The sequence below is a fragment of the Chryseobacterium endophyticum genome (assembly GCF_056333165.1).
Genome location: NZ_JBWGXE010000001.1, coordinates 308393 through 539078 on the forward strand (window position 1 = coordinate 308393; position 230686 = coordinate 539078).

A 230686-nucleotide genomic window follows, 5' to 3' on the forward strand; every position below is an offset into this window, starting at 1 on the left:
TCTTAGCTCAGTTGGTTCAGAGCATCTGGTTTACACCCAGAGGGTCGGGGGTTCGAATCCCTCAGGACCCACAGAAAAGGAAACGAAACCTTTCAAAAAAATTCGGGTTCTTAGCTCAGTTGGTTCAGAGCATCTGGTTTACACCCAGAGGGTCGGGGGTTCGAATCCCTCAGGACCCACAGAAATCTCTCTTTTTCAAGGGAGATTTTTTTTTGTTTTTATCATTTTTATGATTTCCGGACAAATTCATAAATTTGTAGCCCAACTCCAAATATTGATTTGTTTATGGACATATTGATGCCCAAAAAAGAAATACTGCGCAGATTAAACAACATCAGAATCAAACCTTCAGGCCTGAAGCGGAGAGAATATGGCATCTCCGTGAAATACTTCTCAGGCAAAAGCTCAATTCCGGAAAAACGAATCGACTATCAGCTTACGACAGATCTGAATTTGGAGGATTACAAAGGTGTTTTAACAATAAATAAAAAAGATATTTACTTTAATCAGCACGAGCCGGAGATCACCAGTGAAATCCTAGGAAATGCGATATCTAAAGCGTTGTACCCGGTGGAGATTTATCTCAATGAAAAAGGGCTTACAACCTCCGAAATAATTAACAATGAAGAAATTAGAAACCGTTGGGAAACTGAAAAAGAAAGGCTGTCGGATAAATATTCCAGTGATGCCCTGACAAAATTTTTTGATACAGTTGACAAAAAACTCAGCGATGGAAAAGAACTTGAGAAAAGCTTTCATAACGACTGGTTCTGGAATCTGTTTTTTCACCCTAAATTCATTGAGTACGGTGATACCAGAAGCACAGATACCGCCCTGTTTTTATCCATTGTCCCCTTTCAGCCGGCCGTAAGGTTTCCGGGAAAACAGACGATCCAGAAAATCCCGACGGACTACCATTCTTTTATAATTGAGTTTGAAAGTGAGGAAATGCCGGCCGACTCTTATTTTATTTCGGGAAATTCCACAAAAGCAAAAGGATGGATGTCTTTAAAAGTAATATTTGATCTTGATCTTTATCATCATTTTCCAATGCACACCCGTGCTTATTTTGAAGTGTACACAAAAGATCTTAACGGAAATAAAGACGTAATTAAAAAAATACAATATACACAATATCAAAAGAATACCACCGAATTCCGGGGAAGAAAACTTGATCAGAGCAGCCCGTTCATCACTGGAGGACTGGTCGTTTCCGAAAAAAATAAATGGGGGTTTTATAAAAATGAATATGAAAATGATTGGTAGCCCGTTTAGATAAAAAACACTAATTTTACATACCACACAAATTTATTAATATGTCTCAGAAAGAGAAAGTAGTACAGGGTGCCTTGTGCCAATGTCAGTTTGGTACTACGCCGGACAAATTAAAAGTACTTACACAGCAGAAATATTTCGTTAACGACCTTAACGGCAGCACAAAGCTTGTCGCTACCCATAAAGATATAGGAACCACCTTTGAAAAAAACACTTTCGGATCATGCAAAAAACAGAATAATGCCCCTTGCTCTGCAGTAATCACTGAATGGAGCGGCTTCTACGAAAAAGAAAAATATTCACCGCCAGACGGCTATATTCTTTTGGAAGACAGTAAGGCAACCTGCCCCATAGGAGGAAAGGATTGTATCAGTATCCTTAAGACAGGACAAATCGGGGAACCTACTAAGAAGAATATCAAAAATGCAGACAATGAACTGCAGTCTCATGTAAATCCTCTGGTCAATATGCAGAATTTTGACGCAAATGAACCTTATAAATTTGGCTTTTAAAGATGGGAACAGCAGGTATCAAAAAAGCGCTCATCAAAGAGCCGAAGCAAAATGTAAAATCGTACGGAAGCGGGTTTATCGTAGAACTGGGGCCATCACAGAATTCATTTACAGCTTATATCGATAAAACCTGTCTGGGACCTGGTACCCGAAACCCTCAGAATACGATCAATACCGTAAAATGGCTGCTTATCCGGGAGCATATCTGGCAGGCTTATAAAGCCTTGCATCCGCAATTGGGAGCCAATGATTTTTTTCAGACGGTACAAACCCAGGATCATAAAATTCTTGAAGGCAATAATAAGGAGATCAGTGTTTCCGATATTAAAACGGGCGCCGGAAATATCGGGGTAATCCACCTGTTGATACCCTTCAGCGTTTATCCCGAACTCAATGAAACAGAAGCGATAAGAGTGGTGGCTCTTGACAAACCACAGGTCTTGTATTGTCACTTTAAATTTCCAAAAGGTGGATATATCCCTTTGGAGGATACCGAGAAAAAAGCAGCTTACGGACAAACTGTAACTGTAGAAATATATACCCATCTTCTGCCTGACTTCAATAAAAGGTCAGATAAGTTTATTTTTGATGTTGAATTGATTAATAAAGGGAAAGTTGTTGCCACAAAAAACAATGTTGAAATAACCAATCCCGGGCAGTTTGTTTACAACGGAAGAAAGATCATCGAGTTCCTGCTCGATCCCGAGTGGCAGAAAAATCACAATGTTCAAAAACAGGACGAAAAATTTTATCTGAGACTAAAAGGAAGCACCGGCCTCACAGCGCCTTTTCTGATGTCTCTAGACACACAACGATCCACAGGATCATATGATTCCGAGCAGGCAACCACCGACTGGGCCAGGCTTGAAAACGGTAAATGGGTCTATGACACTTCAAGAGAATTATTGGTTCCTTATGATACGATAAGCTCATTATTCGGGCAGTTTGAAAAACAGAAAAACAATCAAATTCAATATATCGGTGACATCCGTTATACCAAAAGGGAGTACGATCCCTGTGGCTACTCAAAAATTACACTTAAAGATGAAGGTGACGGCGACAGGCCTCCTCTTGTGATCTTCGATGAGGAAGATACAGCCAATCCTATCGACCGGACTGACAAGGTTTTTGGAATTATCACCGGTGATACCCGGAAAAATATCTCCATTACCCTGGATAAGCTGACGACCAAGGAAGCTTTCTGCCAGGGACTTCTTTTAGATGAGGGTCAAAAACATACCGTGCAGACCAATGTTTTTCAGGTTGAAAAAGTATATGCCGCTCAAAGGGATAAATCAGGGTTTAATACACAGGAAGATAAAACCCACAGTGAGCAGCAGAAAAATGCAGGAATTGCAGCGAATGATCAGAATAAAAAAGACAGAGATGTCATCAGGACGGACAAATCTTACAACCCTTCCGCGGCACAGCATTGGCAAGCCAATGTAGATTACAAGTTCCAGGGAGATAACAAAATGATCGTTATGCCCCGGTACAATTATAATAAAACCTTCCTGCAGAATAAAACTGTACGTACCCCGGAGGCGGCAAATATGCTTTGGCTTTTTAATTATTTTATTCTGAATGACGATCTGGCACAAAATTATTTCGTACCTATAAGTACGTGCCGGTACCCCAATCAGATCGCCAAAATAAAGGTATATCCTGACATTGAATGGGAAGTCGCATTTATGATAACGGTAGGACGAGGCTATTCCGGGAAAATCAAATACAGCCGGGAACGATTGAATGGATATCATCAGAACTACAACTTCAGGTACATAACCCAGGAACTGAATGTGAATGCGACCCAGTCATCAAATCTCGGATGGACATTGAAGGCAAAAGCCGTAGAGAATGGAAAAGAGCACGAAATTGGTATTGAAAGCATTAAGAAAGTAATTGATACCGGTGTGGCAGCTTACAACAGCACGCAACGCTACCTCGAAATATTTAACCCGAGACATAGCGACGGAACTCCCAGCCTGGCACAATCACGCAGGGTCATCGAAATTGATTTTGCCATTGACCCTCCCAACGTAGGCTTTGCGCTCGGATGGAAATTCGGGAAAGCCAGCAATAACGAAATCGTGCCGATATATACAGGTGGGTTGCGCGCCGATCCGCTCATCGGGCTTACGGTGTCTGTAGACCTGGTGCCGCTGATAAAATTTCTGGGACCGATCGGAAGGGTAATCAGCTGGATTATCCAGTTTATAGAATGGTTGTCGAAATCGGATCTTTATATTACTTTTGAAATTGCTTTTCCCGTAAAGGCAGATTTAAGTTTATCTTACAATCGTGTAGACGGATTTAAGAACCGGGGCAAGCAGAAAGTATGGGTGGAACCCGGAGTTACACTCCGTGCCGGATGTAAAAGCAATGAAGTTGTTTTTATTCCCACTACCACCGCCGCGGGCATTACGGAAACTACCGAGGTGGAAAAATGGAAAGTAGAAGGAAACGTTGCAACCTCTCTGACTTTTGAAAAAGAATGGGGATTTGACATAAACCAGGGAAAGTATTATGAAAAATCCACAGTGAATTTTAAAGGTGCCAAAATGACCATCGTGATCAGTGAGCTGGTAAGTCGACGCCAGATCGACTTTAAACCGACCCACCAGCAGGTTTTCACAATTATTGAAGAACCAAAAGACCCAATATATGATTCAGGAAAAATATACATTGATGAGACAAAAAACTAAACTTCTGCTGGCTGCCATCTGTATGCTTTTTGTATACAGCTGCAAATCTCAGGAAAAAGAAAATCCGAAAACACTTGGAAACCAGGATTTTCATCTTGAAAGAATGACTTTTCAGGAGAATCCTGTAGTCTTGTTTGGAAAGAATAAGTATTACAGAACATCGGTAAAAGACGATCAAAACAAAGACATCGCCTACAATTATATCATCAGTAAAAAAGAAAATGGACCGGTGAAAGTTTCTCTCGGAAGTAGGGATGTGAGCAAAGATAAATTTGATTTTAAAGCAGACCAGAATAATAAGCTCATCGGAGCATCCGTTTCTTTTACGTCAAAAGAAAATGTGAAGGAAAACATTATAAAAGATCTCGACAAAATCTTCGGAAAATATCGTGTCGAATTAAATCAGCCCTTTCCCGATCCTACCGTATACCGATGGGAAACTCCTGAGAAGATCATTCAATTCAGCTATTCATATTTTGAAGGGGATCATATTTACAACATTTCAGTCGTTAGCAGCAAATACGATTGCAGCCGTTTCCCTCTCGAAAGAGTCTTTATTGGTGAAGATATCTGTTTGAAAAATTATACAAAAAAATAAGCCTTTATGTATACCCATCCGTTTTATCTTGCAGAACTGCAGGTACGAAATTGTCAGGTCGAATTTCTTGTTAATGATGTCCATTGCTTTGATCACTACAATCCGGGCGGAATGGCCGTAGACTGGCCGATCAATGCTTACATCCTGAATTCCGGCAAGCAGTTTTTCACTATAAAGGCCAGCTGCTTCAGCCACGAAACCCAGATCAGCAAAAATGCATCCATAGATCTGAAAATCACCCTTCGGGATGCATTCGATTTTTCACAGCCGAAAAAGACCGTAACCCAACGGCTCAACATCTCTTTTGAGGACAAAGAAACGCCGTTTTTCAGCACCGGTAATTTTTTTGAGGCAGAAGTACCATATACATTGCAGGGCTGGAAAAACTCTTTCGATTTTTCAGATTATATCAACGGAGATAATGCTGTAAAAAATAATCTCCGGGCAGAATTGGAAGAGCTATACGAAACGTTTCACCAAATCATCAAAAAAAGAGATATAAGCGTCTATAATGAATTAAACAATCAGCGTTTTGAAGAAATAACCACGTCCTTTTATCTTAATGACGAGGAAAAACAGGACCGGAAGAAAACAATTCTTAATTCATCGAGACGGGATGTTGAAAAAATAGATTTTTCCGAATATTCCCTGCATTTTTATGGCGACAAAAATCAGGTAGTTGGGATCAAAGCTCAAAATAAGCCTCCCGGGTTTGTTTTTGAAAATGAAGAAGGAATGATTATCACAGAACTGGCCCTTTTTCATCTCCGGAAAGGCGACAGGAAACTTACTTTAATCCGATAACGCGAGATCCTATGAGTTTTACAAAAATCTACCGCAATGACCGTTTTCTCTGTCTCGAAAGCTTCTTTGTAACGGAAAAGATTAGTTTTGATTCGATTGAGGATATCCTGATTTTTCACGTCATGAAACAGCAGAGCCACAGGATCTGTATCTTTCTCAACAGCCCGGTTTTTTACGAACTGAGATCAGAATCGTTTTTTAATAAGCTCTTATTTTCCTTATATAAATTATTCAACAGGAATTCCCTGGAAATCAAAATTCAGCTTGAAGAGAACGATCTTGCAGTACTTTTTCAGGTCATCGAAACCAATTTACCAGATGTCCGGATTCCCGATATCAGAAGCAGCCTACTCTGGAGAACCGTAGATGGCGGATTTAAAATTCCGCGTGTAAAGCTCGTTTACAGCAGAAGCAATTCGGGACTTGCGGCGACTTTAAAGAAATATAAAATACTGATGTCACCAGAATAACCTGTCAAAAATTTATGATTAATGCAATTACAAGAAATTAAATCTTCTCAACGATTTTCTGAATATTAAGCTCTTCCAGGCACGCCCAGTCTCCCCGGAAACACTCTTTGTCTCCGAAAACGGAGCATGGTCTGCAGGTAAGGTCTTTCACCTGAACCACATCATTTTCACTTTGTCCGAATCCTAAAAACCCGGCATAAGGATGGGTTTGTCCCCAGACTGAAATACACCGTGTTCCGACAAGGCTTGCCAGGTGCATATTCGCAGAATCCATGGAAATCATAAGTTCGAGCTGTGAAATCCGGTCAAGTTCTTCGGTAAGGCTTAATCTTCCGGCCAGGTTTTTCGTATTGGGAATTTCAGCTTCCCATTTATCGAGGATCTCTGTTTCCGTTTTACCGCCTCCAAAAAAATAGATGGTGTGCTTTTGTGCTAAAATCTTCGTCAGTTCGTAAGACTTTTCCAAAGGCAGCATCTTACCTTTATGCTGGGCAAAAGGTGCCAGGCCGATTCCCGATTTTACCGAAGTTTTCGGTTTCAGGGTATGGGATAATTCTACTTTAAAACCCATTTCCCGGAAAACGTCAGCGTAGCGCTCTACCGTTTTTTTCAGCTGCGTTTTATGAAGGTTCCAGATATCTGTTAAATGCTCCTTTTCTTCTTTCCCTTTATTAATTTTAAAAACTTTCAGCCCTTTTCTCCGATAGATCTTGTCAAGGATTTTAGTTCTGATCACATCATGTAGATTGGCAATAAGATCCGGATGAAATTCGCTGATCAGTTCATTGGCGAGCCGTGTTAAGCCAAAAAAACCTTTATAGTCATCAAGGTTCACACCTTTAAATATAACATTCGGAATATCAGCAAATAAAGCCTCAAAATTACTTCTTGAAACCATGATGATTTCCACATCAGGATTTTGTTCCAGAAATTCCCGGAACACAGGTGCTGTCATCGCAACATCACCGAAGGCAGAAAAACGATATGCTAAGATTCTGGTCACGATTACGACTTCAGTTGATAAGCGACTGCGTAAAATTTAATCTGTTTGGTCATGGCCATCAGTCCGTTGGCCCGGGAAGGAGAAAGAAACTCCTGCAATCCGATTTGTGAGATAAAATCAAAATCAGAATCTAAAATTTCCTGGGTAGAATGTCCACTGTAAATACTGATCAAAAGAGAAACAATGCCTTTTGGCAAAATACCATCGGAATCAGCATTGAAAAACAGCTTTCCGTTTGTAAATTCGGCGTCGATCCATACTTTGCTCTGGCAGCCTTTGATCAGATTTTCTTCCGTTTTCTTATCGTCGGGAAGACCTTTCAGTTCTTTACCCAGATCGATAATATATTCGTATTTCTGCTCCCAGTCTTCAAGAAAAGCAAATTCATCAATTATTTCCTGCTGTTTTTCTTTAATGGTCATTTTAAACAATTTCTTTGTGCAAAGATACTAAATTATGCCTTAGGCTTAAAGATTACGTCGAAGCTGCCCCTTCCAAAACCTGAAGCAATTTTACCTCTTCATTTTCCCAGCAAAGAAAATCAGCCGCCTTTTCAAGTTCGGGCTGATAATGTTCCCTTCCTTTATTAAGCACTAGCTGAATGGCTTTTGCCATATTTGTGGGCTCATGATCTTTAATAATTTCACCAACGTGAAACTGCCTCATGATATTCTGCATTTCAGGAAGATTTGACAGAACAAGAGGAACACGCGCCTGAATACAGTCTAAAACCTTGTTGGGAAGTGAATAAAAATAGCTTTCTCCGCCATTTTCCTCAATACTCATTCCGCAATCGGCTGTAAGGGTAATTTTCCTTAAATCTTCCGGCAAAAGTTTTCCCATAAATAAAACCTTATCCTGAAGCTGTTCTTTACTGACCAGTTCTTCATATTCCTTTCTCTTGGGTCCGTCACCTGCAATTTTAAAAATGGCATGGTCCAGATGATGCATGGCCAGAATTGCCTTGTCTAAACCGCGGAAAGGATTTATAACCCCCTGATACAAAATCACTTTGGGATCGTTTTCAGGTATTTCTATCTTAAAATCAAATTTTCTCGGCGCATTCTGAACGACTGTTGCATTTACGCCGTAACGATTTTTAAACCATTCTGCATACGATGAGCTTGCCGTAATCATGAATTTGAGATTTGGAATCATCTTTTTTTCGAGGTAACGCCAAATTTTTTGTGACATTTTGCCCTGAATCGCAGGCATTTCGGAAAAAATTTCATGACTGTCAAAAATTAAAGGAATATTCAGTTTCTGAGCGACCAAATAATTCGCAAGCAACGCATCAAGGTCGTTGGCATAAAGAATAGTATTTTTACCCGATTTCTCTTTAAGCGCCCGATATAATTTCCAGTTGAATTCAAAATAAGCGGTCTTTAAGCTCTTCGAAATGAGTCTTATTCTTGACACGACATAAGGTCTTGACACGGCATCGGCGCCTCCCCAATTGTTCCCGATCAATTCCACGGCATAACCGTTTTCATGTAGGGTTCTGCAAATTTTTTCAATACGCTGATCCGTACAAAGATTACTGAAAGCGGAAACAATAACTCTCTTTTCCTTCATTTTTTATTTTTATCCGCCAGAAGATGATAAACCTGTATGAAGCAGATCAGCCCGTTCGGGATAATCACCGGCCATAACATTCCGCTGAAAATGCCATAAATGACAAAACAGATGCATCCTATCATATTGACAATCCTGATCTTTCTGATGTCTTTGAGAATGAAACTCAGCACGATAAACAGCGATGCGGAATATCCGATATAAGTAGCAGTTTCGGGATTCATGAGAGAAATTTAAAGGATCACAAACATAATCATTTTCAGGAAGATAATAAAATTTTTTCTGCCATAAAGTCATTTATTGGTTTTTGGTAAAATATTTGTAATTTAGATAAAGGATAATTGGCAATGTTGCCTTTATTCTAATGAGATATATTATGGATTATAAGTTTTCACAAGGTTTGAGCCAGGTGTTCAAACAAAGCAAAAGCGAAGCGAAAAGGCTGAAAAGTGAATTTCTTAATACAGAACATCTACTTTTAGGTATTATAAAAACGGAAAACTCTGCAAAAGAAATCCTTCAAAACCTTAATGCGGATTTAACACAGATTAGAAGAAAAATTGAAACTTTAAATACAGCAAGTCTTAATCCTATATCGGAGGAGGTTACCAATATTTCTTTCACGAAAATGGCAGATCATGCCGTAAAACGTGCAGAACTTGAATGCAGACAATATAAGAGCAATGAAATTAATACCGTTCATCTGCTTTTAGGCATTCTTTACAAATATGAGGATCCTACCGCCAATATTTTGGGAGCTTACGACATCGATTATGAAGGAGTTTCAAGAGAATATCAGACGATGCTTAAAAATTCCGGGCAGTCACCACAGATGAGTGCCTACGACGATGATGACGAAAGAGAGGAATTTGAGCAGATGAGAAAGCCTACTGGAAATCTTGGTTCTGCAAAAAGTAAAACCCCTACCCTGGACAACTTTGGTAGAGATTTAACGTCTTTGGCAAGAGACGGTAAACTGGATCCTGTAATCGGCCGTGAGAAAGAAATTGAAAGAGTTTCCCAGATTTTATCGCGAAGAAAGAAAAACAACCCTCTTCTTATCGGAGAGCCGGGAGTTGGTAAATCTGCCATTGCGGAAGGTCTTGCCCTGAGGATTCAGCAGAAGAAAGTCTCCAGAGTTCTTTTTGGAAAACGTGTGATCACCCTTGATTTGGCCAGTCTGGTTGCCGGAACGAAATACCGTGGTCAGTTTGAGGAAAGAATGAAAGCCATCATGACCGAGCTTGAGAAAAACAGAGATGTCATCTTATTCATTGATGAGCTTCACACCATTGTCGGTGCGGGAAGTTCTACAGGAAGCTTAGATGCCTCAAATATGTTTAAACCAGCCTTGGCAAGAGGTGAAATTCAATGCATCGGTGCAACCACGCTGGATGAATACCGTCAGTATATTGAAAAAGACGGCGCCCTGGAAAGAAGATTTCAGAAGGTAATGGTAGAGCCTACTTCTATTGATGAGACTATTCAGATTTTGAATCAGATTAAAGATAAATACGAAGAACATCACAATGTAATTTATACTCCTGAAGCCATTGCAGCATGTGTCAATTTGACATCGAGATATATTACAGACCGTTTCTTACCGGACAAGGCCATCGACGCAATGGACGAAGCGGGGTCCCGTGTTTATATTAAAAACATGAAAGTTCCTACAGAAATCATTGATTTTGAAAAGAAAATCGAAGAGATTAAGGAATTAAAACAAAAAGCGGTAAAAGCACAGGATTATCTTGAAGCCAGAAAGCTGAAGGATGAAGAGGAAAGACTTCAGATGGAGCTGAACTCTGCACAGGAAAAGTGGGATAAAGATGTTAAAGAGAAAAAAGAAACCGTAACGGAAGAAAATGTAGCAGAAGTAGTTTCCATGATGAGCGGTGTTCCGGTAACGAAAGTCGGCAAAAACGAGCTTGATAAATTAGCCGGTATGGACAGCCATCTGAACGGCAAAGTAATCGGACAGGAAGATGCCGTGAAAAAAGTGGTAAAAGCCATCCAGAGAAACAGAGCAGGTCTTAAAGATCCTAACCGTCCTATCGGTACCTTTATTTTCCTAGGAACCACAGGGGTCGGTAAAACCGAGCTTGCTAAAGTAATGGCAAGAGAACTCTTTGATTCTGACGAAGCTTTAATCCGGATCGATATGAGTGAATACATGGAGAAATTTGCGGTTTCAAGATTAGTAGGTGCGCCTCCGGGATATGTAGGATACGAAGAAGGCGGACAATTAACAGAAGCCGTAAGAAGAAAACCTTATGCTGTGGTTCTTCTCGATGAGATTGAAAAAGCTCACCCCGATGTATTCAACATTTTGCTGCAAATCCTGGATGAAGGTCACGTTACCGACAGTTTGGGAAGAAAAATCGATTTTAGAAATACAATTATCATCCTTACTTCCAACATCGGTACAAGAGATCTTAAAGACTTCGGAGACGGTGTAGGATTCGGAACATCTGCTAAGAAATCAAGCTCTGATACAAGAGCCAGAAGCACCATTGAAAATGCCCTTAAAAAAGCATTTGCTCCTGAATTCCTGAACAGAATCGACGATATAGTGATCTTTAACTCTCTTGAAAAAGATGACATTAAGAGAATCATTGATCTTGAACTGAACAAATTGTACAGCAGATTGGAGAAATTAGGTTATAAAGTAGAATTGACCGAAGAGGCGAAAGACTTTATTTCTGAAAAAGGTTGGGATAAAGATTTCGGAGCAAGACCATTGAAACGGGCCATCCAGAAATACATTGAAGATTTATTGGCTGAAATGCTGGTAAACAAACAATTAAGCGAAGGAGAAACCGTAGTTCTCGACCTTAACGAAGCCAAGGACGGATTAGCAGGAAAAACTTCAAAGCCGAAGAAATCAGCGGCGGAAAAGTCTTCCCAATCCTAAATAAATAATTTTATCATCATAAAAAGCACCAGGAATTCCCGGTGCTTTTTTCTTTTATACCTTAAATAGATCATTAAATTTCTCTCGCTCACTTGGAGGATTTAAAAGATAATTTCAATATGAACAGTAAAAATGGGTAAAATAAAACTACAGCCCGAACACAAAACCTATATTCGGAATCAGACCACTGGAAAAGATACTTGAATTTTCTTTCCACAACACGTTGTACATTAACCCGAGCTGCATAAAAGAATTATTGCCGATCCTCTGCATATAGCCGCCGCCCAGATATAAGGCACTTTCCTCTTCATTCATTGTGTAATCGTAATATTTGTCTTTATAATTGATAAAATAATGCTGAAAGTTTGCCCCCACATAAAATGACCTCGCAAAATAATAATTGACAAAAGGACCAACGCCAAACATAGTCGACCTGTAAAAATCCGAAGTCTGCCACGAAACACTCCCTATAACGCCGGCCTCAAGATCATCAGTAAGTCGGTATCCTACTCTCGGCGAGGCCTGCAGATAAAAAGCACTGTTGCTTCCGAAACCGACGCCGATTCCACCTCCGAAAGTCCAGCGGTTGCTATTTTCCGGCGAGGCTCCGACAGCGATCTGTGAAAACATGAATCCTGACACCATCAGAAATAAACCCATAATCAACTTTTTCATAATATATTGTTTTTGTCGATGTTTAAAATTATAACTTTTTTACGAATCTTTTTAATTGTATTTTTGCCGGGTCAAACTAAGAACTCCCGTTAAGAGTTTCGTAAAATTGAAAAAATGAAAATAGTAGTAGGCCTCTCCGGAGGTGTAGATTCAAGTGTTGCAGCCTATTTACTGCAACAGCAGGGCCATGAAGTCGTGGCTTTGTTTATGAGAAACTGGAATGATGCATCGGTGACATTAGAAGATGAATGCCCATGGATTGAGGACAGCAATGATGCCCTGATGGTCGCTCAAAAGCTTGGAATTCCTTTCCAGGTGATCGATATGAGCGATCTGTACAAAGAAAGAATCGTAGATTATATGTTCGATGAATATCAGAAAGGAAGAACTCCGAATCCTGATGTTCTCTGTAACAGAGAGGTAAAATTCGATGTTTTCCTGAAAACCGCCATGTCTCTGGGTGCAGATAAAGTGGCAACCGGACATTACGCCAGAGTAGATTCCTCAATCGATGAAAACGGAAAGGAAGTTTTTCATCTTATGGCCGGGAAGGACAACAACAAGGACCAGTCGTATTTTTTATGCCAGCTGAATCAGGAACAGCTTTCTAAGGCATTATTTCCCATCGGAGAACTTACGAAGCCTCAGGTAAGGGAAATCGCCAAAGAAATAGGTCTTGTTACGGCCGATAAAAAAGATTCGCAGGGATTATGCTTTATCGGAAAAGTAAGCCTCCCGCAGTTTTTACAGCAGCAGCTGGTTCCGAAGGAAGGGGAAATTGTAGAGATTTTCAAAGACTCTCCCCTCTTTACACAAGAAAAACCTGAATTTTCCTCGAAACTTGAAGAGCTGGAATTTTTAACCCAAAAAATCAATTATAAAAAAACTGACGGAAAAGTAATCGGCAAGCACCAGGGCGCCCAGTTTTTCACGATCGGGCAAAGCAAAGGCTTAGGAATAGGCGGCCATAAAGAAAGCTGTTTTATCATCTCCAGAGATATGGAAAACAATATTCTTTTCGTAGGAGAAAGCCATCAGTTTCCCGGACTGCTGAAAAAAGCCCTGAAAATCGGTAATTCCGAATTACATTGGGTGCGTAAGGACCTGCAATTGAAGAACGGTGAATCCATGGAAGTGATGGCCCGGTTCAGGTACAGACAGCCTTTACAAAAAGCCACGCTTTACCAGTTTGAGGATGCTTTTTATATTGAATTTGACGAGCTGCAGTCTGCTATTGCCGAAGGACAGTTTGCGGCCTGGTACGAAGGAGAAGAATTATTGGGAAGCGGGGTAATTTCATAAGTAAAATTTCTGTAACATATTTTGAGTTGTTATACTTACTCTGTAAATAACAATAAAAAAATATCATTATGAAAACAATCCTTCAAAACAATTATTCTTACGCAGAACAATTAATCATCGCCTTTGTATCGTCATTTTTCGGATATCACCTTTATCAGGAAATCGTACATCCAGAGAAATCGCAGCTTACTTTAAGCATTTTGCTCGTGGTACTGACCTACTTCCTGATCAACAAATACGGGATAAAGCCGGACAAGAGAAATAATTAATATACAATCATAAGCCCGAAGCATTTTTGTTTCGGGTTTTATTTTAAAATTAAAAGCTAATTGATCTTCTGGTTAAAGTCATCTTGTTTAAAAAACAATATAACAATAAATTGTAGTATAAGAAGAATAACCAAAAACCCTACAGGTTTACTCAGGAAAACCCCTCTGCAAAGTTTGCATATTCCCAACAGAAAAATGGAAATACTGAAATAAAATGTTACGGTCAGATTTTTATATCTTCCGGCAAAAACCGTAAGGTAAAATCCAAAAAGCAGAAGCATGTAGAATTTCAGAAAATCTGGTCCTTTTAAAGAAATCGGATTAAACGTATGGTTCATAAGCCTGATCCCTATCAAACTTATGACAACAGGAATCGTATGAATGAGTGCTCTTTTCATATTGCTGTTTTTAATCTCCTCCACAGCCTCCGCAGCCGCCTCCGCAACCACAGGAACATGAACTCCCACAGCTCGAAGATCCTCCGCAGCTCCCTCCATCGTTGTTCTTTCCGGAATTTTTATCTTTATTAAAAAGACCTGCTATAAACCATGCTATCACGATAATGGCACCAACGATGCTGGCGATCTCCGAGAGCATGCTTTTAGTGTAATCCGAACAGGAATTTACCATAAAGACAATCGATATCATCAGAAAGATTTTAAAATTCATTTTCATAAAATTTCTGAAGGTCGCTGTCTTTGCTTTGCTTATCCAGATTTCTTCCGGAGGCATTTTTCCAAAAATTATGCTGTAATTTTCGAGGGTGTCTTCAAACCATTTTCTATGCTTCGCTTTATCGATCTTCCCACCAGTCGAAGGCTGATGATGGAGTTTCTGATGCAGAACATCCGGGCAGAATTCTTCCCAGTAATTCCGGGTGTAAAGCAGATGCATGTGCCACACTTTATCGACAACCGGACTTGGTGAAGCTCCGCCCGGCAATTTACAGCAGAGATATACGAACTTCTTGTATTCCTCTATAGCTTTTGAAGTAAAATCGGCAGTCCATCCCTCTTCTTTGGCCAGTTTTTTAGAGAAAGGAAAATCTGCATCCGGAACATCTAAAGAAAATTCAAGGAGTCTGTTCCACAGAGAATCATTTTGTAATAAAACTTTTGTTTCCATTGTTTTGACTTTTAGTTTCTACTCAAATATGCATAAAGACTAAAATATAAAAGTCGCACAACAGTCTTTTTCAGCTTTAAAAAAATCTTATATTGGTCTTATAAATTTGAATATGAAAAAAGAAGATATTATTCACCTTGAAAAACTGATGAATTATCTCAGTTTACATTTTTTAAAGAAAAGCCATTGGGAAGATGTTTCAAAAACGGAATGGTCCTATATTGTTGAAGAGGTTAATGAATTGATCATCAATGACAATCAAATCAGGGGTATCAGGAAAAGCCCAGATCTCTTAGGATCAAACTACCTTTACGAGCACTTGATTATCAACAAATTAAAAAAATATTATCTTAATGAAAATACTTCATTAAGCAAACCCAGTCTGGCAAAACTAACCCTCATCGTAAAAGTATTGGGATATTCAAATTATATTGATTTTATCAATTCGAATACGGAATCGTTCAATTTTAATGATCTGAGAATTGACATGAATAATGTGAAGCAAAATACCGCATTATTAGACCGATTGGTAGGCTGCTGGTACTCTTACAACCGGAATCTTCCCGAAAATCCCACGCAGACCAAAGAAGACAGAATCTGGCGCTCCGCAACGGAGATCTACAAATCTGAAACCTCGGGAGAGTATTTCATTGAAAGAAGCGGCGGAGACCGTCACAAATATTTCGGTAAAGTAACGGCGTATTCCGATTATGTTTTTATCATCATGAACAGCAATACCTTCATTCGCCAACGGCATTTTATTTCAAGGATAAAAGATATCAATGAAAAGCTGAAAAATCCAGAATATAAGCTCCATGAGTTGCATTTTATAAGTACATGTATTAGTTTTAATCAGGAACCGATCGCCCTGTTCGAGATCTTCCGGAAAGCAGACCGCAAAACCTTCATCCCGGATTCCATCAGTTTTCCCATAGACAGCGACGAAATTCCTTCATCAATTGTAAAACAGCTTGAAGATACAGAGGCCAATCGTATAGATTACAAGTAGTTGACAGGTGAAAGTTGATTGCTATTGGGTGAGGTTTATTTATTTTTAAATAATGTCAGTTAAAGCTTTGCTGATAAATTTTTGACATTTATCACTATTTCTCCGACTAGCTTACCAGCCACTCCTTAAAATCTTTCACCCGCTCGCGGCTGACGGTAATTTCCTCTTTAGGCTGAAATTCTAGCTCTACCTTGTAATTGGGCGAGGTATGGATATTTTTAATGTAATCTGAATTGATGATAAACTGCCTGTTTGCCCTGAAAAACTTCCTGTCGTCCAGAACATCCTCAAGCTCATCCAGGGTAAAATCTGAAGGAAAAGTGCGTTCCTGGGTCTGGAGATAGACAATCTTATTTTCACTGAAAAAACAGCTTACCTCATCGGTCTGTACAATTTTGAGATTGTAGCCTATTTTCACCAAAATACGGGAAAGCGTAGTTTTATCTTTTTTGATTAACTGTTTAATTTCGTGAGAATTAACAGAACTTTCAGAAGGAATAAAAGATTTGAATTTTTCAATGGCTGCTGCCAGATCTTCATCCAGAATCGGTTTCAGAAGATAATCGATGCTGTTCAGTTTGAATGCTTTCAGGGTATACTGGTCAAAAGCCGTCGTATAAATGATAAAACCTTTCGTCGGAATTTTTTCAAAAATATCAAATGATAAACCGTCGCCCAGAACTATGTCCGAAAAAATAAGCTGGGGATGATCATTTTCAGAAAACCAGGACACACCTTCTTCCACAGATTCTATCTTCGTAACAACTTCTATTTCAGGAAACTGACTAAGCATTCTTTCCAATTTTCGCGAAGCCGGTTTTTCGTCTTCAATAATGACCGTTTTTATCATGCTGAGCTTTTGATTTAGTTTTTGCCTTTAAAAGTAATCAAAACTTACCGGTTGCTAAAATCGAATCGGTTCTTTCGTATTTTTCATCTCTTTTTCTATGATTCTTTTTTCCCATTCAGCGTCGAAAATGAATAATTTGACTGCCCTTCCTGCCAAAATACCTCCCCAAATCAAGAGAATCAGCGAGCCGTCCCAAAGTGAAAAATTGAAAATCCCTTTTTCAAAAATATCATCAAAGAACAGGATGAAGGCGATAATTCCAAACCATAAAGCGCTTTTGTAGAATTTTTTTAAATCGTTTACTCTTTGCTGTGCCAGATTGTAGTCCATTGTATTAATTTTTAAAGATGATTATTAAAGTGATTTTGTATTTCTTCTGTCTTCCTCTATCAGTTCTTTGATTTTTCTTTCCTCCCAGTCTTTTCCGATGCCGAAAGTCGTCACGGCGTGGGCTGCGATCCCAAGTCCCCATCCGATCATTGGCCAGAAAAACCACAGGTATCCGGGTGATGTTAAAACGTTGAGTACTGCCAGAAAAGATATGACCAAAACATACGAGGTAAGGTTTCCGTAAAACCCTTTCAGTTCTTTTACTCTTCTTGTTGCTTTTTCGTAAGCCAGACTTTCTTTGCTGATGTAAGTTTCCATAATTTTATTTTTAAAGATTAATTGTTTGTTTTTGTTGATACAAATGTAAGCAGCAAAACATGCTCAAATCAATTTTATATGACCGAACCGTAGAATATGCACACTGAATTGTAAAAATCCCGGCTTTAGTGTAGCCGGGATTTTTATTCAGGTTAAATGATAAAAGATTTTGTAGCTGAAAGGCTAATAAATAAACGGAATAAGCTTTTTGGTTTTCTTCCGGTATTCAAGGTATTCCTGACCGAATTGACCGATCAAGGCCCTTTCTTCAACCATAATGCGGTAGCTGAAAGCCATAAAAGGAATCATGAAGGCCAAGAGCAGTGAAAGCCAGTTATTCAGATACAATCCGAGGCCCAGCGAAGTCAGCAGCGAAAATGCATAAGATGGATGACGAATGTACTTATAAAAGCCTTCTTTTTTGATTTTATGATTCTCGCGTATGGTGACATCCACCGTAAAATATTTACCCAAAGACCTGATAATTAAAAATCTTAAAATAATTCCGGTCCAAATAACGATGGTTCCGGCATAATAGATCCACACCTCATCAGAAATTGGAAATGCCGTAACATAAGATATCGTCACAGACAAAGCAATAGATAAAGGAATTGCTATCCAAAGGATGTTCAGCGTAGATTGATCTTTTCCTTTCTGGTCCTTATTTCCGGATTTTAAAATATTCTTGTATAGAAATTCACTTAAAAACCAGGCAATCATTGAGACCGTAAACAGGATCTGTAAAGTTTTCATTTTTTTGATTTAATGTTGGTGGTTTTTTCTTTTTCCATAAGTTGTTTGATTTTCCTTTCTTCCCAGTTGCTTCCGAGAATGGCTCCGGGTACAAAAATACTGATTGCGTAGCCTACGAGTCCTATTCCCCAGAAGATAGGAAGTGCAAAATATTTGAGCTGCCAGATGGTCTGCCCGGGCCTTAGTTCCCTGTAATTGATTACCAGAATAAAAATATTGACGAAAACATATATAAAAGTAAAAATGTAGAAATTTTTAATTCTTCTCACACGTTTCTCGGCTTCTTTGTATCTGATATCGTCCTCACTGATATGTTTCATAGTACTGTAATTTAAGATTTATGATTTTTTTCAAGAATTTCCCTGATCTTTTTCTCTTCCCAGGTTCTGCCGATGGCAAAAACATTCGTTCCGTGAGCGGCAATTCCTATTCCCCACCCCAACATCGGCCAGTAAAACCAGAGGCGATCAGGAGATGTAATAAGATTAACAATGATCAGAAACGGAATGACAATACAGTATGAAATAAGGTTTCCATAAAAGCTTTTCAGTTCTTTCATCCTTTTCTGAGCCCTTTCATACGCCTTATCTTTATCCTCCAATTTAATATTGTTTTCCTGTGGCTTAGCCTGTAAAATCGGAAGCTTCACTTTAAAATAATCTTCAGATTTCTCAATAAAAACATTCCGTTTGGTGAGCAGGGCATATCTCTGTACAATATTGGAAAGCCCGATCCCGGAACTTTCTTTAATCTGCTCTCTCACCTGAAGGTTGTTTTCGATACAGAGCGTGTCATTTTCTGAAAAAATTTTGATGACGAGAGGCTTTGATGACGTTGCAAAATTATGCTTGATGCAGTTTTCCAATAACAGCTGAAGCGATAACGGAACCACAAATCGCCGGTAATATTCCTTTTTAACATCAAAAACAAAATCGACGCTGTCTTCAAACCTGGTTTTCAGCAGTTCGCAGTAGGTTTTTGCAAATTCGAGTTCGTCTTCCACAGTGACAAGCTCTTTGTCTTTTTGCTCTAAAACATACCTGTAAATCTTTGACATTGAAGCAGTAAACGTCTGAGCCTGTTTCGGGTTTTCATCAATTAATGAGCTTAAAACATTTAAGGAATTGAACAAAAAATGCGGATCCAGCTGATTTTTCAGGCTTTCAAATTGTGCATTGGCCGATTTTGCAATGAGTTTCTGCTCGACCACTTCTTTTTTGGAAGTCTTTTTAAGCTCTTCCATGAAACCTTTTGCGTGAAGGAAGGCCGAGATCAACAGCGCAATATTAATCGTAAACCAGTTGACAAAGCCATACTTTCCGGAAAAATATTCTTCGGTAGTCGCCGCCCTCTGGAATACCACAAAGTTCATATAATTACAGAAATAAACCATCACGGTATTGGCTACCAGAATGGAAATTATACTGATGATTGCCCTTTTCGTCGTTGCTTCGGACCATGGGAACTTTTTATTGAGATAATCGTTGATGAACCAGTTTCCCGCAGCCAGAATGAATGAATACATGAAACATACCGCCACGGTAAGCATAAAATTTTCAAGCGTTTTCTGCTCCGTAAACCCGAAGAAAAAGACCATTGATGTGGCCACTGAAATCCAGCATAAAGTAATAATGTTCTTACGTTTCATTTTTCATTTTCTTGGTTCAAAAATAGTCTATATTAAAAGTATTAAAAATAATTTTTTGCCGAACCGTTATTTTTTGTGACTGAACGGAATAAAAAAACCTTCGCGTGGCAGAAGGCTTTTCAAATAAGGTGATCAACAATTACTTAGCTTGCCCGCTCAGAAAATATTCGACTTCGGCTTTCCCCCAATTCGGATCTAAGGCCGTTTTCGGCTTGAATGTATTGAATTTTTGCAGTGCTTCTTTAAACTGTTCAATTCCTTTTGTTTTGCTGCCTCCATATTGTTCGGGAGTGAAATAGGTATCTTCTGCTTTAATAAGAGCAACCCTTGGATTTGTGGGATCGAGCGTTTCTGCTTTTTTAAGCTCTTCCATGGCCTTCATCCCGTCGGTCATGTATCTTTCGGCAGGGCTTTCCATCATTTTGAGGGAATAAGCCATTTTTTTGAGGAGATGAATTTCAGAATTATCTTTTCCGGCAACAGCTTCTGCCTGGTCTATATATTTCTCAGCGGCACCGGCGTTGATGGAAAGTTCAGACATTTTTCCTTCCTGCATCTGCGTTCTCCCTTTCTGAAGATACGCCAGGGCTGCATAGTAAGAAGGCAGCCATTGTTTCGTTTCTTTCTTCCCGATTCTGTCGAAATCATTAGCAAGAGCCTGAAGTTCATCGGCAGATCTTGTCTGTTCCAGTTTGCCGATTTTATCGGACATTATTTTCTCATAATCAGTCTGAGCAAAAGCGTTTAAGCTCATTACACTTAAAGCAAAAGTTAAGAGGTACTTTTTCATTTTATCTAAATTTTTAATGTTAAATATAATTTTTTAATTGTTTCTAAAAGTAATATTATAAATTATTGTTGATCGCATCTTGGGTCTTATCAACACCGAAGCTGATGAAAGCACCTACAAAAACGAAGGTATTTACCGGCGGAAGCACAGCCGAACTTCTTCCGTCCATTGAAAAGTTGTATCCGTAGATATTCTTTGAGCCTAAAACATTCGTTACGCTCAATACCAGAACGGTAAATGCTTTTGTGTCTTTTTTCCCAAGATTCGGAAGATAATTAAGACTGAAGTTCAGGGCATTGTAATCTTTTAGTCTTCCACTGTTTCGTATATAATAATTCTCTTTTCCGTCGATGATCTTGGTGGCAATGTCGTAATAAGGACGCCCTTTTGCATACGTGTAGGAAAGATTAAACCCTGTTTTCCATTTTGGTACAAATCGTTTGGCCACAGCCGAAATTGTATGTTCGGAAGCAAAATTCGGTTTCAGGCTGTAAGGATAATTCATAAAATCCCTTTTGGAGTCCAGGTAAGAATAGCTGATCCAATAGTCTATATTTTCGAACGTTTTTTTGTCTCTCCAGAACAGTTCAAGCCCTTTTGCATATCCGAAGCCGCTGTTGTTATCTGCGGTCTGGATGTACTGGTTTTGCCCGTCTATATAATTGAGATTCCTTACTTTAATTAAATCATCATATTTTTTGTAAAATGCCTCAAATCTGAGGTTTCTGCCTTCAGTCGTTCTCTGGATCTGGAAAATATAATGCTGCGATTTCTGGAAGCCTAAGTCTGCCGGAGCATTAATGTATTTGCTTTCAGGATTCTGGTAGAAAATTCCGTAAGCGAACGAGGTAGTCCAGTCCTTTGCAAAACGGTAAGCCAATGCGATACGCGGAGCCATATTGGCTTTACTGAGATAAGAAGAATACTCTGCCCGCACTCCTATCTTGGCAGAAAGCTGATTGCTGAATCCCAGATCCGTCTCCAGAAAAGCAGCCGAGATCAGGTCTTTATAGTTCTTTTCCACGAAATCATTAAAGTTCAGTTTTTCGTTGGTACTGTTTAATTCAACTCCGCCCCGTAATGCACTGATTCTGTTTATTTTTCTTTCTAAAACAGTTTTGAAGTTGATATAATTCCCATTATTTAAAAGTCGTGTATTTCCTGTCGTAACATCGCTTTTCAATGTTGAAAAATCTAGGTCGGACCGGTTGAAAGAATAAGAAGTCCCGGCATTCAGCAGATATTTTCCGAATTTTTGTTTGAAAGACAGATTATGATAGGTACTTTTTCCTTTGAGGTTAACCCTGGATTCATCATATTTTTCCGGCTCGAGGCTTTGCGTATTTACGCCCATTCTGTTGGAATCGTACATCCCGTAATATTTGATAAAACCGCCTGATTTTGTTTTTATTCTGAAATTGAAATCTGCATTCAGGCTTTGGGGAGCTTCTTCAAAATTGGTATTAAAATTAAAAAGCTCCTGCATCAGTTTTAAGTTGGAATATCCTACACTTGCCCCGAAAGACGAACTTTTGCTGTCATTCAGCTTTTGAAATCCTCCATTTAAAAAAATAGGAGATAACGCAACATCATATGAACTTTGATCAGGAAGATCAATACTTTCCAGCATCAGCGCTCCTGAAAGTGCCTGTCCGTACAGTGCAGAATATCCGCCACTTGAAAAAATGTTTCCTTTAAACAGTGAAGTATTGAAACGGTCTCTCCCGGCAATTCCCGGCACTGAATTGGAGAAATAATTGTTGATTAAGCTGCCGTCCATGAAAATTTTCGATTCAGTTCCCGTACCGCCACGGATGAAAAGGCCTTCGGTCTCTCCCACTTTCTGAACACCCGGAAGATACGTTAAAGCAGAAGAAATCTGCCCGTTGGCACCTGCCGTGGTATAAATATCGATGGGCGTTAAAAGCGCCGTTGCCCTCTTCTTGTCGCTCGCTTCAATAGAACCCGCCGATACGACGACAGCATCAATTTCACTGATCTGCTCTTTGAGTTCAGCATCCATCATTACTTCCTGATTTTCAATGGTAATCGATTTTTCAACATCGATATATTTGGGATGGGTGAACAGTAAAATCTTATTTCCTTTTTCCGAAGTTTCGAAGGCGAAGTTTCCACCCGCATCTGTGGTAGCACCATCGTAGGTGTCTTTTAAGGTGACATTCACGTCTGCTATTCCTTTATTTTTGTAAGTTACTTTACCGGAAATTTTTACCTGCGCAAAACTTACGGTCCAGAGCAAAAGCAAAATGAGAAAGGATAGTCTTGTTTTCATAGCTGTTTTTAATTATGCTTCAAAAGTATATTGAATTTTTACCCGAAATAAATTTTTGTTGCTGAACCGTAGAATTTGAATTCCGAACGGTAAAAAATTGCTTTCATCAAATCATAAACACTCTTAAAGTCATGTCGTTTACTACTCAACCGGAATACAGAAGTCCACGATCATTTTACCTTCAGGATGTTCTTTAAAATTGGTATGGTAAATCTCAAAAGGAAAGGCCTTCCGAAAAGTACAATCATTTTCTTTCATCCATAAAAAGAGCGAAACCCAACTTTGCTCAAAATCATTCAGGGTAACTTCGCCATGTCCTACAATGAATCTTCCTGCCTCGATGGTTTCAGGAAATACTTCACCTTCATGCCGTTTCAGTTTTTCATCCAAAAGCATACAGGCATGAATTCTGACTTTGTCTGAAGGTGTTACTTTAAAGCTGTCGTGATATACGGAAATCATCTTTACATTTTCTGCCGGAAACAGTTTTCTGTCTTTTGCCCAATCCATCAAAATACCGTAAGAAGTTTCTACTTTGGCAACGCCAAGGCTCATCACTGCGGCAAGATGCATCGCAGGAAGTTCTTTAATCTCAATTTTTAGATTCATTTTCGTCCAATTTAAAAGGTTTTCAATATTGCAAATATATTGGCTGAAAACAGAATCTATTTGTCCGTCCTTGCTTTGTCGAGTCTGGATGATATGGAAGTTCTCCGGAACAGAATTTCTGAATTCTGAAGGCGATTTCCCGTAATATTTTTTAAATGTTTTGTTAAATGCAGAATGGCTGGAAAAACCAAATTGAAGATAAATTTCTTTCAGGCTTATATTTTTTCGTAAGGCAAGGTAAAACGCACTCTTTTCAATCCTTTTCCTGACGATATAATTCTGTAGGGTTTCTCCCGTGATCAGCCTGAAAATCCTGTGAAAATGAAAAGGTGAATAGGCCGCAACCTGCGAAACTTTTTCTAAAGAAAATTCCGTATCAAGATTATTGTCAATGTATTGAATCGCTTTTACAATTCTTTTTTTATACTCTTCCAAACGCAACAAGATTTGTAACCAAATATATTCAGTTCAGGCGAAATAAATTTGTCATTTATTGCTATTTTCCAAAACATCCTGAAATTGTACGGCTATTTGGCAAATCTTTTTTAAATTTATAAGATAATCACTTAAATCATTTAAAAATGAAAGCTAAAACATTATCATTACTGGCCGGATGTGCCTTATTCGCCGTTTCATGCGGAACAACGAAAACCTACCAGGTTATGTCTAAAAGCAATACCCAAACAGGCGGAACCGCAAAATTTACCCAGAAAGGAGACGAAGTTATTATGAAACTCGATGTAACGAATCTTACCCCGGGAATTCATGCCGTGCATATCCACGAAAAAGGCGATTGTTCCGCTGCTGACGGAACGTCTACCGGAGGTCACTGGAATCCTGCGAAAGACGACCATGGGAAATGGGGCGCAGAACACTTCCACATGGGAGATATCGGCAATCTTGTGGCAGACCAGAGCGGAAATGCTACGTTGACTTTCAAAACCAATAAATGGTGTCTTGGATGTACCGACGAATCTAAAAATATTATCGGAAAAGGACTGATCGTACACGCAGCCGCCGACGATTTCCATACACAGCCTACCGGGAATGCCGGAGGAAGAGTTGGATGCGTGGAAATTAAATAAATCCAACGTATTCTCATTAAAAAAACCGTTGCCTGAATCCACAGACAACGGTTTTTTTTTTTATAATTTGCTTTAAATTAAGACTTCACAGCCATATCAGCGATGACATTCATGGCTTCCTGAAGGTAAAGGTCTTTTTTAAGGTTTTTGACCCAGATCTCAGATTTCTTTTTGAAAGCCTCGTCTTTCTTCTCTCGCTCAACTTCATTCGGATACATCGTAAACTGAAGTCCGTTGTCGAATTTATTCAGAGACTTGAATTTCTCAATCTGCGCTTTTCTCTGTTTTGTAAGCTCATTAAACTTATTGATGTTAAGCGTAATGGTTTCTTCCTTATCCAGTTTTTCTCTCCACTGAGCTGCTTCCAGCAACAATTGGTATTTGCTGTTTTTAGCCAGTCTTTCGGTACTCGCTTTTTCCAAAGCCTGGATATTAAAGTAATTAACCTTTTGGAAGTTGGTCGCAGGGATTTTATCCCAAGCCAGGGCATAATCATCATAGCGCTCTCCTACTTCAGCGTAGGTCAGAAGATCTTTCATCTGAATATCGGAAACAATACCTTTTCTCTGGGTAGATTCGCCTGTAATTCTGTAAAACTTCTGAATCGTCAGTTTCAATGATCCGAAATCATCTTCCGTATTTAAAAAACGGTTAAGGTCTACAAAGGTCTGTACGGTTCCTTTTCCGAAAGACTGCGGAGACCCGATGATCATGGCTCTTCCATAGTCCTGCATCACACCGGCAAGAATTTCAGAGGCTGAAGCAGAGGCTTCGTTCTGCATGATTACTAAAGGACCGGTCCAGATCGGTGTTTCATTTTTATTCTTTAAGGTCTGAATTTTACCGTTTCCGTCTTTTACCTGAACATAAGGACCTGCCTGCATGAAAAGTCCCATGATATCTCCTACTTCCGTAAGGGAACCTCCGCCATTATTTCTAAGATCAAGAACGATTCCTTCAATATTTTGTTTTTTAAGCTTAATGATTTCATTTTTAATATCATCCGAAGCATTTCTGCCGTTCGGGTTTTCAAAGTCTGCATTAAAGCTTGGCAGGTTGATAAAACCATATTTCTTACCGTTTGCTGAGCCTACAACAATACTTCTGGCGAAAGTATCTTCAATGGCAACCTCTTCACGGATCATGGTAACATCTTTAATCGTACCGTCCTTTTTCTGAACGGTCAGCGTTACCGGAGTTCCTTTTTCCCCGCGGATCAATCGTACGGCTTCATCCGACAGCATTCCTACGACATTTACAGCATCTTCATTCGGTTTTGATTTTACCTTAAGAATTTTGTCACCATCAGAAAGCTGTTTAGACTTCCATGCAGGTGCTCCGATCGTTAAAGCTCCCAAATAAAGATTTCCTTTTTTCTCCTGGATGATAGCTCCGATTCCAATTACCTTTCCTGTAAAGTTGGTATCAAAATCTTCCTTGTCTTTTGGAGAATAATAGTTGGTATGCGGATCGAAGACTTCGGTGTAGGCATTCATATATACCGTAAACAGATCGATTTTCTTTCTTTTCTTGAATCTTGTAAACATATCTTTCACAAGATCTTTTACCTCGCTGGTAGCCTTTTTAAGCTTTTCATCGGCAGGTATCGGCTGATACTTGATGGTATCTTTCAGTTTATATCGCTGAACAGAATCTTTCTTTTCCTTCTGAGCTTCTTCCTTGCTGTTCATCGATTCAATTTCCTGAAGAATATTGTACTTAACGAATTTTTTCCATTCGTTATACTGTTCCTGCTTATTGGCGGGCGCTTTCTTAAGTTTTGGCTCAAGAGTCAGAGTTTCGTCTTCTTCAAGGTTTATCGGTTTGCTTAAAATATCCTGAACCATCTTATCAATCTCGTCGGTTCTCTGGTAAAGCCTGTCGACCGTAAGTTTGTAAAAGGTCAGGTCACCCTGGTTGATGTAATCGTCAAGCTTCGTCTCATGCTTGGAAAATTCATCCATATCCGACTGCAGAAAATATCGCTTTCCGGAATCCACAAGATCAAAATAAAGCTTGTAAACATCTTTGGAATAAGCATCATTAATCGGTTTCGGGCTGTAATGAAGGTAAGAAAGTGTATTTTTTACACTCACCATTATCGTCTGCATCTTTTCATCTTCATTTTTAGGCGAGTTGAAACAAAACATTAGACTTGTTAACGGAATGAGGAGTAAAAATTTATTTAGCTTAAAATTTTTCCACATAAATCTGTACTGTATTTTTATTAATTTTTAAGAAAGTATTTTAATAAGTAGTAATTTTTAAATTACTGTTACAAATTATCAAATTTAATACCTTCTTTACAAATATCAGATAGATTTAAGTATTTTTGTTAAAATTAAATTTTAATATGGAAAAACCACTAATTCTGGTTACAAATGACGACGGAATCACAGCACCAGGAATCAGAAATCTTGTACGTTTTATGAACGAAATCGGAGAAGTCATCGTAGTGGCACCCAACTCTCCGCAAAGCGGTAAAGGTCATGCCATTACCATCAATTCTACCTTAAGTTTTGAAGAAGTACATCTGGATGGCCCTCAAAGAGATTTTTCATGTAGTGGAACTCCTGTTGACTGTGTGAAGATGGCTCTGGATAAAATACTTCCGAGAAGACCGGATATCGTAGTTTCAGGAATCAATCACGGCGCAAATTCTTCCATTAACGTCATTTATTCCGGGACGATGTCTGCAGCGGTGGAAGCGGGGGTGGAAAATCTTCCGGCCATCGGCTTTTCTTTATTGGATTTCAGCTGGGAAGCAGATTTTACCCAGGCGAAGGAATACATTCAGAATATCGTTAAAAAAACACTGGAAAACCCAATGCCGAAAGGGGTTGTTTTAAATGTAAACATTCCCAAACTTCTGAAAGAAGAAATTAAAGGCGTAAAAGTCTGCAAACAGGCCAACGCCAAGTGGGAAGAAAGCTTTGATGAGAGGATAAATCCCCACGGTAAAAAATATTACTGGCTCACCGGCTATTTCAACAATATGGACGAATCTGAAGATGCCGACGAAACGGCTTTAGCGAACGGATACATCTCGATTGTTCCCGTGAAATTTGATCTTACGGCCTATGAGTACATGAATACGCTGAATGAGGTGATGAAATTTGATTAAAATATTGAGGCGTAAAATAATTTTACGCCTTATTTTTTATCATTAATTTACCCGCTAAAAGATCTGTAAAAATTTGTGAGACTCTTCTTTACGCTTGCCGTTTAAACCGGTTCTTTTGCATCTCGATCTGCATGATCAGCATAATCTGCGTGAGCACTTTTTTCTCTCGCAGATCTGGCCGATTTAGCAGATTTTTTTTGAACTTCAGCCTCTGTGTTCTGTAGCAAATATCAAAACAAAACCCTATCCTCCTTCCTCAATTCTTCCAGATACTTACTTTTATCATCCCGGTAAAAAAGATTCATCGTCTCGAAAGGAATCAGTTTTAAATCTTTATTCACAATGTGCACGCAGGATTTCTTTACGGCACGAACATCAAAATCGTGGGCATCCATAAAGTTCATAATGATGATCCTGAAAAGATTATCATAATCCAGGTTTGGGGCTGAAACTTCAGGAAGACAGCACAGTAACTGATTTACTTTCGGCTTTACTTTATCTACGGAGATTCCGGTGCTGAAGATATCCAGAAGCTGCATCTGCAGGCCGGTATCCTGCTCATATACGATGGTGTTTCTCGTCTCGTTATTCAGGAGATCGGCCGGGTTGATGTATCGCGTTAAAGGAATCGTTTCCCCTTCCAGCTTCAGAATATAGCCCATTGCCAGAGCATCCGGATTACACGGCACAGGAATGATATCATCCGAATTCAGCAGCGGAAACTGGTTCAGGATCTCCTGCCGTACTTCCGTAAGCGTTATTTTCTCATGCGCAGAGTCATCACGGTTTCTCCCCGCAATCTCTACCGGCTGGAACGTAATCCCGCGGACACATTTCTGCTTTAAAGCAAAATCAATGATCTTCCCGATCTCATCAATATTTTTCCCTTGTTGAAGCACTATCACGAGTGTCGTGGAAAGATTCAAAGCATTCAATTTCTCCAAAGCTTTCATCCGGATATCCGTCAGGTCTTTTCCTCTGAAATCTTCCAGGACTTCCGGTTTAAAAGAATCAAACTGGAGATAGATCTCGAATTCCGGGGCGTAGGTCGCCAGCTTTTCTGCAAAACCGGGATCATTGGCAATCCGGACGCCATTGGTATTTAACATTAAATGCTTGATCGGTTTCGACTTGGCAATATCCATGATCTTAAAGAACTCGGGATGTATCGTCGGCTCTCCCCCGCTGATCTGCACCACATCCGGCTCCCCTTCATTTTTAACGATGGTATCAAACATCGCTTCTATTTCTTCCAGGCTTCTGTGGCTTCCGTAATGGGGCGAAGACATCGCATAGCAGGTCGGACAAGTCAGATTACAGCGATCCGTAACCTCCACGATCGACAGGCAGCTGTGCTGCTCATGATCGACGCACAGACCGCAGTCGTAAGGACATCCGTATTCTACATCGGTCCCGAAGTGAACCGGCATTTCCGAAGCTTTATTATAGTTCCTGATATTTTTGTAGTACTGGACATCAGAGGCGATCTTCGTTTTGAAAAACCCGTGATCCGGACATCTTTTCGTCATGAAAACAGCTTCGTCTTCAATAATGATCTTGGCGCCTACCCTTTTCAGGCATTCTGGGCAAAGACTGATGGTGTAGTCGTAATAGGTATAGTTTCTTACTGGCATAAATACTCTTTTTATAAACTAAAGCCGCAGATGCAACCCCCTGCAATAAAAGTTAATATCCCGACAAGTATCCCTATCAGAGGCGCTTTAAAATTATACTTCTTTTCCGTATTGGCAGCAGACATGATTCCTAAAATGAGGATCACGACCACGGAAACCATGATGATCACAATTCCTGCCCCGAGGAAAAACAGTCCGAATCCGGCGAGCTGCCCTCCTAAATTACCTACTTCCAATAATTTCATGTCTGTTCTTTTTGATTAGATAAATATAATAAATGATAATGAAAACACACACCAGCTGTATGGTACTTAAACCAAAAACAACAAGATATCTCGGCTTGATAAAATCCAGAAGGAATCTGAACGAGAAATAACAAAGCATAAACATCTGGAACAAAAATCCGGACCGGTAGCTGAAATTTCTCTGAAAATACCGTATCCATATAAACAGTGCCACTAAAAATACCATCTCGTATAAGGCTACCGGATGCCGCAGAATACCGTCTCCCAATTCCATTCCGAAAACCGAGTCGGTAGGCAAGCCATAGGTTTCTTCATACACGCCGGTGAAAAAGCAGCCGATGCGGCCGATAAACATCGCGACAATTAAAGGATAAACCATCCTGTCGCCGGTACTCTCTTTTTTGCCGATGATCTTTTTCATGGTTTCCACGCCTATCAGACCTCCTGCGAGTCCCCCGACAATCGTGTTATTCAGCCACAGATAAGCCCACAGGTTAGGAGCTTTCATTAAGTCATCAGGCCTTTCCAGAGATCCGATCAGATGAGATCCGATCAAAGCGCCCAGCGTAGCCGCAATGAGAATCAGCAGTGAATTTACATTGCTGAATTTTTCCTGATCATTCCTTTTTAAAAAAGTGTAATACCGCATCCCCACAAAAATCCCCAGAGACTCTGTGATCGGATGCAGTAAAATGTCTTTACCGAAAATATGAAAGGTTACTGGGAAATCCATGGATTCAAATGTATTGCTTTTTAAAAACATTTATAGGCGTTTTGCATACTTTTCCTTCCCGAATGCTCTGCTAGATCCTAAAATAGGCTACTGAATGTCTCTTAATGCTTTTTAAACGAGTCTTTTTACCTGAAAATCGAGTCTTTTAGCTTCAAAGCTGAGTCTTTTTGCCTCGTCGTCCACTCTTTTTGCCTGGTTTTTCAGCCTTTGAGATTCATCAACGAGCCTTTTTGACTGGAAATTGAGTCTTTTAGGTTCAACGTTGAGTCTTTTGCCTCGTCGTTCACCCTTTTTGTATGGTTTTCCAGCCTTTGAGATTCATCGACGAGCCTTTTTGACTGGAAATTGAGTCTTTTAGGCACAACGCTGAGTCTTTTGCCTCGTTGTCCACCCTTTTTGCCTGGTTTTCCAGCCTTTGAGATTCATCAACGAGCCTTTTTTGCCTGGAATTCGAGTCTTTTAGGTTCAGCGTTGAGTCTTTTTGCCCCTGTTCTAAAAGTTTTTTTTGCTACCGTAAATTGACAAGGTAATTTTTTTTGCTCCAGCGGAGCAATATCTGTGTAGCAGAAAACAATACAATATCGAAAGCACGCCGTAGGTGTGCTATGATAAGATAAAACTCCTACGGAGTTCCGCCATAAAATGCTGATATGGATCTACACAGATATTGCTCCGATGGAGCAAATCCTGCAATGTGCTATAAAATCATTATTAAAAAAAACTAACTGTGGGATGTAGCAGTGGCGATTATAAAAAGGACTGCCCAGAATCTAAGGACCGCTTCTTCAGAAAATTAACAGCAAGTAAAAGGAAGCTGTCTTAAAGTTCGGCAGCTTCTTTTTTTGCTACCGGAAATGGACAAAATAATTTTTATGCTCCAGAGGAGCAATATCTGTGTAGAAAAAAACAATACAATATCGAAAGCACGCCGTAGGTGTGCTATGATAAGATAAAACTCCTACGGAGTTCCGGTACGGGATGCTGATATTGATCTACACAGATATTGCTCCGATGGAGCAAATCCTACGCTATGTTATAAACTACTTATGGTAAAAATAGGGGGTAATTTTGAGATTTATAATGAATCTTTTTCCTTATTTTTATTCAATAATATCCAAATTATGAGAATAGAAAATGATATAAAGCTGGGGTTTAAGGATGTCATGTTCCGTCCGAAGCGTTCTACATTGAAATCCCGTTCGGAAGTTGATCTGGAAAGGGAATTTACCTTCAGGCACACTCAGAAAAAATGGAGCGGCATACCGGTTATTGCCGCGAATATGGATACGGTAGGGACTTTTGAGATGGCCGTAGAATTGGCTAAAGAAAAGATCATCACCGCCATTCACAAACATTACACGCCTGAAGAATGGTCTCAGTTCCTGGATTCGCAGCCGGAAAGCATTTACCGGTATATTGCCTTAAGCACCGGGACCGGGAAACCGGATGAAGAGAAAATCAAAACCATCCTTGAAAATCATCCGAAAATAGAGTTTCTCTGCATCGATGTGGCCAATGGCTACTCGGAACATTTTGTGGAATTTGTAAAGAAAGCCAGAACGAACTTTCCCGATAAAATCATTATTGCCGGGAATGTGGTAACCGGGGAAATGGTGGAAGAGCTTCTTCTCGTGGGTGCAGATATCATTAAAGTAGGTATCGGGCCGGGTTCGGTTTGTACCACCCGCGTGAAAACCGGTGTAGGATATCCCCAGCTTTCAGCGATTATTGAATGTGGCGATGCCGCACACGGACTGAAAGGCCATATCATTGCCGATGGCGGCTGTAAAGTTCCGGGCGATGTGGCGAAAGCTTTCGGAGGGGGTGCCGATTTTGTGATGCTGGGCGGAATGTTTGCGGGACACGACGAGAGCGGCGGCGAAATCGTAGAGGAAAACGGAAAGAAATACCGTCTTTTCTATGGAATGAGCTCACAGACCGCCATGGAAAAACATTCGGGTGGAGTCGCAGAATACAGGGCTTCGGAAGGAAAAACGGTAAAGGTAGCCTACAAAGGTCCGGTTTCGGAAACGGTAAAAGATATTCTTGGCGGCGTACGGTCTACCTGCACGTATGTCGGGGCTTCTACCCTGAAGGAACTTTCTAAAAGGACGACCTTTATCAGGGTTCAGGAACAGGAAAACCAGGTTTTTAAAGATTAATCCTGAATGCTGCCGTAAGTATTGATAAAAAGCAAAAGCCGTCTTCAGGGACGGCTTTTGTTATGATTGAATGGGTTTAATATTTAAGTTAAAAGCCCTCCATCAACATTCAGGGTCTGGCCTGTGATGTAGGATGCCATTTCACTTCCTAAGAATACGCAGGCATTGGCGATATCGTGGGTCTGCCCCAGTCTTTTCATAGGGATGGCTTCGTTCCATTTTTCTTTGGCCTTGTCTTCAATAGCATCTGTCATTTCGGTCTGGATGAATCCCGGAGCGATGGCATTGCAACGGATATTTCTTGAGCCTAATTCCAGTGCTACGGACTTGGTAAAACCGATAACTCCGGCTTTGGAAGCTGCATAATTGGCCTGTCCTGCGTTTCCGCTGATTCCTACCACGGAAGTCATATTGATGATTGATCCTTCTTTCGCCTTCATCATCGGCTTGATCACGGCTTTGGTAAGGTTGAATACGGAATCCAGGTTTACATTGATGACTCTGTCCCAGTCTTCTTTCGACATTCTCAGAAGGAGGTTGTCTTTGGTAATCCCCGCATTGTTGATGAGAATATCGATTTTTCCGAATTCTTTCATGACTTCATCTACCAATGTCTGGGCAGCATCAAAATCGGATGCATCCGACTGGTACCCCTTAATTTGAGTTACAGAACTTAAAGTGGCTTCTAATTCCTTAGCTTTATCAACAGATCCGGCGTAAGTGAAAGCAATTTTTGCTCCCTGCTGAGCGTACATTTCAGCAATTCCTTTTCCGATTCCTCTTGTAGCTCCTGTGATTAGCGCTACTTTTCCTTCTAATAGTTTCATATGATGACAATTATTTTCTTGATACCTTATTAACCGTTTTTTGACAACGGGCTAATATACATTATTTAGTTTTATAGAAATAAAACGGTGGGCAAAGATATTACAAAATGTTATTCATTGCATTTTAAATCACAGTTTTAGCATAAGTTTCTACCTGTTTTTTGTCATGCATTTTATCAGTCGATAAAATTCCGGTCTTTCTGCTCGGTGAAATAAATATACTGTGTTTCTTTTCCTCTGATGAGCTTTATTCCTTTTTTATCCTGAATGAATTTATCAAAAATAACTTCTGCCAACGGCTCATTTTTATGATTGGTAACGCCTAATTTATTTTCTTTTTTAACGATAAATTCATTGACTCCGGGAAATGTGGTGATATCATCATAGATAAACGGGACGACTTCCTTTCCGTCTTCATCCAGTATCCCGTAGAAATTGTCGATATTCCTGCCGATCAGCATGGGGTACATTTCCAGGGGTTTCATTTCTTTAAAGCCTTTCAATTCTACATACTGCCTGTCTTTTGGAGAAAGTCTGTAGTAGGTATCGCCTTTGCTCACAATAAGGGTATTGGGGAATATTTTCTCGATTTCATAATCTTCTTCCACTATATTCTTCAGGTCTTTATCCAGAATCTCTTCGTTGTCGTCCTTCCGAAGATACAGGTATTTTTCTCCTGCGATGGTAAGCCCTTCTATCCTGTCGTACTCTCTGGGAAAAACAATCTCCCCGTCGAGGCGTACTACTGCTGCTTTGGGATTGTTCTGGTCCTGCGAGGTTTTAAATAAACCATTAAAAACAGGGTTTACATAATGATAATCCAGATCATAGATCTTTCCTTCACGCTTTGAGAAGATGCTTACTTTATCGTTTTTGGTAAGGTAAATATATTCGCGTCCCACGAAGGCCTGATCATAGATTTCATCTGCAACCGGTTTTTCTTTTTCGTCGATGATTCCGTATTTGTTTGTCGTATTGTCGAAGGTGACGAGAAAAGGAAAAGCGTTGATATTATCTACGTTGTGCGTGGAAATTACCGTTAACGTTTTACCATTGTTGTCAATAACTTCCCCGGATTTTTCTCCGGTTGCGATATACGTCCGTCCTTTATAAAAACGGAGATCGGTGGAAAATTGCCTGTCGGACACCTGTTTTCCATCAAAATCATATATGAACCAGGCTCCGTTCTTTTTAACGAAAAACCTGTTTTCGCTGCCAAATTCGATCTTATCTGAAAAAGGGATGATCTGCTTTCCGTTGAAATCGTACACCGATTCTTTACCCTGTTTCGTATAGATCATCCGGTCTTTATTTTCCCATGTCCTGAATCTGAAATTATCCAATGGAATAAGTTCTTTTCCTTTTTCATCGATGAGAGCGGTTTTCCCGTTGGAATTTCCTGCTTTTACCCTCAGGATAAAACGGTCTTTCCATATTCTTGAAATCTCGCTTTTAAAGGGATAATCGAAGGTGATGTTGCCTAATGAATCTACAATTCCCGATTTTCCGGTTTTGGCGTCGCTGATCATTCCGTAGCCTTTGGTGTAGGAACGTACTTCTTTGCCGATTTTTTTTGTTAAAAGTATCTGTTTATACTGATCCGTCTGTCCGAAGCAAACCGACGAAAACAGCACGAAAATTAATTTTTTCAATTAAATGGAATTATTTACGATGAGAACGATCTCACCTTTTAGGGTTTTGCTTTTTGAGAATTCAATGAGTTCAATAATTGTTCCGCGCTTTGTTTCTTCGAATTTTTTTGAAATTTCGCGGCTCAGGCTTATTTTGGTTTCTTCGCCGAAGAATTCCCGGATCTGCTCGAGCGTGGTGTTTATTTTATGAGGGCTTTCGTAAAGAACGATTGTTTTTTTCTCTTCGGCAAGCTGCTTCAGCCTGGTTTGTCTTCCTTTTTTCTGTGGCAGGAATCCTGCGAAAAGAAACTCATTATTTGGGAGCCCCGAAACCACCAAAGCCGGGACAAAGGCCGTTGCTCCCGGCAGACAGATCATCTCAATTTGGTGATCGGAGCCGGCTTTTGCAAGCAAATACCCGGGATCTGAAATTCCGGGGGTTCCGGCATCGGTGATGATGGCAATATTCTGCCCGCTTTTAAGGTCTGTAATTACTTTTTCCGTAGCCTGATGCTCGTTATGAAGATGATACGATTTTAAAGGCTTTGAAATCTCAAAATGCTTCAGAAGGATTCCGGAAGTCCTGGTATCTTCACACAATATATAATCTACCTCCTTCAGTACACTGACCGCTCTGTAGGTCATATCTTCCAGGTTCCCGATGGGTGTGGGAACAAAATATAGAATTCCGCTCAAAATTACGTTATAAAAATTTATTTTCTACCAATATCCAGAGTCTCTGGGCATATTCATCCACTTTATTCCACTTTTTAGAATAATAAAGGTCACTCAGGTATTCTTTCGCGTCTTCAAGGTTATTAAAGCTGTTGAGATTAGCGACCACTTCGTTGAGTTCAGACTGGCTTCCGCCAAAGAGGGTTTTTGAGAAAGCAATCCTGTCATTAAGATCCAGTTTAAATTCAGGCTTTTTCTTTTCGGCTTCCATAAAATCGGTCGGAATATTTGTTTTTAAAATACTCCCTGAATCTTCTTTTTTCTCAGCAGGAACTGTTTTTTCTTCAAATAAACTTCTTTCAAGATGATCATCATCAAAAAGGGTCTGAACTGCTTTTAAACCTTTAATATGAGCCAGTTTTATTTTTTTCTCCTGCTGATAGGCTTCAAGGTTTTCGAAACTTTCATCGGACGCAGGTTTTTCTTTTTCAGATGCCGTAGCAGGCCTGTCGATATCCACGATCTTTCTTCGGTCGTTGATCTCTGCCAGAACGGTTCGTTCCTGTTGTTCCCCTACTGCGGCTTCATGTTTTATTTCCGTTAAAATATTTTCTACACCGGAGGTATCCGTAGCCATTTCTCCATGTTCAATCATGGCACCGGAAACGGTAAAATATTCCTCATTTTCTTCAATCAGGAGATCTTCTTCGATAGGCTCCGTATCGAAAATACTGGGAATAATCTCATTGACTTCCTGGCTGTCCTCGCCTTTTTTACCGGCATCGAAATTATCCCTGATATTTTCTTCCGATTCAAAATCATTGGTTTCACCCTGGTGATCAGAGACTTCGTTTTCAAATTCGTCAATTTCGTTCAGCTGGTTATTGAAAACGGCTTCTTCTTCGGTATTTTCATCATTAAACATTTCTTCGTCGAGATCATCTTCATGATCCGGTTCTGCATCGGCCAATATTCTTTCTTCATCTACAAAATTCAATGTGTCGTCGGCCTGACCGGAAATTTCGTGCTCATCCATTTCTTTCATCTGCTCATTGAAAATATCATCAATACTTTCTGCAGTATCAATCTCATGGTCAGGGGAAATCTCAGATTCGGGATTTTCTTCAACAAAATCAACCAGGGCTTCGTGAAGTTCTCCTTCTACAATTTCATTCAGCTGATTGTTGAAAATCGCTTCTTCTTCCGTAACCTGGCCCGAATATTCCTCATTATTTCCGATCTTATTGAGCTGATTATTAAAGATGGCCTCTTCCTCCTCGATCTCAATATTCATGTCCTGAACGGGAATTGAGGAAAAATTTTCGTGTTTTCTGTCGGTGGAAGAAAAATTTTCATCCCCGAAATTCGCTAAATTTTTTTCAAGCAGGCGTAAAAACGAAATCCTGTTGGCAAGCTCATCTACAAGATCCTGCCTGGACACAAACTCGTCTACATCGCTTATTTTATCCAGAATAGCGATGATATTCTTGGATTCAAAAAAAATCTTTTCCTTTAAATCTTGGATGTTTTGCATATAAGAATCTTGTTAAAAAATTGCTTACTTTTGATGTTAAAAATATACGGCTAATTTAACAAATGTTTTTAGAAAATACAATTAATCATTCCAAACAAAGTGGTTGGATGGAAGTTATTTGTGGCTCAATGTTTTCCGGCAAAACCGAAGAGTTGATCAGGAGGCTGAGAAGAGCAGAAATGGCGGGGCAGAATGTGGAAATTTTTAAACCTAAACTCGATACACGATATTCTGAGGAAGATGTTATTTCTCACAATCAGAATAAAATCCGAAGTACGCCAGTAGAAAATCCCAATGAGATTATTTTACTGGCATCCAACTGTGATGTGGTGGGAATTGATGAAGCTCAATTTTTCGATGAAGGCATTGTGGATGTAGCCAATCAGCTGGCAAACAGCGGAATCCGTGTGGTAATTGCCGGACTGGATATGGACTTTTTGGGACGACCTTTCGGGCCGATGCCGAACCTTATGGCTACCGCCGAATATGTAACGAAAGTACATGCGATCTGCCGGAGAACAGGAAATCTTGCCAATTATTCCATGAGGACTTCATCGGGAAGAGATTTGGTAGAACTCGGAGAAACAGAGTCTTATGATGCGGTAAGCCGTAGCGTTTTTGTAGAGGAAGTTTTAAATAAAAAATAATTTGATATCAAAATTATTATTATTTTTACTTAAAATATAATAGTAAAAACTATCGGAAAATGATATTAGAGATTAAAAATTATATAAAGATCAGCAATTCGATTGATGAGATCCTGAAAAATTCACCCTTTAAGATGAAGTATATCATTGAAAAGAGCGGGATTTCCGAACCTACCTTTTTCCGGAAGATGAAGGAGAAGAAATTTCTGCCGGAAGAGTTGCTGAGGATTGCGGAAATTATTGAGCCTGAAATGTCGCTCCTGCAATCTCTTGAAGAGGCAGAAAAAGATTTTGAGAAAGGCATTTACTATTCCCATGATGAAGTAATGAAACTTTCTGAAGAACGCTTTGTGAAAAAATATGGAAATAAGGTGGTCTAGATTTGCACTACAGGATCTGGAACAGATAGAAAATTATATCGGGAACAGATTTTCTTATAGGGAATACCGGAATTTCATCGATATTCTTAATCATAAAATAGGATTGATCCTTGACAGAAAGGTAATCTTTCAGAAACTGGAGAAATTTCCCGGCTATCATAAGCTTTTAATTACCGAACAGACAACGCTTATTTACAAATTAGAACCGGACTTCCTGAAGATATTACGTTTGTATAATAATTATCAGCATGAAGACAAAAAATTTATCATAGACGATTTATAAATGAATTATACTGGAGAAGATATTGTAAGAATCACCCATGCAAAAGTTGTAGGGGACGGAAGTTTAACGGTCAGAAACATTGCTTTTGACAGCAGGATTATTTATTCTACCAAAAATACGGCTTTTATCGCCATCAATACATCTAAAAATTCCGGAGAAAAATTTATCGAATCTGCGATTGACAGAGGCATCAGTATCATAATTTCCGAACACCATTACCCTCAGTTTGAAAATATCACCTGGATCATCACAGAAAATACGGTAGAATTTCTTCAGAAACTGGCCAGGTATCACGTTGAAAATTCCCACTTAAAATCCATCGGAATCACAGGAAGTAATGGGAAAACTATTTTAAAAGAATGGCTGTATCAATGCCTTTGGAATGAATTTTCAACCGTAAAAAGCCCAAAAAGCTTCAATTCGCAGATCGGTCTTCCATTATCTCTGCTTCAGATTAATCCTTCCCATCAATTGGGGATTTTCGAAGTGGGAATTTCCAAACCTGATGAGATGGAGAAACTGGAAAATATTTTTCATCCCCAGATCGGTTTACTGACGCATATCGGAACAGCACACCTTGCTAATTTTGCTTCAGAGGAAAATTTGATTGATGAAAAAATCAAGCTTTTCAAAAATTCCGAAGTCATCATTTATAATGGAGATAACAGATTGGTTGATAAAAAGATAAAGACGTTATATTCAGGTAAAAAATTAATTTCATACGGCTTCATAGAAGATAACCATGTCTATTTTAAAAATATTAATTCCAGAGATGAAAATGTAATTGTCCAGTACTTTGGTGAAGAAATTTCTTTTCCTGTCCACCAGAGAGATGAAGCGACTTTAACGAATGCCTTGGCACTTCTGACTGTCCTAAAGGAACTTGGCATCGAAAATAATAGAATTGTTGAAAAAATAAATGCTTTAAAGGCTGTAGAAATGCGACTTGAAGCCATTGAAGGCATCAAAAACAATATCGTTATCAATGATTCTTTTAATCTCGATCTGGACTCACTGAAAACAGCACTGCAGTTTTTGAATGAATACAACAAGCCTAAAAAATCTCTGGTATTAACCGATATCGTTGGGGTTAATTCAAATTCAAAAGAGTTGTATGAGGAGGTTTCAGAATTGGTCAATGAACAGAAATTTGATTTTGTTTTCCTGATCGGTGATGAAATATCAAAATTTAGTGAATTATTTAAATCTAAAACGTTTACTTTTATTAACACTCAGGAATTAATTGAAAGCAAGCATCTTACAGAAATTGAAAATCAGATCATCTTATTAAAAGGAGCACGAAAATTTGAAATCGAAAGACTTAAAGATATTCTTGAACTTCGAAAGCATGATACTGTTCTGGAAGTCAATCTTAATGCTATCCTCCATAATATCAATTTTCATAAATCTTTACTGAAACCGGGTACAAAAATGATGGCCATGGTAAAGGCAAACGCCTATGGACTCGGAAGCTACGAGATTTCTGAATTTCTGCAGCATCATCACATCGATTATCTAGGCGTTGCTTTCGCCGATGAAGGTGTCGAACTGCGTAAAAAAGGAATTACGGTTCCTATAGTTGTCATGAATCCGGAGCAGCATAGCTATGAAACGGTGATTGCCTATAATCTCGAGCCGGAAATTTACAGTTTCAGGGTCCTGGAATTATTTTATGAAGCCTTGCAAAAATCTGGTACTGATCAAAAATATCCCATCCATATTAAACTGGAAACCGGAATGCATCGTCTTGGTTTTAAGGATTTTGAATTAGATCAGCTCATACAGACTTTAGCAGATAAAAACTTGAAAGTACAAAGTATTTTCAGTCATCTTTCGTCATCTGATGTACCAGCTGAGAAAGAATTTACCCTTCATCAACTGGAAACATTTGAAAAAAACTCATCTTATCTGATAAAAAACCTGGCATATACGCCGATTCGTCACATCCTTAATTCATCAGGAATTACAAATTACACACAATATCAGTACGATATGGTACGGATTGGAATTGGAATGCTAGGAGAATCACCAAATAGTGAAATACAGAAACAGCTACGTTCTGTGGTAAGTTTTAAAACTGTCATTTCTCAGATTTCCACCGTAGAAGACGGAGAATCAGTAGGCTACAGCAGGAAATTCAGAACAGACCATACTACCAGAATAGCCACCATTCCGGTAGGATATGCAGACGGAATACCCAGGCTGATCGGAAACCAGGTTGGCCACGTAGGAATCAATAAGACTCTTGCCCCTATTGTAGGAAATATATGCATGGATATGATGATGATTAATATTGATCATATTCCTCATGTAAAAGAAGGCGATACTGTTACAGTGTTCAATGCAAAACCTACCCTGAAAGATTTTGCCGGATACTGTAAAACCATTACCTATGAAATATTAACCTCTATTTCACCCCGCGTGAAAAGAATTTACATAAAAGATTAATTTATGAGAAAGCTTCTGATTCTTTTATTGGCATTTCAGATATTTTTTATCCCGGCACAGGTAAAAAAAGATCTCGTAATCCCTAAAAATCCGAGAATCGGACTATCCCTTGCCGGCGGAGGAGCTAAAGGATTTTCTCACGTCGGTGTGCTTAAAGTATTGGATTCCTTAGGGGTAAAGGTAGATTACATAGCAGGAACCAGCATGGGAGCCATTGTAGGAGGCCTCTATGCTTCAGGATATTCAGGGAAGGAAATCGAAAAGATTGTTATGGATACAGATTTCTATTCCTTAATCATGGATCCAAAGGCCACACGACAGGAAACTACTTTCTTTAACAAATCTGTCGACAAATATCTGCTTACAATTCCTCTTAAAGATGGAAAGATATCACTCCCCTCTTCTATCAGCACAGGACAAAAGAATGTTTATTTATTAAAGGAGCTTTTCAAAAATGTCTCCAATATCAATGACTTTTCAAAACTGCCGATTCCTTTCATGTGCGTGGCTACGAACCTGGAAAGCGGAAATATGGAGATCTTTGAAAAAGGAGATCTTGTACAGTCGATCATGGCCAGTTCGGCATTCCCTTCTTTAATGGATCCCGTAAAAATTGGTGACAGCATTTACATCGATGGTGCAATGACCGTTAATTACCCTTCAAAACCTTTAAAAGACAAAGGAATTGATATTGTCATTGGTGTAGATCTTAATCAGGATCTTTCTAAAAGAGAAGACCTGGGAAGCATCATTTCGATTTTGAATCAGGTCATTGATTTCGGAATAAAAAAAGACACCAGGAGGCAATACAAATACACCGATATCAATATTAAGCCCAATCTCCAGGGAATGACTGCCACCAGCTATGATGAGAAGAAAAAAATTCTCGACAGCGGCTATGCGGAAGGACTTAAATATTCAAAGATACTGGATGAGCTTCCCAAACGCCCGTTTGACCGCCTCAGACAGCGCATAAATCCCATTTATAGCAACGTATATAAGATAGACAGTATTTCGATAGAAGGAGGGAGAATTTACGGCCAGAATTACGTTCTGGGGAAGATGGGACTGCGCCTTCCCTCCATGCAGACTTACGGAAGCATCAATAAGAAGATTGATAAGCTTGTAGCCACCAACAATTATAAATTTATCAATTATGATATTGTTTCGGAAAATGATGCCAATTACCTGAAATTATATGTCACCGAAGATAACGCCCGCCACTTCCTGAAATTTGGCCTTCACTACGACGAAATATTTAAAACAGGACTTCTCGTTAATTATTCCGCAAAACGTCTCCTCTTCAGAAATTCAAATCTCTCCCTGGATGTTATCGTAGGTGATAAACCACGATATTATTTAAACTATTTTATAGACAACGGATATATTCCTGGATTTGGGATTTATTCATCGGGGATGAGCTTTAATCTGAAAGACATTAATAACTACGAGATAGAAAAATGGACCTGGTTGCGCAATGAGGCTTATATACAGTCGATCTGGAAAGATAAATTTGCCGTCGGCGCAGGCATCAGCCATGATTATTTTGAAGCAGAATCCAATGGAAACAATCTGCGCACTAACCGTTTTCTGAATCCTTATGCATTCTTGAAAAGCGATACCCAAAACGATAAAGACTTCCCTACCCGTGGTATTTATATCAATGCTGAAGGCAAGGTAATAGACCTTCTCAAATCTGCGGTTGAAAAAAGACTGGTCCAGGTGAAAGCAGACATCCGAATTAATATCCCTCTTTCCAAACAGTTTGCTTATCGTCTTAATCTTTATGGAGGAATTACGATTGGTGAAAACCTTCCGGCATTTTACCAGTACCGGCTGGGAGGAATATTTGAACAGAATATTGTGAATTTCCGAAGTTTCTCCGGTTTTTACTTCGCACAGCTGAACAGCAATAATGTCGTTCTCATTTCAAACGATCTGCAGTTTAAATTCAATAAAAACTATTTCATCAGCGGAAACTTTTCATTCGCGAATCTTTCAGACGATATAAGTTTTGAAGACGCCGTTAAACTTAATTACAGCTCGGTTGGACTTACCGCCGGGTACAAGTCTCCGTTTGGACAGATCAAAATAAACTTCAGCCACTCACTCAAAAATAATCAAAAAGGCATATTCAGTATAATTTTAGGACACTGGTTTTAATACGATGATACAATTCTTTTACGAAAATTTACCCGAAACTGTTAATCCGGCATATAAAACATGGCTGGAAGATATTATCTTTTCAGAAGATAAAAAGCTTGGTGAAATCAATTATATATTCTGTGACGATGAATATTTATTGAAAGTAAACCAGGATTATCTGCAGCATGACTATTACACAGACATCATTACTTTCGACTATGTAAAAGGCAAGACTATAAGCGGAGAGATTTTTGTATCTTTGCAGCGCATTTCAGACAATGCTTCTACCCTTTCAAAAGAATATGAAGAAGAATTGAGACGAGTGTTGGCGCATGGTATTCTACATCTTTCAGGATATAAAGATAAGACTCGGGAAGAAGAACAGCTCATGCGTAGCAAAGAAGATTTTTATTTAGCCAGATATTAGTCAAAAATTAGAAAATAGGGTATTTTTATTTCATTTGATTTTTAGGAGCTATTTCCCGCTCTCCGCACTCGCTATTTTCTTTTTTAGGAAAAAGAAAATGAGCTCAGACAACTGCTGCGATCGGGGCTAAAAAGACGTATTACAGGCGATTTAAAGCCGTAATTTCGAATAATGTTTCACGTGAAACATTTATAAATAAAATTAAAATTTAAAGCTTAAAACAAGCAATAAAAATGATATCAGAAATATATGATGTAATTGTAGTCGGTGCAGGTCATGCAGGATGTGAAGCAGCGGCAGCAGCAGCCAACTTAGGTTCAAAAACGCTGCTCATTACAATGAACATGCAGACGATCGGGCAGATGAGCTGCAATCCCGCCATGGGAGGTATTGCCAAAGGACAGATTGTCCGTGAGATCGACGCCATGGGAGGCTATTCAGGAATTGTAGCCGATAAATCTGCCATACAATTTAAAATGCTTAACCTTTCAAAAGGTCCGGCCATGTGGTCTCCAAGAACACAGAATGACCGTATGCTATTTGCTGAAGAATGGCGTTTAGCACTGGAAAACACTCCCAATCTTGACTTTTTCCAGGATATGGTGAAGCAACTTATTGTAGAAAACAACCAGGTTACAGGAGTAGTGACCTCATTGGGAATAGAAATAAAAAGCCGTTCCGTAGTACTTACCAACGGTACATTCCTTAACGGCCTTATCCACGTTGGCGATAAGCAGCTGGGCGGTGGCAGAATGGGCGAACCAAGAGCTTTCGGAATAACAGAACAACTGGTTTCTTTAGGATTTGAGGCCGGAAGAATGAAGACCGGTACTCCACCGAGGGTAGACGGCAGAAGCTTGGATTACTCTAAAATGGAAGAACAGAAAGGTGATGAAAATCCTCAAAAATTCAGCTATTTAGATACTCCGAGATTAACCAAGCAATTAAGCTGCCATATCGTTTATACCAATGAAACAGTACATGATATTTTACGTGAAGGGTTTGACAGAAGCCCCATGTTTAATGGTACAATACAAAGTTTAGGGCCACGATATTGCCCAAGTATTGAAGATAAAATCAACCGTTTTGCAGAAAGGAACCGACATCAGTTATTTGTGGAGCCGGAAGGGTGGAAAACAATAGAAATCTATGTCAACGGTTTCAGTTCTTCCTTACCTGAAGACGTACAGATTAAGGCCATGAAGCACATTCCGGGGTTTGAAAATGTAAAAGTATTCCGTCCGGGTTATGCAATTGAATACGACTACTTCCCTCCTACCCAGTTAAAGCATACCTTGGAGACAAAAATCATCGATAATTTATATTTTGCCGGGCAGATCAACGGGACCACAGGATACGAAGAAGCAGCCGGGCAAGGTCTTATTGCAGGAATTAATGCACACAATAAGGTACACGAAAAAGAAGAATTTATCCTTAACCGTGATGAAGCCTACATTGGTGTTTTGATTGATGACCTGATCACCAAAGGTACAGAAGAACCATACCGAATGTTTACTTCCAGAGCCGAATACCGTCTTCTTTTAAGACAGGATAATGCAGATATTCGATTGACGAAAAAAGCATTTGATCTTGGATTGGCAAAAGAAGACAGATTAAAACGTGTTGAAGAGAAAGTCACTAAGAGTGAGGAACTTGAAAGCTTTTTAAGAGGAACTTCTTTAAAACCGGGAATCATAAATCCAATATTAGAATCTATTGAAAGCAGTCCTGTCGACCAGGCATACAGAGCTGCGCAGATCCTGACAAGACCTAATATGACCCTCGAAAAATTGGATGAGATTGATTTTATCAGCGAAATTTCTTCAGGATATGATGATGAAATAAGAGAACAGGCAGAGGTAAATATTAAATACAGAGGATATATCGAAAAGGAAAAAGAAAATGTTGCCAAACTTAACAGACTGGAAAATATAAAAATTCCTGATGATTTTGATTATTCAAAAATTTCGAGCCTTTCAGCAGAAGCTAAACAAAAGATGTCGAATGTAAGACCAAAAACAATTGCTCAGGCCGGAAGAATAAGCGGTGTCTCCCCTGCCGATATTAACGTTTTACTTGTCTATTTAGGCCGTTAAATGATAAATGTTTCACGTGAAACATAATTAATTTTAAAGCAGAATTAAGGTATTTATGAGCTTTAAATACCATAAATATCTATGCATACAGAATTTAAATACAATGAAAATTAAAGATCATTTTCTTTCACAGGAAATATTTGAAATTAAAGAAACCGAAACAAAAGGAGTTTTCAAAACCTCGCCTATCCCGCAAAATATTTCAAAGTATTATGAAAGTGAAGACTATATTTCACATCACCAGGATTCGGGAAGTTTGAAAGAAAAACTCTATAAATTTCTGCAGTCTTTTAATTTACAGTATAAAAAAACAATTCTTCTGGATCGAATTCAAAAGGGTTCAAAAGTTTTAGACTACGGATGTGGTGCCGGTGAATTTGTAAAATATATCGAAAATGATTTCCATACTTTCGGCTTTGAACCCGATGAAGATGCCCGGAAAGCAGCACAATCCAAAACCTCAAAAGCCTTCATTGTCGATACTCTGGATGCCATTGAAGATTACAGTCTTGATGCCATTACTTTATGGCATGTATTCGAGCACATCGAAAATCAGGATGAGATGCTGGAGATTTTCAATAAAAAATTAAAAGATAAAGGACTCCTGATTATTGCTGTTCCCAACCCTACGTCCTATGATGCAAAACATTACAAAGAATACTGGGCAGCATACGATGTTCCCAGACATGTTTATCATTTCTCCAAAAAAGGAATGGAAAATCTGATCTCAAAAAAACCAAATTGGAAATTAAGAAAAATAAAGCCTTTGGTTTTAGATTCCTATTATATCTCGATGTTGAGCGAAAAATACAAAAAATCATCTCTATTTTGGCTAAAAGCAGTAATCCTGGGAACGATTTCTAACATAAACGCCTTTTTTTCTTCGCAATTTTCAAGTTTGATATACATTATCGAAAAAAAGTAGAAAATCGAAATTTGACCTATTTCTGAAAGTCGAATTTCACCCTTTCCTCTTAAAAAATTATAAAACTCATCAAAATTGATGAGTTTTATTTTTGAAAATAGACCTAAAGATTTCACTAAAAATATAAAATTTGCGAAGTTTATTAAATACATCAAAAATATAATTATACATTTCAATCCATTTAATAAAAAATCCACTGAAATAATCAGTGGAATTTTATATAGAAAATTATTTCTTAACTATTAATAGCAGCCACACCCGGAAGCTCAAGACCTTCCAGACTTTCCAGCATCGCTCCTCCACCGGTAGAAACGTAGCTCACTTTTTCGTCATATCCAAATTGCTTCACAAAGGCTACGCTGTCTCCCCCGCCCACTAATGAGAATGCTCCAAGCTTTGTAGCTTCTGCAATGCTGTCACCAAGGGCAACTGTTCCGGCTGAGAAGTTCGACATTTCGAAAACACCAATTGGCCCGTTCCAAAGAATGGTTCTGGAATCAAGAAGAACATCATTGAACTGGTCTCTTGATTTCGGTCCTGCATCCATTCCCATCCAACCTTCAGGAATAGCGTAGATATCAGATTCTTTCCTTTCCGCATCGTTACTGAAACTTTCTGCAATAATGGTGTCGGAAGGAAGATATACTTTGACATTGTGTTCTTTCGCTTTTCCTAAGATCTCGAGTGCTAAAGGTAATTTATCTTCTTCCACCAATGAAGTTCCGATCTTACCACCTAAAGCTTTAATAAAGGTAAAAGCCATCCCGCCACCGATGATCAGATTGTCTACTGCAGGAAGGATATTCTCAATAATCGTAATTTTCGTAGAAACTTTAGAACCGCCAAGTATTGCAGTCACAGGACGTTCCCCAGATTTTAAAACTTTATCAATAGCCTGAAGCTCTTTGGCCATTAGCAAACCGAAAAATTTAGTTGAAGGGAAAAATTTGGCAATTACTGCTGTTGAAGCATGTGCTCTGTGAGCCGTACCAAAGGCATCGTTCACATAGGCCTCCCCTAATTTGGAAAGTTTTTCTGCAAAAGTTTCATCCCCCTTCTCTTCTTCATTATGAAAACGGAGGTTCTCCAAAAGGAGTATCTCTCCTGCCTGAAGATCTGAAGCAGCCTGTTGTGCTTTCTCACCGATACACTCATCAACAAATTTCACTTCATGCCCCAAAACAGATGAAACTTCACCTACAATATGCTTCAGCGAAAACTCGTCTTTCACCTCTCCTTTGGGTCTTCCAAGATGGGCCATAAGAATCACAGCTCCTCCATCCTGAAGGATTTTATCCACCGTTGGTTTTACGGCTACAATTCTTGTATTATCGGTGACTTTGAGCTGATCGTCCTGGGGAACGTTAAAATCCACCCTTACCAGGGCTTTTTTACCGTTAAAATTGAAATCATTGATTGTTTTCATATATACATTTATAATATTTCTAGGTTTCATGCAGACAGCAATGCAAACAGTGCACATACGCACTCTCCCACTGGCAGCCCCATTTTTATCGTTGATTTTTACTTTCACAAATGTAAGATTTTAAATTTTTCGAATTGCCGCAACCCGGGAAAAGTTTTCAGAAAAGTTTCCCGCAAACCCAACAAACAACTATCAACAATTTTTTTCTCTTTAAAAAAAAGAATATGTCATTGTTGTTGAGTGTTGTGAATTTAGGGGATAAGTTTTTGTTAAAATTTTCATAACACTTAATTTGATATTCAATTCACATTTTATTTACATTGTAATTTGTTGTAAATCTGATTTTTCAGACGGTTACTAACAAATATTGATAACTTTTCCCCAATTTCCTTTATTGATAAGTGATTTCGGGAAAAACTCAGCAATTCGTGCAAAAAAGTTTTTTGAAAATTTTAACAATTTTTTTGGTCGGATATTTCATTACACATTTTTCCAATGTTACGAAACATTTATTTTGCAAGAGTTATCCACAGTTATTCACAATGCTTTTCACAATTTACTCCCGAAAGACTAACAGACATTGTTATTATTCTTACCTTTGTTAGGAAATAAATCTGGAAAGACTAAATAAAACGGTTATGAAAAGAAAAATTGCGCTGGCAGCTGACCATGCTGGTTTCGAATATAAAGAGATTGTGAAAAACTATCTTTCGGAAAGGTTTGAGATTCAGGATTTTGGAGCGTTTTCCACAGACAGTGTGGATTATCCTGACTTCGTGCATCCCGCAGCGACTTCAGTGGAAAATGGAGAGAATGAACTGGGAATCTTATTCTGCGGAAGCGGAAACGGGGTTCAGATTACCGCCAACAAACATCAGAAGATCCGTTGTGCCTTGTGCTGGATGCCGGAGATCGCTTCCCTGGCGAGACAGCATAATGATGCCAATATGATTTCAATACCTGCACGTTTCATTTCAAAAGAATTAGCAATCGAAATCGTTGAGAAATTCCTGTCTACGGATTTTGAAGGCGGCAGACACCAGAATAGAGTTGATAAGATCGCTTACTGTTAAAATTTAAAGGCTTGTAAATCAAATTACAAGCCTTATTTATTTTTTATTTTGTATATTTGCAGCGTCCGACAGAAGTTACCATCTGTCATTTCCATTAAACCTGTTATCATATTTAATAAAGGTTTTCCCCTACACTTCTCCATTTTTGTATTAAATTTATAAGATACTAAGATTCTTACCATAAAAAATCTGGAAAGAAAATTGATAGTAGTGTATTAAATTAGTACAACATATATCTTTTTACAACAAACAATAATTATCGATGAAATTCTACAGGATTTTCAATACCAATCGATAAAAGTTGAAGGAGAGAAAATTTAAACTTAAAAATTAATGAAAAAGAAAAAATATATAAGTCAGAAAAATGACCATAAACTACAGGAGATCGGAAGGTTGATCCTTAGGTTTATGAATGAAAATTCCACGAAAGTTTATAACTATAAGCAAATTTCAGACGGAATTGATTATAAAAATCCAAGACAACGGGAGCTTGTCATTCAGGCTCTGCACAAATTGCAGGCTGCTGAGCGAATAAAAGAGACGGAAAAAGGCAAATACATCGTCAATCTTAATATCAAAGGAACTTTAACGGGAATCATTGATTTTAACCAGTCAGGAAACGCTTATGTGAATGTTGACGGGTTGGAAGACGATATCTTTATCCATTCCAAAAATGTAAAAGATGCCTTACAGGGTGATAAAGTCTTAATCGTTACCTACACTTATAAAGGCAAAAAACTTGAAGGCTCAGTACTGGAAGTGCTGGAACGTACAAGAACAGAATTTGTAGGAACCCTGCAGGTGGTTCCTCACAAGGATTTTGGATTTGTCGTTTGTGATAAAAAGACCATCAACACCGATATTTTTATTCCGAAAGGAAAATTCGGAGGGGCTGAAGACGGAAATAAAGTCGTGGTAAAAATGACGGAATGGAAGCCTGGCGACAAAAATCCTGAAGGAGAAATCATACAGGTTCTGGGTGCTCCGGGAGAGCATGAAACAGAGATTCATTCTATTCTTGCAGAATATGGTTTGCCATATCAATTTCCTGAAGAAGTGGAAAGAGATGCCGACAAAATCGACCGTAGCATCAATGATGAGGAAGTAGCCAAACGTTGGGACATGCGCGGGATCACTACTTTTACAATTGACCCTAAAGACGCAAAGGATTTTGATGATGCCCTGTCCATTCGGAAACTGGAAAACGGAAACTGGGAAATAGGCGTTCATATTGCCGATGTTTCTCATTACGTGGTTCCGGGAACCATTCTGGATGATGAAGCGTATCAGAGAGCAACATCAGTATATCTGGTAGACCGTGTAGTGCCGATGCTTCCTGAAGTATTGAGTAATGACGTCTGTTCACTTCGTCCGCATGAAGATAAATTTACATTTTCAGCGGTTTTTGAACTGGATGATGATGCTAAAATTAAAAAACAGTGGTTTGGAAGAACCGTGATTCATTCCGACAGGAGGTTTACCTATGAAGAAGCCCAGGAGCGAATTGAAACAAAAGAAGGCGATTATCAGGAAGAAATCAATGTTCTTGATCGATTGGCTAAAATAATGCGTGCAGAGCGTATCCGCCAGGGTGCGATCACTTTCGACAGAAGCGAAGTACGATTCAATCTTGATGAAAACAACGAACCAATCGGTGTATACTTTAAAATCAGTAAAGATTCCAATCACCTGATCGAGGAATTTATGTTGCTGGCAAATAAGAAAGTTTCCGAATTTGTTTCATTAAATAAAAAAGGAGATATTAGTCAAAATACCTTTATTTACAGGGTTCACGACGATCCGGATCCTGCGAAATTAGAGTCATTGAGAGATTTTGTTTCAACATTCGGATATAAAATGGATTTGGCCAATACCAAAAAAGTAGCAGAATCATTGAACAGGTTATTGCACGACGTTAAAGGAAAAGGCGAAGAAAATATGATCGAAACCCTTGCGATGAGAAGTATGAGTAAGGCCGTATATTCCACAGAACCGATTGGGCATTATGGACTTGGTTTCGATTACTACAGCCACTTCACCTCTCCGATCCGACGTTATCCCGATCTTATAGCACACCGGTTGTTGCAACATTATCTGGACGGAGGAAAATCACCGAATAAAGCTGAAATCGAAGAAAAAGCAAAACATTGCAGCTCCATGGAACGCCTCGCTGCTGATGCGGAAAGGGATTCTATCAAATTCATGCAGGTGAAATTCATGGAAAAACATTTGGGAGAAACATTCACGGGTGTGATTTCGGGTGTGGCGGAATTTGGTTTCTGGGTAGAAATTCCTGAAAACGGTGCGGAAGGTCTGATTAAACTGAGAGATCTTGTTGATGATTCCTATTCATACGACGCCAAAACTCATGCGGTATATGGCATGAGACACGGAAAAAGATACCAGCTCGGAGATCAGGTACAGATCAAGGTGGTGAAAGCCAATCTGATTCAGAAACAGCTGGATTTTAAGATTGTTGAATAATGACCAAAATTGATAAATACATTGTTTTTAGTATTCTCAATGTGGTTTTATTTTTTACTGTGATATGTATCACCGTATTTAATTTTTATTGGTTTGTCATTATAATCATTTTTTTAGCTTTTTGTTCTAATATTTTAATTAAAAAGAATATTATAAAGCTTAAAGATCATGATAAAACCTACTTTTTTGCAGTGACTTTTCCGATGATTATCAATATTTTTTTTATCATCAACTATATAACAGGCCATGATCCACAGAAAGAAACGTACTGTTATAAGAATAAGATTGCTAAAGTTGGAGGAAGAGGAAGTAATGAGAGAGGAAAAACAACATATATTTATTTAAGCGGAAATGCTTATGAGTACTCATATATGACCCGAAGCTTTTTTATTGACTATAAAAGGATGTTATTTAAAAATCAGATTGTCTTTACATTTGAGAAAGGTATTTTCGGCCTTAAAATCAGAAAAGACTATGAATTTATCTACAGCGAAGACTGCTTGGAAGAAGGTAATTATCATTAATTTAAAATAATTTACAAAATTCCGTTTTACATATCTTGTGAAACGGAATTTTTTTTAGTTTAAAAAGATCAGGATCCGGATTAAAATTATTTTAAATAAAGCTTTTCTCAAATCCTGAGTTATTGAATAATTAAATCAAAAGTTTAAATTTGTATAAATGAATGAAAATGTCGACTTTTCATTTAAAAAATTACTTAATGTTTGAACTTATATTATCTGCCGTCGTATTAGGATTCATGCTGAGTCTGGTTTTTATAGGACCCATTTTTTTCCTTTTGATCGAAACCAGCTTCTCCAGGGGGCCGAAACATGCATTAGCTTTGGATATCGGAGTAATTTCGGCAGATCTTCTCTGCATATTGGCCGCTTACTACGCAAGTGCGGATATTGTAACATTAATCGATAAACATCCCGGATTTTATAGGATTACGGCCATTCTCATCTTCGTATACGGAATTGTGATGATGGTCACGAAAACAAAAATGCATATTCCTGGGGAAGAAAAATTTATCAATCAGAATTACTTCAAAACCTTCATCAATGGCTTTTTCTTCAATCTTCTGAATGTTGGGGTTATCCTTTTCTGGCTGGTAACGGTAATTTCCGTGCGAAATCAGTATCCCGACACCGGCAATTTTATTTTGTACATCGGCACCGTGATCGCTACTTATCTCTGTATCGACCTTGCGAAGATTTTTCTGGCCAAACAGTTTCACGACAAGCTTACCCAGAAGCTGGCCAATAAAATCAGAAGAATTGTGGGCGGAATACTTATTGTTTTCAGTTTCTTTATATTTCTGCAGAGTTTTAAAAAATTCAACCAGTTTGACAGAAGACTTGAAGAGGCAGAAAAAACCGAAGTAAAATACCAGAGACAGAAATGAAAAAAGTAATATTTCCAAAATCACTCCATAAAGGCGATAAAATTGCCATCATCTCTCCTGCCGGAGCTGTAGAAGCTTCCCAGCTTGAAAATGGAATTGAAATGATCAGGAATAAAGGATACGAACCAGTTTTTGGAAAACATCTTTACGGCAGTTTTAATAAAGGTTATCATTATGCCGGTACCGAAAAGGAAAGAATCGAAGATATCAACTGGGCTTTCAGCGATGATGAAATTTCAGCGGTATGGGCTTCGCGCGGTGGTTATGGGTGCCAGCACCTGCTCGAAAATATGGATCTGAAAAATTTTAGGAAAAATCCGAAGTGGTACATCGGATATTCTGATAATACGGTAATTCAAAGTTACCTTTTTAAACATGGATTTGCTTCAATTCATGGGCAAACAATTAAAACATCAAGTTTCGGGGTTACAGAAGAAAGCTATGATCTTGTTTTCGATGTTTTAAATGGGGAAAGACTGGAATATGAGCTTAATTCCCATAATTTAAATAAAACGGGTTCATGTGAAGGACAATTGGTCGGAGGCAATTTAGCACTTGTTTATGCGCTTCTGGGAACCAAGTATTCATTTAAATATAAAAACAGAATTTTATTTATAGAGGATATCGGGGAAAATTTCTATGCGCTCGACCGAATGATGATGAGTCTGGAACTTGCAGGCGTTTTCAGAAAAATTAAAGGTTTAATTATCGGTGGTATGACCAATATGGGCAATCAAAAGGAAAATACTCATTATGAAGACAGCTTCGATGAATTTGCTTATCAATTAATTTCTGACCAGATTTCAAAATATGATTTTCCTGTAGTTTTCGGATTTCCGAATGGTCATATTAAAGATAACCGACCTTTGATTATCGGCGCAAAAGTGAAAATGGAGGTTAAGGAAAAGGTTAAGATTGAATTTGAAAATTAAATGTTTTTTATAAATAAACTTAAAACTCTCAAACGCTCAACACTCCTACCCAACCATGGCAAAACACAATGATTTAGGAAAAAAGGCGGAAGATTTAGCCGCAGAATTTTTACTGAAAAACGGCTATAAAATTCTGGCAAGAAATTTTCGTTTTCAAAAGGCGGAAATTGATATTATTTCAGAAAAGGACAATTTTATTGTCGTCTGTGAAGTAAAAGCCCGCTCCACGGATATTTTTAATCTTCCCCAGGAAGCGGTCAACAAAAGGAAGATAAAACTGCTGGTTACTGCAACAGACCACTACCTACAAGAATCAAACATAAACAAAGAAGTACGTTTCGACATCATCTCCGTGCTTCCCGATGAAAAAGGCAATTTAAACTTAGAACATATTGTCAATGCTTTTGAAGCATTCGACGCTAATTGAAATGTAATAATTTATCAGTGTAACAATGTAACAATTAAATATGTAGAAGATTGATGTATCTGTCACTGCTAGACTGTTACACTGATAAATTGGCACATTGTTATATTTAAAATTAAAATTTTTATGAAAACGATATTAATTACCGGCGCAACGTCCGGAATCGGAAAATCTACAGCAGAACTTCTGGCCAGACAGGGCAACAGAATCATCATCTGCGGACGAAGAAAAGAAGTACTCGAGTTGTTAGAAAACGAATTATCTCAATTCACCGAAATATTTAGTTTAAATTTTGATGTCAGAAATCTGGAAGAAGTCGAAACCGCTATCCACTATCTTCCGGAAGAATGGAGAACGATCGATGTCCTGATCAATAATGCCGGAAATGCACACGGCCTCGACCCTCTTTCTGCAGGAAAAACAGACGACTGGGATTCGATGATCGACGGAAATGTAAAAGGACTTTTATATGTCTCAAAAATGATCATTCCAGGAATGAAGGAAAGAAATTCGGGGCACATCGTAAATATCAGTTCCGTTGCGGCAAGACAGACGTATGCCAACGGAGTTGTGTATTGCGCAACCAAAAAAGCAGTTGATGTGATTTCAGAAGGAATGAGAATTGAGCTGACCGAATTTGGGATCAAAGTGACAAATATTCAGCCGGGAGCCGTGGAGACGGATTTTTCGGTAGTCAGATTTAAAGGAGATCAGGAGAAAGCAGCTACGGTATACGCCGGATACGAACCTCTGAAAGCGGAAGATATTGCAGATTCTATTGCTTACTGCGTCAATGCACCAAAGCATGTCTGCATTTCGGACATGACCATCTACCCTTCTGCCCAGGCTGAGCCAAGGACGATTTACCGAAAATAATCTTAAAATAAATACCTTAAATTTGCACGATTATTCTAATGAAAGCAAATGATTGCCTGCTAAATTGTTATTTTTAAAATGAAAATATTACACATTGAAACCTCCTCCAGAAACTGCTCGGTAGCCATATCAGAAGATGAAAAGCTATTGTGTCTTACCGAAGAAGTTTCAGAAAACTATAAACAGTCCGAGAGTCTTCACTCTTTCGTGGAATGGGCTTTGGAAGGAGCCGGAATTTCACTCAAGGATATCGAGGCTGTATCTCTGGGAAAAGGCCCCGGATCTTACACCGGCTTAAGGATTGGTGCTTCTTCTGCAAAAGGATTTTGCTACGGATTGAAAATTCCTCTGGTCGCCGTCAATTCCCTCGATACTATGATAGAGCCTTTTCTGGACAAAAACTACGATCTGGTGATACCTCTGGTAGATGCCAGACGAATGGAAGTCTATACGGCTGTTTATGAAGGAAAAACCGGAGAAATGATCTCTGATACGGAGGCGAAGATCTTAGATGAAACTTCATTTGAAGAATTTAAAGATAAAAAACTGATTTTTGTGGGTGACGGAGCCAAAAAGGCTAAAGAGATTTTACAGCTCCCGCGTGCCGATTTTGACGAAGAGGTCTACCCTTCCGCACAATTCCTGATCAGAAAAACATTAGAGAAAATCAATCGGAAAGAATTCGAAGACATCGCGTATTTTGAACCTTTCTACCTAAAAGATTTTCATGGGGTCAAAAAAAAGAAGCCCTCCGACTTGTCTGACTAACTATAGAAAAAGCGAAGAAATTACTCTTCGCTTTTTTATTTTACTGTGGTTTCGAAGGAATCGAATCTAATTGCATCTGCTGATTATTTAGATTCCCCTTTCTCTGTGGCCGGTTATTATTCATTTTCTGTGGCTGCGACGATTGAGATTGAGGATTGTTCATCTGCCCGCTGCCAGGTTTAGCAGGAGGACCGTTGGTGTTGAAGGATTGTGAAGTCTGCTGCTGAGCATTATTCACATTGTTTGTGTTGTTGTTTTGAACCATCACATTTCCTTTGTTGTCAGTAGCCTGAAAAGAGATGTCAGATTTCAGGTAGTTCAGCATTTCCTTGGCCTTTTCGCCTTCAGGAGTTTTGCCGTAATTTAAAGCAATCTGTTCCAGCTGAAGAATCATCACTTCCTTTCCACTTGCCTTTCCGGAATTGAAAGCTCCCAGCAGGTAAAGCTTCGGAACCAGTGCATCCTTAGGATACTGCTGAATGGTTTTATCAATGAGGTCTTTACTTTCGGCAAACTTTTCAGATTCATATAAAGCAAAAGCCTGTTTGTACTGACTTTCCACATCTGCTGAAGATTTTACGAAGGTATTGTTCTTTGGATTTCTGGCAAATTCTGCGTAGGAAGTGTACGGATAATCGGTTAAAAGAATCTGTTTTGCACGTGCGGCAGCCTGCGGATTTTTTTCATGATTCATCGCAAAGATCTCATATAAAGCCTGCAGCATTACTTTTTCTTCAGGTTTTACATCCACAAGATCATACAGGGTCTTTGTCGCTAATGGAGTGTTGGTAAAGTAATTCTGATACATGACGCCAAGTCCTAATGAAGCGGTATCCCTGTCTTTTTTCAGCTGGCTGAGCTTTGCGGCATCAGTAGGAAGCTGCTCTATATAAAAAGCAGGTTCAAAACGTCTCGGATTCGGGGCTGTCGTAGTTCCCAGCGCATCATTTTTCAGATCTTCGATAGTCGCCATTTTCTTGGAGAACCGCCAGTTGTCTACAAGCGCCCTGTCGCCCCAGGTCTGTTTAAAGGTCTGGGTTCCTTTGGAAACCGTTCCTGTATTGCTGAAATAAAAACCTCTTTGTGTCACCCCGAAATCTTCGAAAGAATTTGAACTGTTGGCAAAAATAGAAGTCGCATTGTAATCTCCCGTATCAAAGCCTTTGTTTCTCTCAGCACGTCTTCTTTCCAGCTCTTCCTTATCTTCTTTTGCTTTAATTTTAGCAATGTATTTTGTGAAAAAGTCAGTTTTCTGTTCCGTTGACATCTTTGCCAGGTTCAGGATGCTGTCGTTCTTTTTGATCTGATAATAATTCTTTGAAATCTTTTTGATGTAAACGGATTGATCTGCTAAAAGAATTTTGGATGGTTCATAGGTCATCACGGCTAAAGCCGAATCATAATAAGCTCCTGCCCCGATATAGTCGTTTTTATCAAGATATCCCTTCCCTATTTCATAATAAGCAAGACCACGGATCTGTCCGTCGGAAACTTTCTCCTTCAGTGATTTTCTGAAATATTCCTGGGCTTCGTCTTTTTTTCCGGCTTTGTTGGCCATGAGTCCCAAGGCATAGTAAAATTCATTCTTTCTCGATGCGTATGTTCCTTTTTTACTGATATCTTCAAGGTATTTTCGGGCTCCGCTATAGTCTCCGTTTCCGTTAAAGGTTTTTGCGATTTCGATCTGTGATTTTACTTCAAACTCGAAGTTGTTGGCATATTTATAGGCGGCGATAAAGCTTTCCCTCGCCTTTTCATTCTGATTTAGACCTTCCAGTACCTGCCCTCTCAGATAAGCAATTCTGCTTTTAAGTTTTCGGTTGCTGTTGAGCTCAAAGGCATTGTCGAGTTCTTTTATCGCTTCTTCTTTTTTTCCTGCATCCAGAAGGGATTCGGAATAATAGATGCTTAATAGTTTTTCGTACTGCCTGTCGATCTTTTCACTTTTCAATTTAGCGAAAGTTTCGTGGGCTTTATGATAATTTTTAATCTGATCGTACGCCAGACCCTGATAAATTCTTGCCAGAGGAATTCTTTTATCATCTTTCATGTGGGTGAACACATAATTTAGTGCATCCAAAGCTTCCAGAGATTTTCCGCGGTAAATTCTTGCCTGGGCGAGAATCATATAAGCATCAAAAATCTGTTTGTTTTGCTCCTCACCGTGTTTAATGACCGAATATTTATTGATGGCCTTTAAAGCCTTTGCCTCAGCAATTTCCAGGGTGGTTGCCCCTTTTTGCTCGGGCTGGCTCGGGTCTTCGGAAATGGTGTTTCCGGGCGCATTATTTCCAGGCATTCCTGGGGGCATTGCAGGCGGCCCTCCCCTTTTATTGCTGTTATTCTGTGCCGGACGGTTTACTTCCGCGATTTTCATAGAATTTTCAGCAAAAGACTGAGACTGTCCCAGATCACTTCCCAAAGGCTGATCTTCATACGTAAGAATAGGAATATAGGGCGCATAAAAATTGTCCTTATGGGCCTTGTCTCTGGTTTCAAACTCATTATTTAAGGCATCTTTTGCATTAAATAATGTATTGTAGTATGTCGAAAATCCTTTCATGAACTTCGATCGCTGCTCGGGCTTCTTGGTTTTCGTAGCGCAAGAGGCAACAATACAAAGGGTTAAAAGGAATAAAATATTTTTTTTCATTATTTCAATATAACTCGCTAATCCACTTTTTATTATAAAGCGGTTTGATAATTTTGTAAAAATAATAAAATTTTATTTTGAAACTCGTTATATTTCTTTCAAAATTTTGTAAACCAAATGGGTAGGAAGTCCCATAATCGTGTAAAAGCTTCCGTTTACTTTTTTTATTTTTGCCATTCCCAGCCACTCCTGAATTCCGTAGCTTCCGGCTTTGTCGAAAGGTTTGTAGTGCTGGATATAATATTCTATTTCATTATCATTAAGATCATCGAACTCCACATCGGCAAGGTCTGTCTCGGTGATTGTTTGGTCTGAGGTTTTAATAGTAATCCCGGTGTATACCTGGTGGGTTTTTCCTGAAAGGGATTTCAGCATTTCTCTCGCATCATTTTCGTCTTTAGGTTTTCCCAGAAGCTGGCTGCCGATGGCTACCACGGTATCTGCGGTTAGAAGGACTTCTCCCTGTTCAAGGGAACGGAATGCATCCGCTTTCAGCTCAGAAAGATAGCCGGCCGCCTCTCCTACTTTTATATGTTGCGGAATAATCTCTTGACAGTCAATTTTTACAACCTCGAAGGTAAAACCCAGATTCGTTAGTAATTCTTTTCTCCTTGGAGATTGTGATGCTAATAATAATTTCATTGATAAATGCTTAAATGGATTGCGTGTTGTCATCGTGCCATTTTCCCTGCACCTTCATTACCTGTTCAATGACATCACGTACGGCCCCGCTCCCACCTTTTATGGGAGAAATATAAGTGGCAATTTCTTTGATTTCCGGAACGGCATTTTCAGGGCACGCCGCAATGGCGGAATTTTTCATGATATGAAGATCAGGAATATCATCGCCCATGGTAAGGATTTCTTCATTGGTAAGATTGTATTTTAATTTAAAATCTTCAAAATCTGCCATTTTATCGTGAGATTTTGCATAATAATCTTTGATCCCGAGATAATTGATCCGGTGTTTCACCATCTCATCGTTTCCTCCTGTGATGACGCCGATCAAATAATTGTTTTTTAAAGCTTTTACGACCGCATAGCCGTCCAGAACATTCATTACCCGGGACATATTTCCACCGGGCATCAGGTAGACGCTTCCGTCCGTAAAAACGCCATCTACATCAAATACAAAAGCTTTAATATCTTTTAATTTTTCTTTATAACTCATTTAATTTTAAAATATAATCGTCTAATCGAGGTTATAGGTAAGTCTTACGGTGATCCTTGCCGATTTTTCCTTACTTGAAGTGTCAAAATTCCCGCCATAGCTGTCTTCATCCGTAGATCCTTTTGCGGTAATCTGAAATACGCCCATCGATGCATCTTTGAGTTTGCCCAGATCGCCGTCGGCACTTTTCACAATTTTTTCAGCCCTCTGTCTGGCATCTTTTGCTCCGGCTTCGATTAAATTATGTTTCAGTGAGGCAAGATCGGAATACGTGTACTGAGGTGAAGCCGGCTCAAATTGTACTCCGTTGTTGATGAGTTCTGCGGTTTTATCGATCACGCTTTCGATCTTTTTCATTAGTGCCGGATTTTTTTTAGCCCTGAAAAATACACTTTGGGTAGCTTTGTAGCCGTCAAAAATATCTTCGGACTTTTCCGTACCGTCAGACTCTTTCGTGGTTACCGTACGGAAAGATCTTGAAAAATTGACACCGCCGAAAGTAAACTCCCCGGCTTTGAAACCTTTGCTGTAGAAAAAAGCTTTTACCTTTTCTTTATCCTGGGAAATGATGTTGTACGCTTCTTTCGCATCAAAAGCACTGGCATCAAAACTTCCGCTCCAGCTGATTTCGTCCGAAATAAAATCTTTGGAACCCAGGCCCGTAACGGATATCGTGTCCTGCTTTAAATTCCTGTTTTTAAAACTTGAGCCTAAAATAAGTGCCGTAATGACAATGGCTGCCCCTATAATGAGGGAGCGTATTATGTTGGTATTCATTTTTTCGGTTTTTCTCAAAGTTAAAACATTATGGCAATTGATACATCTTTTTGATGGAAAGATTCATCGTTTTATAAATCTCCAGGCTTTCGTCTTTTAAGAGCTGTTCGTGCAGTTCCAGGATTCTTTTGTCGTTTCTTACGGCCGGACCGGTCTGTGCATCTTTCGGATCTATTTTGTGGATTTTCTGAACGGTTTCGTCAATCAGCGGTAAAAAATAATCGAACGGAATTTCCTGTGCATACGAAATTTCTTTCGCCCTGGAAAAGAGATGATTGACAAAATTACAGGCAAATACAGCAGTCAGATGGATATATTTCCTTTTTTCGTGAGTGCTTTCCATCACATTTTCTGAAATCTTTGAGGCAAGACTGAAGAGAATGTGTTGGTCTTCCTTATTTTCGGCTTCTATGAAAAAAGGAATTTTAGAATAATCCAGTGATTTGGATTTGGAAAAGGTCTGTAAAGGATAAAAACTTGCTTTGCGGTAATCTCCTGACAAAATTTCTTTGGGAAGCGACCCTGAAGTATGAGCGACCAGACAATTTTTGTTTAAAATCATTTCCGAAACAGCTTCGACGGAATTATCACTTACACAGAGGATGTAGAGATCCGCATCCTCAAGTCGATCTGTAGAAAAAGGGATATTTAATTCCTGCGAGATTTTGCTCATCTCTTTCTCATTCCTTCCAAAAATCTGGGTTAAAGGAATATGATTCAGAACAAAAGCTTTTGCCAGATGATAGGCCACATTTCCGGAACCGATAATTACAATTTGCATCTAACAAAGATAAGATTTAGGCAGAAGATAGGAGAGGGTGGCAGCATTTTTTTGATTTAAATTAAATTTTAATTAGGTAATATATTTGGCGTACAGATGATGCTGTCAGGTACAGATTGTCATCAGGGAAATTAAATTTTGCAACGCTTTTCAGTAATTGATTTTTAAATTTAAAAAATTCATAATTATTTCAGTACAGACAGCACAAATTTAAGGAACATAATGGTGAAAGGATATAGATACGATATTTCTCAGATCCGGACATATAGATATTTGTAAATAATGAGTATATTGGACTGAAAATTGAATAGTTGATTTAACTTTCAGTTATTTTTGTAATCCAAAACAGTGAAAGCATCTTATGAAGATTAAGGACGCGGAAATTATTTCGTTGATGCAAGACCCTCGAACTCAGGAAAAAGGAGTTCGCGCTTTGATGGATGCTTATCAAAGCAGATTGTACTGGCACATAAGAAGAATTATTGTGGACGGAGATCTTGCTCAGGACACTTTGCAGGAGACTTTTATTAAAGCTTATCAGAATTTTCATCAGTTTAAAAACGACAGTCAGCTTTACACCTGGCTCTACAGAATTGCAACCAATGAGGCCTTGCAGCAGATCAATAAACTGAAGAAAATGCAGAAAACGGATGAAGATCCGGAATATCACATGCAGAATCTTGTAGCCGATAATGCAGGAGAAGATGCCGAAGAAATACAGATTTTGCTGCAGAAAGCCATACAAAGCCTGCCGGAAAAACAGAAACTGGTATTTATGATGCGGTATTATGATGATCTGCCTTACGAAGAAATATCTAAAATTGTAGATATGTCGGTAGGGACGCTGAAAACAAATTATCATTATGCCAAACAAAAAATAGAGGATTATATAAAGGAAAATTACGAGAGATAATTTTTGAGAAAACGGAGATGAAAGAGTTCGACATAGAAAAATTAGAACGTAAGAATATTTACACGATGCCTGACGATTTGTTTGAAAATCTTCAGGGAAGAGTATTAAGCGGAGTGAAGAGTGAGTTTGACCTGGAAAAGCTGGAACGTAAAAATATTTATGCAGTTTCTGAAAATGTATATGAGGATGTTCAGAATCATGTCATAAATAAGGTATTTTCTCGCAAGAAAGCACCTGTCTTTAAACTTAACTGGGCATATGGTGCAGCAGCAGCAATAGCCCTGATTTTTGGAGCAACTTTTGTTTTCAATACGAACAATGAAACAAATGATATCCAGAATTCAAATACTTCTTATGCGGCGAACGAGGAACCGAAAAAGGAAAGCGAAGTCGCTTATGAGACCCTGAAATCTGATTTAACTTCTGTTGAAGATAATAATCAAAAAACAACAGACCGAGGCGAGAGTAAATCTTTTGCCCGCGGAGAATCGGAGAAAGTACAGAAAGCAGTAACACCGGCGGTACAATCCGTTTCTAAAAAGGAAGAAAGTCAGATGAACGAGTATCTGGATTCATTCTCAAATTCTGAAATTTCGGAATTGGCGAGTAATTCAACTCAGGATGTTTATTTGGATTTATATAACTAAAAAGAAAAGATGAAAAAGATATTATTTACGCTTTTTATCATATACGGGTTTGGTTTGAATGCCCAAAAAACGGATTATGACTGGAAAAAAATGGATCCCAAACAAAGAAAAGAGGTGATCAACAGTCTGTCTCCGGAAGAAAGGAAAACTCTTCTGACAAAATTCAGAAATAATATGGTGATGGATAATCTGGATATAGATCCCAGTGACAAAGAAGAATTTACGGATGTTTACAACGAATATCTGGAAAGCCAGAAGCAGATAAAAAGCCAGTTTAATTCTAATTTTAATCCGGATAATTTATCCGACGATGAAGCTAAAGCCAAGCTGCAGCAAAGTTTTGAAGTAGGGCAGAAGCTTTTGGATAACAGAAAAAAATATGCAGATAAAATGCAGCAGGTAATTCCCTGCCAAAAAGTTCTGAAGCTGTTTCAGACCGAAGGAATGATGAGAGAAAAGGTGAACGAAAGAAAACCTCACGGAAACAATAACAATTCAGGACAAAAATAATACCCATAATAGTTTATTTTTTTAATGTTGGACGACTCTTGCAATTTATTTGTGAGAGTCGTTTAATTTTTAAAATGATTGATTAGTTTTGCTGAAATTTTTAACTATGAAAAGGATTGTATTTTTTTTACTTCTTTCAACATCAGTTTTCGCGTTTGCACAAAGAACAGAAACAGTTAAGCTTAACCATAATATTAAAAATAAATTTTCCCGGACAAAATCTCTTACCGGAGAATATATTTTTAAATAAGAAAAGTTGAAATTAAATGAAGGATTAATTTAATTTTTTCTTACCTCAAAATAAGAATAATGAATTCTCTCGCATTTTATTATCTTTGCAAATTACATAGTTCTTAAATGAAAAACATACGAAATTTTTGCATAATCGCTCACATCGACCATGGTAAAAGTACTTTGGCAGACCGTCTTCTGGAATATACCAACACGGTTTCTCAAAGAGAATTACAGTCTCAGACGCTGGATGACATGGATCTGGAGAAAGAACGCGGGATTACCATTAAATCCCACGCCATCCAGATGGATTATGAGCTGAACGGCGAAAAATATATCTTAAACTTAATCGACACCCCGGGACACGTGGACTTTTCCTATGAAGTTTCCCGTTCCATTGCTGCCTGTGAAGGAGCGCTTCTTATCGTAGACGCCGCCCAGAGCATCCAGGCCCAGACCATCAGCAACCTGTATCTGGCTTTGGAAAATGACCTGACAATTATTCCAATCCTTAACAAGATCGACCTTCCTTCAGCAAACCCTGAAGAGGTAACCGATGAGATCATGAACCTGATCGGTTGTGATTATGAGGATGTATTAAGGGTTTCCGGAAAAACCGGGGAAGGAGTACATGACCTTCTGGAACAGATCGTTAAAAGAATTCCGGCACCGGTAGGTGATCCGGATGCACCGCTTCAGGCTTTGATCTTTGACTCGGTATACAACCCTTTCAGAGGAATTGAAGCGTATTTTAAAGTAGTAAACGGAAGCATTACAAAAAACGAAAAGATTAAATTTTTCGCAACCGGAAAAGAATACGGGGCTGATGAGGTAGGAACGTTGAAGCTGAAGCAGGTTCCTAAGAAAACCGTTGAGTGCGGGGACGTAGGTTACCTGGTTTCCGGAATCAAGGACGCCCGTGAAGTAAAAGTAGGAGATACCATCACTTCATTCGATAAGCCGGCTGCCGGACCAATTGAAGGGTTTGAGGAAGTTAAGCCGATGGTATTTGCCGGGATTTACCCGATCGATTCCGAGGATTTTGAAGAATTGAGATTCTCCCTTGAAAAATTAAGGCTGAATGATGCTTCCCTGGTTTTTGAGCCGGAAAGTTCAGCTGCACTTGGTTTCGGGTTCCGTTGCGGATTCCTAGGTATGCTTCACATGGAAATTGTTCAGGAACGTCTGGACCGTGAGTTCAACATGAACGTAATCACAACGGTACCGAACGTATCGTATTTCGGGTATTCCAAAAAGGAGCCGGAAGTGCCGATCCTGATCAACAACCCGTCTGAAATGATGGATCCGTCGATCATGGACAGGGTAGAAGAACCATTTATCAAAGCTTCCATCATCACCAAATCCGATTTCGTAGGTCCGGTAATGACGTTATGTATCGAAAAAAGAGGGGAAATTGTAAACCAAAGCTATCTGACTTCTGAAAGGGTAGAGCTGGTATTCAATATGCCGTTGGCTGAGGTGGTTTTTGACTTCTATGACCGTCTCAAATCGATTTCCAAAGGATATGCTTCCTTCGATTACCATCCGATCGGATTCAGAGCATCTAAACTGGTAAAAATGGATATCCTGATCAACGGGGACATGGTGGATGCTTTATCTTCATTGATTCACGATTCCAATGCCTATCATATCGGTAAAAAGATGTGTGAAAAGCTCCGCGAGCTGATCCCGAGACAGCAATTCGATATCGCCGTTCAGGCCGCTTTGGGAACCAAAGTAATTGCCAGGGAAACCATAAAAGCATTGAGAAAAGACGTTACCGCAAAATGTTATGGAGGGGATATTTCCAGAAAGAGAAAGCTTTTGGAAAAGCAGAAGGAAGGAAAAAAGAAAATGAAGCAGATTGGAAGGGTAGAAGTACCGCAATCGGCGTTTATGGCTGTACTGAAACTAAACGATTAACATAAAAAAAGACCGATATAATTTCGGTCTTTTTCATTTAAAGTGTTCTTTGCTTTTGGATGAGATCCCCCTGAATAACCAATGCGCCTAATCCGATAAGGACTTCTGCAATTCCTAAAATTCTCACAAGATTCGGACCGCAGACAAGGCATTCCGGTTCAGGAAAAGGTCTCTTTCCGGCAACAATGATCAGAACTCCGCCAATGATAATAATGACCACAATAAGTGCTTTTAATAATGTTTTCATAATGGTGTTAAATTAGTCTTATGTCTACTTTTCAGGATTTCGGCGTTTCCTTTTTGTCTTCCAAAATTGATTATAATTGTCAGTAAATCAATACGTAAAATCACTATTTTGCTACAGTAATTTTACGATATTAAACAAAAGTTATCTCATGGATATTAAATCATATAATTCTTAATTCACTCAATAAACGAATGCAAAATTTAAATCTGAAAATTTTTAAAAACGCTTTTGTTATTCTTTAAGTGAAACTGCTTTGTGTACCTTATGCCCAATAAGATCCAAAAAATCTCTACGTTCTTTGTGCTCAAAAACAAATAGAAACCTTTTCACTTCAGTACAGACTATTTTAAATTTAAATAAAAGAGGTTTAACAGAATTTTCGCTTTACTATTGATCATCTTTCCTTTTAATCGTAATTTTGTGTACTCACAACGCAAATCAGACAATGAATACCCCAAAGAAATTACAGGATATAAAAGTAGCGGTAGACGCAGTTGTTTTCGGATATTTTGACAAAGAAGACCTTCATATTCTTCTTATCAAAAGAAATATTGAGCCATTCAAAGGCGGATGGGCGCTTCCGGGCGGACTGGTTCTTGATGATGAAAACCTTGATGAAGCAGTGAGAAGAGAACTGCATGAAGAAGCAGGTATTAAACCAGATTTTCTTGAACAGCTTTACACCTTTGGAAATGTGGGTCGCGATCCGCGGAACAGGGTTGTTTCAGTAACCTATCTTGGATTGGTAAATCCTTCTTACCACCAGCTGTATGCCGATTCGGATGCCGATGATGCCCAATGGTTCAGCGTCAATAAACTTCCGGAGCTGGCTTTCGACCATAAATCAATCATTGATTTGGCGTTAAAAAGGCTGCGTACCAAGATACAATACCAGCCCATCGGATTTAATTTACTGAATGAAGAATTCCCCTTTTCAGATCTGGAAAACCTCTACAAAACTATTGTGGGACAGGAAATCGACCGACGCAACTTCCGGAAAAAAATCATGAGCTACGGACTTTTGAATGAAACGGAAAATGTCAAGAAAGAGGGTAGTGGAAGACCCGGGAAGCTGTTTACCTTTAATCAGGAAAAATACAAGGAACTGGAAGAGCAGGGGTTTTATTTTGAACTGAAGTAGCTTCAACTTATTCGCATTAATAACTATTAAAAGAGGATTTTCTTTTACAGGTTTAAATATACGCTCGCAGATTGCGCAGATTTTGAGATTTTTCGTGATCTGTGACATCATCAATTTATTGTTCACATGTAAATAAACTTCTTGATTTTCACTATTCAAATGTAATTTATTAGCTTAGTTATTTTTTATAATACAGAAATCTGCGTAATCTGTAAAATCTGCGGGAGATAATAAAAGAAGCACAGATCTGTTATCCGGAAATTTTATTTATCTGAAAAGGCTTCAATCTGTTTTCATTTATCAGATCTACACGGCATAAGCAAAATTCATCAATTCAAATACTAATTTCTTGAAATTTTTATCATTGATAATCAATTAATTAAATTATTTAGCGTAAAATTAACACAAATTAATTTGGCTAGTAAATCCATATTCCTTTAAATTTGTGTAAAAATAACGCAATCATGAAATACACCGTACAGCATATCATCGAAAGATTTAATCACCAGAAAAACCGGATTTTCTGTTCTTCTGGGGACATACGGTAAAAGACGAGATTACCAAAGCCTGTTTCAGTCAGTGGTTTCCTGCTGAGTTCCAGGAAAACGGGATACTATATAAGACCGCCGAACATTACATGATGGCCGGGAAAGCAAAGTTGTTTAACGATCATGAAATTTTAAAACAGATCATCCAGTCTGAAACTCCGGATCAGGTAAAAAAACTGGGACGAAAAGTCAAAAATTTTGATCCGCAGCTTTGGGATAAGCATAAATATGAGATCGTAAAACAGGGAAACCTGCTAAAGTTTTCGCAGCATGACGCGCTCAAAGAATTCTTGCTGTCCACGGAAGACCGGGTTTTGGTAGAAGCCAGTCCGTATGACACCATTTGGGGCATCGGCATGCTAGAAACCCATCCTAAAGCCGGTAATCCATCGGAGTGGAATGGCGAAAACCTCCTGGGATTCGCTTTGATGGAGGTAAGAAATGAATTGAGAAAATAAATAACATCAACCAAAACCTGATAAATATGGAAAAGACAATACTGCATCCGGAGATCTTCCTGATCGAAAATTTCCTGACGAATGAAGAATGCGACCATTATATTGATCTGACAAAAGACCAAGTTTTTGAAGAAGCTAAGATCAATATGCAGGGCCGGCAGGTCATGAGCAAAGGCATCAGGAACAATGACCGGCTGATGGTTTTCGATAATAAACTGGCTGAAAACCTGTTTCAGAAAGCCGTCGGATTCCTTCCTCAGACTTATGAAAATTATGAAGTTTCAGGTTTTAATGAGATGTTCAGAATCTATAAATATTCGCCGGGACAACGGTTTAAGATGCACCGCGACGGAAGCTACATCAGGAATGAACATGAAAAGAGTTTTTACACTTTCATGATCTATCTGAATGATGATTTTGAAGGCGGGAAAACCGAATTTGAAGGGTTGTTCACCGTTGCTCCGAAGAAAGGTTCCGCTCTCGTTTTCCATCATCCTTTAAGACACGAAGGAAAAACGCTGATCAACGGATTGAAATATGTGCTGAGGACAGACATCATGTACACAAGAGAACAATAAACGGATAGAATTAATTTCCGTATTGCATTAGAATAAAGCCCGGAATGCAACGGGTAACTATAAAAATCAGTCTTTAACTAAAATTTACGTTATGGGAAGTACAAGATACGACATGGATGCTCGTTTCGACAGAGCAAGAAAGATGGGGTATGCATCAAAAAGTGCAGGTGAAATTTTCACTCAGAACGCGGAAAGAAGGGCACACGAATCGATGAACCCAAACGGTGTCTTCTTTAGAGAAGCCCGGGATTCATCCGTACACCCGGAATCATTTCCGATTATTTTAGGACTGGATGTTACCGGAAGCATGGGCCATATCCCGTATAACCTGATCCAGGAAGGGCTTCCTAAGCTGATGGGCGGAATTATCCAGGGCGGGGTTCCGGATGCCGCACTCCTCTTTATGGGAATCGGAGATCATGAATGCGACAGTTATCCGTTGCAGGTCGGACAGTTTGAATCCGGTGATGAAGAACTGGATATGTGGCTGACTAGAACTTATATCGAATCCGGAGGCGGTGGAAATGGCGGAGAAAGTTATCTGCTGGCCTGGTATTTTGCCGCTTTCCATACCCGGACGGATGCTTTTGAAAAAAGAGGGCAGAGAGGATTGCTGTTTACGGTAGGTGACGAGCCCTGCCTGAAAACCCTTCCTGCATCGGCTATCCGGGAGATTATGGGAACGGGACAGCAGACTTTTACGCATACGGAACTTCTGTCAGAAGCAAGAAAGAAATATGAGGTCTATCATATCAGTGTTTTGCATTCTGACCAGGCCATACGGGCAGACCGTGGCTGGAAAGACCTTTTGGGTCAACACTGTGTTTCTATTACCGATTACCGGGATGTTCCGTACGTGATCAAAGAGATTGTATGTAAAACCTACAAGGGAGCAGGATACGGAGACCGCGAAGGGTGGAATCAAATTCAGATGTTTTAAGATGAAAACAGCAGACATTGTGATAGGACTGGGATTTGGGGATGAAGGAAAGGGCATTACGACAGACTTTCTTGCATCCCGCAACCCGAATGCCATCGTTATAAGGTTTTCGGGAGGACAGCAGGCGGCACATACCGTGATGATAGATGACCGAAAGCATATCCATTCCAGCTTTTGCAGCGGAGCACTGCGCGGGCTGCCGTCTTATTTTACGGAGCACTGCACCATCCATCCGGTTTTTATGTATAATGAATGGAAGGAACTGAAAGCCAAAAACGGGAATACCGAACTTCATATTCATCCTTTGGCGAAAGTAACGACGCCTTTTGATGTCCTTCACAACAGGAGAGACGTACGGAATACGGAACACGGAACCTGCGGAAAAGGAGTGGGTGCCACGATGAAAAGACAGGAGAGTCCTTACCGGCTGTTTGCGGCCGACCTGATCGCGCCAAGACCGATGCTGATCGAAAAACTGAAAGGCATCGCTTTTTATTACGGCTTTTCTGAAGGAGAAGAAATCCAGCAGGCTCTGGATGATTTTCTTAACGCTGTCGATGAGATGGAATGGAATATTGAAGGCTACGATTATCTGAAAAGTTTTGACCATCTTATTTTTGAAGGCAGCCAGGGAATCCTGCTGGATATGGACCACGGCGTATTTCCGAATGTGACCTATGCCTACACCACTTCAAAAAACGCCCATGAAGTATGCTGGCAATTAGGAATTGAGCATATTGAAATGTTCTACGTTACGAGAAGCTACGGCACACGTCACGGAAACGGATGGATGAATAATGAAAAACAATTACCGCTGATAAACAATGAAGAAGAAACCTGTACCTTTAATGAATATCAGGGAGCTTTCCGTACCGGGGATCTGGATTATAAGCTGCTGAACTATGCCTTAAAGGTAGATGAAGGCTATGGCCTTGTCCAAAGGAAAAACCTGGTGGTCACCTGCCTTGATCAGCTGGATCAACCTTTTAAGCCTGAAAACCTGAACGTGAAGTTTGATGCAATTTGGGGTTCATATTCTCCTTATGCAAAAGATTTTAAAAGAATTGATGGATAAATATTTAAATTCAAATAAAATTTAATTTAGATGAACTCGTAAACTCAAACTTACACCGAATTGATATGAACATTGAATTGATCAAAGGAGATATAACCAAAATAAAAGCAGACGCTATCGTGAATGCGGCCAACTCCTCGTTGCTGGGCGGTGGCGGGGTAGACGGGGCTATTCACCGGGCAGGCGGAAAGCAGATCCTAGACGAATGCATCGAAATCAGGAACAGGCAGGGGAAATGCAATACCGAAGAAGCGGTGGTAACGACAGCCGGTAATCTTCCGGCGCAATATGTCATTCATACCGTCGGGCCGGTCTGGAACGGGACGAAGAGAAGTGCTTCCCATTGCTGGAGAACTGCTATAAAAATTCACTCAAACTGGCAGAAAGCCTGGGCGTGAAAACCATTGCTTTCCCCAACATCAGCACCGGCGTCTACCGTTTCCCGAAAGAAGCGGCAGGAAAAATTGCCGTAGAAACGGTAAATGATTTTAAATTAGACAGTATCGAAAAAGTTATTTTCGTCTGTTTTGATGATGAAAACGAAGCGATTTACAAAAAATTATTGGAGAACAATAATAAAATGTAAAAGCTTGTTTAAATTTAGGGCTGATTTTTTTACCAATAAGCAATTAAGATATATCGGCTTAAAAATCAATATATTGAGTGCTGTCTTATTCTTAAAATTGATCTAAAAGTTTCCACAGCGGTAAAAGTTAAGAATAAACAAAGTTTATTTAAGTTCAGAAAATTAAGTGAAATGATAGAAAATTTTCTGAGTTAAAACTCAAACAGACTCTTAACAGCTAAAACTCTTTGGGATCTTAGCTAAGTGAAACGGCTTTGCGAACTTAAAAGCAGTTAGTAGTTAAAGAAATCTTAGTGTTCTTTGCGTTTAAATCAAAAAATATAAACCAATGAAAAAACTAACCATATTAACCGGTGCCGGAATCAGCGCCGAGAGCGGAATAAAAACCTTCAGAGACGGAGACGGGCTCTGGGAAAACCACAGCATCACTGATGTGGCCAGCCCAGAAGGATGGCGCAGAGATCCGGCATTGGTCCTGGAATTTTACAACCAGAGACGCCGCCAGCTTCATGAAGTGGAACCGAACGAAGCCCACCGTTTACTGGCGGAACTGGAAAAATATTTCGACGTTCAGATCATTACCCAGAACATCGATGACCTGCATGAAAGAGCCGGATCGACCAATATCCTGCATCTTCACGGCGAGCTCTTCAAATCCTGTTCAAGCAACAACAAGAACCTGATTTACGAGCATAAAAACGACATCAACATCGGCGACAAGGCGGAAGACGGATCACAGTTGAGACCTTTCATTGTTTGGTTTGGGGAAGATGTGCTATTGATGAAGGAAGCCACCAAAATGGCGAAAGAAGCCGATATTTTCCTGGTGATCGGAACCTCTCTGCAAGTTTATCCGGCAGCCGGACTGCTTCATGATATCAAGGATGATTGTCTTCTTATTGTAATCAATCCCAACGAAACGGGCTTCGGTTATGGACAGCGGGCTGTGGTGATGAAAGAAACCGCTACGAATGGAATGAAACTGCTGTTTGATAAACTTGTGAATCTTGCTTGATGGATAATAAGATTAAAGCCGGAATTTTCGGTGTTTGTGTGGGTGATGCGTTGGGCGTACCGGTGGAGTTCAGAAGCCGGGAACAGTTGAAACGTTCTCCGGTTACTACAATGAGGTCTATGGGGACCCACCACCAGCCCGCCGGAACATGGAGTGATGACGGTTCGTTAACCCTGTGCCTTGCAGACAGTCTTTGCAGAGGATACAACCTTGAAGACATGGCGCTAAAGTTTCTGCAATGGTACAATACGGAAATCTGGACACCTCACGGAAGGGTTTTCGACATCGGAATCGCCACCTCGCAAGCCATTCACAGAATTGGTAAGGGAACCTTTTCTACTTTATGCGGCGGAAAATCGGAATTTGATAACGGAAATGGCTCGCTAATGAGAATTTTACCGTTGGTTTTTTATATCAAAGATCTTTCGATTGAGAAACGTTTTGATAAAGTGAAAGAGGTTTCATGCATTACACACGGACACATCCGATCTGTATTGGCGTGCTTTATTTATCTTGAAATGGCTCTGGAACTTTTGAAAGGAAAAGATAAATGGGAAGCTTACCGGACCATGCAGCAAACCATTCGGGAATTTCTTGATCATTATCCTATTTGTTCGCAGGACGAAATGGATAAGTTTCACCGCATTCTGGAACTGAAAGTAGGCGACTATGAGTTGGATCCGCTATACACCTTGCAGGAAGACGAAATCAGCTCATCAGGCTACGTCCTCCACAGCCTGGAAGCTTCCTTATGGTGTTTCCTGAATTCGGAAAGCTATGCCGAAGCCGTTTTGAAAGCTGTTAATTTAGGCGAAGACACCGATACCACCGGAGCAATCACAGGAGGACTTGCAGGAATATATTACGGTTTTGAAAATATTCCTAAAGAATGGATTGACGTTCTGGCAAGGAAAGATGATATTGAAAAACTTTGCGAACAACTAAATGTTAAATTAAAAGATTAAAAAGAAATCATGAATGAACAACATAAAAAAAGAATCAGCAAATTTCTGAGCCTGGTTCTAAGACATAAACCTGAAGTAATTAACCTGACTATGGATGAGAACGGATGGGCAGATACTGATGATTTAATGAAAAAATGCTCTGCGCATGAAAAAAACTTCACGTTCGAGGAGCTTGAAGAAATAGTGGAAACGAATGATAAAAAAAGATTTGTATTTAATGAAGATAAAACCAGGATAAGAGCCAATCAGGGGCATTCGATTGAGATTGATCTGGCTTTGGAACCCCAGAAGCCACCGGAATTTCTCTACCACGGAACAGCAGAAGCGAATGTCGCCTCTATCCTTCAACAAGGAATTGAAAAACGGAACCGCCAGCATGTTCATTTAAGCGAAGACAGGGACACCGCTGCCAAAGTCGGGATGCGTCACGGCAAACCGGTTATTCTGGTTATTCAGACAGGGAAAATGCATGAAGAGGGAATTCCGTTCTATCTTTCTGATAATCACGTCTGGCTCACAGATTTTGTAGATCCGCAGTATATCAGGAGTTAAAATAATGAATACAAAAAAAAGACTGTCTTTTCCGGCAGTCTTTCTTTATTTTTTATTTCGGTAACCCTCTTTTCAGAGCTATTTCTGCTCTTTTGATGGCTTTTTTTTCTTTCCAGTCCATATATTTCTTTTTGAAATTCTTCTTCATGATGTCATCAAATTTACGCTGAACAGTAAGGTTCCATAAAGAATGTGCCTTTACAGCCCATGATTTGTCCCACGCTCTGAGCGATATGGAAAAACTGCCATCCAGATATTTCATCCAATGCCACCATCCTGTCGGCATAAACAGCGTATCTCCGTGCTCCAGAAAACATTCTATTCCTTCTACACCGTCCAGGGCAGGAAACTTTGTAAAATCGGGATGCTCAATATCATAATCTTCAAGAGCATACGTCGCATAGGGAATCTGGTACAATCTTTCTTTCCATTTGTAATCGAAGAGAAGGATGTGTTTTCTTCCGTTAAAGTGCGTATGGAAGATGTGCGCCATATCAATATCATAATGAAGAAAAGTCACAGAACCTTTCCCTCCAAAAAACATGGAAGGATATTTATCCAGAAATCCACCCATTAAGTCTTTAGGAGCAATATAATCCGCCAGTAATTTTTTGGCATGTTTGATAGGGTCAAAAAAGAAGATTCTCAAATCGGTTGGCTCTCTTTGGATGAGGTCTATATAATCTGCGAATTTCATTTTTGCAGCCGAAGCATTAATGGGAGCCGCAGGATCGGCCTTGGAGCTGTCGTACAACGGAACCTCCACATCTCCAACCACTTCCTTTACATAATCCATGGTCCATTTCTGGTATGCGGGCCATTTCCTCGCCATATTTTTAATTACCACAGGTTTTCTTGGTTTCAGATATTTTTCAATAAAATCTTCCTGAGTAATGTCATCAACAATATCAATTGGCTTTAAATTGATTCCCATTTGTTTTAAAATTTAATGTTACAAAATTATTAAATAAAAATGTATGTTAATGGATTTAAGCTTATTTTAATCTATGATTCAAATCATTTTTAACTATTTATTCTAAATAAAAATTTAAATATAACAAAAAGCCCTGTAAAAGTATCACAGGGCAAAAACACAATAATGAACAAAAAAGATTCATTTTGCGCTAATATAAAAACTTTATTTTATACGGCTTATCAGTGAAAAGTTGATAAAATATGTTGATAAAAATAATTCCTGAAATATTTTTCTTCAGCTGTTTTATATCCTGAAAGTTGAAGAACTAAAAGATTTATTTTGTTTAATATTTTTCTTTTTTCTAAAAAATAAAAAATGCTTAGATGTACCGTAAACGCTATCAGATAAACACATTACAACTATTTTCATAGTGATAGGAGATTTTCTTTTAACTTTTTCCCTATAACTCCATCTTGTATATATGTAACAAAAAGCATTAACCATTAACTAATTACGTAAATAGTGAATTATGAAATCGAAAATTACTTTATTCGTCATGATTTTTTTCTCTGTGCTTGCAGTTGCCCAGAAGACCGTTTCAGGTAAAATCACGGATGAAGACGGCGTGGCCATTCCCAGCGCGAGTGTAACGATTGAGGAGCCTGGCAAAGATGCTATTCTTGCCTACGCCATTACCAACTCAAAAGGAGAATATAAAGTGACCTTTACTTCCGCAGAGTCGAATGTAGACCTGAAAGTAAAGGCCTTTAACCAAAGACCGCTAACCAAGCAGATCAGCAATAGCGATCAGAACATCAACTTTAAGATGGAGGGGGAAGCTACCGAAATCAAGGAAGTTCAGCTGAAAACAAAGATGATTACCGCCAGAGGAGATACGATCGCGTATGACCTTAAAGCTTTTGACAGTAAAAGTGACCGGACACTGGCCGACGTCATGAAAAAAATTCCCGGTATTGAAGTGAATAGTGACGGAACAATCCTTTATCAGGGAAATGCCATCAACAAATTCTACGTCAACGGAAAAGACCTTATGGAAGGGGGATACGGAACGATCAACAATTCCCTTCCGAAAGATGCCGTACAGAAAGTGGAGGTCCTGGAAAATCACCAGCCCGTAAAGATCCTTCAGGATAAAGTGCCTTCCGATCAGGCTGCGATTAATATAAAACTTAAAAATTCCGTTACCATGACAGGTCGGGGAGAAGTAGGAGTGGGCGCAGATCCTCTACTTTGGAACGTAAAATTAACCCCTATGTTTTTCGGACAGAAAAGCCAGTGGGTCGTCAATTATAAAAGCAACAACACCGGTGAACAGGTGGAAAACGAAGGAAATATCCTGGCATTCGGAAACAGATTTGAAGGCAGAAGAATCAACGCCACCCAAAACGACTGGCTGAATGTGGAAAACGCCAGTACCCCAAACCTTCCGGTAAAAAGGTACCTCATGAACAGCGTGCATTATGTATCGGCCAACTATCTGACCAATATTGACAAGAAAAAAGAGTGGGAACTGAAAGCCAATGCGAATTACACAAATAATGCAGTGGAAAGGGAATCATATGCTAAAACTGATTATTTTGCAACAACAGATGAGCCGGCATCAACAGTTACCCAAAATATTTTTAACAATTTCTATACAGACAAGGCAAAAGGAGAGTTAATATTTACAAAAAATGCGAAGAAGGGATTCTTTAAAAATACCACTAGTTTTTCCCAGTACTGGAATGCAGACCGGGGAATTGCAGACAGAACAAGCACGATAGCAAATTCCGACAGACATGGAGAGCAAGCTGTTGAGTCTCCTACAACGTCCTTCCAGAACTCATTGAGCACCATTGTTCCGTGGAAAGAAAAAATGGTCAATGTATTGTCTTTTATCAGCTACCAGAATGACAGACAGACCCTGGAAGTTTCACCGGCTTCATATTTACAGATTCCGGGATTCTTTACACCGTATACTTCTGGCCTTGCTACACAGAACATGAGACTGAAGACCTTTGAAGCCAACCATTCTGCGAACATTGGTTTCTCTACAAAAGGATGGACATTTACTCCGGAAATAGGATTTAACTTTAAATCAACCAATCTGGTATCCGATCTTTCTAATGTACTGACCAATCTGCCAGCTATTAATGATCCTAACCCGGTATATACTCCGGTTTCGGCTTACAGCAATGATCTTACCTATACTACTGCAACGCCATATGGAAGTGTGGGAGTAAATTATAAAAGTGATTCCTGGATGATTTATGCAAACTTCCCGGTAAATTCAAATAATATCAAAGCGGATGATCCTGCAAGATCTGTTTCAAAAGATGTTAATAAAGTGACTTTTGAGCCGAGTATTTTTGCACAGTACACCTTTGCCTCGTTCTGGAAAGCGTCAGTAAATGCGAATGTGAATAATAATTTTGGAGAGGTGAATACCGCGTATTCAGGATTTATGATGACTTCACCCAACGGAATCAATGCGATGGATGCAAACAATCCGATACCTCAGAATAACAACAAATCTGCAGGGACAAGAATAGAGTACAGAAATCCTCTGAACAATTTATTCTTTAACGTGAATTACAGATTTTCTGATGCCAAGAGAAACCTGATCTCTTCTCCGATTAGAAATAATGCCGGCTATACCATTATGCAGTATATTGAGCAGGATAATCATGTATTAAATAATGGGTATTCGGCTGAAGTTGGAAAATATTTCCCAAAATTCAAAACAAATGCTTCATTAAGCTACAGCAATAATACCTCAAAATCTGATGCTTACCAAAACGGATTTGCTTATACCAGCAGAAATAACGCTCAATCATACGGATTTAAATTCAACAATACCTATTTCAGTTGGATGAGTATTGATTACAATTTTAATATTTCCAGAACTAAGCAGGTGAGCAAAAGTAGTACTCCACAGCTAAACAATGAGAATTCAAGAAGCGGATTCAATCATAATTTAGGCGTTTTCTTTTATCCGTTAGAAAACCATACCATTGGATTTAATTGGGATCAGGTAAATACAAGTGCTGCCGAACAGAATTATAATAATGGCTTCTATGATCTTTCTTACCAGTTTACCTGGGCTAAAAAGAAAATTGATTTTGAGCTGAAATGGATGAACATAGCGAATAAAAAAGTGTTTGAAACCTATGATATAAATCCTCAAAGTATTTCTTATACCAGAATACAGATTCGCCCTAGCCAGGTAATGTTTACCGTAAAATTTAACTTTAAGTAAAAAACAATAAAAAACCAATCTCCACGAGATTGGTTTTTTACTTATTTAGCCTTTGAACCTGATTAGATTTCTATATTTTCCTGCATCATGCTGTAGAAGTTCGGGAAACGGAGCTGTACGGTTGTTCCCTGGTTTTCGTATGAGCTTACAATCAGCTCGCCGTGGTGCATTCTTACGATATTTCGGGCTAAAGGAAGCCCTATTCCGTAGCCTTCATAGTTGTGTGTGTTGGAGGCTCTGAAAAACGGATCATAGATCTTATTCATTTCCTCCTGCGGAATCCCGATTCCGTTATCTTTAATAATGATATACACATCGTTGTCGGTAGCGCCCAGAGAGACTTTTACCTGCTGGAAATCCGAATATTTGCAACCGTTCTGAATGATATTGGTAACGGCAAGATGCAACAGCTGTTCATTTCCCTGTACTTTCAGCTTCTTGGGATTGTCGGGAAGCATGCTGATATCGAGATAAATATTGTTTCTCGAATCAATCCTGCGCAGGGTTTCGATAACGTCCCAAAGCAGCTGGTCGATCCTTACCTTGTCCATTTTCTGGATCTTACCGTCGAATCCTGTCTGTGCTATCATCAGCAGGGCTTTGATCTTTTTATCGAGCTTCTCGGCCTCATCCAGAATGATTCCAAGTGTTTCCTTGTATTCACTATTGGTCCTTGAGATGGAAAGTGCCACATCTGCCTCTCCCATAATCGATGTTAAAGGTGTTCTAAGCTCATGCGAAACATTCCCTATAAGGTGGTTTTGGGTTTCAAAAGACGTCTCAATACGGTTCAGCATATCATTGAACGTCTCCACAAGCTCATTAAGCTCTTTATTGTCGGGTTGTGGCTCCAGTCTCAGGTGAAGGTTTTCCGAGCTGATTTCTTTTACCTTTCCGGTGATTTTTAAGATCGGTTTAAATAAAGTTTTAGATAGATAAAAAGAAAAAATCATACTGAAGAACAGCGAGAGAACAATGCAGGTGATTAATGTTCTCTTCAGAAAGCCCAGATAATAAACAACGTAGTGATTTTTGGCAGATGCGATCGCAATATAGTTTTTATCATCATGCCTAAAAGTCTGGCCGATATAATAAAATTCTTTGTCGTTGTAATTGGCTTCTTTTTTTCTTACGATTTTCCTGAAAAAAGATTCCGGGATATGAATTTCCTGTGAGATTTTGTTGAAATTGGAATCTGTGGGGACGGCAAAAACATAATCGCGTTCCATGGGCAGCTCTTCATCATTGAGCCCGTTCAGGATATAATTTTCAGGAAGATCCAGGGCATCTTTGCTTTTCTCGACCTGAATGATCGTTGTCGTACGGATTTTTAAAAGTTCGTAAAACCTCTGGTGGGAAAAGTTGACGATTGAAAAATATACCAAACCGCTGAAAAGCAGAATGATGGCAGTAAAAACCAGCATCAGGAGAACCATCGTTTTGGTTTGATTGGTGATAACTTTGTTGAACATCCGTTATGGTTTTTTTAGAACATATCCCATTCCGATGACGGTATGGATGAGTTTGTTATCTTCCTGATGATCCAGCTTTTTCCGGAGATAATTAACATACACATCCACAACATTGGTTCCGAGCTCATAATTAACACCCCACACGGCATCCAGAATTTCTGCCCTGGAAATTACCTTTTCGGGATTGTTCAGAAAATACATCAGCAGCTTGTATTCTGTTGAGGTGAGTGACACTTCTTCACCGTTGCGGGTAACTTTCTTGGTGTAATCATTCAGAATGAGATCCGAAAACTGGTAGATATGCTCTTGATCTATTTCAGGTTCGGGAATTTCAGGAGTACTTCCATTGTTGCTTCTTCTTAGGAGGGATTTTACACGGGCGACAAGTTCAATGAATTTGAATGGCTTCACAAGATAATCATCACCACCGCTTTCGAGTCCCAGGACAATATTTTCCGAGGTCCCGAGGGCGGTAAGGAAAAGGATGGGAACGTGCTGATTGGTCTTCCGGATTTCTTTGCAGACATCCAGGCCATTCAATTCCGGAAGCATAATATCCAGAATCACAAGATCAAAATCGTTCGACTGTACGAGCTGAGCACCGGTTTTCCCATCAAAAGCCACGGAAACTTCATATCCGTTTTCCTGAAGCCCTTTTTTAATAAAGGATACTACGCTTGTTTCGTCTTCGATGAGGATAATCTTTTTCATTGGAGTAAGGAATTATACAAAAATAGAAAAAAGATCGGAACTGAATTTTTCGGATCAAAGTGTAAAGACCTTGGTTTTTTCTCTTTGCCAAAATCACCATTCCCCAGATTACTCCCCAGTTTATAAATATAACAGGAAAAAGGCTTGAAATTCCGTACGCAATAATTTCAGAATATAAAAATGTACTCCAGGAAGCTTCACGGCCATTGAAAATATCACTATTTATTATTATTGACAGGATTGAAAAAGATAGAATACTAATTATGGCTAAGGTTTTTTTATTTAATTTAAGATATTTCAACGTTATTAAAACGATTAACATTCCAATGAAATTCAAAGAATTAGCAGATAAAACTTCTTCTAAAAATGAGCATTCCCAACAATAAGATGACAAATTATCCTTTAGAAAATATAAACTGATATAGGTTTGCAGACTTCCTAAAAGGTAAAAAACAATACAAAAAATAATAATTTTGGTATAATTCATTGTTGTTCGTGCTTGGTTAATCTTAATCTTGTTTAAAAGAAAATTCCAAAGAGGCATCCATTTTAATTTTAACTAATCTCCAGGGTGATAAATAACCTTTTTGTCATTTCCGGAATGAGACAGGGATTCTTCTCACTCCTATGATAATGCGCGTCTTCATTACAAATGATTTTCTAGTCAAATAAAAATCGGTGTAAAATTATTAAATACAAAATAATAGAACTAAATATTGACGGATAAATTGCAATTTCTCATTTTATGGGAAGTTTTGCTTTTCCACTCATCTGCTTTCTCCCACTCATCGCGTAAAGAAACTTGTTGATATTATTTCAGTTTTACTTTAGAATATCTTTCACTAATTTTTATATTCCCACATATTCTCAAAATCTATTTTTGTGATTGGAATTTCCTTATCTCCCTGTTTGAAAATCAAATGTCTCTCACTTAAATCTTCTTTCATCCGTAAAACAATTTCTATCGGTTTACCGGGATCTGCCTGTTTAAATAAACTCATGATTTCTGCTTCATCAAAAGGTTTGACCTTAAAAACGGTCTGACGTTTTCTATGATCTTCAAAAATAAAATTCAATTGTTTGGGAACTGCTCTTAGCTTAAAAGGATTTGCTTTAACCTGTTCGGTAATATTTTCATTAAAAATAGTTTCTTCTTCTCCATTAAACGTCTTAAAACCTATGTTCATTAATTGATGTCCAACAATTTCAGTTCTGGCACGACACTCATACTTTTTCCTGTAAATATCCCAAATATCATATTGTATTCCATTTCTCTTTAAATTCTTATAGGCTTCAGGAACAGATTCTGATCGATCAAAATATTCTTCATATGAGAGTGTAGGATTGGCAGGAATCAGATCTTTCATCGCCACATGCGTTTCTTTTGCCTGAAAACGGGCTACTTCTATTTGCTGGTCATCACCATACACCCAAACCACCACGATGCCACCAGGTGCACAGTTAACTATAATTTGGGTATAATTTGAAATGCTACCGGTACGCCAGTCTATCGTTCCCTTTTCAAAAAGCTTTTTTAAGGTAGCGATAGGCATATCCCAAGTGCCTGTATAAAACTTATTCTCCATATAGGATGCCCAGGTAATGTCCATTTTTACAGGCAATGCTTTCAGGTCCTCGCCTTGGGTATGGGTTGAGCCAGAATTACCCCAGCCATTACAGTTTACAAAAGCAGTAGGTATATAAACACTACCTCCATCTTCTAAATAAAAATGACCATCATGGATGTAGGTTGGGTAAAATTCCGGAGCATTCGCTGTGGGTAACCATTCGTATTTTTTCATTTCAGGTTTACAGGATAATAGAATGACTAATAGTAAAATGTTAAAGTCTTCATGAATGAGGTTCTATTTTACGAAATCGAACAATGGTCTTACCTACAATTTTGTAGTTTGGTTCATAAGCACCAACCCCATCTCCAAATTTTGAATTCCAATGAATATACTTGCTTCTTAACTGATTCAACATATTATGATCAGATACTTTTATATTAAACCCCGCTACTTCCTTTGTATTTTTTAAATCAAGTTTTTTCCGCATCTCTTCAATTTGTGATTGAATCTATCCATCATGTATTGGATGCAACGATCATTTATCCTTAAGACCAGACTTTACTTGGTTCAATTGTTTTTTAACATCTTCAGGAAACCAATCTAAAACAGGATCTTGTTTAAATTGTTCATACACTTCGTCCGGATTTAAAAACTTTTCCGGAAGATTGAGTCTTTTTAATTCTGCCTTAAATTCATACTCCTTTTCATAATAATCTATGTTTTTTGTTCGAGCATTAATTATAAACCATGTTTGAGGGATATTATTTCTTTTGTATCAGAGAAGTAATCAATATCCTGAAAACCATACGCATATATATTCATACAACTAAATAGAATTACAGGCTGCAAACCTTTTATCTCTTTACTAATAACAGATGTGTTTACTGACCATTCCTGACTATCGCATCGTCGGGAACGGTAATGGTAAAAGAGTCATGATCATTTGTTTTCTGAACCAGCTCTACCGAATAGCCGTTACTGGTGAGAAAATCTTTTCCGTCAAGCGTGAGGAGACAGTAGACCAGTGGATTGACAGGATCACGAAGCCAATCTTCAAATGAACGTGACCTACCACTACTTGTCTCCAAATCAAAGTCCTGATTTTCCATATTTTTTAATATTTACTGATGATGAAGTCCTGATTTCAACAGTTGGGTTTTATTCCCGCCACATTTTCTGATGAACTGCGCCGTTGAGGTCAAATTTTTTGGCAACCAAATGCATCTCAATCTGCAGAGGTTCCGCATTGGCAGCGTTGAAATGTTCGGAAAATTCAATACAATATGCCTTCTCAAAAATTAACTCCTGAAGTTTGCTCATGGCATCCCGGCGGTAGAATATGATCTTGCCGTTTTTTACCTGATTATGGTCAAGCATCCAGTTTAGAAGTTCCGGGTTGCCCGTGCTTTCAATACGGATCAGGATTTCTCCGCCTTTCGGTATTCCTTTGGGTTTACCGGTCCCATCTACAGGTTGGGTGAACCTGTATTTGCATTCAAGGATAGTATAAAGGGTGCCGTCTAATTCTAATTTTGATAAAAAAGACATAATAATTTGATTTAAAGAAAATAAAAGAGATTATACTTAAATGAAGGGAATTTGGCTATCGGTTTATGCTAAGTTTATACCCATTCGTTTTCATAGGCACCGTTGCCCATCTCAATTTTTCTGGAAGAAATGGTAAAAGACTCGGTGAGCGGATTTTCACCAACGGATTCGAACTTTTCTTTGTGTTTCACAAGATAAGCTTCCGTGAATTTGAGCTCTTTCAATGTAGCTTCGCTGTCTCTTTTATAGAAAACAATTTTCCCGTCTTTTCTCTCGAAGGAGTTGGTCATCCATTCAAACAGTTCTGTGGACCCTGTTCCTTCTTCGCCTTTTACACCTTCTAACAAACAATCATTTATTGTCAGGACAAGCTTATTATTATGATCGAATACATTTATTTTTCCTCTCCGGCAATTGTTTCTTACAGGAGTTTTTTCTATATGAGTACATTTACTACCAGTATACTTTTCGGAAATAACAATATTCCATGCTCCTTTGTCCGCAAATGTGCTGGCAACTGTTTTAATCTCTTCATCACATTTAAAATTTTTAATACGATTTTTTTCTCCTTCCTTGTACCATATTTTTATATTTTCTGCAATTTCCCATATGTAAGTTTTTCCTTCTTCTTTTTCTCCTTCTTTGTGAAAAGCGGGATTTGCAGAATAACTTACATTCCTCCAGTAATTTAAATTTTTGACTAATTTTCCATTTTTATATGAAAGTTCGAGACTATTATCAAAAACAATATAATTAGGTTGATTTCCTTTTCCGCAATCTACAGGAAAGAGTATGGCTAAATAGAAATCAGTTAATGTATTAAGTTTTCCTTTTAACATTGAAAGGCTTAAATATTTTTCAACATAATCAAGTTGCTTTATCTGTCCCATTGTTAGAAGTTTCGTTCTTGTTGTACCAATGCTTTTGGCTGCATCCTTTCCAATTTGTATTAATCCAACGTATCCTTCTCTGGACTCATCTTTATGTTTTTTAAATGTGCCGCATGTCGGATCAAATGTGCCTCCAGTCTCATGTGCTATTGCTGCCATTAGATTGTTTGCATCAATATTTTGTCTTTTTGCAATTTCTATAATTTTTTTTCGAAATTCACAACTTACTTTTCCTCCCCAAATGAGGCTTGTATATTTTTCTTTACAAATACAGCTTGCTTCATGTTTTTTTTCAGAAGGTAAATCCACCACCACCGGCTTATTCCCTGTAGGTTTTTGTGGTGTTGGCTTTTTGTCTTTAGTGGCGGTGCCTTTGCTTTCCGAAAAATCCCAGAGTTCCCCTACCATTTCCAATGCGGTGTCGAGAAATCCCTTTTCCTCTTTTTTCGATTTGGGTTTTTGCTCAGCCGGAGACCCTTTGGCTTTTGTCGGGGTATTGTGCTTTGGATGTTGGGTGTTTTGACGCTTTTTCTTCTCGGGAAAAGGATTATTGATGTCTATATTTTCCGAGGCGTGTTTCTTTGTTTTATAATACTCTGCGGTTACATAAAACTCGATCTGTCTTATATCTGTCTCGCCTTTCATTGCTTTTTGCATCAGCGCTTTCGTAAGCATGAACTCCGCAGTGGCAACCCCGTTCTTACCCACTTTTTTAGGGGAGGAGACTTCTATAGGCCTATTTTCCGGGTGATGTCCGGACCCTTTTGCGTCATCTTCCCAAAGGGTAAATATGAGTTCTTCTCCGGTGAGGTTTACGCAATATGCTTTAGCTCTCAGCTTTTCCATGAAACTGAAGGTGCTGCCTTTCGTGTCGTCTACATAACATAGTTCTACTTTGTTTATTTTAGGAACCTTACTGGGTTGTGGTTTAATGATAAGTCCGCCTCCTTCAGGCTTGTACAGATAGGCTTCCAGTCTGTAGGTATGCTTCCGGGCGGTTTCTCCAAACGTAAATTCACCCGTGCCCTTTTTCTTTATATGGGTTGAGGTAAATGTTCCGTTCTTTCTTTTTTTGAAAAGTTCCCAGGTTACATCGGCCTCAATCCGGTCACGGGCAGGGGTATCCGCATACCATTCGGCGATGTGGTATATTTGTTTTTCTCCTATAAGAGGTGCGGTGTTTCCCGACACTTTCGATACGCCTTTTTTTGACATTTCAGTTCATTTTTAATAAGCATCCAGTTCCTGCTCGTCCAGCTCGTCCAGTAATCCATCGATATCCAGCAAAGGATTCATAATGTGAATTTTTGCTGCGCTTGTATTTTTGAGATTCTGCCTGGTTATCTCTATGGTTTGGCCATGTTTTATAATAGTTATACAGTCTTTTCCACCCACAGGGCAGGTCGCTTTACTGTCTTCCAGCAAGGCTTTCCCGCCGCCGTTATACTCCAGGGTAATGTTTTCGTAGTAGCCGCTCCATTCAGTTACTGTGGCCTGGCAGGGGTTATTGTTCATCCTGGCACAATTGCCGAATGAATTTTTCTCAAAGGTCTTCCCGAGATCTTTATGCGTTGCCGTAAGTTTGGTTTTTCCTTCGCTGTCATTGATATAGTGCTTATTTTGGGTAAGTACTTTTAGGGTATCGGTAATTGTGCCGTAATTACATTTGCAGACAGCTCCCTGGCAGACTAAATATTTTTGTTGCATGTCATTACGTTTTTATCATTTTAAGATGCAGATGTTCGGGCATATCGTATAATTCTATTTTTGCCTGAAACACCATATTGGACTTTGTATCCAATGTATACACGCCATCTGCCTTTATTTTTCCTGAATTATTCTCATCAAAAATCTTTTGTCTGATCTCAAAAAACCGATCAACGCCTAAAGATTTCTTTTCAACCGTATTGATGACTGAAAAATCAATGTCTAAATCCATAAGATTTATTTTTTTTTCGCACATTCCAGACTCATATTTTCCGATAAATCCCCGGAACAGCAATCCCCACGGAACACTTAGATTAAATTTATAGGCGAGATTTTCAGGGTCAGATAAATCTTCTTCAATAGGATTTAGCATTTTCTTTCCTAGCTCCCCCGGGAAGAATTCATATAAATCTGATTTCTTATCATTCCACTTTTTACGGAGAATGAACATTTCATTTATCTTTTGAATAATTCCTTTTTCATTGATGGCTATCTTTAAAGGATAAACACTTTCATTTATTTCCAAAGCAAGCAGTTCTACGCAATCGGGATCTTTATTTTCGTTTTTCAGTATTTCACTTTGTCGGATCGTCAGATGATGGAGTCCGTTTTCTTTTTTTAAATGATTGATATCTAAGAAAAAAGAATCGACATCATCGCAGTCTTCTTCCTGCAGACTTACCTTATACCGATGGTTTCCGCTAACAAAAGGGAATTTCAGATCCTGATTGAGGATTCTCTCTGAATATGAAAATTCCGCTGTGGCGGTTTTTCTTTCTGACATGATTTTATCAATATCCTCTTTTCCGGGAATCAGAATCTCCTGGCCGGGCGAAAGTGTCAAACCGAGAGAACCGCTGCCTTTCGGGGCATTTTTATGATGAAAATACCTTAGCATCTCCACACTGGGGATGCTGTATCGCGAAAGAATGTCTTCTATTGTTTCGCCTTTTTCTACGATATGTGTTTTCAGATAAAATGACATTATTTCTTTTCTTTTAGTCTTCCTGCAGCCACGTAGCGCAACTGAAAATATTCATCATTAAAATCATAGATATTAAGGCCTTTCACTGTACAGGCGAGAATGCGGTCATTATGAAGATACACGGCCACATCCGAAATAGGATGAAACTTGTCGTACCTGAAAAAGATAATATCCCCTTCTTTTAAAAATGTACGTCCTGTAAACAACTGGAGTGTCTTCGAACGAAAAATCCCATCGGCTGTTTTGGGAAAGGTCTCCCCATACACTTCACTGAAGAGCGCCTGTACGAAATACGATCCGTCAATGGCTTTCTGTTTTTCGAAAGACTGTTTTTTGTAAGGGGTTCCCAGCCATTCGTCAATGAACGAGTACAGTTTGTAATTCCCGACTTCATCAGGCCTTACTTCCATGATGATAGAGTATTTTTCTTTGATTTTCAGGGTGTCGTCATTTAGCCCCTGAGCATTATCGTTCACGGTTGAATAATGAGAATCGACAGACTCTTTATGCTTTTGAAGTGCTTTCGAAAATTCTGACGAAGAATATTGATAGGGAATTTCCCGAATATACTTTTCACCGCCACAAGAAATGACGGTAAAAGCGTAGAGCGAATAAAGGATCATTTGAAATTTACCTTTTTTCATCTTGTGTTTTTTAATGGTATTCGTTTTTGATATCCTTAAGACTCCTTGTTATTTCCTGGCCTTAATTTAGCAAATATATTTATTTTATTGTTAAATTATTAAATTTTAGCTCTTAAAGTTTAAATAAATTACTGAAAAATTATTTTAATTAGGGTTTTATTAAATATAATACAATTTTAATATTTGATTATGTAAGAGACTTTAGCAGGCATAATTGAAATTTAAATATATTTCCGGCAAAAATATTCAGGGATTATTACGGTTTGAAGAATGAAAAAAAATTAATGTATTGGAATTTATTCCTCCATCCATATCAGCCATTTTTTAACCTGATAATGGATATTAATGTTCTGAATGCAGTTTCTGGAATCTTTAGTCAATCGCAGGGCGGTAATCCTTATTTTTTTTCCGGCAATTTTCCGGCAAAACACATCAAAAGAAATTAATGTTTTATCATTAACGATCACGGGAAGATCATAGTTGTCACAAAGAAACTCCCTGAAGTCATCTTTCGTTTTAGATTGTGCGGCAACCTGATTAAGAAGGATCTGAAACTGTTCATTCGATATTTCGGGAGCTTTTTTCTCGGAAATCGCAGAGTCGTTTTTCGATTTTGATGCAGGCGAAACCGGAATATACTGCAGCATATCTACCAACGGATCTTTTTGTGCCTCTCCATGCGCTAAAGAAAAAGAAGAATGAGGCTTTTCAAATTCGTACGATTTGATATCGGTCTTTTGCTTGGCTTTAATGGTTTTAGGAGCAACATAAATTGTTTTTATGGCTGTGTGTTCTACATCACCATTCACAATGAGTGTAATCTTTTTGTCTCCGGTCGATTTGAAACGGTAAACGGCAGACTGATCCAGTGCGTCCGTACCGCCGGTTTCCCCGAAACTCCACTCCCAGGATTCTCCGCCTTTTTTTTGTGCATTGAAATAGACGGTTTCTCCCACTGCCGCCACATCCGGCGCAATAATGACAGGAAGGTAGCCGGTTTGCTGGCTGATGCTGGTGATGGTAACCGGTTTTTCATGAATACAGTTTCCGTTGATCTTCAGCTTCACGATGTATTCTCCGGGTTTTTTGTAATAATGGATGGTGCGCTGTCTCCGGTCGGTTTCGCTGCCGTCACCAAAATCCCACTCCCAGGAGGTTGCGGCTTTGGTATTGTCATGAAATTCTACGACTTTGTTGACAAGATATTCTTCCGCATGGATATAAAAGTTGGCGTTTTCGCAGTCTACATGACGGAAATACTGGTAGAGCAAAAAAGTAAGACTCAGGATAAAGATAATGCCGAAGCTCAGATAAATTTTAGGATCAATATTTGACAGAAAAGGAATTCTTTTTTTCTTCATTTGTATCGTTTGTGTAGCTACAAATGTATTTATGTTTTTGGTTTTAAGCAAATATTTTTAATGAAGACTTAAAAAATATTGAATGAATGATTAAGGTTCGGTAAGAATGAGATTTGATATACCAGGTATAGGCACAAAAAGAAACGGGAGCTGGTTTAAGAAACCAGCTCCCGTTTAGTACCCCAGGCGGGACTTGAACCCGCACGCCAAAAGAGGCACAGGATTTTAAGTCCTGCGTGTCTACCAGTTCCACCACCAGGGCAGGCGTGGAGCGAAAAACGGGATTCGAACCCGCGACCCCAACCTTGGCAAGGTTGTGCTCTACCAGCTGAGCTATTTTCGCAAACTGTGCGGATGAAGGGACTCGAACCCCCACGCCTCTCGGCACCAGATCCTAAGTCTGGCGTGGCTACCAATTACACCACATCCGCGTTGTTTTGTTTTTTACTGTATTTTAAGGAGCTTCTCTCGTTTTCAGTGGTGCAAAGATAGAATAATTTCCTTTACCTACAAACTTTTCCTGCAAAAAATTTAAAATTTTTACATTTTTTATTTTCGACCCCCTTTATTACATTTCAATTTATTACTTTTACATCGTTAATTAATATGATATGGAATTACAAGGAACGGTAAAGAAACTTTTTGATGCTCAGACATTTGCGAGCGGTTTCCAAAAAAGAGAAATGGTTATATTGACGCAGGAGCAATATCCGCAGCCGATAAACATAGAATTTTTGTCTGATAAAATCAGTTTATTGGATAATCTGAAAGAAGGCGAAAATGTAAAGGTAGGAATCAATATCAGAGGAAGAGAATGGGTTTCTCCCCAGGGTGAAACGAAGTACTTCAATTCTATTACAGGTTGGAGGGTAGAGAAAGTTGCTGACAATGCTTCAGAACCTACTCAGGCGGCGCCTTCACAGTCTGCATCTTCAGTCTCCAATGAAAATCCTTTCGCCGGAGATGATGACGATGATTTGCCATTTTAATTAAAAAATTATTATTGAAATACAGATCCTGCTTTATTAAGTGGGATTTTTTTTCCTAAAAATGATTCGACTAAACGAAAATGAGATTTCTTTTCCCGATCCGCAGCTGTACGACGGACACGAAGGAATTATTGCCTTTGGAGGAGACCTTTCGGTAGAAAGAATATGGTTTGCCTATCAGAACGGGATTTTTCCCTGGTATAATCCGGGTGAAGAAATTCTGTGGTGGTGCCCGGATCCCCGGTTCGTTTTATTTCCCGGCGAGATAAAAATTTCAAAATCAATGAAGAAAATCCTGAAACAGGAAACTTTTACATTCTCTGAAAACACGAATTTCAGGGAGGTTATAAAGAACTGTCAGGAAATCACCAGAAGGGGACAGTCGGGAACCTGGCTTTCTGATGAGCTGATGGAATCTTTTATCCAGCTTCATGAATATGGCTTGGCAAAAAGTATCGAAGTCTGGCAAAATGAAGAATTGGTGGGCGGTTTTTACGGTCTCCAGATCGGCAATGTTTTTTGTGGGGAAAGCATGTTTGCTAAAGTAAGCAATGCTTCAAAAGCCGGATTCATACATTTTGTGGAATCGCATAAGCATCAACTTGAACTGATCGACTGCCAGTCTCATACCGACCACCTGGAAAGTCTCGGGGCGCGCATGATCCCAAAACGGGAGTTTTTGAAAATTTTACATAAAAATAATGAACACCGATAGAGAAAAATGGATTCTTCTGATCTTCCTGAGCATGATCTGGGGATCTTCTTTTATTTTAATCAAAAAATCACTCGACCATTTCAGCCCGTATCAGGTTGGCGCATTAAGGGTTCTTATTGCGGGAATAATCCTGATGCCTATTGCGGTTTCAAAATATAAGCTTTTTCCTAAAAAACACCTGAAGTGGCTATTGCTGGCTGCTTTTACCGGGAATTTTATTCCAATGTTCCTGTTCCCGATTGCGGAAACGGAGGTCAGCAGCAGTATTGCGGGAATTGTAAATTCTATGATGCCGATTTTTGTCATCATTGTCGGCGCATTGATATGGAAGTTTGAGACGACCAGACGGCAGATTACGGGAACTTTGATAAGTTTTACGGGTGTTTGCCTGCTGGCTTTCGGCGGTGAAGGGGAAAGTGGTGCATTTAAGCTGATTCCCATTTTGCTTTTATTGCTGGCCACTTTATGCTATGCCATAAGTACAACTACTGTAAAATCTAAATTAATGGATGTTTCTTCTACCGTCTTATCCGCTTTCGTATTTTCATTTGTGCTGTTCCTTCCTTCACTGGTCGCACTTGCGTGTAGCGGTTTCTTTTCAAGTTTTAGCTTTGACGGAGACCATCTTACCGGGCTGATGTTTGTAAGCCTGCTTTCCGTTTTCGGGACAGGGCTTGCCATGATGATGAATTATCGCCTCCTGAAGGTCTCTTCTCCCTTATTTGCTTCCACCGTAACGCTCCTCATGCCTCTTGTTGCCATTGTCTGGGGCATTCTCGACGGAGAGCAACTGTCTGTCCTGCAATTTGCCGGGGCCGGAATTATTATCGGAGGACTTATTTTCCTAAGAAATAAAGCAGGTATCGTAAAAAAATAAATCCCGCAAAAAGATGCGGGATTATATGATCCAATGATATTATTTAATTCAAATGATTATCCTTCCGAATTTTTCTTTTTGGTTTTCACTTTTGCTTTTTTCACCTCGTCTTTGATAAAAGGATATTTTTTCTGCATATCCGAAACAAGAGTGGGGTCGAGCTCCAGTGCATTCATCAGGGTTTCTTTGCCTTTTTCCTGGTCTTTCAGGTTAAAATAGCAGTTGCTCAGCTGATAATACAATTCGGCTCTGTGATGCGATTTTAAAGCTTTATCTAAAACCACAATAGCTTCTTCATATTCACCCAGCAGCATCAGAACTTCTGAATACGCATACCAGTTATAGAATCTTGAAGGTTCCGCATCCACCAGCTTTTTAAGGCAGGCAAGGCTTTCCTCGAATTTCCCTGAATCTATGAACAGGAATGCCAGTCTTTTCTGGTAATCAAGATTATTTTCATTCAGGTGAGTGGCTTCTTTGGCAAAATGTAACGCTTCGGTCATCCCGCCCATTTCTTCGTAAATATACGATTGCTCCATCATGGCCAGATAAAACTGGGGATCTTCTCTTAATGATTTCTGAAAAGCATTTAAGGAGACAATCGGTTGTTTTAAAGCCTTATAACAAAGTCCGATCTTGTAGAAGGTAAATGCTTTCGTGTATTCCAGTTCGAGCATTTCTTCATAGACAGAAATGGCTTTTTTATAATCTCCCAACGCTTCATAGCAGGCTGCCTTATTGGCATAAACGCCTACGGAACTTGAATTGATGGCGAGTAAATAATCATAGCCTTTTATGGCTTCGTCATAATTTTTTCTGTTAAAATAAAACTGTCCGTATTCGAACCATGCGATTTCCGAATAGGCATATTCGTCCAGATATTCATTCAAAAAGGCAATAGCCTCATCGCTCTTATTTAAATCTGAAAAGCAGACCATACAGTTTTCCAGCGCATAATCGTCGGTTGGGTCTTCCTTAAGGGCTTTTCTATAGTGTTTAAGGGCGTTAAAAGGATCTCCAAGATTCACATATTCATCAGCAATAAAGTTGTGAAGAAAATTTTCTTCTTCTTTCAGTTCTAATGCTTTCTTACAAATGTCAATCGATCTTCTCGGATTTCCCAGATTCGAATAATACTTTGCATAGCAGACCAAAAAGTCGGTATTTTCCATCGAAGAACCTTTCAGCTCGTCAATCAGCTCTTTTGCGGTATTATAATCTTCCCATTCCAAAAGGATTTCAAGCTTTTTAATCTTGATATCCAAGGAGTTCGGGTGAAGCTTGAGACCATAATTTACAGCAGAATCTGCGTAATTAAAATCTCCCAGCTCCAGGTAATAAACAATGATGTCTTCCAACTCTTCTGTATCAAAGTAGAACTCATCATTATTTTCCATCATTTCCTCGAACTTTTTTACAAGTTCATTTCCAAAATATTCTTCCAATATAAAACAGTTTTAAGATTTAAGACCAGAGATATGAGATGTACAAATACTCGCTTCTGAAAATCTTAGTTTTAAATTTAACAATAAATACGATTAAAATGATGAAAAGGTTGTTAACTTTTATTAAATCAAACTATTGATTTTAGCTATCATTTCATCACCTAACCGGTCGGCTTCTTCCTGAGATTTAGCCTCTGTATAAATTCTGATGATGGGTTCCGTGTTCGATTTTCTTAAATGAACCCAATTGTTTTCAAAATCTATTTTTACGCCGTCTACCGTAGATACCTCTTCATTTTGATACTCTTTTTCCATTTTGGTTAAAAGATCATCCACATTAATATCGGGAGTCAGCTCTATTTTCTTTTTACCCATAAAATAGCTTGGGTACCCGGCTCTGAGTTCAGAAACCGTTTTGTTTTCTTTCGCAAGGTGTGTTAAAAACAAAGCAACACCCACTAAAGAATCTCTTCCGTAGTGAAGGTCCGGATAAATAATTCCTCCGTTTCCTTCGCCTCCGATTACTGCATTTTTCTCTTTCATTAACGTCACCACATTTACTTCTCCTACTGCGCTGGCAAAATATTCAGAATTGTGATTTCTGGCGACATCTCTCAGTGCGCGGCTTGAAGAAAGGTTGGAAATGGCAACCCCGTTTTTATTTTTTAATAAATAATCTGCTACGGCAACCAGCGTATATTCTTCCCCGAACATTTCACCTTTTTCGTCGATGAGCGCCAGTCTGTCCACATCAGGATCCACTACGATTCCAAAATCTGCTCCTTCTTTTTTTACCAGTTCACAAATGTCTCCTAAATGTTCCTTCAGCGGTTCAGGATTGTGAGGGAAATGTCCCGTCGGGTCACAATATAGTTTTACTGTTTCACAACCCAGTTTATCAAGCAGCATCGGAATGGCAATGCCCCCGGTAGAGTTAACCGCATCTAAAACAACTTTAAACTTTTTAGCTTTAATCGCTTCAGCGTCTACCATCGGAAGATCCAGAATCTGCTGGATATGAATATCAAAAGCATCGTCTCTTGTCTGATATTGTCCCAGGTCGTCCACTTCGGCGAAGGTAAAATCTTCACTTTCTGCAAGGGCTAAAACTTCGGCTCCGTTTTCCCCGGTGATGAATTCGCCTTTGTTATTCAATAATTTCAGGGCGTTCCACTGTTTTGGGTTATGGGAAGCCGTCAGGATAATTCCTCCGTCGGCTTTCAGTTCCGGAACCATGATTTCCACGGTCGGAGTGGTTGAAAGACCGAGATCAATGACATTTATTCCTAAACCCTGCAGGGTGGCGGTCACCAGAGAGGAAACCATCTGCCCGGAAATTCTCGCATCTCTACCGATAACGAGGGTAAGGTCCTTTTTATTGTTGTTATTCTGAAGCCATGTTCCGAATGCGGAAGTAAATTTCACCACATCCAAAGGCGTAAGATTATCATTTACTTTTCCTCCGATAGTTCCACGGATTCCTGAAATACTTTTTATTAGTGACATTTATTTTTTCTTAGTTTGTTTTAGAATTTTCTTTTGGTCTCCTTCCAGTTTCCGCTGTACTTTTTTAATGTCTTCCAATGCAGGAAGTTTTTCTGGCTTTATACCTCTTTCTCCTAATATTTTTCTTACGGCCAGATTATTTTCTATATGTTCATTGGTAATCTGAGAATCTCCGTTCAGATCTTTTTCAACAACATTATGGCTGGTCAGTTCGGTAGCAAAATCTTTGGCTTTTATCGTTAATGTCGGAAGAAAATCAGCTAGCGGACGCGTCTGGGGAACTCCCATTCTTTTTTTCATGTCATTTGTCGTAAAACCGCCGAACAAAGCCTTATTATAGAAAAGCTTTTTTCATCAACACCTCTTTCGTAAATAATTCCTGAAAGTTTCTTTTCTGTTTTTGATAGTTTTTCTCTTGCCGTTACTCTCTCAACATCCAACAATCTTTTTTCAATAATTTCCTGTCTTCTCGTCTGGACGGCAAAATAAGTTTGTGCAAAAGCAATTTCAGATTTTGAAGAATCTCCGTTCTGTGCAATTAAATAGCATCCATATCTTGTTAAAGCAATATCAGAAATCTCTCTTTCAGAACCGCTTCCCAGCAAGACCATTTTCCCGATATCAGCAAAATGGTTTTTAACATCTTCACCTGCGTTTTTACAAGCCTTTTTTGCTTTTTCAATAACCTTCAGAAAATTATCCCATTTTGTGTAGTTAAGGATTTCCTGTAAATCTCTTGCGCTCCAGCATTCTATGTTATTATACAAATGTGAGGCTTTTTCGAATTTTGAAAATAGCTCTTCGATCAATTCTTTTTTCATTTGTTCTTATGTATTTTTACAAAAATAAGTAAAAACTTAATCGTTAGGAAGGTTAGTTTTCCACAAGAACATTATTTTTTTATGAACAACCGCAATCCTTGTCGCAGTTTGTTCTCTTAGAGCTGAATTTCTTTGGGGCAAAGTTTTTTCTCAGTATCCTGAACAAAGAATAGCAGGCAAATGCCACAATCAGAAGAACAATAATGTATTGCAAAATTAAGGAAGAATCCATTATTTTAATATTTGATAAGCAAACATCGACACAAAATATGCCAAACCGGTCATCATCGCAACCTGAAAAGCGGTCCATTTCCAGCTTTTGGTTTCTCTGTAGACTACTGCGAGTGTAGATACGCACTGCATTGCAAACGCATAAAACAGAAGAACGGAAATGCCGGTCGCAAAACTGAAAACCTTTTCACCGTCAGGCTTCACATCTCTTCTCATTTTATCAATTACTTTCACTTCCGGGGCATCATCTTCAAGGCTGTACAAAGTAGACATCGTTCCCACGAAAACTTCCCTTGCAACAAAGCTGGTCAGGATCCCGACACCCATTTTCCAGTCGTAGCCGAGAGGAGCAATGACCGGCTCTATTCCTTTGCCCATTTTGGCGAGGTATGAATGATCAAGCTCAACATTTGAGGCAACAAACTGATCGGGCTTTTGTTTCGGGCCGAAATAACTCAAAAACCAGATGATAATGCTTACGATGAAGATAATTTTCCCTGCTCCGGTAATGAAATCCCAGACTTTTCCTAAAACCATTTTAAAATCGTATCCGAAAAGCGGTTTTTTATAGGTGGGAAGATCCATCACAAGATAAGTTTTACCTTTATTTTTAATGAATTTATTAAGAATTGCAGCTGAAAATAAAGCGACAACAAAGCCTAATAAATACATACCCATTAAAACCAGGGCTTTATATTTTATCCCTAAAAATGTTCCGTCTGAAATGATCAGCCCGATAATGATGCTGTACACGGGAAGCCTTGCAGAGCATGTCATAAAAGGGGTTACCAGAATCGTTAATAATCTTTCCTTCAGATTCTCAATATTTCTCGTTGAAATAACGGCCGGAATTGCGCAAGCTGTACCGGAAACAAGAGGGACAATACTTTTTCCGTTCAGTCCGAAAGGGCGCAGAATCCTGTCCATCAGGAAAACAACCCTTGCCATATATCCCGAATCTTCAAGCAGATAGAGGAAGTATAATAAAATCCCGATCTGTGGTGCAAAGATTACGATTCCCCCGATTCCCGGAATGATTCCGTTGGAAATCAGTGAATTTAAAGGGCCTTCCGGCAAATGCTCTCCCGTAAAAGTGGAAAGCCAGGCAAAGAAATCGTCGATCCAGTTCATCGGGTATTCTGCCAGGAAGAAAACACTTTGAAAAATAACCAGCAAGATCATCATAAAAACGACATAACCCCAGAACTTGTGAACCAGTATTTTATCTAATTTTTCGGTTAAAAGTTCTTTAAACTGAGGTTTTTTAGAAATGACATCTGATAATATTTTGTCAATATTCTGATATCTTCTTACGGTTTCCTGCACCTGTAATCTTTTCGGAACGAGGCTTTTTGAATCCGGCTCATTGAGCTGCTCTACGACAGAGCTGATTTTTTCCAGATCTGTTCCCAATGAAAGGCTGAGCCAGGCTTTGTATTCATTGTCGATTTCTTTATGGGCAACGACTTTTTGAATAAAATCTTTATGTTCTACAGGTGTTTCAAAAGAGGGGAAGGCTGTTTTCGAAAAATCATTGTGTAAAACGGCTTCCTTGATATCCTCAATACCGATCTGTTCTTTAGCGTTGGTCTGGATGATTTTTATCCCTAAAACATCCGAAAATTTCTGAATATCTATGGAAATTCCTCTTCTTTCGGCCTGGTCGATCTGGTTGACCACCAGGATCATCGGGATTCCAAGGTCCTGGATCTGCTGAAATAAAAGCAAGCCTCTCTTTAAACTTAATGCTTCAAGAATGTAAATAACCCCGGCATAATCTTTCTGATTATCCATCACGAATTTTGAAAAAATGGCTTCGTCCTCCGAACTCGGGTAAATGCTGTATGATCCCGGAAGGTCTACCACTTCTATCTCTTCATTCTTATACGTGTAATATCCGGAATGGCTGGCTACGGTCACTCCTGCATAATTTCCGGTTTTCTGCTTTTTGTTGCAAAGCGCATTGAATACCGTTGATTTCCCGACATTAGGATTTCCGACTAAAAGGACCTGTTTTTTCTGATTTCCCTGCATCAATTCAATTCTTCAACAATAATAAAGTTGCCTTCCTCTTCGCGAAGGGCAATACGGCTTTTTTCCTGTCCGAATTCTACATACATCGGACCTTTGAAAGGCGCCTGGTACAGAATCCTGAATAAGGTTTCCGGAAGGAGACCCATTTCAATGATTTTATTAGGCATTTTAAGGCTGTCGTTATCATACCCTAAAATCTTTCCCATTTTATTTTTAGGAAATTCACTTAATTTATGCAAACCCATCTCTTTCAAAGCCAAAATTTTGTATGCAAATATACGCTATTTAAATTTAATCTAAATAACATGTTGGTATGAAAGAAATCAACCCAAATACAATTTTGCATTTGGGTTGATCCAATATAATGAAGTATGAATGTTATTAATCTGCTCTTCCTACTTTTTCAACCTTTCCTACTTTCACTTTTTCGTAAGGTTCCTCGATCGGGTTATTGTTGGCATTAAAGAAGTCTTTGTACATTTTTTCCTGCTTCTTCATCATGTCTCCTATGGTTCCGTCCATTCCCGGAATTGTTTTAGACATGATTTCCTGCGTCATCATTGGTCTTGCTGTTGCAAAAGGGTCTTTTTTGAAATCGTTGAACGTTTTCTCGAATTTCTCTCTTGGCATTTCCGTCACTTTTAAGCCCATCCCGGAAATTTTTTCGCTGTAGGAGAGTTCTTCCCAGTTCTGAACCTTTTTATTTCCCTGAAGCACCCATGAATAATTTTTTCCGTCATCTTCAATTTTTACGATAAGCCCGGGAAGTCCTGAAAATTTATAAGGTCCGTCCTGAAAAGGAAGGTCTGTCGTAAACCAGGCCGTCCATTTTCTGCCTCCGAAATCTGCGGTTGCCTTCTGGGTATTGTAAGGGCCTATTTTTTCTTTTTCGTTGGAAATCTTCCAGTCAAATTTGATGTTTTCGTTGTAAGCAATGCTCATTGGGGTAAAACCGCTTGCAATTCTTTCGATGTACTGTACTTTCATGTCAGGATAATGCTTTACGATTTTTTCTGAAAACTTAGGCATTCTGATGCTTTTGGATAAATCCTTGAAGACCCCTGATTTCTGCATGGCCTCAATCTGTACTTTAATTATGGAATCCTGTCCGATTACCGTATAGTCTCTGTAAACGGATCTGTCTTTCACGATGTCAAGTGCGGTAAGCACTTTTTCAAGCTTGGCAGAATCTTTCTTAGGTTTAAAAGTAAGTTCATAAAAAAAACGGTTGGCAGTTTCTTTGGAATCATTGTTCTGGGCGCTTGCAAAAGCAAACAGAGCGATAAAAAATATAGAAAATAGCTTTTTCATTGTTTTTGGATGTTTATATAAGTATTAGTTTACGGACTCCTGTTTTTGTTACAGCTTTTTTGTATTTCTTTTTTTTTTAATTATTATTCTAATGCGATTTTAATCTCTTTAATCACATTTTAATTCCATTCCAAAGAGCTTTTAATCTGGTCGTTTTAGTTTTGTATCATCGAAAAAGATAAAATACGAACCTAAATCTTAAAAATATGACCAGAACGATTTTAATAGCCACGGATTATTCTCTTGAATCCCTCAACATCCTTAAAAAAGTGATGCGGGAAAAAGAGGCTTCGGAAGACCAGGATCAGTATAATATTCTTTTGGTTTCAGGATATGATACGGGAGACTCCATCAGAGATCTTCTGTTTAATACGAAAAGCACGATTTTTAATAAGCTTCGTCCTCAGGAATTTTGTGAGGCTTATGGAATCATTAAAAATAAATATCCGCACCTCATTCATAAAATCGTATGCGATATTTTCACAGGAAGCTTCCAAAGGACATTTAACAACTATGTGAAAGCTGAAAATATTGAAGAAGCTTATTATTCGCCGGCGATCAGAAGTAAAGGTGAAGGAAAGTTTGATCTTATTCCTTACATCAAAAAGTGTAAAGATCTTAAAAGTCATGAAATTTCTGTGGAGATCCAGGAACGCCTTCCGGAAAAAGGAAGACTGGCGGAAATCTTCGCAGAAGCGTAATCATCAATCATTAAAATTAAAAGAAAATGCTAAGGAATTATAGTAACAGCAGGACGTTGGGAGACAACATAAGACTGGGAACGCTGACTGCCTTTACGGCGGGTACTATAAATATTGCTTCTCTGTTGATATTCCTCTCATTTACGTCAAACGTGACGGGCCATTATGCAATTCTGGCAGCAGAAATCAGCAAGGCAAACTGGTCTCAGGTGGCGGTTGTGGGATTGTGGATCTTCCTGTTTTTTTTCGGAGGATTCGTATCGAATTTTATTGTGATCAATTTCAATAAAAAAAGTAAATATTTTGCTCACTCTATGCCGTTGATCCTGGAAATCGTCTGTCTTTTGTTTGTAGGGATCTACGGTCAGTTTTATTACAGAAAAAGCCTTGAAGAAACGCAATACCTGGTGGCGGTCATGCTCTTTGCAACAGGCCTCCAGAATGGTCTTACGGCGAGTATCTCAAACTTTTCCGTTAAAACAACGCACCTTACAGGAACGACTACCGACCTGGGAATTCTGTTCTCTATGTTCACGCAGAAAAAATTCAGGAAGAATGGTGAGCTGGTAGGAAGGGCAAAACTGCTGATGAGCATCATGCTTGCCTATGTCTGTGGGGCGGTCTTTTCAGGGCTTACCTATTACTATCTGGAATTCAGGGTTTTCTATGTGATCAGTCTTTGTTTATTGACCGTGATCGGATATGACGCCTATAAAATTCATCTTAGGCATTTTAATACCCAGTACAGATACAGCAAAATTTATAAAAAGCCCACGCTGCTGGCCTTCCTGTACGATAAAATTCACGGGTCTTCCGAAGTGAAGCAAAAAAGAGAGAAGAAGCGAAAGCTTATTTTCGAAGAATAACACCCGTTTTAAGAAGACTTATATTTAAAAGAGATAAATATCAGTATTAATTTTGTGTAAACTAGCTGTGAATCAATCCTCTAATTGTCTCGTGCAATTGGGGGATTGTGCTTTAGGGAAAGGCTTTTGAAAGGCGGGCTGATATGAAATCCGTTTTCGTTTACACTGTTAATATGTTGATAATTAAATTTTAATTAAGAGCCTTATTGTTTTAATTCTTATTCTGAATCCCTATTTTTGTAAGTTGATTTACTTTTTTTATGTCAGATATTATTCAGCTTTTACCGGATCATGTAGCCAATCAAATTGCGGCAGGAGAAGTCGTGCAGCGACCCGCGTCCATTGTAAAAGAACTTTTGGAAAATGCCATCGATGCCGAAGCGACAAAGATTGAGCTGATTGTAAGGGATGCCGGGAAAAACCTGATCCAGGTAGTGGATGACGGAAAAGGAATGTCGGAAACAGACGCCAGAATGGCATTTGAAAGACATGCCACCTCTAAAATCCGCGGTACGGAAGATATTTTTAAAATTGCAACAAAGGGTTTTCGCGGAGAAGCCCTCGCTTCCATTGCTGCCGTTTCTCAGGTTGAGCTCAGAACCAAGCAGAAAGATGCAACGATCGGAACCAATATTTACATAGAAGGCGGAGTATTTCAGTTTCAGGATCCTGTTCAGACGGCAGACGGATCTAATTTTTTAGTGAAAAATCTTTTCTACAACGTTCCTGCAAGAAGGAAGTTTCTCAAAAATAATAATATTGAGTTCCGGCATGTGATCGATGAATTCCAGAGAGTGGCCCTTGCGCATGAAAATCTTGAGTTTTCTTTATTCCATGATGATGAAGCGGTTTTCAGGTTAAGAAAAGGAAGCCAGATGCAGCGTATTGTGGATATTTTCGGAAGAAAATTGCAGCCGCAGCTGATTCCCATTAAAGAAGATATCATCTGGTGCAAGCTTCACGGGTTTGTTGCCAAGCCTGAAGGGGCCAAAAAAACAAGAGGCGAGCAGTTCCTTTTCGTAAACGGAAGGTATTTTAAAAGTCCGTATTTTAATAAAGCCGTGCAGGAAGCTTTCGATGGACTGCTTCTGCCCGGATACATCCCTACATTTTTCCTCTTTCTGGAGCTGGATCCTGAGAAAATCGATGTGAATATCCATCCTCAGAAGACCGAAGTAAAATTTGAAGATGAGCATCTGATCTTTGCCTTGCTGCGTTCAACGATCAAAAGATCGCTTGGGATTTATAATGTGGCGCCGAGTCTTGATTTTGAAAGAGATCCGCATCTGGATGAGATCATGCAGAAAACATTTCCCAGCAAAAGCAATGGTGGCGGCGGATTTGTAAAAATGCCTGAAATCATTGTGGATAAAGATTACAATCCGTTTTTAGAGGAAAGAGGAGTAAAGCAGGCCGAAATTCAGAACCTTGCAGAAATGTACCATCAGAATATTTCAGCCGAGCCTTCGAAGATCAATCTGTTTGAAGATGAAGATTTCGATGAAGACCTGATGAGGCTTCCCAACGGCTACTGGCTTTTCAACAAAGGAGACAGGACATTGATGCTGGATCTGGGTAGAATGCACCGGCTGGTGGTGTCGGAACATTCAAAACCGGTAAAGAAAGGGGCCGCAAATGGCCATTCACTGCTTTTCTCACTCGAATACCACATGAGTGAGATTGAAAAGAACAAATATAAATCGATCAAAAAATTCCTTCCCGAACTGGGTTTCGAAATGAGCATCGCCCATGAAAGCGTCCTCAGGATTGATGCTGTACCGGAAGGTTTAAAAGAAACCCAGGTCATGAAATTCCTGGAGAATCTTTTTGACATTCTTGAGTACAAAACGGAAGAAGAATTCATGCATTTTTACCAGAACCAGTGGAATAAAATGCAGTCTAAATCAAGATTTGATTTTATCTATAAAAAAGATGCGGAACAATTGATCAGAGATTTTACGGCATTAGGCTTCCCGGAATTTTTACCGAACGGGAAAAGATGCTTTTTTGAAGTTCCGTTTAATGATTTTAAAAATAAATTTTAAGTATGTTTAACAGTATCCCTCCGATTACGAGAAATATTATCATTATGAATGTGGTTGTATTTATTGCGGTGAATTTTCTATTTCCTCAATTTTACACTTCTTTATCCGCTTTTTATCCATTCTCTCCGAATTTCAGATCATGGCAGGTGATTACACATATGTTCATGCATGGGGGGTATGCCCATATTCTTTTCAATATGCTTACGTTGTGGAGCTTCGGACCGGTTCTGGAACAGGCGCTGGGAGAAAAAAGATACCTGATTTTGTATTTCCTGAGCGGATTGGGCGCATTTTTCTTATTTAATCTCTGGAATTTTTATGAGGTACAGCAGCTCACTTCCGAGCTTACAAATGCCAATATCAATGTTACAGATATTTTTATGAAAGCGGATCTCAGCAAATTTAATTTTAATCCGGAGCCATATGCCAACAGTGAAGACGCTTATAATCTATATATGGCATTAACATCACCCATGGTAGGAGCTTCCGGAGCTATTTTTGGGGTCGTGGCGGCATTTGCGACTTTGTATCCGGATGCAAAAATCGGGATCATGTTTATTCCGATTCCAATGAAAGTTAAATATTTATTGCCGATTATTGTCGTAGGCTCCGTATGGCTAGGGGTCACCGGAAATGTGGGAGGAATCGCCCATCTCGCCCACGTGGGAGGAGCTTTGGTAGGGTGGCTGCTCGCAAGAAACTGGAAAAAACATTTATATAGATTCAATTAAATTCCCGTGAAAATCTTTCGCCTCATTCTTCTTTTCGTTCATTTGGGAATCTTCTTCCTGCTCTCAGCGATGCTTTTAAATGCCTATGTTCCGCCGAAGACTTTTCCGTGGTTCAATTTTATTTCTCTGGGATTTCCAATACTCATATCGGTGTATTTTGTCCTTACGATTTTCTGGATCATCAGCTGGAAAAAAAGGGCTTTTGTCTTCCTTCTTTTCGGCCTTTTGTTTTTTAAGCCTGTCGTCAGATGGATAAATTATGTTCCTGCTAAAAAGGAAACTGCCAACCTGAAAATACTTACCCTCAATGCAAAAGGCGGGTCCTATGGAATGAAGAAGATCGAATCTTATGTTAACAGTCAGAATGTTGATATTGTTCTGCTTCAGGAATACGGAGACCGGGAAAAGTACAAATTCAAAGGGCTTCACGAAGGACCGCAAAGCTATGTTGTTACTTTTTTTTCAAAGCATAAGATCATTGAGCAGAAGCAGCTTATCGAGAGCAATTATACTTATAACAATGCTTATGTTATTAGAACCGACTTAGAGATAAGGGGGAAAATTTATCGGATTATTAATGTTTATTTACAGCCGTTCAAGTTTAAAAAATCTATGGTAAAGCTGAATGGAAACAGCGACGAAGATGAGCAAAAAGTGAAGAACGTTATTAAAAGAATGATCCCCACATTTAAAATGCACCAGGAACAGATCAGCACAATCCGGGAAAGCATTGACAATTCCCCATATCCGGTCATTCTGGCAGGAGATTTCAATTCGGTTCCCAATTCATACGAATATTACCATCTGGTAGAAGGTTTACAGGATGCTTTTGTGGAAGCAGGACAGGGAAGTGCTACAAGCTTTCACGATTATAAATTCCCTATACGGATAGATTATATTTTTTCTTCAAAAACGATAAAGCCGCTCAGCTATAAGGTAGACCGTTCGGTAAAGCTTTCGGATCACTTTCCGGTGATGGCCACTTTTAAGCTTGAGAAATAATTTTATAGAATGATGTAAGTAGGATCGTGTAAAATTATCTCATCATTAACTGTAATTGCGGAATTTCTGCTAAATTAGTTCTCATGAAAAATTTGTTTTTTATACTTGTTGTTTCACTATTGTCGGCTGTTTCCTGCTCAAAAAAAGAGCCGCAGGATCTGTACCCGGCAGACAGTCCGAAGGCAGGCTATGATACTGTGGCCGTGGATTCATTTTCCGCCGGCGCAACATCTGTAGACGTGGTACAAAAAATCAAAATGTCCTCGCAGAAATATCAGGATTCTTTAAAAGAGGCCCTGAAGCTTCAGGAACAGGAGAAGAAGATTAAAGAAGAGCTGGAAAAAGAAAATAAGAAAAAAGAGGAAGAAGATAAAAAAGAAAAAGCGGCCGGGACTTCTGCTGCTGCCGAAACAAAAACAGAATAGTATTTAACATTTAAATTTATCAATACGTATGAAAAAAAACATTTTATCAGGATTAATGATTGCTGCACTGGTCGTATCCTGCACCAAATCAACATCAAAAACCGAGAAGGTGGAAAACCCGGACGGTACTGTCACCACCACAACGACCACCGTCTCTGAAAGCGGATTAGGTGTTGATACCGCCAAAGTCGATGAGGTAAAAGAAAAAACGCAGGCCAGGATTGACGCGGCCGGAGAAAAGATAGACAACGTTGCAGAAGACGCTAAGAATAAAATAGATGCCACCGCAGACAAAACGAAGGAAAGCCTTCAGAAAGCCGGGAAAGATGTAAAAGAAGCGGCTGCGAAAGGAGCCGGAAAGGTTGAGGAAGGAGCGAAAAAACTTAAGGAAGATTTAAGCAAATAAATGAAAAGGCTGTTTACGGATTGTAAGACAGCCTTAATTTTGTAATTGATATTATCATTGTTTATCAGTCAAATAACTTCAGCTGCTGATCTTTGGAGCCGGTAAAGTTTTTGGACGATAGTTTGGGAAATTCTTTTCCTTCGAAAAACTTCTTTCTCCCGATTTTGAAAGTGGTGTGAATCATTTCTGCAATATTTCCCTCTCCCTTCTGCCTGTCGAAATATCTTTTCTCGCCAAGTTTTCCTCCCCGCATGGAACGGATTAAATTCAGAACTTTCTGCGCACGATCCGGAAAAGCATTTTCAATCCAGTTTATAAAAACAGGCTCTACGGTATCATTCAGCCGTACCAGCGTGTAGCCGAAGCTTTGTGCGCCGGCTTCCGAAATGGCTTTTAAAATAGCTAAAGGCTCATCACTGTTCAGCCCGGGGATAATAGGTGCCACCATGACATTCACCGGAATTTTGTTTTCTGATAGGATCTCTATGGCTTTCAGTTTATTCTTGGCGGAACTTGTCCTGGGTTCCATGGTTCTCCGCAGTTCTTCATTAATGGTCGGAATGCTTAATGAAACCGACACGAGATTCTGTTCGGCCATTGGTTTTAATAGATCGATATCTCGGAGTACAAAAGCGTTTTTGGTAAGAACATTTACCGGATGCCTGTAATCCAGGCACACCTGCAGAAGCTTCCTTGTAATTTCAAACTGCCTTTCTGCCGGCTGGTAACAGTCTGTGTTTCCGGAAAGAAGAATAGGCTCCGGTTTATAGCCTCTTTTCTGAAAAAACTTTTCAAGAAGTTCCGGGGCATTTTTCTTTACCATGATCTTTCTTTCAAAATCGATCCCGGCACTGTATCCCCAATATTCATGGGTAGGTCTTGCGAAACAGTATGAGCAGCCATGCTCACAGCCCTGATACGGATTCATAGAATATTCCATCGGCAGATCTTCACTTTTTACCTGATTAACAATGGTTTTCGGGAAAACTTCGGTGAAAGAGGTTTTTACAGATTCATAATCTTCATCTTCTGGCTCATAAGTGTACCGGTCGAAACGATTGATCACATTTCGCTGAGCGCCCTGTCCTTTTATGATGTTTTCATTCTGCATTATCTTGTAAAAATAGAATGGAAATTTCAGATAATAATGAGTTTTAACACTAAAGTTTTCCACAAAAAAATCCGGCGCCCTGTTGGTGCCGGATTCGCTGATTTGAATATATTTTTACTACTTCAGTGCGTAAAATTCTATACCGTGATAATCATCTTCCTGATTCTTATCAAAGTGTCTGTGATAATCTGAATAAGCGTCACTGTATCTTTTATCTTTTTTATGCAATATTTTTTTAATTCCGATGATACTTAATACTGCCAAAAGACCAACTCCTCCTGCCAGTAAAACTCCAACTTCCTTTTTCATATTTTCTCTGATTTATTATCCTGTCTATTGCAAAAAGTATACCCAATGCTATTTGGGTTTTATAATTTTTGTTAACGTTGAACGTACTTTAAATACCATATTTCTTGTGTGAATGGTTTGATTATTGCATTTTAGATGAAAAATATTATTATGGAAGGCACCGGAAATATTGACAAAATGACCACATTGAGCCAGGTCATGACAAGACTCACACAAAGAGGAATCCACAGGGAATTCAGGATGAATGAAAGCTGTGAAATGAAACTGGAAAATTCTGAAAAAGTATATCAGCCTGATGAACTCACCATCATAAAAACATACCGTTTTGAAGGGCCAAGCAGTCCTGATGACAATGCAGTTCTGTATGTGGTAAAAGACACCGCTGGAAATATGGGAATGATTATAGATTCGTATGGCGCAGGAAGCAATTATCCCAAAGAGTTTGATGATTTTCTACGCAAAGTTCCTATTCTCGAAAGTGACGAATTTGATTTTGATTAATATAAAAGGCCCGGAACTATTCAGTTGCGGGCTTTTCTTTCTTCTTAAATATTCCTTTTAAGAACCCTTTTTTTTCTTCTTTACCGGTTTCGGATGGTTTTTCCATTGCTTTGTCAGAAGGCTCTTTTTGGGCTGCTTTTCCTATTTCTTTGGCAGACTGTTTCATGTCTTTTACGCCGTTCTTAACATTTTTTGCCGTAGAAACAGCTTTATCGGCAGTTTTTTTGGCCTTGTCTATATTGATTCCGATAAGAGTCTTCTTTAATCCCTGCTCGATTCCCTTCCAGAAAAGATTGAAGAATGACTTGGTGGGATCTCTCTCAACATCTTCCACGTCTACATCTTCTGGCAGATTTCCCGAATCCGACTTTACCAGCAGGTTGGCGATGGCCGTCAGAAATCCTTTTTTCTCTTTATTTTCTTTGTCCAGAATAGCCACCTTCAGATCTTTATGCTTGAGATTGAATTTGCCATTCAGACCCTTCGGATTTCCTCTGAAATTGAAAAGCATTTCCTGGATCGTTCCGGTCGCGGTGACATGCAGATAAGGACGGATAAACGGATTGATTCCCGTTGCAGGAAGGTTGGTCGTTCTCCCGGATATATTAAAATTATCACCTCTGTCCGCCACATCAAAATTCCAGTTTACCGAAAGCGGAGCCAGATTCATGAATGAGCAGTTGATTTTGATATCCACACGCGTCGGCCTGCCTTTTGTTTTAGCTGAATTCAGGTTTTGAACATTCATGTTGAAATTGCTGAATGTCAGTTTTCCGGGACCTGCACTTTCCGGCGTATCTTCTTCGTAGACTAATTTTGAATCTTTAAGGTTAAGTTGGCTCACCACCATAGGAATTTTGATGGAGCGCAATAACTTTGAGTATAAAGGTTTTTCCTTCGGATCGTCTTCCGGAATTTTACTTCTGAAAATAGTGGCATCTGCTTTATTAATCGTTACATTCGACGCATTTATCGATTTCTGGTCTGAAAAAAAATTCCATGTGCCGTGCGCGGTAATCTGACCGGCCGTGATGTCGTACAAATCCCTCTCTACAGGAATCATTTTGATAAACTGGGCTCTCGAAACGAGAGGCTTCATGGCAAAGGCGGATACATTGATATTATTCTGATCCAGCTTCAGCAATGCAGCCGTCATATTATAGAACCTTGTTTTATAGGCGAAATTTTTAGTCGAGACCGAATACTTGCCGATTTTCGGCTCCATTCCCGAGCCGTCTTTTTTAGAAACAAGCTCAATATCGCTCACCGTTGCATTCAGATCATTAAAACTCAATGGCTGATTGTCTTTGGAATAAATAATATCCGAATTCTGAAGGACTACTTTTCTGATCACAATAGGTGACTGAATGCCATCAGCGTTTGTTTTTTTAACATTTTGATTTTTATGGGTTCCCGCTGTTATTTTTCCTTTGACACGGCTGATCAGAATGTCCTGGACATCAAGGTTCATTTTTTTGTCGGCAAAATCCCATTTATTGATGTTAAATCTCACATAATCTGCCAATAGATCCATAGAGGTTTTATCGGGTGCGCTTCCGTTGGGAACAATAGCGATGTCTCTTACTTCTCCTTTTTTAGGATTTAAATAAATGCTTCCGAAAGTGAAATCCTGGTGATTTGAAAACAGAACTTCTTTCCCGGAGACCTGAAAGTTTTTATAGCCAACAGGAACGAGTTCCTGCCTCGTTTCTTTGTCAAATTTCAGCTGGTTTATGTCCACATAGAGATTTTTAGCATACAGAAGCTTCTTTCCATTAGGCTTCATAATCTGTACCTTGGCGTTATCCAGTTTCACATTGGCAAGATTGAGCTCAAAATCAGAAGGTTTCTTAGGCTTTACGGAGGACGCCTCCGCGGTGTAGATAAGCAGGTTGGGTTGATAAAAACTTGCGTTGGCCAGAGAAACGTTGTTTTTTTTCAATGCAAGGTCTGTAAATTCCATCTTCCTGACCTCCAGCTGGAAAAGCTTATTTTTCTTGGGATAATATTTTTTAAACTGATCAAAGCTCAGGACCGGCATCAATTGAAAATCATCAATCGACATCTTACCATTAGCTGTTTTAATCGAGTTGATTTTCAGTGCATAAACATCATCCGGACGTAAAAAAAAGTTCTTTCCTCTGATAGTGTACTGGTCAAATACAACAGGAAGTTTATCTTCAACAGATTCCTCGGTAAGCTGAAGGTTTTCCACATAAAGATAAAGATCCTCTACAGATAAGAATTTTTGTTTGGTATGTTTGAAAACACTGATGTTTCCGTCGTTGATCCTGATGTTTACAAACTTTACAGGATTTCTTTTTTTTCCGGTTTTGTCATCCACAGGCTTTGCCAGGACCACATTCAGGTTGGGTTTTGAAAGCAGAAGGTCTGATGAACTGATCTGTTTGTTGAACAGTGCATCATAAATTCCGAAACGGCTTATTTTTAACGTGTCAATAGTCCCTTGGAGACCGATCACATTAATGTTTTGTGGATTTTTACTGTTGACTGATATTTTGGTGGCCAGGATATTTCCTGACATCAGATCAACTTCCATGCTTTTGTAGGAAACCTTGTAGTCGGTATTATTCTTAATGTATTTCGGAAGCTGGGTTTTAAGCCAGATGTTGAGTCCGAAATTTGCCAATAAAATAATCACCAACAAAATTCCCAGACCAACAAACAGCTTTTTAGCCCATTTTTTCATGTTACCTATTTTGTTTTTGATATAAAGATCAATTCTTTACAAAAAATTCGATCACATATCCTTCATGGCCCCTGACATTGATGAAGTTTCCTCCCTCAAAGCCCAGATATTGACCCTTAATTCCGGTTAGTTTTCCGGTGAACTCGGGTCTTTTGTCCAGTGTGAAAGAAGTTACTTTTTCAGGTTTTTCGAAAGGATAGTCAAACCGCCACAAATCCTCGCCTTCACTGTAGAATTTCTGGAAATCATCAGGAAAATATGCTCTTATTTTCTGCTGAAAATCAGCCAGGTCAATATCATCTTCCAAATCATCCTGAAGCATTTTTTTCCAGCTTGTTTTGTCGGGAACATGCTGCTTGAGGGCGACTTCTATCATTCCTGCTTCATATCTGTTTTCGGTTCTTGCAATAGGCAGAGCAAAAGTCGCGCCCTGATCGATCCATCGTGTGGGAATTTGTGTATTTCTCGTAACACCGACCTTCACCTCTCCGGTATAAGCCAGATAAACCGTATGGGGCTGCAGCTGAATTTGTTTTTCTACTTCCAGGTCGCGTTCTGCAACTCCAAGATGCGCGGTAGAGAGCTCAGGACGGATGATGGTGTCGCTGGCATAAGGACTTTCAAAGAAACAGTTTTTGCAGAAACCCATTCGGTATATCGGCTTATTTTGCTGGCAATGTACACATTGGAAACCGGTATGTTTTATTGTTAATTCTTTTCCGAAAAGTTCATTCATGTGAATGAGATCGCCGGAAAGGTTAAGGTAATATTGAATAGGCTCATCATTGAAGCTTATCATCTTTAAAATTTGTCCCTGGAACTGCATAGTGATATCGATTACTTTTCAGGTAAAATTAATGATTATATTTTCAAAAAATAAATTTATATTTTTGTTGGACTAAAAAGCCACAAATGGTCTATCTTATAACAGGTGGAAGCGGATTCATTGGTTCTCACCTTTCAGAACAATTATTAAAAAAGGGACATTCTGTCATAAATGTTGACAACTTTGATGATTTTTATAATTATCAGATAAAAGTTAGGAATACTTTAGATTCAATACAGAATTATTCGGATTTTGAATTTACGGAAAAACAGGAAGATATCCACAGATTAGCAACTGTCGTACAATCTGAACGGTATGCCTTATATTACCAGGATATCCGTGACAAAAAAGGTCTGGAAAAAATCTTTAAAGAACATACGATTGATATGGTTGTGCATCTTGCGGCACTGGCCGGAGTGCGCCCTTCCATTGAAAGGCCTTTGGAGTATGAAGAAGTCAATATCCGCGGCACCATGAACCTGTGGGAGTTGTGTAAGGAATTTAATGTCAAAAAAGTTGTTGCGGCATCCTCGTCAAGTGTGTACGGGAATAATGAGAAAATCCCGTTTTCGGAGACCGATAATGTAGATAAGTCGATTTCTCCTTATGCTGCTACGAAAAAATGCGGCGAAATCCTTGGCCATGTATATCATGATCTGTATAACATCGACATGATACAATTGAGGTTTTTTACGGTTTACGGACCCCGACAACGGCCTGATCTTGCTATACATAAGTTTACCCGATTAATCACGGAAGACCTTGAAATCCCTTTTTACGGAGACGGAACGACAGCAAGGGATTATACTTATATTGATGATATTATCGATGGAATCGTAAAGTCGATCGTTTATCTGGAAAATCATTCCGATGTATATGAGATCATCAATTTGGGTGAAAGCGAGGTCATCACGCTGAATGAAATGCTTCATGTCATAGAAACCACATTGGGAAAATCTGCCATCCGGAAAAATCTGCCAATGCAGCCCGGAGATGTCCTGAAAACCAATGCCGATATTACAAAAGCCATGACATTAATAGGCTATAAACCTGACACCAACTTCCAAAATGGCATAAAAAAATTTGTGGAATGGTTTTTGAGAAAATGACAGCAAACCGGCAGACAATGTAGTAAAACAAGCGCCTGGCCTGTTGAATGAACAAAAATTAATAAAAAGAATTGAAAATCAGGTGTAAAAAAGCATATAATATAAGCTATTTTTATACTTTTGCAAAAAATTAGAAAATTATGTACTGGACATTAGAATTAGCTTCATACTTAAGTGACGCACCTTGGCCAATGACAAAAGCAGAGCTTATTGATTACGCAATCAGAACTGGTGCACCTATGGAAGTTGTGGAAAACCTTCAGGCCATCGAAGATGAAGGAGAAATCTATGATGCAATCGATGAGATCTGGAGCGACTATCCTACGGACGAAGATTATCTTTGGAACGAAGACGAATATTAATTGAAAGCATTAAGCTTTAGGCATCGCTTAGAGCTTTTTTGCCCTTTTTTACATATCAATTTACACGATAAGCGTGTTATTTAAAACGCTTAAAGCATATCGCTTTAGGCATAAAGCAAAAATTTATGAGTTTTTTAAACAAAGTTCTTAAAGGGTTTTTGGGAGACAAGAAAGCGCAGGACCTAAAAGAAGTAAAAAAAGTTGTAACAAAAATCAAAGCTGTTGAACCTAATATTCAACAGTTATCTGATGACGAATTGAGAGAAAAAACTGCTGAATTTAAAGGAAATATTAAATCGGCAACTGAAAAAATCTCATCTCAGATAGAACAGATACAAGAGCAGATAAAAAATTCGAAAAACGTTGACGAAAAAGAAGCGCTTTTTTCAAAAATTGAGGCTCTAAAAAAGGAATCATACGACATTGAAGAAAAAGTACTGGGTCAGATTCTTCCCGAAGCTTTTGCATTGGTAAAAGAAACGGCCAGAAGATGGGCACAGAACGGAGAGATCCGCGTGAAGGCAACAGACTGGGACAGACAATTGGCTGCTGCAGGAAAAGACTTCCTCGAGATTCAGGGTGACCAGGCCGTATGGAAGAACTCATGGGATGCTGCCGGAACTCCTGTAAAATGGGATATGGTACATTATGACGTACAGTTTATCGGAGGGGTAATCCTTCATAGTGGTAAAATTGCTGAGATGGCAACTGGAGAAGGTAAAACTTTGGTGGGTACACTTCCTATTTTCCTAAATGCCCTTCCGGGAAGAGGTGTTCACGTTGTAACCGTGAACGATTACCTCGCCAAAAGGGACTCCGCATGGATGGGGCCTTTGTACCAGTTCCACGGAATGTCGATCGACTGTATCGATAACCACCAGCCAAATTCAGACGGAAGAAGAAAAGCATATAATTCGGATATCACTTACGGAACCAATAATGAATTCGGTTTCGATTATCTGAGAGACAACATGGTGACTTCGCCTTCAGAACTCGTACAGAGAGAACTGAACTTTGCCATCGTCGATGAGGTCGACTCCGTTTTGGTAGACGACGCCAGAACACCGTTGATCATTTCCGGACCGGTTCCTCAGGGAGATCGTCAGGAATTTGACGTGCTGAAACCTTCTATCGACAGAATTGTTGAGGTTCAGAAAAAAACGGTTTCGGCCATTTTCAACGAAGCGAAAAAATTAATCGCTGCCGGAAACACCAAAGAAGGAGGGTTTAAATTGCTTCAGGCTTACAGAGGACTTCCTAAGAACAGACAATTAATCAAATTCTTATCGGAAAGCGGAAACCGTGCCTTGCTTCAGAAAACAGAAGCACAATACATGCAGGATAATAACCGTGACATGCCGATCGTAGATAAAGATCTATACTTCGTTATTGAAGAGAAAAACAATCAGGTTGATCTTACCGATAAAGGAGTAGAATACATGTCCCAGGGGAATTCTGATCCGAATTTCTTCGTACTTCCGGATATCGGAACTGAAATTGCCGAACTTGAAGCGAAAAATTTATCTAAAGAAGAAGAATTCGAGGCTAAAGAAAGATTATTCTCTGACTTTGCAGAAAAGTCCGAAAGAGTTCACACAATGAGCCAGCTGCTAAAAGCCTATACATTGTTTGAAAAAGATGATGAGTATGTGGTAATCGACGGCGAAGTGAAAATCGTTGATGAGCAGACCGGCCGTATCATGGAAGGAAGAAGATATTCAGACGGTCTTCACCAGGCAATTGAAGCTAAAGAAAACGTGAAAATCGAAGCCGCTACGCAGACCTTTGCAACCATTACCCTTCAGAACTATTTCCGTATGTACAATAAACTTGCGGGGATGACGGGTACAGCAGAAACGGAAGCCGGTGAGCTTTGGGAAATCTATAAATTAGACGTTGTGGTAATTCCTACCAACCGCCCGATTTTAAGAAACGATAAACAGGATTTGGTGTTTAAAACCAACCGTGAAAAATACAATGCCGTTATTGAAGAAATTGAAAGATTAACAGCCGCAAAAAGACCTGTTCTGGTTGGTACAACTTCTGTTGAAATTTCTCAGTTACTGTCAAAGGCATTACAATTAAGAAAAATTCCTCACCAGGTTCTCAACGCCAAACTTCACAAGAAAGAAGCGGAAATCGTGGCCGGAGCAGGGCAACCGGGCGTTGTAACGATTGCAACGAACATGGCCGGTCGTGGTACCGATATCAAGCTTACCAACGAAGTGAAAGAAGCAGGAGGTCTGGCCATCATCGGTACGGAAAGACACGATTCGAGACGTGTTGACAGACAGTTGAGAGGTAGAGCGGGACGTCAGGGAGACCCGGGAAGTTCCCAGTTCTATGTTTCGCTGGAAGATAACCTGATGCGTTTGTTCGGTTCTGAAAGAATTGCGAAAATGATGGACAGAATGGGTCATAAGGAAGGCGAAGTGATTCAGCATTCTATGATTTCCAAGTCGATCGAAAGAGCTCAGAAAAAGGTGGAAGAAAATAACTTCGGAACCAGAAAAAGACTTCTTGAATATGATGACGTGATGAACAAGCAGCGTGATGTGATCTACAAGAGAAGAAAGAACGCTTTGTTTGGAGATCATCTTAAGTATGACATCGCAAATATGATTTTCGATGTAGCCAATTCCATTGCGGCAAAAGGAAAAGCATCCGGAAGTTATAAAGATTTTGAATACGAAATCATTAAAACGTTCACCATGGAATCTCCGGTGTCTGAAAATGATTTTAAATCGAAAACCGTTCAGGATCTTACCAATATTTTATTTAAAGCTGCTCAGGAAGACTATCAGATGAAACTCAACCTGTTGAAAGAGAAGTCATTCCCGATTATTGAGAATGTTTATCAGAACCAGGGATCGATGTTTAAAATGATTCAGGTTCCTTTCACAGACGGTCATAAGACCATGACGATTGTGACGGATCTTAAGGAGGCTTATGAAACGCAGTGTGACAGCTTAATCAACGATTTTGAAAAGAATATCACATTGTCCATCATCGATGAAAACTGGAAACTCCACCTTCGTGAAATGGACGATTTGAGAAGATCTTCTCAGGGAGCGGTCTACGAACAGAAAGACCCGCTGGTAATTTACAAGCAGGAATCTTTCCACTTATTCAGCGAAATGATCGATAAATTGAACAAAGAAATTATTTCATTCTTATACAAAGGAGAGATTCCGGCGTAAGAAAAGTATTTTCAAAATATAGAGAAGCCGCTTCAGAACTGTCTGGAGCGGCTTTTCTTATTGATGATATATTAATTTTATGACAAATATCAATCCAATTATTTATTTAGAATAATTAAAAACAATATATTTGCAGAAAATTTTACTTTCATGAAAAATGTACTGATCTGCGCATCACTATTAGGTTCTATGATAACTTTTGCTCAGGAAAACGATACCATCAAATCGAATGATATTGATGAAGTTATTGTGACGGGTTATATAACTAAAAATAGTGAGTCAGCGAATAAAATGCCTTTAAAAGATATTGAAAACCCTCAAGTATATAATACGGTCAATAAAAATGTCATTAAAGAGCAGGTCGCTACAAGTTTAAATGATGCATTAAAAAACATAACAGGTATTGCCAGATTATGGGAGTCTACAGGTCGTGGAAATGATGGTGGAGAATATTATACAATGAGAGGTTTTACTTTGCAACCGAATCTGTTAAATGGGATGCCGGCTTTCAATAACGGAACAATTGATCCTGCAGGAATTGAAACAATTGAGGCTATAAAAGGGCCTTCCGGTACATTATACGGAGGCAGTGTTATATCTTATGGAGGATTGTTAAATGTTGTAACTAAAAAGCCTTATAATTATTTCGGAGGAGAAGCGGGTTATGTATTAGGAAGTTACGGACTAAATAGGATTACTGCTGATATTAATTCTCCGATCGGTAAAAATCTTTATGCGAGGATTAATGCTGCTTACCAAAAGCAAAACTCTTTTCAGGATGCCGGGGAATATGAGTCTTTTTATGTAGCACCTTCAATAAAATTTGTTGCGAATGATCGGTTGACATTTTATGTAAATACGGAAATTAAAAAGTCGGATGCTGTCAATGCACCAATGATATTTTTAAGTAGATATTCTCCGCTATCATTTAATTCAATGGATTTATTTGAGCGGAATTATAAAAATTCTTATACCAGCAATGAATTGAATATCAAAAATTCCACATTTAATATTCAGGCTGAGGCTCATTATAAAATATCTGATGAATGGACTTCCAAAACCATTGTGTCACGTGGAAATACGAAAACCGACGGTTACAATCAATACTTATGGGATTTGTCTAATGGCGATCAGTTCACAAGATTCATCTCAAAATTAGGAGGTGAAACCAATACGACAGGAATACAACAAAACTTTGTAGGAAATTTCAATATAGGATCTGTAAAAAACAAATTGTTGGTAGGCTTGGATTACTTCCAGAGAGATTTTCTGATTGGAGGTACAGGATGGGCAGGATTTGGTACGATTTCTTTAGTTAACCAGACTGACACAAATGCAAAAAAACTAAACAGAGCAGCAGTTGATTCAGCTTTATTAAATACCGAGCAGGAAATTAGTACAAAAGGTACAAAAATATACAGTGCATATATTTCTGATGTGGTAAACATTCTTCCCAATTTATCAGCCATGGTAAGTTTGAGAGTTGATCACTTTACTGGCGACGCATCTGCATATTCTACAGAAAAATCAGATCCTACAACAACTCTATCACCTAAATTCGGGTTGGTTTATCAGCCGATTATGGGTAAATTATCCATATTTGCAAACTATATGAATGGTTTCCAAAATGTAGATCCTCAGAATATTCAGTATACTGATGCACAGGGTAATGTCTTAAATCAAGAAATAAGATATTTTACTCCTGAGCATGCAAATCAGTGGGAGATAGGTACAAAAGCGAGTCTCGTAAAGGATAAGTTATCAATTACAGCAAGCTATTATGATATTAATGTTAAAAATAAAGTGATGGGAACTGGTCCTGGGATATCTCAGGGAGGAGAAGTTGATAGTAAAGGCTTTGAGATCAGTGTTGTTGGTAGCCCAATCGAAGGCTTAAATGTTATTACAGGATTTAGTCATAATGACAGTAAGGTAATTGCAGGGGACGAAACTTATATAGGATACCGTCCGGAAGAAGCAGGTCCAAAAAATCTTTTCAACTTTTGGGCAAATTATAAAGTACAAGACGGAACCTTGAAAAACTTTGGTCTTGGATTCGGTGCCAACTCTGCAAGTGAATTATATACATTAAACCGAGCCACTATCGGAACGTTTGCAATTCCAAGTTATACAGTTTTCAACGCAGCATTATCTTACAATGAAGATAAATACAGTTTAATTCTTAAAGTAGATAATCTTACCAACAAAAAATATTTCTCTGGATGGTCAACGGTAACTTCTCAAAGACTAAGAGCTGTTTCGCTTAGCCTAAATTACAAATTCTAAATAACTAAAAAGTTAACCCGTCAAAAGGTTAACTTTTTTCTCATCGCATGAGAAAGAAGCATCACCATAAAAAAAAGCCTTCATGGATCAAAAAATGGTCTGCCAAACTGCATCTTTGGTTGGGTTTGTGCGTTGGTCTGATTGTTTTTATAGTATCCCTGTCAGGAACTCTTTATGTTTTTAAAGATGAAATTCAGCATCAATTAAGGAAGAATGCTTATGATCTTAATGCTGAAACGATTAGGCAAAACCCATTACCAATTGAGGTTTTAAAGGATAAAGTTACTTTTGAACTGAACGAAAAATACCCGGTGACTTCCGTTGAAATTCCTTTAGACAAGACAAAATCTTATGAATTCTGGTTTTATGAAAAAGATAAAAATGCCTGGAATTATTTTGAGGAGGTAAAAATCAATAAGCTGGTCTATGTAAATCCGTATAACGGCGAAATCCTTGGGGTTTATAACGAAAAGTATGATGTTTTCCCGATCCTTAAATCTATTCACTGGAGTTTACTTTTAAAAACAGACTGGGGGAAATATGTCGTAGGAATCCCAGTGGTGCTGTTCATTATCATGCTGATCACCGGAATTATCCTTTGGTGGCCTAAAAACAGGAAAGCAGCAAAAGGACGCTATTCATTCGTCTGGAAAAATGTAAAAACCTGGAAGCGTAAAAACTACGACCTTCATAATGTTTTGGGGTTTTATGTTTCATTTATTGCCCTGTTATTAAGCTTATCCGGAATTTATTTCTCGTTTCCATGGGTGAAAAATGTTTTTAATCTGGCATTATCCGGATCTTCGGAACTTCCGAAAGAAAAAGTAATAAAATCCCCGGACTCGCTATCTGTAAAAAGTCCTGAAATCTTCGATCTTACTGCACAAGAGGCAAGAAAAAAATATCCCGCCTATTCAAGCTTCCGGATCCCGTTGAATGGAAAAACTAAAAAAGGAAAAGAATTAAATAATATCCCCGTCACGGTATACGGAGAAGACGGAAAATTTGCCATAAGAAGTCAGCTTGTTTTTGATAAATATTCAGGAAAACTGCTGATGAATAAATCTCACGATCAGCTAAACAATGCAGAAAAATACGCCAATGCCAATTATGATATCCATACAGGTTCGTATTTCGGCATTTTCGGAAAAATAATCTGGTTCATCGCAGGGCTTCTCTGCACCTCGTTACCGGTAACCGGATTTTTGATATGGCTAGGTAAAAAAAAGAAAAAAGGAATCAAAAACTCATGAAAAAGACCATTTTAGCAGCAGCTGCATTATCTTCTGTCAACATTTTTGCACAGCAGAAAGACTCTCTTCAGGTAAAAGATGTGGATGAAGTTGTATTAACAGCCTCCAGAAAGAAGGAGAATATTAAAGAAATTCCAGGTTCTGTAACCATTGTCAATCAGAAGCAGATCCAGTCGCAGCTTACCGTCAATTCGGACATCAGCAACATTTTGCAATATACGGTTCCCAGTCTTGCCACAAGTTCCGGAACAACGACCAACAGTGGACAGACACTCCGAGGGAGACAGGTTTTGGTTTTGATCGACGGAATTCCGCAATCGACTCCTTTAAGAAACGGAGCAAGAGACATCAGATCTATCGATCCTTCGGTCATTGAAAGAATTGAAGTGATTAAAGGAGCTACTTCCATCTACGGAAACGGATCAGACGGAGGAATCATCAACTATATCACCAGAAAAAGCACGGGTGATAAAAAGATCTCAGGAATTTCACAGGTCGGTATTACCGGGCAACCTTACGGCGGAACTTTAGGATTCAGGGCGAGTCAGCTGCTTTCCGGAAAAATTACTAAAGATTTCGACTATGTTGCGTCATTCGCTTACGAAAGAACCGGATATCTCAAAGATGCCAACGGAGACAATCTGAGCCCGACATACAGTACCGCAAAAATGAACAATTATAACGGAATGCTGAAGCTGGGCTATAATTTTAATGAAAACAACAGACTCGAAGCTTCCTATATCGGTTATGCTTCAAAATCTGAGTTGGATTTAGGCCTCAAAACAGGAAAATACGGAGTAACACCAACCATCGGTGAGGGCCTCGGAAAAGGTCTGGAAACCACCCCGCAAGGAACACCGAGAAATCATAACCTCAAGCTCAGCTACGACAACAAAAGGCTATGGCAGGGAACTTCCCTTAACGTCAACCTCTATATGCAGGATTTTAGAACGGTATATGGATACAGCGACACTTTTTTCAACGGCGGACAGTCTAATGTTATCTCGAAAAAATATGGAGCACGAGCCAATTTCGACACCCAGCTATGGAACGCTCAGAATTCGCAAGGTGAAGTCATTTATGGAATCGATATTCTTAATGACCAGACCGTACAGAAGCTGGAAGACGGCCGCTACTGGACCCCTGATATGAACATGACAAATATTGCCCCTTTCATGTTAATGAAAATCGATCTCTTTAAAAAACTGATCCTCAAAGGAGGTTTACGCTATGAAAATATTAAAGTGAAAGTCGGGGATTTCAATACACTGTCTTCGATTAAAAACGACGGAACTTTTACCCAAAGTATTTTTGTGAAAGGCGGAGATCTTGAATATAACGCCCTGGTAGGTAATATCGGATTCCGGTACAACATCAATCCGGCCATTAATATTTTCGGAAGTTTCTCTCAGGCATATTCCATCAATGAACTGGGCCGGATATTGAGAACCTCAACCTCAGACACAATCAATAATCTCGAGACAAAACCCATTATTGTCAATAATTACGAATTAGGTACTACCGGGCAAATTACCAGCTGGCTTAATTATGAGGTGACTTCCTATGTGAGTACCTCAAAGCTGGGTGCTTCTTTTGTTCAGAGTGCCGACCGTTCATTGACCATCCAGCGCGCACCGGAAGTGGTGTACGGGGTAGAAGGATTTTTACATTTCTCCCCTGCACGATGGATCAATTTCGGAGGAAGCTACAGCTGGATCGAAGGAATCACATCACCAAAAGATGATGGCGATTATTCAACCAAAATTAACAACAGCAGAATTTCCGCACCAAAAATTCTCGCGTATGTTCAGGCTAGGCCTTTGCAGAATTTATCCGTAGGGCTGGATATGCTTCACATCTTCGGACAGGATCGGTTCCAGCCTAATACAAAGACCGGATTGTATGCCTACGGAGAAGGAAAGGTACCAGAATACACCGTCATTAACTTTAAGTCAAGTTATGATATCAACAAGATCTGGAAGCTTTCTCTGGGAATTGAAAACCTTTTCAATACCCTTTACCAGCCGCCGATCGCGTGGTGGGCAGCACGGGACAGCGACTTCGCCAATGCACCGGGAATGCGGGGAACTTTTATGATTGAATATAAATTTTAAAACAGATTTTATTTAAATATCATCTCAAAAGCGCTTCATCTGACTCTCATGATGAAGCGCTTTTGTTTATGCATTATATGGATAGGAAAAATATCAGTAAAATTCCTTAATTGTAAGTATTCTAAATAAAAATTAAGCATTACCTTTGCCCCACGTAAGGATATCATGAGAAAAAAGCATCATCATAAGAAAAAACCAAGTGCATTTAAAAAATGGACCGGCAAGCTTCATTTGTGGTTTGGTCTGGGAATTGGGTTTCTGATTTTTATCATTTCCATTACCGGAGCTTTGTATGTTTTTAAAGATGAGGTGGAAAATTTTACCCGGAAAGATGTTATTTATCACAACGAAAAAAATATAAACCAGAAACAGGTTCTTCCGATACGTGTCTTGGAAAAGTCTGTTGTAGCGCAGGTAAAAGAAAAATATCCCGTTCACTGGGTCAATATCCCGATCGACAAAAAGATGTCTTATCTTTTCTACTGGTACGAGCATGATCCCAAAGGCTGGAACTATTTTGATGAATTCCCGATCTATAAAGTCGCTTATGTAAATCCTTATAACGGAAAAGTCTTAAGAACCTATGATGAGAAAAACGGGTTTTTCCAGATCGTTAAAATGATCCACTGGAGTTATCTGCTGAAGCAATCCTGGGGGACCTATCTCGTGGGAATTCCCGTGATTATTTTTGTCATCATGCTGATCTCCGGAATTATTCTCTGGTGGCCTAAAAATAAAGCCGCCAGAAAGCAACGTTTCTCCTTTAAATGGAAAAATGTGAAAAGCTGGAAAAGAAAAAATTATGATCTTCATAATGTTCTTGGTTTTTACGCTTCTATTTTTGCTTTAATATTTTCGATTACAGGGTTATTCTATGCGTTCTTCGTCGTTCAGGCTGCGATTTACTTTATTTTCTCCGGAGGCAAAACAGCTTATCCTGATTTCTCATCCATTAAAACCAAAGCTCCCATCGAATGGAGAACGGAGGGTACTTTAGATAAGATCAGCAATACGGTAAAAGCAAAATACCCCGATTCCTATGGTTTCTCTATTGATCTCGGCCATGAACATATGGACGATCATGAGCATCCGAATTTTGAAGTTTATGTGAAACATTTATCCTACTCTTATCATAAAAGCAGCAGTCTTATTTTTGATGAAAACTCGGGAGAATTGCTCCATACTCACGACATGAAAGACAAAAATTTCGGGGAAAAAGCAGTCGGAGCCAATTACGATATTCACGTAGGTGCCATTCTGGGACTGCCGACAAAGATCATTGCTTTCCTGGTGAGCCTTGTATGTGCCTCATTACCAGTGACCGGATTTATGATCTGGTGGGGAAGAAGGAAAAAGAATACCCTGAAAACAACATAATATTTTTTTTAAATAAAATGCTGCTTAATCGTCTAATAATAAGATCTTTTTTATAATTTTAACCTTTTACAATTATTAAGAAGAGAAATGTCATTAGTAGATTTGTCAAAACACGTTGCGCTGGGAATTGATATTGGCGGGACGAATACAAAATTTGGAGTGGTAAACCACAGAGGTGAAGTTCTGGAGAAAGGAAACATCCGGACAGATGCCTACCCTACCGTAGAAGAGTATATAGATGCTTTATACGAGGCTGTTCGTCCGATGATCGATAGCCACGGAAAAGAGAAAAATTTTGATGGGATCGGAGTAGGAGCTCCAAATGCCAACTACTATACAGGAACGATAGAGCAGGCGCCCAACCTTCCCTGGAAAGGCATCATTCCGTTTGCGGATCTGATGAAAGCCAAATTCGGACTGCCTTGTACCATCACCAATGATGCCAACGCGGCAGCCATCGGAGAAATGCTTTTCGGAGCTGCAAGAGGGATGAAGGATTTCATCATGATTACCTTGGGAACCGGCGTAGGAAGTGGGATTGTTGCCGGCGGTAAGCTGATCTACGGACATGACGGATTCGCAGGTGAACTGGGACATACCATCGTAAAGCCAGGTGGAAGAAAGCACTGGAGTACAGGTTCTGAAGGTTCTCTCGAAGCCTATGCTTCCGCAACAGGGATTGCCATCACCGCCAAAAAGATGCGTGCTGAATTTCCGGAGTCGATGCTGACGCAGTATCCTGAAGAGTCGATCAACTCAAAAACCGTTCATGAATGTGCATTGAAAGGAGATGCGATCTCTATAGAGGTTTTCAGGTATACCGGGCAAAAGCTGGGAGAAGCGCTGGCGAATTTTGTTATGTTTTCGTCCCCTGAAGCGATTCTTCTGTTTGGTGGAGTGATTAAAGCCGGGGATTTTATTTTAAAGCCTACAAAACTGCACATGGAGCGAAATTTACTGCCGATTTTCAGGAATAAAGTAAAACTGGTATTCAGTGAACTGGATGAAGCAGATGCTGCTATCTTGGGAGCAAGTGCCCTGGTTTGGGAGAAATAATTGAAATTTATTTACATAGATACAAGCATCCTTTTTAAGGGTGCTTTTTTATTGATAAGTATTTTAACACAAAGAGGAATATCGCGCTGATTCTTTTTTTTCTCTGGAAATTTTACGGGTTAATGGATTCTTTGCGCTAAATACTCCCGCAGATTTGCAGATTGAGCAGATCTTTTTTTAACGCAAAGGAAAAATGGTTACCGCTGATTTTAGAAGGCAAAGGCAATACATTGCTGCGCGAAGCTAACGTAAACTTCATCAATCAGTGTGCTGATTCATTTTTTGTTCTCTGGAAATGTTACGGGCTACTAGATTCTTTTTGTTAAATACTCCCGCAGATTTGCAGATTGAGCAGATCTTTTTTTTTAACGCAAAGGAAAAATGGTTATCGCTGATTTTAGAAGGAAGGCAATAATTGCTGCGCGAAACTTGGACGTGCGCTTCATCAAATCAGCTTGCTGATTCTTCCTTTGCTCACTTGAAATCTGCAGATTCAGAATTAAACCTTTGCGTTAAAAAAAAACTCCCTAGGTCAAAATTATTTTTAATGTCAAAAATAATTTGTCTCATCTATAGCTCCGATTTGGTTTTAGAAGCCGGATCGAGCGTGAAATTGAAAAACTTTTTCCTATTTTTGATCTGTTTTTTTTCACGGATATTCCGAATTCAGAGAATATATTTAATTCAATAATCAACAAAAAATGGACAACAATAATTTAGAACAGATCACATTCGGAGGTGGTTGCTTCTGGTGCGTGGAAAGCTGCTTCAATATGCTGAAAGGGGTGCAGTCGGCTGTTTCAGGATATTCGGGAGGTCATAAAGACAATCCTACTTATGAGGAGGTGTGTACCGGTGAAACGGGTCATGCAGAGGTGGTACAGATCACCTACGATCCGGCTGTGATTTCTTATGAACAGCTGATGGATGTTTTCTTCTTTCTTCATGATCCTACCCAGCTGAACAGGCAGGGGAATGATATCGGCACGCAGTACCGTTCGGTCATTTACTATAAGGATGATGCTGAAAAAGCAAAAGCGGAAGAAGCGATCGAAAGGTCTAAGCAGTCCGGAAGATGGCCGGGAACTTATGTAACGGAAGTGACAAAATTTGAAAAGTTCTGGCCTGCCGAACAATATCACCAGGGATATTACAATGAAAATCCTACACAGCCTTATTGCAGTGCCGTGGTCGGGCCAAAAATCCAGAAATTCAAAAAGCATTTCGGTGAACTTGGAATGCTGAATGAGTAATATAATAGATGAGGGCTGTTTCACAATTTGAGACAGCCCTTATTTTATCTAAAACATTGCTTATTTAATCCGGACATTGCTTTATATACTTTGGCCAAAGCTATATTTGTTTTTGCCGAAGCTTTATCGGGTTGAGACAAAGGCTTATCTATTTTGGCGGATGCCTTATGTGTTCCGGCGGATGTTATATTTATTTTTGCCAAAGCTTTATCGGGTTGAGAGGAAGACTTATTTACTTTGGAAGATGCCTTATCTATTCCGGCGGACACCTTATTGATTTTGGATGCTGCCTCGTGTACATTGAAAAAGGCTTTCATCAGTCTGAAAGCCTCTTTATTATTTTTTCTGATAAAACATTTCCGTGTGCGGAATGTCGTCTTCAAGGTATTTTTTGCCGGTATCTTCAAAACCGAAAGCTCCGTAAAACCTCAGTAGATAATCCTGTGCGGAAATTCTTACTTCAGAGGTGTGAAAACGGGCTTCAATGGTGTCGAGCGCATATTGTATCAGTTGTTTTCCCAGGTTCTTTCCGCGTGCCTTTCCGGTGGTAAGAACTCTTCCGATGGAGGCTTCAGGATATTTAATTCCCTTATCGAATATCCGGCAGTAGGCTAATACGTCCCCATTTTCTTCCGCCCAGATATGGATGGCTTTCTGGTCATAATCGTCGAGGTCCGGATATGGGCAGTCCTGTTCTACGACAAAAACATCGATTCTTGCTTTTAGAACGTTGTATAATTCAGGAACGGTAAACTCGTCGAAACTTTTGATCTTCCAGATTATGTTACTCATCGAAACTTACGTTATTATTGGCCAGGAATTCATTGGTTTTCTGGATGAAATTGAGGATTTCGTCGCATCCTTCTTTCTTCTCGGCTGAGGTTACATAAATCTCCGGAAGATCTTCCCAGGTTTTGTGGAGTTCGGCTTTGTAGTCTTCCACGTTTTTTATAGCGGCGTTGGGTTTCAGCTTATCTACTTTGGTAAAGACAATCGAGAAGGGAACACCGCTTTCCCCGCACCACTGGATGAATTCCAGGTCAATGGCCTGGGGTTTGTGGCGGGAATCTACCAGCACAAAGAGATTGACGAGATTTTTCCTGTTGAGGATATAATTGGTGATCAGCTTTTCAAAATCTTTTCTGATCGACTTTGACACTTTAGCGTAGCCGTATCCCGGTAAATCGGTAAGATACCAGCTTTCATTGACCAGGAAATGATTGATGAGCTGTGTCTTTCCGGGGGTCTGCGAAGTTTTTGCGAGGTCCTTATGGTTCATCATCGCGTTGATGAGTGAAGATTTTCCGACGTTGGATCTTCCGATAAAAGCATATTCCGGAATATTGGGTTCCGGGCATTCCTGCCATTTTCCGCTACTCTTTACGAAGTTTGCTGTTTTAATAACCATTTTTGAAATATTTTTAGAAAAACAAACCATTAAGAAAAGTTCTTAATGGTTTATATATTTTAGTTTAAACTTTATCTTTTAACCAGCTGTAGAGAATTTCGTTGAATTCATCCGGTTTTTCCATCATGGCTGCATGGCCGCAGTGTTCTATCCAGAACAGATCCGAATTCGGAATGAATTTGTGCATGTCCTCCGCGACCTCGGGAGGGGTGACATTATCCTGTCTTCCCCAGATCAGGCAGGTGGGCGTGAGGATTTTCGGCAGGTCATGAAGCATATTGTGCTTGATGGCACTTCTTGCGAGCATGACGGTTTTAATGCCCTTCATTCTGTCGTTTACCACCGAAAAAACTTCATCTACAAGATCTTCGGTTGCAATGGCAGGATCATAGAAAACTTCTTCTGTTTTCTTTCTGATATAGGAACGGTCGTTCTTTCTGGGAAAACTGTCCCCGAATGTTCTTTCATATAACCCTGAACTGCCGGTAAGGACAAGATTTTTTATTAAATCAGGTCTTGCCAGCGTTAAGATGAGCCCGATATGGCCTCCCATGGAGTTTCCGACGATCGTAACCGGAGCATCGATGTGCGTTTCTATGAATTTAGCGATATATTTTGCTATTGTGGTAAGATTGGTATTGAGTACGGGCAAATCGTAGATCGGCAGCTGAGGAACGTAAACTTTGAATCCTCTGTCTGAAAAAAAATCCACCATCTTATCGAAATTACTCAACCCACCCATTAAACCGTGCAAAAGCACTAATGGATGTCCCTCTCCCGCCTCAACGAAGGTATATTTCTTTTCTTTTTTTGTACTGAATATCATATAATGCCTTAATAAAGCCTTGCAAAAATACAAATTAAACCTCAAAAATATTTTGATAAGCCTAATTTAAAATAAAAATAATATACCAAAGTCTTTTTTAAAGCTTTTTTTCTCAAACACTTTACTATGGCTTAAATAACAAGTTGCACAACAATCATCATACCAGTTTATTATGTGCCTGAATTTCAATCTTTGATAAAACTTATCAACATTAAGGCAAAAAGTGGGAAAAAGTGGGAACTTTTGGAAATTATTATATAAATTTGTCCCAAATGAAAAATTTCATTGGAACATATGAGTGTAAAATCGATGATAAAGGCCGCTTAAAACTTCCTGCATCATTGATTAAACAAATGGAAAACTTCGACGACAAGGCGTTCGTAGTCAAGAGATCCGTGTTCCAATCCTGCCTGGAAGTTTATCCGATGAATGCATGGGATAAAGTGATGGGCAAAATTAATAAACTAAACAGATTCATTAAAAAGAATGCTGATTTCATTAGAATGTTTACGGCAGGCGTAAAAACAGTGGAGCTGGATAATGCAGGGAGGCTTCAGGTCTCAAAAGATCTTATGACTTTTGCTGCTCTTCAGAAAGATGTTGTAATTACCAGTGCGGGCGAACTTTTTGAGATATGGGATAAAGAAGCTTACGAAAAAGTGATCTCCATTAATGAAGAAGATTTTGCAAGCCTTGCCGAAGATGTAATGGGCGCCTTCGATGAAGAATAACGAGCTGATTATTAATTAAAAAGCTAAAAAACACAACTTAAACATGTATCATAACCCCGTTTTGTTGAAGCAAAGTGTAGATGATTTGGTAACGAATCCGGACGGAACATACGTGGACTGTACTTTTGGCGGCGGCGGCCATTCAAGAGAGATATTGAGCAGGCTGTCTGATAAAGGCAGGCTTTTCAGTTTTGATCAGGACCTGGATGCCCTAGAAAATACAATCGACGACTCGAGGTTTATCCTCATCAATCAGAATTTCAGGTTTCTGGAAAACTCGTTGCTGGTATATGGGGTCTCACAGGTTGATGGGGTTTTGGCTGATCTTGGGGTTTCATCCCACCAGTTCGATGAAGCCGACCGGGGATTTTCAACAAGGAGCAACGCGCCTCTGGATATGAGAATGAATGTGATGCAGAGCCTGGACGCAAAAAGGGTGATTAATGATTATGATGAAGAGCAGCTGGCCGATATATTTTATTACTACGGCGAACTGAGAGAGGCCCGAAAATTGGCCAGGGATATTGTTCACCACAGAAAAATAAAAAGCATAGAAACGACGGAAGACCTGAAGAAACTTTTCAGTTATCTCCCGCCTCATAAAGTGAATAAATTCTATGCGCAATTGTTTCAGGCGATCAGGATCGAGGTAAACCAGGAACTGGAAGTGCTGAAGGAAATGCTGGTGCAGGCTTACAATGTGCTGAGGTCGGAAGGCAGGCTGGTTGTGATTTCTTATCATTCTCTGGAAGACAGGCTGGTGAAAAGATTTTTGAAAAACGGAATGTTTGAAGGGGAACCGGAAAGAGACATTTATGGAAATTATAAGAAAGCTTTTGAGCTGGTAAAGAGTAAAGCCATTATTCCTGACGATAAGGAAATTGAGGAAAACTCCAGAGCCAGAAGTGCAAAAATGAGAACCGGGATTAAAGTGTAAAAAAGTGAATGGTGAATCGTCAATGCTGAATTTAAATTGACCATTCACAAGCAAAGCGGATTCACTGCGAAGCAAATTGACAATAAATTGGCAAAAAGAACAACATATCGTCCTCAGAAGAAATTAACTTTTATAGACATTATAAAAGGGAATTTCCTGAACCGTGATGAGATCAAAATACATTACCGGTATTTTCTTCTGTTGTTCATATTGATGATGGCGATGATTTACAGTAACCATTTGGTGAATAAGAAGATCGAAATCGTTAATGCCCTTAAGGAAGAAACGGAAGAATATAAATCTAGAAACGCTTACGCACAAAGTAAGCTTATAAAAGTAAAAATGGAGTCGGAGCTGGGGAAAGAGGTGGCCCGGGATTCTTTAATGACCCTGGAAAGCCACCCGCACAAACTGCTCATAAAACTGGATAGTACAGATGCAAAAACAAAATGACTACGATAACAAGCGTAAAAAAACGTTACGTTGGGGCTACCTCTTTGCAGTGGTAGCTTTGTGCGTGTTTGTCATGTTTTTAGCAAGGATCGTGATCCTTCAGAATACGAACGTCCAGGAAATCAAGGACGACTACATCAATAAAAATTACCGTGAAGCCACGCTGAAGGCAGCCCGGGGAAATCTTTTCGCTTCCGATGGCTCTATTCTGGCCACTACGGTGATGCGCTACGACATTTATCTGGATTTTAAAACGATGAAAGATACCGTCTACAGCAACAATATCGGTGCGCTCACGGATTCTTTAAGCAAAATGTTCGGAAAACCGAGAGGTGAATTCAGGAAGAAATTTGATGATCAGCGAAAAAAGAAAAACCAGTATTATACACTGGTAAAAGGGCTTGATTTCGATCAGTACGACCGGATCAGAAAATTTCCGATCTTTAAAAAAGGTAAAAATAAAGGCGGTTTCATCGTCGACAGAAATTATAAGAGAGAGCTTGCCACATCGGAAATCGGTGCCGGTACCATCGGAATGGATGATGGGGTGCATACAGCCGGTCTTGAAGGGGCTTTCTCAAAATATTTAAGAGGAACAGACGGGAAAAGACTGGAGCAGAGGATTAATTCATCGCAATGGAAGCCGATCGACTTCTGGAAAGTTCAGGAGCCTGTGGACGGAGAGGATGTTTATACGACTTTAGATCTTAGAATTCAGGATATTGCGCACTCAGCTTTACAAAAACAGCTGATCAATTTCGAAGCAAAACACGGAACGGTGATCGTCATGGAAGTCGAAACAGGGAAAGTCCGCGCGATGGTCAATCTGAGAAGAACCGACGAAGGAGAGTACGTAGATTCCTACAATTATGCTTTAAAAGATAATATAGAACCGGGTTCTACTTTTAAAACCATTTCTCTTCTTGCTGCTATGGACGACGGTTTCATCGATGAAAATACTACGGTAGACGTCGGAAACGGAGTTTGGGTATATGCCAAGCAGAGAATTTCAGATGGCCACGGCCACGGAATTTACGACATCAGTGATGTGCTGGCCAAATCCAGTAACGTGGGTTCCGCCAAGCTGATTACAAAATATTACGCTGAAAAGCCACAGATCTTTTTAGACCACTTAAGACGATGGAAGCTGTTCGACAAAATGGATATCGAGCTTCCGGGGATTACAAAGCCAAGGTTTGTAACACCGGAAAGTAAAAAATGGAATCCTGCGGCCCTTGCATCGCTGGCTTACGGATATGCTTCCAACATCAATTTATTACAGTTAGCCACTTTCTATAACGGTGTGGCCAATAACGGTAAAATGCTGAAGCCTCTTTTTATTGATAAAATCATGAAAGACGGTAAGGTAATGTACAGTGCGAAACCGGAAGTCATGGTCGACAGAATGGCTTCTGAAAAGGCCATTAAAATGATGACGCATGCCTTGACAAAGGCTGTGGAAAAAGGAACCGGAAAGAGCATTTTTACCCCGAATTTAAAAATGGCGGGGAAAACCGGAACGGCAAGATTTGAGTACTGGCTTCCGGGACCTATGAAATACCGCGCTTCATTTGCAGGGTTTTATCCGGCTGATAAACCGAAATATACCTGCTATGTGATGATCAGCGAACCGAATACCGCGAAAGGGTTTTACGGCGCTACGGTTGCGGCTCCGGTATTCAAGGAGATTGCAGGAAAAACTTTCCTGAAGACTCCTCAGAATATTGAAAGAGAGATGCTGGTCGATAAAAAGGTAAACCTCAATAAAATGGTGGAACCCAATGTAAAAATAGCGGTAAACAATAAACAAATGCCGAATGTCGTAGGATTAATTGGTAAAAATGTGATCCCGCAGCTGGAGAATTTGGGATATCGTGTCGATTTTAAAGGCGTGGGAAGAATTAAAGAGCAATTCCCATTAGAAGGCACGACCATCAGTAAAAACCAGAGAATTTATTTGTCTCTGCAGAATTGAAAAAAGAAAGAGTCCTGAAGGGGCGATTTAAAACAGAATAGGATAAAGTCCTATTAAAAAATAAAAACATGCAATTAGTTGAATTATTAAGAAGGATCCCAGTTTTAGAAATTCACGGAGATGACAGCCGTGAGGTTTCAGGGCTGGTTTTCGACAGCAGAATGGTTACGGAAAACTCTTTGTATATCGCAATGAGGGGGACGGTTGTGGATGGACATTCATTTATTGCAGCTTCTGAAGAAAAAGGAGCAAAAGCGATTGTCTGTGAAGAATTTCCTGATCATTTAAAGGAAGATATTACCTATGTAAAAGTGAAAGATTCTTCCAGAACATTGGGGCAGCTGGCCTCTAATTTTTACGGAAATCCTTCAGAGAAACTAAAACTAATAGGAGTTACCGGAACCAATGGAAAGACATCCGTTTCAACTTTGCTTTTTGATGTTTTTAAAAATTTAGGATATGATTCTGCGCTGCTTTCTACTGTAGAAATCAGAATTGCGGATCAGGTAATTCCCGCTACCCATACAACGCCTGACGTTATTACGATTAATAAAATCCTGGCCCAGGCGGTTGAAGAAGGCTGTGAATTTGCTTTCATGGAAGTAAGCTCCCACGGGATTGCCCAGAACAGGATCGAAGGGCTTCATTTTAAAGTCGCAGGGTTTACCAACCTTACACACGATCATTTAGATTATCACAAAACTTTTGATGAGTATTTAAAAACCAAAAAAAGGTTTTTTGACCAACTGGAAGATACTGCCGTTGCTATCACAAACGTCGATGATAAAAACGGAAATGTAATGCTTCAGAATACAACAGCCGCGAAAAAGTCTTACGCTTTGAAGACAATGGCCGACTATCACGGAAGATTACTGGAGGTCGATTTTAACGGAATGCTGTTGAATTTCAACGGAAAGGAATTCTGGACGACCCTGACGGGAAAATTTAACGTCTATAATTTATTGCTTGTTTTCGGGATAGCTTCCGAACTGGGTTTTGAGCAGGAAGAAATCCTTCAGGCGATCAGTCAGCTGAAAAGAGTGTCCGGAAGATTTGAAACTTTCAAATCAGACGGCGGAATCTTTTTTATTGTAGATTATGCCCACACGCCGGATGCCCTGGAAAATATCCTGGACAGCATTAATGATATCAGAACTAAAAACGAGCGGCTAATTACCGTTTTTGGTTGCGGAGGCGACAGAGATCACTCGAAAAGACCTGAAATGGGAAATATTGCGACGAAGAAATCTACGCTGGCCATCATCACTTCAGATAATCCGAGAACGGAAGATCCGGCAGCCATCATTAAGGAAATCGAAGCGGGTGTCGAACCTCAGAACTTCAGCAAGTACACTTCAATTCCCGACAGAAGGGAAGCGATAAAAATGGCGATAAAATTTGCCGAGCCGAAAGATATTGTCCTCGTAGCGGGGAAAGGTCATGAAACCTATCAGGAAATTAATGGCGTGAAACATCACTTTGATGATAAAGAAACGATTAATGAACTTTGGAAACTGATGAGCAAATAAATTATTAATTTAAAGATTAAATTGATTTAAAAATTTAAAAATTTGATGAAGACAAAAAATTTTGAAAACTTTCCGGTTTACATCAAAAGTTTAGATTTAATTGAAAAAGTTTACCAATATCTTCAAGACAAAAGTCTAGGTAAGGAGTTTGAATTTAATAATCAAATAAAAAGAGCAAGCTTTTCAATATCAAACAATATTGCTGAAGGCTCAGAGTATAACAATAACAGACAGTTTATTAAATATTTAAAAATTGCAAAAGGCAGCTGCGCAGAAGTTAGAAGTATGATGATTGTAAGTAAAAGATTAAAGATAGGAGATGAAAACAAAGCCGAGGAAATCATTAATCTCTCAAGAGAAATTTCTTCAAATATTTCAAATTTTGTTAAATATTTAAATGAAAATATTGAGAGGTCACAATCTTTGAATCTTTAAATAAATTAAATTTTAAATCAAGAAGCCCATGCTATACTATCTATACCAATATCTAACCAACCACGGCATCCACGTTCCCGGACTTGGACTGTTGAGGTACATCTCTTTCCGTGCAGGAATGGCGGTTCTTTTTTCATTGACGATTGCACTTGTTTATGGAAAAAGAATCATCAATTATCTGAGAGCGAAACAAATGGGGGAGCTGGTGCGCGATCTGGGCCTTGATGGACAGAAACAGAAAGAAGGAACGCCTACCATGGGAGGTCTCATTATCATCCTGGCGACGCTGATTCCTGTTTTGCTGTTTACAAAAATCACCAATGTCTATATCGTCCTGCTTATTGTTTCGGTACTCTGGATGGGGTCGATCGGTTTCCTGGATGATTACCTGAAAAAAATTAAGAAAAATAAAGACGGGCTGAGCGGTAAATTTAAAATCGTAGGACAGGTAGGATTGGGCCTAATCGTAGGTGTCACCATGTATTTCCACCCCGATATTACGGTGAAAAGAAAATATGCCGATGCCAAAGTGGTAAACCGGAATAATGTGGAACAGAACTTTATGCCGACCGAGAAAATTGCTGTTTCCACGGTGCCTTTTGCAAAAAATAACGAATTCGATTACAGCGGGATGCTATTTTGGATGAATGATAAAGATGCTCACGAATGGGCCTGGATCGTATTTATTCCTATTGTGATCTTCATCGTGACCGCCGTTTCAAACGGGGCGAATATCACCGATGGGATCGACGGCCTCGCCGCCGGAACAAGTACGGTCATCCTTCTGGCACTGGCCTTCTTTGCCTATGTGTCCGGAAACATCATTTTTGCAGATTACCTCAACATCATGTTCCTCCCGAATATGGGTGAAGCAACGATTTTCATTGTCGCTATGGTGGGAGCGGTCATTGGGTTCTTCTGGTACAATACCTATCCGGCCCAGGTATTCATGGGCGATACCGGAAGTCTTATGCTGGGAGGCGTGATTGCCGTTCTGGCGATCATTTTGAGGAAAGAACTGATGATTCCTGTATTGTGCGGGATCTTTTTAATAGAAAACATTTCCGTGATGGCTCAGGTTATTGTTTTCAAATACAGAAAAAGAAAATACGGGCTGGAATATGCCCAGAACAATAGATTATTCAGAATGTCCCCTTTACATCACCATTACCAGAAAGGAGGCTTTCATGAAAGTAAAATCGTTAACAGAATGATTATCATCGGAGTAATGCTGGCCATTGTATGCCTGATTACATTAAAGATGAGATAAAACCGGCAGTAGACATAGGCAATAAGCTTGTAGTTTACAGCATAAAGCAAAAAAGTATGAAAATAGTTGTTTTAGGAGGAGGAGAAAGCGGTTGTGGCGCTGCTTATTTGGCTAAAAAACAGGGTCTTGAAGTTTTTCTTTCAGACCAGGGAGCTATTAAAGATCATTATAAAAAGTTTCTTTCTGAAAATGAAATTGAATTTGAGGAAGAAAACCACGATGAAGAGAGAATCCTGAACGCAGACTGGATCGTGAAAAGTCCGGGAATTCCTAAAAAGGCAGAGATCATCCATAAGATTCATGATAAAGGAATCAGACTTTCTTCCGAGATCGAATTTGCTTCAGAGTTTACCGACGCCAAAATCATTGCCATCACCGGAAGCAACGGAAAAACAACGACCACTTCCCTGATCTACTACATCCTGAAAAACGACGGACTGAATGTAGGCCTGGGCGGAAATATCGGGTACAGCTTTGCCAGGCAGGTGGCGGATGAAAACCACGAATATTACGTCCTGGAAGTAAGCTCTTTCCAGTTGGATGATATTCAGAACTTCAGGCCCTATATCTCTTTATTGCTGAACCTGTCGCAGGATCATCTCGATCAGTACAATTACAATTATGAAGAGTATGCGCTGGCAAAGTTCAGGATCACTGAAAATCAGGAAAACGACAATTTCTTCATCTACAACAAAGATGATGAAATGAGCAAAAATATACTTGAAAAGCTTGAAGTTAAAGCGAAAATGATTCCTTTCTCAACAAAAGAAAAACTGGATGAGGGCGGTTTCGTAGATAATGATCGTATTATGGTTAAAATGAAAGATGAATTCTCGATGAAAATTGAAGAGCTGTCTCTCCTTGGAAATCATAATGTTGCCAATAGCCTGGCCGCATCCATCGCAGGTAAGATATTGGAAATCAATAATGAAAGTATTAGGAATTCATTAATGACTTTCCAGGCAGTTGAGCACAGGCTGGAGTTTGTTACCGAGCTCGAAGGCGTAAAATACATCAACGACAGCAAAGCAACCAACGTCAACGCTACCTATTATGCCCTGGAAAGCATGAAAAATCCGACCGTTTGGATCGTTGGCGGAGTGGATAAAGGGAATGATTATACCGAAATTGAAGAGCTGGTCAAAAGAAAAGTAAAAGCAATTGTCTGCTTAGGAATTGACAACGAGAAAATTATAAGCTTCTTTAAGGATAAGAAAGAATTTATTTATGATACCTCGAGCATGGAAGAAGCGGTAAAGATTTCAAAATCACTTGCTAAAAAAGGAGACACGGTTTTACTTTCTCCATGCTGTGCAAGCTTTGATTTGTTTAAAAGCTATGAAGACCGAGGGCGTCAGTTTAAAGAGCAGGTTTTAAAAAATTAAATAGAACCCGAAGAACTCCCTTTCCCTGGAGAGGGTTGGGATGCGAATATTATGATTGAAGAAGAAACAGAAAACAGATTTGAATTCCTGAAGGGCGATAAAGTACTTTGGATGGTCATTCTTGTGATCTCCATTTTCTCTATTTTCCCGGTTTATTCTGCAAGTTCGAATCTGGAATATATTGTGAACAATGGTACTACCACAGGCCACGTGATCAAGCATATGTTCTTTGTCGTGCTGGGGCTCGCCATTATGAGAATTGTGGGAATGGTAAAATACGAGTACATCGGCAAGCTCAGCAGTATTCTATTGGGATTGATGATCGTTTTGCTGATTGTGACGATGTTTACCGGGCAGACCATCGACGGGGCCAGTGCTTCACGATGGCTGAAGATTCCCGGAACACCGATCTCTTTCCAGCCGTCTTCCTTTGCGTTTCTCATGCTCATCATTTATCTCTGCAGATATTTAACCAAAAAGATCACGCGCGAAAGACTTCCGATTGAGAACATCATGTACATTTTCGGGCCTATTTTACTGGTTTTCGTGTTGGTGGCAAAAGACAATGGTTCTACGGCATTAATGATTTTAATGGTTTCCGTTGTCGTTTTGATTATCGGCCAGCTGCACTGGAAGTACATTGCAGGCTTCATTTCTGCATCATTTATTGCCATTGTTTTGTTTTTAATAGTTGCTTTAAATACCAATCTCATCGGCGGAAACCGGGTACACACCTGGATGAGCCGTATCGAAACCTTTACCTCAAGCAAGGCCAAAACAGCCGATGTGGATGATGAAAGCGTGAAAGCCAAAAATTACCAGGTAATGCAGGCCAAAGCAGCCATTGTTCACGGGGGGATTACGGGAATGGGACCCGGTAAAAGTGCTCTCAAGCAAATGCTACCGCAGTCTGCCTCCGACTTTATTTTTGCGGTAATTGTTGAAGAGTACGGTCTTATAGGGGCGGCATTTCTCATCAGCATGTATCTCATTATGATGATCAGGATTGTTATGATTGCCAGTAAAATGCCGGCTTTCTTCGGATCATTGCTCGTGCTCAGTCTTGGGGTCATGATCTTTGTGCAGTTATCCGTAAATATCGCCGTGGCGGTTAACCTGATTCCGGTGACAGGACAGCCGCTGCCTTTGATCAGTTACGGAGGAACCTCGATGCTGGTGACCTATTTGCAGTTGGGAATTATTTTGAATATCAGCTCCAGAATCCAGATTTATGATGAAGAGGGAATGGGCAAAAAGCAAAGCATTGCAGAAATCAATGATATTGCTTAAAAATAAATTAGAAAGAATCATAATTGATTAAATAAAATGAACAATCAGTCAGCCAACAGCCAGAAGCCAACAGCCATCCGCGTTTTATTATCCGGAGGGGGTACAGGAGGACATATCTTCCCGGCTATCGCTATTGCAGATGAAATCAAAAAGAGATTTCCTGATGCAGAGTTTTTGTTCATTGGAGCCAATGGTAAGATGGAAATGGAAAAAGTTCCGCAAGCCGGCTACAAAATAGAAGGAATTGATATCGCCGGGATCAACAGGGGAAAAATTCTTTCCAATTTGGGGTTACCTTTTAAGATTTTAAAAAGTTTATCTAAATCGAAAAAGGTCATTAAAAACTTCGCCCCTGATTTTGCGATTGGAACTGGTGGTTTTGCGAGCGGGCCGGCTTTGTATGAAGCCAGTAAGCTTGGGATTCCTATTTTTATTCAGGAACAGAATGCCCATGCGGGGGTTACCAATAAAATATTAAGTAAAAAAGCAAAAGCCGTTTTTACCGCCTACCCGAAAGTGGAGGGGTTTCCGGCTGAAAAAATACATTTTCTGGGCAATCCGATCCGTGAAAATATTGTTTCAGGGATGCAGGATGCTGCAGAAGCAAAAGAAAAAATGGGACTGAGTAAAGATAAGCTGACGATTTTATCTGTTGGCGGTTCCTTAGGCTCAAGAACATTGAACACTGCGTGGCAAGAAAACCTGGATCGCCTGAAAGAAAAAGGCTACCAGCTGATCTGGCAAACGGGCAAACTGGATTATAAAGAAATTGTTGATGGTCTTCAGTTGTCCGTTGATGGCAATAACCAACAACCGGCAACCGGCAACCAGATACAGATAAAGGAATTCATCAAAGATATGGAAACCGCATATTCCGCCGCGGATGTGATCGTTTCACGGGCTGGGGCTATAGCCATTTCAGAGCTCGCAGTGGCAGAGAAACCTGTATTGCTGGTTCCTTTTCCTTTTGCAGCGGAAGATCATCAGACCAAAAATGCGATGAACCTCGTGGAGAAAAATGCTGCCAGAATGGTAAAGGATTCCGAAATGAAAGACCGGTTCTGGACTACACTCACAGAAATCTGTGAAAATGAAGAATTAAGAAAAGAAATGTCGGAAAATCTTAGATATTTTGCCAAACCCAACGCCGCAAAAGAGATTGTAGAGGAGATTTTTAAAATAATAAAATAGATAAGATTAAGATGTTGCAGCTTCGGGATGAAATCTTGGAATTCAAAATGACTTGATCTTTTAATTTGAAATAAATGAACAATTTAAAAACATATCAGAATTTTTACTTCGTGGGAATCGGAGGCATCGGGATGAGTGCTCTGGCACGGTATTTCCATGCTTCGGGCAAAAAAGTGTCGGGGTATGACAAAACCAACACCAAGCTTACGCAGGCTCTGATGAACGAGGGAATTGATATTGTTTTTGAAGATAAAGTGGATGACAGGATCACGTCACTCCAGCCGGAAGATACTTTGGTAATCTACACCCCGGCAATCAAAAAGCTAGGGATTTTAGATTATTTCAATGATCATCACTTTGAGGTATTGAAACGCGCGAAAGTTTTAGGACTAATTACGGAAAACACCGACTGCATAGCGGTTGCCGGAACCCACGGAAAAACGACGACTTCTACATTGGTTTCCCACCTCTGCAAGGAGGCCGACTTGCCATTTTCATGCTTCCTGGGAGGGATTTCCGAAAATTTTAAATCGAATTTCCTTTACAACGGGACACAATATTCTGTGGTAGAAGCAGACGAGTATGACAGAAGTTTCCTCAATCTGTCTCCCGATTGGGCCGTAATAACGTCGATCGATGCAGATCATCTCGATATTTATGGAGATAAAAATACCATTGAAGAAGGGTTCAGGCAGTTTGCCGCATTGGTTCCCGACGACAAACAGCTTTTTGTAAGAAAAGGAATTGACATCGGCAGATCTCATCTTACCTATGCTGTAAACGAAGAGGCCGATTTTTATTCCGATAACCTGCGTATGGAGAATGATACGATCTATTTTGATTTCCATACGCCTGAAGAAATGGTAAAAGATTTTGCCTGGGAAATTCCGGGAATCCATAATGTAGAAAATGCAACGGCTGCACTGGCAATTCTTCATAAGTTAGGAGTGAGCTTTGAAACTCTTAAAAAGGCAATTGCCAATTTTAGAGGTATTAAAAGAAGATATACCAAACACCGGTATGAGAACGGTAAAATTTACATCGACGATTACGCTCACCACCCGACAGAAATTAATGCGGTAATGAGCTCGATCAGGACTTTTTACCCTGAAAAGAAATTGCTGGTGGTTTTCCAGCCGCACCTGTTCAGCAGAACGAGGGATTTCGCAGACGGTTTTGCAGAAAGCCTTAGTATGGCTGATGAACTGATCCTGCTTGATATTTATCCGGCCAGGGAACTTCAGGAAAACTTTGAAGGAATTACTTCAGACTGGCTCCTGGAAAAAGTGACTTTAGATAAAAAGGAAGTTTCAGCATTACATGAGGCTTTCAATAAGATAAAAGAAAAAGAATTCGATATCCTTCTCACGGTAGGCGCAGGAAATATTGATACGCTGTATGATCCTGTCTGTGAGTGGATGAGTAAATATTAATTTGATAAACGCAACGAGCGCAATGGAAATTATATAACCCCGTATAAAGTCGTTCGCAAGGGCGTTTCACTCAGCAAATGATAACTGAAAATATCATTTGTAAATAGAAAAACACAAAGATGACAGAAAATGAAATATCGAATATAGTTTTTTTGATGCAGGGATGAAAGTGTATCGAAAACTTGGAATAGGGCTCTATGAAAATGTTTATGAACAATGCTTAATTCATGAATTGAAGAATAGCGGACTTTGTATCGAAAGACAAAAGGATATTAGCATCAATTATGAGGGTTTAATTGTCGAAAAGCATTTAGAGTCGATTTATTAATTGAGAATAAAGTAATTATAGAAATAAAAGCAGTTCCGGAAGTTAATAAATATCATTTCTTCCAGCTTCTTAATTATTTAAGAATTGCAGAAATGAAATTAGGGATGATTTTAAATTTTCATTCGACCTTATTTAAAGATGGAGTAAAAAGAGCAGTAAATAAATTATAAAGCTTGGTTTAAGTACCCTAATAAAAGTATAAAATAGAGTATAATGTTTTCAGCTAACATTCGCTGAGTGAAACGCCTTTGCGAACGGAAAATATAAAGTAAGCATTTAAAGAAAAACCTTGCGCTCATAGCGTTAAATATAAAATGAAAAATAAATACAGAATATTAAAAATTGCCGTCACCGTGATCCTTCTTGGGTTTCTGCTGAGCTTTTCTTTGAAGAAGTTCAGTGGTCAGAAGATTACCGACAATAAGATTTCTGTAAAGATGAGTGATAAAACTCCGGTTTATTTTATTGATGAAAAAGACATCCGGGAGATTGTAAAAAAGGAGAACCCTTCCGGAAAGGTGGGGGAGCTGGATATTCCGGCGCTGGAAAAAAAGATCAATGCGCTTCCGGCGGTTGACAGTGCCAATGTTTATCTGAATCTTAACGGGAAACTGAATTTAGACATCAAACAGAGAGTTCCTGTTTTCAGGCTGAATAAAAACGGCAGAGACTTTTATGTTGATGAAAAAGGGATTGAGTTCCCGATATCCAAAACGTATTCCCATCCTTGTATGCTGGTAACGGGAGATGTACAGAAAGACGAATACCGGAAGCTGGCGGAGCTGGTAGAGAAAATCGATAAGGATGATTTCAGCAAGAAATATTTCATCGGGATCTCAAAGAATAACGGAAGCTACAACCTTTTGACCAGCGAAGGAAACTACAAAGTGGAGATCGGCGATCTTGATAACATTGAGTTTAAGGTAAAAGGCTTTAAAACCTTTGTGGAAAAATACCTTGTGTATCAGGATCCTGAAAAGTACAATATGGTATCGGTAAAATACCAGAATCAGATCGTCACGACTTTAAATCCCAATTTTAAAGAAAACGACAGCATTCTGAATGCAAGAAATAAAGAACTGGCCAAAGTGCCGCTCGTGGCAGTAAAGAAAACCGCCGAGCTTCCGAAGCCTGCAGAAGTAAAAAAGACGACTAAAAAAATAACCTCCTCTTCATTAAAACCAAAACCAGTAACCAAGCCGAAACAGCAACCGAAAACAGAGAAAAAAACAACGGCAGCAAAGCCGAAAACGAAGGCAAAAGTTAAAATAGAATAAAAATCAAATCGATATAAACAAATGGAAAATCAAGAGTATTCAGTAGGTCTGGACATCGGGACGACAAAAATCGTCGCGATTGTCGGAAGGAGGAATGCACACGGGAAGATAGAAGTTCTCGGTGTAGGGAAGGCTAAGAGTCTTGGTGTTCACAAAGGTATTGTGAATAATATTTCGCAGACCATTAATTCAATCAAGGCTGCTGTGGCTGAGGCACAGTCCAGCGCTGGAGTGCCGATCCGTAAGGTGACGGTGGGGATTGCCGGAAAGCATATCCGTTCGCTGCAGCATTCCGATTATATTATGCGTGAACATCCGGATAAATTCATCACAGATGATGACATTGAAGCATTGAAAGATCAGGTCAAGAAGCTGGTCATGCTTCCCGGTGAAGAAATTATCCATGTACTTCCTCAGGAATATAAAGTAGACTCCGAGGGTGAAATTCAGGAACCTGTCGGCATGCACGGAAAACGTCTGGAAGCCAACTTCCACGTTGTCGTGGGGCAGATGGGAAGCATCCGGAACATTGCAAGATGTGTGCGTGAGGCAGGCCTTGAAATGGAAGCCCTTACTTTAGAGCCCTTAGCATCTTCGGAAGCGGTATTAACGAAAGAAGAAAAAGAAGCGGGCGTAGCCATCGTCGATATCGGCGGCGGAACAACGGATATCGCTATTTTTAAAGACAATATTATTCGCCACACCTGTGTAATTCCTTACGGTGGCGGTATTATTACAGAAGATATTAAAGAAGGCTGCTCGATCATCGAAAAGCATGCGGAACAGCTGAAAGTAAAATTCGGATCGGCGGTGCCTGAGCTGGAAAAGGACAGCACCTATGTGACCATTCCGGGACTTCACGGCAGACCGGATAAGGAGATCTCTCTGAAAACCCTTGCGCAGATCATCAATGCCAGGGTAGAAGAGATCCTGGAAATGGTGAATACGGAGCTTAAGGCGTACGGCGCATTCGAGCAGAAGAAAAAGCTGATCGCGGGCATCGTGCTTACCGGAGGCGGATCCAATCTGAAGCACCTTCGTCAGCTGGCCAATTATACCACCGGTTTCGACAGCAGGATCGGTTTTGCCAATGAATATATAGCGAACGATAAAAATCAGTATCTTAAAGGACCTGAATTCGCGACTTCCATCGGATTGCTGATGGAAAGTTTAAAGATCAGGGATAAAAAACAGAATGCTGAAATCCAGGAACCCGTTCAGGAGGCTGCAGAGGTGAAGGCAGAAGCTCAGGTTACCGCAACGGAAACCGTTCACGAGCCTTTGCAGCCACAGGCAGAAACCGTTCAGCCTGAGCCTTCGATAGCCGGGCAGCAATCCAGAAAAGCCGCAAAGCTTACGTTCGGACAGTCGCTCATGGAAAAAGTAAAAAAATTCTTTGAAGAAGTAGAATAAATTATAAATGATGGATTGATAAGCGATAAATGATCTTTTCCTTATCAATGATCATCAATCAATTATCAATTATAATTATAAAAAATATAGTTATGGAAAATATAGGGACACAGGGGTTTTCGTTTGACTTGCCAAAAGGAAATTCATCAATAATAAAAGTAATCGGTGTTGGAGGCGGTGGAAACAACGCGCTGAAGCACATGTACGAAAAAGGAATTCACGGGGTAGATTTCGTGATCTGCAATACAGATGCCCAGACGTTGGATAATAACCCGGTTGCCAACAAAGTACAGTTGGGAACCACCATTACGGAAGGTCTTGGGGCTGGGGCAGACCCTGAAGTGGGAGAGAAATCGGCTATCGAAAGCATCGAAGACATCAAAGCTGCGATGGGACAAAACACCAAGATGGTGTTCATCACGGCCGGAATGGGTGGTGGTACCGGAACCGGTGCAGCTCCTGTAATTGCCAAAGTTGCCAAAGATATGGGGATTCTTACCGTAGGGATCGTTACCGTTCCTTTCAGCTTTGAAGGAAAAAGAAGACTCGAGCAGGCCGAAAACGGACTGGATAAATTAAGAAACAACGTAGATTCCCTGATTGTTATTAATAATGATAAGCTGAGACAGCAGTTCGGGAACCTGGGCTTCAAGCAGGGATTCTCCAAGGCCGATGAGGTATTGACCAACGCCGCTAAAGGAATGGCCGAAGTAATTACCGGTTATTTCGATGTAAACATCGACTTTAGAGATGCTAAATCAGTGCTTCAGAACTCGGGAACGGCATTAATGTCTACAGGTGTAGCTTCAGGTGAAAATAAAGCGGAAGAAGCCGTAAGAAAGGCGTTGGATTCCCCATTGCTGAATGATAACAAGATTACCGGAGCCAAAAACGTGCTTTTGCTGATCAGAAGTGGTGCCGAAGAGGTAACGATGGACGAAATCGGGGTGATCATGGATCATATCCAGAAAGAAGCCGGACACACCGCCGATATTATTTTCGGGGTGGGTTCTGATGAAGAGCTTGGCGATTCTGTAAGCGTTCTTGTGATCGCTACAGGATTCTCAAATGACAACAAAAAGTTTTCCGGGCCTACAGAGAAGATTAAGATCAGTCTTAATGACAGCTTCGATTCGCCGAAAGAGTCTCCTTTTAAAACAAGACAAGAGAGAGAGGTATCGGAGAACGACTATGAGTTTGGAGGGAAAAACCTTTTCAGACTGGATGATGAAGATAATGATGCTCCATTCTTCGGATCGTCTTCTGAAAAAAAAATGACCATTGAAGAAGAGCCTGCAAAAACGGAAATAAAATTCACTGACAGAGAAGAAGATACGCTGCAGACCCCGGAACACAGCTGGAGAAATGAGGAAGAAGAATCGTTCAGCCTGTTTTCTCTGGATGAAGAGCAGGAAGACAGCAACGACCTGGAGATCGAGTCTTTCAAATTTGACTTCGACCAGAAAAAAGACGAGCCTCAAACCGGAGGTTCCGCTTCAAGGTCTTTTTCGGAAGAAAAGCCGATTGAGTTCAGCTTCTTTGTGAATGAATCGAAAAATAACGAACCGAAGTCTGATTTCGGGCAGCCGAAGGCAGAGTTCACCACTTCCGGTGAAGTCAACCAGCTTACGGAAGAGCCTCTTCAGAAAGTGGAACATTTCTTCCAGCACCTGAAAGAAGAGCCTGTCATCGAAACGAAAGCTGAAACAGAAGCTCCGAAGCAAGCGGAAGAAGAGTTCACCTTTGTGAATAAAACCGTAGACCAGGAAAGGGTAATGGAAAGAAGAAACAAGCTGAAGGAATTCAATTCCCGCTACCAGAGCTTCGACAGCTCCAGCGAGTTTGAATCGGTTCCGGCATTCAAGAGAAAAAACATCTCGATCGAAGGAACCAATGCTTCAGACCAGAACATCAATACCTACCTCTCCGATAACAACGGAAACATGCAGATCAGAGAAAACCGTTTTTTGAATAAAGACGTAGATTAATTGCTGTAAGCGATAAGCAGTAGGCAGTAAGCTATAGGCAGTAAGCAGTAAGCTATAGGCGATGCATTGTACGAATCTTAGCTTACCGCTTAAAGCCTAAAGCCAAAAGCAACTAAGCGAAGCGATAAATATGTAGATTAATTGCTGTAAGCGATAAGCAGTAGGCAATAAGCTATGGGCAGTAAGCAATTAATAGGCATTGCATGAATCTTAGCCTACTGCTTAAAGCCTATAGCCTATAGCCTAAAGCTTAAAGCCTAAAGCCTAAAGCCAAAAAAGATGAGTTTAGAAAACACCATAAGCGAGGCGATAAAAACGGCGATGAGAGCGAAAGACAAAGTGGCTTTGGATTCTCTTCGTGCGGTAAAGTCGCAGATATTGCTCCTTAAGACGGAAGCCTGGGATGCCGAGGTGACCGAGGAGCAGGAGATCGCCATTCTTCAAAGAATGGTGAAGCAGCGTAAGGATTCTTACGATCAGTTTACGGCGCAGGGAAGAAATGACCTGGCCGAAGTGGAAGAGGCCCAGATGAAGATCATCGAGCAGTTTCTTCCCAAGCAGCTTTCTGCGGAAGAGCTGGAAGCCGAAATGAAAAGCATCATTGCCGAAACAGGCGCCGAATCCATCAGGGACTTAGGGAAAGTAATGGCAGCCGCTTCAAAATCCCTAGCCGGAAAGTCGGACGGAAAGAGCATTTCCGAGACGGCGAAAAGGCTGCTCTCTTAGCTTTTGGTTCACGGTTGTTTGTTGACAGGTCTTAAAACCATCAACCATTAACCCAAAAACCATCCACTATTTAATAAGGATATTCAACCTTTGCATATCGATTTGATTAAAGAAGCCCGAAACTGAAAAGTTTCGGGCTTCATTTATTTATCCTTAGTAAGAATTCAAATCCATAGGGCTGAACACTGTAATTCTGAGGGAATAGGTAATACTTTTTTCATGGCATTGTTTTCAGAATCTATTCAAATATAATGATTTTATTGATGTGAGGGTCTTAAAAAATGATAACTTTTTAAATAAATGTTAATCTTTTACCATTGATTAGCCATGGAAGAAGCGATTTAGCCTGAGTTCGGGATAATTTATATGAAACGCAGGCTAACAAAAGTATTAATCACATGCTTTTTAAAATTAATAGACAAAGGCGTGAAGCTTATCAAAGTAATACAAAATTCTTGTATTACCTTGATAAACGAAGTGGCATTGTTTACCTTAAAAGCGTTTCCAAAATTAAAATTCTTTGTTTCTCTTTGCGATAAAATGATCCCGAGCTCAGGTTATTTAAGCGCTTTGTGTACTAGAGCTTCTCCAGGACTATTTCCATTGATGCTTGCTTACGGTGCGAAATTCATTACCGGAAATGGTTCTGCTGATGCCTTCGGTGTAGGTGCTGTGAAAATACCCGTTTAAAGAAACGATCCGGTTGTTATCGGTTCGGTTGATGTACTTCAGGAACATCTCTTCCGTAGAATGGCCGGTAGCTTCCATGAGGAGGGCGGTGGGTATCTTCCCAAAGAAGTTGGTGGCAAAGCTGCGCCTTCCGATGTGGCTGGTGATCACCTGCCATTTCTGCGTTAAAACGGTTTTTGTCCGGTGGCCGATTCTTTTGCGGGCACGGATCTGGTGGTGCAGACCTGCCAGTCTCGCGATCTGCCTGATCTGCCTGTTGTAGACCAAAGGATCCAACGGTTGCGGGAAGTTGCCGTTATTTCTTCGGATCACTTCCGTTACTGCGGGGTGTAGCGGCAGGGTGATCTCTTTTCGGGTCTTCTTCTGGACAAAGGAGATGCATACAATACCGTTGATTTCGATGAGCTTGTCCCGGGTAAATTCCATGAAGTCGGAGATCCGCTGTCCGGTGTAACAGCTGATCAGCAGCCATTCCCTGGCGGCCTTCAGTACGGCAGGAACCTCGCAGTTCGTGATTCTCAGGATTTCGTCTTCCGAAATGGTGACCAGCTCCCGCTGCTGTGCTTTGCGTCGTATTTCAAACTCGCGGACCGATGTCCTGATCCCTTTTTTTTCGGCAAAGTTCAGAACGTTCTTTACAAAATTCAGGGTGCGGTAGATGGTGCTTTCGCTGTAGCTTCCGCTTCTTCCGAAATCGATAAAATCCTGGATAAAACCATCGTTGAGGTCCTTGGTCATGAGCCTTTTGGAGCGGGCGCCCTGGTAGCGCTCGAGGAAGCGGAAAAACACCATATACCTTTTGAACGTAGAATGGCAGATGATGTGGCGGCGGGAGGCGATGTACTGCTGTACGAAAAGAAGAAAGGAATCCCTCGGATGGCTTACCTGCTTGTCCAGGCTGATGGTCCTGATGATCCGGTTGATCGTGCGGGAAGAGATCTCCCGGTTTCTTTTATGCCGGTAGACCTCCAGGATGCGGAGCCGGATGGCCTCCATCTTGGTATTGACTTTCTTGCTGCTCTTTAGATACGGGTTTTTAGGCCTTTGCCGGGCGTGGTCCCATTCTTTTTCTTCGATGGTGATGTACGTCCGGAAACGCAGCTCGGCATTGGTTTTCTTATCAATCACCGAAAGTTGGAGATCTCTTGCGTCTCCTTTTTTAGGGAATAAGTACTGAATGATCATATGTGTTTATCGTGAACAATTTGCAGTACTAATTTAAGACAAAAAAAGTAGTCTTAGTTTGACTACTTTTATTTGACAAATGTAAATATTTTATGATTACACCCCAACAATAATCATTTGTTTTTTAATATGTTAAATGGCAAATCTTGTCAAAAAAACGTCCGTTTTTAAGCATTTTAACCAAATTCTCAATACCATAAACCTTACTGATTTTTAGACGTTTGAAAACAAAATGTAGTCAAACTAAGACCACTTTTCATAAATGATGAAAAACCAAACGATTAGCTTTCTACGACTTCCTGTATTCGTACCTTTCTGCGTAAAGACGTTACGCTTCATTTTGCTCAATACTAAATCTTTTTGTTTAGAGATTACGGCAAGCCACTTCAGCCGTCCTCCGCCGGGTTTTAAACACAAACGGCACGAATGATCTTGCACGAATAGCACTAATACCTTTAGCATAGCAAATCCGGAAGCGAAACTCAATCTCCGCGAGCTCTTATAAGCAAAGCGGCTTTGTGAAACTTAAAGCTTAATGCATTAAAAAAAACTTCGTGCACTTCGTGTTCAAAAAAGAATAGGGTGCAGAAACCGAGTAATAACATTAAATGATGATGAATACATATAACCACCCCGTCAAAAATTCTTTGAATTTTCGCCACCTCTCCGCAGGATGGGAATTTTCCAGGTTTTCGGTACGATGAGTGGTCGTTCATCTTCAATAGTTTACTCTGCAAGCTCTTATAAGCGAAGCGGCTTTGTGAAACTTAAAGCGCAATGCATTAAAAAAATCTTTGTGCACTTTGTGTTCAATAAATAAAGTAATCAAAACAATAACAATTTATAATTCATAAACAATGAAAAACATTATTACACTGGCTGTTCTGTTCATCAGTCTTACGATGTTCGCTCAGGTGGGGATTAATAATACCTCTCCTAAAGCCACCCTTGATATTACCGCCAAATCTACAGGTACCAGCACCGCCGAAGGACTTATTGCCCCAAGATTAGAAGGCAGTGACATCAAAGGGAAAGATGCGAACTACGACACCGCTCAGAAAGGAGCGATTGTTTACGCTCTTTCAGCGGTTGCTTCTCCCAGCACAAAAACGGCTAATATTACCGCGGAAGGATATTACTATTTTGACGGAAGTGTCTGGCAGAAGCTTTCCAACTCTTCCGTTCCGGCGGTAGTGGTGTCATCCTCCGCTCTTAACGGAACTTACAAAGCAGGGACGGCCATGACGGCTTCTAACACATTTACGGTAACCCTGGCCAATAACTCCTTTAGTACGGCTACTATTGCTTTCAGTACCTCAGACCTTGTGCTTTCAGGGGTTACCGGGCTTTCTGTAGCTTCGGTGAGTCCTGCTTCCAGTACTTTGATAGCGGGAGGAACGGTAACGGTAACTTATACTTTGTCAGGAACTCCGGCAGCATGCGGGACGCTGAGTGCAACTTGGAGCAAGCTTACATTGAGCTCAACCAAAACAATCAGCGTAGCTCCTAATCCAACATTTACCTGCAGCGCAGGATCCTGGTCAAGTGTATTACCAGAATACAGGCTCAATGGGCTGATCAACGGAACATCTTACTCAGGAACCTATACATTACCATACACCGGAGGAGCATGTACTTATCCCGCGGAAACCATTACCCAAAGCGGACTTACACTCAGCATCGCAGCGGGCACATACAGTACCAGCGGAAATCTTACCTATACCTTATCAGGAACTTACACCGGTACAACCAATGGAGCGGTAACCTTTACGACAGCTGGCGGATGTACCATTTATCTGGGGCCTTGTGCAAGCTGTAAGGAAATTTTAAATAAAGGACTGACAACGGCAGATGGAGTTTATTATGTAGATATTGATCAGGCAGGAACTACGTATGCACCGATGAGAGCATATTGTGATATGACCACTAATGGCGGTGGCTGGATGCTTCTCGCTGTTAACGGTTCCAGTCTTTCTGCACCAACCCAGAAAACTGAAATGACAAGTCCTGGTAGCAGTGGCTACCTATCCCGTGCAGTTGTAATGCAGATTGCCAGCATAAGTACACAGGTTCAGCTGAGGGCTGGAAATTCATCGACCAGCTATGCCAATAAAACAACTTCTCAGAGCGGAGGACCTGCTATCCTGGCCTTAAGAAGTTCGGACACTACTATTTTGGGGCTTGGAACCTGGCACAGATCCGGAGGTCCGGAAGATTTCAGTAACAATACGACAATCCCTACCGTAGGTACCTGGACCTGGTATGGAGCTACTTGCACAAGTTCTACTGCCGGTGGATGGCCAACGATGTACCATGATTGTGGGTATGCGAATGGTGTACACTGGTTTATGTCGGATCAATATTCTAACCGTACAGTTGGTGGAGAACAATGGGCATCTACATGGGTAAGATAATAACTGGATTCGCGGATATATTACCGGTGAAGTAATAAAAATTATAGAACTCAACCTTCAAGGTTTCTGAAACCTTGAAGGTTTTTAAATCAACAATCATTTTTAAAGAAAATACTTATGGCAACAATTCTTCATCGCATCAAAGCGTATCTGTATGATAACGTTTTAACGAAAGACAATCCCAATGATTTCACGGCGCGCACAGCGAGCAAGCGTAGCCTTAATGTCCAGCAGATCTGCCAGGCAGCCGTGTCTCGTGGCGGGGCAGATATTTCCGCCTCCTCCATGGAGCACGCCACCGAGCTGTTCCTGAAAGAAATGGCCTACCAGTTGTATGACGGTTTTTCCGTAAACACGGGCTACTTCACCGCAAGCACCACCATCCGCGGGGTGTTTGACAGTCCTTCGGAGACGTTTAACAAAGACAAGCACAGCATCATTTTCCAGTTCAACCAGGGCGAAAAGCTAAGGGCAGAGATCCCTAACATTGAGGTGAATATGTTAGGGGTCGCAGAGTCTTCTTCGGTGATCTTACAGGTTACGGATGTAAAAAGCGGTTCTGTGAACGACCTTCTCACCCCGGGCTGAAACCTGAAGATCGCGGGCAGCAAGATCAAAGTAACAGGAGAAGATCCTTTGGTTGGCGTGTTCCTTGTCAACGCCGCCACGCAGGCCAGAACGAAAGTAGACGCGTCCGATATTGTTACGAATAATCCTTCGGAGCTTATCGTGATAATTCCGGCATTGGAAGCGGGGACGTATACCATAGAGATTGTCACCCAATATGCAGGCAGTATTACCCTGAAGGAACCGCGCATCGCCACCCTCAACAGGCAATTGGCTGTAGAATAATAAGCGGCTTGCATCGGTGCATGCAAGAGGTTTGCAAGGAGGCGTGTAAGGGTATTGCAAGGAGGCTTGCAAGACGCTTGTTTGGTAGCAAGCAAACGACTTATTCTAAAACCTACCCTAATGCTGAAATTATATTATACTGTATTGAGGTTTAGATTAGCACAAAAATATTCCATCCTGGAGATGGTTTTTTCATCAACTGTGTTGACTCCGGTCTGGGAACTTTCCCGGCCGGAGTTTTTTTGTGGCTGAGTGTAAGGACTGGTGGCTTCGAGTCACCTCAGCCACCATTCAACGGAATCCACCATTTCCCTGTAACAGTAAACCAAAAATCCACCGTAAAAAGACTGTCGAAAAAATTCCCCTCCCATGGAGGGGTACCAAAAATTCAAAGAATTTTTGGTGGGGTGGTTTGAGAAAGATTGCGGGATTGCTGCTTCCAGTGCCCGGTGGCTGAGCGGAGTCGAAGCCACCGGGAGACGGAGCGTAAGGACTGGTGGCTTCACGTATGGCAGCGTCATAAACCACCCCGTCGCAAATTCCTGTGGAATTTCCGCCACCCCTCCAATGGAGTGGAATTGGAAGCAGTCGTTGTGAGATGAGGAAGGGTGCATTACCACTGCAATTGTCATCCTGAAAGGATCTCAATACGAATCTTTCCGTACGCAAGTTATCGGCGAGGTCGGGATTCCTACGAATGACAATAACTGGTTGACTTTCGGGGCCTGAGGCTCTCGAAGGCCCGCGTGCACTGGCACGACTGGTGGCTGAGCGGAGCCGAAGCCACTTCCATACCCCTATTTCATTTACCAAAAGCACCGATAGTTTTTATATATTGAAGAAAACTAAAGAATTGCTTAAATTTGTACCTGAACAAAAAACAAAAATATGTATCCAACAGATTTAGTAATGCCAATGAAGGCTGAACTTACAGATAAAGGTTTCGAAGACCTGACAACACCTGCACAGGTAGAAGAAGCACTGAAACAGTCGGGAACTACCCTTTTGGTGATCAATTCCGTTTGCGGATGTGCAGCAGGAGCCGCAAGACCGGGGGTGGTTTACTCTTTAACGGGAGATAAAAAACCGGATCACCTGACCACTGTTTTCGCAGGTTTCGATACGGAAGCCGTAATGGAAGCGAGAAAGCACCTGGCTCCGTTCCCGCCGAGTTCTCCTTGCGTAGCGCTTTTCAAAGATGGTGAGCTGGTACACATGCTGGAGAGACACCACATCGAAGGAAACCCTGCAGGAGCCATCGCAGCAAACCTTCAGGCGGCTTACGACGAATACTGCTAAGAGATAAATCTTCTCTATAAGAAACCGTTACTGATTTTGTAACGGTTTTTTTATTTTAACATCATAAAAGATTCCCTGAAAATGCAAATATTATTATATTTGTTGAAATGGCAACGAAAGCACTCTTCAATACTGTGGTCAATTGGTTTATCCGTCAGCGGATAGATCAGATTCAGAATTTTATGGATCATCCTGTTGAGACGCAGAACGGGATCTTATTTTCCCAGCTGTTTCATGCGGAGGATACGGAGTATGGCAAAAAATATGGCTTTAACTCTATTTCCAGCTATCAGGACTTTAAGAATAAAGTGCCCATCGTAACCTATGAGGAGATCGAGCCTTATATCGAAAAGGCAAGACAGGGACAGAAAGACGTTACCTGGCCCGGCTACATCAAGCATTTTGCCAAATCTTCCGGTACCACCAATGCCAAAAGCAAATTCATCCCCATCTCCGCCGAAAGCCTGGAGTACTGCCACATGAAGGCCGGTAAAGACATGGTATCGATCTATGCCAACAACCACCCGGAAAACCAGCTGTTCAACTACAAGAACCTGCGCCTGGGAGGAAGTTCGGAGCTGTATGCGGATTTCAATACCAAGTTCGGGGATCTCTCGGCCATCCTGATCGATAATCTTCCGTTCTGGGTGGAAATAACCACCACGCCCAGCAAAAAGGTTTCCCTGATGGGAGAGTGGGAAAGCAAGCTGAAGGCCATCACTTCTGAAGTGAAGAATGAAGATGTGGGAAGCATCCTGGGGGTTCCGAGCTGGATGATGGTACTCCTGCAAAGGGTCATCAAAGAGACGGATATAAAGAATATTTCTGAGCTGTGGCCCAACCTGGAGGTTTTCTTCCATGGAGGGATCAGCTTTAAACCCTACAGAGAGCAATATAAGCAGATCATCGGGAAAAACATCAATTACTACGAGATCTATAATGCTTCGGAAGGCTTTTTCGGAATCCAGGACCGCTCCAACAGCGATGAGATGCTGCTGATGCTGGATTACGGGATCTTCTATGAATTTATCCCGATGGATCAGTTCCATCTTTCGGACCCTAAAGTGGTGAGCCTCGAAAATGTGGAAGTCGGGAAAAACTACGCGATGGTGATCACCACCAACGGAGGCCTTTGGAGATACCTGATCGGGGATACGGTAGTCTTTACCTGCACCAATCCTTTCAGAATAAAGATTACGGGAAGAACGAAGCATTACATCAACGCTTTCGGCGAAGAGCTGATGATCACCAATGTAGAATCTGCCCTCGCCAAAGCATGCGACGAAACACAGGCCGCCGTTTCCGACTTTACGGGAGCTCCTGTTTTCATGAAGGAAAATGAAGGGGGCGCCCACGAATGGATCTTCGAGTTCTGCAAAATGCCTTCTGACCTGGACCGTTTTATCGATGTTTTTGACAGCCACCTGAAGTCCATCAACTCCGACTATGAGGCCAAACGCTATAATAATATGACGCTCAAGAGACCGATCGTCCATATCGCAAAGCCGAACCTCTTCTACTGCTGGCTCGAATCCAAAGGAAAGCTCGGCGGCCAGAACAAAGTCCCAAGGCTAAGCAACGACCGCGAATACCTGGATCCTCTCCTGGAACTTAATAGCAGAAACTGATTTTTGTACGCCCGCGGATTCTTTTCTTTGCATTTCGATCTGCGTTATCAGCACAATCTGCGGGAGTTCTTTTTACGCTCGCAGATTATGGAGATTGAGCAGATTTTTTCATTCTCATCTATGCAAATCTGTGTAATCTGTGGTAATGTTTATACTCGCGTATTGAGTCGATTCTTTTGCATCTCGATCTGCATTATCAGCACAATCTGCGGGAACTCTTTTTACGCTCGCAGATTTTGGAATTGAGCAGATTTTTTCATTCTCATCTATGCAAATCTGTGTAATCTGTGGTAATTTTATACTCGCGGATTGAGTCGATTCTTTTGCATCTCGATCTGCGTTATCAGCACAATCTGCGGGAACTCTTTTTACGCTCGCAGATTTTGGAGATTGAGCAGATTTTTTTCTTGTGATGTGAGTACTTTGTGGTAAAATAAAAGCCGCTTCCAAAAGGAAACGGCTTTGTATAGATTATGATCAATGTCTTCTTACATTGTATCAACCTCCGGGCATTTGAAATCTTTACTGCACGTTGCGCAGATGATCACATTACCGCATGCATACATGCAAAATTCAGGCTCCGGAAGTTTAACACCTTCTCCTTTGATGTTTTTTAACTGGCCTTTGCTTAGTTTTTTTAGGTTTTTCATATTGTTTTAGTTAAAAATTTGATACTAATGTAAAGTTAAACAAAAAAATAATAGGTCAACACAAAGTGGTATATTAATTATTTAAATAATTTGCTTAGGTTTAACGTATGATATCACATCAAAGATTAAAAAGCGGAACTCTGCTTTTACTGCTGCTGTTTTCCTGCATGGGAAGGGCCCAAAATATAACGGTGGTTAATAACAGCCACGTTCCCATACATATTGATTATGCGAATAAAAAGGCTGATATAGGAATTAATCAAAAGAAAACAGTCAGCGGGAAAGGTGAAATAAGGCTCATTTACGGTAATGATAAGAAAATAAACAGAAATATTCAGTTGTTTTTAAATCCGCCGGAATCGTTAAGTGTAAATGTTAATGACACTTTCGTAAAGTTTACAGGAGATAAAAGCGAACTGCATGATTATGTCAACCATGGATTAGAGGGTGATTTAAAATTAAAAATATCTGAATACCAGAACTATTATCAAAAGAATGATGCTAAAGGGTTTATCCGTACTTCGGAGATGTATCTGGGGGATGTCCTTAAAAAGGTTGAAAGGTTAAATAATTCGCCATCCGGAAGAGAAGACAGGCACTATAAAGAAATTGAGAGAATGGCTAAAGATCAGTGGTTTTTTACTGTTTTTATGAGTTTCGGGAGCAAAATAGACAATACCGAAAAAGAACTGCTGCTTTACTATTTTGATAAGTATTTAAAAAAAGATATAGCGAAATTCTCGTGTAATTCATGGTCAGATTACAATATTCTCCGCAGATATTCCTTACATCGGAAATTGCTCAATCTTCAACTTCCGAAATATGAAATTGTGGAGCATACGGACGAAGATGAAATCAATCAGTATTTGCCGGCAAAATGCCAGGAATTTTACTTCAGAGGTTCTTATAATTTTTGGATTCACAAAAAAGATACCGTAAGAGCCGAAAGAGATAGAAAGATCTTAACGGAAAAATTCCATGCCCGGTTATAAAAAACAAAACCGGGTGTTTAGCCCGGTTTGTCATTATTTTTTGATCAGTCCCAATTCGATCAGTCTTTCGTGGAGAAACTCTCCTGCCGTAGTGTCTTCATACAATTTCGGGTGATCTTCATCTACACAGTTTTCGAGAGCATTCAATGACATGGAGCTCACGGGATGCATAAAGAAAGGAATAGAATACCTTGAAGTTCCCCACAATTCTCTCGGCGGATTTACCACCCGGTGAATCGTAGACTTCAGTTTGTTGTTGGTGTGTCTGGACAACATATCTCCCACGTTGATCATCAGTTCGTCCGGTTCGGCAATGGCATCGATCCATTCGCCTTTATGGTTCTGAACCTGCAATCCTTTTCCCTGAGAACCCATCAAAAGAGTAATCAGGTTAATGTCACCGTGAGCAGCTGCTCTTACCGCATCATTGGGCTCTTCCGTGATCGGAGGATAGTGAATAGGTCTTAAAATAGAATTTCCTTCTGCGATCTTGTCGTCAAAATAAAACTCATCCAACCCAAGATACAGGGCCAACGCCCGAAGCACATACTGTCCGGTTTTTTCCAGCATCTGGTACGCTTCCTTACCTACTTCGTTGAATTTAGGGAGCTCTTCAACAATGACATTGTCGGGATACTCGCTCTTGTATTTGGAATCCTCAGACACATACTGCCCGAAATGCCAGAATTCCTTCAGGTCTCCTTTTTTGAAACCTTTAGCGGTTTCTTTACCGAATCCTACATAGCCTCTCTGTCCGCCAATGCCCGGAATTTCGTACTTCTGTTTCGTTTCCGTGGGCAGTTCAAAAAAGTTTTTCACCTCTCCATACAGTTCATCTACCAATTTGTCATCAAGAAAATGGCCTTTTAAGGCAACAAAACCAATTTCTTCGTAAGCTTTTCCGATTTCATTTACAAATTTCTGTTTGCGTTCCGGGTCACCCGAAAGGAAATCACGCAGGTCTACACTAGGTATTTTGTCCATTTTTAGAAATTTAACGAATGGCTAAATTACAGATTTTTAAATTAAATTCTTTTCCGTGTTCCGCATTTATCAGCTAAATTTGCTTTATGAAAAAATATTCTTCCAAAAGAAGTATTCAGATACTCGCGCACCTTCTTCAGCAATACGGAATTTCAGATATTATCATTTCCCCGGGATCCAGAAACGCTCCTCTGGCGATTCATTTTTCAGAGACGGACAGCTTTAACTGTTTCAGTATTGTAGACGAAAGAAGTGCCGCTTTTGTAGGAATGGGCATGGCCATGAGCGAGAAAAAGCCAGTGGCTGTAACGTGCACGAGTGGTTCGGCAGCAGCGAATTATTATCCTGCCGTCACGGAAGCTTTTTATTCCAACATTCCGCTTCTGGTGCTTACGGCCGACCGTCCGATGGATTATGTGGATATTTTCGACGGGCAGACCATCAGGCAGAATAACCTTTTTCATCAACATTCCTACGGAGATTTTCAACTGCTGGAAGACAACAAGGAAAATGCGGAAGATCTTAATTTTGATACGATTAAGAAAGCGATTGAACTCTGTATTGAAAAACAGGGACCCGTTCATATCAACATTCCCCTGGAAGAGCCTCTGTATGAGCTGGTATCGGAATTGCCGACTTTCCCTACCGTTGAGAAAACGATCAGGCAGAAAGATTACGAGATCCCATCCAACCTGGTTGCCGACTGGAATACCTCACAGAGAATCCTGATCCTGGTGGGAACAAGGGATTATAGCCCGGAGCTTGAGAATCAGCTTACCCAGCTTGTGAAGAACCATTCTGTTGTTGTACTCAGTGAGGCAAATTCCAACCTTCACCATGAGAAGTTCTTCAGGCATATTGACCGCTATGTTTTCAATTTTACTGAGGAAGATTTTCAATTATATGCTCCTGATCTGCTGATCACCGTGGGCCAGAATGTGGTCTCTAAAAAAGTAAAGCAGTTCCTGAGAAAAGCACGCCCGAAACAGCACTGGCACCTCGATGAGGTGTGGCAGCCGGACACGTATTTTGCCTTAACGGAGAAAGTGCAGGTGAAACCGGAAGTCTTCTTTTCTAAATTGTTGAAATTCATTAACCTTGAACCAAGTCCGTACTTCAATCTGTGGGATGTACTGAGGGATAAAAAAGACGCAAAGCACGAAAAGTTCCGGAACACGGTAGATTTTTCCGATTTTTATTTCTTCAACAAGACGTCACAGATGATCCCGGAACATTACAATGTGCATTTCAGCAACAGTTCTGCCATACGCTACGCCCAACTGTTTGATTACGGAAAGCGAAAGATCTACTGCAACAGGGGAACCAGCGGTATCGACGGCTCTACCTCCACGGCAATGGGTTTTGCGATAAAAAATCCTAATCCTACCTTGCTCATCACGGGAGATCTGAGTTTCTTTTATGACATCAACGGCCTTTGGAATCAATATATTCCGCCTTTTGTACGAATTATGATCTTCAATAACGGAGAAGGCAATATTTTTAAAATTATTCCGGGTCCCGGAAATGCAAATCCCAATACGCTGGATGAGTTCATTGCGACAAAACATCATAAAAATGCAGAATTCCTGGCTAAACATTTCGGTTTTTCCTACACCAAAGTAGATGAAGAGGCCACTTTAGACCGTGTGCTTGAAAATTTCTTTAAACCTGATGATCAGCCTAAAATATTGGAAGTCAATACTCACGGCAGAAATAATGCAGACATACAGAAAGCGTACTTTAATTACCTGAAGGATAGTTAAAGATCTGAATACTCTTCATTTCCGGGTAAATTGATGATTCTGTCAATGGGATAAATAAAGTTTTCATCAAAATCATTTAAAGCATTAATGATCTGAAAATGAGAAAACTCTTTGATGTTCTGCAAGGTGATCCCGATTTCTTTTATTTGCTTTTTCTTTAAAAGATGCTGTCTCTGTACGCCATTCAGAAGGTAAGAGGTCGGGGTAAACCAGTCTTTTCCTTTCAGAAAGAGGAGGTTTGAGTAGGAAGTATCGGTAATATGGTTGTTCTTAACGATAATGATTTCTTCTGCTTTAGATTTCACTTTCATCTTTTCCAGTTCTTTACGGTCTTCAAACTTAAAAGAATAGTCGAAGCTATTGTTTTCCACCAGCTGGAAGCTTTCTATTTCAGGGATCGCATACGGAATCATCTGGGTACGGATTTTCTTATCCAGGCTGTACACAATCCTGAATTTAAAAAGGCCGTCTTCATCGTGCTCAAGATGCTGATAAATTTTAGCAAGATCAATGCTGCCTTCTTTTCCGAAATGGGCAAAGGTATTGTCTACACGCTTCTGGTGCAGGTCTAATAAGAACATCTCCTGATCTTCTACTTTAATGCTTTCAATGAATTGGGACATAGATTTTGTTTTTCATTTCCTGATATTCGTCTTCTAATCTGCTCATGTGGGTAATTCCGCCACCGCTTTTGAAATAAAGTTCGTGATCCTCTTTTTCAATAAAACGGATCATCACGCAGCTGTCGAGGTTTTTGCCGTCAAACCAGCCGCAAACTCCCGTGTAATATCCTCTTTCGTAGCCTTCGGCAGCGAGAATGATTTCCAGTGTTTTAGGTTTTGGAGCTCCTAAAATAGATCCTGCCGGAAGGATTTTTTCCATAATGCTGCCTATTTTTCCTTCGTATTCGGGTTTTAATATTCCGGAAATCTCAGAACTCATGGCATACAGGTCTTTTTGCTTTGTCTTAATGAAATCCATATACTGAAATTTGTCGACTTTTACCTCATCTGACACCATGCTGAGGTCATTCCGGAGCAAATCGACCACCGTGTAATGTTCTGCTTTCTCCTTCTTATCGTTTCGGAGAACTTCGGCTGCATTTTCCACGGAAGCGTCAATAGTCCCTTTCATCGGGTAAGTAAAGATTTTTCCGTCAATGATTTTCACAAAAGTTTCAGGAGAAAAAAATACAAAAAAATCTTTATAACAGACCTTATATTTTGCCGTGGAATGATGAAAAATTTCTTCCAGCTCCAGATTGGTTTCTATTTTCGTTTTCCGGGTATAATTAACCAAGTATGAATTCCCCCGGTGAATATTTTCCTGTACGATGTCAAACCCTTTTTTAAAGCTTTCCAGCGTCTCGGGAAAAGCTTTCCATTCTATGTTTTTTGACAGCGTGTCTTGCTTGGCTGTAGATGTGAAGTTTTGAAAATCAATCAACAAACCTGATTTTTCAATCTCATCCTGTTTGAATATTTCAACATTCTCCGCAAGGAAATCGGCCATGAAGAAAAAGGGAACTCCCTGAAGCGAAAGTTCGTCCATTTCCATAAATTTTTGATGATTCACTGAAAACATTCCGCAAAAGTAATTATTGATGTTTACTTTTGCACAAAATTTTTTTCATGGAAAACAAATATCCACAGAAACCGGGATTGGATTTTATACTGAAGCAGGCATTTTTCTATTGGAATAAAACATTGGTTTTTCAGCTGATGTTTTCCATTATGTATTTCGGAATTATGATGACCGTCTTATTTTTCTGCGATGCGAAGTACGGCGTGCTGAACGGCTATCTGGAAACCGCGAAGTATGCGAAAGAAGGCGTTCAGGTCTATTCGGCAGAACTTCAGAAACTGCTTTCTACTGAGAATTTTCAGAGCTTTTCGATGTGGATGATGGGGACGAATATCTTCTTATATCCTCTGAATCTCGGGTTTTACCAGATTTACAGAAAAATGGATCTCGGTGAAAAAATAGAACTGGGAGATCTTTTCGTAGGATACAACGGATTAAATTTTTTCAAATACATCGGCTATTATATTTTCTGGTATTTCATTTTCGCATACAGTGTCCAGACAATCATTTTAGGAGTAGTCTGGGTGGCGATTACGATGTTTATTGCTCCGATTATGTTCTTTATGAACAAGACGATCTTAGAATCATTATCGCTGAACTTCAAGGCACTGAGAATGTATTTCCTGGAAATACTGGTGTGCATCCTGGTGGCCGTACTATTTAAATATATCGGTTTTGCGATCTTTTTTATCGGAGGATTGTTTACTTTTCCGTTCTGGAACGCCATGATCTATTCGCTTTATAAAGTTATATTTTCAGAGAAAAAATAATTTTTGACGGAGTTTTTAATGTATTTCTGCCAAAAAAAGTTAATTTTGGTAGAAACAACATTAAAATATAAACACCATGTCAGAATTCAGTGAATTTGAACAGCAGGGCTCTGTTCCAGAGAGAAATACCGGATCGATTATTTCTCATGCCTTCGAAATGTATAAAGGCGTTTTTCTCTACGCTATTATCGCCATGATTGTCTATCTTCTTCTGGGATTCGTTATCCAGACAATTACCGGATTCAATTCCAGCTCGATGGTGGAAGAAATGAGAGAAAGCGGCAATTATAATTTTAATTACTGGAATGCTCCTGGTTTCCCTCTGTATATCACATTATCCGGGCTTTTAGGGTTATTGCTTGCGCCTCTTTACGTAGGCCTGATCTATATGATCAATAAATACAATACCAAGAACCCGATCGAGTTTTCTGATCTTTTTATCGGCTACAGACAGAATTTGATTAACATTCTGATCTATGCATTTTTGTCTGGAATTATTTCAACAGTGGCACTGTCGCTTTGTGTATTTCCGATTGTTTTCATTTATCCGTTTCTGATGCTTGGATATCCGATCTTATTATTTGAAAATGCTTCTGCTACGGATGCTATCGGAAAATCTTTTTCTGTGGTAAAAGAAAATTACGGCACTTTTCTTGGTATTACCGTGGTCGGGTTCCTGATATCTATGGCGGGGGTTGTTCTCTGTTTTATCGGGATTATTTTAACGGCCCCGTTTATCATGGCAGTAATGTATTCCGCATACTGCGCTTACCTTGGAAAACCAAGACAAATAATGCTGAATAAATAATGAATAAACAAGAGCAAATAAGCAGTGTAAAAATAAAGCAGGTTGCGCTTATAGCGATTATCCTGGTATTGGCAGGACTGATCTGTTTCAATCTTGCGCTTTTTATCCCTTCTGTTTTAGGAGCCATTACCATTTATGTAGTCTGCAGAAAGTATAATTTTTACCTGCAGGAAGAAAAAAAATGGAAACCGTGGGCTTCTTCACTGGCTCTTATGTTTGCGAGTCTTGTTATTCTGATTCTGCCCATTTATTTCATTGGCGACCTGCTAATCGAGAAGCTGGGTAACGCACAGGCTTACATGAATAAGTTTAATGTGTTTCTTGAAAAAATACATACCTATATTTATTCTAAAATCGGGTTCGATATCCTGAGCAAGGAGAATATGGATAAGCTTAAAAACAATGTAGGACAGTTTTCAACCAAAGCACTGAGTGGAACATTCAATACGTTGACTGTCATAATGTCTATGTATTTCATCCTTTATTTCATGCTTGAGAAACCGAGGTTCTTTGAAAGAATTTTATCTTCTTCCGCACCGCTGAAAAGATCAAATGTCTCTCTGATCGGCGAAAAGATGAGAAAGCTGATTATGGCCAATGCGATCGGGATTCCTGTAGTTGCCATCGGGCAGGGGATTGTTGCCCTAGTGGGATATTTCATATTCGCAGCGCCGAGTCCGGTTCTGCTTTTTGCTTTAACGGCGGCGGCATCTATGATTCCGGTGGTAGGCGCAGCGATTATTTATATTCCCATCTGTATTTACATGATTGCTGAAGGAGATACGGGAACGGGATTGGGGCTTGCCGCCTACTGTCTTGTCGTGGTGGGATTAACGGATAATGTTCTCCGCTTTACCCTTCTGAAAAAGCTGGAAGATATCCACCCTTTAAATACGGTTTTCGGAATTATTATGGGAATGAATCTCTTTGGCTTTATGGGGTTGGTTTTCGGTCCGATCCTGATCTCTCTGACCTTACTGCTGATCCAGGTATACAGGAACGAATTTTCTGATGATGATACACCGGACCTGAAGTTGCCGGATAAAGATGATGAACTGGAAGAAAAAATAGATTTAATAGTATAGCATGGAAAACGGAATAAACCCCGGAATATTAAAAGAGATTTGCGAGGTCAAAATGCCCTTCGGAAAGTATGAAGGAACGATTCTGGCAGATCTGCCGGTCAGCTATCTTGAGTGGTTTCACCGCAAAGGAATGCCCAAAGGAAAACTGGGAATGCAGCTGTCTACCATTTATGAAATAAAGCTGAATGGCCTGACGGATCTGCTGATTCCGATTCGTAAAGGAAGTTTAAATGACGGGAAATACAGGAATAAAACCTACAAATTTTAAATAACTCGGCGGCACCAAAGGTACTGGTACGCTTTAAAACAAATTAAAACCCTTGAAAAGAGTTTCGTGTAATAACGGCTCTTTTCAGGGTTTTTCTGTTTTTAGTATATGATTATTTGCCTATGAAAATTTAAGATTCTTTCATTGAATTCTAGAAATGTTGGAATTCGGTTGACACAAAAATCCAGCACTTAATTTTCAACTGTGGCTCGTATATTATGAAAATAAATTTATTTAACCAAATTTTAACATGTGACAATTTGTTAGTATGGTGGAATTTTCGTATCTTTGCACCCCTCAAAAAGCTTGAGGTAGTACTAATAGAAAATGCTATTCCCGATGATTTTGTTGCTTATTGCAATGTTTTCACCGAACAAAAGAAACATGATGTAAGCGAAGAGTATTTAGGTGAAATCAACCGTATGCTTATAACGGTTTTTAAGATGTTTCAATCCAAATTCACCTTACTTGTCTAAATAAAAAAACAGGCTTATTTTGAGCCTGTTTTTATGCCTTTAGTTTAATGAAATATTCCAATTTTGAATCTCGCTGAAAGGATTATTTTTTAATATGAATTTTGAAAAATAACTGTAAGCTTTTTTCAGTAAAAAGTCTTTATTTTCAGTCACTCTGAACATTCCGTTAATAATATAGTTTCCATCTTCTGTAATTTTGGTAAAATGCAACAAATCTTTTTCTAAGCTAATCACTACTTCTGTATACACCCATTTATCACCTTCTATATTTTGAAATGCAATAATTCCTCTCTCACTTTGGGAAAATAAGACACCTGTTTGCTCATCAATAAGATAGGTTGTATCATCATTAATCTTTTTTACTATTGGAAATGTGTAGTTAAAATTCAATAAATTATTGTCCATAACATTATTTTTCAATTAGTATTTTGTGTTTTTTAAGTACATCAGTTAAAGAAAGACTATCTCTACTGTAAATAAGTTTCATTCTCTGAAAAATATTTTTTTTATCCTCCGTCCTCCAATGAATACTATTTTTCAAATCTGGAATGTTGGCTTCAGGCAAACATTTTTCAATCATTAAAAGCAATCTTTCAACATCAACATCATAATAAGAACGCTTTATTTCATAGGGATTATTATTGTGGTTAAAAACTGAGCCAATAATCTTATTAAGAAATCCTTTATTAGCTTCGTATTTGACAGGACTTGTAAAAAACATGTTAAGCTTATACTTTCCTCCTGGAAATTCATGAGAAACTATAATATCATCAAACGATTTAATATCAATTTTTTCCAACATAATTGAATTTTCAATCACTAAATAATTGTCTTTAAAATAAATATCAGTAAAGTTCATAATTAACGTATTAAGGAAAGCTTGTCTCCTGATTTTTTACGATGAAATAATGCTTGTTCGTAAATAATATTGTCCTGTTCGTTATCGGAAGTAAATTTTAATGCTACAGGTTCAAAAGGAATATTTATTCCTACAACTTTACCATTACCGTAAAAATTTAAAACATATTTTTCGATGCTTTCTCTCTGAATCGCTCCTTTAAATTTTGGAATAAACGAAACTTCTCTTCTTTTCATTTCAAAAGGAGGTAGATAAAACGAATTACATAATTCAGAATATCTTTCGGAACTTCTTAATTTATATTTTTCAATATCTGAATTTTTGAAAATATTATATAACTCATCATAAAATTCATTAATTTCACTAATTAGATTTTCTTTCTTTTCGTTCAAAATATGTATAGAATCAATCCATCCTGTATGTGCATAGGGAACATGAGCATCAAATCCATGAAATATTTTATAAAATGGTGTGTTTTCTTTTTGTTTTGAAAAATCTATAGGTTCAAATTTTGAAATTGAGATTTTTGATTTAGAAGTGTCAAATCCATCTCTCACGCAAATTTCCACTTCTATAAATGCTTTATTATTGATTTCTATTTCGTCTTGATAAGGAAAGATTTCTAATAGAAAAGATTGTTTCCCTGAATGTAATATGTTAGAATTTATAGGAAAATCTACAGCCATTCCTCCGCTATTAAAATTTGAAAAGCAGGGCATATCATTTACTTTTAAAGATACAGCACACTCTCTGGAATTGATAGAAATTTCATAAATGGGATTATTAAAATTGTGTTGCATAATCATTTATTTCTTTAAAAGGTTTTCTATTTCAATACTGTTGGGCGTCATAAATCTAATAATATCTTCGTCCTTCTGAGGGTATTTATAGATATTATAGATAATACTACACTCACCTTTATAAGTACCTTCTGTAACACAGGTTTTGGTAACATACATGAATTTTTTGCCAATTTTTCCTATAAAAATATCATCAATAAATTTGTTTTTTTGAGAACTTAATTCGTTTGACCTATTTTTATTTCGCAATTGCTCTATAAAATTATCAGCTCCAATTTTATCAGTTCTGAACATACCATCAATTTTGACTAAATTATTTTTATCATCAAGATAAAATTCAGTTTTTCCTTCTTGAAGATTAAAATATTTAAATAGTTTTTTATCTTGAGCTATAGGCTTAACCCTAAATACTCTCATTTTTCTTCCATTAATTTCTTGTTGAATTTCAACATGAGGAATTTTTGAAAATAAAGTATCTATGTTTTCTGAAAAGGTTATCTTATCTATATTAAGACTACCATATTTTAAACCAATATATTTTTCATTTTGTTGACCTTGACAGTTTAACAAGGAAAGTAAAAAAAGTATTGAGAAAATTTTATTGAATGTAGATTTCATATTCTTGCTTTATTATATTATAAGATTCTTGTGTTAAAGGCTTTTTAGTTATTGCTCTGATTATTAAATTATTTGGATAGTTTCTATTATTTACATAATTTATCATCACTATTTTATCTGGAAAATCAAATTTTAATATTTTCTCATCTCTAGAGAAATTTTGAAAAAGTTTTTTAGATTCATATTCGTTTAAGTTTTTTGAAAAATATTTTTTATTGAAAGCAATATATTTCCCTATATTACCTTCAATATTTTCAACTTTATTGGCTTGTAAAGAGTAGGCATATATTTTTTTCTCTAAATCTAAATAGATTGCATAATCTTTATTGGCTAAAATTTTCTCATTAAAAAAACTAATGCAAGTTGCAGTATCTTTTTTTTTATAAATATATCCACGTATGTCATTTTTGTTTATTGACCATTCCTTATTTTTTTCGAAGCGAATACCATAAAAACCTGCTTCTAATTTGAAAATTTTATTTATCACATCACTGTTTTTATTTTCAAAAATAATAGAATTTAAGTCAAAATTGTTATTACATATAGTTTCCTTATCCGGACCTTTGCATGAATAAATAATATTTAAAATGAAAAGAATATATAATAAACTACTTTTCATCAGTATATGTTTTAGGATTATCAAATAAGATTTTTTCATCAAATAATTTAAATTTATCACTTCTCTTAGGTGCAACTGTAATTTTTGAATTTGTGATGCTATAGCATGTAATTGTGATTTCAGCGGGATTCCAAACTCCTTTTGACTGCTCATACTGTCTACCTTTATCTTTATCATATCCGTAAGTTTTAGTAAATGTAAAAGTTGTACTCAAATTACCTTCTACTTTCCATTTTTCTTCCTTGTGTTCAGGATATGTTCTTCCACCACTTGTGACAGCAGGAATAATCACAGTGCCTTCACTTTTACATCCTGCTTTTATGCTTATTGGGACCTCCACGGTTATTACCTGTTGAGAATCTTTATTTCCATCAAGACCATCAATTCGATTATAAGATAATGTAAAATCAAACTTCACTGCCAAACTTGCTTCAAATGTTATATAAATTTCTGAATCAGTGACCCATTTAATTGCATCAATTATGAATTCTAATACATATCCAACACCATACATACCACGTGTAAATTTTGTAAATATCGGAACTAAGTCTACACTGATAGTTAAACCAATAAAAGGGTCAGCCCGAAAACCGCCTTTGTAAATAGGTACAATTTCCTTATTACTGGCTTCTCCAAACTTCTTACTCAATGCAAACCCTATATTTGGAGGATCGATAGCAAAATCAATTTTTATTATTTTTTTACTTACCGCAGCACTATCAGCAGGATTTGTTCCGTCTGGATTCAACACTTCAAGAATTTCTCTACTAGCATTAAATGTAGATACAAGTAAGTCAACAGACTTTTTTATCCCTTCAAAACCTAATGAGTGTTCTTTACCATTTACAGCGCATTTGCCCATAATAGACCAACCAAAATTTGATGATTGTGTAACGCCTATATGTAAATCATCTTTCAGATACCGAAAATTATACCCTCTATGAATGCCATTCAATCTCTGTCTCTCATATTTAATACTTCCAGAGTAACCTGCACCAATAGTAATTAGAAATGCTATTTCCCATTCTATATCAGGATAAACTTTTATTTTTGCAATCTGGTTGGGATAACGACAAGTTGATATGGGAACGAAGTAAGTTTGAGCTAAATCATCGTTTAAAATAAAATAATTAAATAACCATAAACTATTTAATGCTTCATTCCCAATACTCGACGAAGAATATACTTGTATGTTTTCTAAAGCTGTTTTATTGAAAACATATTTAGGCATTATCAGCATTTTATTTTCTCCATCAAATTTATAATCAATTCCAAACTGCCATTGTTGCACGTCACTGACATCTTTAGATAACCCTTTCTGTTCGTCAGGCATAACGTCTAAATCGTTTTTGTCTTTTGGGTCTTGCTGTACTAAGTAAAGCCCATCCTTTCTTCTTAGGGCAGGCATCACCCTGTCTAACTGAAAAACATTTTTTTGCTCACTGTGTTTTTGTCCTGATTCTAAAAGCAGACCTTGACAAAAAACACCTTTTGTTGTGAGCTTATCTACTGTAATGGATATTTTCTTTCTTTCATCACCAGCCAGAATACTAAATACCTTTGTAGTACGGTCTATCGGATTCGTTGTGTCATCTTCATCAAAAATAACCAAAGAATCTCTTTCTTTATCGTCTTCATCCTTTATGGTAATTTTAGAATACCCACAAGGGTCATGTTCTTTTTGAGTATAACGAATATCTCCAATATACTGTATCATATTGGTTTTTTCTATCTCAAACCTACTCATCATATCAGCAAGAGTGTCATAAGGAACGAGCAGCATTCGGGAAGTATCATAAACCCACTTTCCTTTTTCCATCCTCATCCAATCCACTTTAGCTTTTTCAGATTCGTATTCCATAGGATAGGGTTCATCATCCTCCGAAATCTTCGCAATATGAAAAGAGCCTAATTTCCATTTTAATTTTAAATAATATTCTTCATTTCCCTTTTTGTCTCTATGGTCTTTCTGCCATTCAGGTTCAATAAGAAATTGTATTTTACTTCTCCCGTTGTAAGAAAAATTACCCAAATTTCTAATTTCGATTGTTTTTGATTTTGCAACAGCTTTGCCTTTATTGATAAGCTCTACTTCAAAATCAAACTTTTCAGCATTATTTCTCCAGTCGGGTAAAAGATGGGTGTAAATTTCTACATCTACAGTCTGTCCATAAGCTGCTTTTTTATCAGAATTCTCTAATGGAATATACCCTCCTTTTGGAAACTTAAAATGGCAATATAAAATTCTCGGTGTTCCTAAAATAACTGTCCTGATATTTGCTACTCCTTCATATTCAGGATAAACGCTGTAAGGCATCAGTAAGTAAATAGCTCCTAATTCGCCATCTTCACTACCTTTTGTAATCATCTCAGAAGTAATAACCGAATTATTTCCCTCAATAATTCTAAAATCCGAATATTCCTGTTTTAATCTCTCGAAAAACTCCTGATGAGTCAATTTTGGATATAATGCTTTGAAATTTTGCCAAACATGTTCTCGGATTAAAAACCACTTTACTTTTTCAATAGTTGTCTTAGGATTGGCTGTATTTCTGCCTATACAAGTTTCATCAATGTATGCAGTAAAAGATGCTGAATATTGTTTTAATTCGACTATGACACTATTTTGATAATTTTTAATATTACCAGTAGTATTTTTAATTAGTCCTTTTTGTATTCCCGATGTCCCCATTAAAAGATACTTTTATTTCCGTTACCTTTTTCAAAATTCTTCATATTAATGACAGGCAAAACATGCGAAAGTAACTCTTCATCAGCATTTTTAAAATTTTGTTTTGTAGGTTCTGCCGTTTGTCCTGATTTTACGATACTGATACAATCTGTCCCTCCAATAGGGCAGGTTGCCTTACTGTCTTCGGTTAGAACATAGCCTTTAGGTGGGTCATACAATACTTTTTCATAATATCCGCTCCACGCTGTGACTGTGGCTGTGCAGGGATTATTATTCATTTTTTTGCATGAACCGAATGTATTCTTTTCAAACGTTGCTCCAATATCTTTATGAGTTGCAGCTAGTTTACTTTTACCTTCGTGGTCGTTCAAGTAATATTTACTTTGGGTAAGAACTTTCAATTTGTCGGGTGTAGTACCGAAATTGCATTTGCAAGTTGCTCCCTGTACGAGCATTTCTTTTAGTGCCATCGTATTTTGTGTTTGTTTTTAGGTTATTAATTTTCTTACATATTATCCGAGAAAATCCCAAAATCCTCTTTTTGATTTTTTTTCTTTGTAGATTTTGTATTGCTCATCTTCAAACTTTTTCCACTCAAGAAAAGTGTAATTTTTTCCTTCATAGGTTTTATAAATTTCCTTATCCTCATCTTCTTCTCCATCATATACTGAAAATCGACTTCTCTGTTCTGGAGGGGTTGTTTTATTTTTCTCCGTTTCTTCCTGATATTGGGTAAATTCAATTCGTTTTATCGGTGTTTCTTTGCCTTCTGCATCTTTTGAATACACTTCAAAATAAGCTCTTATGTGCATCGGGAAAAGATAATATACATCCAAGTCATAATATACATTCAATCTCATATAAACAGGGGTTTCTGAATTGATATTACTTTTATTATTATTTGGAATAAAATAAAGATGGGCTTTCATTTCATCGGATTTGAAATGAATTTCTACCGAATAATATTCTGTAATTTCAGTATTTATTTTTTGTTTTCCTGTGAATTGTATCGGGTATTCGTAAGGAACAATAGCCAGATATAAATCCGTTTTTACGGAATGTTCATTGCCGTAATCAATATATCTGGGATGAAAAAACAAATTCCAAAACCAGTCATACTGCAAACCTTTTTCAAAAACACTTTTGTTTTCAAGGTTTCTTTCAAAAGCATCATAAAAAGACTGTACGATTTTAGTGTTATATTTTTCGGTAGCTTTAAATTTGTTTCTGTGCCAACGACTGTTTACAATATGGCTGAAATTAGTTATTCCTAAAAATGTACCTTTTTCATCAACTTTTGCCTGAACAGGATAAATTGTTTTTATCAGTTCATCTGCCATCATTTCATTGATTAAATCAGGTTCGTGACCGTCAAACCATATGTTTTCCTTTAAAATATCTAATGAATATGAACCTTGATTGGGAGTGATAAAAACCTCCGCTGTGTAATCAACTCTTTTGGAGACTGTTACATTTGCGCCGTCAAAATATTTTACCGATACTGCATATTTTCGAGATTTCAGACTCCCGAAATTGATTTTTGGGGTATTATCTTTGAGGATTATTGTTTGTGTATTCATCATTATTTTGTGTGTTCATGAATAGCTTATTGGTAAAATCTAAACTATTATATACAATTTTACAATTTTTTTCCTATTCAAGTTGTTATTTTTTTCTTAAAATTTAAGATTTAGTTTAGAAAATTTTAATAATTATGTTCTTTTAAATTTTAATCTTTCAATTGTAATTAGTTTAGCGTCTAATAATTAAACAAAACCTACCGAAATTATTCGACAGGTTTTGAAGTATTTAGCATTTTTCTTTCTTGAAATACTTTTTCAGTTCATTGATTATAAATTTCAATACTTTCAGGATGTAATATGCGCTTCCGACATACAAAATGAGATATGCGGACAGTATTAAAATAAGTGATATATCATCCCAAACGCTGTACTGTTTGTATTCAAATGGTGGTATGCAACCTCTTTGAAACTGCAATATCATTTTGCGTTATTAAAAGGATTTTTCCCCTCGCGCATAAAAACTGTACCCATTTTTTGATATTGGATTGGTTACCCCTTAACACAGGCTGTATAAATACCACTTCCAAAACCATTTTGCGCTCTGATTATGATTACCTCTTTTTCATCAACTCCGTTATCAATAGCAACAAATTTCTTTAATCTGTTATTTTTGATTGGTTCTTTGAAATCTTTTGGTAAATCACACTCTTTAGCAGTTGGTGATTCTTTCGGTTTTTCTTCCTGTGCGAAATAAAATGTTGGTAATGCGAACATTAAAGTAAAAATTAATTTTTTCATGTTGAAATATTTTAAAATTGTTTAATCTAAATCTTTGTATGTTTTGTAGACTCTTTTGGTTTTGTCGACAAGTACAAATGTTTTGTAGTCTGCGTAATAGTATGCAAATAAGATTTCATTGTAGAAGAAATGAAATGTGTTATTCTTGAATATAACTTGGTCAAAAGGTAGTTTTACTGAACGACTGCCATAGTAGTAAGTTATCATACCGTCACCGACAGTATCATTGCTATACCTTCTTATGAAATTGACATAGATTTCGCAATCCGATTCGTGTTCGTTGAATACCTTACCTGTATCGTAATCAAGTTCAAAGTATTTTTCATAGGTTCTTTGCCCTTTTATAAGGTCTATGTAACCGTCTTTTTCAGAGGTTTTTACTGAATATTGTGCATTGAATACTGCAAATTAGAAAAAGAAGAAAGGAATTGATAATTTTTGCCATTTATTAAGGCTTCTTACGGTGTCTGTGGAAAATAAAATACCCATTTCTATTAATTTTTTATGCTTGATTTTTAAGCAAAAAAATAAGCGTGAGCTAATTCACGCTTTGGTAGTAAATGTATTTGGCGTAACCCGACAAACACAAAGCAGAACGCCGACGCCATCGGTGGGTGTTACTTAATCTGCTTCAGTTTGCCTCAAAATCGCCAAATTTCTTACTAGCAAAGCACATAAGTTTAACACTTATTTTTTCGTTGATGTCTTCTAAAATAGCCTGATAGCTTTTTAGATAAATTTTTCTATATCAATAATTAAACCGTTTTAATTTCACGAATTGCAAAAATGATGAAAAAATCCGATACCTCATTAAGTAATTAAAATTATTTCTTAGTCTTCTTCAAAATATATTCCTGTAATGACTCAGTTTCCCATTCTTCATTTTTTGAAGAAAATCGAACATAAGATGTATGTTCATATTTTTCATTCAGTTTTTGTTCCTTCAAAAACTCTAACATCTTATCAAGCGATTTATCAATAATTTCATCACTTAATTCTCCGCTCAGCTCAAAATTGTAACTTGTATTCTCGTCTAAGATGGCATTTATACCAAATTTAATAGGCTTCTTTACTACATCATCTTTCGTAATTTGGCTGTATTCCTGATTTTTAAGTTTATTACGTGTATAGATGAAAATTGCTTTTAATGATTCCCATACTACATCTTTTCCAATATGTTGAATTGTCTCTCGCAAAAACGATGAAGATATTGACAGGGCATAAAATGCTTCAAGCGAAAAGTCTGTAAGTGAATTTGTAATTTGTCCGTTATGACTAATATGCTTAAAATCAATATCTAAATTGTTAAATTGTTCTTCGATGAATTTTAAATCCTTTTCATCTAATCCTCCTAAATACCTGAATAAAACTTTGTTGTGTGATGTGTTTTCTGTCATTTTATTTTTTTTCTAATATACTTAATATATCTCCAATAAAGAGGTATCTAAACAAAAGCACCCCACCATAGGGCAAGTTTTTGCCATACCCCCACCTGTTGAAAGTTGGTCAAAAGTTTTCAGGCGGTGTAAAAACCTCAACATTTTTTTTGAACATTTTTAGACTATATGAATATTTTTGTCGTATCGGGCATAGTATTTGTATCTTTGCCGTAGAGTTCTTTAGAAAGGGTTTTAAATTTGAATGTTGATATTTGGTTGGAATTTTTCCAAACAAAAAAAATCGCAATGCACGATGAATAGGCGCATTACGATTTTTAACGACAGAACCAAAGGTGCCGCCGAGTTATTTTTATGCCTTTAAAGCTTCAATTTCGTCTCTCAGTTTTGCTGCTTTTATAAAATCAAGGTTTTTAGCGGCAGATTCCATTTCCTTTCGCTTTTGTACGATTACCTTTTCGATATCTTCGCTCGTGTAGCTTGCTTTGGCTTCTGCAACTTTCTGGAGAATCTCTTTCTGGGTATATTTTTCGTCCGGGAAATCTTTCGTTCTTCCGACCAGGCTTTCGGAAATTTTTTTGTTCAGGGCCACAGGCACCTTGCCGTGCTCTTCGTTGTACTGCATTTGCTTTGCCCTACGATATTCGGTTTCGTCGAGTGTCGCCTGCATTGATTTGGTGATTTTATCGGCATACATGATGGCTCTGCCGTTAAGGTTCCTTGCGGCACGTCCCACGGTCTGGATCATGGAACGGCGGCTTCGGAGCATTCCTTCTTTATCGGCATCCAGGATGGCTACCAGGGAAACTTCCGGTAAATCAAGCCCTTCCCGCAATAAGTTAACACCGATTAGAACATCAAAAAGCCCGACTCTCAGGTCCTGCATAATCTGAATGCGTTCAAGCGTCTCCACATCAGAATGGATATACCGCGTTCTGATCCCGAATTTGGTGAAATATTTGGTGAGCTCTTCAGCCATTTTTTTCGTCAGCGTCGTTACGAGAACTCTTTCGTCGAGATCAGCTCTTTTTTGAATTTCTTCCATTAAATCATCAATCTGGTTAATGGTCGGTCTTATTTCGATAATAGGATCCAGAAGGCCGGTAGGGCGTATAAGTTGCTCAATGTAAGCGCCTCCCGTCTTTTCCAGCTCATAATCTGCAGGTGTTGCCGAAACGTAAATAACCTGATTCTGAATGGCTTCGAATTCTTCAAATTTTAAAGGCCTGTTGTCCATCGCGGCGGGAAGCCTGAAGCCGTATTCCACCAGGGATTCTTTTCTGCTGCGGTCGCCGCCGTACATTGCGTGAACCTGAGGAACGGTAACGTGGCTTTCGTCGATGACCATTAAATAATCTTTTGGAAAATAATCAAGAAGGCAGAAAGGTCTTGTTCCCGGCAGTCTTCCATCCAGATATCTCGAATAGTTCTCGATTCCGGAGCAATACCCGAGTTCTTTAATCATCTCAAGGTCAAGTTCAGTCCTTTCCTGCAGTCTCTTGGCTTCCAGGGGTTTTTCGACCGTATTAAAAAAATCGACCTGCTTTACGAGATCATCCTGAATATTCCTGATGGCACCATTCAGAGTTTCTTTAGAGGTAACGAAAAGATTGGCCGGATAGATCTGAATCTGCTCAAAATTGGACGTTACGTTCCCGGAAACAGGATCAAAGCTCTGGATTTTCTCAATTTCGTCTCCGAAAAACTGAATTCTTACGCCATTATCTGCATAGGCAGGAAATACATCAATAACATCTCCTTTTACCCTGAACGTTCCTCGCTGGAATTCATTTAATGTTCTGGAATATAAGGCGTTAACCAAAGAGTGTAATAAGGCCGTACGGGTTACCTTTTCTCCGATAGCAATAGAGATCAGGGATTTATGAAATTCTGAAGGGTTTCCGATACCATAGATGCAGGATACGGATGCTACGATCAGTACATCCCGTCTTCCTGAAAGTAGGCTAGCGGTGGCTGAAAGTCTCAGCTTTTCAACCTCTTCGTTAATGCTGAGGTCTTTCTCGATATAAGTCCCGGTTGTTGCGATATACGCTTCCGGCTGGTAATAATCGTAGTAGCTTACAAAATATTCAACGGCATTTTCAGGGAAGAATTCTTTGAATTCCATAAATAGCTGGGCCGCCAGTGTTTTATTGTGTGCCAGTACAAGGGTAGGCTTCTGCACATTCTGTACGACATTGGCTACCGTAAAAGTTTTACCGGACCCGGTGACGCCCAGTAAAGTCTGGTATTTTTCACCGATATTTATCCCTTCCGTAAGCTTTTCAATGGCTTGCGGCTGGTCACCGGTGGGTTTATATTCTGATTGAAGTTTAAATTGCATAGAAAATTGTGATCTTACATACAAAAGTACGAAAGAAATATTTGACACTGAAATGGTTTAGACCCCTCAGCAGAAATTATAGCCATAGAAGAATTCTAAAGTATTTACAATAAAAAAAACACCCGCGAGGGGTGTTTAATTATTATTGAAAAGACATTGTCAGCGGCATTTTCATGTGGTATCGGACGGGCTGCCCATCTTTTTCTGCGGGCTTCCAGACAATATTTTCATTGGCTTTCTTAAATGCGGAAACAGCTTCAGTCGTGAAAACTTCATCATTGCCGTTAGCGGTAACGTCGATGACCTTTCCGTTTTCATCAACGGTATAGTTGATTTCAGTTCTCACTATCTTTTGATCTTTTACAGATTTCAGTTTAGATCCGTCAAATAAATTAACTACTTTATTTCTAAGCTCGTTCACACCTCCCGGATATTCTGCGACAGTCGTTGTTTGAGAGTCGGTATCGGTTTTATTTTCGGGCCTGATCGTATCTTTCTCTACGGAAGTATTTACAGGAATATCTGCTTTTTCTTTGAATGTTGAAGCCTCTTTAGCAGGAGAGTCATTTTGTTTTTCCACAGGATTTTTCAGTTTGCTTTCAGAAAGTTTTAGTGGCATTTTACCAGTTGTACGGGTTTGATCCTCTTTGTTACCGGCGTATGTTTTTTGTACAAATAATCCGAAAGCAAGAAGCAAAACAGGAATGCTGATTACTTTTTTGAGGTTTGTCATTTTAGACTTTTTGGTGTTCATCATAATAAATCGTTTTTTGGTGTTATTAAAATTGAATGTATGGATAAGGCTATAGTTTTTAGTTGAAATAATTTCGTCAAGAATAAGATGCTGATACTCTTTTACGTTAAAATTTTTCTTCAATACGGCTTCATCTGCCAGAAATTCATGGTTGTTAACGATGGCTTTTTTGTATAAATAAAGCGAAGGGTTAAACCATGTGAAAACTTTCACAACTTCAATAAATAAAAGATCAATGCTGTGTTTTTGGTCGATATGGCTTTTTTCGTGAAGGAAGATCCGGGGATCGATTTGGTTGTTGATCAGGCAGTTTTTTCCGAGGTAAATGGTTTTCCAGAAGCTGAAAGCAGGAATATTCTCGTTTGTCAGTACTACTTTATTATTTTCATACCATATTTTCTGACCTTTTATATTTTTAATTTTTATGATGGAATAAACTGTTTTTATGGTTAAAACCATGGTGACGATTCCATACAATATCCAAACAAGTTTGGTCCAGTTAAATTGCTCCTGATGCGGAGTAAGATCTAAAACTTTTGTTGTTGCCTCAAGGGTTGTCTGCAATCTGCCGGCCGGCTTCACATCTTCTTTTGTGACAGAGATAAAAGGGACAGTGTAAGAGAAAATGACTGAAAAAATTAAATAAAACCTGTTAAACCGGTACATTTTTTCTTTCTCCAGGAATACAAAATACAGAGCGATCAGTAATGAAGAACAAAATATTATTTTTAAAATGAAGATCATTTTTCGCTGATTTGTTGGTCAATCATTTCCCGGAGTTCTTTCAGTTCTTTTTGAGACAGTTTTGCATTTGAAGTAAAAAATGAGGCAAACTGAGTCACAGAGTTATTAAAAAAACGGTCAATCATAGAAGACATTTCTTCCTTGAAATATTCCCCTTTGGCGATCTTCGGAAAGTATTCGCGGGAATTTCCATACACTGTATAGCCAACAAAGTTCTTATTCTGCATTCTCTTGAGAAGCGTGGCAATCGTGGTCGTTGCAGGTTTTGGCTCGGGAAAAGATTCCAGGATATCTTTCATAAAGGCTTTTTCCTTCTCCCAAAGTATTTCCATGACATCTTTTTCAGAATCGGTCAGTTTTGTTTCTTTCATATTCTACGGCTTGATACTTGTTTCTACAAATGTAGAATAAAAATTTGAATTTGCAAATTTTATGGCATTATTTTTCCATTCATCAGCGAAATCATTTACTATAATAATATGAAAATCAATAAATTTTACATTTCAGTGGTTGGCTTATTTCTGATTTTTACATCGTGTAAAGAAAGTAAAGTCAATGCACAGCAAGTCGGAAATGACGGCAGCGTTGAGACAAAAGCTCCCAACTCCCCGGAATATAAGCCTGCTTTTGCAGGGCAGACGAGAATTAAGGCCGTGAAAACTTCAACACCTTATGCATTTGAAATGATGAGCAGCGATCTGGGCAAACCTTGGGGAATGATCAACCTGCCTGACGGAAGATTTCTGATTACCGATAAAAGAGGGTACATGAATGTGGTTTCTACAGACGGAAAGCAGATCTCAAAAATTGAAGGTTTTCCAAAAGTTGATGACAGAGGCCAGGGCGGTATGCTTGATGTAGCGCTGGATCCTGATTTCGCAACGAACAGTATCATTTATTTCAGTTTTTCAGAACCTTATGAAAAAGGAAATCATACGGCTGTTGCCAAAGGTAAGCTGTCTCAGGATTTAAAAAATATTTCAGACGTAAAAGTTATTTTCCGGGCAACTCCCACGTACAATGGTGACAAACATTACGGCAGCAGGCTTGCTTTTGATAAAGACGGCAATTTATTTGTAAGCACCGGAGAAAGATCGGATAAGAAAACAAGAGTCTATGCCCAGAGAACCGATAATTATTTAGGTAAAATCTTAAAAATCACCAAAGACGGTAAACCGGCACCCGGAAACCCGTTCATCGGTAAAGCAGGATTTAAGCCTGAAATTTATGCTTATGGTATCCGAAACCCGCAGGGAATGGCGATCGATCCGAATGGCAACCTTTGGGATGTGGAAATGGGCCCTAGAGGCGGAGATGAAATCAATTTAATTAAAGCCGGAAAGAATTATGGCTGGGGCGATGTTACCTATGGAATTGAATATTCAGGAGAAAAAATAAATAACGGCACAACGCAGAAAGCAGGAACAGAACAGCCTGTGTACTATTGGGATCCTGTGATTTCCCCGAGCGGCGTTGCCTTCTACACCGGAAATATCGATGAATGGAAAGGAAATCTGATGATAGGCTGCCTTAGCGGTGAACACATCAACCGTATTGTGATGAAAGATAATAAGGTCGTGGGCGAAGAAAGGCTTCTGGCTGAAGAGAATGAAAGATTCCGCGATGTGCTGAACGGCAGCGACGGAAATTTGTATGCGGTTACGGACAGCGGAAAACTGTATAAAATTTATAAAAAATAATCTTACGTAGTCTTTTATATAATGAATCGGCCTCGAACAAAGTTTGAGGCCGATTCGCTTTATTTTTAAGCTTCTTCCAACTGAACGGTGAAGTGTCTCAACAATTCGGGTTCCCAGGTGATCTTATAGCCTTTTGCAATTTCATCACGTCTTTCATAAACATTTTTGATCGCAGCAGCAATATAATCCATGTGGTTATTGGTGTAGGTTCTTCTCGGGATGGCAAGACGTACCAGTTCGAGCTTCGGATAGCGGTTTTGTCTCGTCTCAGGGTCTCTGTCGGCCAGTAACGTTCCGATTTCCACGGTTCTGATACCTGCTTCTTTGTAAATTTCAAGTCCTAAAGTCTGTGCAGGATATTCCGAGCGGTCAACTTTCGGCAGGAAGTTCAGGGAATCAATGAAAACAGCGTGTCCGCCAATGGGTTTCTGAACGGGGATCCCGTATTCGATGAGTTTGTTTCCAAGATATTCAACCTGTGAGATTCTGCTTTCGAGATAGGCAAATTCTGTGGCTTCGTCAAGACCTACCGCCAAAGCGGCCATATCTCTTCCGGCCATTCCGCCATAGGTAATGAATCCTTCGTAAATAATGGTGAAGTTGGATGCTTTTCTGAATACTTCTTCACTGTTTAAAGCAATAAATCCTCCGATATTTACCAGTCCGTCCTTCTTAGAGCTCATGGTCATCCCGTCTCCGTAAGAGAAAATTTCTTTACAGATTTCTTTGATGGTTCTGTCTGCCTGCCCGGCTTCTCTTTTTTTAATGAAATAGGCATTTTCTGCAAACCTTGCGGAATCGAAAAATACAGGAACTCCATATTTATCGGAAAGCTCTTTTACGGCTTTCATGTTTTCCAGGGATACAGGCTGACCTCCGGAAGAATTACAGGTGATCGTAATCAGGCAGAATGGTATTTTCTCCTGGGGATGGCTTTTATAAACTTCCTCAAGCTTTTCAAGGTTAATATTTCCTTTGAAAGGATGAAGATCATTGATGTCAAAAGCTTCGTCGATCGTACAGTCGATTGCGTGAGCTTTTCTGAACTCGATATGTCCTTTCGTGGTGTCGAAATGAGAGTTTCCGGGAATTACGTCACCTTCTTTCACCAAAACGGAAAAAAGTACATTTTCTGCGGCTCTTCCCTGGTGAGTAGGCAAAAGGTATTTAAAGCCCGTAATATTCTGTACGGTCTGGTGAAGCTGTTCAAAAGATCTTGATCCGGCGTAGCTTTCATCACCCGTCATCAGGGCGCCCCACTGTCTGTCGGACATCGCTCCTGTCCCGGAATCGGTAAGAAGGTCGATGAAAACCTGTGAAGATTTTAGGTTGAATAAATTATAGTTTGCTTCTTTAAGCCATTGCTCTCTTTCTTCTCTTGTCGACTGACGGATTTCCTCAATCATTTTAATGCGGAAAGGCTCCGCGTACGGTAAATTCATGATAGTATGTATTAGATTGTTTTGTCAAGAAAAATTTTATTTGAAATAAATTCAAATTCATCAAAAGATATTTAAAAACCTAACTATTCAGGTGCTTTAAATATATTGTCATCCGAGTGGAATCCTGCCACGCCGCCACTCACTGCAAATTTCATTGCAGAAGCTGCTGTCATGCCCACTACCGGTTTGATGTTTTTTTCTTCCGTAACAATTACCCATCCTGAAATAGCATAAGAATGAGGCAGATACACGGCCACGTAATTGTGTTTTTCCACGTCGGCCATTTCTTTTTGGGTTAAAAATCCGATTCTCCATATTTCAGGATTTTCGTTGGTTTTTACCCATACGGGATCATTGAATTTTTTCTTATCTCCCACAAATGAAGACATCACGTCTTTGGTGGGCGTATAGATATGTTTTACTCCAGGTGTTTTTTCAAGAAGACGGTCCATCGCATCGAAAAAGAATCTTCCGACCACAAATTTATTACCGAGATATCCCAGAATGGCTGTAAACAGAATTGTTGAAATAAAAACCAGCCCGGGAATCTCTTTTGCCACCGAAGGAATAATATTATCGATGGAGCTCACGACGTACCAGATCACGAACATGGTAAGGCCGATGGGCCCGATAATGACAAGTCCCTGAAAGAAGTTTTTCAGGAAAAAATTGGCCATATTTTCAAACGTCAGCTTTTTCAACTTAAAATCTAGTTTATCCGTGGATGGTTTCTCCTTTTCCGTAAGACTGGATAACTTTGGCTTCATATTCCAGCCATTCTTCCCAGCGTTTATTTACTTTCTCCTCTTCTCCCAGTTGTCTTGCAAAACCGATGAACGTTGTGTAATGATTAGCTTCGGAAATCATTAATTCTCTGTAGAAAGTTTTAAGTTCTTCATCCTTTATATTTTCGGTAAGCACTTTAAAGCGCTCACAGCTCCTGGCTTCGATCATGGCGGCAAAAAGCATTTTGTCAACAATCAAATCATCTCTGTTGCCTCCTTTCTGGATGAAGTTGACCAGTTCGTTTACATAATCGTCTTTTCGGGTCCGCCCGAATGTGTAGCCTCTTTTTTTGATAATCTCATGAACCTGTCCGAAATGTTCAAGCTCTTCCTGTGCAATGGCAAGAAGTTCGGTTACGATTTCAGGATATTCAGGGAGCATGGTGATCAGTCCGATGGCATTGGTTGCCGCTTTCTGTTCACACCACGCATGATCCGTTAAAATTTCTTCGATGTTTCCTTCCGCAATATTTGCCCACCTGGGATCGGTAGGAAGTTTCAACTTAAACATGTTTCAAATTTTGTGTAAAATTAAAATATTTTGTGATATGTCAGAAGTTTTATTTTGCCTGAATATTTTCATTTAAATTCATCTTTTTTGTAAAATGTGTAAACTTCATGGTACTTTTTTTGTTATTGTTTTAAAACCAATTAAAAAATATAAACATTATGGAAACCATTACAGCTATTAAAAGTAAAATGAGTGCTATGCTTGCATTTGCATTTTCAGTATTCATGTCTTTTTATTCGTTTGCACAAGATACTGCCGGAGGAGTAGTAACTACAGAAAACAGTACGACTACCACAACAGAGTGGTACGCTAATCCCATGTACATTATCGGCGGCGCCGTTGTTCTCATCATCATTATAGCATTGATCGCAAGAAGCGGAAGAAGAGACTAACAAAACATAAAAAACTGCTACCTGGTAGCAGTTTTTTTTCTTAACATCTCAAGAACTTTCCAGCCCAAACCATCCACTTTCTTTAAGACCGCAGCAATTCCGAATGCGAGGACAATATTGATCAGATAAATCACGATCATCAGCACCCACCACGGCATATTTTCTTTTAGCGGAACCACCAGAAAATAAACAAGCGAAGAGCTTATTCCCTGCGCGAAATAGAAGAATATGGCATTCCTGCCAATATGTGTTACAAAACTCTCTGAAGAGATTTTTAATCTGTTATAAAATACAAACAGCGTTACCAGAGAGAATAATGCCCATATGATGTAAGGGATCTTCGGAGGAAATTTGTTCCTGTTGATCTTGTAAAATATTTCACTGCCATAATACCAGAACATCCATAGTAAAGCCGCTGCCACCAGGCCATAAAGCACCGGAATTATTTTAGCCGGTATTTTTTTATTCTTCATTCTGTTTCCAATGAGGAAAACGGCGAGGTAGAAGGCGACATATCCGACCTGTCCGTTGGGATATATTTCAGGGAATATATTAAAGATTAAGGTCAGAACAATGCACAGTGCAATAAACCAGTTTACATGCTTTGGAAAGAATCTCAGGATCAGAACGCCAAAGACGGTAAGAATAAAATATACTTTCAGGTACCAGAAGCTTCCCATGACTACCGGGAACGTGTCGGCGTTGGTGTATTGGTGAAGATACCAGTTGCCGAGATTTTCCCACTGCGGAACCACGGAAATATCGGTTATCGTATACTTTGAACCGAATGTGGAATAAAAACTTTTTAACCATTCTAAGGAAAAGAAGTTCAATCCAAAGACTTTAAAAAAATAATCCGTAAAAAACAGGAAGGTTACGAAAATCATATACGTGATCTGAAGCTTCAGCAACCGGTAAAATGTTTTTTCAAAATTTGAACCTGAAGTGATTCCGCTTAGGGCATAAAATAGTGCCACATCAAACACTAAGGAAAATACCCTCACTTCAGCCGGAATATAAAACTGCCCCGACCAGAATGCGGTGTGGATAAATATAATAGATAATGTTGCAAGCCCTTTTGCAAAATCAATGTAGAGATCTCTTTTCATTGTGTACGGATAATCCGTCAAAAATAAATAAACTTTATGAATATTTTCAGAAAGAAAAAGAGGCAGAAATAGTCCTGCCTCCACGAAAGATATATCGAAAATGAATGTTATTGTAAATTTTTAAATTCTTCTGCTGAAATCTCTCCGGTTTGGATTTTCTTAAGCTCATCAAGATATTGACTCATGTAGGCATCAAGCTCCGGATACTGGGAGTTTTTTGCGGTTTTATAAGTTCCGTTTAAAACACCCTGATAATAATAAAAGAAGTTGTAATCGAAAGCAGATGCGGTAAGATCATATTGTCCCAAAAGGAATCCGAGACGTACGGCAGACCTTCGTTGCGGGGGCGTTCCGTGGTGCCCCGGGCTGCTGGTCTGGTAATCTCCGATGCTCTGTGCAAACTCGTAGGCTGCGGCGATCTGTGCAAAGCTGGTCTGGTTGTAGCCGTTCGGTCTTCTTAGATAATACCCTGCAAAACCGTCTGCTTCCAGTTCATTAGGCCTTGCCGTCGATTCGCTCACGGAAGGAAGTCCGAATATATATTGCAGCTGGTGACCATATTCGTGAGCCAGGATCATGGCATTGACGATGTCTCCCCCTTTCGATTTTGCATCGTAATAGATAGCATATCCGTAATAAATTTTCCCTGTCGAATAGGAAATCGCATTATACGTAGAATTATAATTCGACGGATCATTGACAAATCTTAGTGTCGGATTGCTTCTTCCCCACATGCTGGCAATTTTTGTCATCTGGGAGTTCATAAAATTGGTGTCTGTGGAATTCTGTAATGATGTCAGTAAAACAGATGAAGAACTCCAGTACTGGTCTACGTAATAACAAACCTTTTCAAGATCGTTGGGCTGATCGATTTTCTGGCTTTGTGTCTGTTGTTCAGCGGCTACAGGAGTTTCCATAGAATCGTCATTACATGCAGATAAAAGTAGAGCGGCAAATGCTCCCGCAAGGATGCGGAAATTAAAGTTTCTTTTCATATAAAATATTTTTCGGTATAAACGAAGTTATTACTTTTAACGGAAAATGTTATCACTTTATTGTGATAAATTATTCGAAACATAGTTAAAATTTTATGTAAAAAAAGATTGGGTTGAATTTGAGAAGATTAGAAAATAATTCTTATATTTGCACCTCGAAATAACTAAAAATTTTATAAACAATGTTTGCAATTGTAGAAATAGCAGGGCTTCAATACAAAGTTGAGCAAGACCAGAAGTTGTTTGTAAACCGTTTGTCAGGAGACAAAGGAGGGAAAGTATCTTTTGATAAAGTACTTCTTACTGTAAACGGAGCAATCACTGTAGGCGCCCCAGCTGTAAGCGGAATCACTGTAGAAGCAGAGATCCTAGACCACGTAAAAGCTGATAAAGTAATCGTTTTCAAAAAGAAAAGAAGAAAAGGTTACAAAGTGAAAAACGGTCACAGACAATCATTAACTCAGATTCAGATCACTGGTATTACAGGATTTGAAGGAGCTAAGAAAGCAGAAAAACCTGCTAAGAAAACGACAAAAAAGGCTGATGCTGAAGCTGCTGAAAGCGCAGAATAATTGTAAAACCAAAAAACCTTAAAATAAAATGGCACATAAGAAAGGAGTTGGTAGTTCCAAAAACGGTAGAGAATCTCACTCTAAAAGATTAGGGGTAAAGATTTTCGGAGGTCAGGAAGCTATTGCTGGTAATATTATTGTTAGACAAAGAGGTACTCAACACCACCCGGGTGCAAACGTGGGAATCGGTAAGGATCACACTTTGTTCGCTTTAGTAGACGGTAAAGTAGTTTTCACTAAGAAAGCAAATAACAGATCTTTCGTATCTGTAGAAGCAAACGCATAATTTAAGCGTTTCATAAAATGACAAACCTCAGCAGCCGCTGAGGTTTTTTTTGTCTTTATCCGGAAAGTTTAATTTTTTTCAGCATCTTTTCATTTTACAGGGAAATATTTTTTATATTTGATAACCACGAAGTTACTAAAATTGCGAAAGCCGAAAAGCATATAGAGTAGGCAACAAATTAAACAAAATCCAATATGAAAAATCTAAGAAAATTAACAAAGAAGCAGCTTAAAACAATAGCTGGCGGAGAAGTTTGCCCGGGGCTTGCATCCTGGTGTTCACAATGGTGTACATGGACCGAATGGCAAAAAGCCCATTGTCTTAATGCTGTAATTGATGCTCCTTGCTCTTGCTAGGTTTCTCAATTTAATTTGAACTTAAATTAATTTTAAATCATTATCATGAACAATTTAAAGAAAATCAAAAGAGAAGATCTTAAAGAGGTTATGGGAGGTGCTGCTCCGGTAAAAGAATGTCTGCCATGCGATATCTATTGCAGTATACCTGAAGGCGAAAGACCACCTTGCAATATCGTTTACATTGTTGCGCATTGCAACGGTTGTAAAAATTACCCTTCAGAATCCTAATAAAACAATCTCCTTTACGAAGGAGATTTTACTTTTTAAAAGCCAACCTGGAATCCTGCTTTGATCCCGAATGTCGAAATATTGGGGCGGTCCAGATAATTCCCCCGCCAGTTGAAGTCTACCCTGAAAATCCTTAAATTTCCAAAACCGATATTTTCGATCCCGAATCCATATTCGTAATAAATGTGGTCGCTAGGGGCAGAGTATTTAAATCCTTCCACATTAATGGCCTTGGAAGCATTGCTCAATGTTCCGTAAGCCCCGCGGATGAAGGCAATTTCTCTCAATTTTAATTTCTTGATAAGTGGAATGAAAGAAAGTATTTTACCGTTAAAATGATGCTCCAGATGAAGCGTCGTATAGGTATCGGCAACAAATTCGTAATAATTCAGCTGGGCAAAGGTATTTTGGGCAAGACTGTACGACTGGTTTCCCGGAATTACGTTCTGTAAGGCCAGAGGCACCGTGTCAAAGTTTTTCCCTGCTTCAAAATTCACGAGCATTTTCCCCCAGCTTCCGATTAAAACAGGTTTATAAAATAGAAACTGCAGCTTATTGTAATTAAAATCTGATCCGAAAAGCCCTTTAACCCCTCTAGTATATTTCAAAACGATCGTCGGGGCCAATGTTCCGTGCTCATAGCGGTCGATTCCGGTTTGGGAGAACTTTGCGCCAGGTCTTGCAATTAAACTTAACGTGAAGTGTGAATCATTCGTTGTTTTTCTTAATGCGCCGTCTTTATAATACATTAAATTGAACCCATCAGGGTTGGCCGACTTGATGCTCTGCATCGTTCCATCCAGCCTGATCTGGAAGTTTTTCCAGGGTTCGATGGAGGTAAAGACATTGGTTTGATTAAGAGAACTTAGGGAAGCGTTTTCACCTCTTGCAAAAATGGTGGATGAGGCAAAGGTCCTGGCCATAATGCCGTCGTCATTGGTCAATTGTACCCCAAGCTGTAAAATGTCTCTCCTGGTTCCGGCACCCACGGTAAACCTGTTTACCCGGTTAAACATAAACCTTGCTTCAGCACCGTATTTTACCTGCTCATCCTTGAAGCCATAAGCCGTATAAAACTGTACCCTCCAAGGGTCGTTTCTTGTAAAATAAGTTCTTGCGCCTAATCTTATCCGATCCCCCTCTACCTCATTTTTACCATAAACAGAGAATATCGGACCGATATCGATGCCTAATTTTTTCACATTATAATAACCTGAACCCAGCGTTTCGTACAACTTAACGATTCTGTTGAACTTAGGTGTCTGCTGGAGTTTATCAAGCATTTCGTAGATTCCCTGTTCGCTTTTCGATAAAGAATCCGGTCTTGCTTTTACCCAGTATGCATCGTCTTTTTCGACAAAGCTGTCCTCGTATTCCGCTTCTGTCCGTTTGAAAACCTTGTCCTCAAGGGGTTTATTGAATTCGTAATCCGAATAATCGACAGAGCGCTTGGCAATGATGCTTTTGGCTGTTTTCTTTTTCGAGAAGGGAGTCATTTCAATTTCCGTAACGAACTTTCGGGGTAAAAAAGTATTCTCATCGGGATTATCGTATTCTAGTTCGGTAGAAATCCCGTTGATGAAATTGACATTGATTTTCTGGGTTGATTTTAAGGTTGCTCCCAGTACGGCATAGCTGTCCGTATCAATATAAAGATATCCCTGGAAGGCCAGAACCTCCGTTCTTTTAGGCTGGTATCTGATTTTAAAGGCTTTTTCCCCGCGAATCGATATGGTGTCAACCAGATTATAATCATACGTGCTAAAACCTGTTTCTCCGACAGGACTTGGAAAGCCGATATCAAAGTAGTTTAAAGTGTTGTCATAAATATTGATATCCCGGTAAAGATTCTTGGCCGTGAGCGTTACAATCTGGTTGTCCTGGAAGCCCGAAGTCTTTTGGGCAACCAGCAGTCTTTTGGTTCTTTTTGAAGGTTTATTTTCTCCGTAATTTTCGTAAACGGCTTCGTTGAGAAATACAGGAAGCCCGATTTTGCCGCTGGCGGTAGAGTCTTTATAGTCAAAGATAAATTCAAGCTTATTGAAGATCTTTTTCTTCATGAAAGCGCTGTCAAGATTATTGGCATCAAACTGGATCTTTTCATACTCCTTGTAAGTATAGGTGTCGAATTTATCCAGACCGTTATTTCTTTTTCTTGCCCATACTTTCTGCATGATCGCATAGGCGGGATTTTCTTTCTTGTTTTTGTATTTGGGCTTTTCGTTGTGGATCACAACCTCCTGGATATTGCTCACCTTTTCCTGGGAAAGCTTCACAAAAATGTTTGTTGCATTTTCCGGAGTTACTTCAACACTTTCCAGTGCATAATTTTTTCTTAAAAATTTTAATTTGTAAATAATGCTGTCGGACTGAACCATGAAATTCCCTGAAGTTGTGGTCAGGGCAGCTTTATCGCTATCGTTGATGAATATGTCAACACCTGTGAGTTCTTTATTGGTCTTAGCGTCTACGATCTTTCCGGATGCCGCATTTTGCGCGCATATAAAATTGGATATCAGGACAAAAATTAAAAGGGGATAATATCGTGGGTTGTTAATTAACATTTGTTGTTCTTCAAGCTATTGCATAAACAAAAAGTATGCAGATTTATTGTAAAAAGGATTCAATTATATTTAAATTTTCAAACATTTAAATCCAAAACTGCAAATGTAGTGAAATAACACGGTTGCCGGAAGGTGTGGTATGAATATTTTGTGAAGTTGTAAGGTGTCCGAAAGTAATGTCTCTGTCAGGCATAAAAAAAGACCTACATTGCTGTAAGTCTTTTCGCTCCTCCTGCTGGGCTCGAACCAGCGACCCTCTGATTAACAGTCAGATGCTCTAACCAACTGAGCTAAGGAGGAATTTCCTATTGTTTTAGTGGTGCAAATATAATATCATTTTCAATACCAAACAAATTTTTATTTTAGAAATAATGATAATTTTCCTTTGTTGAAGGGCTGTAAGAGGCTATTCAGTTATTTTTCAATTAATTAAAAAAAATAAACTTTCGTGAAAGATCGGCGTATTTTAAAATAAAAAAAGACCTACATTTCTGTAAGTCTTTTAGCTCCTCCTGCTGGGCTCGAACCAGCGACCCTCTGATTAACAGTCAGATGCTCTAACCAACTGAGCTAAGGAGGAATGTCCTTTGTTTTAAGTGGTGCAAATATAGGACGAATATTTATACCCTGCAAATATTTTTTTTAAAAATTTTAAATATTACAATTTCCCTGCAAAGATCTTGAAAATATCGCTTCCGAAGATAAGGATCATCAGTCCCAAAAGGAAGATTACGCCAATCATCTGCGCGTTTTCCAAAACTTTTTGCGGAACCGGTTTTCCAACGATAATTTCATACAAAGTGAAGATTACATGGCCACCGTCAAGTCCCGGAATTGGAATTAAATTTAAGAAGGCCAACCATACTGAGAACATTGCGGTAAAGCTCCAGAAGGCAACCCAGTTGATAGAAATGTTACCTTCTGAATCCTTGTCAACAGGCATGTTTTTTACGATAGCAATGGGTCCGCCCACGTTTTTGTAGCCCTGGATTTTGGAGTTAAACATGATTTTAAACTGTTTTACCTGCATGGTAAGCGCTTCAATGGACCTTTCAAAACCTCTCGGTATAGATTCTCCAAAAGAATATTTTTTATCGGTTACCACATTAGCCAAAGCCTTTTGGTCAATAGAAACTCCTAATTTCCCGTTTTTATCGACAGGTGCCGAAACAGTTTCCGGCTTGCCGTTTCTCATCACATCAATCGTTACGGTTTTTCCTTTGTTTTCCAGTAAACCGGCGCTTACTTCATCGAAGAACGGTGTCTGCTTCCCATTTACAGCAATTACCTGATCGCCTTTAGCTAAACCGGAAGCTTTCGCTGTAGGACTTGCCAATGAGTCGATAATCATAGGGAATCGTGGAGCAATGTACAGTTTTGCTTCTTTTTGCTTTAATACATCTGCTACTCCGTCTTTGTTGATGGGGAAAGTGACTTCCTTACCATTTCTAAGGACGGTGACATCATCACCTAAAAGAATATTGATCGATGCGTTTTCCAGTCTTTCAGCGGGCTTGCCATCGATGTTTACAATTTTATCTCCATTTTGGAAGCCCATTTTTTTGCCGGCATCGGTTACCCCGATCCCGTTGGTGAATTTATTAAGGTCTGCATACGTTTCTCCATTGAAAAAAGAAAGACAAGAGTAAATTAACCAGGCTAAGAAGAAATTTACCGTTACCCCTCCCAACATGATGATCAGCCTCTGCCAGGCCGGTTTAGCCCTGAATTCCCAAGGCTGTGCAGGCTGCTTCAGTTGCTCGGTATCCATGCTTTCGTCTACCATTCCGGCGATCTTTACATAACCTCCGAAAGGAAGCCACCCGATCCCGTATTCGGTTTCGCCTATTTTTTTCTTTACTAGAGAAAACCATGGATCGAAGAACAGATAGAATTTTTCAACTTTGGTTTTGAACCATTTTGCGGGTAAGAAGTGCCCAAGTTCATGAAGGATAACCAGGATAGAAATGCTCAATATAAATTGAAACAGTTTGATTGCTATTTCCATTAATGCTTTTGTATGTTAATTTGCAAAGGTAACAATTCTCAAAACTATGCCAAATAAAAAAGCCTCCCGAAACGAGAAGCTTTGTCATATAATATAATGATTTCTTACAGATTAATGGAAACGCCGAGACTGCCATTGTTGCCGACTTCCGCAAAAACGCCGATCCGTTCGGTGAAAAAGTATCTTGCTCCGATGTGGGCGCCCAGTCCGAAATCTCTTCCGACAACACCGATATCCATACCGGGATAGATGTCAAGTTTTTCAGGGAGCTGAAGCACTTCTTTTAAATGGAAATTGAGTCTTCCGAATACGAATATCCGGTTATCGTCATCATTGTTCTTGTAATTGCTGAAATAGGCATTGGCGCCTGCCCCTACCGAGATCAGGCTGTTGAGTCCATAGTCGTAAGTTCCGGTAATTCCGGTTCCGTATCCCCAGGCGCTCAGACCGGCATTGATTTTCTGGTCTCCTTTTCCCGTCCAGGCCTGCGCGTTGGCTGTTGCTCCTGCAAAAACAAGCATCAGCATAAAAACCAATTTCTTCATAAAGTACTCTTTTATGTTATTGTTAAAAAAAATATCTGCAACAAATATATAACCGAAATCATCTGAAAATCGTATTTTTAATGAAGTTTTTAACATAGATTATGAAAATCACAGGACTGAATTTAGATATTATCTGGAAAAATAAACAGGAGAATTTTCGGCAGATTAAAAAAGAACTGGAAAATCAGGAAGCAGATCTTTTTCTCCTGCCTGAAATGTTTTCAACAGGCTTTTGTATGGATGCTTCGGAAGTATCGGACAGGCATAATGAATCTCTGGAGTTTTTAAAACAAATGGCAAAAGAGAAAAATGCGGCGTTCTGCGGAAGTGCTCCCGTAGCGGAAGATGGAAGGTTTTACAACAGGATGTATTTTGTTCATCCCGATTTAACGGTTGATTTTTACGACAAAAGGCATTTGTTTTCCTTTTCCGGTGAGGATAAAGTTTACACGCCGGGAAAAAAAAGGGTAATTGTGAATTATAAAGGGTTCCGGATTCTGCTTCAGGTGTGTTATGACCTGCGTTTTCCTGTTTTTGCGAGAAATAACGATGATTATGATGTTATTTTGTATGTGGCCAACTGGCCTGAGAAAAGAGTGGATGCGTGGGAACATCTCCTGAAAGCCCGGGCCATTGAAAACCTGTCTTTTGTTTTTGGCCTCAACAGGATCGGGACCGATGGAAATAATCTTCTGTACCGGGAAAGTTCCCATTGTTTTTTTGCAGACGGCAAAGAAATTTCCCAAAAAGAAGGAAATATCATTACTGCAGAATTAAATGCGGAAGAATTAAAAGATTTCAGGAGCCATTTTCAGTTTTTGAATGACCGCGATTCTTTTTCAATTGAATTATAAAATTAAGGCTAAGGTTCAGGCTAATATTTTTTACCTCAACCTCAGCCTTAACCTTATTATTAAGCGTATTGTTGCAGAAGCTGTGTCAGGGTGTTTACGTCGTGTACGCCGCTTTCTTTCCACAGCATTTCTCCTTTTTTGAATATGGCTAATGTAGGCACGCCGCGCACACCGTACTGAGCAGCAAGCGCCGGATACTGGTCTACATCTACTTTGATGATTCTTGCGCCGTCACCCACGTTCTCTTTAACGGTATTCAGAACTGAGGACTGCACTTTGCAGGGCTGGCACCATGTAGCGAAAAAATCGATCAATACAGGTCTTTCCGAATCGATAATTTCCTGAAATTTTTGTGACATAGCTTTATTTTTTTTACATAGTTTTTGATTGGCAGACAAAATCTGAAGTAGGAAGCAGTCCTGTTTTTTTGATTCCGTTAAATCCTCCTTCGATTTCAGTGAAATTCCTGATTCCGTGTGAATTGAGGATGCTTGCGGCAATCATGCTTCTGTATCCGCCTGCACAGTGAATGAAAAAGTGCTCGGAATCATCAATAGTATTTACCCAGTCGCTGATGATGTCTAATGGTCTGTTGTAGGCGTTGTCAATATGTTCAGCCGAATATTCTGATATTTTACGGACATCGATCACTTTTGAATTTTCTGTGAACTGTTCTGCGAATTCTGCGGGGGATATTCTTTTGATTGCATCTGTCTCTTTTCCGCTGTTTTTCCATGCTTCGAAGCCTCCTTTCAGATAGCCCAGAACGTTGTCGAATCCCACGCGGCTTAACCTTGTGATCGCCTCTTCTTCGGTACCTTCATCAACAATAAGGAGTAATGGATGCTTTACGTCAACGATTAATGCGCCTACCCACGGAGCGAAATCTCCTTTTAAGCCGATATTTACCGAATTGGGAATAAATCCTTTGTAGAATTCTCCTGGACTTCTCGTGTCCAGGATCAAAGCGCCGGTTTCTTCTGCGTAAGCTTCAAAATCTTCAGCAGCGACGGCGGTAAGACCTTTATTCATCACGACATCCAGGCTTTCATAACCGCCTTTGTTCATGGCGACATTCATTCCGAAATATTTTGGAGGAGCTGTCAGTCCGTCAAGGACTTCTTTTACGAATGATTCTTTATCCGGCTGATTCAGGGCATAATTGGTTCTTTTCTGATTTCCCAGAATATCTACCGTTTCTTTCTGCATATTTTTTCCGCATGCGGAACCGGCTCCATGAGCAGGATAAACCGTAACGCTGTCGTCAAGCGGCATTATTTTAGTCTGCAGGCTTTCGTATAATATTCCGGCAAGATCTTCCTGGCTGAGATTGGTGGCTTTCTGTGCGAGATCCGGTCTCCCCACATCGCCCAAAAATAGAGTGTCACCGGTAAAAATAGCGGTTTCCATGCCGTTTTCGTCGATCAGAAGATACGTTGTGCTTTCCATCGTGTGCCCGGGTGTATGGAGTGCTTTTATTTTTACTTTACCAAGTTCAAAAATCTGATTGTCTTCTGCTATAATGGTGTCGAACTCAGGTTGTGCGGTCGGGCCATAAACGATAGGGGCTCCTGTTTTCTTACTAAGATCAAGGTGTCCTGATACAAAATCTGCGTGGAAATGCGTTTCAAAAATATATTTTAATGTTACATTGTCTTTTTCCAGGCGATCGAGATAAGGTTTCACTTCTCTTAAAGGATCGATGATGGCAGCTTCGTTTTCGGATACAATATAATATGCACCCTGAGCGAGACATCCTGTATATATTTGTTCGACTTTCATTATATGTTTCGTGACTTTTAATATTTTAAGATTACAAAAATCGGTTTTATTTTCTGAAAAAAAGCTAAAATAAAAAATAGGCAATAATAGAACGAATCTATAAAGTTTTATAAAAGCTTGGATGTTATTTTTGAGGTACTAAGTTAGGTATAATTGTTAATAGTTGTAGCTGAAATTATAATCATGGTAAAAGCGGAGGTTTATATGTTTGTAAAAAATTTTATATTTATATTAAAAAAATCAAATGGCAGATAAAATACAATTTATTAATGAGCTGAATTCCAGGTATACACCAAAAGGTGATCATATTATTCTCGGTAAGGCCATGTTAGACGGAGAAGTGGTTCCTGAAGTAAACGTTACCATTCCCCTGAAAACCATTAACCGCCACGGGCTTATTGCCGGTGCTACCGGAACGGGGAAAACCAAAACGCTTCAGGTGTTTGCCGAGCAGCTTTCACACGCCGGGATTCCGTCGCTGGTCCTCGATATTAAAGGTGATTTTTCCGGAATAGCTGAAGCGGGGAAAGAAAATCCTGCCATTCAGGAGCGGTATGCAAAAACGCAGCTGCCTTATAACCCGCAGTCTTTCCCGGTAGAGCTGATGACCATTTCGGGAGAGAGAGGTGTGAAATTAAGGGCGACGGTAACCGAATTCGGGCCGGTTTTGCTCAGCAAAATTTTACAGCTGAACGATACCCAGCAAAGCATCATGGCTATCGTTTTTAAATATTGTGATGACAAAGGTTTGCCATTGATCGATTTAAATGATCTTAAGAAAGTTCTCCAGTACGTCACGGAAAATCCTCAGGGAAAGGCAGAGCTTTCTGCGGATTACGGATCCATTGCTTCATCTTCGCTGGGAGCGATCCTGAGGTCTATCGTTGCCCTTGAGCAGCAGGGGGCATCAAAGTTTTTCGGTGAATTGAGCTTTGATGTTCACGATTTGTTACAGACAAGGGATGGAAAAGGCGTGGTGAATATTTTGAGAGTAGCTGATATCCAGAGCAAGCCGGAATTGTTTTCCACGTTTATGCTTTCCCTGTTTGCCGAAATTTATATGACGTTTCCCGAAGAGGGCGACAGCGGAAAACCCAAACTGGTTTTGTTTATCGATGAGGCACATTTGATTTTTGATGAATCTTCCAAAGCTTTGGTTTCTCAGATTGAAACGATGGTAAAGCTGATCCGCTCCAAAGGCGTCGGGATCTATTTCATTACCCAAATACCGGGAGATGTTCCGGAAGCTGTGCTTTCCCAATTGGGACTGAAGATTCAGCATGCGCTGAGAGGGTTTACGGCTAAGGATAAAAAAGAGATTTCCAAGGCGGTTGAAAATTATCCGACCACAGCATTTTATGAGGCCGCGACGCTGATTCAGAACCTGGGGATCGGTGAGGCTTTTGTGACCGCTCTGGATGAGAAGGGAATTCCCACTCCTTTGGTTCATACTTTTCTTATTTCCCCGGAATCGAGAATGGATGTGCTCAACGATGCCGAAATTTCGGAGCTGACTGGTAAATCTGCTTTAGTGGCTAAATATGAGAAGGTTATAGACAATGAATCTGCGTATGAAATTTTAGTGAAGAGAATGGAGCAAGCGGCAGGAGAGGCACCTTCAAATCAGAAAACAAAACAGGTAAAAGAAGAACCCGGAATGTTTGAGAAAGTATTGCAGAGTAAGGCCGGCCGTACCTTTACCAGTACGCTGATGAGAGAAGGCGCCAAAGCGATATTGGGAATGCTGGGGCTTGGCGGAAGAAAAAGATGATTCAATTTCCAATTTATCAGACATAAATATATTATAGACAGATTCAAACTGAATGTGTTAAGATTGATATAATTTTTCATAATTTAGCAGGATTGCTAAAGGTGAAATTAAGGGCATTACGGCATAGGTTGTGTTATCAGTTAAGACAGGCTGTGCGGGATTTAGTAAGGATTAATCAAAAAAGAAAGTTGTATAAAATTTAATGTATTCAATTATTGATATAGAAAGCAATGGTGCAGGTTACAGGAAAGAATGCATTATTGATATTGCTATTTACAGGTATGATGGGCAGCGAATTACCGACCAGTTCATTTCGCTTGTAAATCCGGAAAGCGATATCACGCCTTTTGTGCAGAAGCTGACAAACATTACCCCAAAAATGGTAAAAACGGCCCCGAAATTTCATGAAATAGCACGAAGAATTGTAGAGATTACGGCCAACACGACTTTGGTGGGACACAACATCGATTTTGATTACAGAATGCTACGCCAGTCTTTCCAGCGGTTAGGCTATGATTTTAAAATCAATACCTTAGATACGATTCCTCTTGCAAAAAAACTGATTCCGGACGAAGTAAGCTATTCTCTGGGGAAGCTGGTGAAATCTCTCGGAATCCCTCTTACCAATCATCACAGGGCTGACGGCGATGCACGCGCGACATTGGAATTATTCAAACTGTTAATCTCAAAAGATACTGAAAATGAGATTATTCAAAAGCAGCACGAAGAGTCCAATGCGAAAACATATATCAATAAGATTAAGCAGCTTACCCAGGATCTTCCAAATGAAAAAGGGTTTGTCTATTTTCAGGACGAAGAAGGAAAAATTATCTATTCGGAACATGTTCAGGATATTAATAAGTTCTCAAAAAAAGTTTTCAATTCCAAATCAAAAAAATGGGAAGTTATTCAGAATGGGGTTGAGCAGATTAATTATGAGCTCACCGGAACCGATCTTATTGCAAAGCTGATCCAGAATTCAAAAGGTATTAAAAAAAGGGAAATACTACCTTTCGGACTGTATTACCGGAACAATAGTTATCTGGTCGAAAAAAATAAGCTGAATAAAAACGAGAAACCGATCCTTAAATTCAGGTCTTTTACCCAAGGGGCAAAAGCTGTTCAGTTTATCGGAAAACTGGAAGAATATGCCGATGTCGAGTATTTTAAAAAGAAAATCGAACTGAAAAAGCGCAATGAGATTTGGCTGGGGCCCGGCAGAAGGCTTGGTGAAAAGCTCTTTCTGATCATCGACAACGGAAAGGTGCTTTCTTATGGTTTTTATGAACTTTTTACCCAGATCCAGACCATGAGCAAAATTTCAAAATTAAAGATTGATCTTCAGTACCAGTCGGGAGATTTGGTCAATGAACTTCAGCTGGCTATTCTTCGGGGCGATTTCGAAACTTTGCCGCTTCCTAAATAATCAACTCTACGGTAAATATGGAAAATCATAATGAAGATTCGTTTTGGAAATTAGGATTGTTCTACTATAATAAGCGGGATAAAAGATTATTTCCGCCTAAACGATATGGTTATGGATGGACGGTGAACTTTGCTAATCCGTTTTCAATAATCGCTTTTTTACTGATAATTACTTTACTCTTATCAATAGCAAAGCTGTTTAAAAGATAGTTAAATAAACTTTTTGAATATAGTTTAACAGTTTTTTATTCTTTAATTTTTAAAATAAAAGAATAATGTTCTATGTATTTGATTTTAAATGATAAAGAAATTCTTACTACCTTTGTATTTTCTTAATAATACAAAAGAAGTTTACTTAATTAATTATGAATTCAAAAGAATTACTGAAGATTGCCAATGAGTTTGGTACACCGGTGTATGTTTACGATGCTGAATCCATTAAGACTCAATACGAAAAACTTACATCTTCTTTTCTTAAACACACAAGGTTCTTCTATGCAGCGAAGGCGTTGACAAACATCAACATCCTGAAGTATGTCAAGAACCTGGGTGCTTCTTTGGATTGCGTGTCAATTAATGAAGTTAAGCTGGGTCTGAAAGCCGGATTCACAAAAGAAAAAATATTGTTTACCCCGAACTGTGTCGATCTTGCCGAAATCGAAGAAGCGATGACGTTCGGAGTACATATTAATATTGATAACATTTCTATTCTTGAACAGTTTGGAAATAAATACGGGAATACGTATCCTATTTTAGTAAGAATCAATCCGCACATTTTTGCGGGAGGAAACTATAAAATTTCTACGGGGCACATCGACAGTAAGTTCGGGATTTCCATTCATCAGGTTCGTCATATCGAAAGGGTGATGAAATCTACCAATCTTAATGTTGAAGGGCTTCACATGCACACCGGAAGCGAGATCAAAGATCCGGATGTATTTCTGCAGGCTTTGGATATTATGCTGGAGCTTTCGGAACATTTCCCGAATCTGAAATATCTTGACATGGGAAGCGGTTTCAAAATTCCTTATCAGGACACCGAAGAAGAAACCGATGTGAAAACGCTCGGTAAAAAAGTAGAAAAAGTAATCTCCGAATTCTCAAAATCTACAGGAAAGAAATTCGAGTTGTGGTTTGAACCGGGAAAATTTCTGGTAGGGAAAAGCGGCTATCTTTTGGTAAAAGCCAACGTCATCAAGCAGACAACCGCTACGGTGTTTGTAGGCGTAAACTCCGGATTCAATCATCTGATCCGTCCGATGTTTTACGATTCTTACCATGTGATCGAAAACCTTTCCAATCCAAAAGGAGCAGAAAGGATTTATACCGTAGTCGGGAATATCTGTGAAACGGACACCTTTGCCTGGGACAGAAAACTGAACGAAGTGAGAGAAGGCGATATCCTGGCATTCCACAATGCAGGAGCATACGGCTTTGAGATGAGTTCTAATTTTAATTCAAGACTTAAGCCTGCTGAAGTGCTCTTCTTAGACGGGAAAGCTCATCTCATCAGAAAAAGAGATGAATTTGAAGACCTGCTCAGAAATCAGATTGAAATCATTTAACAGATATGTCAAACTCCACAGAATATTGTGGAGTTTTTTTATTTAAATGAATCGGTCATATTATTTCGGACGGTGATTATTCTTAAATTTGGTAATGGCATAATCTTTACAGAGATTAATGTTGATCGTATTCCAGCTTATTCACAGATAATAAACATCAAAAAAATATTAATTATGTCCAAAAATATAGCAGAGCAGATTGTAGAAATGCTCGAAAATGCCAATGTGAAAAGAATTTACGCCGTTACCGGTGACAGTCTCAACCACCTGAATATAGCAGTAAAAAAAAGCAGTATCGAATGGATTCATGTACGACATGAAGAAGCGGGAGCCTATGCCGCGGCGGCCGAGGCCGAGCTTGATGGGTTCGCCGTATGTGCCGGAAGCTGCGGGCCGGGTCACGTGCATCTTATTAACGGAGTGTATGAAGCGCATCGCTCGCACGTTCCAATGCTGGTCATTGCTTCCACGATTCCGAGCGAGGAAATGGGAATGGATTATTTCCAGGAAACCAATACCATTAAGCTTTTCGACGACTGTAGTCATTACAACCAGATGATTACGAGACCGGAACAGGTGCAGAGAACGGTGCAGACCGCAATTCAGCATGCAATTTCCAAAAAGGGGGTCGCAGTGATCGGCTTACCCGGAGATGTTTCGGAACTGGAAGCGGAAGAAGCAACGACTTCCAACAAAATCTTTAAAACCAATCCCGTTATACGTCCTTCAGACGATGAATTAAACCAGCTGGCAAGTCTGATTAACGAAAGCAAAAAAGTAACGATCTATTGTGGAATCGGTGCGGAAAATGCAAATGCCGAAGTGGTAGAATTGTCCCAATACTTAAAAGCTCCCGTAGGGTATTCTTTCCGTGGAAAAATGGCTATTCAGCCGAACAATCCGAATGAAGTTGGGCTTACCGGTCTTTTAGGCCTTCCTTCGGCTTACCACGCAATGCATGAAGCAGATTTGCTTCTTCTGCTGGGAACGGATTTTCCGTATGAAAAATTCATGCCTGTGAAGAACAAAATTGTTCAGATTGATGAAAGCCCTGAAAGACTGGGAAGAAGGGCCAAACTGGAATTGGGACTGGCAGGGGACGTAAGGGAAACCATTAAAGCATTATTGCCTTTATTAAAAGAAAAAACAGACGTAAATTTCCTGAAACAGCAACTGGAATTCTATGAAAAAGTAAAAGAAAATCAATTGACCTACGTAAAAGATCCCGGTACGGAAAACGCTATTCAACCGGAGTTTGTAACGTATACTTTGGATAAAATGGCAAACAAAGATGCTGTATTCACGGTAGATACGGGAATGTGCTGTGTCTGGGGTGCCAGGTATATTACGGGTACAGGCGAAAGAAAAATGCTGGGTTCCTTCAATCATGGCTCTATGGCGAATGCAATGCCAATGGCCATCGGAGCTTCCCTGGCATATCCGGGAAGACAGGTGATCGCGATGTGCGGCGACGGAGGACTTTCCATGCTTTTGGGAGATATGGCCACGATATTTCAGTATAAACTTCCCGTAAAGATCATTGTTTTCAACAACAGGTCATTAGGAATGGTAAAGCTCGAAATGGAAGTGGGAGGTATGCCGGACAATGAAACAGACATGGTGAATCCTGATTTTGCCATGATTGCCCACGCCATGGGATATCCTGGCAAAAACGTTCACAAGCCTGAGGAAGTAGAATCTGCCATTAAAGAATGTCTTGATTACAATGGTCCGTATCTCCTGAATATTTTTACCAATCCGAATGCATTGGCCTTACCTCCTAAAATAGAATTTGACCAGGTTCTGGGGATGACCAAATCCATGGCTCAGCTGATGCTCGGCGGAAAAATGGAAGAAGCGCTAGATACTGTGAAGAGTAATTATAAACATATTAAAGATATTTTGTAAATTTTATAATCATAATTTGATTTCAAAAGATGATTATAAAAATGGGAAATCCTGTATTTGGGATCTCCCATTTTATTTTTATTAAATTATTGCTCTGACATTCTGTCACAATATTTTGTATCTTTGCAAATTCAGAAGTTTAAAGTTTAAAAATTTAATGTCGGAACTTTGAACTTTAAATATTAAACCTTAAACAGACTACCGTGCAGGAAAAATATATAGACGAAACAAAACAGGGAGAGGCTTTTGCTATTGCAGAAAAAGATGGGAACTCGAAGAAATTGTTTTTGGAGAGCTATGGATGTCAGATGAATTTTTCTGATTCTGAAATTGTTGCTTCTATTCTTAATGAACAGGGATATAATACCACGCTTAAGGTGGAGGAAGCTGATCTTATCCTGTTAAATACATGTTCAATCCGCGAAAAGGCTGAGCAGACCGTAAGAATGCGTCTTTCTCAATTTAAAAACCTTAAAAAAGAAAAACCCAACATGACGGTGGGGGTTCTCGGGTGCATGGCTGAAAGGCTTAAAACCAAATTCCTTGAAGAAGAGCAGTTGGTCGATCTTGTCGTTGGCCCTGATGCTTACCGGGATTTACCGAATCTTTTAAAGGAAACCGAAGACGGAAGAGATGCCATTAACGTCATCCTTTCAAAAGAAGAAACGTATGCGGATATCAATCCTGTTCGTTTAGGAGGAAATGGAGTAACTGCTTATGTTACAATTACCAGAGGTTGTGATAATATGTGTACTTTCTGCGTAGTTCCTTTTACCAGAGGAAGAGAAAGAAGCCGTGATCCGCATTCCATTTTGGATGAATGCAGAAGCCTGTGGGAAAGTGGCTATAAAGAAATAACACTTCTCGGCCAGAATGTAGATTCCTACCTTTGGTATGGAGGCGGCCCTAAAAAAGATTTTGCTAAAGCATCCGAAATGCAGAAAGCCACGGCTGTGAATTTTGCCCAGCTTCTTGATTTGGTGGCTAAAGCAGTGCCCCAGATGAGAATACGATTTTCAACATCTAATCCTCAGGATATGAGCCTGGATGTGTTCAGGATGATGGCAAAACACGACAATATCTGCAAATATGTTCATTTACCCGTTCAGAGCGGAAGCAATAATATGCTTGAAGTCATGAACAGGCAGCATACCCGCGAGGAATATTTAGAGCTCATTAAAAAAGCTAAAGAAATCGTTCCGGAAGTGGCATTTTCCCAGGATATGATCGTGGGCTTCTGCAACGAAACGGAAGAAGATCACCAGGATACCTTAAGCCTGATGAGAGAAGTGGAATACGATTACGGGTATATGTTTGCGTATTCGGAAAGACCGGGAACTCCGGCTCATAAGAAAATGGAGGACAATATTCCGGCTGATGTTAAACAGAGACGTCTGGCAGAGGTGATTGCCTTACAGGGCGAGCTGTCACGGAACAGGATGAGATCGTATGTAGGAAGAATCCATCAGATTTTAATAGAAGGAACTTCCAAGAAAAACGAAAACCAGTGGAAGGGAAGGAATTCTCAGAATGCCGTTTGTGTCTTCGATAAACTGGAAGACCAGAAAATTGGTGACATTGTGGATGTTTTTGTATTTGACAATACGCAGGGCACGCTTTTAGGGGAAACTGTTTCAAAATAAAATACCGTCGTGGATTTAACGAATGAACAACTTTTAAAAAACATTTCCGCATTGCTTGAAAATGCCAGGAATAAAGTTGCTGTTGATTTAATCGGACAATATATATGTTTAAATCTTTATTGATCGCCGATCTGAAACGCGAAAGGCAGTAGTGAAATGATTGAAATGAAATCCATAAAAGAGAAATTATTTCCTGAATATCTTCAACGGTTAAAAGATGTTTCAGAACGTTTCCATGGATTGAAAGATGCGGAAATATCTACTGAAACATTTAGCTTCTATACCTCTGTGTCTTCTGTTTTTTCAAGTAAAATCGAAGGGGAGGATATTGAATTGGACAGCTTTATCAAACATAAGGGCTTTGGGGTCGAATTCCAGCCGGATTATACGAAAAAAATTGATGATCTGTATGAAGCTTATCAGTTTGCAAAGAATAATGATTTGAATAAAGATAACATACTGGCCGCTCATCGGATTTTAAGCCGGAATATTCTTCAGCCTCATTTACAAGGTGTTTACAGGAAGAATAAAATGTATGTAATTACCGATCACGGGCAGGTAGAATATGTTGCAGCATCACCTTTTGATGTGCAGTATGAAATGGAAAAATTTCATTCGGAATTGACAGTTTTAAAAAGAGAAAAAATGGAGCCCGAACTTGTTTTTTTCTATGCTGCTCTTGTTCATCTGGTTTTTGTAAAAATTCATCCGATGAACGACGGAAACGGAAGATTGGCGAGGCTTCTTGAAAAATGGTTTATTTCGGAAAAGCTGGGCGAAAAGGCTTGGTTCCTGCAAAGTGAAAAAATGTATTACCAGCATCATCAGGCTTATTACAATAATATCAGGAAGCTGGGATGGGAGTTTGAGACCCTGGACTATGAAAAAGCTTTAGACTTTTTGTTAATGTTGCCTCAATCACTGAAAATATAAAAGCAGAAATATTTAACAGATATAATTAATAATGGAAAAATTTCAGAAATACTGTTTTGGCGTTTTGCTGGTTATCATATACAGCAATATCTCCGTACAAGCGGGTAAAGAAATTCTGCAGCATGAAGACTGTAAGGAATTTTATCAGCTATGCAGTCAGATTCTGGAATCCGGAATTGAATCACCTGCTTCTGCCGAGATAGATGATATATCTTCTTACCGGCATAAAGAAAATACGGGACATTTTACAGTAAATATATTTTCAGGTAAAAAGCAGGGCAGTGTTTACAACAATATCCCGGAGGCAGCGTGCCCAAGCATTGAAAAACACAGCCTGCTCCTCAAAAACTTCGAAAAACAAGATAACAAAAACCGCTTTGCCGGAATTTTATATTTTAAAACAAAAGTTTCAAAAGTCAGAAACAAAGATTATTTAAGTGCAATAGGTTAATTATTAAAGAGAAAATCATTAAAAAATTAATCAATATACAGGAAAACTGCGAAAAATAATCTAAAAAAACTTAGTTATGAGTAACGACTTACAAAATATAAAAAACCGTTTCGGAATCATTGGGAATTTCCCGGCCTTAAACCGTGCTTTGGAAAAAGCCATCCAGGTGGCGCCAACAGATATTTCTGTTCTGGTCATCGGAGAAAGTGGTGTCGGGAAAGAATTTATTCCTAAAATTATCCATTCAGAGTCTAAAAGAAAACATCAGCCATATATTGTCGTAAACTGCGGGGCTATTCCGGAAGGAACCATCGATTCAGAACTTTTCGGGCACGAGAAAGGAGCATTTACCGGGGCTACAGCTACCAGAAAAGGATATTTCGAGGTGGCTGACGGCGGAACCATCTTCCTGGATGAGGTGGGAGAATTGCCGTTGCAGACCCAGGTACGTTTATTAAGGGTATTGGAAAGCGGCGAATTTATGAAAGTGGGTTCTTCACAGGTTCAGAAAACGAACGTGAGAATTGTAGCGGCGACCAATGTCAATATGATGAAGGCCATCCAGGATGGGAGATTCCGTGAAGATCTTTATTACCGTCTGAACACCGTACAGATCGATATGCCGCCTTTAAGGGAAAGAAAAGGTGATATTCATTTGTTGTTCAGGAAGTTTGCTATTGATTTTGCCGAAAAATACAGGATGCCTGAGCTGGAACTCGATCCGAGCGGGGTACATTATGTTGAAAACTATACTTTTCCCGGAAATGTGCGACAGCTGAGAAATCTCGTCGAACAAATGACCGTAGTGGAAAGAGACAGGCATGTTACCGTCGAAAAATTAGCAGAATACATTCCGATGGAATCCCATCTTCCGATGGTTGTCAATGCCCCTAATAATCAGAAACAGAACGACTTCGGCAGCGAAAGGGAAATCATGTACAAAATTCTGTTTGACATGAGGAATGATATTAATGATTTAAAATCCTTAACTTCGGAACTGATAAAAAACCGTGGGACTTCTGATCTGAGCAGCCATGAGAAAAATTTAATCAACAGAATTTATACACCTGAAACACAGCAGAATGCAACGCCGAATTCTTTGCTGTATTTTGAAAATAACAACAGCAGTAACCATTCATCAATTCAGAATCCGACCATTATTTCGGAGCCGGAAAACAGCTATGAGGATATTGAAGATATCGAAATAGAAGAACACAGACCGGAATCCCTGTCACTGCAAAACAATGAAAAAGATCTGATCATCAAAGCATTGGAGAAGCATAAAGGAAGAAGGAACAGAGCGGCGGATGAACTGGGAATTTCACAAAGAACATTGTACAGGAAAATAAAACAATATAATTTAGAAGAATAAACTATTAACAATGAATTTTGAGGTAATCACAAACAAAGGCTATACTTTCAATATAGGAAAATATATTGCGGAAGGCTATGACCTTTTTAAAAAAGATGTCGGAGGTTTCATACTGGCTACATTATTGGTCTTTATCATGAGTATCATCCCGTTTTGCGGCGTATTAGCCTTGGGAAACTTTTATAAAATCTGCAGAAAAGCAGATCAGGGAGAAAAAGTGGAGGCCGGAGATATATTTGATTTTACAGATTTTGTGGTATATCTGAAATTTATAGTATTGGTTTTCCTTGTGGTTATCTTTATGATGATTCCAATGCAATTTACATTATTTCCTGTTCTAATTGCGGCCTCTGAAGAGGGTGAAAACATAAATGCCGCACTCCTTGCAGGAGGAATGGGAATCTGGTTTTTTGTGTATATATTGTTGATGATCGCATTTTCAGTATCTCTTTTCTTTGTGCAACCGCTTATTTCTCTTTACAGGGTTCAAAGTGTAAGAGAAGCTTATTCCCTTTCATGGAAACTCGTGAAAAAGAATTTCCTGCTGATCTTTTTATTTACAATCCTTGTAAGTATTATTTCACAATTGGGAGCTCTCGCATGCGGGATCGGACTGCTTTTTACCATCCCTATAGGAATCTGCATAAAATATGCGGCATATAAAGATGTCTTTGAGACACAAACCAAAAAAATTAATTATGAATAAGATAAAAATGATCTTCGGATGTATTATTCTTACGCTGTTTCAGCAATGTTACAGCTTCACTGGCGGATCGTCCCTTACAGATGAAAAAACGATCCAGATCAATGAATTTCCGAATAATGCCCCTTTGGTAAACCCAACGCTGTCTCAGCAATTCTCTACGGATATTCAGAACCGGTTTTTGCAGAGAACAACCTTAAAAGGGACCAAAGAAAATCCTGATATTCTCGTAGAAGGTGAAATTACAGATTATTCCATTACTCCTACGACGATCAGTTCTACGACGGTGCCTACGAATACGGGGGGTACTGTTCAGGAATCTCAGAATAAGCTTACGATCACAGTGAAAGTGCATTACGAAAACAGACTGCACCAGGATTTAAGTTTTGACAGAACCTATTCTGATGAAGCGGTTTTCAACAGCAATTTATCCCAGTCTGATATCGAAGGCTCTCAGGTAAAAATTGCGACCGATAGAATTATTAATAAGATATTTAACGACATTGTAGCGAATTGGTAAAATGAATCATAGAGTTTTAGAATTATTAAAGACCCCGAAAAGCATTCAGTCAGAAGATCTTAATCTTCTGGAAGAGGAAATTAATTCTTTTCCCTATGTACAAAATATCAGAGCATTGTATTTATATGGTGTGCATCTGTATGATAAAGATAATTATCAGAAAGTGCTTTCTACTACGGCAGCTTATACCACAGATAAAAAGATACTTTATCAGCTTATCAATGGCAGAATACAGCAGAAACCGAAAGTTGACGCTCCTGCTGAAGCCATAAAGGAAAAAACAATACCCGCAGAAAATCCGCTTCAGATCTTATTGCGGTCAAAGGTTTCCGTATTTCCGCTTAAAAGACAGGATGAAACTTCTGTTGTGGAAGCAAAGCCTGAAACTGATGAGCAGCCGGCACAGCCTGCCGAAAATAAAGACAGCTTTGGAGTGGCTCCGGAACCCAAACCTGAAGCAAAGGAAGTTTTTGTAAAAGGAGAACGGAACAGAATATTGTTTGAAGGAGAAGAAGATTTTCTTGAAAATGACCATGTAGAAACCATCGATCTTGAATCTACCCTGGAATCAGGTTCTATTATTACGTTCAAACCTGAAAAAGAAGTGCAGCAGGATAACGGGCGGATTGATGCTCAGGAGCATGTTGAAAAGGAGTCTCCGGATACTGATTTTACCCCTGAAACCCTTGTAGAAGAAGAGAAAATCAGTGATAATAACGAAGAGGAAAAAATACGGGATGCTTCCGAACAGAGTTTCCACGAAACGGAATCTTTTCTTCCTAAGGTTAGTTTAGCCAACAATGGAGAAAAAGAAGAGAGTCATGAGGAGCAGACTGAGGAAAGCGAAAGTCATATTAACGGCGAGGCAGAACACAATGCAGAGTTTACTCATGAGACCATCGTGGATGAAGATAAAATCTTGTCATCTGATGAAGAGAAAACGATTACTGATGATGCCGAGCTTAGTTTTCATGGAACGGAATCGTTCCTGCCTGAGATAAAAATAGAGTCTCAAAATAAACAAGAACAGGTATCTGAAATACCGCAGCCGGTTTTCAGCAAGCATGAGGATGAAATGCGACGACTGATTGAAGAGGTTGAAAGAAAAATGAAGGAAAAAGCGGCCTCCGAGAAAGTTATACCACAGGAAGAACCGGAAAATAGCAGTCACGATATCAGCTTTGCAGAAACGCAGAGTTTTGAGGTAAAACCAGCAGACTCGAAAAAAGAAGAGGAAACTGTAGAACCCGCCGAAACTATTGTTGCGGTTGACGCAGTTATTAAAGAAGAAGAACAAGAAGGAAGTAAGATCTCAGATCCTGAAAATACAGAATCCCAGGAGGTAAATTCTGCCTGGAAACCGATGTCATTTGAACCCTTCGTGCCGGATTCTTTACTGAATAAAGCTAAAGAAGTTCAACCTGCTGAAACTGAAGTTCCATTAGAAAAGGCAGAAGAAGTTGAAAAAACAGATAAACCAGAAGAGGGTTCCGAGGCTGAAGAGGTGGTTGAACCAACTGAGGAGGAGACTGCAGAACATGAAGTCGCACATGATGAAGAGAAAGAGGAAACGCAGGAAACAGCACAGGATGAGGAGAAAGAGGAAGTTCCTGTGATGAATGTTTCGTTTTTCGGTTCCGGATGGACTATCGCTCAATCTGAAAAACAGGAAGAAAACTTACAGGACAAAGAACAAAAAGCAGATGCCGAAGTTGAAAATATTGCCGTGCAAAATGGATCCGGTATCCCCGACAGCAATATCCCGGGATTCATCAATACCTGGCAGAGCTGGCTGAAGATTGACCGGTCTGAGGAATCTCCGAAAGATAAGGTTGAGATCAAGAATAAAGTGATTGAAACATTCATTGAAACCAATCCGAAAATCAGTCAGCTGAAAGAGGAAAGTAATTTTGTCGTAAAGGAAAAGGGCGACGATATTTCACATTTAATGACAGAGACCCTTGCCAATTTGTATTTTGAGCAAAAGCTTTATACCAAAGCCATCAAAGCATTCGAGATTTTGATTAAAAAAACACCTGAAAAGAAAGAGTATTATGAAGGTAAGATTCAGGAAATAAAGGATTTCAGAACTAAAGGATAAAAGTAATGAATTGCTGATATTGCCTGTCATAAGCCTTTTAGGCGTTGTTGCAGAAAATTATACAAAGAAAATAAAAAAAGAACGGGCGGGAATTTTCCGCCCGTTTTCTATGAGTAATGATGGATTCTAAATGTTCGATTCAGGGTTTTTTCTGTCCCTGGCAAAGCTTTATGAACTGTGCTTCAACCTCCTGAAACTTTTCCGGCATTTCGGAAGAAACCCAGAACAGCATAGCCATTGTCTTATCTCCGAAAGCTTCTTTAAAAAGGTCTTTATTCAGGCGGTAACATTCGCGGAGAAGTCTTTTCAGGCGATTTCTGTGAACGGCTTTTTTAAAGTATTTTTTCGAAACCGAAACCGCAAATTTTGTACGTTCAACAGGTGTCGCAGGTTTATCTTTGAGGATAATGATTCTCAAATTCCCATTTGTTTTCCATTTGCCCTTTTCGAAAAGCAAGGAAATCTCGGTGTTTTTTTTGAGTTTTTCGGTTTTGGGATATTTGAAATTTGTCATCTACGCATGTAAAGATAAGGCATATTTTATTGAAACGGATGCTGTCCGTTTTAAATAACACTTTCTGAAGGCTGTTACGGTAACGGTAATTAATCTTTTTCTATAAGATAATTAATCACTTCTGCGGCTGCATAAAGCCCGAAGATGGCAGGCATATAGCTGATGGTACCATAAAAAGATCTTTTATAATTGGTTCCGTCCGTCATTTTTAAGCTTTCCTCATCCTGTATATCGTTGGCGAAAACACAACGGACACCTTTATCGATCTTTACTTTTCTCAGCCTTTTTCGGATCTGTCTTGCAAGATGGCAATGTTCGGTTTTACTGATGTCCCGTACCAATACCTTACTGGGATCGGTTTTACCGCCGGCACCCATAGAGCTTACAATTTTTATTCTTCTTCTCTTGGCCGCTATAATTAAGCTTAATTTGGGCGTAACACTGTCGATGCAGTCCAGTACAAAATCAAAGGTGTCGGCATCCAATACTTCCTCCATTCTTTCAGGATTCAGAAATTCATTGATTTTGGTTAAATTCAGCTTAGGATTGATGTCCAGAAGTCTTTCTGCGACCACTTCCACTTTATGCTTTCCTACGGTGGAATGCAGGGCGGGCAGCTGTCTGTTGACATTGGTAATATCTACCGTATCACCATCGACAATCGTCATTTTTCCGACTCCGGCCCTTGCAAGGAATTCCGCGGCAAATGATCCCACACCTCCCAGTCCTACCACCAGAACATGGGCATTATTCAGTTTCTTTAGTCCTTCTTCTTTAATCAGAAGCTCCGTTCTTTCCAGCCAGTATTTATCCATTTTTTATTGTGTCTAAATTTTCTAAAATTTGTCTGTTTACGCTTTCCAAAGAAATTCCTTTAAGCTCCGAAACTTTTACATACAATTCTTCAATATTGAAATCGTCGTTGTCGGTCTCTAAAAAGATTTTATCTAAAGGCGTAATTTTTAAAGTATTTTGCAAAGATAAATTATACAAAAGCGCTTTTCCAAAACTCAGATAAAAATTATTTTTAAGCAGATCTTCTGCAATACTTTCTTTTTTATTAAATCCGTGAATGATCATCGGCTGTTCGGCGTATTTTTTAAAAGAAATGACTTCGTAAAACTTTCTTACACAATGGATGATCACAGGCTTTCTGATGGCATTTGAAATCCTGATCTGTTTCAGGAAAACCTCTTCCTGGATTTTCAGATCAGCCTCAGCGAAGGAATCTAAGCCGCATTCTCCTATAGCCCAGCATTTTTCGGTAATATTCGATTCAAGCCAGTCAAATTGCTTTTGAATATCAGAGATCTCAATTTCCTTCGGATGAATTCCTATTGAATAAACAATCTCTACAGGTAAGCATGGTTGGCTGAGGTTGTAGATCCCAAACGGGATATTTTTTTTATGATGATGAAAATCAAAAAAATCCATTTTCAAAAATACTATTAATTTAGATTTAATGTAAAGTTCTTAAACAAACGTTTATAAATCTGTTAAAAATTTCTTAACTTTACTCAAAGTACACTACATGAAGAAAAAATTTACCGAAAAACAGATCCATATTTTAGACATCGCAGAAGAGCTGATTGCCAAAAAAGGCTATGAGGGAACTTCAGTAAGAGATATTTGTTCCAAAGCCAACATCAATGTGGCGATGATCTCTTACTACTTTGGTTCCAAAGAGAAAATGATGTCTTACCTCTACCAGTACAGGGTATTGAAAACCAGGGAAAATTTTTCCGAATTTGCAGATACCATCAAGGATGGAAGGCCGGAAATGCAGATGAAAGAAATTATTAAATATATTGTCGCCCAGTTATTTAAATATAATTATTTTCATGGTTTTGTCACACAGGAACTCCGGCACACTGAAAACCTAAAGGACGAATTAATGGATTTCTATCAGCTCTTCGTTAAAAAGCTCGATGAAGTCATTAAAAAAGGCGTTACCTCCGGCGTTTTTACCTTTACACCAAAACCCGAAGATATTCTTACAACCATTATAGGATCTACTTTGTTCGTTATCCGGAACCGCAATTTTTACGAATTGTACGTGCCGAGCAAAAGCGAAGAAACCTATGCCAAGGAAGCGGAAAAAAAGGTTAGGATGAATCTTTTAATGAGCGTTTTTGCCATTTTGGGATACGCTGCAGACTAAAATTACGTTAAATATTCATAAAAAAAAATCTATTGACAAAAAAGTTATATTTTTGCAAATTAGTATATCGGCTGTATCATCCGAAAACTGTTGAATTTTTTATATGAAAAAATATATTTTAGGTCTTTTTGCTGTAGCTGTTGTCGCATCATGCGTGAGCAAGCAGGAAAGAGCAATGAAAAGTGCGGATAAAAACCTCATCTTAAAAACCGCTAATGAAAATTTTGCCAAAAAGAAATGGAAAAATGCATTGGCGCTTTATGACAGACTTACCAATTTAGTGGCCGGAACGGATGATTTTCCAAACGTTGCGTTTAATACAGCTTATGCTAACTATTACGATAAAAACTTCAGGTTGGCGGGAAATCAGTTCAAAAACTTTTCGGTGAATTTTCCAAAAGATCCGAGAGCGGAAGAAGCAGCTTATATGGCGGCCCTGTGTTACTATGAAGGTTCCATGGATTATAACCTGGACCAGTCTACCACACAGTCGGCCATTGCGCAGCTTCAGGAATTTTTAAATAATTATCCGAACTCTGAGAGATCTAAAAACATCAACACATTGATCGATGAGTTGTCTTATAAAGTGGAATTCAAAGGATATGAAAATGCCAAGCAGTACTACAAAATGGGTGAGTACAAGGCCGCAAACGTAGCTTTTGAAAATGTATTGGAAGACTTTCCGAGCACGAAACTCCGTCCACAGATCTATGATTATATTTTAAAGTCCCGTTACGAACTGGCCAATAAATCGGTGTATGATCTTAAAGATGAGCGTATTGAAAGCGCACTGGCCTTTACAAGACAGGTTGAAAAAGAAATGCCGAATACGGATCTTGCCAAAACAGCATTGGATATCAGAGAAAAACTGGAAAAAGAAAAGAAAGATTTCGTAGTGGTTAAAAAGCAGACGGAAGCCAAAATCGCAGCATTAACGGAAAGACAGAAAAAACTGGAAGCCCAGAATGCCGAAAAAGCAAAAACAGAGCAGCAGATGAAGGATCAGGTCGATGCGGAGAAGAAAGCAACCCAGATCCGAAGAGACAGTGCCGCAATTAATACCCCTCCGCCGGCAGCTACTTTCAAAATTCAAAGATAATTCGTAAATTTGCGAACTTAAATAAAAATAATAGTCTCAAAATGAGTGTAAAAGATACAAAAGCAGAAGTAAATACCATTACTTACGATAAGGATAAGATTGAAGACAAAGTAGGCTCAATCTACGAAGCGATTGTTATCATGGGAAAAAGAGCAGAGCAGATCAACGCTGAGATCCGTACGGAACTTCACAATAAGCTTGACGAGTTTGCGGTTCACAATTCCACATTGGAAGAAGTTTTCGAAAACAGAGAGCAGATCGAAATTTCAAAGCATTACGAAAAACTTCCGAAACCGACTTCCATTGCTATTGAAGAATGGCTGAACGGAGACGTTTACTTCAGAAAAACGGAAGAGAGAAAATAAGAATCAATGTGTTTTTTATATATAAAGGTCATAAAGGAAATCTTTTCTTTATGACCTTTGTTGTTTAAACAGTTTATGAGAAAAAATAAGTAATTTAGTATCTTTAAAATTATAATTGAATGAGTAGTCTTTCCGGCAAAAAAATTCTCATTGCGGTTTCCGGAGGAATTGCAGCATACAAAATCCATTTTCTCATCAGAGATTTCATTAAAAAAGAAGCAGACGTTCAGGTTATTATGACGCCTGATGCAGAACAGTTTGTAACCAAGCTCAGTCTGTCTACATTATCTAAAAAGCCCGTCTATTCAGATTTCTACGGAGACAACGGAACATGGAACAGCCATGTGGAACTGGCTTTATGGGCCGACGTCATGATTGTCGCTCCCTGCACGGCAAATACCTTGTCAAAAATGGTTCACGGGATGTGTGATAATCTGGTTATAGCCACCTATATGTCTGCCAAATGCCCAGTTTTTATCGCGCCGGCCATGGATCTGGATATGTACGCGCATCCGTCTACCCAAAGAAATCTTGAACAGGCAGAAGGCTTTGGCCATGTAGTTATTCCTGCAGAAAGCGGAGAACTCGCGAGCGGATTAACCGGTCAGGGAAGAATGTCTGAACCTGAAACTATCGCTAAAATCATAGAAGATTTTTTTAATGAAGGACGAAAAAAGACACTCGAAGGAAAAACGGTTTTAATTACTGCCGGGCCGACCTATGAAGCTATTGATCCGGTAAGGTTCATCGGCAATCATTCGTCAGGAAAAATGGGCTTTTCCCTGGCAGAGGAAGCATCAGCAAGAGGCGCAAAAGTTATTTTGATTTCAGGACCTAGCGCTCAGAAAATCAATCATAAAAACGTAGAACTGCATCAGGTTACTTCAGCAAAGGAAATGCTTGACAAAGTCTTTGAATTCTATGACCGTATTGATATCGGAATTGGAAGTGCCGCAGTTGCCGACTATGCACCAAAAGAAGTCGCCAAAGAAAAAATTAAAAAGGACGATGATCATTTAATCATTGAGCTGGTCAAAAATCCCGACATTCTTAAAACCATGGGCGAAAAGAAAAACCATCAGTTTTTGGTGGGATTTGCCCTGGAAACCCAGAATGAAGAGGAAAATGCAAAGGCTAAACTGGAAAAGAAAAATCTTGATATGATTGTTTTAAATTCTCTCCGCAATGAGGGCGCAGGATTTAAAAACGATACCAATAAAATAAAAATTTTTACCCGAACGGAAAAAAGAGAGTTTGATCTGAAGCCGAAAGACGATGTCGCAAAAGATATTTTGGATTTTCTTGAAACTCAACTTTTAAAATAATTTTAATAAATTTCCGTTCTCAATCTTTACTGGAAAAATGAAAAAAATTATCAGCATATTTTTACTTCTGTTTTTATACAATCTCAGCTTGTCGCAGGAACTCCTCGCTGCCGTTCAGGTGAATTCCCAGCAGCTGGGAGGAAGTAACCAGTCCGCGTATAAAGCGCTGGAAAAAAGCCTCCGGGATTTTATCAATAATACCAGCTGGACGGGAAAGAAGCTCCAGAACTACGAAAAAATAAAATGCAATTTTGCCATTGTTATAGATTCCAGGGATGCGAACAGGTTTAGCGGGAAAATCGTTGTTCAGGCGGTACGTCCGGTATTCAACACGACCTATGAATCTCCTCTGCTCAACATTCCGGATAACAGGTTTTCTTTCGATTATGTAGAAAACGAAAACCTGATCTTTAACGAGCGACAGTTTTCTGGGAAAAATTTAATCGACGTCATCAGCTTTTATGTATATGTCATTTTAGGTGTGGATGCCGACAGCTTCCAGTCAATGGCAGGAACCCAGTGGTTTCAGAAGGCCCAGCAGATTGCCCAGAACGGAGAATCCCAGAATACCTACGATGGCTGGAAACAGATCAATGAGCCGCGAAGCCGTTCTATTCTCATTAAAGAGATCCTGAGCCCCAACTGGAGCCAGCTACGCGCAACCATTTATTCTTATCACAGGGCAGGACTGGATAATCTTTTCAACCAGGATCAGACAACCGCCAAAAAAGTGATCTTTGATGCTTTAATGCAGCTGAAGCAATACGAAAATTCCTTTCAGCAGGCTTATTTCTTTAATCTTATCATGGATACGAAAGCTGATGAAATCTTTAATATTTTTAATTCTGGGAACAATGGTGGCATCGCCCTGGGAGATCTGAAAAATGAAATGATCATCCTTTCTCCTAAGAATACGGATTCCCGCTGGAACAAATGGAAACAGTAATCTTCGCTTGAATCCTGAATTCTAAAGTTCTATATTTGCAATAGCTAAAATAATCGCTATTATCAATGCTTTCGAGAATTTACATTAAAAATTTTGCGCTGATTGATACCCTTGAGGTCTCGCTGCACAACGGCTTACAGGTGATCACCGGGGAAACGGGTGCCGGAAAATCCATTATCCTGGGCGCTTTAAGGCTTATTCTTGGCGAGAGGGCAGATGTAAAGTCAATCTCTAAAGCAGAGGAGAAAAGCATCGTGGAAACAGAATTTTCTTTAAATAACCAGTTTAAGAAATTCTTTATCGAAAACGATCTGGATTACGAGCATCAGACCATTATCCGAAGAGAGATCCTGCCTTCGGGAAAATCGCGGGCTTTTATCAATGATGTTCCGGTTACCCTGGATATTCTGAGAGAATTGTCTTCCCAATTGATCGATATTCATTCCCAGTTTGAAACATCCAACCTTTTTACCTCCGAATATCAGTTTAAAATTATCGACGGCCTTTCTGAAAACAGGCAGATCATCAGCGACTATCAACATGAATTTTCTGATTTTCAAAGCTTAAAGATTCAGCTTAAAAAACTACAGACCCAGCTGTCGGAAGCCAACAAGGAAAGTGACTATAAAGCATTTCTTTTGAATGAGCTTGAGGATCTTTACCTGGACAATGTAGATTATGACGACCTTCAGAACCAGCTCTCCATACAGGAAAATGCGGAAATGATTTCCGACAACCTGGCTCAGGTATTATCAAGATTTCACCAGGAAGAAGTCGGGATTTTATCATTCTTTAATGAAGCTAAAAATAAACTCTCAAGAATAGCAGAAGTATCTGCAGGCTTTGCAGAGCTTGACGAAAGACTGGAAACTTCTTTTGTAGAATTAAAAGACATTATTTCCGAGCTTGAAGATGAAGCCGAAAGGATAGAAGTAAACCCGGAGAACCTGGCGTTGCTTTCCGAACTGAATAACAGGATCAATGCCCTGTTTCTGAAGCATAACGTCTCCGATATTACCGGGTTAAAGGAGATCAGGGATAATCTGGCCGGCGAACAGCAGGGGGCTTCAGACCTGGAAGCCCAGATCGCTGACATCACCGCGCATATTTCAAAAAAGGAAAAAATCCTTCAGGAGTTGTCCGTAAAGCTTTCAAAAAACAGGAAAAAAAGCATTCCGGTATTCATAAAAAAAGCAGAGGAATTGCTTAAAAAATTAGGTCTTGAAAAAGCGAGGGTTGATATTGAGCTGCAGGACGCTGCCGAATTCAATTCTTTTGGGAAAGAAAACATCCAGCTGCTGTTTCAGGCCAATTCGGGTTTTCCTTTAAAACCCATTCAGACGGCCATTTCAGGAGGAGAAAGATCAAGGGTCATGCTGGTGGTAAAAAAAATTATCGCTGAAAGTGATGAGCTTCCGACGCTGATTCTGGATGAGATCGATACGGGAGTTTCCGGAAAGGTAGCTGAGGAGATCGGAAACCTCATGCGGGAAATGTCTGCCGATATGCAGCTGATCGTGATCTCACACCTTGCACAGGTGGCCGCCAAAGGAAACAACAACTATAAAGTTCTGAAGCAGGACGTAGCCGGTAGAACGCAATCGACCATCGTTCCGCTTAGTGATAAAGAAAAACTGAACGAGATTGCCCAGCTCCTTTCCGGAAGCAAGATCACCGAAGCCGCACTGGCCCAGGCGAAAGAGCTGATCGGATAAGTTTAGTCACAGTAATAAATCAAGACTTCTGATGTTTCAGAGGTCTTTTTATTTTAAATCAATTATATTCATCTGGTTTTTCGTGCTTTAAAGATGCAGAAATCTATAATTAAATAAAAAATCCCCGTGGGATACAAACAAGCATGTTTGAAACCTCCTGAGGACTCCGTTTGTTTAAAACAGATGTGTTTGTAATCTCCGGAGGTCTTCGGAAGTCTCCCGCAGTTTGTTTAAGACTTCCTGCGGTTGCAGGAACTTACAAAACACTTGTTTTATAGGTTTTTTCAACTGCATTTGGTGCCAAACAGGATGATTTGTCCATTATTGCATTTTATATTCATTGCTTTTTAATAATATTTTAATGCCGTACTCATTTGTCAGGAAATTCTGTAACATTTTTACGGCTATCTTTACTAATACTAAAAAAGTAATTATGTTTTTAAAATTTCTCAGGCTTGAAATTAAGAGTTTTTTTCGCGGGAGTTCTTTAGGGATCAATCTCGCCATGAAGATTCTCAGGTTTATCGGGATCCTCTATTTTATGGCGTGTCTCGTTGGCGGGGCATTCGGTGCCTTTTTCTATATTCAGGAAGAAATGCATCTTGATCCCCTGAAAACGGTATCCCGCTTCCTCATTGCAGGCTGGGCTTTTGATCTTATTTTAAAATATATCTGGCAGGAAATGCCGACACAGAATATAAAGCCGTTTCTTACGCTGAATATTCCGAAGAAAACATTGGTCAACTATATGTTTGCGAAAACATTCTTATCCGCATTCAGCTGGCTCAATTCCCTGTTTTTTGTAACCTTTTCCATAATCGCTATTTTCAACAGATATAGTATCATTCACGTCCTGGGATGGCTTGTAGGTGCCTCTCTGCTGTTTTACATGAATAATTTTATCAACATTCTTTTCAACGACAAAGAAAAGATTGCGGTTGCTATAGGAAGTCTTATCGTGGTGGTCGCGGGACTTGCATACTACGAGATCATTCCGGTTCTGGATTATTCCGAAAGAATATTTTATAATTTCTATGCGCGTCCGTATTTCGCCGTCGTTCCTTTGATGTTATTTATTTCCTTATGGAAGCTGTGCTATAACCACATCAGAAAGGTATTTTATCTTGACGAAGGGCTTGAAGCGAAAAAGACCGTCGGGAAAACCGAAAATATCGAGTTCCTTAATAAATACGGGGCGATCGGAACCTTCATCAACAATGATGTTAAAATGCTGAAAAGAAATAAGGTGACCAAAGGGATCATCTGGGGAAGTCTGATGTTTCTTTTTTACGGAATGCTGATGTTCACGTCGCCAATCTACAAAACTCCGGCCATGACGATGTTTATGGGACTTTTTGTAACCGGAGGATTTCAGTTTCTTTTCGGACAGAGGGTGCCTGCGTTCGACAGCTCTTATTATCCGCTGATGATGACCCTTAATGTGCCATATAAAGAATACCTGAAAGCAAAATGGTGGCTGATGAATATCGTGACCGCCGTATCCATAATCCTGGCACTTTGCTATGCCTATTTCGGGTGGAATATGTATCTTACTTTCTTTGCGGCGGGACTTTATAACATCGGTGTCAACTCACAGTTTACCTTATGGTCGGGCGCTTTCAATAAAATGCAGATCGATCTTAATTCTAAAGAAAAAAGATTCGGGCAGAAAAACAGCTTTAATCTGAAGTCTCTTCTTCTGCTGATTCCTAAAATGTTTCTGCCGATGGTGGTATTCGCGATCGTACAGTATTCATTCGGTATTGAAGCGGCCGTAGTGAGTGTAGCCATTTTAGGGCTGATCGGATTTCTTTTGCGCGAAAAAATCTTCAATATTATCGTTAAACATTATAAGGTAGAAAAATACAGTACCCTGGAAGCATTCAAAAACAAAGACTAAATATGATTACAATACAGAATTTATCAAAAACATACGGAAAAGCAACCGTTTTAAATATAGAACATCTTGAAATTCCTAACGGCGAAACCTTCGGGTTGGTAGGGAATAATGGCGCGGGAAAAACAACATTATTCAGCCTGATGCTGGATCTTATCCAGGCGACCACCGGATTTGTGAGCATCGACGGCATAAAAGTAAACGAATCCGAAGCATGGAAAAACAAAGTTTCTGCATTCGTAGACGATTCTTTCCTGATCGGGTATCTTACACCGGAAGAGTATTTCTATTTCATCGGCGAACTGAGAGGGCAGAATAAAGCTTCCGTGGATGAGTTTCTCAAGCAGTTCCATGACCTTTTTAATGGAGAGATTTTAAATTCAGGAAAATATGTACGCGACCTTTCAAAAGGAAACCAGAAAAAAGTAGGGATTGTAGGCGCTATTCTCGGAAACCCCGAAATCATTATCCTTGATGAGCCTTTTGCCAACCTGGACCCGTCGACACAGATCAAGCTGAAAAATTTAATAAAAGAATTATCAAAGCAGGATGGTGTGACCTTCCTGATCTCGAGCCACGATCTTTCGCATACGACGGAGGTCTGCAACCGAATTGTTGTGGTGAATAAAGGACTGCTGGTAAAAGATATCCAGACAAATCCTGAAACCCTGAAAGAGCTGGAGCAGTATTTTGCAGACCAGATTTCGAAGCCGGCAGAAACGATTACGGTATAACGGTTGATTTAAGTTAAAATAAATACTTAATAACGCTATAAAAACCCCTTTCAAGCTTTGAAAGGGGTTTATTTTTCTCTTTTTATTTTTTCGGGATTCTGTCTCGTGTCAAAAACATCCGCAATTTTAATATGACAATTTTCTTCGTCAATGGAATAAATGATTTTGTAATTAGATTCTACAAGGTAATGATACGTAATAGTACGCTGCTGCAGTAAAAATTCTTTCTGACCTATTTTAGGATTATTCTTCAATTTGTCAGGAGCCAAAAGAATTTTTGTCACGATTTTCAAGGCAACATGATAGCTTTGGGATGTTTGCTGGTAATAATTAAAAATCTCATCAATTTGTTTTTCAGAAAATTCTGACCAGACTACTTCATATTCCATTAATACTTTGAAAGCAGTTCATTTGTTGTTTTAAATTTTTTATTTTTAAAGTCTTCCTCAGACTTAGAAATTCTTTCGTTCAATTCATCCACGGTCAATGGCTGAAATTCATTCTTTGTGTCTGCTGTTTGGGTCTTTGTCATTAGTTTTTCAAACTGAGCGATCGCTTCCTCACTTTGAAGCTTAAGGAAATTTTCTATAAAGTTTAATTTTCTAGTTTGAATATCCATCTTAGAAATATTTGGTAATCAAATGTATAAAAAATATTTTAAATTAAAATTCCCTTCCAGGGTGTGGAAGGGAGAGTATTTTGAGTCTGTAAAAGCCTATAAATGTTATGAACTGTTTATGATATTTACAACGTCGGTTTCCAATCTACTACCGCTCTGATGAACGCTTCTGCGTTTTCCACCGGGATATTCGGTAAAATTCCGTGGCCTAGATTGGCAATATAACGGTCTTTTCCGAAACGGTTGATCATTTCAGTCACCATCTTTTTGATCGTTTCAGGCGTTGAATGCAGTCTTGCAGGATCGAAATTTCCCTGAAGGGTCATCGTATGATTGGTAAGCGTTCTGGCAAATTCCGGCTTTATGGTCCAGTCAACACCCAAAGCGGAAACAGGAGATTGTGCCATATCTTCCAGGGCAAACCAGCATCCTTTTCCAAAAACCACCACGTGTGTAAGCGGGCTTAAGGCTTCAACGATCTGGTTAATATATTTCCATGAGAACTCCTGGTAATCTGCAGGAGAAAGCATTCCTCCCCAGGAATCGAAGACCTGAACAGCGGAAACGCCTTTTTCTACTTTTCTCTTCAGATAAGCAATAGTTGTATCTGTAATTTTCTGCAATAATAAATGAGCGGCTTCAGGCTGTTGGAAACAGAAAGATTTGGCAATGTCAAAAGCTTTACTTCCTTTTCCTTCCACACAGTAGCAAAGAATGGTCCATGGAGATCCTGCAAACCCGATCAATGGAATTTCATTGTCTAATTTCTGTAAAGTAAGTTCAATAGCATCAAAAACGTATCCCAGGGTATCGTTTACATCAGGAACGGCCACATTCTGTACCTGTTCCATTGTTCTGATCGGATTATCCAGCCAAGGCCCTACGGATTCCTTCATTTTAAAATCAATTCCCATGGCCTGCGGAACTACCAGAATGTCCGAGAAAAGAATAGCCGCATCCAGAGGAAATCTTCGGATCGGCTGCACCGTAATCTCAGAGGCAAGCTCAGGGGTCTGGCATCTGGTGAAGAAATCGTATTTGTCGCGAAGCGCGATGAATTCCGGCAAATATCTTCCTGCCTGTCTCATCATCCAAACGGGTGGTCTTTCTACGGTTTCTCCGCGAAGAGCTTTTAAATATAGGTCGTTTTTAATCATAATCTAATAAATAGCACTGTTGCCAGTGAACAATTATACATCAGTCTTTGTTTAAAACCTCTTTCCGTATCAGTTTCAGGACGGATAAAAGATTGTTCCCTTCCGAAGTTAAAACGTTTTCTGAAGTGTATTTTCTGAGCTCGCGGGAAGTGGTTTCACCAATGGAGATCAGTTTCATTCCTTCCAGAGAATTCTGCTTTGCAAAACTACGAACTCCGCTCGGACTAAAAAACACGGCCGCATGATATTTTTCAGGAATCTGCGGATTGATTTCTTCCGTCGTGTAGACCACTACTTTTTTATATTTGATATTCTGTAATGGAAGATCCTGATCCAGAACGCTGATGGCCAGATTCCCGCAGAAATGCAGGAAATTCTCATGCTGGCACTTACCGGTGATGAATTTGGAGAGCGTATCTGCGTTTTTTAATACTTTAAAAGTTCCAAAACCATGTTTTCTTACTTCTTTTTTTGTTTTTTCGCCGACACAGTAGATCTTGTTGTAGTTTTTGGCGGTAAAATCTTCATTGGGAACGAATCCGTTTTTAAAAAACGAATCCACACCGTTTGTGCTAGTGAAGATCAGCGATTTATCTTTCAGCGCGAAGGGTTTTACCGGTAAAAGTTTTGTTCGGATTACCTCAATGCAATCAACCGCAATATCATCTCCCAATTCTTTGGATATCATATTGCGGTCTATATTTTTGGTAAATAAGATTTTCATTTTAGGCGCAAAGCTTAAAGTTGAATAATGGAATTTTTAAATCTGATCTTTAATCTCAGCCATTAACTCCTTGCCTCCGTTCTCCAGGACCAGGTTGGCAAACTTCTTTCCGAAGTTTTCTTCTTCATTGTAAACGAAGTTTTCGTCGGTAGCAATGCAGCTTTTGCCGTCCAATGAGCACAGGGCTGCTTTAAAACGGATCTGATTGTCAAAAATTTCAGCAAAAGCACCGATCGGTGCCGTACAGCCTCCTTCTAACGTATTCAGGAAGTTTCTTTCCATTTCTACACAGATCTGGGTAGGCTTATGATTGATGCTGCTAAGAATTTCATTGATTTCTTTTTTGTCTGAACGGCCTGCAACGGCAATAACACCCTGTGAGGGTGCGGGAATCATGAAAGGGATCATCTCATAATCGATATCCATTTTCATTCTTTTGATTCCGGCTAAAGAAAGAATGGTTGCGTCAAAATCGCCTTCTTCCAGCTTTTTCAGTCTCGTCTGGATGTTACCACGTATGTCTGAAAATTCAGCATTCGGAAAATTTTTAAGCCAGAAGGCCCTTCTCCTTAAACTGCTGGTGGCAAGTTTAAGTTCATGGAATTCTTTATCTTTTGCAGATTCTTTTCTTATTAAAACATCCTGAGGATGATCTCTTTCCAAGTAAGCGACAATCTCAAGGTTTTCCGGAAGATTGGTCGGTACGTCTTTCAGGGAATGTACGGCAATATCGATCTCGTCGTTCAGTAAAGCGATATCAAGGTCTCTGGTGAAAACGCCGGTGATTCCGAGAGCGTAAAGCGGCTGATGAAGGTTTTTGTCGCCCGAAGAGACGATGGGTACAATTTCTGTTAAATAATTGCTGTTCTGAAGGTGCCTCGCAACTTCCCTTGCCTGCCAAAGTGCCAATGCGGAATTCCGGGTTCCGATTCTAATGCTTTTCATTGAATTCGTTGTTTGGTTGTTCAACTAATATTTCGTGCATTAATTTACTAATTTCTTCGGCTTTTAACGGATTATCGATGATATATTTTGCAAAACGGTTGGTGATTTTCTGAATCATCTTGTCGGAAAGTTCCATGTCCGTGATGTTTATATATTTATTTTTTTTGTAAAAATTGTGCATTTCATTGCGTTCCATGTTCTTTAGAACGGCTTTGAAATGATGAATGTTGGGAGCCAGCTTCCTCTTTTTTTCCCACTCCAGGAAGTCTTTCATCAGTTCTTTGATGATCTGTTCAGCTTTTGGGATCTCTTTTTCCCGCTGTTGAATCGTTTCCTGAATCTGCTTGGAAAGTTCATCAACATCAATTAAGGTTACATTTTTATTATCGGTAACGTCTTTATCCACATTATTTGGGATAGAAAGGTCGATTACCAGTGTTTCTTTTCCGTTCGGAAAGTGGGATTTGTTGACGATCGGATGTCTGGCGCCGGTGGCAACAATCAAAATGTCGGTCTGTTTCAGTTCCTGATCGAATTCCGCATAGTCGATATGGGGGATGTGATATTTTTCGGAAATCTTTTCGGCTGTTTCCTGTGTTCTGTTGGCAATTTTAATTTTAGGCTGATAGACGTGTTTTACGAGGTTTTCAACCGTGTTTTGCCCTATTTCACCAACGCCCAAAAGAAGGATATTCTTTTCCGTAAGTCTTTTCTGATTATTTAAAATATAATGTACCGCCGCATAAGAAACCGAAGCTGCCCCATTGGAAATTCCGGTTTCATTTTTGATTCTTTTTGAAATCTGAATGGCCGCATTGATCGCTCTTTCCAGGTAAGGATTGGAATTCTGTCTTTCTTTTCTGAATCGGCTATATGCTTTTTTAATCTGTCCGATAATCTCAAAATCACCGATGATCTGGCTTTCGAGTCCTGCGGCAACTCTGAAAAGGTGAATTAAAGCTTCCTCTTTTGTAAGGATATTGGCAAATTGAAGAAAATCCATAAGGTTTACCCCGATGGTTTTACAGTATTCCTCAGCCACTAAAAGATAATTGGGCGAAGTGGTATAGATTTCGGTTCTGTTACAGGTGGAAACAACAAAGGCATCCCCTAGATCTTCGTTGTGAATGCGGGTGACAAAGTTTTTGATGTTTTCGTCAAAAAATGCAAATTTACCTCTCGTTTCCACATCAGCCTTTTCATAACTGATGGAAAGTACGGCAAAATTAGAGGTCTGATGTATGTTGGAATACTGTAACATAAGCGGGGCAAATTTACGTATTTTTTGATAAAGCGCTTTCTGAAAATGTATATGATAATTATCGTGAAAAACTATTTTGGGATGATTCTAAATAATAAGCCGAAGATGAAGACCTTGTTTTAAATAGGATTGATTGAGTTTTATTGTTAAATAAATGAGCATTCTTTTTTAAACTTAAAATTAATACACAGCCGGGAACTAACAAGTGTTTTGTTATCGCTCTTGTGGTGCGGGTTATCTTAAATCTGGTTTAAATCAAAGTCTGTAAATACTTAAAGTAAAAGTTAATAAGTGATTATAAATTTTAATAAAATTTTAACCAAATAAACTTCTCGTTAAATTTCTTTAGACGTCTTAAATTTATATCTTTGTAACTCTTTAAAAAATCAGAAGTAAAAGTATGAGTTTATTCGATATGTTTACGCAAGAGATTGCGATAGACTTGGGTACCGCCAATACCCTTATCATCCATAATAATAAAATTGTTATAGATCAGCCTTCAATTGTTGCCATTGAACGTTCGACAGGAAGACCGATCGCGGTCGGCGAACAGGCAAAGCATATGCAGGGTAAAACTCACGAGGATATCAAGACCATCCGTCCGTTGAAAGACGGAGTGATTGCCGACTTCCATGCTTCTGAACACATGATCAAGGAATTTATCAAGAAGATTCCCGGAATCAAAGGTAAATTCATTCAGCCGGCACTGAGAATCGTAATCTGTATCCCTTCCGGAATTACGGAAGTGGAGAAAAGAGCGGTACGGGACTCGGCACAGAAAGTAAATGCCAAAGAAGTTCGTCTGATCTATGAACCGATGGCTGCGGCTATAGGCGTTGGTATCGACGTACAGAAGCCGGAAGGAAATATGATCATCGACATAGGTGGAGGTACTACGGAAATTGCTGTTGTAGCTTTGGGTGGTATCGTTTGTGATAAATCCGTGAAAATTGCAGGTGACGTATTCACCAATGATATTGCTTATTACTTAAGAACGCATCATAACCTTTATATTGGTGAAAGAACTGCCGAAAGAATTAAAATCGAAGTAGGTTCCGCCGTTGAAGATCTTGATGTTGATATTGAAGATATTCCGGTACAGGGTAGAGACCTTATCACGGGAAAACCTAAGGAAATCATGGTTGGCTACAAAGAGATCGCAAGAGCTTTAGACAAATCCATCATCAGAATCGAAGATGCTGTTATGGAAACGCTTTCTCTGACACCACCGGAATTGGCTGCCGATATTTACAAAACAGGTATCTATTTAGCAGGTGGAGGTGCTTTGCTGAGAGGTCTTGCAGACAGGCTGCACAAAAAAACAGGACTTCCTGTGTTTGTTGCAGAAGATCCTTTGAGAGCAGTAGTACGTGGTACGGGGATCGCACTTAAGAATATGGATAAATTCAATTTCTTAATAAAATAATTCTAACTTTTTTACGACACATATCTGAATGGGATTTTTGCTGAGATTATTTTCGAAGAATGCACTTTTTGTCTTCTTTATATTTCTGCAAATTATTGCTCTGATTCTGATATTCTCTAAAAATGCCATGCAGCAATCCTGGATCGCGGGACAATCTGCTGCGTTCAACTCATGGGTTTCGGGATATATTGATGAAGGGGTTTCTTATCTTAAACTAAAACAGATCAATGAAGATCTTGTGGCTCAGAATAAGGCTCTGATGGTAGAACTTTACGGAAAACAGGGGGCAAAAAATCCTCAGTTCAGAAAAGTTCACGATACGCTGGGAGGCGGACAGATCTATACTTTTGTGGATGGTGAAATCGTTTTCAACAGCATCAACCGGAGAAATAATTATTTTACGATAAACAGAGGCCGCAGGGATGGTGTATTTCCGCAAATGGGCGTAATGGCTCCTAAAGGGATTGCGGGAATTGTCATTAATTCTACAGACAGTTACGCTTTGGTACAATCGGTGTTGAGTGTAAATAAAATCAGGATCAATGCAGCGTTGAAAAACTCGGGGTATTTCGGGACGCTTACCTGGAACGGCGATAATTCACGGGTAATGCACCTGGCTGATATTCCGAAGTATGTTGCCCTGAAAGTGGGAGACACGGTAGTCACCGACGGAAAATCCGCTATTTTTCCTAAAGGGGTAATGATCGGGACCATCGCAGGTTATTCGGTAGATAACAAAACAGGATTCTGGGACATTTCAGTTGAGCTAAGCGAAAAAATGGGCGCTTTAAGTAAAGTATACGTCGTGAAAAATCTTAAAAAAGCTGAAGTGCAAAAAATTCAGGATACCATGCAATCTGTAATAAAAAAGGAAAATGATTAGCAGGACTTTATTTACCGACATATTGATCATGATTTTTCTGGTTGCCTTACAAATATTTGTATTGAACCGGATTACTCTTTTCGGAAAATATACGCCGGTACTATATCCTGTATTCGTTATGTTTTATCCTTTCTTCAGAAATAAATTCCAGTTTTTGGCTCTAAGTTTTCTGATAGGCCTGTCGGTCGATGCATTCCTATATTCATGGGGAATCAATGCTTTTGCAACAACGCTGATCGCCTATTTCAGAACCTTGATTTTCAGAACTTCTACAGATACTTCCACCGATTTTTTCTCTTTTCAGTCGCTGCAGTGGGCTCAATTTTTGCTGTTCTTATTCACGAGTATCTTTTTACACCAGCTTTTAGTACAATATATAGAATTCTTTAAGCTGAGTAGATTTTTTGAAATATTGTTTAATGTATTGATAACGAGTGTAATTTCGTTTATATTTATAGTTATTTATGCATTAATATTTAAAATCAAACAAAAAGTTTGAACACACGTTATTTAAAAATTTTTTCCGTTATCATTGTTATCGCTGCCATTTTTGTAGCGAGGCTTGCTTATTTACAGCTTTTTACCGACAGATACGCCCTTAATGCGGCCAACACTTCCATAAAAATAGAATACGTTATTCCTCAACGTGGCGTTATTTTCGACAGGAACGGTAAAATTATGGTAGGAAACCAGCCTGCCTATGAAATCTCCTTTACCCAGGCTCTCATGCGGCCTGATTTCGATACTCTGGCGTTTTGCAGTTTAATGAAGATCTCTAAAAATGATTTTATTAAAACCATTGATGCCATTAAGAAGGAAAAGTACTATTCTAAGCTTACTCCAATGACGTTCATGAAGAATCTCAGCAGGGAAGATATTGCCAGGGTTCAGGAAATTATATTTAAATATCCGGCGTTCAGTATTGTTTCAAGGCCTCAGCGTCAGTACGAAGTTTCAACATCCGGAAATCTCTTAGGATACACCAGTGAAGTCAATGAACGTGAAATAAAAAAAGATTCTGCCTATTATCTGCCGGGAGATTTCATCGGTAAGACAGGAATTGAAAAAGCCTACGAAAAAGAGCTCCGCGGGATAAAAGGAATGAAGTATATTCAGAAAGATATTAAATTGCGGAATGTGGGTCCTTATAAAAACGGTTCTCTGGATAAAGATGTGGTGACCGGGAAAGATATTACCCTCACCATAGATTATGATCTTCAGAGAATTGCAGAAGAAATGATGGTCAACAAACACGGCGCGATTGTAGCGATTGATCCCAACAACGGTGAAGTTCTGGTAGCCGCAACGGGCCCGGATATCGATCCTAATCTTTTTACCGGACCTAATAAGTCTAAAAACCTGTATGCATTATCGAAAGATACCATCTATGAAAATAAACCGACCTTCGACAGGGCTTTGCAGGCAGCCTATCCTCCGGGATCTACCTTCAAATTGCTTACTGCCTTAGCGGCCATGCAGATGGGTGTAATGGATGAAAAGACTATTTTTCCATGTGGCGGCGGGTTCTATTATAAAGGAAAAAGAATTAAAGGACATGGTGGTGCAGACCCGTTGATTCCTTCTATTCAGGTTTCCAGCAACTGTTTTTTCACGTATGCATTTATTGCCATCATTAAGAAATACCCGGGAAATCCTTCCAGGGGTGTCGACGAGTGGAAGAAAATCATGAGCAGTTTTGGGGTTGGCGAATTTTTAAATAACGATTTTGCTGTAGGGGCGCGAGGTAGAATTCCATCGGGTGACTTTTACGAAAACAGGTTTAAAGCCATCATGAAAGCCAGCGGCTCCAAGAGAACGGATTTTAAAAACTGGGATGAGATGTCTACCGGTGCCATCTACAACGGAATGGGACAGGGAGATGTATTGGTGACACCGCTTCAGCTTGCCAATTATGTTTCGGCTATCGCTAATAGAGGCTGGTACTATACCCCTCATATTGTGAAAGCAATTGACGGAAAACCGAATCCTGATCCAAGATTTAAAAAGAAGCATCAGACCCTCGTTGATCAAAAATATTTCGGTCCTGTACTCAAAGGTATGGAAGCCGTGGTTCTGAATGGAACGGCACGGGGTCTGAAATCAAGTGATTTTACGCAGCTCGCCAAAACGGGGACTGCACAGGTTCCTCAGGGGAAAGATAATTCAATTTTTGTGTTGATCGCGCCTGCGGATAAACCTAAAATCGTTGTGGCTGCAGTGATGGAGCACGCAGGATTTGGAGCTACGTGGGCAGGACCTGCAGCGACAGTTATTGCTGAAAAATATATCACGGGAGATATCAAACGTGAGCATCTTTACAAAAAAATGGTGACCTCCAGTTTTATGCCTGAATATAAAAGACAGTGGATTGCGGATCTTAAGCGTAAAGGCTTATACAAGCCAAGCGAGGATTCTATAAAGCAGCAAAGAATTCAGGATAGCTTAAAACTGGTAAAAGAGCAGAAGGCTAAAATGCAGAAAAAAATAGACGACGAGAAAAAAAATTCACAAAAAACAAAACCGGTTAAGCAATGAAATGGGCAGAAGGGATAGATAAATTAGGTCTTGGCTTATATTTCCTGCTTTGTGCTTTTGCCATTGCAAATATTTACAGCGTAGATCAGAAATTAGGAGAAAAACAGTTGGTTTTCTTCTGCATTTCAGTGTTCGTCGGTCTCGTTATTTTTATCGGCAGGAGTAAGTTTTTTGAGAATATGTCGGGGATCATCTACATTGGTGGTGTCCTGTTGCTCATTGGTCTTTTTCCTTTCGGAAAAGAAATTCTCGGCCAGAAAAACTGGTACAAGTTCGGAAGTTTTACCATGCAGCCGGTAGAGTTTGCCAAAATTGGTACTGCCCTGATGCTTTCCAACTACGTTTCAGGACCTGAATTTAATTTAAAAAACAGGAAATCACTTTTAACCACGCTGGCTATTGTGGGCATTCCCGCAGTGGTCGTTCTTGCTATCCCGGACGTAGGTTCTATGCTGGTGTTTATTGCCTTTTTTATCGCTTTGTACCGTGAAGGCATGAGCGGGTTGTTATTTGGCATAGGATTTCTTTTTGCAGGTGTTTTTCTGATTTCACTGGCGGTTAATCCGATTTGGGTTGCCCTTGCCATTGTTGTTATTGTGGGAGGATGGATTGCCATGAATTATTACAAAATGTCCTGGAATATTATTTCCATCTCAGGAATTGCAGGCTCTGTGGTACTGCTTTGCGGGCTGGCATTCGGATCTCCTTATATTCTGGAAAAATTGCCGAAGCACCAGCGAGAAAGAATTGAAGTTCTTTACAAAGGAGAGAAGGCTTTCAGGGATACTTCGGGATATAATTTGCTGTATTCGAAAACGGCCATAGGCTCGGGAGGGCTTTGGGGGAAAGGTTACCGTGAAGGTTCCGTTACCCAGGGAAAATTTGTACCGGAGCAGGAGACTGATTATATTTTCTGTACTGTAGGCGAAGAATGGGGATTTGCAGGCAGCGCCCTGTTGATATTATGTTACATGATCTTCATCGGAAGGATCTATTATCTTGCAGAGCAGCAGAAATCAGGATTTAATCGTGTTTTTGGATACTGCTTTGCCTCGATTCTATTAATGCACTTTACCATCAATTTAGGGATGGTTATGGGGCTTTTTCCAACGGTCGGAATACCTTTGCCTTATTTTAGTTACGGCGGCAGTTCTTTGCTGGCCTTTTCAATCATGACCTTTATTTTCTTTAAACTCAATTACTCGGATAAAAACAGTCTAGTATAAAAGATTAATTGTAAGATTATCTTACTTACTTCAGCTTTTATTTACAATGAAAAATCTGCTCAATCTGTAAGGTCGGCGTGAACTTTACCTAAAATCTTTAGTTTTTTATGAAAGAAGCATACATTTTAGATCAGACTTTTGAAAATGTCGGTATTTCCCAGATTCAAAAAGGCGAATATGAAAATTGCACATTTCACCAGTGCAATTTTGAATATGCTGATCTGTCAGGCTTCAGCTTTAATGATTGTGAATTTAAAGAATGCAATCTTAGCATGGCGAAACTTTCATCCACGGCATTTCGTGAAGTTCATTTTAAAGAGTGTAAAATGTTTGGGCTTCAGTTCAGCGAATGTAACGAATTCGGAATGGCATTCAGCTTTGAAGGATGTTTACTGAATAATTCCGTGTTTTATAAAACTACAGTGAAGAAAACGGTTTTTAAGAACTGTATTCTGCATGAAGTGGATTTTTCCGAGTGTAATTTATCGAATGCTGTATTTAAAAAATGCGATTTATCCAGTGCTGTCTTCGACCATACCAACATTGAAAAGGCAGATTTTAGAACATCGGTACATTACGCAATAGATCCTTCCCGAAACAGGCTTAAAAAGGCCAGATTTTCACTTTCTGAAATTTATGGGCTCTTGCATACTTTCGATATTGATATCGATAAAAACAGCTAATCTTATAGTAGCAGAGCTTTGATTGAAAGACTGAAGACAACAAAATACACATAAAAATAAAAAAACCATCAGGATGTGATGGTTTCGTTATTTAAATCAATTATTTAAAATTAAAAACTTGTTCCGTTTGATGCCGGTGTCGTTGCAGCCAGGTTATTAATGGCTTCTCCGTTTTCATTGATGATTCTTTTTCCGAATCTGTACTTTGGACCCCAGTAAGAATCATTAAGTGAAGAAATCATGACCCCTTTTGATGTGGCAGCATGAATGAATTTTACTTCTCCGTTTTCATCTACACTTTCTACAATACCAACGTGAGAAATTCTTCTTCCGTGAGAAAAGAAAATAAGATCTCCTTTCTGAAGGTTTTCTTTTTCTACTCTTTCTCCTTCCTGAGACTGTGACGCGGCTACTCTCGGTAAGCTAAGTCCCGCTGCAGCCCCAAAAACTGAAAGAACAAAAGCTGAACAGTCGATCCCGTTTCTGGTCATTCCTCCATAGCGGTAAGGCGTCCCGATATAAGTCTGCGCTTCTGTTAAAATATTGTCGATGGTTTTATTGTGCATGATTGCTTTGGCAATCTCAGAATTTTTAATAGAATTTTTAGCGTTGGCTAAAGAGGCAGCCTTTTCTGCTAAGAAGGAGTTGATAAGCTGTTGTTTATCCTGCTCCATTTTGTGGGTGTCAATAGAGGCCAGTTTGGCATCTGTTTTGTATTCTTTAGCGTAAGTTGCTGGTTTTGAAACTACGTAGTTGGTAACACACGATTGTAACGATACTGTAGAAACTAAAGCAACAAAATAAAACAAAACTCTTTTCTTCATATATATTTGATTACCGTGTTAAAAGGAATAGTATTTTTCAAAAGCATTACAAAAATATGTATTCCAGCTAAAAGGACTCTGATATGGTTATTGTTGAGTTCTGTTTTTAACACAATTTAACATATTGTTTAAGTATGTTAAAGAAAAATAAACCGCAGCCGCCTGTTTTTGGTGAATCTGCGGTTTTTTTTATTAAGATTCTTTAACAAAGTTATTTTGTATTTCTATCGCAATGGTATGAATTAAATAATAACTCTAATTTTTACAATTAAATTTCTAATCTGTACTTTACATGTAATTCTATTGATTTTCAATCATATCATTAAAATAATAAAATGGTTTTAAGTAAAAAAACGCTCCGATACCATCTTGTACCGGAGCGTTTAACTAATATGGAACTTTACAAATGTTATTTTGTAAATAACATTTCTCTGTATTTGGTCATAGGCCAAAGTTCATCGTCTACCATCATCTCAAGAGCGTCAGATGCCTCTCTGATCACGTCAAATAATGGTTTCACTTTATTGCAGTAGTCTTCCGCCTGTTTTTGGCTTTCAGAAACAGATTTTGCCTCTTCTCTTGCTGCGATAAGATCTTCTACGCCTAATTTAATTTTAGATACATTTTCAGAAATACTGGTGATCAGGCTCATTTGTTCTTTTGCTAAAGACTTGAACTCATTCTCTCCGAAAATATCTTTAAGACCTTTTACGTTTTCAATCAGTCTGTTCTGATAATTTAGAGCAGAAGGAATAATGTGATTTCTTGCAATATCACTTAATACTCTTGCTTCAATATCAATAACCGTTGAATATTTTTCTAATTTGATTTCATTTCTTGCTTCAACTTCTCTGTGCGTGAAAATTCCCATTTCTTCGTAAAGTGCCAGGAATTTCTCGTCCATTTCCTGCTTAAGAGCTTCAGGAGTGGTTTTTAAATTGTTTAAACCTCTCTTTTCTGCTTCTTTAGCCCAGTCGTCAGAATATCCGTCGCCTTCAAACATGATGTTTTTACATTGTTTGATGTATTCTCTTAAGATGTTGAAGATTGCTTCGTCTTTCTTTAAACCTTTTTCAATTAAAGCATCTACTTCTTTTTTGAAATCACGAAGCTGTTTTGCTGCGATCGTGTTCATTACGGTCATCGATTCTGCGCAGTTTGCGGAAGAACCTACCGCTCTGATCTCAAATTTATTTCCGGTAAATGCAAACGGAGAAGTTCTGTTTCTGTCGGTGTTGTCCAACAGGATTTCAGGAATTTTCCCTACAACATTCAGTTTTAAATCTGTTTTTTCATCCGGGGAAAGTTTTCCTTCCTTTACTTTTTCCAGCTCTTCCAATACTCTGAACAGCTGGCTTCCGATGAA

217 protein-coding genes, 7 tRNA genes and 4 pseudogenes (1 of these 228 only partly in view) are annotated in these 230686 nt (G+C 39.2%); 126 read left to right on the forward strand and 102 right to left on the reverse strand.

The features are described from left to right. Positions 1-2 precede the first annotated feature (2 nt). The 8 genes from AC0N32_RS01465 (at position 3) to AC0N32_RS01500 (ending at position 6364) form a co-directional block, all read left to right on the forward strand. Positions 3-71 (forward strand) — tRNA-Val (locus AC0N32_RS01465). 33 nt (positions 72-104) lie between these two features. Beyond that, positions 105-179: transfer RNA gene (locus AC0N32_RS01470), tRNA-Val, on the forward strand. Positions 180-285: 106 nt separating this feature from the next. Further along, entirely contained in the window at positions 286-1266 is a 981-nt protein-coding gene (locus AC0N32_RS01475; RefSeq protein WP_476392108.1) for a hypothetical protein, read from the forward strand. 50 nt (positions 1267-1316) lie between these two features. Further along, positions 1317-1787 (forward strand): DUF4280 domain-containing protein, encoded by a 471-nt coding sequence (locus tag AC0N32_RS01480; RefSeq protein WP_476392109.1) that lies wholly within the window; start codon positions 1317-1319, stop codon positions 1785-1787. A 2-nt stretch (positions 1788-1789) separates the two neighbouring features. After that, positions 1790-4492, forward strand: a complete 2703-nt coding sequence (locus tag AC0N32_RS01485) for a hypothetical protein (protein ID WP_476392110.1) — start codon at positions 1790-1792, stop codon at positions 4490-4492. Further along, a complete protein-coding gene (locus AC0N32_RS01490; RefSeq protein WP_476392111.1) occupies positions 4476-5090 on the forward strand; it encodes a hypothetical protein in 615 nt (204 codons plus the stop codon). The genes AC0N32_RS01485 and AC0N32_RS01490 overlap by 17 nt, the downstream gene beginning before the upstream one ends. Before the next feature lie 6 nt (positions 5091-5096). Beyond that, the gene (locus AC0N32_RS01495; protein WP_476392112.1) at positions 5097-5894 is read left to right on the forward strand and encodes a hypothetical protein; all 798 of its coding nucleotides are present in this window, start codon (positions 5097-5099) and stop codon (positions 5892-5894) included. 11 nt (positions 5895-5905) lie between these two features. Continuing rightward, complete coding sequence (locus AC0N32_RS01500) at positions 5906-6364, forward strand: hypothetical protein (RefSeq protein ID WP_476392113.1); 459 nt, start codon at positions 5906-5908, stop codon at positions 6362-6364. A gap of 37 nt (positions 6365-6401) precedes the next feature. Here AC0N32_RS01500 and AC0N32_RS01505 read toward each other — a convergent pair whose 3' ends face one another. The 4 genes from AC0N32_RS01505 to AC0N32_RS01520 are packed head-to-tail and all read right to left on the reverse strand — an operon-like array spanning position 6402 to position 9166. Beyond that, positions 6402-7367, reverse strand: a complete 966-nt coding sequence (locus AC0N32_RS01505; protein ID WP_476392114.1) for a glycosyltransferase family 9 protein — start codon at positions 7365-7367, stop codon at positions 6402-6404. Positions 7368-7369: 2 nt separating this feature from the next. After that, on the reverse strand, positions 7370-7789 hold the full coding sequence (locus AC0N32_RS01510) for a SufE family protein (RefSeq protein WP_476392115.1): 420 nt from the start codon (positions 7787-7789) through the stop codon (positions 7370-7372). 52 nt (positions 7790-7841) lie between these two features. Then, complete coding sequence (locus AC0N32_RS01515; RefSeq protein ID WP_476392116.1) at positions 7842-8942, reverse strand: glycosyltransferase; 1101 nt, start codon at positions 8940-8942, stop codon at positions 7842-7844. Continuing rightward, positions 8939-9166, reverse strand: coding sequence for a uroporphyrinogen decarboxylase (locus AC0N32_RS01520; RefSeq protein WP_476392117.1), 228 nt, complete (start codon positions 9164-9166; stop codon positions 8939-8941). The genes AC0N32_RS01515 and AC0N32_RS01520 overlap by 4 nt, the downstream gene beginning before the upstream one ends. 152 nt (positions 9167-9318) lie before the next feature. Between AC0N32_RS01520 and AC0N32_RS01525 the strand changes: the two genes are divergently transcribed. Next, positions 9319-11856: an ATP-dependent Clp protease ATP-binding subunit gene (locus AC0N32_RS01525; protein ID WP_476392118.1), complete on the forward strand. Its 2538-nt coding sequence runs from the start codon at positions 9319-9321 to the stop codon at positions 11854-11856. A gap of 147 nt (positions 11857-12003) precedes the next feature. On the opposite strand, the gene AC0N32_RS01530 is transcribed toward AC0N32_RS01525, so the two are convergent. Continuing rightward, entirely contained in the window at positions 12004-12531 is a 528-nt protein-coding gene (locus tag AC0N32_RS01530) for a hypothetical protein (protein ID WP_476392119.1), read from the reverse strand. 114 nt (positions 12532-12645) lie between these two features. Between AC0N32_RS01530 and mnmA the strand changes: the two genes are divergently transcribed. Together mnmA and AC0N32_RS01540 are read left to right on the forward strand one after the other, a co-directional pair. Further along, complete coding sequence (mnmA, locus tag AC0N32_RS01535; RefSeq protein WP_476392120.1) at positions 12646-13833, forward strand: tRNA 2-thiouridine(34) synthase MnmA; 1188 nt, start codon at positions 12646-12648, stop codon at positions 13831-13833. 68 nt (positions 13834-13901) lie between these two features. Continuing rightward, a complete protein-coding gene (locus tag AC0N32_RS01540; protein ID WP_476392121.1) occupies positions 13902-14102 on the forward strand; it encodes a hypothetical protein in 201 nt (66 codons plus the stop codon). A 56-nt stretch (positions 14103-14158) separates the two neighbouring features. Here the strand turns inward: AC0N32_RS01540 and AC0N32_RS01545 are convergent, their stop codons facing one another. Both AC0N32_RS01545 and AC0N32_RS01550 read right to left on the reverse strand, forming a co-directional pair. Further along, a complete protein-coding gene (locus AC0N32_RS01545; RefSeq protein ID WP_476392122.1) occupies positions 14159-14500 on the reverse strand; it encodes a hypothetical protein in 342 nt (113 codons plus the stop codon). 10 nt (positions 14501-14510) lie between these two features. After that, positions 14511-15227, reverse strand: coding sequence for a glycine-rich domain-containing protein (locus AC0N32_RS01550; protein ID WP_476392123.1), 717 nt, complete (start codon positions 15225-15227; stop codon positions 14511-14513). 112 nt (positions 15228-15339) lie between these two features. On the opposite strand from AC0N32_RS01550, the gene AC0N32_RS01555 reads away from it, so the two are divergent. After that, positions 15340-16236: a hypothetical protein gene (locus AC0N32_RS01555; RefSeq protein ID WP_476392124.1), complete on the forward strand. Its 897-nt coding sequence runs from the start codon at positions 15340-15342 to the stop codon at positions 16234-16236. 106 nt (positions 16237-16342) lie between these two features. Here AC0N32_RS01555 and AC0N32_RS01560 read toward each other — a convergent pair whose 3' ends face one another. The 9 genes from AC0N32_RS01560 to AC0N32_RS01600 form a co-directional block, all read right to left on the reverse strand. After that, a complete protein-coding gene (locus tag AC0N32_RS01560; protein ID WP_476392125.1) occupies positions 16343-17086 on the reverse strand; it encodes a LytR/AlgR family response regulator transcription factor in 744 nt (247 codons plus the stop codon). Between the two features lie 54 nt (positions 17087-17140). Beyond that, on the reverse strand, positions 17141-17416 hold the full coding sequence (locus tag AC0N32_RS01565; RefSeq protein WP_476392126.1) for a 2TM domain-containing protein: 276 nt from the start codon (positions 17414-17416) through the stop codon (positions 17141-17143). A 24-nt stretch (positions 17417-17440) separates the two neighbouring features. Then, positions 17441-17734, reverse strand: coding sequence for a 2TM domain-containing protein (locus AC0N32_RS01570; RefSeq protein WP_476392127.1), 294 nt, complete (start codon positions 17732-17734; stop codon positions 17441-17443). Between the two features lie 183 nt (positions 17735-17917). Beyond that, positions 17918-18487 (reverse strand): methyltransferase family protein, encoded by a 570-nt coding sequence (locus AC0N32_RS01575; RefSeq protein ID WP_476392128.1) that lies wholly within the window; start codon positions 18485-18487, stop codon positions 17918-17920. Then, entirely contained in the window at positions 18484-18807 is a 324-nt protein-coding gene (locus AC0N32_RS01580) for a 2TM domain-containing protein (RefSeq protein WP_476392129.1), read from the reverse strand. The genes AC0N32_RS01575 and AC0N32_RS01580 overlap by 4 nt, the downstream gene beginning before the upstream one ends. Before the next feature lie 11 nt (positions 18808-18818). Then, a complete protein-coding gene (locus AC0N32_RS01585; RefSeq protein WP_476392130.1) occupies positions 18819-20135 on the reverse strand; it encodes a 2TM domain-containing protein in 1317 nt (438 codons plus the stop codon). Between the two features lie 139 nt (positions 20136-20274). After that, entirely contained in the window at positions 20275-20925 is a 651-nt protein-coding gene (locus AC0N32_RS01590; protein ID WP_476392131.1) for a hypothetical protein, read from the reverse strand. A 55-nt stretch (positions 20926-20980) separates the two neighbouring features. Next, the gene (locus AC0N32_RS01595) at positions 20981-23218 is read right to left on the reverse strand and encodes a TonB-dependent receptor (RefSeq protein WP_476392132.1); all 2238 of its coding nucleotides are present in this window, start codon (positions 23216-23218) and stop codon (positions 20981-20983) included. A gap of 141 nt (positions 23219-23359) precedes the next feature. Beyond that, the gene (locus AC0N32_RS01600; RefSeq protein WP_476392133.1) at positions 23360-24262 is read right to left on the reverse strand and encodes an AraC family transcriptional regulator; all 903 of its coding nucleotides are present in this window, start codon (positions 24260-24262) and stop codon (positions 23360-23362) included. Between the two features lie 146 nt (positions 24263-24408). Between AC0N32_RS01600 and AC0N32_RS01605 the strand changes: the two genes are divergently transcribed. Further along, positions 24409-24912, forward strand: a complete 504-nt coding sequence (locus AC0N32_RS01605; RefSeq protein WP_476392134.1) for a superoxide dismutase family protein — start codon at positions 24409-24411, stop codon at positions 24910-24912. Between the two features lie 77 nt (positions 24913-24989). Here AC0N32_RS01605 and AC0N32_RS01610 read toward each other — a convergent pair whose 3' ends face one another. Then, the gene (locus AC0N32_RS01610; protein ID WP_476392135.1) at positions 24990-27119 is read right to left on the reverse strand and encodes a carboxy terminal-processing peptidase; all 2130 of its coding nucleotides are present in this window, start codon (positions 27117-27119) and stop codon (positions 24990-24992) included. 146 nt (positions 27120-27265) lie between these two features. Between AC0N32_RS01610 and surE the strand changes: the two genes are divergently transcribed. Beyond that, positions 27266-28036, forward strand: coding sequence for a 5'/3'-nucleotidase SurE (gene surE, locus AC0N32_RS01615; RefSeq protein WP_476392136.1), 771 nt, complete (start codon positions 27266-27268; stop codon positions 28034-28036). 230 nt (positions 28037-28266) lie between these two features. Here the strand turns inward: surE and AC0N32_RS01620 are convergent, their stop codons facing one another. The 3 genes from AC0N32_RS01620 to AC0N32_RS01630 are packed head-to-tail and all read right to left on the reverse strand — an operon-like array spanning position 28267 to position 30648. Next, on the reverse strand, positions 28267-29670 hold the full coding sequence (locus tag AC0N32_RS01620; protein WP_476392137.1) for a radical SAM protein: 1404 nt from the start codon (positions 29668-29670) through the stop codon (positions 28267-28269). Positions 29671-29681: 11 nt separating this feature from the next. Next, a complete protein-coding gene (locus AC0N32_RS01625) occupies positions 29682-29915 on the reverse strand; it encodes a hypothetical protein (protein WP_476392138.1) in 234 nt (77 codons plus the stop codon). Beyond that, positions 29893-30648, reverse strand: coding sequence for a prolipoprotein diacylglyceryl transferase (locus AC0N32_RS01630; protein ID WP_476392139.1), 756 nt, complete (start codon positions 30646-30648; stop codon positions 29893-29895). Before AC0N32_RS01630 ends, AC0N32_RS01625 begins: the two co-directional genes overlap by 23 nt. A 1121-nt stretch (positions 30649-31769) precedes the next feature. Here AC0N32_RS01630 and AC0N32_RS01635 point away from each other — a divergent pair. Then, positions 31770-32810 carry a GMP reductase gene (locus AC0N32_RS01635; RefSeq protein WP_476392140.1) on the forward strand — a complete coding sequence of 347 codons (1041 nt, stop codon included), beginning with the start codon at positions 31770-31772 and terminating at the stop codon, positions 32808-32810. 83 nt (positions 32811-32893) lie between these two features. Here the strand turns inward: AC0N32_RS01635 and fabG are convergent, their stop codons facing one another. From fabG to AC0N32_RS01655, 4 genes are all read right to left on the reverse strand, one after another. Next, the gene (gene fabG / locus AC0N32_RS01640; RefSeq protein WP_476392141.1) at positions 32894-33637 is read right to left on the reverse strand and encodes a 3-oxoacyl-[acyl-carrier-protein] reductase; all 744 of its coding nucleotides are present in this window, start codon (positions 33635-33637) and stop codon (positions 32894-32896) included. 176 nt (positions 33638-33813) lie between these two features. Next, positions 33814-35289: a WG repeat-containing protein gene (locus tag AC0N32_RS01645; RefSeq protein ID WP_476392142.1), complete on the reverse strand. Its 1476-nt coding sequence runs from the start codon at positions 35287-35289 to the stop codon at positions 33814-33816. Then, positions 35290-35964, reverse strand: a complete 675-nt coding sequence (rsmI, locus tag AC0N32_RS01650) for a 16S rRNA (cytidine(1402)-2'-O)-methyltransferase (RefSeq protein WP_476392143.1) — start codon at positions 35962-35964, stop codon at positions 35290-35292. 7 nt (positions 35965-35971) lie between these two features. Next, positions 35972-37477, reverse strand: a complete 1506-nt coding sequence (locus AC0N32_RS01655; RefSeq protein ID WP_476392144.1) for a hypothetical protein — start codon at positions 37475-37477, stop codon at positions 35972-35974. 62 nt (positions 37478-37539) lie between these two features. Here AC0N32_RS01655 and AC0N32_RS01660 point away from each other — a divergent pair, with 62 nt between their 5' ends. The 8 genes from AC0N32_RS01660 (at position 37540) to AC0N32_RS01695 (ending at position 46828) form a co-directional block, all read left to right on the forward strand. Next, positions 37540-38124, forward strand: a complete 585-nt coding sequence (locus AC0N32_RS01660) for a thymidine kinase (RefSeq protein WP_476392145.1) — start codon at positions 37540-37542, stop codon at positions 38122-38124. 59 nt (positions 38125-38183) lie between these two features. Further along, positions 38184-38504, forward strand: coding sequence for a hypothetical protein (locus tag AC0N32_RS01665; protein ID WP_476392146.1), 321 nt, complete (start codon positions 38184-38186; stop codon positions 38502-38504). Beyond that, positions 38485-38787: a type II toxin-antitoxin system RelE/ParE family toxin gene (locus tag AC0N32_RS01670; RefSeq protein WP_476392147.1), complete on the forward strand. Its 303-nt coding sequence runs from the start codon at positions 38485-38487 to the stop codon at positions 38785-38787. Before AC0N32_RS01665 ends, AC0N32_RS01670 begins: the two co-directional genes overlap by 20 nt. Continuing rightward, the gene (locus AC0N32_RS01675) at positions 38788-41235 is read left to right on the forward strand and encodes a bifunctional UDP-N-acetylmuramoyl-tripeptide:D-alanyl-D-alanine ligase/alanine racemase (protein WP_476392148.1); all 2448 of its coding nucleotides are present in this window, start codon (positions 38788-38790) and stop codon (positions 41233-41235) included. Between the two features lie 3 nt (positions 41236-41238). Further along, positions 41239-43398, forward strand: coding sequence for a patatin-like phospholipase family protein (locus AC0N32_RS01680; RefSeq protein WP_476392149.1), 2160 nt, complete (start codon positions 41239-41241; stop codon positions 43396-43398). A gap of 4 nt (positions 43399-43402) precedes the next feature. After that, complete coding sequence (gene ybeY, locus AC0N32_RS01685; RefSeq protein ID WP_476392150.1) at positions 43403-43807, forward strand: rRNA maturation RNase YbeY; 405 nt, start codon at positions 43403-43405, stop codon at positions 43805-43807. 233 nt (positions 43808-44040) lie between these two features. Then, positions 44041-45903: a tRNA uridine-5-carboxymethylaminomethyl(34) synthesis enzyme MnmG gene (mnmG, locus tag AC0N32_RS01690; protein ID WP_476392151.1), complete on the forward strand. Its 1863-nt coding sequence runs from the start codon at positions 44041-44043 to the stop codon at positions 45901-45903. A gap of 103 nt (positions 45904-46006) precedes the next feature. Next, positions 46007-46828, forward strand: coding sequence for a class I SAM-dependent methyltransferase (locus tag AC0N32_RS01695; protein WP_476392152.1), 822 nt, complete (start codon positions 46007-46009; stop codon positions 46826-46828). Between the two features lie 235 nt (positions 46829-47063). On the opposite strand, the gene AC0N32_RS01700 is transcribed toward AC0N32_RS01695, so the two are convergent. Beyond that, a complete protein-coding gene (locus AC0N32_RS01700; RefSeq protein WP_476392153.1) occupies positions 47064-48254 on the reverse strand; it encodes a phosphoglycerate kinase in 1191 nt (396 codons plus the stop codon). Between the two features lie 638 nt (positions 48255-48892). Between AC0N32_RS01700 and rpiB the strand changes: the two genes are divergently transcribed. The 8 genes from rpiB to tsaB all read left to right on the forward strand — a co-directional run bounded on the left by rpiB (position 48893) and on the right by tsaB (position 56219). Next, a complete protein-coding gene (rpiB, locus tag AC0N32_RS01705; protein ID WP_476392154.1) occupies positions 48893-49327 on the forward strand; it encodes a ribose 5-phosphate isomerase B in 435 nt (144 codons plus the stop codon). A gap of 333 nt (positions 49328-49660) precedes the next feature. Beyond that, positions 49661-51811, forward strand: coding sequence for a ribonuclease R (gene rnr / locus AC0N32_RS01710; protein ID WP_476392155.1), 2151 nt, complete (start codon positions 49661-49663; stop codon positions 51809-51811). Continuing rightward, a complete protein-coding gene (locus AC0N32_RS01715; protein ID WP_476392156.1) occupies positions 51811-52335 on the forward strand; it encodes a hypothetical protein in 525 nt (174 codons plus the stop codon). Before rnr ends, AC0N32_RS01715 begins: the two co-directional genes overlap by 1 nt. 197 nt (positions 52336-52532) lie before the next feature. Then, positions 52533-53219, forward strand: a complete 687-nt coding sequence (locus AC0N32_RS01720; RefSeq protein ID WP_476392157.1) for a LysE family translocator — start codon at positions 52533-52535, stop codon at positions 53217-53219. Continuing rightward, positions 53216-54151, forward strand: a complete 936-nt coding sequence (locus tag AC0N32_RS01725) for a S66 peptidase family protein (RefSeq protein ID WP_476392158.1) — start codon at positions 53216-53218, stop codon at positions 54149-54151. The genes AC0N32_RS01720 and AC0N32_RS01725 overlap by 4 nt, the downstream gene beginning before the upstream one ends. Before the next feature lie 55 nt (positions 54152-54206). Continuing rightward, positions 54207-54578 (forward strand): YraN family protein, encoded by a 372-nt coding sequence (locus AC0N32_RS01730; RefSeq protein ID WP_476392159.1) that lies wholly within the window; start codon positions 54207-54209, stop codon positions 54576-54578. Positions 54579-54701: 123 nt separating this feature from the next. Further along, positions 54702-55451: an SDR family NAD(P)-dependent oxidoreductase gene (locus AC0N32_RS01735; RefSeq protein ID WP_476392160.1), complete on the forward strand. Its 750-nt coding sequence runs from the start codon at positions 54702-54704 to the stop codon at positions 55449-55451. Between the two features lie 78 nt (positions 55452-55529). Then, entirely contained in the window at positions 55530-56219 is a 690-nt protein-coding gene (tsaB, locus tag AC0N32_RS01740) for a tRNA (adenosine(37)-N6)-threonylcarbamoyltransferase complex dimerization subunit type 1 TsaB (protein WP_476392161.1), read from the forward strand. Between the two features lie 40 nt (positions 56220-56259). Here the strand turns inward: tsaB and porW are convergent, their stop codons facing one another. The 5 genes from porW to AC0N32_RS01765 all read right to left on the reverse strand — a co-directional run bounded on the left by porW (position 56260) and on the right by AC0N32_RS01765 (position 61601). Continuing rightward, complete coding sequence (porW, locus tag AC0N32_RS01745; protein ID WP_476392162.1) at positions 56260-58872, reverse strand: type IX secretion system periplasmic lipoprotein PorW/SprE; 2613 nt, start codon at positions 58870-58872, stop codon at positions 56260-56262. Between the two features lie 87 nt (positions 58873-58959). Further along, entirely contained in the window at positions 58960-59514 is a 555-nt protein-coding gene (locus tag AC0N32_RS01750) for a Maf family protein (protein ID WP_476392163.1), read from the reverse strand. Positions 59515-59524: 10 nt separating this feature from the next. Continuing rightward, complete coding sequence (locus tag AC0N32_RS01755) at positions 59525-60043, reverse strand: KdsC family phosphatase (protein WP_476392164.1); 519 nt, start codon at positions 60041-60043, stop codon at positions 59525-59527. A gap of 21 nt (positions 60044-60064) precedes the next feature. Beyond that, complete coding sequence (locus AC0N32_RS01760; RefSeq protein WP_476392165.1) at positions 60065-60820, reverse strand: SIMPL domain-containing protein; 756 nt, start codon at positions 60818-60820, stop codon at positions 60065-60067. A gap of 28 nt (positions 60821-60848) precedes the next feature. Next, positions 60849-61601 (reverse strand): Rossmann-like and DUF2520 domain-containing protein, encoded by a 753-nt coding sequence (locus AC0N32_RS01765; RefSeq protein ID WP_476392166.1) that lies wholly within the window; start codon positions 61599-61601, stop codon positions 60849-60851. A 361-nt stretch (positions 61602-61962) separates the two neighbouring features. On the opposite strand from AC0N32_RS01765, the gene AC0N32_RS01770 reads away from it, so the two are divergent. From AC0N32_RS01770 to lepA, 4 genes are all read left to right on the forward strand, one after another. Next, positions 61963-62514 (forward strand): RNA polymerase sigma factor, encoded by a 552-nt coding sequence (locus tag AC0N32_RS01770; RefSeq protein ID WP_089861254.1) that lies wholly within the window; start codon positions 61963-61965, stop codon positions 62512-62514. Between the two features lie 17 nt (positions 62515-62531). Further along, complete coding sequence (locus AC0N32_RS01775) at positions 62532-63161, forward strand: hypothetical protein (protein WP_476392167.1); 630 nt, start codon at positions 62532-62534, stop codon at positions 63159-63161. Positions 63162-63170: 9 nt separating this feature from the next. Then, positions 63171-63671: a hypothetical protein gene (locus AC0N32_RS01780; protein WP_476392168.1), complete on the forward strand. Its 501-nt coding sequence runs from the start codon at positions 63171-63173 to the stop codon at positions 63669-63671. Between the two features lie 357 nt (positions 63672-64028). Beyond that, positions 64029-65825 carry a translation elongation factor 4 gene (gene lepA / locus AC0N32_RS01785; protein ID WP_294249722.1) on the forward strand — a complete coding sequence of 599 codons (1797 nt, stop codon included), beginning with the start codon at positions 64029-64031 and terminating at the stop codon, positions 65823-65825. A 37-nt stretch (positions 65826-65862) separates the two neighbouring features. Here the strand turns inward: lepA and AC0N32_RS01790 are convergent, their stop codons facing one another. Continuing rightward, complete coding sequence (locus tag AC0N32_RS01790; protein WP_476392169.1) at positions 65863-66072, reverse strand: hypothetical protein; 210 nt, start codon at positions 66070-66072, stop codon at positions 65863-65865. Between the two features lie 445 nt (positions 66073-66517). Here AC0N32_RS01790 and AC0N32_RS01795 point away from each other — a divergent pair, with 445 nt between their 5' ends. From AC0N32_RS01795 to AC0N32_RS01840, 10 genes are all read left to right on the forward strand, one after another. Next, on the forward strand, positions 66518-67213 hold the full coding sequence (locus AC0N32_RS01795) for an NUDIX hydrolase (RefSeq protein ID WP_476392170.1): 696 nt from the start codon (positions 66518-66520) through the stop codon (positions 67211-67213). 556 nt (positions 67214-67769) lie between these two features. Beyond that, positions 67770-68219: an NADAR family protein gene (locus AC0N32_RS01800; protein WP_476392658.1), complete on the forward strand. Its 450-nt coding sequence runs from the start codon at positions 67770-67772 to the stop codon at positions 68217-68219. A gap of 26 nt (positions 68220-68245) precedes the next feature. Beyond that, the gene (locus tag AC0N32_RS01805) at positions 68246-68797 is read left to right on the forward strand and encodes a 2OG-Fe(II) oxygenase (protein ID WP_476392171.1); all 552 of its coding nucleotides are present in this window, start codon (positions 68246-68248) and stop codon (positions 68795-68797) included. Positions 68798-68888: 91 nt separating this feature from the next. Then, entirely contained in the window at positions 68889-69737 is an 849-nt protein-coding gene (locus AC0N32_RS01810; RefSeq protein ID WP_476392172.1) for a hypothetical protein, read from the forward strand. A 1-nt stretch (position 69738) separates the two neighbouring features. After that, a complete protein-coding gene (locus AC0N32_RS01815) occupies positions 69739-70812 on the forward strand; it encodes an adenylosuccinate synthetase (protein WP_476392173.1) in 1074 nt (357 codons plus the stop codon). A 65-nt stretch (positions 70813-70877) separates the two neighbouring features. Next, positions 70878-71210 carry a macro domain-containing protein gene (locus AC0N32_RS01820; RefSeq protein ID WP_476392174.1) on the forward strand — a complete coding sequence of 111 codons (333 nt, stop codon included), beginning with the start codon at positions 70878-70880 and terminating at the stop codon, positions 71208-71210. Continuing rightward, a complete protein-coding gene (locus tag AC0N32_RS01825) occupies positions 71156-71398 on the forward strand; it encodes a macro domain-containing protein (protein WP_476392175.1) in 243 nt (80 codons plus the stop codon). The genes AC0N32_RS01820 and AC0N32_RS01825 overlap by 55 nt, the downstream gene beginning before the upstream one ends. Positions 71399-71726: 328 nt before the next feature. Continuing rightward, a complete protein-coding gene (locus tag AC0N32_RS01830; RefSeq protein WP_476392176.1) occupies positions 71727-72413 on the forward strand; it encodes an SIR2 family NAD-dependent protein deacylase in 687 nt (228 codons plus the stop codon). Next, the gene (locus AC0N32_RS01835; protein WP_476392177.1) at positions 72413-73378 is read left to right on the forward strand and encodes an ADP-ribosylglycohydrolase family protein; all 966 of its coding nucleotides are present in this window, start codon (positions 72413-72415) and stop codon (positions 73376-73378) included. Before AC0N32_RS01830 ends, AC0N32_RS01835 begins: the two co-directional genes overlap by 1 nt. Before the next feature lie 9 nt (positions 73379-73387). Beyond that, positions 73388-73930 carry an RNA 2'-phosphotransferase gene (locus tag AC0N32_RS01840; protein ID WP_476392178.1) on the forward strand — a complete coding sequence of 181 codons (543 nt, stop codon included), beginning with the start codon at positions 73388-73390 and terminating at the stop codon, positions 73928-73930. A 52-nt stretch (positions 73931-73982) separates the two neighbouring features. Here the strand turns inward: AC0N32_RS01840 and AC0N32_RS01845 are convergent, their stop codons facing one another. Beyond that, positions 73983-74864, reverse strand: a complete 882-nt coding sequence (locus AC0N32_RS01845) for a cupin-like domain-containing protein (protein WP_476392179.1) — start codon at positions 74862-74864, stop codon at positions 73983-73985. Positions 74865-75375: 511 nt separating this feature from the next. On the opposite strand from AC0N32_RS01845, the gene AC0N32_RS01850 reads away from it, so the two are divergent. Next, positions 75376-78105 carry a carboxypeptidase regulatory-like domain-containing protein gene (locus AC0N32_RS01850; protein ID WP_476392180.1) on the forward strand — a complete coding sequence of 910 codons (2730 nt, stop codon included), beginning with the start codon at positions 75376-75378 and terminating at the stop codon, positions 78103-78105. Positions 78106-78167: 62 nt separating this feature from the next. Here AC0N32_RS01850 and AC0N32_RS01855 read toward each other — a convergent pair whose 3' ends face one another. The 14 genes and pseudogenes from AC0N32_RS01855 to AC0N32_RS01920 all read right to left on the reverse strand — a co-directional run bounded on the left by AC0N32_RS01855 (position 78168) and on the right by AC0N32_RS01920 (position 89425). Continuing rightward, on the reverse strand, positions 78168-79577 hold the full coding sequence (locus AC0N32_RS01855; protein ID WP_476392181.1) for a sensor histidine kinase: 1410 nt from the start codon (positions 79575-79577) through the stop codon (positions 78168-78170). Between the two features lie 3 nt (positions 79578-79580). Next, positions 79581-80288: a response regulator transcription factor gene (locus AC0N32_RS01860; protein ID WP_476392182.1), complete on the reverse strand. Its 708-nt coding sequence runs from the start codon at positions 80286-80288 to the stop codon at positions 79581-79583. An 842-nt stretch (positions 80289-81130) separates the two neighbouring features. Beyond that, entirely contained in the window at positions 81131-82090 is a 960-nt protein-coding gene (locus tag AC0N32_RS01865; RefSeq protein WP_476392183.1) for a DUF2931 family protein, read from the reverse strand. 49 nt (positions 82091-82139) lie between these two features. Next, positions 82140-82346, reverse strand: a complete 207-nt coding sequence (locus tag AC0N32_RS01870; protein WP_476392184.1) for a hypothetical protein — start codon at positions 82344-82346, stop codon at positions 82140-82142. A 394-nt stretch (positions 82347-82740) separates the two neighbouring features. Then, positions 82741-82968, reverse strand: coding sequence for a hypothetical protein (locus AC0N32_RS01875; protein ID WP_476392185.1), 228 nt, complete (start codon positions 82966-82968; stop codon positions 82741-82743). Between the two features lie 49 nt (positions 82969-83017). After that, positions 83018-83407 carry a type VI secretion system tube protein TssD gene (tssD, locus tag AC0N32_RS01880; RefSeq protein WP_476392186.1) on the reverse strand — a complete coding sequence of 130 codons (390 nt, stop codon included), beginning with the start codon at positions 83405-83407 and terminating at the stop codon, positions 83018-83020. Positions 83408-83481: 74 nt separating this feature from the next. Beyond that, positions 83482-83730 (reverse strand): annotated as a pseudogene (tssD, locus tag AC0N32_RS01885) (type VI secretion system tube protein TssD); the annotation flags it as partial. A gap of 1794 nt (positions 83731-85524) precedes the next feature. Next, positions 85525-86004 carry a DUF4280 domain-containing protein gene (locus AC0N32_RS01890; protein WP_476392187.1) on the reverse strand — a complete coding sequence of 160 codons (480 nt, stop codon included), beginning with the start codon at positions 86002-86004 and terminating at the stop codon, positions 85525-85527. 4 nt (positions 86005-86008) lie between these two features. Continuing rightward, positions 86009-86989 carry a hypothetical protein gene (locus AC0N32_RS01895; RefSeq protein WP_476392188.1) on the reverse strand — a complete coding sequence of 327 codons (981 nt, stop codon included), beginning with the start codon at positions 86987-86989 and terminating at the stop codon, positions 86009-86011. Then, entirely contained in the window at positions 86989-87633 is a 645-nt protein-coding gene (locus AC0N32_RS01900; protein WP_476392189.1) for a C40 family peptidase, read from the reverse strand. Before AC0N32_RS01900 ends, AC0N32_RS01895 begins: the two co-directional genes overlap by 1 nt. A 296-nt stretch (positions 87634-87929) precedes the next feature. Next, entirely contained in the window at positions 87930-88994 is a 1065-nt protein-coding gene (locus AC0N32_RS01905) for a PKD domain-containing protein (RefSeq protein ID WP_476392190.1), read from the reverse strand. 178 nt (positions 88995-89172) lie between these two features. Further along, positions 89173-89256 (reverse strand) — tRNA-Leu (locus AC0N32_RS01910). A 5-nt stretch (positions 89257-89261) separates the two neighbouring features. Beyond that, positions 89262-89337 (reverse strand) — tRNA-Gly (locus AC0N32_RS01915). 6 nt (positions 89338-89343) lie between these two features. Further along, a tRNA-Leu gene (locus AC0N32_RS01920) sits at positions 89344-89425 on the reverse strand. A gap of 180 nt (positions 89426-89605) precedes the next feature. Here AC0N32_RS01920 and AC0N32_RS01925 point away from each other — a divergent pair. The 3 genes from AC0N32_RS01925 to AC0N32_RS01935 all read left to right on the forward strand — a co-directional run bounded on the left by AC0N32_RS01925 (position 89606) and on the right by AC0N32_RS01935 (position 91575). Further along, positions 89606-89983 carry a DUF3127 domain-containing protein gene (locus AC0N32_RS01925; protein ID WP_476392191.1) on the forward strand — a complete coding sequence of 126 codons (378 nt, stop codon included), beginning with the start codon at positions 89606-89608 and terminating at the stop codon, positions 89981-89983. A gap of 61 nt (positions 89984-90044) precedes the next feature. Then, positions 90045-90698 (forward strand): leucyl/phenylalanyl-tRNA--protein transferase, encoded by a 654-nt coding sequence (gene aat, locus AC0N32_RS01930; protein WP_476392192.1) that lies wholly within the window; start codon positions 90045-90047, stop codon positions 90696-90698. Beyond that, the gene (locus AC0N32_RS01935) at positions 90685-91575 is read left to right on the forward strand and encodes a DMT family transporter (protein WP_476392193.1); all 891 of its coding nucleotides are present in this window, start codon (positions 90685-90687) and stop codon (positions 91573-91575) included. Before aat ends, AC0N32_RS01935 begins: the two co-directional genes overlap by 14 nt. A 56-nt stretch (positions 91576-91631) precedes the next feature. Here the strand turns inward: AC0N32_RS01935 and AC0N32_RS01940 are convergent, their stop codons facing one another. The 6 genes and pseudogenes from AC0N32_RS01940 to AC0N32_RS01965 form a co-directional block, all read right to left on the reverse strand. Further along, positions 91632-93020 (reverse strand): tetratricopeptide repeat protein, encoded by a 1389-nt coding sequence (locus AC0N32_RS01940; RefSeq protein ID WP_476392194.1) that lies wholly within the window; start codon positions 93018-93020, stop codon positions 91632-91634. Positions 93021-93143: 123 nt separating this feature from the next. After that, complete coding sequence (glmM, locus tag AC0N32_RS01945) at positions 93144-94526, reverse strand: phosphoglucosamine mutase (protein WP_476392195.1); 1383 nt, start codon at positions 94524-94526, stop codon at positions 93144-93146. Further along, positions 94527-95347, reverse strand: a pseudogene (dinD, locus tag AC0N32_RS01950) (DNA damage-inducible protein D). Between the two features lie 231 nt (positions 95348-95578). Then, positions 95579-97612 (reverse strand): ferrous iron transport protein B, encoded by a 2034-nt coding sequence (feoB, locus tag AC0N32_RS01955; RefSeq protein WP_476392196.1) that lies wholly within the window; start codon positions 97610-97612, stop codon positions 95579-95581. Then, positions 97612-97857, reverse strand: a complete 246-nt coding sequence (locus AC0N32_RS01960; protein ID WP_476392197.1) for a FeoA family protein — start codon at positions 97855-97857, stop codon at positions 97612-97614. Before AC0N32_RS01960 ends, feoB begins: the two co-directional genes overlap by 1 nt. Positions 97858-97993: 136 nt before the next feature. Further along, a complete protein-coding gene (locus tag AC0N32_RS01965) occupies positions 97994-98923 on the reverse strand; it encodes a GLPGLI family protein (protein ID WP_476392198.1) in 930 nt (309 codons plus the stop codon). Positions 98924-99129: 206 nt separating this feature from the next. On the opposite strand from AC0N32_RS01965, the gene AC0N32_RS01970 reads away from it, so the two are divergent. The 7 genes from AC0N32_RS01970 to AC0N32_RS02000 all read left to right on the forward strand — a co-directional run bounded on the left by AC0N32_RS01970 (position 99130) and on the right by AC0N32_RS02000 (position 105099). Continuing rightward, positions 99130-99624, forward strand: a complete 495-nt coding sequence (locus AC0N32_RS01970; protein WP_476392199.1) for a hypothetical protein — start codon at positions 99130-99132, stop codon at positions 99622-99624. 26 nt (positions 99625-99650) lie between these two features. Continuing rightward, on the forward strand, positions 99651-100490 hold the full coding sequence (locus tag AC0N32_RS01975; RefSeq protein ID WP_476392200.1) for a YoaK family protein: 840 nt from the start codon (positions 99651-99653) through the stop codon (positions 100488-100490). 260 nt (positions 100491-100750) lie between these two features. After that, positions 100751-102535 (forward strand): DNA mismatch repair endonuclease MutL, encoded by a 1785-nt coding sequence (gene mutL, locus AC0N32_RS01980; RefSeq protein ID WP_476392201.1) that lies wholly within the window; start codon positions 100751-100753, stop codon positions 102533-102535. Between the two features lie 2 nt (positions 102536-102537). Beyond that, on the forward strand, positions 102538-103266 hold the full coding sequence (locus tag AC0N32_RS01985; protein ID WP_476392202.1) for a rhomboid family intramembrane serine protease: 729 nt from the start codon (positions 102538-102540) through the stop codon (positions 103264-103266). Positions 103267-103272: 6 nt separating this feature from the next. Further along, positions 103273-104268, forward strand: coding sequence for an endonuclease/exonuclease/phosphatase family protein (locus AC0N32_RS01990; RefSeq protein ID WP_476392203.1), 996 nt, complete (start codon positions 103273-103275; stop codon positions 104266-104268). An 83-nt stretch (positions 104269-104351) separates the two neighbouring features. Beyond that, complete coding sequence (locus AC0N32_RS01995; RefSeq protein WP_476392204.1) at positions 104352-104693, forward strand: hypothetical protein; 342 nt, start codon at positions 104352-104354, stop codon at positions 104691-104693. Between the two features lie 28 nt (positions 104694-104721). Next, on the forward strand, positions 104722-105099 hold the full coding sequence (locus AC0N32_RS02000) for a hypothetical protein (RefSeq protein WP_476392205.1): 378 nt from the start codon (positions 104722-104724) through the stop codon (positions 105097-105099). A 64-nt stretch (positions 105100-105163) separates the two neighbouring features. Here AC0N32_RS02000 and AC0N32_RS02005 read toward each other — a convergent pair whose 3' ends face one another. Both AC0N32_RS02005 and AC0N32_RS02010 read right to left on the reverse strand, forming a co-directional pair. Then, positions 105164-106210 carry a PA0069 family radical SAM protein gene (locus tag AC0N32_RS02005; protein ID WP_476392206.1) on the reverse strand — a complete coding sequence of 349 codons (1047 nt, stop codon included), beginning with the start codon at positions 106208-106210 and terminating at the stop codon, positions 105164-105166. Between the two features lie 117 nt (positions 106211-106327). After that, a complete protein-coding gene (locus AC0N32_RS02010; protein ID WP_476392207.1) occupies positions 106328-106519 on the reverse strand; it encodes a hypothetical protein in 192 nt (63 codons plus the stop codon). A gap of 135 nt (positions 106520-106654) precedes the next feature. Between AC0N32_RS02010 and AC0N32_RS02015 the strand changes: the two genes are divergently transcribed. Then, a complete protein-coding gene (locus tag AC0N32_RS02015; RefSeq protein ID WP_476392208.1) occupies positions 106655-107020 on the forward strand; it encodes a hypothetical protein in 366 nt (121 codons plus the stop codon). Positions 107021-107036: 16 nt separating this feature from the next. Here the strand turns inward: AC0N32_RS02015 and AC0N32_RS02020 are convergent, their stop codons facing one another. Both AC0N32_RS02020 and AC0N32_RS02025 read right to left on the reverse strand, forming a co-directional pair. After that, positions 107037-109730 carry a hypothetical protein gene (locus AC0N32_RS02020; protein WP_476392209.1) on the reverse strand — a complete coding sequence of 898 codons (2694 nt, stop codon included), beginning with the start codon at positions 109728-109730 and terminating at the stop codon, positions 107037-107039. A gap of 28 nt (positions 109731-109758) precedes the next feature. Beyond that, positions 109759-110556: a DUF2797 domain-containing protein gene (locus tag AC0N32_RS02025; RefSeq protein WP_476392210.1), complete on the reverse strand. Its 798-nt coding sequence runs from the start codon at positions 110554-110556 to the stop codon at positions 109759-109761. An 86-nt stretch (positions 110557-110642) separates the two neighbouring features. Between AC0N32_RS02025 and AC0N32_RS02030 the strand changes: the two genes are divergently transcribed. The 9 genes from AC0N32_RS02030 to msrA all read left to right on the forward strand — a co-directional run bounded on the left by AC0N32_RS02030 (position 110643) and on the right by msrA (position 124566). Next, positions 110643-111665: a GDP-mannose 4,6-dehydratase gene (locus tag AC0N32_RS02030; protein ID WP_476392211.1), complete on the forward strand. Its 1023-nt coding sequence runs from the start codon at positions 110643-110645 to the stop codon at positions 111663-111665. A 140-nt stretch (positions 111666-111805) separates the two neighbouring features. Continuing rightward, entirely contained in the window at positions 111806-112027 is a 222-nt protein-coding gene (locus tag AC0N32_RS02035) for a DUF2795 domain-containing protein (protein ID WP_027382805.1), read from the forward strand. A 125-nt stretch (positions 112028-112152) separates the two neighbouring features. Continuing rightward, positions 112153-115227 carry a preprotein translocase subunit SecA gene (gene secA, locus AC0N32_RS02040; protein WP_476392212.1) on the forward strand — a complete coding sequence of 1025 codons (3075 nt, stop codon included), beginning with the start codon at positions 112153-112155 and terminating at the stop codon, positions 115225-115227. A 150-nt stretch (positions 115228-115377) separates the two neighbouring features. Continuing rightward, the gene (locus tag AC0N32_RS02045; protein ID WP_476392213.1) at positions 115378-117513 is read left to right on the forward strand and encodes a TonB-dependent siderophore receptor; all 2136 of its coding nucleotides are present in this window, start codon (positions 115378-115380) and stop codon (positions 117511-117513) included. A gap of 47 nt (positions 117514-117560) precedes the next feature. Further along, on the forward strand, positions 117561-118766 hold the full coding sequence (locus AC0N32_RS02050; RefSeq protein ID WP_476392214.1) for a PepSY-associated TM helix domain-containing protein: 1206 nt from the start codon (positions 117561-117563) through the stop codon (positions 118764-118766). Then, positions 118763-120880: a TonB-dependent receptor gene (locus tag AC0N32_RS02055; protein ID WP_476392215.1), complete on the forward strand. Its 2118-nt coding sequence runs from the start codon at positions 118763-118765 to the stop codon at positions 120878-120880. Before AC0N32_RS02050 ends, AC0N32_RS02055 begins: the two co-directional genes overlap by 4 nt. 165 nt (positions 120881-121045) lie before the next feature. Further along, positions 121046-122257, forward strand: coding sequence for a PepSY-associated TM helix domain-containing protein (locus AC0N32_RS02060; RefSeq protein WP_476392216.1), 1212 nt, complete (start codon positions 121046-121048; stop codon positions 122255-122257). 87 nt (positions 122258-122344) lie between these two features. Beyond that, the gene (locus AC0N32_RS02065) at positions 122345-123313 is read left to right on the forward strand and encodes an ROK family protein (protein ID WP_476392217.1); all 969 of its coding nucleotides are present in this window, start codon (positions 122345-122347) and stop codon (positions 123311-123313) included. Between the two features lie 701 nt (positions 123314-124014). Continuing rightward, positions 124015-124566 carry a peptide-methionine (S)-S-oxide reductase MsrA gene (msrA, locus tag AC0N32_RS02070; RefSeq protein ID WP_476392218.1) on the forward strand — a complete coding sequence of 184 codons (552 nt, stop codon included), beginning with the start codon at positions 124015-124017 and terminating at the stop codon, positions 124564-124566. 44 nt (positions 124567-124610) lie between these two features. Here the strand turns inward: msrA and AC0N32_RS02075 are convergent, their stop codons facing one another. From AC0N32_RS02075 to AC0N32_RS02090, 4 genes are all read right to left on the reverse strand, one after another. Then, complete coding sequence (locus AC0N32_RS02075; protein WP_476392219.1) at positions 124611-124883, reverse strand: hypothetical protein; 273 nt, start codon at positions 124881-124883, stop codon at positions 124611-124613. Positions 124884-124902: 19 nt separating this feature from the next. Continuing rightward, a complete protein-coding gene (locus AC0N32_RS02080; RefSeq protein WP_476392220.1) occupies positions 124903-125358 on the reverse strand; it encodes a GNAT family N-acetyltransferase in 456 nt (151 codons plus the stop codon). After that, positions 125351-125974, reverse strand: coding sequence for a ribosome biogenesis GTP-binding protein YihA/YsxC (yihA, locus tag AC0N32_RS02085; RefSeq protein WP_476392221.1), 624 nt, complete (start codon positions 125972-125974; stop codon positions 125351-125353). Before yihA ends, AC0N32_RS02080 begins: the two co-directional genes overlap by 8 nt. Before the next feature lie 64 nt (positions 125975-126038). After that, positions 126039-126800: an alpha/beta fold hydrolase gene (locus AC0N32_RS02090; RefSeq protein ID WP_476392222.1), complete on the reverse strand. Its 762-nt coding sequence runs from the start codon at positions 126798-126800 to the stop codon at positions 126039-126041. 272 nt (positions 126801-127072) lie between these two features. On the opposite strand from AC0N32_RS02090, the gene mraZ reads away from it, so the two are divergent. From mraZ to AC0N32_RS02170, 16 genes and pseudogenes are all read left to right on the forward strand, one after another. Beyond that, entirely contained in the window at positions 127073-127531 is a 459-nt protein-coding gene (mraZ, locus tag AC0N32_RS02095; protein WP_476392223.1) for a division/cell wall cluster transcriptional repressor MraZ, read from the forward strand. 43 nt (positions 127532-127574) lie between these two features. Further along, entirely contained in the window at positions 127575-128468 is an 894-nt protein-coding gene (gene rsmH, locus AC0N32_RS02100; protein ID WP_476392224.1) for a 16S rRNA (cytosine(1402)-N(4))-methyltransferase RsmH, read from the forward strand. A gap of 87 nt (positions 128469-128555) precedes the next feature. Beyond that, positions 128556-128921 (forward strand): FtsL-like putative cell division protein, encoded by a 366-nt coding sequence (locus AC0N32_RS02105; RefSeq protein ID WP_476392225.1) that lies wholly within the window; start codon positions 128556-128558, stop codon positions 128919-128921. Then, entirely contained in the window at positions 128905-130896 is a 1992-nt protein-coding gene (locus AC0N32_RS02110; RefSeq protein WP_476392226.1) for a penicillin-binding transpeptidase domain-containing protein, read from the forward strand. Before AC0N32_RS02105 ends, AC0N32_RS02110 begins: the two co-directional genes overlap by 17 nt. A gap of 68 nt (positions 130897-130964) precedes the next feature. Beyond that, positions 130965-132425 (forward strand): UDP-N-acetylmuramoyl-L-alanyl-D-glutamate--2,6-diaminopimelate ligase, encoded by a 1461-nt coding sequence (locus tag AC0N32_RS02115; RefSeq protein ID WP_476392227.1) that lies wholly within the window; start codon positions 130965-130967, stop codon positions 132423-132425. A 45-nt stretch (positions 132426-132470) separates the two neighbouring features. Further along, on the forward strand, positions 132471-132860 hold the full coding sequence (locus AC0N32_RS02120; protein WP_476392228.1) for a four helix bundle protein: 390 nt from the start codon (positions 132471-132473) through the stop codon (positions 132858-132860). A 28-nt stretch (positions 132861-132888) separates the two neighbouring features. Then, positions 132889-134130 (forward strand): phospho-N-acetylmuramoyl-pentapeptide-transferase, encoded by a 1242-nt coding sequence (gene mraY, locus AC0N32_RS02125; protein WP_476392229.1) that lies wholly within the window; start codon positions 132889-132891, stop codon positions 134128-134130. Between the two features lie 56 nt (positions 134131-134186). Then, positions 134187-135515 carry a UDP-N-acetylmuramoyl-L-alanine--D-glutamate ligase gene (gene murD / locus AC0N32_RS02130; protein ID WP_476392230.1) on the forward strand — a complete coding sequence of 443 codons (1329 nt, stop codon included), beginning with the start codon at positions 134187-134189 and terminating at the stop codon, positions 135513-135515. Between the two features lie 51 nt (positions 135516-135566). Then, positions 135567-136805, forward strand: a complete 1239-nt coding sequence (locus AC0N32_RS02135) for an FtsW/RodA/SpoVE family cell cycle protein (protein WP_476392231.1) — start codon at positions 135567-135569, stop codon at positions 136803-136805. 36 nt (positions 136806-136841) lie between these two features. Beyond that, positions 136842-137996, forward strand: a complete 1155-nt coding sequence (gene murG / locus AC0N32_RS02140; RefSeq protein WP_476392232.1) for an undecaprenyldiphospho-muramoylpentapeptide beta-N-acetylglucosaminyltransferase — start codon at positions 136842-136844, stop codon at positions 137994-137996. A gap of 74 nt (positions 137997-138070) precedes the next feature. Beyond that, a complete protein-coding gene (murC, locus tag AC0N32_RS02145; protein WP_476392233.1) occupies positions 138071-139429 on the forward strand; it encodes a UDP-N-acetylmuramate--L-alanine ligase in 1359 nt (452 codons plus the stop codon). Between the two features lie 163 nt (positions 139430-139592). Beyond that, a pseudogene (locus tag AC0N32_RS02150) lies at positions 139593-139927 on the forward strand (GxxExxY protein). Positions 139928-140071: 144 nt separating this feature from the next. Next, positions 140072-141034, forward strand: a complete 963-nt coding sequence (locus AC0N32_RS02155) for a cell division protein FtsQ/DivIB (RefSeq protein WP_476392234.1) — start codon at positions 140072-140074, stop codon at positions 141032-141034. 21 nt (positions 141035-141055) lie between these two features. Beyond that, complete coding sequence (gene ftsA, locus AC0N32_RS02160; RefSeq protein ID WP_476392235.1) at positions 141056-142447, forward strand: cell division protein FtsA; 1392 nt, start codon at positions 141056-141058, stop codon at positions 142445-142447. Positions 142448-142539: 92 nt separating this feature from the next. Next, on the forward strand, positions 142540-144435 hold the full coding sequence (gene ftsZ / locus AC0N32_RS02165; protein ID WP_476392236.1) for a cell division protein FtsZ: 1896 nt from the start codon (positions 142540-142542) through the stop codon (positions 144433-144435). Between the two features lie 279 nt (positions 144436-144714). Next, on the forward strand, positions 144715-145161 hold the full coding sequence (locus AC0N32_RS02170; RefSeq protein ID WP_476392237.1) for a GatB/YqeY domain-containing protein: 447 nt from the start codon (positions 144715-144717) through the stop codon (positions 145159-145161). Between the two features lie 594 nt (positions 145162-145755). On the opposite strand, the gene AC0N32_RS02175 is transcribed toward AC0N32_RS02170, so the two are convergent. Beyond that, positions 145756-147036, reverse strand: coding sequence for a tyrosine-type recombinase/integrase (locus tag AC0N32_RS02175; RefSeq protein ID WP_476392238.1), 1281 nt, complete (start codon positions 147034-147036; stop codon positions 145756-145758). 857 nt (positions 147037-147893) lie between these two features. Here AC0N32_RS02175 and AC0N32_RS02180 point away from each other — a divergent pair. From AC0N32_RS02180 to AC0N32_RS02190, 3 genes are all read left to right on the forward strand, one after another. Further along, positions 147894-149450, forward strand: coding sequence for a fibrinogen-like YCDxxxxGGGW domain-containing protein (locus tag AC0N32_RS02180; protein ID WP_476392239.1), 1557 nt, complete (start codon positions 147894-147896; stop codon positions 149448-149450). Positions 149451-149567: 117 nt separating this feature from the next. Beyond that, the gene (locus tag AC0N32_RS02185) at positions 149568-150038 is read left to right on the forward strand and encodes a DNA-binding domain-containing protein (RefSeq protein WP_476392240.1); all 471 of its coding nucleotides are present in this window, start codon (positions 149568-149570) and stop codon (positions 150036-150038) included. A 9-nt stretch (positions 150039-150047) separates the two neighbouring features. After that, positions 150048-150302: a DUF4469 domain-containing protein gene (locus AC0N32_RS02190; RefSeq protein ID WP_476392659.1), complete on the forward strand. Its 255-nt coding sequence runs from the start codon at positions 150048-150050 to the stop codon at positions 150300-150302. A gap of 275 nt (positions 150303-150577) precedes the next feature. On the opposite strand, the gene AC0N32_RS02195 is transcribed toward AC0N32_RS02190, so the two are convergent. Then, entirely contained in the window at positions 150578-150934 is a 357-nt protein-coding gene (locus AC0N32_RS02195; RefSeq protein WP_476392241.1) for a hypothetical protein, read from the reverse strand. 256 nt (positions 150935-151190) lie between these two features. Between AC0N32_RS02195 and AC0N32_RS02200 the strand changes: the two genes are divergently transcribed. Then, entirely contained in the window at positions 151191-151601 is a 411-nt protein-coding gene (locus tag AC0N32_RS02200) for a BrxA/BrxB family bacilliredoxin (RefSeq protein ID WP_100076194.1), read from the forward strand. Between the two features lie 107 nt (positions 151602-151708). Continuing rightward, positions 151709-153229 (forward strand): GH3 auxin-responsive promoter family protein, encoded by a 1521-nt coding sequence (locus tag AC0N32_RS02205; RefSeq protein WP_476392242.1) that lies wholly within the window; start codon positions 151709-151711, stop codon positions 153227-153229. 488 nt (positions 153230-153717) lie between these two features. Here the strand turns inward: AC0N32_RS02205 and AC0N32_RS02210 are convergent, their stop codons facing one another. Beyond that, positions 153718-153879, reverse strand: coding sequence for a bacteriocin-like protein (locus AC0N32_RS02210; RefSeq protein ID WP_476392243.1), 162 nt, complete (start codon positions 153877-153879; stop codon positions 153718-153720). A 107-nt stretch (positions 153880-153986) separates the two neighbouring features. On the opposite strand from AC0N32_RS02210, the gene AC0N32_RS02215 reads away from it, so the two are divergent. Then, positions 153987-154871 (forward strand): hypothetical protein, encoded by an 885-nt coding sequence (locus AC0N32_RS02215; RefSeq protein ID WP_476392244.1) that lies wholly within the window; start codon positions 153987-153989, stop codon positions 154869-154871. A gap of 33 nt (positions 154872-154904) precedes the next feature. Here AC0N32_RS02215 and AC0N32_RS02220 read toward each other — a convergent pair whose 3' ends face one another. Next, the gene (locus AC0N32_RS02220) at positions 154905-155855 is read right to left on the reverse strand and encodes an isopenicillin N synthase family dioxygenase (RefSeq protein ID WP_476392245.1); all 951 of its coding nucleotides are present in this window, start codon (positions 155853-155855) and stop codon (positions 154905-154907) included. Positions 155856-155941: 86 nt separating this feature from the next. On the opposite strand from AC0N32_RS02220, the gene menD reads away from it, so the two are divergent. Next, positions 155942-157618 carry a 2-succinyl-5-enolpyruvyl-6-hydroxy-3-cyclohexene-1-carboxylic-acid synthase gene (menD, locus tag AC0N32_RS02225; protein ID WP_476392246.1) on the forward strand — a complete coding sequence of 559 codons (1677 nt, stop codon included), beginning with the start codon at positions 155942-155944 and terminating at the stop codon, positions 157616-157618. Here menD and AC0N32_RS02230 read toward each other — a convergent pair. Together AC0N32_RS02230 and AC0N32_RS02235 are read right to left on the reverse strand one after the other, a co-directional pair. Beyond that, positions 157615-158241, reverse strand: coding sequence for an aminotransferase class IV (locus tag AC0N32_RS02230; protein WP_476392247.1), 627 nt, complete (start codon positions 158239-158241; stop codon positions 157615-157617). The genes menD and AC0N32_RS02230 overlap by 4 nt on opposite strands. Beyond that, positions 158225-159202: an aminodeoxychorismate synthase component I gene (locus tag AC0N32_RS02235; RefSeq protein WP_476392248.1), complete on the reverse strand. Its 978-nt coding sequence runs from the start codon at positions 159200-159202 to the stop codon at positions 158225-158227. Before AC0N32_RS02235 ends, AC0N32_RS02230 begins: the two co-directional genes overlap by 17 nt. 47 nt (positions 159203-159249) lie before the next feature. Between AC0N32_RS02235 and AC0N32_RS02240 the strand changes: the two genes are divergently transcribed. The 4 genes from AC0N32_RS02240 to AC0N32_RS02255 all read left to right on the forward strand — a co-directional run bounded on the left by AC0N32_RS02240 (position 159250) and on the right by AC0N32_RS02255 (position 162133). Further along, on the forward strand, positions 159250-159972 hold the full coding sequence (locus AC0N32_RS02240) for a hypothetical protein (protein WP_476392249.1): 723 nt from the start codon (positions 159250-159252) through the stop codon (positions 159970-159972). A 76-nt stretch (positions 159973-160048) separates the two neighbouring features. After that, positions 160049-160780, forward strand: a complete 732-nt coding sequence (locus AC0N32_RS02245) for a beta-carotene 15,15'-monooxygenase (protein ID WP_476392250.1) — start codon at positions 160049-160051, stop codon at positions 160778-160780. Next, positions 160780-161865: an AI-2E family transporter gene (locus AC0N32_RS02250; protein WP_476392251.1), complete on the forward strand. Its 1086-nt coding sequence runs from the start codon at positions 160780-160782 to the stop codon at positions 161863-161865. The genes AC0N32_RS02245 and AC0N32_RS02250 overlap by 1 nt, the downstream gene beginning before the upstream one ends. Before the next feature lie 13 nt (positions 161866-161878). Next, entirely contained in the window at positions 161879-162133 is a 255-nt protein-coding gene (locus AC0N32_RS02255) for a DUF3820 family protein (RefSeq protein WP_476392660.1), read from the forward strand. A gap of 515 nt (positions 162134-162648) precedes the next feature. Here the strand turns inward: AC0N32_RS02255 and AC0N32_RS02260 are convergent. The 13 genes from AC0N32_RS02260 to AC0N32_RS02320 form a co-directional block, all read right to left on the reverse strand. Then, on the reverse strand, positions 162649-163014 hold the full coding sequence (locus AC0N32_RS02260; protein WP_476392252.1) for a hypothetical protein: 366 nt from the start codon (positions 163012-163014) through the stop codon (positions 162649-162651). 4 nt (positions 163015-163018) lie between these two features. Then, a complete protein-coding gene (locus tag AC0N32_RS02265) occupies positions 163019-163468 on the reverse strand; it encodes a hypothetical protein (protein ID WP_476392253.1) in 450 nt (149 codons plus the stop codon). Positions 163469-163470: 2 nt separating this feature from the next. Next, a complete protein-coding gene (locus AC0N32_RS02270) occupies positions 163471-164268 on the reverse strand; it encodes a hypothetical protein (RefSeq protein WP_476392254.1) in 798 nt (265 codons plus the stop codon). Positions 164269-164274: 6 nt separating this feature from the next. Further along, complete coding sequence (locus AC0N32_RS02275; RefSeq protein ID WP_476392255.1) at positions 164275-164886, reverse strand: hypothetical protein; 612 nt, start codon at positions 164884-164886, stop codon at positions 164275-164277. Beyond that, positions 164867-165505, reverse strand: coding sequence for a hypothetical protein (locus tag AC0N32_RS02280; RefSeq protein WP_476392256.1), 639 nt, complete (start codon positions 165503-165505; stop codon positions 164867-164869). Before AC0N32_RS02280 ends, AC0N32_RS02275 begins: the two co-directional genes overlap by 20 nt. Continuing rightward, positions 165495-168197, reverse strand: coding sequence for a hypothetical protein (locus tag AC0N32_RS02285; RefSeq protein WP_476392257.1), 2703 nt, complete (start codon positions 168195-168197; stop codon positions 165495-165497). The genes AC0N32_RS02280 and AC0N32_RS02285 overlap by 11 nt, the downstream gene beginning before the upstream one ends. Next, entirely contained in the window at positions 168197-168667 is a 471-nt protein-coding gene (locus tag AC0N32_RS02290; protein ID WP_476392258.1) for a DUF4280 domain-containing protein, read from the reverse strand. Before AC0N32_RS02290 ends, AC0N32_RS02285 begins: the two co-directional genes overlap by 1 nt. Positions 168668-168709: 42 nt before the next feature. Next, positions 168710-169780: a hypothetical protein gene (locus tag AC0N32_RS02295; protein ID WP_476392259.1), complete on the reverse strand. Its 1071-nt coding sequence runs from the start codon at positions 169778-169780 to the stop codon at positions 168710-168712. 489 nt (positions 169781-170269) lie between these two features. Next, positions 170270-170518, reverse strand: a complete 249-nt coding sequence (locus AC0N32_RS02300) for a hypothetical protein (RefSeq protein ID WP_476392260.1) — start codon at positions 170516-170518, stop codon at positions 170270-170272. Between the two features lie 824 nt (positions 170519-171342). Then, complete coding sequence (locus AC0N32_RS02305) at positions 171343-171915, reverse strand: hypothetical protein (RefSeq protein ID WP_476392261.1); 573 nt, start codon at positions 171913-171915, stop codon at positions 171343-171345. Positions 171916-172267: 352 nt separating this feature from the next. Continuing rightward, entirely contained in the window at positions 172268-174259 is a 1992-nt protein-coding gene (uvrB, locus tag AC0N32_RS02310; protein ID WP_476392262.1) for an excinuclease ABC subunit UvrB, read from the reverse strand. A gap of 142 nt (positions 174260-174401) precedes the next feature. Then, entirely contained in the window at positions 174402-175757 is a 1356-nt protein-coding gene (locus tag AC0N32_RS02315) for a M56 family metallopeptidase (RefSeq protein WP_476392263.1), read from the reverse strand. Then, a complete protein-coding gene (locus AC0N32_RS02320) occupies positions 175754-176128 on the reverse strand; it encodes a BlaI/MecI/CopY family transcriptional regulator (protein ID WP_476392264.1) in 375 nt (124 codons plus the stop codon). Before AC0N32_RS02320 ends, AC0N32_RS02315 begins: the two co-directional genes overlap by 4 nt. A gap of 108 nt (positions 176129-176236) precedes the next feature. On the opposite strand from AC0N32_RS02320, the gene AC0N32_RS02325 reads away from it, so the two are divergent. Further along, complete coding sequence (locus tag AC0N32_RS02325) at positions 176237-177457, forward strand: PQQ-dependent sugar dehydrogenase (protein ID WP_476392265.1); 1221 nt, start codon at positions 176237-176239, stop codon at positions 177455-177457. Positions 177458-177522: 65 nt separating this feature from the next. On the opposite strand, the gene AC0N32_RS02330 is transcribed toward AC0N32_RS02325, so the two are convergent. The 3 genes from AC0N32_RS02330 to AC0N32_RS02340 form a co-directional block, all read right to left on the reverse strand. Further along, positions 177523-178899 (reverse strand): tryptophanase, encoded by a 1377-nt coding sequence (locus AC0N32_RS02330; RefSeq protein WP_476392266.1) that lies wholly within the window; start codon positions 178897-178899, stop codon positions 177523-177525. A gap of 83 nt (positions 178900-178982) precedes the next feature. Next, positions 178983-179600, reverse strand: coding sequence for a DUF502 domain-containing protein (locus AC0N32_RS02335; protein WP_476392661.1), 618 nt, complete (start codon positions 179598-179600; stop codon positions 178983-178985). Between the two features lie 13 nt (positions 179601-179613). Beyond that, on the reverse strand, positions 179614-180195 hold the full coding sequence (locus AC0N32_RS02340) for a MiaE family protein (protein WP_476392267.1): 582 nt from the start codon (positions 180193-180195) through the stop codon (positions 179614-179616). A 158-nt stretch (positions 180196-180353) separates the two neighbouring features. On the opposite strand from AC0N32_RS02340, the gene AC0N32_RS02345 reads away from it, so the two are divergent. After that, the gene (locus AC0N32_RS02345) at positions 180354-180587 is read left to right on the forward strand and encodes a hypothetical protein (RefSeq protein ID WP_476392268.1); all 234 of its coding nucleotides are present in this window, start codon (positions 180354-180356) and stop codon (positions 180585-180587) included. Positions 180588-180604: 17 nt separating this feature from the next. Here AC0N32_RS02345 and AC0N32_RS02350 read toward each other — a convergent pair whose 3' ends face one another. Together AC0N32_RS02350 and AC0N32_RS02355 are read right to left on the reverse strand one after the other, a co-directional pair. Continuing rightward, the gene (locus AC0N32_RS02350) at positions 180605-181696 is read right to left on the reverse strand and encodes an acyltransferase family protein (protein ID WP_476392269.1); all 1092 of its coding nucleotides are present in this window, start codon (positions 181694-181696) and stop codon (positions 180605-180607) included. 107 nt (positions 181697-181803) lie between these two features. Further along, on the reverse strand, positions 181804-182691 hold the full coding sequence (locus tag AC0N32_RS02355; RefSeq protein WP_476392270.1) for a metalloprotease: 888 nt from the start codon (positions 182689-182691) through the stop codon (positions 181804-181806). Positions 182692-182873: 182 nt separating this feature from the next. Here AC0N32_RS02355 and rplU point away from each other — a divergent pair. From rplU to AC0N32_RS02375, 4 genes and pseudogenes are all read left to right on the forward strand, one after another. After that, positions 182874-183236 (forward strand): annotated as a pseudogene (gene rplU, locus AC0N32_RS02360) (50S ribosomal protein L21); the annotation flags it as partial. A 55-nt stretch (positions 183237-183291) separates the two neighbouring features. Continuing rightward, entirely contained in the window at positions 183292-183549 is a 258-nt protein-coding gene (gene rpmA, locus AC0N32_RS02365) for a 50S ribosomal protein L27 (protein ID WP_089857756.1), read from the forward strand. Between the two features lie 194 nt (positions 183550-183743). Continuing rightward, the gene (locus AC0N32_RS02370) at positions 183744-183905 is read left to right on the forward strand and encodes a bacteriocin-like protein (protein ID WP_476392271.1); all 162 of its coding nucleotides are present in this window, start codon (positions 183744-183746) and stop codon (positions 183903-183905) included. 45 nt (positions 183906-183950) lie between these two features. Beyond that, entirely contained in the window at positions 183951-184136 is a 186-nt protein-coding gene (locus AC0N32_RS02375) for a hypothetical protein (RefSeq protein WP_476392272.1), read from the forward strand. 35 nt (positions 184137-184171) lie between these two features. Here the strand turns inward: AC0N32_RS02375 and AC0N32_RS02380 are convergent, their stop codons facing one another. The 5 genes from AC0N32_RS02380 to AC0N32_RS02400 all read right to left on the reverse strand — a co-directional run bounded on the left by AC0N32_RS02380 (position 184172) and on the right by AC0N32_RS02400 (position 189253). Then, positions 184172-186700 carry a DUF5686 family protein gene (locus tag AC0N32_RS02380; protein ID WP_476392273.1) on the reverse strand — a complete coding sequence of 843 codons (2529 nt, stop codon included), beginning with the start codon at positions 186698-186700 and terminating at the stop codon, positions 184172-184174. Positions 186701-186926: 226 nt separating this feature from the next. Then, positions 186927-187000, reverse strand: a tRNA-Asn gene (locus tag AC0N32_RS02385). Positions 187001-187206: 206 nt separating this feature from the next. After that, positions 187207-187280, reverse strand: a tRNA-Asn gene (locus AC0N32_RS02390). A 78-nt stretch (positions 187281-187358) separates the two neighbouring features. Further along, on the reverse strand, positions 187359-188708 hold the full coding sequence (rseP, locus tag AC0N32_RS02395) for an RIP metalloprotease RseP (RefSeq protein WP_476392274.1): 1350 nt from the start codon (positions 188706-188708) through the stop codon (positions 187359-187361). A gap of 104 nt (positions 188709-188812) precedes the next feature. Next, positions 188813-189253, reverse strand: a complete 441-nt coding sequence (locus AC0N32_RS02400) for a DUF6646 family protein (protein WP_476392275.1) — start codon at positions 189251-189253, stop codon at positions 188813-188815. Between the two features lie 101 nt (positions 189254-189354). Here AC0N32_RS02400 and AC0N32_RS02405 point away from each other — a divergent pair, with 101 nt between their 5' ends. Then, complete coding sequence (locus AC0N32_RS02405) at positions 189355-190107, forward strand: nitrilase family protein (protein ID WP_476392276.1); 753 nt, start codon at positions 189355-189357, stop codon at positions 190105-190107. A 59-nt stretch (positions 190108-190166) separates the two neighbouring features. On the opposite strand, the gene AC0N32_RS02410 is transcribed toward AC0N32_RS02405, so the two are convergent. Beyond that, complete coding sequence (locus tag AC0N32_RS02410) at positions 190167-190466, reverse strand: thioredoxin family protein (RefSeq protein ID WP_476392277.1); 300 nt, start codon at positions 190464-190466, stop codon at positions 190167-190169. A gap of 13 nt (positions 190467-190479) precedes the next feature. Further along, positions 190480-191889 (reverse strand): MBL fold metallo-hydrolase, encoded by a 1410-nt coding sequence (locus tag AC0N32_RS02415; protein ID WP_476392278.1) that lies wholly within the window; start codon positions 191887-191889, stop codon positions 190480-190482. A 244-nt stretch (positions 191890-192133) separates the two neighbouring features. Between AC0N32_RS02415 and AC0N32_RS02420 the strand changes: the two genes are divergently transcribed. The 12 genes from AC0N32_RS02420 (at position 192134) to AC0N32_RS02475 (ending at position 206281) form a co-directional block, all read left to right on the forward strand. After that, positions 192134-193660, forward strand: a complete 1527-nt coding sequence (locus AC0N32_RS02420) for a helicase HerA-like domain-containing protein (RefSeq protein WP_476392279.1) — start codon at positions 192134-192136, stop codon at positions 193658-193660. Positions 193661-193862: 202 nt separating this feature from the next. Continuing rightward, positions 193863-195086 carry a 3'-5' exonuclease gene (locus AC0N32_RS02425; protein ID WP_476392280.1) on the forward strand — a complete coding sequence of 408 codons (1224 nt, stop codon included), beginning with the start codon at positions 193863-193865 and terminating at the stop codon, positions 195084-195086. A 17-nt stretch (positions 195087-195103) separates the two neighbouring features. Continuing rightward, positions 195104-195295, forward strand: a complete 192-nt coding sequence (locus AC0N32_RS02430; protein ID WP_476392281.1) for a DUF5808 domain-containing protein — start codon at positions 195104-195106, stop codon at positions 195293-195295. Positions 195296-195450: 155 nt separating this feature from the next. Continuing rightward, positions 195451-196650 (forward strand): diaminopimelate decarboxylase, encoded by a 1200-nt coding sequence (lysA, locus tag AC0N32_RS02435; protein ID WP_476392282.1) that lies wholly within the window; start codon positions 195451-195453, stop codon positions 196648-196650. A gap of 174 nt (positions 196651-196824) precedes the next feature. Then, positions 196825-198558, forward strand: a complete 1734-nt coding sequence (locus AC0N32_RS02440; protein WP_476392283.1) for a thiamine pyrophosphate-dependent enzyme — start codon at positions 196825-196827, stop codon at positions 198556-198558. A gap of 203 nt (positions 198559-198761) precedes the next feature. Then, on the forward strand, positions 198762-200201 hold the full coding sequence (gene miaB, locus AC0N32_RS02445) for a tRNA (N6-isopentenyl adenosine(37)-C2)-methylthiotransferase MiaB (protein WP_476392284.1): 1440 nt from the start codon (positions 198762-198764) through the stop codon (positions 200199-200201). Between the two features lie 165 nt (positions 200202-200366). Further along, entirely contained in the window at positions 200367-201134 is a 768-nt protein-coding gene (locus AC0N32_RS02450) for a Fic family protein (protein WP_476392285.1), read from the forward strand. A gap of 31 nt (positions 201135-201165) precedes the next feature. Beyond that, positions 201166-201585, forward strand: coding sequence for a hypothetical protein (locus AC0N32_RS02455; RefSeq protein WP_476392286.1), 420 nt, complete (start codon positions 201166-201168; stop codon positions 201583-201585). A 76-nt stretch (positions 201586-201661) separates the two neighbouring features. Next, complete coding sequence (locus AC0N32_RS02460; RefSeq protein WP_476392287.1) at positions 201662-202957, forward strand: sigma-54 interaction domain-containing protein; 1296 nt, start codon at positions 201662-201664, stop codon at positions 202955-202957. A 10-nt stretch (positions 202958-202967) separates the two neighbouring features. Beyond that, positions 202968-203663: a DUF4013 domain-containing protein gene (locus AC0N32_RS02465; RefSeq protein WP_476392288.1), complete on the forward strand. Its 696-nt coding sequence runs from the start codon at positions 202968-202970 to the stop codon at positions 203661-203663. Then, positions 203656-204180, forward strand: a complete 525-nt coding sequence (locus AC0N32_RS02470; RefSeq protein ID WP_476392289.1) for an LptE family protein — start codon at positions 203656-203658, stop codon at positions 204178-204180. The genes AC0N32_RS02465 and AC0N32_RS02470 overlap by 8 nt, the downstream gene beginning before the upstream one ends. A 1-nt stretch (position 204181) precedes the next feature. After that, on the forward strand, positions 204182-206281 hold the full coding sequence (locus AC0N32_RS02475; protein ID WP_476392290.1) for a hypothetical protein: 2100 nt from the start codon (positions 204182-204184) through the stop codon (positions 206279-206281). A 139-nt stretch (positions 206282-206420) separates the two neighbouring features. Here the strand turns inward: AC0N32_RS02475 and rnpA are convergent, their stop codons facing one another. From rnpA to AC0N32_RS02490, 3 genes are all read right to left on the reverse strand, one after another. After that, on the reverse strand, positions 206421-206795 hold the full coding sequence (gene rnpA, locus AC0N32_RS02480; RefSeq protein WP_476392291.1) for a ribonuclease P protein component: 375 nt from the start codon (positions 206793-206795) through the stop codon (positions 206421-206423). 89 nt (positions 206796-206884) lie between these two features. Then, positions 206885-207610, reverse strand: coding sequence for a tRNA threonylcarbamoyladenosine dehydratase (locus AC0N32_RS02485; RefSeq protein WP_476392292.1), 726 nt, complete (start codon positions 207608-207610; stop codon positions 206885-206887). Continuing rightward, positions 207603-208229 (reverse strand): TatD family hydrolase, encoded by a 627-nt coding sequence (locus AC0N32_RS02490; protein ID WP_476392293.1) that lies wholly within the window; start codon positions 208227-208229, stop codon positions 207603-207605. Before AC0N32_RS02490 ends, AC0N32_RS02485 begins: the two co-directional genes overlap by 8 nt. A gap of 97 nt (positions 208230-208326) precedes the next feature. On the opposite strand from AC0N32_RS02490, the gene AC0N32_RS02495 reads away from it, so the two are divergent. The 8 genes from AC0N32_RS02495 (at position 208327) to AC0N32_RS02530 (ending at position 217037) form a co-directional block, all read left to right on the forward strand. Beyond that, the gene (locus AC0N32_RS02495; RefSeq protein ID WP_476392294.1) at positions 208327-208956 is read left to right on the forward strand and encodes a TetR/AcrR family transcriptional regulator; all 630 of its coding nucleotides are present in this window, start codon (positions 208327-208329) and stop codon (positions 208954-208956) included. Between the two features lie 103 nt (positions 208957-209059). Further along, positions 209060-210055, forward strand: a complete 996-nt coding sequence (locus AC0N32_RS02500) for an outer membrane protein assembly factor BamD (RefSeq protein ID WP_476392295.1) — start codon at positions 209060-209062, stop codon at positions 210053-210055. Positions 210056-210096: 41 nt separating this feature from the next. After that, positions 210097-210420 (forward strand): DNA-directed RNA polymerase subunit omega, encoded by a 324-nt coding sequence (locus AC0N32_RS02505; protein WP_029298198.1) that lies wholly within the window; start codon positions 210097-210099, stop codon positions 210418-210420. Positions 210421-210539: 119 nt separating this feature from the next. Beyond that, entirely contained in the window at positions 210540-211745 is a 1206-nt protein-coding gene (gene coaBC, locus AC0N32_RS02510) for a bifunctional phosphopantothenoylcysteine decarboxylase/phosphopantothenate--cysteine ligase CoaBC (RefSeq protein ID WP_476392296.1), read from the forward strand. 37 nt (positions 211746-211782) lie between these two features. Continuing rightward, positions 211783-212691 carry a type IX secretion system protein PorD gene (gene porD, locus AC0N32_RS02515; protein ID WP_476392297.1) on the forward strand — a complete coding sequence of 303 codons (909 nt, stop codon included), beginning with the start codon at positions 211783-211785 and terminating at the stop codon, positions 212689-212691. Positions 212692-212756: 65 nt separating this feature from the next. Then, positions 212757-214406: a DNA repair protein RecN gene (locus AC0N32_RS02520; protein ID WP_476392298.1), complete on the forward strand. Its 1650-nt coding sequence runs from the start codon at positions 212757-212759 to the stop codon at positions 214404-214406. Between the two features lie 433 nt (positions 214407-214839). Next, a complete protein-coding gene (locus AC0N32_RS02525) occupies positions 214840-216306 on the forward strand; it encodes a DUF5687 family protein (RefSeq protein WP_476392299.1) in 1467 nt (488 codons plus the stop codon). A 2-nt stretch (positions 216307-216308) separates the two neighbouring features. Then, positions 216309-217037, forward strand: coding sequence for an ABC transporter ATP-binding protein (locus AC0N32_RS02530; RefSeq protein ID WP_476392300.1), 729 nt, complete (start codon positions 216309-216311; stop codon positions 217035-217037). Between the two features lie 68 nt (positions 217038-217105). On the opposite strand, the gene AC0N32_RS02535 is transcribed toward AC0N32_RS02530, so the two are convergent. The 6 genes from AC0N32_RS02535 to hemA all read right to left on the reverse strand — a co-directional run bounded on the left by AC0N32_RS02535 (position 217106) and on the right by hemA (position 221743). Then, positions 217106-217426 (reverse strand): type II toxin-antitoxin system RelE/ParE family toxin, encoded by a 321-nt coding sequence (locus tag AC0N32_RS02535; RefSeq protein ID WP_476392301.1) that lies wholly within the window; start codon positions 217424-217426, stop codon positions 217106-217108. Further along, positions 217426-217656: a hypothetical protein gene (locus AC0N32_RS02540; protein WP_476392302.1), complete on the reverse strand. Its 231-nt coding sequence runs from the start codon at positions 217654-217656 to the stop codon at positions 217426-217428. The genes AC0N32_RS02535 and AC0N32_RS02540 overlap by 1 nt, the downstream gene beginning before the upstream one ends. 125 nt (positions 217657-217781) lie before the next feature. Further along, positions 217782-218813, reverse strand: coding sequence for a uroporphyrinogen decarboxylase (hemE, locus tag AC0N32_RS02545; protein WP_476392303.1), 1032 nt, complete (start codon positions 218811-218813; stop codon positions 217782-217784). A 40-nt stretch (positions 218814-218853) separates the two neighbouring features. Further along, positions 218854-219537, reverse strand: coding sequence for a uroporphyrinogen-III synthase (locus AC0N32_RS02550; protein ID WP_476392304.1), 684 nt, complete (start codon positions 219535-219537; stop codon positions 218854-218856). 36 nt (positions 219538-219573) lie between these two features. After that, positions 219574-220482, reverse strand: a complete 909-nt coding sequence (hemC, locus tag AC0N32_RS02555; protein WP_476392305.1) for a hydroxymethylbilane synthase — start codon at positions 220480-220482, stop codon at positions 219574-219576. Then, on the reverse strand, positions 220469-221743 hold the full coding sequence (gene hemA / locus AC0N32_RS02560) for a glutamyl-tRNA reductase (protein WP_476392306.1): 1275 nt from the start codon (positions 221741-221743) through the stop codon (positions 220469-220471). Before hemA ends, hemC begins: the two co-directional genes overlap by 14 nt. A 400-nt stretch (positions 221744-222143) precedes the next feature. Here hemA and AC0N32_RS02565 point away from each other — a divergent pair, with 400 nt between their 5' ends. The 6 genes from AC0N32_RS02565 (at position 222144) to AC0N32_RS02590 (ending at position 228496) form a co-directional block, all read left to right on the forward strand. Next, positions 222144-223169 carry a rod shape-determining protein gene (locus tag AC0N32_RS02565; RefSeq protein WP_027381028.1) on the forward strand — a complete coding sequence of 342 codons (1026 nt, stop codon included), beginning with the start codon at positions 222144-222146 and terminating at the stop codon, positions 223167-223169. Positions 223170-223197: 28 nt separating this feature from the next. Next, positions 223198-224052 (forward strand): rod shape-determining protein MreC, encoded by an 855-nt coding sequence (mreC, locus tag AC0N32_RS02570; protein WP_476392307.1) that lies wholly within the window; start codon positions 223198-223200, stop codon positions 224050-224052. Further along, a complete protein-coding gene (locus AC0N32_RS02575) occupies positions 224045-224551 on the forward strand; it encodes a rod shape-determining protein MreD (protein ID WP_476392308.1) in 507 nt (168 codons plus the stop codon). Before mreC ends, AC0N32_RS02575 begins: the two co-directional genes overlap by 8 nt. After that, on the forward strand, positions 224548-226587 hold the full coding sequence (locus AC0N32_RS02580) for a peptidoglycan D,D-transpeptidase FtsI family protein (RefSeq protein WP_476392309.1): 2040 nt from the start codon (positions 224548-224550) through the stop codon (positions 226585-226587). Before AC0N32_RS02575 ends, AC0N32_RS02580 begins: the two co-directional genes overlap by 4 nt. Beyond that, complete coding sequence (gene rodA / locus AC0N32_RS02585) at positions 226584-227813, forward strand: rod shape-determining protein RodA (RefSeq protein ID WP_476392310.1); 1230 nt, start codon at positions 226584-226586, stop codon at positions 227811-227813. The genes AC0N32_RS02580 and rodA overlap by 4 nt, the downstream gene beginning before the upstream one ends. Before the next feature lie 107 nt (positions 227814-227920). Beyond that, positions 227921-228496 (forward strand): pentapeptide repeat-containing protein, encoded by a 576-nt coding sequence (locus AC0N32_RS02590; RefSeq protein WP_476392311.1) that lies wholly within the window; start codon positions 227921-227923, stop codon positions 228494-228496. A 110-nt stretch (positions 228497-228606) separates the two neighbouring features. On the opposite strand, the gene AC0N32_RS02595 is transcribed toward AC0N32_RS02590, so the two are convergent. Beyond that, on the reverse strand, positions 228607-229320 hold the full coding sequence (locus tag AC0N32_RS02595) for a C40 family peptidase (protein WP_476392312.1): 714 nt from the start codon (positions 229318-229320) through the stop codon (positions 228607-228609). 409 nt (positions 229321-229729) lie between these two features. Then, positions 229730-230686, reverse strand: partial view of a glutamine synthetase III family protein gene (locus AC0N32_RS02600; protein ID WP_476392313.1) — the 3' end only. Its footprint extends 1239 nt past the window's final position; only the last 957 of its 2196 coding nucleotides appear in the window; its start codon lies beyond the right edge, outside the window — the gene reads right to left on this strand; the stop codon is at positions 229730-229732.

Coding starts and splice junctions, on each gene's coding strand:
- AC0N32_RS01475 (WP_476392108.1), top strand. CDS start 286: ATGGACATATTGATGCCCAAAAAAGAAATACTGCGCAGATTAAACAAC.
- AC0N32_RS01480 (WP_476392109.1), top strand. CDS start 1,317: ATGTCTCAGAAAGAGAAAGTAGTACAGGGTGCCTTGTGCCAATGTCAG.
- AC0N32_RS01485 (WP_476392110.1), top strand. CDS start 1,790: ATGGGAACAGCAGGTATCAAAAAAGCGCTCATCAAAGAGCCGAAGCAA.
- AC0N32_RS01490 (WP_476392111.1), top strand. CDS start 4,476: ATGAGACAAAAAACTAAACTTCTGCTGGCTGCCATCTGTATGCTTTTT.
- AC0N32_RS01495 (WP_476392112.1), top strand. CDS start 5,097: ATGTATACCCATCCGTTTTATCTTGCAGAACTGCAGGTACGAAATTGT.
- AC0N32_RS01500 (WP_476392113.1), top strand. CDS start 5,906: ATGAGTTTTACAAAAATCTACCGCAATGACCGTTTTCTCTGTCTCGAA.
- AC0N32_RS01510 (WP_476392115.1), bottom strand. CDS start 7,789: ATGACCATTAAAGAAAAACAGCAGGAAATAATTGATGAATTTGCTTTT.
- AC0N32_RS01515 (WP_476392116.1), bottom strand. CDS start 8,942: ATGAAGGAAAAGAGAGTTATTGTTTCCGCTTTCAGTAATCTTTGTACG.
- AC0N32_RS01520 (WP_476392117.1), bottom strand. CDS start 9,166: ATGAATCCCGAAACTGCTACTTATATCGGATATTCCGCATCGCTGTTT.
- AC0N32_RS01525 (WP_476392118.1), top strand. CDS start 9,319: ATGGATTATAAGTTTTCACAAGGTTTGAGCCAGGTGTTCAAACAAAGC.
- AC0N32_RS01530 (WP_476392119.1), bottom strand. CDS start 12,531: ATGAAAAAGTTGATTATGGGTTTATTTCTGATGGTGTCAGGATTCATG.
- mnmA (WP_476392120.1), top strand. CDS start 12,646: ATGAAAATAGTAGTAGGCCTCTCCGGAGGTGTAGATTCAAGTGTTGCA.
- AC0N32_RS01540 (WP_476392121.1), top strand. CDS start 13,902: ATGAAAACAATCCTTCAAAACAATTATTCTTACGCAGAACAATTAATC.
- AC0N32_RS01545 (WP_476392122.1), bottom strand. CDS start 14,500: ATGAAAAGAGCACTCATTCATACGATTCCTGTTGTCATAAGTTTGATA.
- AC0N32_RS01550 (WP_476392123.1), bottom strand. CDS start 15,227: ATGGAAACAAAAGTTTTATTACAAAATGATTCTCTGTGGAACAGACTC.
- AC0N32_RS01555 (WP_476392124.1), top strand. CDS start 15,340: ATGAAAAAAGAAGATATTATTCACCTTGAAAAACTGATGAATTATCTC.
- AC0N32_RS01560 (WP_476392125.1), bottom strand. CDS start 17,086: ATGATAAAAACGGTCATTATTGAAGACGAAAAACCGGCTTCGCGAAAA.
- AC0N32_RS01565 (WP_476392126.1), bottom strand. CDS start 17,416: ATGGACTACAATCTGGCACAGCAAAGAGTAAACGATTTAAAAAAATTC.
- AC0N32_RS01570 (WP_476392127.1), bottom strand. CDS start 17,734: ATGGAAACTTACATCAGCAAAGAAAGTCTGGCTTACGAAAAAGCAACA.
- AC0N32_RS01575 (WP_476392128.1), bottom strand. CDS start 18,487: ATGAAAACTTTACAGATCCTGTTTACGGTCTCAATGATTGCCTGGTTT.
- AC0N32_RS01580 (WP_476392129.1), bottom strand. CDS start 18,807: ATGAAACATATCAGTGAGGACGATATCAGATACAAAGAAGCCGAGAAA.
- AC0N32_RS01585 (WP_476392130.1), bottom strand. CDS start 20,135: ATGAAACGTAAGAACATTATTACTTTATGCTGGATTTCAGTGGCCACA.
- AC0N32_RS01590 (WP_476392131.1), bottom strand. CDS start 20,925: ATGAAAAAGTACCTCTTAACTTTTGCTTTAAGTGTAATGAGCTTAAAC.
- AC0N32_RS01595 (WP_476392132.1), bottom strand. CDS start 23,218: ATGAAAACAAGACTATCCTTTCTCATTTTGCTTTTGCTCTGGACCGTA.
- AC0N32_RS01605 (WP_476392134.1), top strand. CDS start 24,409: ATGAAAGCTAAAACATTATCATTACTGGCCGGATGTGCCTTATTCGCC.
- AC0N32_RS01610 (WP_476392135.1), bottom strand. CDS start 27,119: ATGTGGAAAAATTTTAAGCTAAATAAATTTTTACTCCTCATTCCGTTA.
- surE (WP_476392136.1), top strand. CDS start 27,266: ATGGAAAAACCACTAATTCTGGTTACAAATGACGACGGAATCACAGCA.
- AC0N32_RS01620 (WP_476392137.1), bottom strand. CDS start 29,670: ATGCCAGTAAGAAACTATACCTATTACGACTACACCATCAGTCTTTGC.
- AC0N32_RS01625 (WP_476392138.1), bottom strand. CDS start 29,915: ATGAAATTATTGGAAGTAGGTAATTTAGGAGGGCAGCTCGCCGGATTC.
- AC0N32_RS01630 (WP_476392139.1), bottom strand. CDS start 30,648: ATGGATTTCCCAGTAACCTTTCATATTTTCGGTAAAGACATTTTACTG.
- AC0N32_RS01635 (WP_476392140.1), top strand. CDS start 31,770: ATGAGAATAGAAAATGATATAAAGCTGGGGTTTAAGGATGTCATGTTC.
- fabG (WP_476392141.1), bottom strand. CDS start 33,637: ATGAAACTATTAGAAGGAAAAGTAGCGCTAATCACAGGAGCTACAAGA.
- AC0N32_RS01655 (WP_476392144.1), bottom strand. CDS start 37,477: ATGCAAAACATCCAAGATTTAAAGGAAAAGATTTTTTTTGAATCCAAG.
- AC0N32_RS01660 (WP_476392145.1), top strand. CDS start 37,540: ATGTTTTTAGAAAATACAATTAATCATTCCAAACAAAGTGGTTGGATG.
- AC0N32_RS01665 (WP_476392146.1), top strand. CDS start 38,184: ATGATATTAGAGATTAAAAATTATATAAAGATCAGCAATTCGATTGAT.
- AC0N32_RS01670 (WP_476392147.1), top strand. CDS start 38,485: ATGGAAATAAGGTGGTCTAGATTTGCACTACAGGATCTGGAACAGATA.
- AC0N32_RS01675 (WP_476392148.1), top strand. CDS start 38,788: ATGAATTATACTGGAGAAGATATTGTAAGAATCACCCATGCAAAAGTT.
- AC0N32_RS01680 (WP_476392149.1), top strand. CDS start 41,239: ATGAGAAAGCTTCTGATTCTTTTATTGGCATTTCAGATATTTTTTATC.
- ybeY (WP_476392150.1), top strand. CDS start 43,403: ATGATACAATTCTTTTACGAAAATTTACCCGAAACTGTTAATCCGGCA.
- mnmG (WP_476392151.1), top strand. CDS start 44,041: ATGATATCAGAAATATATGATGTAATTGTAGTCGGTGCAGGTCATGCA.
- AC0N32_RS01695 (WP_476392152.1), top strand. CDS start 46,007: ATGAAAATTAAAGATCATTTTCTTTCACAGGAAATATTTGAAATTAAA.
- AC0N32_RS01700 (WP_476392153.1), bottom strand. CDS start 48,254: ATGAAAACAATCAATGATTTCAATTTTAACGGTAAAAAAGCCCTGGTA.
- rpiB (WP_476392154.1), top strand. CDS start 48,893: ATGAAAAGAAAAATTGCGCTGGCAGCTGACCATGCTGGTTTCGAATAT.
- rnr (WP_476392155.1), top strand. CDS start 49,661: ATGAAAAAGAAAAAATATATAAGTCAGAAAAATGACCATAAACTACAG.
- AC0N32_RS01715 (WP_476392156.1), top strand. CDS start 51,811: ATGACCAAAATTGATAAATACATTGTTTTTAGTATTCTCAATGTGGTT.
- AC0N32_RS01720 (WP_476392157.1), top strand. CDS start 52,533: ATGTTTGAACTTATATTATCTGCCGTCGTATTAGGATTCATGCTGAGT.
- AC0N32_RS01725 (WP_476392158.1), top strand. CDS start 53,216: ATGAAAAAAGTAATATTTCCAAAATCACTCCATAAAGGCGATAAAATT.
- AC0N32_RS01730 (WP_476392159.1), top strand. CDS start 54,207: ATGGCAAAACACAATGATTTAGGAAAAAAGGCGGAAGATTTAGCCGCA.
- AC0N32_RS01735 (WP_476392160.1), top strand. CDS start 54,702: ATGAAAACGATATTAATTACCGGCGCAACGTCCGGAATCGGAAAATCT.
- tsaB (WP_476392161.1), top strand. CDS start 55,530: ATGAAAATATTACACATTGAAACCTCCTCCAGAAACTGCTCGGTAGCC.
- porW (WP_476392162.1), bottom strand. CDS start 58,872: ATGAAAAAAAATATTTTATTCCTTTTAACCCTTTGTATTGTTGCCTCT.
- AC0N32_RS01750 (WP_476392163.1), bottom strand. CDS start 59,514: ATGAAATTATTATTAGCATCACAATCTCCAAGGAGAAAAGAATTACTA.
- AC0N32_RS01755 (WP_476392164.1), bottom strand. CDS start 60,043: ATGAGTTATAAAGAAAAATTAAAAGATATTAAAGCTTTTGTATTTGAT.
- AC0N32_RS01760 (WP_476392165.1), bottom strand. CDS start 60,820: ATGAATACCAACATAATACGCTCCCTCATTATAGGGGCAGCCATTGTC.
- AC0N32_RS01765 (WP_476392166.1), bottom strand. CDS start 61,601: ATGCAAATTGTAATTATCGGTTCCGGAAATGTGGCCTATCATCTGGCA.
- AC0N32_RS01770 (WP_089861254.1), top strand. CDS start 61,963: ATGAAGATTAAGGACGCGGAAATTATTTCGTTGATGCAAGACCCTCGA.
- AC0N32_RS01775 (WP_476392167.1), top strand. CDS start 62,532: ATGAAAGAGTTCGACATAGAAAAATTAGAACGTAAGAATATTTACACG.
- AC0N32_RS01780 (WP_476392168.1), top strand. CDS start 63,171: ATGAAAAAGATATTATTTACGCTTTTTATCATATACGGGTTTGGTTTG.
- lepA (WP_294249722.1), top strand. CDS start 64,029: ATGAAAAACATACGAAATTTTTGCATAATCGCTCACATCGACCATGGT.
- AC0N32_RS01790 (WP_476392169.1), bottom strand. CDS start 66,072: ATGAAAACATTATTAAAAGCACTTATTGTGGTCATTATTATCATTGGC.
- AC0N32_RS01795 (WP_476392170.1), top strand. CDS start 66,518: ATGAATACCCCAAAGAAATTACAGGATATAAAAGTAGCGGTAGACGCA.
- AC0N32_RS01805 (WP_476392171.1), top strand. CDS start 68,246: ATGGAAAAGACAATACTGCATCCGGAGATCTTCCTGATCGAAAATTTC.
- AC0N32_RS01810 (WP_476392172.1), top strand. CDS start 68,889: ATGGGAAGTACAAGATACGACATGGATGCTCGTTTCGACAGAGCAAGA.
- AC0N32_RS01815 (WP_476392173.1), top strand. CDS start 69,739: ATGAAAACAGCAGACATTGTGATAGGACTGGGATTTGGGGATGAAGGA.
- AC0N32_RS01820 (WP_476392174.1), top strand. CDS start 70,878: ATGAACATTGAATTGATCAAAGGAGATATAACCAAAATAAAAGCAGAC.
- AC0N32_RS01830 (WP_476392176.1), top strand. CDS start 71,727: ATGAAAAAACTAACCATATTAACCGGTGCCGGAATCAGCGCCGAGAGC.
- AC0N32_RS01835 (WP_476392177.1), top strand. CDS start 72,413: ATGGATAATAAGATTAAAGCCGGAATTTTCGGTGTTTGTGTGGGTGAT.
- AC0N32_RS01840 (WP_476392178.1), top strand. CDS start 73,388: ATGAATGAACAACATAAAAAAAGAATCAGCAAATTTCTGAGCCTGGTT.
- AC0N32_RS01845 (WP_476392179.1), bottom strand. CDS start 74,864: ATGGGAATCAATTTAAAGCCAATTGATATTGTTGATGACATTACTCAG.
- AC0N32_RS01850 (WP_476392180.1), top strand. CDS start 75,376: ATGAAATCGAAAATTACTTTATTCGTCATGATTTTTTTCTCTGTGCTT.
- AC0N32_RS01855 (WP_476392181.1), bottom strand. CDS start 79,577: ATGTTCAACAAAGTTATCACCAATCAAACCAAAACGATGGTTCTCCTG.
- AC0N32_RS01860 (WP_476392182.1), bottom strand. CDS start 80,288: ATGAAAAAGATTATCCTCATCGAAGACGAAACAAGCGTAGTATCCTTT.
- AC0N32_RS01865 (WP_476392183.1), bottom strand. CDS start 82,090: ATGAAAAAATACGAATGGTTACCCACAGCGAATGCTCCGGAATTTTAC.
- AC0N32_RS01870 (WP_476392184.1), bottom strand. CDS start 82,346: ATGCGGAAAAAACTTGATTTAAAAAATACAAAGGAAGTAGCGGGGTTT.
- AC0N32_RS01875 (WP_476392185.1), bottom strand. CDS start 82,968: ATGGAAAATCAGGACTTTGATTTGGAGACAAGTAGTGGTAGGTCACGT.
- tssD (WP_476392186.1), bottom strand. CDS start 83,407: ATGTCTTTTTTATCAAAATTAGAATTAGACGGCACCCTTTATACTATC.
- AC0N32_RS01890 (WP_476392187.1), bottom strand. CDS start 86,004: ATGCAACAAAAATATTTAGTCTGCCAGGGAGCTGTCTGCAAATGTAAT.
- AC0N32_RS01895 (WP_476392188.1), bottom strand. CDS start 86,989: ATGTCATTTTATCTGAAAACACATATCGTAGAAAAAGGCGAAACAATA.
- AC0N32_RS01900 (WP_476392189.1), bottom strand. CDS start 87,633: ATGAAAAAAGGTAAATTTCAAATGATCCTTTATTCGCTCTACGCTTTT.
- AC0N32_RS01905 (WP_476392190.1), bottom strand. CDS start 88,994: ATGAAGAAAAAAAGAATTCCTTTTCTGTCAAATATTGATCCTAAAATT.
- AC0N32_RS01925 (WP_476392191.1), top strand. CDS start 89,606: ATGGAATTACAAGGAACGGTAAAGAAACTTTTTGATGCTCAGACATTT.
- aat (WP_476392192.1), top strand. CDS start 90,045: ATGATTCGACTAAACGAAAATGAGATTTCTTTTCCCGATCCGCAGCTG.
- AC0N32_RS01935 (WP_476392193.1), top strand. CDS start 90,685: ATGAACACCGATAGAGAAAAATGGATTCTTCTGATCTTCCTGAGCATG.
- glmM (WP_476392195.1), bottom strand. CDS start 94,526: ATGTCACTAATAAAAAGTATTTCAGGAATCCGTGGAACTATCGGAGGA.
- feoB (WP_476392196.1), bottom strand. CDS start 97,612: ATGCAGGGAAATCAGAAAAAACAGGTCCTTTTAGTCGGAAATCCTAAT.
- AC0N32_RS01960 (WP_476392197.1), bottom strand. CDS start 97,857: ATGGGTTTGCATAAATTAAGTGAATTTCCTAAAAATAAAATGGGAAAG.
- AC0N32_RS01965 (WP_476392198.1), bottom strand. CDS start 98,923: ATGAAAAAGCTATTTTCTATATTTTTTATCGCTCTGTTTGCTTTTGCA.
- AC0N32_RS01970 (WP_476392199.1), top strand. CDS start 99,130: ATGACCAGAACGATTTTAATAGCCACGGATTATTCTCTTGAATCCCTC.
- AC0N32_RS01975 (WP_476392200.1), top strand. CDS start 99,651: ATGCTAAGGAATTATAGTAACAGCAGGACGTTGGGAGACAACATAAGA.
- mutL (WP_476392201.1), top strand. CDS start 100,751: ATGTCAGATATTATTCAGCTTTTACCGGATCATGTAGCCAATCAAATT.
- AC0N32_RS01985 (WP_476392202.1), top strand. CDS start 102,538: ATGTTTAACAGTATCCCTCCGATTACGAGAAATATTATCATTATGAAT.
- AC0N32_RS01995 (WP_476392204.1), top strand. CDS start 104,352: ATGAAAAATTTGTTTTTTATACTTGTTGTTTCACTATTGTCGGCTGTT.
- AC0N32_RS02000 (WP_476392205.1), top strand. CDS start 104,722: ATGAAAAAAAACATTTTATCAGGATTAATGATTGCTGCACTGGTCGTA.
- AC0N32_RS02005 (WP_476392206.1), bottom strand. CDS start 106,210: ATGCAGAATGAAAACATCATAAAAGGACAGGGCGCTCAGCGAAATGTG.
- AC0N32_RS02010 (WP_476392207.1), bottom strand. CDS start 106,519: ATGAAAAAGGAAGTTGGAGTTTTACTGGCAGGAGGAGTTGGTCTTTTG.
- AC0N32_RS02015 (WP_476392208.1), top strand. CDS start 106,655: ATGAAAAATATTATTATGGAAGGCACCGGAAATATTGACAAAATGACC.
- AC0N32_RS02020 (WP_476392209.1), bottom strand. CDS start 109,730: ATGAAAAAATGGGCTAAAAAGCTGTTTGTTGGTCTGGGAATTTTGTTG.
- AC0N32_RS02025 (WP_476392210.1), bottom strand. CDS start 110,556: ATGCAGTTCCAGGGACAAATTTTAAAGATGATAAGCTTCAATGATGAG.
- AC0N32_RS02030 (WP_476392211.1), top strand. CDS start 110,643: ATGGTCTATCTTATAACAGGTGGAAGCGGATTCATTGGTTCTCACCTT.
- AC0N32_RS02035 (WP_027382805.1), top strand. CDS start 111,806: ATGTACTGGACATTAGAATTAGCTTCATACTTAAGTGACGCACCTTGG.
- secA (WP_476392212.1), top strand. CDS start 112,153: ATGAGTTTTTTAAACAAAGTTCTTAAAGGGTTTTTGGGAGACAAGAAA.
- AC0N32_RS02045 (WP_476392213.1), top strand. CDS start 115,378: ATGAAAAATGTACTGATCTGCGCATCACTATTAGGTTCTATGATAACT.
- AC0N32_RS02050 (WP_476392214.1), top strand. CDS start 117,561: ATGAGAAAGAAGCATCACCATAAAAAAAAGCCTTCATGGATCAAAAAA.
- AC0N32_RS02055 (WP_476392215.1), top strand. CDS start 118,763: ATGAAAAAGACCATTTTAGCAGCAGCTGCATTATCTTCTGTCAACATT.
- AC0N32_RS02060 (WP_476392216.1), top strand. CDS start 121,046: ATGAGAAAAAAGCATCATCATAAGAAAAAACCAAGTGCATTTAAAAAA.
- AC0N32_RS02065 (WP_476392217.1), top strand. CDS start 122,345: ATGTCATTAGTAGATTTGTCAAAACACGTTGCGCTGGGAATTGATATT.
- msrA (WP_476392218.1), top strand. CDS start 124,015: ATGGACAACAATAATTTAGAACAGATCACATTCGGAGGTGGTTGCTTC.
- AC0N32_RS02075 (WP_476392219.1), bottom strand. CDS start 124,883: ATGAAAGCCTTTTTCAATGTACACGAGGCAGCATCCAAAATCAATAAG.
- AC0N32_RS02080 (WP_476392220.1), bottom strand. CDS start 125,358: ATGAGTAACATAATCTGGAAGATCAAAAGTTTCGACGAGTTTACCGTT.
- yihA (WP_476392221.1), bottom strand. CDS start 125,974: ATGGTTATTAAAACAGCAAACTTCGTAAAGAGTAGCGGAAAATGGCAG.
- AC0N32_RS02090 (WP_476392222.1), bottom strand. CDS start 126,800: ATGATATTCAGTACAAAAAAAGAAAAGAAATATACCTTCGTTGAGGCG.
- mraZ (WP_476392223.1), top strand. CDS start 127,073: ATGAAAAATTTCATTGGAACATATGAGTGTAAAATCGATGATAAAGGC.
- rsmH (WP_476392224.1), top strand. CDS start 127,575: ATGTATCATAACCCCGTTTTGTTGAAGCAAAGTGTAGATGATTTGGTA.
- AC0N32_RS02110 (WP_476392226.1), top strand. CDS start 128,905: ATGCAAAAACAAAATGACTACGATAACAAGCGTAAAAAAACGTTACGT.
- AC0N32_RS02115 (WP_476392227.1), top strand. CDS start 130,965: ATGCAATTAGTTGAATTATTAAGAAGGATCCCAGTTTTAGAAATTCAC.
- AC0N32_RS02120 (WP_476392228.1), top strand. CDS start 132,471: ATGAAGACAAAAAATTTTGAAAACTTTCCGGTTTACATCAAAAGTTTA.
- mraY (WP_476392229.1), top strand. CDS start 132,889: ATGCTATACTATCTATACCAATATCTAACCAACCACGGCATCCACGTT.
- murD (WP_476392230.1), top strand. CDS start 134,187: ATGAAAATAGTTGTTTTAGGAGGAGGAGAAAGCGGTTGTGGCGCTGCT.
- AC0N32_RS02135 (WP_476392231.1), top strand. CDS start 135,567: ATGATTGAAGAAGAAACAGAAAACAGATTTGAATTCCTGAAGGGCGAT.
- murG (WP_476392232.1), top strand. CDS start 136,842: ATGAACAATCAGTCAGCCAACAGCCAGAAGCCAACAGCCATCCGCGTT.
- murC (WP_476392233.1), top strand. CDS start 138,071: ATGAACAATTTAAAAACATATCAGAATTTTTACTTCGTGGGAATCGGA.
- AC0N32_RS02155 (WP_476392234.1), top strand. CDS start 140,072: ATGAAAAATAAATACAGAATATTAAAAATTGCCGTCACCGTGATCCTT.
- ftsA (WP_476392235.1), top strand. CDS start 141,056: ATGGAAAATCAAGAGTATTCAGTAGGTCTGGACATCGGGACGACAAAA.
- ftsZ (WP_476392236.1), top strand. CDS start 142,540: ATGGAAAATATAGGGACACAGGGGTTTTCGTTTGACTTGCCAAAAGGA.
- AC0N32_RS02170 (WP_476392237.1), top strand. CDS start 144,715: ATGAGTTTAGAAAACACCATAAGCGAGGCGATAAAAACGGCGATGAGA.
- AC0N32_RS02175 (WP_476392238.1), bottom strand. CDS start 147,036: ATGATCATTCAGTACTTATTCCCTAAAAAAGGAGACGCAAGAGATCTC.
- AC0N32_RS02180 (WP_476392239.1), top strand. CDS start 147,894: ATGAAAAACATTATTACACTGGCTGTTCTGTTCATCAGTCTTACGATG.
- AC0N32_RS02185 (WP_476392240.1), top strand. CDS start 149,568: ATGGCAACAATTCTTCATCGCATCAAAGCGTATCTGTATGATAACGTT.
- AC0N32_RS02195 (WP_476392241.1), bottom strand. CDS start 150,934: ATGACAATTGCAGTGGTAATGCACCCTTCCTCATCTCACAACGACTGC.
- AC0N32_RS02200 (WP_100076194.1), top strand. CDS start 151,191: ATGTATCCAACAGATTTAGTAATGCCAATGAAGGCTGAACTTACAGAT.
- AC0N32_RS02205 (WP_476392242.1), top strand. CDS start 151,709: ATGGCAACGAAAGCACTCTTCAATACTGTGGTCAATTGGTTTATCCGT.
- AC0N32_RS02210 (WP_476392243.1), bottom strand. CDS start 153,879: ATGAAAAACCTAAAAAAACTAAGCAAAGGCCAGTTAAAAAACATCAAA.
- AC0N32_RS02215 (WP_476392244.1), top strand. CDS start 153,987: ATGATATCACATCAAAGATTAAAAAGCGGAACTCTGCTTTTACTGCTG.
- AC0N32_RS02220 (WP_476392245.1), bottom strand. CDS start 155,855: ATGGACAAAATACCTAGTGTAGACCTGCGTGATTTCCTTTCGGGTGAC.
- menD (WP_476392246.1), top strand. CDS start 155,942: ATGAAAAAATATTCTTCCAAAAGAAGTATTCAGATACTCGCGCACCTT.
- AC0N32_RS02230 (WP_476392247.1), bottom strand. CDS start 158,241: ATGTCCCAATTCATTGAAAGCATTAAAGTAGAAGATCAGGAGATGTTC.
- AC0N32_RS02235 (WP_476392248.1), bottom strand. CDS start 159,202: ATGTTTTCAGTGAATCATCAAAAATTTATGGAAATGGACGAACTTTCG.
- AC0N32_RS02240 (WP_476392249.1), top strand. CDS start 159,250: ATGGAAAACAAATATCCACAGAAACCGGGATTGGATTTTATACTGAAG.
- AC0N32_RS02245 (WP_476392250.1), top strand. CDS start 160,049: ATGTCAGAATTCAGTGAATTTGAACAGCAGGGCTCTGTTCCAGAGAGA.
- AC0N32_RS02250 (WP_476392251.1), top strand. CDS start 160,780: ATGAATAAACAAGAGCAAATAAGCAGTGTAAAAATAAAGCAGGTTGCG.
- AC0N32_RS02260 (WP_476392252.1), bottom strand. CDS start 163,014: ATGGACAATAATTTATTGAATTTTAACTACACATTTCCAATAGTAAAA.
- AC0N32_RS02265 (WP_476392253.1), bottom strand. CDS start 163,468: ATGAACTTTACTGATATTTATTTTAAAGACAATTATTTAGTGATTGAA.
- AC0N32_RS02270 (WP_476392254.1), bottom strand. CDS start 164,268: ATGCAACACAATTTTAATAATCCCATTTATGAAATTTCTATCAATTCC.
- AC0N32_RS02275 (WP_476392255.1), bottom strand. CDS start 164,886: ATGAAATCTACATTCAATAAAATTTTCTCAATACTTTTTTTACTTTCC.
- AC0N32_RS02280 (WP_476392256.1), bottom strand. CDS start 165,505: ATGAAAAGTAGTTTATTATATATTCTTTTCATTTTAAATATTATTTAT.
- AC0N32_RS02285 (WP_476392257.1), bottom strand. CDS start 168,197: ATGGGGACATCGGGAATACAAAAAGGACTAATTAAAAATACTACTGGT.
- AC0N32_RS02290 (WP_476392258.1), bottom strand. CDS start 168,667: ATGGCACTAAAAGAAATGCTCGTACAGGGAGCAACTTGCAAATGCAAT.
- AC0N32_RS02295 (WP_476392259.1), bottom strand. CDS start 169,780: ATGATGAATACACAAACAATAATCCTCAAAGATAATACCCCAAAAATC.
- AC0N32_RS02300 (WP_476392260.1), bottom strand. CDS start 170,518: ATGAAAAAATTAATTTTTACTTTAATGTTCGCATTACCAACATTTTAT.
- AC0N32_RS02305 (WP_476392261.1), bottom strand. CDS start 171,915: ATGACAGAAAACACATCACACAACAAAGTTTTATTCAGGTATTTAGGA.
- uvrB (WP_476392262.1), bottom strand. CDS start 174,259: ATGCAATTTAAACTTCAATCAGAATATAAACCCACCGGTGACCAGCCG.
- AC0N32_RS02315 (WP_476392263.1), bottom strand. CDS start 175,757: ATGATCTTCATTTTAAAAATAATATTTTGTTCTTCATTACTGATCGCT.
- AC0N32_RS02320 (WP_476392264.1), bottom strand. CDS start 176,128: ATGAAAGAAACAAAACTGACCGATTCTGAAAAAGATGTCATGGAAATA.
- AC0N32_RS02325 (WP_476392265.1), top strand. CDS start 176,237: ATGAAAATCAATAAATTTTACATTTCAGTGGTTGGCTTATTTCTGATT.
- AC0N32_RS02330 (WP_476392266.1), bottom strand. CDS start 178,899: ATGAATTTACCGTACGCGGAGCCTTTCCGCATTAAAATGATTGAGGAA.
- AC0N32_RS02340 (WP_476392267.1), bottom strand. CDS start 180,195: ATGTTTAAGTTGAAACTTCCTACCGATCCCAGGTGGGCAAATATTGCG.
- AC0N32_RS02345 (WP_476392268.1), top strand. CDS start 180,354: ATGGAAACCATTACAGCTATTAAAAGTAAAATGAGTGCTATGCTTGCA.
- AC0N32_RS02350 (WP_476392269.1), bottom strand. CDS start 181,696: ATGAAAAGAGATCTCTACATTGATTTTGCAAAAGGGCTTGCAACATTA.
- AC0N32_RS02355 (WP_476392270.1), bottom strand. CDS start 182,691: ATGAAAAGAAACTTTAATTTCCGCATCCTTGCGGGAGCATTTGCCGCT.
- rpmA (WP_089857756.1), top strand. CDS start 183,292: ATGGCACATAAGAAAGGAGTTGGTAGTTCCAAAAACGGTAGAGAATCT.
- AC0N32_RS02370 (WP_476392271.1), top strand. CDS start 183,744: ATGAAAAATCTAAGAAAATTAACAAAGAAGCAGCTTAAAACAATAGCT.
- AC0N32_RS02375 (WP_476392272.1), top strand. CDS start 183,951: ATGAACAATTTAAAGAAAATCAAAAGAGAAGATCTTAAAGAGGTTATG.
- AC0N32_RS02380 (WP_476392273.1), bottom strand. CDS start 186,700: ATGTTAATTAACAACCCACGATATTATCCCCTTTTAATTTTTGTCCTG.
- rseP (WP_476392274.1), bottom strand. CDS start 188,708: ATGGAAATAGCAATCAAACTGTTTCAATTTATATTGAGCATTTCTATC.
- AC0N32_RS02400 (WP_476392275.1), bottom strand. CDS start 189,253: ATGAAGAAATTGGTTTTTATGCTGATGCTTGTTTTTGCAGGAGCAACA.
- AC0N32_RS02405 (WP_476392276.1), top strand. CDS start 189,355: ATGAAAATCACAGGACTGAATTTAGATATTATCTGGAAAAATAAACAG.
- AC0N32_RS02410 (WP_476392277.1), bottom strand. CDS start 190,466: ATGTCACAAAAATTTCAGGAAATTATCGATTCGGAAAGACCTGTATTG.
- AC0N32_RS02415 (WP_476392278.1), bottom strand. CDS start 191,889: ATGAAAGTCGAACAAATATATACAGGATGTCTCGCTCAGGGTGCATAT.
- AC0N32_RS02420 (WP_476392279.1), top strand. CDS start 192,134: ATGGCAGATAAAATACAATTTATTAATGAGCTGAATTCCAGGTATACA.
- AC0N32_RS02425 (WP_476392280.1), top strand. CDS start 193,863: ATGTATTCAATTATTGATATAGAAAGCAATGGTGCAGGTTACAGGAAA.
- AC0N32_RS02430 (WP_476392281.1), top strand. CDS start 195,104: ATGGAAAATCATAATGAAGATTCGTTTTGGAAATTAGGATTGTTCTAC.
- lysA (WP_476392282.1), top strand. CDS start 195,451: ATGAATTCAAAAGAATTACTGAAGATTGCCAATGAGTTTGGTACACCG.
- AC0N32_RS02440 (WP_476392283.1), top strand. CDS start 196,825: ATGTCCAAAAATATAGCAGAGCAGATTGTAGAAATGCTCGAAAATGCC.
- AC0N32_RS02450 (WP_476392285.1), top strand. CDS start 200,367: ATGAAATCCATAAAAGAGAAATTATTTCCTGAATATCTTCAACGGTTA.
- AC0N32_RS02455 (WP_476392286.1), top strand. CDS start 201,166: ATGGAAAAATTTCAGAAATACTGTTTTGGCGTTTTGCTGGTTATCATA.
- AC0N32_RS02460 (WP_476392287.1), top strand. CDS start 201,662: ATGAGTAACGACTTACAAAATATAAAAAACCGTTTCGGAATCATTGGG.
- AC0N32_RS02465 (WP_476392288.1), top strand. CDS start 202,968: ATGAATTTTGAGGTAATCACAAACAAAGGCTATACTTTCAATATAGGA.
- AC0N32_RS02470 (WP_476392289.1), top strand. CDS start 203,656: ATGAATAAGATAAAAATGATCTTCGGATGTATTATTCTTACGCTGTTT.
- AC0N32_RS02475 (WP_476392290.1), top strand. CDS start 204,182: ATGAATCATAGAGTTTTAGAATTATTAAAGACCCCGAAAAGCATTCAG.
- rnpA (WP_476392291.1), bottom strand. CDS start 206,795: ATGACAAATTTCAAATATCCCAAAACCGAAAAACTCAAAAAAAACACC.
- AC0N32_RS02485 (WP_476392292.1), bottom strand. CDS start 207,610: ATGGATAAATACTGGCTGGAAAGAACGGAGCTTCTGATTAAAGAAGAA.
- AC0N32_RS02490 (WP_476392293.1), bottom strand. CDS start 208,229: ATGGATTTTTTTGATTTTCATCATCATAAAAAAAATATCCCGTTTGGG.
- AC0N32_RS02495 (WP_476392294.1), top strand. CDS start 208,327: ATGAAGAAAAAATTTACCGAAAAACAGATCCATATTTTAGACATCGCA.
- AC0N32_RS02500 (WP_476392295.1), top strand. CDS start 209,060: ATGAAAAAATATATTTTAGGTCTTTTTGCTGTAGCTGTTGTCGCATCA.
- AC0N32_RS02505 (WP_029298198.1), top strand. CDS start 210,097: ATGAGTGTAAAAGATACAAAAGCAGAAGTAAATACCATTACTTACGAT.
- coaBC (WP_476392296.1), top strand. CDS start 210,540: ATGAGTAGTCTTTCCGGCAAAAAAATTCTCATTGCGGTTTCCGGAGGA.
- porD (WP_476392297.1), top strand. CDS start 211,783: ATGAAAAAAATTATCAGCATATTTTTACTTCTGTTTTTATACAATCTC.
- AC0N32_RS02520 (WP_476392298.1), top strand. CDS start 212,757: ATGCTTTCGAGAATTTACATTAAAAATTTTGCGCTGATTGATACCCTT.
- AC0N32_RS02525 (WP_476392299.1), top strand. CDS start 214,840: ATGTTTTTAAAATTTCTCAGGCTTGAAATTAAGAGTTTTTTTCGCGGG.
- AC0N32_RS02530 (WP_476392300.1), top strand. CDS start 216,309: ATGATTACAATACAGAATTTATCAAAAACATACGGAAAAGCAACCGTT.
- AC0N32_RS02535 (WP_476392301.1), bottom strand. CDS start 217,426: ATGGAATATGAAGTAGTCTGGTCAGAATTTTCTGAAAAACAAATTGAT.
- AC0N32_RS02540 (WP_476392302.1), bottom strand. CDS start 217,656: ATGGATATTCAAACTAGAAAATTAAACTTTATAGAAAATTTCCTTAAG.
- hemE (WP_476392303.1), bottom strand. CDS start 218,813: ATGATTAAAAACGACCTATATTTAAAAGCTCTTCGCGGAGAAACCGTA.
- AC0N32_RS02550 (WP_476392304.1), bottom strand. CDS start 219,537: ATGAAAATCTTATTTACCAAAAATATAGACCGCAATATGATATCCAAA.
- hemC (WP_476392305.1), bottom strand. CDS start 220,482: ATGAAAAGCATTAGAATCGGAACCCGGAATTCCGCATTGGCACTTTGG.
- hemA (WP_476392306.1), bottom strand. CDS start 221,743: ATGTTACAGTATTCCAACATACATCAGACCTCTAATTTTGCCGTACTT.
- AC0N32_RS02565 (WP_027381028.1), top strand. CDS start 222,144: ATGAGTTTATTCGATATGTTTACGCAAGAGATTGCGATAGACTTGGGT.
- mreC (WP_476392307.1), top strand. CDS start 223,198: ATGGGATTTTTGCTGAGATTATTTTCGAAGAATGCACTTTTTGTCTTC.
- AC0N32_RS02575 (WP_476392308.1), top strand. CDS start 224,045: ATGATTAGCAGGACTTTATTTACCGACATATTGATCATGATTTTTCTG.
- rodA (WP_476392310.1), top strand. CDS start 226,584: ATGAAATGGGCAGAAGGGATAGATAAATTAGGTCTTGGCTTATATTTC.
- AC0N32_RS02590 (WP_476392311.1), top strand. CDS start 227,921: ATGAAAGAAGCATACATTTTAGATCAGACTTTTGAAAATGTCGGTATT.
- AC0N32_RS02595 (WP_476392312.1), bottom strand. CDS start 229,320: ATGAAGAAAAGAGTTTTGTTTTATTTTGTTGCTTTAGTTTCTACAGTA.